Below are 227,063 nucleotides of genomic sequence, written 5' to 3' on the forward strand. Positions count from 1 at the left end.
CTTATCGCCGATGTTGAGGAAAACTTTGCCTTCTTTGAAGGTAGAAACACGGATCTTAGGTCCCTGCAGATCGCCCAGGATCGCCACGTGACGTCCCAATTTGGCTGCGATTTCACGCACTTTGTCGGCACGTAGCATATGGTCTTCCGGTGTGCCGTGGGAGAAGTTCATCCGGACTACGTTAGCGCCAGCGGCAATAATCTTTTCAAGGTTATTATCGCGGTCGGTTGCCGGGCCCAATGTGGTGACAATTTTGGTTCTGCGAAGCCTTCTGGACATGTAATACTCCGTTGAATAGACAACTTTGGTGTTGCGTGAACAGGAATTCGGTGTTCACCTTAAATTGCACGGTGAGGTAAGTGTACCGAATGTAAAATAAAATGCTTTGTTATCGGCTTTTATTGATTATCGCTGTGTACAAGGAAGTCCTTATCAAAACGCGATTCCCGAAGCGCTTCCTTGACTCGCTTCAAGTTATCTCTGAATTTTGCCCCTCGGCGTAAAGTAAAACCCGTCGCCAGCACATCGATCACCGTCAATTGCGCCAGACGCGAAACCATTGGCATATAAATGTCGGTATCCTCCGGTACGTCGAGGGTAATGGCGAGAGAGGCCTCCCGGGCAAGCGGGGTATTTGCCGAGGTAATCGCAATGACCATGGCATCGTTTTCACGCGCCAGCTGCGCCAGTTCTACGAGGCTTTTAGTGCGTCCGGTATGGGAAATGAGCACGACCACGTCATCGTCAGCGCAATTCATACAGCTCATACGTTGCAAAACGATGTCTTCAGAATAAATCACCGGTACGTTGAAGCGGAAAAATTTGTTCATTGCGTCGTGGGCCACGGCGGCTGACGAACCTAAGCCAAAGAAGGCTATCTTTTTCGCCTGCGTCAGCAGGTCAACCGCGCGATTGACGGCGCTCATATCAAGCGACTGGCGAACGTGATCGAGGCTTGCCATCGCTGATTCGAAAATCTTGCTGGTGTAAGCCTCAACGCTGTCGTCTTCATCGACGTTGCGATTCACATACGGCGTGCCGTTAGCGAGGCTCTGGGCAAGGTGCAGCTTAAAATCGGGGAACCCACGGGTGCCCAGACTTCGGCAAAAACGGTTCACGGTTGGTTCACTGACGGCGGCCGCCAGGGCCAGTGCCGCAATGCTCGAATGAATGGCATCAGTAGGGGCGGCGAGGATAACTTCCGCCACTTTGCGCTCAGATTTGCTAAGGTGTTCCAGTTGAGACTGGATTTTTTCCAGCATGTTCATTGGTGCAAGACGCTCATCATTGGAAACGATTTCAGTAATGGGTGAAATCAATGGGCTTATTAGCAAGAATATACCCCTGCACAAGGGAGAAAAGCGAAGAACAATGGCAAAATATGTTGTTTTTTTTCATTACATGATCAGAGTCGTGTTTTGGAAACCGCTTTCACGCTGAAAGAACGAACAAAATTAGCCACTTGCCCGAAATCATCTGGCTTTATTTTTCAAAGGATGCGCTTTAGCGGCGCGGACGATGGATTAGGGTTTCGGGAATGACGTAAACACAGTACAGTGCTGCGTAAGAAAATTACAATGAAGACCTGGCCTGAGCACCAGGAAATCAAACTGAGGAGAACGATATGGCGGTAACGCAAACAGCCCAGGCGTGTGACCTGGTTATTTTCGGCGCCAAGGGTGACCTGGCACGTCGTAAATTGCTGCCTTCCCTGTATCAGCTGGAAAAAGCGGGTCAGATCAACCCAGATACCCGTATCATCGGGGTTGGGCGCGCTGACTGGGATAAAGACGCTTATACCAAAGTGGTGCGGGAAGCCCTGGAAACCTTCATGAAAGAGAAAATCGATGAAGGTTTGTGGGAAACGCTGAGCGGCCGACTGGATTTCTGCAATCTTGACGTTAACGATACCAAATCCTTTTCTCGTCTTGGCAAAATGCTGGATCAGAAAGAGCGCGTCACCATCAACTACTTCGCCATGCCGCCAAGCACCTTCGGCGCTATCTGCAAAGGGCTGGGTGAGGCGAAACTGAATGCCAAGCCGGCGCGCGTGGTAATGGAAAAACCGCTGGGCACGTCGCTTGCAACCTCCCGCGAAATTAACGACCAGGTCGGGCAGTACTTTGAAGAGTGCCAGGTTTACCGTATCGACCACTATCTGGGTAAAGAAACGGTACTGAACCTGCTGGCGCTGCGCTTTGCTAACTCCCTGTTCGTCAATAACTGGGACAACCGCACTATCGATCACGTGGAAATCACCGTGGCGGAAGAGGTGGGTATCGAAGGTCGCTGGGGTTACTTCGATCAGGCCGGTCAGATGCGCGACATGATCCAGAACCACCTGCTGCAGATCCTGTGCATGATCGCGATGTCCCCGCCGTCAGACCTCACCGCCGACAGCATCCGCGATGCCAAAGTGAAGGTGCTGAAGTCTCTGCGCCGTATTGACAGGTCTAACGTGCGTGAGAAAACCGTGCGTGGCCAGTACACCGCCGGATTCGCGCAGGGCAAAAAAGTCCCGGGCTATCTGGAAGAAGAGGGCGCCAACAAGCAGAGCAACACCGAAACCTTCGTGGCTATCCGCGTAGATATCGATGACTGGCGCTGGGCGGGCGTACCTTTCTACCTGCGCACCGGCAAACGTCTGCCGACCAAATGTTCTGAAGTGGTGGTCTACTTCAAGAACCCGGAACTGAACCTGTTCAAAGAGTCCTGGCAGGAGCTGCCGCAGAACAAGCTCACGATTCGTTTGCAGCCGGACGAAGGTGTGGACATTCAGATCCTTAACAAGGTGCCGGGTCTCGATCACAAGCATAACCTGCAAACCACCAAGCTTGACCTGAGCTACTCTGAGACCTTCAATCAGACGCACCTCGCGGATGCTTACGAGCGTCTGCTGCTGGAAACCATGCGCGGTATTCAGGCGCTGTTTGTGCGTCGTGATGAAGTTGAAGAAGCGTGGAAATGGGTCGACTCCATTACCGAAGCCTGGGCCGCCGATCAGGATGCGCCAAAACCGTATCAGGCAGGGACCTGGGGACCGGTCGCCTCGGTGGCAATGATCACCCGCGATGGCCGCTCCTGGAACGAGTTCGAGTAAGCGAAAATCGCCCTCTGTTACCGGTTATTTTACCGGTAACATGATCTAACACACAATCCAGATCAATATTTGTTCTGTTAAGCTCCGTGCGGATTCACCCACGGAGCTTTTTTTATTACACTGGCTGAAGCGATTTTGCCCCCTGAGCGACGGCCATCAGGCATTTCAGCAGTGTGACGCATTGCGAAGCGCCTTACTATAACCGAAGCCCGGACATATCAATTTTAGGAGCTTCTATGAATCCGATAATGTTACGCGTAACAAAGCGAATTATTGAGCGCTCACGCGAGACCCGCGCGGCCTACCTTGCCCGAATCAACCAAGCGAAAACCGAAACTGTGCACCGCTCCCAGCTGGCCTGTGGCAACCTCGCCCACGGTTTTGCGGCCTGCCAGCCCGACGATAAAGCTTCGCTGAAGAGTATGCTGCGTAACAATATCGCCATCATTACCTCCTATAACGATATGCTCTCCGCCCATCAGCCGTATGAGCGCTACCCGGATATTATCCGTAAAGCGCTGCACGGCGTGAATGCGGTAGGCCAGGTCGCCGGCGGTGTACCGGCAATGTGTGATGGCGTCACCCAGGGCCAGGATGGGATGGAGCTGTCGCTCCTGAGTCGAGAAGTTATTGCGATGTCGGCGGCGGTTGGGCTGTCGCACAACATGTTTGATGGTGCGTTGTACCTTGGGGTGTGCGACAAAATTGTTCCGGGGCTGGCGATGGCGGCGCTGTCGTTCGGTCATCTGCCGTCTATTTTCGTTCCGTCTGGCCCGATGGCGAGCGGTCTTGCAAATAAAGAGAAGGTACGTATCCGCCAGCTGTATGCGGAAGGCAAGGTCGATCGCATGGCGTTGCTGGAGTCTGAAGCGGCGTCCTATCATGCACCGGGTACCTGTACCTTCTATGGCACCGCTAACACCAATCAGATGGTGATTGAATTTATGGGCATGCAGCTGCCAGGCTCTTCGTTCGTCCATCCGGATGCAGAGCTTCGTGACGCACTGACCGTCGCGGCGGCGCGCCAGGTGACGCGTATGACCGGAAACGGGAATGCGTGGATGCCGCTTGGCAAGATGTTCGATGAAAAAGTGGTGGTCAACGGTATTGTGGCGCTGCTGGCAACCGGCGGCTCGACCAACCACACCATGCACCTGGTGGCGATGGCCCGCGCTGCTGGGATCATTATCAACTGGGACGACTTCTCTGAGCTTTCCGACGTGGTGCCGCTGATGGCCCGTCTGTATCCAAACGGCCCGGCCGATATCAACCACTTCCAGGCGGCGGGCGGCGTGCCGGTGCTTATCCGCGAATTGCTGAAAGGCGGTTTGCTGCATGAAGATGTTGATACCGTCGCCGGACACGGACTGTCGCGCTATACCCTCGAGCCATGGCTCAACAACGGTGAGCTGGACTGGCGTGAAGGGGCAAGCGCCTCGCTCGACGCCGACGTAATTGCCACTTTCGAAAAGCCATTCTCCCGCCACGGTGGAACCAAAGTGCTGAGCGGTAACCTGGGACGTGCGGTAATGAAGACCTCCGCGGTGCCGGTGGAAAATCAGGTTATCGAAGCCCCGGCGATTGTTTTTGAGAGTCAGCATGACGTGTTACCGGCGTTTGACGCCGGTCTGCTCGATAAAGATTGCGTGGTGGTGGTGCGCCATCAGGGGCCAAAAGCCAACGGCATGCCAGAATTACATAAACTTATGCCGCCATTAGGTGTATTATTGGACCGCCGTTTCAAAATTGCGTTAGTGACCGATGGACGACTCTCCGGCGCGTCGGGTAAAGTCCCGTCAGCCATCCATGTAACGCCAGAGGCTTACGATGGCGGCCTGCTGGCAAAAGTCCGTGACGGGGACATTATCCGCGTTAACGGCCAGACCGGTGAGCTGACGCTGCTGGTGGATGAAGCTGAACTGGCTGCCCGCGAGCCGCATATTCCTGACCTGAGCTCGTCGCGCGTCGGTACCGGCCGCGAAATGTTTAGTGCGCTGCGCGAAAAACTGTCCGGCGCTGAGCAGGGTGCAACCTGCATCACTTTTTAAGACGACACGAATTAACTGTCTGGTGAGAGAAAAACTCTGATGAAAAACTGGAAAACAACTGCCGAAGCAATCCTGACCACTGGCCCAGTGGTCCCGGTTATCGTAGTGAAGAAGCTGGAGCACGCGGTACCGATGGCAAAAGCGCTGGTCGCCGGTGGCGTTCGCGTTCTCGAAGTGACCCTGCGTACCGAATGTGCAATGGATGCCATTCGTGCCATTGCCAAAGAAGTGCCGGATGCGATCGTCGGGGCGGGTACCGTCACTAACGTACAGCAGCTGAAGGACGTCACCGAAGCGGGCGCACAGTTTGCGATTAGCCCAGGGCTGACCGAGCCGCTGCTGAAAGCGGCAACAGAAGGGACCATTCCACTGATCCCGGGTATCAGCACGGTTTCTGAACTGATGCTGGGTATGGACTACGGTCTGAAAGAGTTCAAATTCTTCCCAGCGGAAGCGAACGGCGGTGTGAAAGCACTGCAGGCGATTGCAGGCCCGTTCGGCCATATCCGTTTCTGCCCGACCGGCGGTATCTCTCCGGCTAACTATCGTGACTATCTGGCGCTGAACAGCGTGCTGTGCATCGGTGGCTCCTGGCTGGTGCCGAACGACGCTCTGGAGAGCGGCGACTACGAGCGTATCACTAAGCTTGCCCGTGAAGCGGTAGAAGGCGCGAAGTAAGCGTGTCATTATTGCCCGGTACTCGTACCGGGCAATCCCATCAATATTAACCCTTCACGACCACCGCCGCTGCTGCTGCTTTCGCGCGCTCAACCGCTTCTTCAACAGAGTCTGCAACGGCCAGCGTCACGCCTAAACGACGAGAACCGTCGATCTCCGGTTTACCGAACAAGCGCAACTGCACGCCAGCGCCGGATGCGGCTTCAATATTACCGAATGTGACATTGTCACTTTTAAGGGCTGGCAGAATGACCGCTGAGGCTGAGGGGCCGTACTGGCGAATGCCGCCTACCGGCAAACCGAGGAAAGCGCGTACGTGCAGCGCGAACTCGGAGAGATCCTGGGAGATCAGCGTGACCATCCCGGTATCGTGCGGGCGCGGAGAAACTTCGCTGAAGACGACCTCATCACCGCAGACGAAAAGCTCTACGCCAAACAGGCCATAGCCGCCAAGCGCCAGAACAACTTCGCGGGCTATCTCCTGCGCGCGTGCCAGTGCCAGGGGGCTCATCTGCTGCGGCTGCCAGGATTCGCGGTAATCGCCATCTTCCTGACGATGCCCCACCGGCGCGCAGAAATGTACGCCATCCACGGCGCTGACGGTGAGCAGGGTGATTTCGAAATCAAATTTGACGACGCCTTCCACGATAACGCGTCCTGCGCCAGCGCGGCCACCCTGTTGGGCATACTGCCAGGCATCGGCGAGCTGAGACTCTGTGCGGATAAAGCTCTGGCCCTTGCCGGATGAGCTCATCACCGGCTTGACGATGCAGGGCAGGCCAATCGCGTTCACGGCATCGCGGAAAGCGGCTTCGCTGTCGGCAAACTGGTAGCGTGAGGTTGGCAGGGAGAGGGTTTCTGCTGCCAGTCGGCGGATCCCTTCGCGGTTCATGGTGAGCTGTGCGGCCCGGGCGCAGGGCACCACCTTCTGGCCTTCACTCTCAAGCGCAACCAGCATATCGGTGGCAATAGCTTCGATTTCCGGGACGATAAAATCGGGCTTCTCCTGTGCCACCAGCGCCTTCAGTGCCTGGCCGTCGAGCATGTTAATTACGTGTGCGCGATGAGCAACGTGCATGGCGGGTGCATCCGCGTAGCGATCGACCGCGATAACCTCGACACCCAGGCGTTGGCACTCGATAGCGACTTCTTTACCCAGCTCGCCAGAACCCAACAACATCACGCGCGTGGCCGCCGGGCGCAGCGCAGTTCCTAATAACGTCATAACCGCAAACCTCCGTAAAAATCTTCGGCGCAGTATAAACGAAAACGTTTGCGTCTGTCTCGTCGCTGTCGTGTGCCGCTGCATTTGCGCATCTTTAGCTGGCGCAGACATTTCCTGACAGGTGCTGGCTTACTCTGAGAGCGTCAACTCAATTCGGGAGGGGAAAATGTCTAACTGGCTCAATCAACTGCAGTCTCTGCTGGGGCAGAAAGCCGCGAGCGTCACCGGTGGTAAAACCGATGGCCTGAATAAACTACTGGTGCCGGGCGCTATCGGCGGGCTGGCCGGTCTGTTACTGGCGAACAAGTCTTCGCGTAAGCTTCTGGCGAAATATGGCACCGGTGCACTGCTGGTCGGCGGTGGGGCGGTTGCAGGCTCGGTGTTGTGGAATAAGTACAAAACCCAGATGCCGAACGGGCAGCAGGCAGAAACGGCGGCCGCACCGCCACCGGTGACATCGCTGGACACCCGCACCGAGCGTCTGATCCTGGCGCTGGTCTTTGCCGCAAAAAGTGATGGTCACATTGATGATAAAGAGCGTGCAGCTATCGAGCAACAGCTTCAGGAGGCTGGTGTAGAGCAGCAGGGGCAGGCGCTGGTGGCGCAGGCCATGGCACAACCGCTGGATCCTAAACGTCTGGCACAGGACGTTAAGAGCGAAGAAGAGGCGCTGGAGCTTTATTTCCTGAGCTGCGCGGCTATCGATATCGATCACTTTATGGAGCGCAGCTACCTTGATGCCCTGGGCGATGCATTAAACATTCCCCGTACGGTACGCGAAGAGATAGAACAGGATATACAGCGGCAAAAACAAGCACTTTAGTGCGTTTTGCTTCAGGTTTCGCTTGCATCGCCTGTCAGTTTTGCCACCCTTAGGGAATGTAAAACGTAAAAGCACAGCGATATGTTACCGAAAGCAAAAAAAATCCCCCACACCATGACCTTGCATGGTGATACACGCGTTGATAATTACTTCTGGCTGCGCGACGACACCCGTTCGCAGCCGGAGGTGCTCGATTATCTGAAGCAGGAAAACGACTACGGCAAAAAGGTGATGGCCTCCCAGCAGGCGCTGCAGGATCGGGTGCTGAAGGAGATTATCGACCGCATTCCGCCGCAGGAAACCTCTGCGCCCTATACGAAAAACGGCTACCGTTACCGCCATGAATACCAGCCTGGCAGCGAGTATGCGATTTACCAGCGCCAGTCCGTACAAAAGGCGGAGTGGGAAGCGTGGGATGTCCTGGTTGATGGTAATCAGCGGGCGGCGGGCAGCGAGTTCTACACCCTTGGCGGGCTGGTTATTTCACCGGACAACCAGGTCATGGCGCTGGCAGAAGATTATCTCTCTCGTCGTCAGTACGGGGTGCGGTTGCGCCATCTCGGGACCGGTAACTGGTATCCGGAAACGCTGGACAACGTTGAGCCGGGGCTGGTCTGGGGTAATGATTCGCAGACCCTCTACTACGTGCGCAAACATCCCACTACGCTGCTGCCGTATCAGGTCTGGCGGCATACGCTCGGTGCACCGATGTCAGCCGACACGCTGGTGTATGAAGAGCAGGATGACATGTTCTACGTCAGCGTGCACAAAACCACCGATCGCCACTTTGTGCTGATCTATCTGGCAAGCTCCACCACCAGCGAAGTGCGGCTGCTGGATGCCGAGCTGCCGGATGCGGAACCGACGGTGTTCCTGCCACGACGCAAAGATCACGAGTACAGCGTCGATCACTATCAGCATCATTTCTACATTCGCTCAAATCGTGAAGGGAAAAACTTCGGCCTGTACCGCTCTGCGGTGCGCGAAGAGAGTCAGTGGGAAACGCTGATCCCGGCGCGGGAAGAGGTGATGCTGGAAGGGTTTACGCTCTTTACCGAGTGGCTGGTCTTGGAAGAGCGTCAGCAGGGTCTGACCAGCCTGCGACAAATCAATCGTCATACCCGTGAGTCGACCGGGATAGCGTTTGACGATCCGGCCTACGTGACCTGGGTTGCTTATAACCCTGAGCCTGAAACTTCGCGTCTGCGCTACGGCTACTCTTCGATGACCACTCCGGATACGCTGTTCGAACTGGATATGGATACCGGTGAACGACGGGTGATTAAGCAGCAGGAGGTGAAGGGGTTTGATGCCAGCCTGTATCGCAGCGAGCACCTGTGGGTGAAGGCGCGGGACGGCGTGGAAGTGCCGGTGTCGCTGGTGTATCACCGGGAGCATTTCCGCAAAGGGCATAATCCGCTGCTGGTTTACGGCTACGGCTCCTACGGCGCCAGCATGGATGCCGATTTTAGCGGTAGCCGCCTGAGCCTGCTCGATCGTGGTTTTGTTTTTGCCATCGCCCACATCCGTGGCGGCGGCGAACTGGGACAGCAGTGGTATGAAGACGGTAAGTTTCTGCAGAAGATGAACACCTTCAACGATTATCTCGACGTGTGCGATGCCTTACTGGAACAGGGTTATGGCGACCGCGAGCTATGTTTCGGCATGGGTGGTAGCGCCGGAGGCATGCTGATGGGAACGGTGATAAACCTGCGTCCGGAGCTGTTCCGCGGCGTGGTGGCCCAGGTGCCGTTCGTCGACGTGGTGACGACGATGCTGGACGAATCTATCCCGCTAACCACCGGTGAATTTGAAGAGTGGGGCAACCCGCAGGATGCCGAATACTACTTCTACATGAAAAGCTACAGCCCGTACGATAACGTCGAAGCCAAAGCGTATCCGCATCTGCTGGTCACCACCGGATTGCACGACTCACAGGTGCAGTACTGGGAGCCTGCGAAATGGGTGGCGAAACTGAGGGAGCGCAAAACCGACGACAATCTGCTGATGCTATGTACCGACATGGACTCCGGGCACGGAGGAAAATCCGGGCGTTACAAAAGCTACGAAGGAGTGGCGCTGGAATACACGTTTCTGATAGCGCTGGCCCAGCAAACGCTGCCGGGCCAGGCGGAGCGGTAGCAACCAGGTTACTCCCCGAGATAGTGGCGCAGCGTGAGGCGCAGCTCCGGGCTCATACGATCCAGATTATTGAATAGCCAGCGCAGATAACCTGGGTCGTTTTGCGCCACTTCCGCCACCGGCTTGCCGCGATATTTGCCAAAGCTAAAGGTGGTCAGCAAGGCAGGGCGGCCGGTCACATCTGCCATGTCGTCCGGCGTCCAGCCTGAGACGTTCATAATATCAATCAGCAGCGCGGCGGTAATGTAGCAGTCATACAGGGCGCGGTGATGGTGCAGGCCCGGCGGCGTCGCGACGTTGAGCTTACGCGACTTGTACAACGCCATATTGCTGTACTTAATGCCTGGCCACAGGCGGCGGGCGAGCTTCATGGTGCAAATCCACTCCCCCTGCATCTCAGGCAACACGCGGCGGTCGAAGCTGGCGTTATGTGCCACGTACCATGGGCTACCCTGATAGCCCGGGATCACTTCTTCAATCCACGGTTTGTCGATAACCATCGCTTCGGTGATGCGGTGGATGGCCATTGCCTGCGGGCTGATTGGCCTGTCCGGGCGAACCAGATGGCTCATAGGATTGGTGATTTGACCGTCGACGACGTCCACCGAGGCAATCTCGACGATCCCTCCTTGCAGGTCGCAGGTTTCCGTATCAATGACGCGCAGCATGGCTCACTCCAGCCGGTAAAACGGTTAGCGTAATGGAATGATGTCGCCTTGCCAACCCCGATCGCTGCGCTGTCCGGTAAGCAATAGCTCACCGCCATCGGCACGAACCACCAGTTGGCCCTGTTCATCCCACAGAGCACTGCCCCCGAGCAACGAGCCGTTGGCGTAGTCGGATTTCAGTACCGCAATCGCGTACTTATGGGCAAAGCGCTGCAGTGATGCGCGGGAAAGCTGCTGATGTGATTCATCGGGACAGTCGCTGGTGGCGAGCAATGAGGCGCGCGGGTCGAGATCGTCGGCTGCCGCGTCGTGCGCCAGAACGCTGACCTGGCCTGGAAGTGGGGCCAGGCAGGTGCCTTTTCCCTGCGGGCAGGTTAGCGGCTGCGGGTTGTCCGGTACAAAGATGGCGAGCCCTTTAATAAGCTCATCATTTTGCTGCAGCGGTAAGCCGGTAATGATGGTCATCTGGTGGCGCGTCGCGGCGGCGGCGAGAGGCTGGAGCTCATCGGCATTCGGTGGGGGGCAAAGCGCCGGGCCAGTAAGCGACAGTTCAGGAAATACTAAAATTTCACATGCTGCGCGGGCGGCAGCGTCGATAAAACGTAAATGATGGGCGATATTTTCCGCAACGCTGCGGTTGCGGGGCTCGTACTGAGCAGCAGCAATAGTCCATGCAGTCATAGTGGCATCCTTAACACAAATTTCAGACTCTCATCCTGAGAGGATCCCCATAAGAATAACAGGGTTAATGTAATTATGTGTAACTGATGGTAATGCTTATTTACTTTTTGGCTCGTAGGGCAGGCGAGAAAGAGATACTGACGCCAGGCGGTGGGCGATTAAGCGCTCGCGAAACCAGCCGCGAAGATGTTCAGGCTGCTCACGCTCTACCACTTCGGCGACCACCGGCATATTGTAACGTTCTTTGAAGACCACTCCGGCGGCGGCAAGATCGACGTTAACTTTATCCATCTCTTCCTGGGGAAGGTTGGCCAGATTGGCGTACATGGCGTTCTCCTCTCAATAACGCAAAATGACTCAGGGTGTCGCAGAATGGCAAATCCATGGTGGGGAGCCTCGACGCACGGATTATACAAGGTTATTCTCTGCATCACATACATAACAAAAAGGAATGAAGAAAATGGGAACAACTGCATCGCGAATTTTATGCGCTTCGGCGCTGATGGCGGCACTGCTCACCAGCACCAGCGTCCTGGCGCACGCGCATCTGAAACATCAGGAGCCCGCTGCGGATGCCGTGGTGACCACCTCGCCAAAGGCCCTGACGCTGAATTTTTCTGAAGGCATCGAAGCCAAATTTAGCGGTCTGACGCTGATCGGTCCAAAAGAGATGAAGACAGCCACCGGCACGGCGACGGTGAATGCCAACGATAATACTCAGCTTGTCGTTGCGCTGACCCAACCGCTGGCGGCGGGCGACTATCGTGTTGACTGGCACGTGGTGTCCGTTGACGGGCATAAAACCAAAGGGCAGTACCATTTCAGCGTGAAATAATCATGCTGACCTCACTGTGGATTAGCCTGCGCTTTGTCCATTTCGTCTCCCTGATGGCGGCGTTTGGCGGAGCCTTGTACAGCGGGTGGTGGGCGCCAGTGAGTTTGCGCCGTCTGCTGAGCCATCGTTATCAGGGGATGATGCGCTTATCGCTTTTCGTAAGCGCGATTTCTGCACTGCTGATGATGATGGTGCAGGGCGGGATGATGGGCGATGGCTGGGGCGACGTTGTGCAGCCGGACATCTGGCTGGCGGTGGCGGGTACCCGCTTCGGTGCGATTTGGGTCTGGCAAATTGCGCTGGCGTGGCTGTCGATTGCGGTATTACTGCTTCGTCCGCACCGGGTGATGCCGGTGCTGCTTATTCTGCTGTGCATACAGCTTATCCTTCAGGCCAGTATCGGCCATGCGGCCATGCGTGAGGGATTACCCGGTACTCTGCAGCGCCTCAATCATGCATTACACCTGCTGTTTGCCGCCACCTGGTTTGGTGGGCTTCTCCCTTTCCTCTACTGTTTACGGCTGGCCCAGGGGCGCTGGCGGCAACAGGCTATCTACACCATGATGCGGTTTTCGCGCTACGGCCATCTGGCGGTGGGCGGCGTGATTGCCACGGGTATCATTAATGCGCTGCTCATTCAGGGATCGCTGATCGGTGATTCGGCATGGGGCACTATGCTGTTGGTAAAATGTGCGCTGGTGGCGCTGATGGTGGTAATTGCTTTAATGAACCGGTATGTTCTGGTGCCACGATTTGCCTCAAACCCGCAACACGCGCAGCAGATATTTATCCGTACTACCCAGGCAGAGATCCTGCTGGGGGTGCTGGTTCTGCTCGCCGTCAGTCTGTTTGCAACCTGGGAACCCTTCTGATACGAAGATGACGATGATGATGAAGAAAATAGTGCTTTCACTGCTGTTGTTGACGGCAACCTCTGCGGCGTTTGCTGCACCACAGGTGATTACCGTCAGTCGTTTTGAAATTGGTAAAGATAAATGGGCATTCAACCGTGAAGAGGTGATGCTGACCTGCCGTACCGGCAAGGCGTTGTTCGTTATCAACCCCAGTACTCTGGTGCAGTACCCGTTGAATGATGTGGCTGAGGATCAGGTAGCGAAGGGGCAGGTCAACGCGCAGCCCTTAGACGTGATCCGTATCGAAGATCCACAACATAAAGGGCAGAAAATGAGCCTCACCCCCTTTATTGAGCGCGCAGAGAAGCTCTGTTAGTTCATAAAAATATCTGACTGATTTCCAATAAAAAACCGCGGACTTTCTTTGCGAAAGCCCGCGGTTTTAACATTTCTTTGCCGTTTACCGGTGTTTTTTTTCTGACCACTTTTGTCGCGGACTGGAAAACCTGGCACGGTCATCTATTCTTATAGTGCAAGGCGACTTAGCCTGCATTAATGCCAACTTTTAGCGCACGGCTCTCTCCCAAGAGCCATTTCCCTGGACCGAATACAGGAATCGTATTCGGTCTCTTTTTATCTGCTTTACGCATCAAGGCGTTAGCAGGGGATAGCCTAAAACATCCGAAATTTTCCAAATGACGCTGCTTCGGGCTTTTCTTCTTATACCACAACCGATCTGGCCTTAACATTTCTTTTACACAAAAAATCGACAAAATACGCGCGAATACTACAATTCCGGTGAGGGGTGATATTTTCTGAAAATTACAATCGCGCTCTGTTATTTTTGCGCAAAAGCGCGCATGCTGTGCGCAGCGTAGCTACAGCCTCAGTTTCCGGGTTTTGCGTGGTTTACTTTATGTCACCGTGACGTCAAGTTCGCCGACTGTTTTACTGTCACTCGCTCCATATGTACCGCATAAAGAGTGATGAAGGGATTCGTTTTTCCTTACGCGTTACCTGAATCTATACACTCAGAGTAAACACTGATGTCTGTTGCTTTTGATAAATCGCTGCTCCATCCTCGTCACTGGCTGACCTGGTTCGGACTTGGGCTTCTCTGGCTCATCGTTCAGCTTCCTTACCCGCTGCTCTATCTTCTTGGTTCTTCCCTGGGCCATGCTTCTCGCCGTTTTCTCAAACGCCGGGAGCGAATTGCTGCCCGCAACATTGAGCTTTGCTTTCCTGACATGGATGCCTGTGCGCGCAACAAAATGGTCGAACAAAACTTCATCTCGTTGGGGATGGGGCTGATAGAGACAGGGATGGCATGGTTCTGGAGCGATGCGCGCGTTAAAAAGTGGTTTGATGTTGAAGGATATGAAAACCTGACCCGTGCACTGGAAGCTAAAAAAGGTGTGATGGTGGTGGGGATCCATTTTATGTCGCTTGAACTCGGTGGCCGGGTGATGGGGCTATGTCGTCCGATGATGGCGACCTATCGCCAGCACAACAGCCCGCTGATGGAATATGTGCAAACCAAAGGGCGTTTACGTTCCAATAAAGCGATGATCGACAGACGTAACCTGCGTGGTCTGGTTCAGGCACTGAAATCAGGAGAAGCTGTATGGTTCGCCCCCGATCAGGATTACGGCCCGAAAGGCAGCGTGTTCGCTCCGTTCTTTTCCGTGCCGGATGCCGCCACAACTAACGGGACCTACGTGCTGTCGAAGCTCTCTGGCTCGGCACTGTTGACCATCACCATGGTGCGCAAAGCGACGAAAGACGGTTATCGCCTGTATATCAGCGAGGCCATCAATGATTATCCGTCAGAGGATGAATTGAAAGCGGCGTGCTTTATGAATCGGATTATTGAGAAGGAAATCCTGCGGGCACCCGACCAATATCTGTGGGTGCATCGTCGCTTTAAAACGCGCCCGGCGGGCGGCACATCGTTGTACTAACGCTTCCCTGCGCCTGAGCGTTTACTCAGGCGCTTCAATTGCTGGATACAGCCAGGTTTCAATCCAGCTGGATACAATCCACACCTGGTCGCTGAAAATAAACCACAACCCAAACGCCAGAACGGCTACTAACAGTAGCAGCAGCGCAATTTCCGTTTTACTCATAACCGCAGCAACCTGAATCTTTAAGAATGTACGTCGTGTCGAGCCTGAACATGACAGGCGATTGCGGGGGTGCAAACGGCCATGCATAGTTTGTGTGCAATGGACAAGATTAGTTCATTGTGCCGGAGGATTATTTTTACGGCAAGCGGGCGTGCGGGGAGAGGGAAACCCTGCTTCCGGGGTATGAAGCAGGGTTGATAGGGTTAGCGCAGCAGGCTATCCACCTGTTCAGCCAGTGAATCCAGGAGCTGGAAGCGGCGACGGTATTCTGAACGTTTCTTGCTGGCAATCTCTTCAATCGATTTACGTTCAAGCTGCAGCGGCAAACGCCAGCGCCATTTCGTTTCTTTAACGCCTTCGACAGACGACCAGAACTCATCGTAACTGGCATGGAAATGACGGCCCTTACTCAGGCGATAGCGCAGCGCACGGAACACGTGACCGTTGTCGCTTACGCCATAGACCGCCGTCATGTTGGTGCGGGATGCCAACAGCCAGATGAACTCCATCAGCAGACGTTTCGGGAACAGGCCGTAGCAGGCGCGGGTGGCGTGCTTAATGACTTCATGTGGCACATCACGGCGCGGCCCCTGCAGACCACCAATCACCAGCTGCCAGCCCGCGGCATCACGGGCCACGCTGAACGTCACGCTGGCGAGCAGCGTCCGGCTGTTATCGTGCAGCCACAGCGTGGTTTCACCTTCGCGTTCGGCTTTGCGGGCGCAGGAGGCGGAGAGCGTAAATACCGCATCGTCCTTACCCTGCAGCTGAAGCAACGGCACTTCGTCAGGCGCGGTCATCGCATCGGCGAGACGGGTGTTGCCCAGCGAATCGACAAACTGATAGTGGCTAATGACGGCGTCCGCACGCTGTGCCGCACTCATGCCGAGCGTTAAATACTGGCGGTGCGGTTTGCTCGGCAGGGTGACCTGCGCATTAAGCAGTTGCATGAAATTCGGGCGCTGCGACAGGCTATCCAGCATCCGGTGCGTCGGGCGATAGAAAAGCAGCGTACGCAGCAAAAATTTCAGCCGATACTCGGTTTTTTTCCAGATGGGCGCGGGTGCGAGCTTCCCGGTCACCAGCGCAGAAACCAGGTTCTGGTGCTGGAGTGGCGCCTGAGCGCTGTGCAGGCTGTTATCTGTCACGGTAAATACCCCTTTATCATTCTGAGAATATTGTAAAGGGGAACGGCCTCTGAATTGTCCTGTGCGCTGATTATATTCCGCTTTTGTTTAACCGCTGTTGAGGTAAAAAGATCACGTCCGCTTTTTGCTTATCGTAATTAGATATTTATTTCTATACTCAAATTTAGGAGGGGAGTTGATTATGTATCAGCGAATATTGGGTCAACACTGGCGACATATCTGGCTGGTGGGCGATTTACACGGTTGTCATCATTTATTGATGACCAAACTTAAATTGCTGAAATTTCACCCCTATGAAGATCTGATTATTTCCGTCGGTGACCTGATTGACCGTGGGAGTGAGAGTTTCCGCTGCCTGTCGCTGCTGCCACACCCCTGGTTCAGAGCCATTCGCGGCAATCATGAGCAAATGGCTCTGGATGCGCTCGACAATAACGATATGTCGCTGTGGTTTTCTAATGGCGGCTACTGGTATCAGCAATTAACTTATGAGGAGCAACTCAAAGTAAAAGCGTTATTTCAGCTCTGTCGTGAACTCCCCTATATTATTGAACTACAATGCGAAAACGAAGTGCATATTATTGCGCATGCTGACTACCCTGCCACAGTATACGTCTGGCACCAGCCTGTCGATCGTGAGCAGGTATTGTGGAACCGTGAACGACTGGCCGCACATTTAGCCGGGCGTCATCAGCCTATTCGTGGCGCCGACCATTTCTGGTTCGGCCATACGCCGCTAAATGCTCGCTATGATATTGAGAATCAGCATTATATTGATACCGGCGCGGTATTCGGAGGAGAGCTTACGCTGGTGCAACTCCAGTAGTCAGAAATCGCTGTACTGCTGTGCCGGGTGCCAGAAACTGTCGATATAGTCCTCGACCGGATAGCAGCCTCCGTGACGAATTCGCTGATCGCTCATCGCAACCAGACACTGTGCCTCCGTGGCATACACGTCCGCCAGTAAATCCTCGCAGCCACCGTCGAGATAACAGATAAACAAGACCAGTGCGTACATCACATCCTCATTATGCGTAACCCGAGATAAGGGTAGCTGATGATGTGGGTGAGGGAAAATAGCAGGAACAAATAACCCGTCTTAGCGACGGGTTCTTTTTGAGTCAGGCAAGGCGCATGACCCAGGCATCGGACTTACGGTCGTAATGTTTACGGAACAGGACGGAATGTTCACCATCAAGAAACGCCGGCACGCTGGTTTCAGCATCCCAGGCATCAAGCTGCATGCATAAATCCGGGTCAGATTTGCAGGGAATGCTTAACGTTCGTTCACCTTGCTGCTCGCCATGCAGCTCGGCATCATCAATTTCAAAGGCACCGATACGTACGCTGGTTTTGGTCATAATGCTCTCCGTTGAACTGCGGGATTGTGGTACGACCAGTTAGGTCGCCCATTTTTCAGCGTAGTCAACGCAGAGCAGATTGCCAGTCAGAAAATGCGGAAAAGTTGTGCGCCGTCACGCATTGCTGGCAAAAAGCCTTCCGTCGCGCACCAGCTCGCGCGGGTAGCTGTTTTTGAGACGCGAACCGACTTTTTTGGCTATCCCCAGCGGGAAACCCTGGAAGGTCACGATAACCTCATCTTCTTTTGGCGGATTTTCCGGATAGACATCGCGCCCGCGATACCACTCTTCCGCTTCGCCGAGGGTGAGCGCGAAGCCGGAGGTGTGGCTTTCAGCCAGCGCTATTATGGCCTCATGCTGCCAGCGAAAGCCTTTGTTATGCGTTTCTGCAAGGCGCAGGCCGAGGCGTGAGAAACGTACTTTGCCGATGAGGGGTTCAATCTCTGCCGGGAAGAGCCAGATTTCTTTGTCACGCTGCCATAACGTCAGTGTGCGGTCCCAGCGAAGTCCGGAACGGGCGGCGGCTTCGGTAACGGCGGTACTTTCCCGAGTCTTCATCGGCGTGAACGGGAATTTACCTACCTTGTAACCTGGCGCGGGTAGCGGTGGGATACTGGCCGTCTTACGCAGGCGGGCAACGAAAAAGCCTTCGCAATCGAAAATCTGCGGGAACACGTGCAGATAACCTTCCGGCGTTAACGCCTGTCCGGCTTCGGCAAACAGCGTTTGTAGTGAGACAACCTCCACCGCCTGCGGATACTGGGCTAAAAGCCACGCCACGACCGCTTCATTTTCATCACGGTTCAGGGTACAGGTGGAATACACCAGCGTACCGCCCGGGCGTAGGGCGTGAAAGGCGCTGTCGATGAGCTCGCGCTGGGTAGCGGCAATGTCAAGATTGCTGGCGACCGACCAGTTTTTCAGCGCGTCGGGATCTTTGCGCACCACGCCTTCACCGGAGCAGGGGGCGTCGAGCAGAATGGCATCGAAGGCTTCCGGCAGCGCGGCGCCAAACACCCTGCCATCGAAATGGGTCAGGGCGACGTTGCGGATCCCGCAGCGGCTGATATTGGCATGCAATACCTTCACCCGGCTGGCGGAAAATTCGTTGGCGAGAATCGCGCCTTCGTTGTCCATCCGTGCGGCAATCTGCGTGGTTTTGGAGCCTGGCGCCGCGGCGACGTCCATCACCCGCTGCGGCTGATTGCCATCGGCAAACAGTGCCGCTACCGGCAGCATTGAGCTTGCCTCCTGAATATAGAACAGACCGCTCAGGTGCTCGGCGGTGCTGCCGAGCGGCAGTGCGTCTTCGTCTTCACGCTCAATCCAGAAACCTTCCGCACACCAGGGGACCGGCGTTAACTGCCAACCATAAGGGGCTACCAGCGCCAGAAAATCGGCGACGGTGATTTTCAGCGTATTGACGCGAATGCTGCGGCGCAACGGACGCTGACAGGCGGCCAGAAAATCGTCGAAGGAGAGTTCCGCGGGCATGGCTGCACGCATCTGGAGGAGAAAATCATCAGGAAGGAATACGGAATTTTGAGCCACGGGGCGCACCACGAAGAAAAACGGGTGCGCAGTTTAGCACAAACGCTCCGGCCAAAAATACCGGAGCGTTTGCGGAATTAACGCGGCAGGGCGGTGCCCCACTCGCGCCACTCTTTAGGTTCAGCCTCCAGCAGCAGGAAGTGTTTGCCTGCCTGCGCCTTCGGCGCCAGCGGGATCCCCGGCGGCGTCGCAAAGGCGATTCCCCCGCGGATAAACTGGTTGAAGGTACCGGTTTTCACCACGCCGCCGGTCAGGCCGAAGTCCAGGCTGTAGCCGGAGGCCAGCCAGAAGACCGAGTTATTACGCACCAGGTGCTGATAACGCTGGCTGATACGCATCTCAATCATCACGCGGTCTGAGAGTGAACCCAGACGCAGGCCGGTGACCGTACCGACTTCAATCCCGCGGAACAGCACCGGCGTACCCACGCCAAGAGCGCCGGCTTCCGAGGCTTCAACCACAATGCTCAGGCCATCAAGGTAGCGAGAGTCGGTAATGGTGGCTTCCTGAAGTTCGAATTCACGACGCAGGCTACCCTTACCAGGCTCAACGTTGACGTAGGGCTGGAGGATCGTGTCGAGATGCTCCACGCCGGCCGCTGAGATCTGCGGGGTGATAACCGAGAAACGCGTTCCGCTACGGGCGAAGGTATCGACGTATTCCGGATACAGCACCGCCTTCGCCTGCACTTCATTGCGTGCGGTAATCAGCTCCAGCGACTGGATTTGACCGATGTCGATGCCGAGGTAGCGAATTGGCATGCCTTCCGCCAGCTTACCGGCGTCAAAGGTGTGCAGCGTAATCTGCCCCCCGACCGCACGGGCGGCGGTTTCAGTCGGATAAAGCAGGCGGTTATTGCCTTTGTTTGCCCCGGCCCCGGTCAGGTTATCGAAGCTGATAGCCCCTTTCAGCGCACGGGAGAGCGGGGAAGCCTGAACGGTCAGGCCGCTGCCGTTGAGCTGTACTTTCGCGCCACCTTCGGCCCAGAACACGCTGTTGCTGGTCAGCAGTTTGCGATACTCCGGCTTGATATGCAGATCGATATCAAAAGCGTTAGCGCGCGGTCGCACGGTGATAACTTCCCCAACCTGGAACTTACGGTACAGCACCACGGATCCGGCCTGCACGTCCGGCAGCGTTTCGGCGGTCAGGGTCAGGGTGGTGGTAGGCAGATCGCCAAGGCTGTTTTCAATCGCCTTTTCCAGATTGGCAAACAGCGGATACTCCTGCTTCAGCGGGCCTTTATCGCCGGGAAGAATACGGATCCCGCCGTTAACCCACTCGCTGGCGCTGGCACCTAAAAATTCGACGCCATCAAGGCCGACCTTCACATCAACCCGGCTGTTAACCACAAATTTGCTGTCGCCGTGCACCAGGTCGCGGTACTGCGGTTCAATCGCTACCGCGAACGAAACGCCTTTGGCGGTCAGGGTGCGTTCCAGCACCTGGCCTACCTGAATACCGTGCAGAATGACCGGCTGTCCGGCCTCAATGCCGTAGCTTTCCGGCGCTGAGAGCGTCAGGGTAGCGACGCCGGGATCCTGCAGCAGCGTTTTGCTGGCAGGGAGTACGGCAAAGTGGTCGCGGCTGGCGCCTTCGCCCGGTACCAGCTCAAAGGTGTTGCCGGTCAACAGGGCGCTGACGTTAACGTCGGACAGCGAGAGTTTAGGGGCGCGTAGTTCAATTCGCGTATTTTCACGCAGCAGGTTAACCACGCTGGGATCGACGGTCATCTCACCGGTGACGTCGCCACCTGGGTTGAGCGTCAGTTTGGTTAACTGGCCCACTTCCAGTCCCTGGTACATCAGGGGGGTGGAGCCCGCTTTCAGGCCGTCACCGTCCGGAAGGGCGAGGGTGATGAGAACCCCGCGCTGGCTGTGCGCCAGGTCGGCATACAGACCAAATTCATCGTTTTGTTGTGCAGCGGTGGAGTCATCGGGCGAGTCAAAGGCGATGGCACCGTTGACCAGCGCCGCCAGGCTCTCCAGCTGAACTTTAGCACCGGTCAGGCCGACATCGGCCTTCACCCCGGAGACGTTCCAGAAGCGGCTCCCTTTTTTCACCAGACTGGTGAAGCGGCGATCGATCAGTACGTCAATGGTGACGCCCTGTTTATCGGTGTTGATCGCGTAGTCGTACACGCGGCCCACCGGAATTTTGCGGAAGTAGACCAGCGAGCCGCTGTTGAGTGAACCCAGATCCGGCGCATGCAGATGAATCATCAGCTCGCCATTATTGATTCGGTATTTTGGCTGAGTGTCGAGAGCGGTAAAGTGCGTTTCCGGGTCGCCTTTACCCGGCATCATGCCGATATAGTTACCGCCGACCAGCGCATCGAGACCGGAAACCCCCGCCAGAGAAGCTTTTGGGGTTACCAGCCAGAACTGCGTATCTTTGCGCAGAGCATCTTTCATATCGCCTTTGATGCTGGCGCTGACGGAAATTTTATTCAGATCTTTGCTCAGGCTGATGTCCTGAACGGTACCGACCTCAACCCCCTGGAAACGAACAGGAGTACGTCCAGGCACGATGCCATCTGCAGACATAAAGTCGATGGTTATCGTATTCCCGCGGTCTTCAAAACTGTTCCAGATTAACCACCCGGCAATCATCAGCGCGATGACCGGTAGCAGCCAGAAAGGTGAGATACGGCGCTTTGTTTTAATTCTCGCTTCAGTCGGCGAAGCGGGCGTTTCCTGACTCATGTGCATCCCAAAGTAATCGGCTGTCCAGCCATTCAACTGCAAGAATAGTCAATATTACCGCCGAGCCGAAATAAAACGCAGCGGGACCCATAGTAAAAGCGAGAAGCTGGTCGCGATTAATCAGCGATGTCATCAGCGAAATAACGAACAGATCGAGCATTGACCAACGGCCAATCCAGGTGATGATTCGCAGCAACAGGATACGCGTTCTTAGTCCTTGTTCACACTTAAAATGGATGCTCACCAGCAAGGTAAACAACACAATGATTTTGGTAAACGGCACCAGAATACTGGCGATAAACACAATCCCTGCCACCGCCACGTTACTGTGGGCGAGCGACAGGATACCGGACATGATGGTGTCCTCCTGACGTGCACCGTTGACGTAGATAATGGAGATGGGCAGCAGGTTGGCCGGGATCAGCAACACAATAGAGGCAATCAGCGCCGCCCAACTTTTTTGCAGGCTGTTCTTACGGCGAAAATGCAGCGGCGTGTGGCAGCGACGGCAGCGACCACGGCTGTCCGTGAAGCCGGTATAATGGCAATGCACACACACCTGCAGCGCGGAGCTAAAGCGCGTGGCCGGGCGCTCGGGGTAGAAGCGTTCCCAGAGCTGTTCGACGTTCAGATGAATAAGCGTCAGCAGACTCAGCAGCACCAGGCTGATAAACGCCACGAGGCCGATGCCCGGCTGCAGGAAGGCGTAATCCTGAACTTTGATTGAGGCAACGGCGATACCGACCAGATAGATATCCAGCATCACCCACTCTTTGAGCTTCTCCAGCATTAACAACACCGGCCGTAGATTCATGCCGAGAATGTTGCCGAGCCACAGGTAGGCGATAGACACCACCAGTACTACCGGTGCGCCAACGGTGCAGAAGAAGACCATGCTGGCGGTAATCGGGTCGCCTTGCTTCGTCATCTGCCAGATGCCCTGCAGCAGGTTAGCGTCAATACGGATTCCGAGCAGGTGCAGGCGAAGCAGCGGTTCCTCCCAGGCAAATGGCATCAGCAGCAGCATTGCCAGCGCCATCGCGCCAAGCCTTGTCAGGGACCAGTCGCGACCATCGCGGATTTTGGCATTACACTGTGGGCAGAACGCGCTCTGATGAGATTTCATCAAAGGTAACAAAAACAGCGTATCGCATTCCGGACAGCGTTGATAATGTGCCCTGGGAAGAGGATCGCTGACCGCCTGAACGGTGATTTTTTTAGCGGGCGTTATGTGTGGTGTTTTAAGGGCCATTTATTACATACGCAAATATGAGGTATAAGACTAAGTACTATCTTAACTCATGAATGGATTCATCTTGAGCCCGGCCGCATTTAATGCTTATTTTATAGGGCGATGCCCGGTAGGCTACCGGGTGTGAAGTAAGACAACCAAGTGATTATATAATGAACAAAACAGAATTTTACGCGGATCTGAACCGCGATTTTCAGGCGTTAATGGCAGGCGAAACCAGTTTTCTGGCGACTCTCTCTAATTTGAGCGCGCTGCTGTACGAGCGTCTTGATGAGGTTAACTGGGCCGGTTTTTACCTGCTGGAAGGCGAAACGTTAGTGCTGGGGCCGTTCCAGGGCAAAATTGCCTGCGTACGTATCCCGGTTGGCCGCGGAGTTTGTGGCACCGCGGTGGCAGAAAATCGCATTCAGCGTGTCGATGATGTTCATGCTTTCGCAGGACACATTGCTTGTGATGCGGCAAGTAATGCTGAAATCGTATTGCCGATCAGCGTGAACAATCAGATTATTGGTGTACTGGATATCGACAGCGTCACGTATTCCCGCTTCAACGCAGAGGATGAGCAGGGCTTGCGGGAGCTTGTCGGGCACCTTGAAAAGCTGCTTGCAGGCACCGATTATCAAAAATTCTTTGCGCAGGTCGCAGGATAATCAACGGATAACGTAGCATTTAGCGATGGCGTCATTATAATGTCGCCTGTTCATGCCTGCGGCTAGTTGGCTACGTCCGTTGTAATCAGGAAATTTCATGGAAAATCAACCTAAGTTGAACAGCAGTAAAGAAGTAATCGCATTCCTGGCCGAACGTTTTCCGCACTGTTTCAGTGCTGAAGGCGAAGCGCGCCCCCTGAAAGTTGGTATCTTTCAGGATCTCGTTGCACGCGTTGAGGGGGAAATGAACCTCAGCAAAACCCAACTCCGTTCGGCTTTACGCCTGTACACTTCAAGCTGGCGTTACCTGTACGGTATCAAGCCAGGCGCAACGCGTGTCGACCTCGACGGTAACCCATGTGGGGAACTGGACGAGCAGCACGTGCAGCATGCGCGCCAGCAGCTGGAAGAGGCCAAAGCGCGAGTTCAGGCTCAGCGTATGGAGCAGCAGGCGAAGAAACGTGAAGCCGCTGCCGCCGCAGGCGAGCAGGAAGAGACGCCGCGCCGTGAGCGTAAACCGCGCCCGCAGACTCGCCGTCCGGAAGGTGCTGAGCGTAAACCTCGTGCTGCTAAACCTGCTGCCAAACCTCAGCGCGCACCACGTGAAGAGCCGAAACTGACGCCGGTTTCCGATCTCTCCGTGCTGTCCGTTGGGCAATCTCTGAAAGTCAAAGCAGGTAACAATGCTATGGACGCCACTGTACTGGAGATCACCAAAGATGGCGTTCGTGTACAGCTGACTTCTGGTATGTCAATGATTGTACGCGCAGAACACCTGGTGTTCTGAAACGGAGGCCTGGCCAGGCATGAACACATTTTTTAAGCTCACCGCGCTTGCTGGCCTGTTTGCAATAACAGGCCACGCCTTCGCCGTGGACGATATTACGCGCGCTGATCAAATTCCTGTTCTTAAGGAAGAAGCTCAGCACGCGACGGTGAGTGAGCGTGTGACCTCGCGGTTTACGCGTTCCCATTACCGTCAGTTCGATCTCGACAAGGCTTTTTCGGCGAAGATTTTCGACCGTTACCTTAATCTGCTGGATTACAGTCATAACGTACTGCTGGCCAGCGATATCGAACAGTATGCGGCGAAAAAAGGCGAAATCGGTGACGAACTGCGCACCGGCAAGCTCGATGTTTTCTACGACCTGTTCAACCTGGCGCAGAAACGTCGCTTCGAACGCTATCAGTATGCGTTGAAGGTGCTGGAACGTCCGATGGACTTTACCGGCAACGATACCTTCAATCTTGACCGCAGTAAGGCACCGTGGCCAACAACGGAAGCCGAGCTGAATGCCCTGTGGGACGGCAAGGTGAAGTATGATGAGCTGAGTCTGAAACTGGCCGGGAAAAACGATCAGGAAATTCGTGATACGTTGACCCGTCGCTATAAGTCGGCGATCCGTCGTCTGGCGCAGACCAACAGCGAAGATGTGTTCTCGCTGGCGATGACCTCCTTCGCGCACGAAATCGATCCGCATACTAACTATCTTTCTCCGCGCAATACCGAGCAGTTTAATACCGAAATGAGCCTGTCTCTGGAAGGTATTGGCGCCGTGCTGCAGATGGATGACGACTACACCATGATTAACTCCATGGTCGCAGGCGGTCCGGCGGCGAAGAGTAAAGCTATCAGCGTTGGCGATCGCATTGTTGGCGTCGGTCAGACCGGCAAAGCCATGGTGGATGTAATTGGCTGGCGTCTGGATGACGTGGTCGCGCTTATCAAAGGGCCGAAGGGCAGCAAAGTGCGCCTGGAGATCCTGCCTGCTGGTAAGGGCACCAAAACCCGCATCGTGACCCTGACGCGTGAGCGCATTCGTCTGGAAGACCGTGCGGTGAAAATGTCGGTGAAAACCGTCGGCAAAGAGAAAATCGGCGTTCTCGATATTCCTGGTTTCTACGTTGGCCTGACCGATGACGTGAAGGTTCAGCTACAGAAGCTTGAGAAGCAGAACGTGAGCGGCATTATCATCGATCTGCGCAGCAACGGCGGCGGGGCGCTGACCGAAGCGGTATCGCTTTCCGGTCTGTTTATTCCGTCTGGCCCGGTGGTGCAGGTACGTGATAACAACGGCAAGGTGCGTGAAGACAGCGACACCGACGGCGTGGTGTATTACAAAGGCCCGCTGGTGGTACTGGTCGATCGTTTCAGCGCCTCGGCGTCTGAAATCTTCGCTGCGGCGATGCAGGATTATGGCCGCGCCCTGATTGTTGGTGAGCCAACCTTCGGTAAAGGTACCGTTCAGCAGTATCGTTCTCTGAACCGTATCTACGACCAAATGCTGCGCCCTGAATGGCCGGCGCTGGGCTCTGTCCAGTACACCATTCAGAAGTTCTACCGCATCAACGGCGGCAGTACTCAGCGTAAAGGCGTAGTACCGGACATCATGATGCCAACCGGCAGCGAAGAGACGGAAACCGGCGAGAAGTTCGAAGACAACGCGTTGCCGTGGGACAGTATCAATGCGGCGACCTACGTCAAGACCGGCGACATGCAGACCTTCGAACCGGAGCTGCTGAAGCTGCACGATGACCGTATCGCGAAAGATCCAGAATTCCAGTACATCATGAAAGACATTGCGCGCTTCAATGCCCAGAAGGCAAAACGCAATATCGCTTCTCTCAATTACGCTCAGCGTGAGAAAGAGAACGAGGAAGATGATGCGACTCGTCTGGCGCGGATTAACGATCGCTATAAGCGTGAAGGTAAACCACCGCTCAAGAAACTTGATGATTTGCCAAAAGATTATCAGGAGCCAGATCCGTATCTGGATGAAACGGTGAAAATCGCACTGGATCTGGCGAAAGCCGAGAAAGCGCGACCGGCAGAACAACCGGCACCAACAAAATAATCCCCCAACAGGCACAAGCAATTGTGCCTGTTTTTTTTCCTTTCTTATTACATGTAAGTTACACGCATTTTAAATGTAAAGTTGTGTCTTTCTCGTGACTTAGCCGCCGTCAACACTTGAAAATAAGCGTAATGCCCCTACGATGTGGGTAATCGCATAGTGCGTATTGTTAGAACGAGGTTAAAAGAAAATTATGATGCGGATCGCGCTTTTCCTGCTGACCAACCTGGCCGTTATGGTTGTGTTCGGGCTGGTACTGAGCCTGACAGGAATTCAGTCGAGCAGCATGACAGGGCTGTTAATCATGGCTCTGCTTTTTGGTTTCGGTGGTTCTATCGTTTCGCTGATGATGTCGAAATGGATGGCGCTGAAATCAGTGGGAGGTGAAGTCATTGAGCAACCACGCAATGAAACTGAAAACTGGCTGATGAATACCGTGGCACAGCAGGCTCGCCAGGCGGGTATCGCCATGCCACAGGTTGCAATTTACCACGCACCGGATATCAACGCGTTTGCTACCGGCGCGCGGCGTGATGCTTCCCTGGTAGCTGTCAGCACCGGGCTTTTGCAAAACATGAGCCGTGACGAAGCTGAAGCGGTTATCGCCCATGAAATCAGCCATATTGCTAACGGCGACATGGTTACCATGACCCTGATTCAGGGTATTGTTAACACCTTCGTTATCTTTATCTCGCGCGTGATTGCGCAGATTGCGGCAGGTTTCCTCGGCGGCAACCGTGATGAAGGTGAGTCCAGCAACGGCAACCCGCTTATCTACTTCGCGGTCGCCACCGTGCTGGAGCTGGTGTTTGGTATTCTGGCGAGCATCATTACCATGTGGTTCTCCCGTCATCGTGAATTCCATGCCGACGCCGGTTCGGCAAAACTGGTGGGTCGCGAGAAAATGATTGCTGCGCTGCAGCGTCTGAAAACCAGCTACGAGCCGCAGGAGGCCAGCAGCATGATGGCGTTTTGTATCAACGGCAAAGCGAAGTCAATGAGCGAGCTGTTCATGACGCACCCGCCGCTGGACAAACGTATTGAAGCACTGCGCAGCGGCGAATATCTGAAATAACCGCCGCCGGAGAAGAACTGAAAAGCGCGTCCATCGCTGGACGCGCTTTTTTTATGCTGCCGGTTTTTTCTCCCCGGCGGCTGGGGTCGGAGCAGGGGCTGCAGGGCGTGTCTGCGGCACGCTGTCACAGGGTTTCTCTTTAGGGCAAATGAGGTCGAGCATTTTCAACGTCACGCCGTTGGTCCAGCCGAAGCCGTCCTGCAGCGGGTACTCACCGCCGCCACCGCCTGTACCGGTGGTCGTGACATCATATTTCTCGACCAGCTTCTGCTCGCGGTCATAGGTGTGCTGGACGTTGGTCAGGAACCGCCAGCTCACCTCCATCGCGATTTTCTCCTTACCGTAGTTCTGCAGGCCCTCTGCTGCGACCCACTGCAGCGGCGCCCAGCCGTTAGGGGCATCCCATTGCTGGCCGCTGTTGACGGTGGTTGTCGCTATCCCGCCCGGCTTCAGCAGCCGCTGTTCGGTCGCTGAGGCGACCTTCGCGGCGCGCTCGCTTGAGGCGGCGTTAACGTACAGCGGGAACAGCGCCGCGGCGGTCAGCTGATTACGGACTTTGTGGCTTTTCAGATCGTAATCGGCGTACCAGCCCTCTTTGTCATTCCACAGGTATTTCTCCATCGCTTTCTGACGGGCCGTCGCCAGCGCTTCATATTTCGCGGCGTTAGCGCTGTCGCCTGCGGCCTTGCTGGCGGTGGCGATCGTCTTCTCCATTTTGAACATCAGCGCGTTCAAATCGACCGGAACGATGCTGGTGGTGCGAATGGTGGCGAGCTTTTGCGGGTCATCCATCCAGCGAGAGCTGAAGTCCCAGCCCGAGGCGGCAGCCGAGCGCAGATCGCGATAAATCTCCGTCGCGGGGCGGTTGGGGTTGCTCTTCGCGGTGTTGACGTCGTCAAGCCACGACTCCGGACGCGGGGTATCGTTGTCATCCCAGTAGCGGTTGAGCACCGCGCCGTCGGCCAGCTTGACGACCCGATGATGGCTTTGCCCCGGCTGCAGGGTATCAACACCCTCCATCCAGTAGTCGTGCTCTTTCATCATTTGCGGCAGATAGGTTTTCAGGGCACTGTCGCCTTCGTGGGTGGCCAGAAGTTCTACCATCAGAGCAAAGAAGGGCGGCTGCGAACGGCTCAGGTAGTAGCTGCGGTTGCCGTTTGGGATATGACCCCAGCTGTCGAGCTCAGCGGCAAAGTTAGCCACCATATCGCTGACTTTATCCCAGTGGTCGCTTTCTGCGAGACCCAGCATCGTGAAGTAACTGTCCCAGTAATATACCTCGCGAAAACGCCCGCCGGGCACCACGTAGGGTTTTGGCAGCGGCAGCAGCGAATCCCACTTAGCCACGCTTTCGGTGGAGCGGGTCAGTACCGGCCACAGGCCATCAATATGCTGGCGCAGCGTCTGATCTTTTGGTGGTACATACTTCTCTTTCTCTGCCGGCAGCGTGAAGTTCACATCAACAAAATGGCGCAGATCAAAACTACTCTGGCTCTTTTGCATCCGATAATCGGCCAGAATCATCAGCGGATCGCTGTTGGGTATCGCGTCGGCAAAGGTTTTCTGATCGGGAAATAGCCTGGCGCTTTGTACGTCGTTAAACAGCGGCCCGAGCAGAACATCCGGCGAAGCGGGAGGGCTGGCAGGGGCATCATCAGCCCGGGTGAGAGGTGCAGCGCTCAGCAGCGCACCACAGAGCGCTATTCGCAGCGCTAATGCCAGTGCATCAGGGCGGCGCAGTACAGGTTTTGTCATCGAGTCTTCTCCTTGTAAAACTGAACAGCGGTGCCGCTGTAAACAACCCTCTGAAAACCTTAGCCGATTTTTTCTTTCCCGGCGTGGCGAACCCCGCATTTTACGCAGAACCAGACAATTTACCCTTGCGTGAGAAAACGGAAGTGCAAGGAAATAAATATATTATAAAACTCCTGTATAAATACTCTGGCTAAATAAGCGGATTCAATAAATAAGAAATCCCTTAGTTGATGTGTGAGGTTGTTATGCAAATACATAAGCTGCACACAAGATATTTCACGTGCACGATCACACAAAATAAAAAACATAAAATAGTAATCAAAAAACATAATGGATCGTACGTGGTGCTCTGTATGAAATTACTCTCCAGAAAATTAAAGGAGGCGTTATGGAAAATGCACAACGGATCCCAATTCGGGAGAAAATAGGTTACAGCCTGGGGGATGCCGCCAGCCATATTGTATTTGATTCGTCAGTCGCTATTCTTGCTTATTTTTATACTGATATTTATGGCTTGCCCCCGGCGGTCATGGGCACCATGTTTTTACTGGTACGTTTATTAGATGCGGTGACCGATCCGGTGATGGGCGCGATTGCGGATGCCACCCATACCCGATGGGGGCGCTTTCGCCCCTGGCTGCTGGCTATCTGCGTCCCGTTCGCCGTCAGCTGTGTGCTGGTCTACACCATTCCTGACTTCAGCGAAAGCGGGAAGGTCACCTATGCCGTTGTCGCCTATATCTTTATGACGCTGATGTATACCGCCATCAATATTCCCTATTGTTCGTTGGGGGCGGCACTGACCGCCGATCCGGATGAGAATCTGTCGCTACAGTCGTGGCGTTTTGCCATTACTCCGGTAGGCGGGGCGCTGGGTACCGCCTTTATTCTTCCTCTGGCTGACTATCTGTATCCGGCGGATCGGGCGGCAGGGATCCAGCTGGCGATGGCGATTTTTGGCGCACTGGGATGCCTGATGTTTATCATCTGTTTTTTCACCACCACAGAGCGCGTGCAGCCGATAAAAGAGGAGAATCTCAATATTGCCCGCGATGTCAGGGTGCTGTTTCGCAACGAGCAGTGGCTGATCCTCTCCGTGTATAACTTCACGATGCTGGTGGCGGTTGTCATTCGCGGCGGGGCGGTGGTGTATTACGTGAATACGGTGCTGAACAGAGGCGCGGACATTATCTCCTTGTTTATGCTGGGCGGCATGTTTGCCTCGATGTTTGGCTCTGTCCTGGCGAAGCCGTTCGGCACTCGTTTTTGCAAGGTCAGGCTCTCTTTCTGGGTCAATATTTTCAATGCGTTACTCGGGCTCGCCTGTTTCTGGCTCCCGGTACAGTGGTGGGTGATACCGCTGGCGGCACACGTCATTATTCAGGTCGTGCAGGGAGGTAACGGTGCGCTGCAGTGGTCAATGATTACTGATGCCAATAATTACGGCGAGTGGAAAACGCAGCGGCGTATTACAGGAATGAATATTGCCGCCAATATCTTTGTTATTAAATTAGGGGTTGCCGTCGGTGGTGCCATTCTGGGATGGGTACTGGCTGGCTTTAATTACCAGGCGGGTAGTTCGGTACAAACGGCTACGGCAGTACAGGGTGTGGTGCTGTTATTTTCTGTCATTCCTTCGCTTTTTTATTTATTAACCGCCCTGGCGATAAAGTTCTACGGCTTGAAAGCATCGGTAATGAATAACGTGGTGAATGATTTGAGAAACGGGGAATTTTGCAAGGATTAATCATTTTCACTGATGGCTTCTTTTTTATTATCAGTAATGACAAGGACTAAAAGTATGAAAATAAAATATATAGCGATGGCTATCGCCGGGCTTTGCTGCGCGCAGGCGTTAGCCACCAATACCTCCAGCGGAATTGAGCAAAAACTTGCGGAGCTGGAAAGCCGCCTGGCGAGCGCAGAGCAACGCGCAGCCAACGCTGAAGCTCAGATACAGGCGCTACAGCAGCAGAGCGTAAAGACCCCACCTTCTGCGACGGTTAGCGTACAGTCGGAACAAACGGCGGCAGCGGCGCCGCAGGACGTGCTCCCCAAACTGACGCTTTCAGGTTATGGAGACCTGAAAATCTACGGTGACGTCGAATTCAATATGGACGCCGCCAGCCGGACCGGCAGCCTTACCTCTTTACACCCCACGGCTAACAGCGACTGGGCATCGGGTGGCAATGAGCGTTGGGATATCAACGGTCGTATTTTGCTGGGATTTGACGGCTACCGGCGGATGGATAACGGCTATTTTGCGGGATTCTCAGCGCAGCCGCTCGCCGATATGACCGGTTCGATGAACCTTGATGATGCGGTGTTCTTCTTCGGTCAGGAGAACGACTGGAAGGTGAAAGTCGGGCGCTTCGAGGCGTGGGATATGTTCCCGCTGAATCAGGATACGTTTGTTGAGTATTCCGGTAATACCGCCAACGATCTTTACAGCGACGGCTACGGCTATATCTACATGATGAAAGAGGGGCGCGGACGCAGCGACAGCGGGGGGAGTTTCCTCATGAGTAAAACCCTCGGGAACTGGTATTTTGAAGTGAACACCTTGCTGGAAGACGGCAGCGCACTGTTTGTTGATAAGCAGTATCACGGGGCTGAACTGGTGAACGATAAGAACGTTGCCTATGTGCGCCCGGTGATTGCCTGGCAGAATGGGCGCTTCTCCACGGCAATCGCCATGGAAAGCAACCTTGTCAACAATGCCTATGGCTACCGTGACAGCAACGGGCGTTGGGTCGATCAGTCCGATCGCACTGGATACGGCTGGACCATGACCTGGAACGGACAACAGACCGATCCGCAGGACGGTGTCGTCGTTAATCTCAGCACCGCGTATCTGGATGCCGTCGACGAAACCGACTTTACCACCGGGGTGAATGCGCTATGGCATAACGTTGAGCTGGGCTACATTTACGCACATAACAATATCGACCGCTTTGATTCCGCAACCTTTGACGCAGACTGTGGCGGTGACTGCTGGGTGACCGACCCGGGGAGCTACGATATTCATACCATTCATGCCTCTTACCTGTTCCCCAACGTGATGAATATGAAAAACTTCAATATTTATCTCGGGGCTTACGCCTCGTGGGTCGAATCCGACCCGAAAGAGGGGAACGGTAGCGAAGATTCACGCTATGGTGGCCGCGTGCGTTTCAAATATTACTTCTGACCGCTTCACGCATAGCGCCGGGGGGCTGCCCGACGATGCGCTTAAAGGCGCGACTGAAGGCAGCAACGGAGCTGTAGCCCAACTGGAGCGCGACCGTTTCAATCGGTTGCTGCTCCTGGCTGATGTACTGTACGGCAAGGCGCATTCTGAGCTCGCTCAGGTAGCGGGCCGGGGTGCTGCCGGTGGCAGCAAGAAAACGTTCGGCGAAGACCGAGCGTGACGTCCCGGCTTCGCGCGCCAGCGTCTCCACGCTCCAGTTGACGCCCGGCTGCTGGTGCATGGCGTAGATGGCGCGGCTCAGCTTCGGATCGCGCAACACCTGCACCCAGCCGGTAGCGCTGCCGCAGCCGGATTCGACCCAACCGCGTACGATAAGGGCTGCGACCACGTCAGCCAGTCGCGCGAGGATCCCGGCAAACCCGACCTGGCGAGTCAGTGATTCGCGCTCCATCGCCGCCAGCAGCGGGTGAATTTCCGGCCACGTCGACAGCAGTGAACTTACCAGCATCACCTCCGGCATCGCTCTGACCAGCGGCTGCATCCCGCCGAGTTCGAAATCCATACAGCCGCTAAAGATAACGGCATTGTCCGTGGCATCGGTCTCAATCCCGCACTGGCGGATGGCGCAGACCGAGCTGCAGATTGGCTCACTCGGACAGGCGGAAATGGGGGTGACGCTGGCCTCCGCGTCGGACAGCAGCATATGGCTGTCCCCGTTAGGGATAAACAGCGCATCGCCGGTATTAAGCATCCACGTTTTCCCGCCTGCGATGCGCAGTAATACCGGGCCACGACTGACAAAGTGAAACTGCGCCCGCCCGGGAGCCTGTTCAAAACCTACGCCAAAGGGTGGGCTGACCTCAATACGGCGGTACTTCACGCCGGATAAGCGCATGCCGCGTAAAAGCTCGCTGATTAAATCGGGATGGTGATGAGCGCTCATCGCAACTCCGGACGGATAGTCAATAAATGAAGATTATATGTCATAGATCGTCCACGGGTAACTTTCTATGCTTTGCGACAGTTGTCACATTTTTCTAACGGGAGAGCAACAGATGAATTCCTGCGTCGCACAAAGTGAAGTTATGACGCCCGCAAAACCGGCCTGGCGCGCCGTCTACTCGCTGGGTTTAGGCGTGTTCGGCCTGATAACCGCGGAGTTTCTACCCGCCAGCCTGTTGACCCCGATGGCGTCGAGCCTGGGCGTGAGCGAAGGCATGGCCGGCCAGGCGGTGACCGCTACCGCGCTGGTCGCCCTGGTGAGCGGATTATTGATTGCCGCCGCAACGAAAAATATCGACAGGCGCTGGGTGCTGATGTTCTTTTCAGTGCTACAAATCGTCTCAAGCCTGATGGTCGCGTTTGCGCCTGGATTGCAGGTTCTCCTGCTCGGTCGGCTGCTTCTGGGGGTAGCCATCGGGGGATTCTGGGCGATGTCAACCGCCACCGCCATGCGTCTGGTACCGGCAGATAAAGTGCCGAAGGCGCTGGCGGTGATTTTCTCCAGCGTCTCCGTCGCCACGGTGGTCGCGGCACCGCTCGGTAGCTATCTCGGCGCAATGATTGGCTGGCGCAATGTGTTTCTGCTCTGTACCGTGCCGAGCATCCTGGCGCTGTTGTGGCAGCTATGGGTATTACCATCAATGCGTCCGGAAAGCAGCGGTAGCCTCAGCACCCTGTTCCGGATGCTGCGTCGCCCGGGGATGATCGGCGGCATGCTGGCGACGATCCTGATTTTTAGCGGTCACTTTGCGTTCTTCACCTATCTGCGACCGTTCCTCGAAACCGTCGGTCAGGCGAGCGTTGAGAGCGTATCGCTGATCCTGCTTGGCTTTGGGGTGGCAAACTTTATTGGGACCTCCGTGGCGGGGTACCTGCTGTCGCGCAGCCTGCGGATGACGCTGGCGCTGGTGCCGTTCGTGATGGGCGTTCTGGCCTTGATGCTGGTGGCGTTTGGCCATCTGGCGGCGATCGACGGCCTGCTGGTAGCGCTATGGGGCTTTGCCTTCGGGCTGGTGCCGGTCGGCTGGTCGACATGGCTTGCCCGAACGGTACCGGATGAAGCTGAAAGCGCAGGGGGGCTGTTGGTGGCATCTATTCAGCTTGCCATCAGCGCGGGGGCCGCGGGTGGTGGAATGGTGTTCGACCTCAACGGTGCCAGCGGCGTGTTTACCGGCAGCGGGCTGCTGCTGGTGACCGCGATGGTTATCGTCTTCCTTGGTGTGCGGGTCACGCCGCGGGTTCAGGGAGAAGAGTAATAAAAACGGGGGCAGATGTGCCCCCGTGGTTTAGCGTATCCAGATAGTCAGCAAAATAATAACAACCGCGAAGAGGATGACCGTGAGAAACAGTCTGTCTGGGTTATTCTTTCGCATGCTGCCTCCTGTCTATTGCACGATTTGCCACATGCCGAAAAAAAAGACCAGCATACCGACAATCAAAAATATTACTGACATGAGTGGGTCGTTGGGATTCTGCATCGCGACCTCCTAGAACCATTGGCCAAAACGTTTGATGTAAAAGCGCTTCATTCCCTGAGCGACCAGGCAGTAGCAGAGCAGGGTACCCACCAGCCACGGGAAGTAGCTGAGCGGCAGCGGTACCAGACCCACCATCGTGCCGAGCGGCGAGAATGGAATGTAGATACCAATAGCCATGATGCAGAAGGTGGTCAGCAGCACCGGCAGCGTTGCGCGGCTCTGGATGAACGGGATCTTCTGCGTTCTCAGCATGTGCACCACCAGCGTCTGCGACAGCAGCCCTTCAATAAACCAGCCCGACTGGAACAGCGACTGCATTTCGGCGCTGTTCGCCGCAAAGACGTACCACATCAGCGCAAACGTGGTGATGTCGAAAATCGATGACGTCGGGCCAATCCACAGCATGAAGCGACCGATATTCTTCGCATCCCATTTACGCGGTTTGCGCAGGAACTCTTTGTCCATTTTGTCCCACGGCAGCGACAGCTGAGAGATGTCGTACATCAGGTTCTGGATCAGCAGATGAATCGCCAGCATCGGCAGGAACGGGATAAACGCGCTCGCAACCAGTACTGAGAAGACGTTGCCGAAGTTAGAACTGGCGGTCATGTTCAGGTACTTGATGATATTGCCGAAGGTTTCACGGCCTTTAATCACCCCTTCTTCCAGCACCATCAGGTCTTTTTCCAGCAGAATGATGTCGGAAGACTCCTTGGCGATATCCGCCGCACTGTCGACCGAGATCCCGACGTCGGCATCACGCAGCGCGGGCGCATCGTTAATACCATCGCCGAGGAAGCCCACCGTGTGGCCGTTTTTCTGCAGCATCTTCAGGATCCGCGATTTCTGCAGCGGGGTGAGTTTGGCAAACACCGAACGCACTTCCACTTCGCGGGCGAGCTCGGTATCGCTCAGGTTTTCAATCTGTGGGCCGGTGAGAATGCTGTGTGAATCAATCCCCACTTCATCACAGATCCGCGCGGTGACGACCGGGTTATCGCCGGTCAGCACCTTCACCGCAACGCCGTTATCACGCAGAGCGGTAATAGCTTTGCTGGCGCTCTCCTTCGGTGGATCGAGGAAGGTGAGCATCCCTTCGATAACCAGCCCTTTCTCGTCCTGCGCGTGCAGCGGCTGCAGCGGCGTTTCGCCGTCGAGCTTGCGGGTGGCGAGCAGCAGTACGCGGAAGCCCTGCTCATTGTACTGATGCGTGCGGGCAACCAGCGTGCAGCGGCGCATTTCATCCAGTTCGATGATGTTATTGCCATCGCGCATATGGGTGGCGACGGTCAGCATCTCCTCAACGGCCCCTTTGCAAATCAGCAGGCGCTCGCCCTGGCGGAAATCCTCCACCGCCACAGACACCCGACGACGGACAAAATCAAACGGCAGTTCGTCGAGCTTGCGGAAATGGCTCTGAACGACCGGGGAGATGCGGCCTTCACCGTAGCGCAGAATGGCTCTGTCCATCAGGTTGCGTGCACCGCTCTGGCTGTTGCTGTTGAGCCAGGCGAGGGTCAGTACCCGGTGATCCTCCACGCCGTTGCTGTTCAGATGATGCGCCAGAATAATGTTGTCCTGGGTCAGCGTACCGGTTTTGTCGGTGCACAGCACGTTCATCGCGCCAAAGTTCTGAATAGCGTTCAGGCGTTTAACGATGACTTTGCGACGCGACATCGCGATAGCACCCTTCGCGAGGTTAGAGCTCACGATCATCGGCAGCATTTCCGGGGTTAAACCCACGGCTACCGCCAGCGCAAACAAAGAGGCTTCCACCCAGTCGCCTTTGGTCAGGCCATTAATCAGCAGTACAATCGGCACCATCACCAGCATGAAGCGGATCAGGAGCCAGCTGACGCTGTTCACGCCGCGATCGAAGGCCGTTTGCGTGCGGGTACCGACGATAGATTTCGCGAGCGATCCAAACCAGGTACGACTACCGGTGGCGACCACCAGCGCACGGGCGGTGCCGCTGGTGACGTTGGTCCCCATCAGGCAGATATTACCCAGCTCCAGCAGATTCTTTGTGTTCGCATCGTCGCTAACCGACTGGCAGTCCTTGCCGCTGACGTTCGCCATCACGTCGTATTTTTCCACCGGTAGAGATTCGCCGCTGAGGATCGACTGGCTGACGAACAGATCTCGCGACTCCAGCAGACGGACGTCTGCGGGTACCAGATCGCCTGCGGAAAGCAGAATGACGTCGCCGGGGACCAGCTCTTCAATCGGGATCTCTTCGCGCACCGCCTGGCTTTCGGCCGGGCCGCGGCGCAGTACGGTGGCGGTCGTCCGGACCATCGATTTCAGCGCCTGCGCCGCTTTGTTAGTGCGAAACTCCTGCCAGAAGCGCAGCAGGCCGCTGAGGCTCACCATCACCACAATAATGGTGACTCCGGTGAGATCGGTTTCGTCACCGCTTTCGTGCGGCAGCCAGTAGTCGGTGAAGAAGCTGACCACGGCGAGCGCCATCAGCACATAGATAAAGGGATTATTAAAAGCCTGCAGCAGCTGAATAATAGCCGGTGGCGCCTTGTCGTGGGCAACCTGGTTCCGGCCATAGTCCTGCAGGCGTTCCATGGCCTCGAAGGTGGTTAAGCCTTCGTGGCTACTGTTCATGCGAGCCAGCGACTGTTCTGGCGTATGACGGGCCTCATTTTCGATCGGGAAACGGGTTTTGTGCTGCTTTTCGAGCTCAGCGCTGTGCAGCTTATTTTTGCGGTTTTCAATGTTGATGTCAGTCATAATAATATCCTCGCTCAGGACGTGACATACCCTGCATTAATTCATGCATAATATTTTTTATTATTTAATGGCGCTTATTACTTCAACCCTGAAATAAAGACAACGGGAGGCCGTAACCTGATTTATTCCGGTCTAAGAACCACAGGAATACACCAGATTTTTTTAAGCACGCCAGATTTTCTCGTCAGTGAAGACGATTAGCGTTTTTTCCGGGGTGGAGGGAATAATGTATTGGTAAACAGTAACATAACGACACCTCACGAAGTCAACTTCGCGTAACCTGTTTGTGGGGCAATCGTCAGTATGGAGAGATTGCTGCCCGCCGGATTTGGCAAGCAGCGGCAGGAATACGTCGCTTAGCTTGCCTTGTTAATAAATAAAGGGTGACTGTCCAACGTATGACTCCTGATATGAAAGTGAAAGTATTATAGCCAGGAAAATAAATAGATAAAGGAAAAAACACACTCTGGTGACAATTTGTTTAATATTGTTATGTCCTGTATTGCGGCATTCGTACGACAATAACGAGGTTAACCCATACTTTTGACGGACAAACTGCATCAATCTGCCGCGCCATCCTTGTGATCAATGTGTGGCAGATCATAAACAATTGATGATTTTCCACAAACCAGTCAACCCGTCTGTGTTCTTTCGCTATAGTATAAGCTCTTGAATGTATTGCGCGCGGTTACTGGATCGGTTCGCTAATGCTTGAAATAAAAAACATCGCCTGCCATCGGGATGAGAGAACTCTCTTCGAGCGCTTATCATTTTCTGTCCTGCCCGGGAACATGGTACAAATCGCCGGGGGTAATGGTGCCGGGAAAACATCGTTGCTGCATTTATTAACCGGGCTGTCGGCGCCGAACGAAGGGCAAATCTGCTGGCAGGGAAAATCGTTGCCCCGGATCCGCGAAGACTGGCAGCGTCAACTGTTGTGGATTGGCCATCAGCCAGGCATCAAAGGCGCGTTAACCGCGGACGAAAATTTACGTTTTTATCATCCTCAGGCCTCACTTGAAGCGCGCTGGCAGGCGCTGGAACAGGTGGGGCTGTTGGGATTCGAAGATCTCCCCACATCGCAACTTTCCGCCGGTCAGCAGCGGCGGGTTGCGCTGGCGCGTCTGTGGCTAAGCGAAGCCTGCTACTGGATCCTTGATGAGCCTTTCACCTCCCTGGATCCCGACGGTATCAGCACCCTGACTCTGCGCATGGAGCAGCACGTGGCGAAGGGGGGGGCGCTGATACTCACCACCCATCAGCCGCTGCGCCCGCTCTCGGTACCGCTTCGGACCGTGATGCTGCGTGAGTATGAGGCGGCGGAGGTATGATCGGGCAGATTTTCAGGCGCGACCTGCGCCTCGCGTTTCGCCATCTGGCGGAAGTGGTCAACCCGCTGTGGTTTTTTCTGATTATCGTCACTTTATTTCCCCTGGCTATTGGCCCGGAGCCGCAGCTCCTGCGGCAAATTGCGCCCGGTATCGTCTGGGTTGCGGCACTGCTGGCGTCGCTGCTGGCGATGGACAGGCTGTTTCGTGATGACTGGCAGGATGGCTCGCTCCAGCAAATGATGCTGATGCCGGTACCGTTATCAATGGTGGTGCTGGCGAAGGTGGCGGCGCACTGGATGGTCTCCGGGCTGCCGCTGCTGATTATCTCGCCGCTCATCGCCATGCTGTTTGGCCTTTCGGTTGATGAATGGCAGGTGCTGGCGCTGACCCTGCTGCTGGGAACGCCGACCCTGAGTTTTATCGGCGCTATTGGCGTGGGGCTAACCGTTGGCCTGCGGCGCGGTGGTGTCCTGCTGAGCCTGCTGGTGCTGCCGTTAACGATCCCGCTGCTTATCTTTGCTACCGGCGCGGTCAACGCGGCGCAGATGCAGCTGCCGATTGACGGTTATCTGGCGGTGCTCGGCGCGTTTCTGGCGGCAAGCGCCACTTTAAGCCCGTTCGCCACCGCGGCGGCATTACGTATCAGCGTGCAATAGAGGCGATAAACATGTGGAAAGCGTTACATCAACTGGCCATTCCTGAGCGCCTGTACGGTATCTGCGGCCGCTGCATAGCGCCTGCGGCATTGCTCAGCGCGCTGTTGCTGGTGGTGGGCTGTATATGGGGATTTGGCTATGCGCCCGCCGATTATCAGCAGGGCGAAAGCTATCGAATTATGTACCTGCACGTCCCGGCGGCTATCTGGTCGATGGGGATTTATGCCTCGATGGCGATAGCCGCGTTTATCGGCCTGGTCTGGCAGATGAAGATGGCGGAAAACGCGGTGATGGCGATGGCCTTACCCGGTGCGGTGTACACCTTTATCGCCCTGGTAACCGGCTCGGTGTGGGGAAAGCCGATGTGGGGGACCTGGTGGGTGTGGGATGCGCGCCTCACCTCGGAGCTGGTGCTGCTGTTTCTCTATGTCGGAGTGATTGCCCTGTATAACGCCTTCGATGACCGCCGCCTGGCCGGGCGCGCCGCCGGGCTGCTGGTGCTGGTGGGGGTGCTGAACCTGCCGATTATTCACTTCTCGGTGCAGTGGTGGAACACGCTGCATCAGGGTTCGACCAATATGCAGCAGACCATCGATCCCTCGATGCGTATGCCGCTGCGGCTGACGATTTTCGGCTTCCTGTTTCTGTTTATTACCCTGACCCTGATGCGGCTGCGCAACATTATTCTGCACCAGGAGCGCCGTCGCCCGTGGGTGGTGCTGCTGGCGAACGGAAAGAAAAAAGAGGTTAACTCATGACGAGTGCGTTTCACTCCTGGAGTGAATTCTGGCAAATGGGCGGTTATGCCTTTTATGTCTGGCTGGCGGTGGCGGTGACGGCGCTGTCGCTGGTGCTGCTGGTGTGGCATACCCGCTGGCAGCGGCGGACATTGCTGGCCGGGGTACGCCGCCAGCAGGCACGCGAACAGCGAGTTGCCGCCGCGCGGGTAAAAGGAGCATCACTGTGAATCCACGGCGTAAAACGCGTCTTTGGCTCGCCTGCGGCGTGCTGGCTGGACTGGGGTTGACCGTCGGGCTGGTGCTGTATGCGCTCAGTTCTAATATCGATCTGTTCTACACCCCCGGCGAGGTCATCTATGGTAAACGCGAGAACGGGCGTAAACCGGAGCCTGGTCAGCGGCTGCGGGTAGGGGGAATGGTCATGCCCGGCAGCGTGCAGCGTGACGCCAGAACGCTGGATGTGACCTTTAAACTGTACGATGCCCGTGGGGTGGTGGCGGTGAGCTACACCGGCATTCTGCCCGCGCTGTTCCGCGAAGGTCAGGGCGTTGTTGCCCAGGGGACGTTGCAGGACGGCACCCACATTCGCGCCAAAGAGGTGCTCGCCAAACACGATGAAAATTACACCCCGCCGGAGATAAAAGAGGCCATGCAGGATAATCACACCGAGGGCGCCCGCCAATGATCCCGGAGATCGGTCACTTTCTGTTATGCCTCGCGCTGGGCATCTCCTGCCTGCTGGGGCTGTACCCGGCATGGGGGGCCATGCGCGACGATCGGCGGATGATGGCGCTGGCAAAACCGCTGGCCTGCGCCATGTTTGCCGCCATCTTCGGTTCGTTTTTGATTCTGGTGTATGCCTTCGTGGTCAACGATTTCACCGTCCAGTACGTGGTCAGCAACTCGAACACGCTGCTGCCGGTCTGGTATCGGGTGGCGGCAACCTGGGGCGCGCATGAAGGTTCGTTGCTGCTGTGGGTGCTGCTGATGAGCGGCTGGACCTTCGCGGTGGCGGCGCTGAGCCGCAACATCCCGCTGGAAGCCTCCTCAAGGGTGCTGGCGGTGATGGGCATGATCTCCTTTTGCTTCCTGGCGTTTATCCTGCTCACCTCCAACCCGTTCGTACGCACGCTGCCGGATTTCCCGATTGAAGGTCGAGATCTCAACCCAATGCTGCAGGATATCGGGCTTATCTTCCATCCGCCGATGCTGTATATGGGCTACGTGGGCTTCTCTGTCGCCTTTGCGTTTGCGATCGCCTCGCTGATGACCGGGCGGCTGGACAGCGCCTGGGCGCGCTGGTCACGCCCGTGGACGCTGGCGGCGTGGAGTTTTCTCACCGTCGGCATCGTGCTCGGATCCGCGTGGGCTTACTACGAGCTGGGCTGGGGCGGCTGGTGGTTCTGGGATCCGGTGGAGAACGCCTCGCTGATGCCGTGGCTGGCGGGCACGGCGCTGATACACTCGCTGTCGGTGACTGAAAAGCGCGGCAGCTTCAAGTCGTGGACCGTACTGCTGGCGATCCTCGCGTTTTCGCTGTGCCTGCTCGGCACCTTCCTCGTGCGGTCCGGGGTGCTGATTTCGGTGCACTCCTTCGCTTCCGACCCGACGCGCGGCATGTTCATTCTCGCACTGCTGGTGATAACCATCGGCGGCTCGCTACTGCTGTTTGCCCTCAAGGGCGGTAAGGTGCGATCGCGGGTGCAGCACGAACTGTGGTCGCGGGAGTCGCTGCTGCTGGGTAACAACATTCTGCTGGTGGCGGCCATGCTGGTGGTGCTGCTCGGTACGCTGCTGCCGCTGGTGCATAAACTGCTCGGCCTGGGCAGCATCTCTATCGGCGAACCGTTCTTTAACTCCATGTTTATTGCGCTGATGATCCCGTTCGCGTTGCTGCTGGGTATCGGGCCGCTGGTGCGCTGGCGGCGCGATGAGTTCCATAAGCTGCGTAAACGGCTGCTGATTGCCGCCGGCGTATCGGTGGTGCTGGCGGTCGTCCTGCCATGGCTGCTCCAGGACAGTATTAAGGCGATGACCGTACTCGGGCTCCTGATGTCGTTATGGGCGCTGGTACTGACGGTGATGGAAGTGGTGGAGCGGGCGACCGATCGCCACACGTTCTGGCGCGGGCTCACGCGTCTTGGCCGCAGCCACTGGGGAATGGTGGCCGGGCACGTTGGGCTGGTGGTGACGGTCATTGGCATTGCCTTCAGCCAGAACTACAGCATCGAGCGCGATGTGCGCATGAAACCGGGTGATAGCGTCGATATTCACCAGTATCACTTCGTTTTCCGTGACGTTCATGACATTACCGGCCCCAACTATATGGGCGGGGCAGGGATTATTGAGGTGACGAAAGCAGGGAAGCACGTCAGCACCCTGCGTGCCGAGAAGCGTATTTACATGAGCAGCCGGATGGAGATGACCGAAGCGGCTATCGACGGCGGCCTGGCGCGGGATCTGTACGCGGCGCTGGGAGAAGAGCTGGATGACGGTAGCTGGGCGGTGCGTCTGTACTATAAACCTTTCGTCCGCTGGATCTGGTTTGGCGGGATGCTGATGGCGCTGGGGGGCGTGCTGTGCATCCTCGACCCACGCTACCGTTTACGTAAATCGCTGCCGGAGGGTGCTCAATGAACCGCAAAGTGTTATTCCTGCCGCTGGTGATTTTTCTGCTGCTGGCGGCGGCGCTGATGTGGCAGCTGCTGCGCAACAACGACGGCGATGATCCGAGCATGCTGGAGTCGGCCCTGATTGGCAAACCGCTGCCGCCGTTTCGCCTGGCATCGCTGGAGCAGCCCGACCAGATGCTTGATAACGCGACGCTTATCAATGGTAAACCGTTGCTGATTAACGTCTGGGCCACCTGGTGCCCAACCTGCCGCGCTGAACATCAGTATCTGCGAAGTCTTGCGGCTGACGGTATCCGCATCGTTGGTATCAATTACAAAGATGACCGCCAGAAGGCGGTGACCTGGCTAAAAACGCTTGGCAACCCTTACGTGCAGAACGTGTTTGATGGCGACGGGATGTTCGGGCTCGATCTCGGCGTCTATGGCGCGCCGGAAACCTTCCTCATCGACGGAAAAGGCATTATTCGCTACCGCCACGCGGGGGACGTCAACGCCCGGGTCTGGCAGCAGGAAATCCAGCCGCTATGGGATAAATACAGCAAGGAGGGCGGCGCATGAGGGTTGTGCTAATGATGCTGCTGGCGGGGATGCTGTCGTTTCAGGCGCTGGCGGCGATTGATACTTATGCGTTTAAAAATGAGGCGCAGGAGCAGCAGTTTCGCCAACTGACCGGACAGCTGCGCTGCCCGAAATGCCAGAACAACAGCATCGCCGATTCTAATTCGATGATTGCCGCCGACATGCGCAAAAAGGTGTGGCAGCTTATGCAGGAAGGCCAGAGTAATCAGCAGATTATCGATTACATGGTGGCGCGCTACGGGAACTTCGTCACCTACGAACCGCCGGTTACGCCGTCGACGATTATTCTCTGGCTGCTGCCGTCGTTATTCGTGCTGGGGGGCGTGGCGGTGGTGATACGCCTGAGCCGTCGTCCGCGCAAGACTGCGCTGACCCCGCAGGAGCAGGCGCGCCTGCAACGCCTGCTGGATGAAAATAAAAGGACGCCAAAATGATGGCCGCTTTCATCGTCATGTTCGTTCTGCTGCTGGCGACAGTAGGGCTGCTGTTCTATCCCTGGTCCGGCAGGCAGCGCGTCGACCGAAATACCATGAACCATATGATCTACCGTGTGCGGATGCAGGAGCTCGGCGAGGATCTGTCGGCAATTGATGAAACGCAGCAGCAGAAGCTGGTAGATGAACTACGTCTTAACCTGTTGGAAGATTTGCCCGAATCGGCAGAAACCGCTGGTAAACGCGGTGGGGTTTGGGTGTATATTCTCGGAGCGGCCACTCTTACCCTGCTAACGGTAGGGGTATTTGTGCGCACCGGGTCGGTAACCCGGGTGATGGAGTGGCAGCAGGTGGTTGAGCAGACCCCACAGCTGGTGCAGCGGGTGATGGACTCACAGGGCAAGCCGCTCTCACGTGAAGAGCTGTTCCGTCTGGCGCTGGGGCTGCGGACCCGCCTGCAGCAGTATCCGCAAAATACGGTGAGCTGGATAATGCTGGGGCGCCTGCAGATGGTGCTGAACAATCCTGGTGAGGCGCTGCAGGCGTTTGATAAAGCCAGGGGATTAGCGCCGCAAAACCCAGAAGCGCAGCTGGGATATGTGGAAGCGCTGCTTCATTCCAGCGATCCGAACGATAACCGTGAGGCGCAGCAGCTGCTCGATTCGCTGCTGAAAACCAATCACGACGATGTGCGGGTGCTGAGCCTGGTGGCGTTTAACGCCTTTGAGCATCAGCACTATGACAAAGCGATCGGCGCCTGGCAGTTAATGCTGCAATTGTTACCCGCAGACGACCCGCAGCGGATCATTCTGCTTCGTAGCATTGAGCAGGCGAAAAAAGAACAAGCCGCTACACTGAAATAAGTTCATTGGCCCTCAGGGCCAATGATTTCTTTTTGAGAATTTAACGTACCGTCATTATCGGCGGGTAACACCGTATTATCCGCCGATGACGCCGGGTATTCGCGAAATTTATTGATTCAGAAGGTGACTGTTATCGTTATAAATATATTTATATAGCGATGGCGGTCTGGCAGGGATTATTGCGTCTTATATACCGATAAGGGTTGAATAATAAAATGAGCAAGCTTTCACTGGAACGTTCTGGCAGGCGAAAAATTATATTCATTGCGCTGCTGGCGGGCATCATCCTTGGCGTGGTGCTACTGGCGGGGACTTTCACCATTATGCACAAAACCAGCGATACTGCATTTTGTGTTTCCTGCCACACCATGCAGCAACCGCTGGCGGAATATCAGGGCAGCGTCCACTTTCAGAATGATAAAGGTATTCGTGCCGAATGCGCGGACTGTCATGTTCCCCATCAGCCCGTCGATTATATGCTGACCAAAATCGGTGCACTAAAAGATGTGTGGGGGGAAATGACCGGCAAGATTAATACACCGGAAAAATATGAGGCGCATAAGCTGGCGATGGCCCAGAGCGTATGGGCAGATTTGAAAAAGAATGATTCGGCGACCTGCCGCTCCTGCCATAACTACAACGCGATGGATATTCTGGCGCAAACCCCGGAAGCCCGTAAGCAGCACCCGGTGGCTATCAAAGAGGGGCAAACCTGTATTGACTGCCACAAAGGCGTCGCCCACATCCTGCCAAACATGAGCGGCCTGGCGGCGGCCGGTGCCAGTGAACTGGCAAATGCTGCGGCGAAGACCCCGGCATCTGCCACCACTCTCTACACCATTCAGACCCAGCCGTTCTGGCTCTCCGACAAGGCCGGCGATCATAACGACGGCAACCTGATGGCCTCAACGGAAGTCAAAGTAGTTAAACGCGAAGGCGACATGGTGCAGGCCGACGTGCAGGGCTGGCAGCAGGATGGTGTGACCGAAGCCTTCTATGCCGCGCGCGGCAAACGCATTATGAGCGCCTTGCTTGGCGAAGAGGCACGTAAAAATCTGAAGGTTAACAGCACCGTCACCGACGACGAGACCAAACAGGTCTGGCACGAGGTGAGTCTCCAGGTCTGGCTACCGGCGAAAAACCTGATTGGCGATCAGCAAAAAATCTGGAGTTACGCTTCCGATCTGATGGCCAACAACTGTACCGGCTGCCACGGTCTGACCGAGCTCAACCGCTTTAACGCCAACCAGTGGATCGGGGTGGTGAAAGGGATGTCGGGCCGTACTTCACTGACCCAGGAACAGGTGCGCCTGCTGACGCAATACGTACAAAAACATGCCAGCGACATGCCTGCCGCTGCCGGACAGACCCAACAATAAGGAGAGCCATGATGAAGAAGAATAACGAAACCCGCATGGCTGCTGTCAATGAGCAATCCGCTCTGAATGTCACCCGCCGCCGTTTTCTGGCGGGGGCCGGGGCGTTACTGGCGGCACCTGTACTGGCTGGGCTGTGGCCGCGTTCGGCGCTGGCGGAAGCCATCAGTCAGGCATTGCCACAGTTTGTGGCTCTGCGCCAGGCGGAAAGCGGGATCCTCACCGGCGCCCACTGGGGGGCGTTCGAGGCCATCGTCCGCGAGGGCAAAATGGTGGATGTGCGGCCGATAAAAGACGATCCGTATCCGAACGAACTGATAACGATGGCGCCGCATCAGGTTCATGCGCCCAACCGTATCAAATACCCGATGGTGCGTAAAAGCTGGCTGGAGGGTGGGGCGAAGGACAGTAAACCGGAGCTACGCGGGCGCGATGAATGGGTGCGGGTGAGCTGGGACAAGGCCATGCACCTGGTGGCGGCGGAAATCAGCCGTCTGCAAAAAGAGCACGGCCCGTCGTCGATTTATGCCGGTTCTTACGGCTGGAAGAGCGTCGGGATGTTCCACAACCCGCGCACGTTGCTCCAGCGCATGATGAACCTTGCGGGCGGCTTTGTTGGCTACTCCGGCGACTACTCAACCGGGGCCGCGCAGGTGATTATGCCGCACGTGGTCGGTTCGGTTGAAGTGTATGAGCAGCAGACCGCGTGGCCGAACGTTATCGAAAACACCCAACTGGTGGTGATGATTGGCTGCAACCCGATGATCACGTTGAAAAACAGCTGGAACCTGCCCGATCACGTCAGCCAGACCGGCTTTGAGGCGCTGAAGAAAAAAGGCACGCGGATGGTCTGTATCGATCCTGTGCATAGCGACAGCGCCCGCGAGCTGGGCGCCGAGTGGATCAGTCCGCACAGCTATACCGACTGTGCGCTGATGGCGGGGATCGCCCATACGCTGTTGACCGAGAAGCTGCACAACACCGATTTCCTGAAAACCTACACCGTCGGCTTTGATAAGTTTGCGGAATATCTGACCGGCAAGGATGATGGCGTGGTGAAAGACGCGGCCTGGGCGGCGGATATCAGCGGCGTGGATGCAGCGGTTATCCAGCAGCTGGCGCGGGATATGGCGAAAAACCGCACCATGATCATGGGTGGCTGGGGTATTCAGCGCCAGCACCACGGCGAGCAGGCGCACTGGATGATGGTTACCCTGGCCTCGATGCTCGGGCAGATTGGTTTACCCGGTGGTGGCTTCGGCTTCAGCTATCACTACTCGTCCGGCGGCAGCCCAACGGCGCGCGGTGGTATCCTTGCCGGGATTTCGGCAGGCAGCCCGACGTCGCCCGCAGCCAAAACGATCGCTCCGTTCCCGGTGGCGCGTATCGCCGATGTGCTGGCAAATCCAGGAAAAACCATCGACTACAACGGTACTAAAGTCACCTACCCGGACATCAAAATGGTCTACGTGGCGGGGGGCAACACCTTCCACCAGCATCAGGACACCAACAACCTGGTGAAAGCCTGGCAAAGCCCGGAAACGGTGGTGGTCAACGAACCCTATTGGACGGCGACGGCGAAGCATGCCGATATTGTGCTGCCGGTGACCACCACCTATGAGCGCAACGACATGGACATGGGCGGCGACTATTCGCAGCTGTATGTTTTCCCGCTGCATCAGTGCGTGCCGCCGCAGCATGAAGCGAAAAACGACTTCGACGTTTTTGCCGGTATTTCGGAGATCCTCGGCGTTCACGATGCATTCACCGAGGGCAAGGATGAGATGCTGTGGCTGAAGGGCATGTACGACGAGATGAAAACTCAGGCGCGTAACGCCCGGGTGGCGCTGCCGCCGTTCGACATGTTCTGGGCATCGAATAACTATATTCGTTTCCCGATCCCGGAAGAGAATAAACAGTGGGTACGCTTCGCTGATTTTCGTGAAAACCCGCTGCTTAATCCGCTGGGGACGCCGTCGGGTAAAATAGAGATCTACTCGGACGCGATTGCCAAAATGCAATACGACGACTGTAAGGCGATCCCCACCTGGATGCCACCGCACGAGTGGTATCGCGGGCCGGAGGCGGAGAAGTATCCGCTGTCGCTCAACACCGGACACCCGATCAACCGTCTGCACTCGCAGCTTGATAACACGCCGCTGCGTAAGAAGTATGCCGTGGCGGACAGAGAGGCCATCTGGGTGCATCCGAAAGATGCCAGCGCGCGCGGTATTAATAACGGTGACCTGGTGCGGGCGTTTAACGAGCGCGGGCAGATCCTCGTGGGTGCGGTCGTCACCGACCACGTGCGTGAAGGGGTCGTGCGCATCAGCGAGGGGGCATGGTTCGACCCGGCCGAACCGTCACAGCCCGGCTCGCTGTGTAAGAACGGCAACGTTAACTGCCTGACCTTTGACGTTGGCTCCTCGAGCCTGGCGCAGGGAAACTGCGGGCAGATGAGCCAGCTGCAGATCGAAAAATACACCGGACCGGTGCTGCAAAATACCGCCCACGATGTGCCCGTCGGGGCATAATTCCGGGCGCTGAAAACGAAAAATCCACGCAACGGCGTGGATTTTTTATTGCCAGGCGCGGGAAAAGCGGGTGTTGATTTCTCGCCGTGGTTCCTTTAGGCTTACTCTACAAGGTGATGGTGTTCCACCTTTCCCAACCGCCGGCATTCAGCCGGATGATGACGCCTGATATACAACGTTTATTTTGCCTTCAGGGCATGTATGTCAGGTATCGTTATGAAAAATCAAACTACTTTTTCCGCTATTTCTTCAGCGCTTTCCGGTGAAAGCGACGACGTCATTCGTGTTTTTGGGCACCTCAACCCGGACAGCGACAGCATCTGTAGCGCCCTTGTGGTCGCAGACTGGCTTAATGCCACCGGAAGAGCGGCACGTCCTTATCGCCTGGGGGATTTAACGCCGGAAACCCGCTATATCCTCAACGCCGCAGGGGCGCCACAGCCCGCTCTGTTGACAGAACCGCTGACAGATAAAAAAGTCTGGCTGGTGGATTTCACCGACGTCGAGCAGGGGCCTTCCACGCTCGCCCAGAGCGACGTGGTGGGCATCATTGATCACCACCGTATCGGCACCTTAATCACCAAAAATCCACCAGACTGCTGGATCCGCGCGGTAGGATGCTGCGCCACGATTGTCCTGTCTCTGCTGATGGCAGACAGCCGGGTGGTGCTCAGCACCGCACAAGCCACGCTGCTGCTGGGGGCTATTCTTAGTGATACGGTAGTACTCACCAGCCCCACCACCACGCCTCAGGACAGACAGGCCGTTGCTACGCTGCGCGACAGTATTGGTCAGGATTACGACACTTTCGTCAGCGGCCTTCTGCGGGCGAAAACGTCGCTGCAGGGGCAATCAGCTGCGCAACTGCTACACCGCGATGCCAAGCAGTACCGGATCCACGGCGTCTCCCTCCTGTTGTCACAACTCGAACTGCGCGATATGGCTGATGTTGCCCCCTGTTTGCCAGCGTTGCTGCAGGAGGCCGAACAGACCCGGCAAGCCACTGGCCTTGATATGGTGGTGCTGATGTTGACTGATATTACCCACCGTAACTCCACGCTCTATTTCTCTGAAAACCATTTTATTGAAACCAGCAAGATCTCACTGCTGGGAATGACCAGTCGCAAGAAGGACATTCTGCCGTGGCTGACCGACTGCTTAGCCGTGCAACCGGGGTGAGGCAACACGCCGCATCTATTCCTGTCTCCACATTTTCCCGTTAACTAAAGAAGGGTACTTCCATGAGCTATGAAATTAACCGCGTATTCGCAAGAGAGATTCTCGATTCACGAGGAAACCCGACCGTTGAGGTGGAAGTCTCGGTTCAGGGGGGCATGACAGCCAGAGCATCGGTTCCTTCCGGGGCCAGCACCGGTTCGCGCGAGGCTGTTGAACTTCGCGATGGTGATACGCAGCGCTTCGGGGGCAAAGGCGTGCTGAAGGCGATTGAGAATATCAATACCGGGATCAACACGGCCCTGTGTGGTATCGATGTTCGCCAGCAGAAGGCTATCGATAATTGTCTGATTGCCCTTGATGGGACGGAAAACAAAGGGCGTCTTGGCGCTAATGCCATCCTTGGCGTCTCTCTTGCGGTGGCGCGGCTGGCGGCGCAGCTTTCTGACCTGCCGCTTTATCGTTACCTGGGCGGGGTGGGGGCAAATCTTCTGCCGGTGCCTTGCATGAATATTATCAACGGTGGCGTTCATGCCCGCTGGCAGGGTGCTGACTTCCAGGAGTATATGATTGCCCCGTGGGGAGCGTCCTCCGTTCGTGAGGCGATCCGCTGGGGAAGTGAGGTTTATCAGGCTTTACGTCAGGTGTTGCTGGCGAAAGACTTATCTACCGGCGTCGGTGATGAAGGTGGCTTTGCACCAAAGGTGAGCTCGAACCGTCAGCCACTGGAGCTGATTGTTGAGGCGATTCAACGTGCGGGATACACCCCGGGGGAGGATATTGTTATCTGCATTGATCCGGCCTCCAGTGAATTTTACTCCAACGGAAAATACCACCTGCACAGCGAAAGCGTTCAGCTTAGCGCCGAAGAGATGACCCGCTATTATGAGCAACTGGTTAATGAATTCCCGGTAGTGCTGATTGAAGACGGTCTCGCGGAGGATGACTGGGCGGGCTGGAAAATTCTCAGCGACGTTCTGGGCAAAAAGGTGGAGCTGGTTGGTGATGATCTGTTTGTGACCAACGTGAAGTACATTCAGCGAGGGATTGATGAGCATCTCGCCAACGCAGCGCTGATTAAACTTAACCAGATAGGGACGCTGAGCGAGACGATTGCAGCGGTACAGCTCTGCCACGACAATGGCTGGGGGGCGTTTATCTCGCATCGCAGCGGCGAAACGGTAGACAGCTTTATCGCTGATATGACGGTGGGTTTACGCGCCGGTCACCTCAAAACCGGAGCGCCGAGCCGGGGCGAGAGGATTGAAAAGTACAATCAGCTGATGCGTATCGAAGATGAACTTGGTGAAGCCGCCGTATTCGCGGGTAAATCAGCGTTTAACATGCGCTAGCCCCGGGAAGGCCTCCCCACAGCCGGTGGGGAGGTTTTGCCTACGACTTCCTGGCGCTCTGGCGTTCACGCCATTTGCCGGAGAGCCGCTGATACCAGGGTTCAGGTACCGGGTCAACAATGCTGCGCAGCGCCCGGGCGTAGTCCATCACCAGCCCTGGCGTCCAGGCCATAGACAGCGCCCGTTTACGCACCTGGGCGGCAATCCACAGTTCAGGCATGAACAGCGTTCGCAGGGTGGCACGCAGGTTCTTGCTCTGCTCCGAAAGCACACCATCCAGCGAGGCCTCTAACGCATACGCGACGCTGCTTGAGCAGTTGCGGTAGGTCAGATTGTAGGTGGTAGTCATCCGGTAGCCCTGCCAGTAACGCAGCAACGCCATCCCGTTGTACTGATGGAAGTGGATCTTGCGGTCAGACTCACACCAGTTTGCCGCTTCGGTGGCGTAGTCCGGCTGGAAAACCCCCGGCACGTTATTATCCTGGGTCGCTTTCAGGATATTGAGAAACTCGGAAGGCGAGCGGTCAATATCGGCTGCCGGATACAGACTGATGTAAACATCCGGAGGCAGCTCAAGCGCAGCATGTCCGGTAGAAATGACGCCATCGGTGTCGACCGCCGCGATGTAGCGGTTGATAACCGGGCGGGGGATCGGTGACGTATTGGCGGTGCCCTCCGGGGTCCAGATATGCACCGTCAATGGTCCACTGAAATCAGTACACCCTTCCTCAAACTGACTGTCGCGCGAAGCCGGGCGTTTTTTGAGATCAAACTGCAGATCGGAAGGGGCCAGCAGTTCGAATATCGACAATCCCTCCCTGACACGTCTCGCCCGGAGCGCCAGTCGCACCGTATTGATGCCGCTAATCAACATCAGCGTGCCCAGAAAAACCGGCACCGTGGCTTTGTAGTGCGTCGGGTACGGGCTGAACATAAAGAACGCAAACAGAATTTGCGCAATGCCGCTCAGGATCGCGTTTTTCCACAGCGGATACCTGACCACCCACGCGGAGGAGATCACGAACAGGCCGATAACGAAGAAGGCAAAACCAAACACAATGGCCAGCAGCAGGTTGCTGTAGGGCTTATCCGAGAGGATAAGGATCGCCACGAAGCAAAAGATCCCCCCCTTGAAGTAGAGTACGGCTTTTTGCGCACCGACGCCGCCGGAGGCGATGCTCAGCGTGACCAGACTTTCAAGCAGCAGCAGGGCACCGAAGGCACGCAAAGGGAACCAGGTCACGCCGTCTAATCCGTCGATAAAAATACTTACGCCGAGCACGCCCCACAACATCCCGATAACCATCAGGTATTTTGCTTTATCTCGTATAAATTCGACGCCGAATAACAAAAGAACAATCTGGATCACGGGCTTTCGCCTCCTGGAACGGGTAATCGAATTTCTACTTAGAGCGCAAGGTGGAACCGGCTGGCCTGCCAGTTACCAACAATAATATCTTCACCGTCGGCGACCATATGCATACTGCTCCGGTCGACCAGCGTCACCCATTGGCCATCGGACACCTGAATACGAAAAATCAATGCCGCGTGTTGGTCGTGCGAGGCAGAAAGCCAGTGTGTGCGCAGTTTATCGCGGTCGCGCGGGTGTACACGTTGCAGCACGTCATCAACGCGGTGTAATTCGCCTGGCTGCATATTGCCCGGCAGCGCCGACAGCGTGTTTTCCCACAGAATTTCGCCTGAGGCAGGAGCCAGACGATAGAACACGCCATTCCCGCTCGCGTCACGGTTGCGGGTTAAACGTCGCACCACGCGGATGAAGACGACCAGCAGCGCGGCGGCGGAAAGGTAGCTTAATGCCAGCAGTAAGGATTCGGTGTAGGCGAGGCTTTTCAGGAAGAACGGCCCTTTATGCTGATCGGTATAGTAAATCACGATAGCGCCAAGGGTCAGCAGCGCGGCGGAACCGCCGAGGCTGCCCCAGAAGAGAGAAAGCAACATCACCGCAGCAATAGGCAAACAGGCTAAGCCAAAATAGAGCGCGGTAGCGTGTTTTGCCACCCAGGGGAGCTCATGGCCAAAAATAATCCCTGCAATTGCACACAGCGCCAGCCAGAGGACAAAGCCAATGCATTTTGACATAACGCTGTTCGCGGCAAATCGTTCCTGCTGGTTGAGAAAGCCCATCACAATGGGGGCTGCAAAGAAAATACCCGTGACATCGGCAATAAAGCCGTGCCAGAAGAGGCCGAGCGGTGTCAGACCCTGCGCCACCGCGTAGCCGCTGCCCACAATCAGAGAATCAAGCGCGCTGATGGCAAGCGTGGCGACTATCCACACCAGGATGATATGCAGATCGTCGTGCATACGTGCAAAACGGCGTACCGTCCAGGCGATAGCCACCGTCGAAGGGATCGACAGAAACGCATATAACAAGGAGAGTGCAAAGGTGAGCGGCGTATCCCACTGCTCATCCAGCAGCGCGGTTGCCAGCGTGAAGATAATGATAAGCGCCGGGTAATCACGCCACCGTGCGCTCATAAAAGCGGCAACCGCTACGCCTGCCGGAAACCAGATAATCGCAATCGAAGACGTCGGATCATCAAACTTGAGCGAGGGTAATCCGGCTAAATAAAAAACCAGCCCCCAAAGCAGGAGGATGAATGACTGCTGAAGCCACGTGGGAAATAGCGCTTTCATTGCCGTGTCATAACTCCTGATTGGCACACGCGCGGCGCTGGCGCCGCATCTGAATTGAGTATGGGAATAGTATTAATGCTAACAATCATTGGCTGAAAAACAAAGCGGCGAGGGAAATGCGGGCATCTCCGGGCCGTTGTATTTAGGTTGAGACTCTGAAACTTGCGACTTGTATAATACCCGGCACCTGCCAGCTCAAAGAGACATTATTTTGAATACATACGTTATCCTGGCCATCTCCATTTGCGCCGAAACCCTCGCCACCACGATGATGAAAGCTTCCGAAGGCTTCAGCCGACTGCTGCCCAGTATTGTTGTGGTCGTCGGCTATGCCATTTCATTTTACGGCCTGTCACAGGTGGTGAAGACGATGAATATCGGTATCGCCTACGCCATCTGGGCGGGGATGGGGATATTCCTGGTCTCCATCATGTCGTTCCTGATTTATAAGCAGCGACTCGACTTCCCGGCGATTGCCGGCATGGTGTGTATTGCTATCGGGATTATGGTCATCCAGCTTTTCTCCAAATCGGTGACCCACTAGCTAATTGGGAATGACGCATATTGAAAGAAAATCCACGCTATGGCGTGGTTTTTTTTGCTTCAATTTCCGCAGAATTTACGTGGGATAGGGAAAGTTCTTTATGGTAATAAAAATCATTCTCATTTGATGTTGCGCCATGATATGTTGTCTTCGTGATGCTTGTTTAATGAGGTGAAAATGATGGACGCGACGCAGAAAGCAGGACACACATTTCTGGCAAGTCTTGGCAAAACCCGCCTGCGCCCGGGCGGCGTTGAAGCCACGGAGTGGTTGCTGCAGCAGCCTCCGCTCGATGAGACAACGCTGGTTCTTGAAGTTGCCTGCAACATGGCGACCACCGCGGTTGAACTGGCCAGCCGCTTTGGTTGTCGGGTCACGGCAATTGATATGGATAAAGTCGCCCTGGAGAAAGCGCGTCGCAACGTGGCGGCCGCAGGGCTGGACAAAAGAATAACCTTACTGGAGGCAAGCGCCACACGGTTGCCGTTTGCTGATGATACGTTTGATGTCGTCATCAACGAAGCGATGCTGACGATGTACGCCGATAAAGCCAAGGCAAAGCTCGTGAGTGAATACTTTCGCGTGCTGAAACCTGGCGGGTATCTGCTGACCCACGACATCATGTTTACCGCTGATGCGCTCGGTGAGGGGGATAAAAACCAACTGGAACAGGTCGTGAAATCGAACGTCAGTCCGATGAGCCAGACGGCATGGCAGCAGCTATTCCAACAGGCAGGGTTTCGTCAGGTCGACTGGCGACACGGCGGTATGTCTCTGATGTCTCCTCGTGGATTGATAAGAGATGAGGGGCCAGGGCGGGCGCTGCAGATCGTGTTCAATGGTCTACGTACGCGTGAAAATCGGGCGCGTTTTCTCGGTATGTTCCGTTTCTTCAGGGAGCACCGAAAGCAGCTTAACTATATCGCCTGCTGCTCACGTAAGTAGCCTGGCGTTGCGATAAAGGGGCAATCATGATAAAAGAATTGTTATGTTATAACATATTGATTCAGGGTGAATGCATTGCACGATATCCTCCGCGTTGACGGTGCGAGCCTCAGAGCCCGCACCGGGGAATTGATACTCGACGACATTCATTTCACGCTTTGCGCCGGCGAGAAGCTGGCGGTGATTGGCCCCAACGGGAGCGGCAAATCAAGCCTGCTGCGGACGATTATTGGTGAAACGCGCTTAAACGAAGGGACCATTTTCTGGAAAGGAAAGCCACTGCGGGGCGTTCCGGTTAGCGAACGCGCCAGAAGCATCGCCTTTCTTTCTCAAAACGACGTCCCTGACTTACGCCTGACGCTTGAGGATTATGTCGCGCTTGGACGGCTGCCGTATGTTGAAAACGGCGGTGCCGCTCAAGATCAACGAATCGTGGATGACGCTATCCGGGAGACGGGGATTGCCCCGTTGAGGCATTGTCCGTTGGGCAGGCTCTCCGGCGGCCAGCGCCAGCGCGCGGCGCTGGCTCGTGCGCTGGCGCAGTCACCAGAACTGCTGCTGCTTGATGAGCCAACCAACCATCTGGATCCCCCCGCGCGCAGCGCCTTGCTATCGCTGGTGAAAAGTAAGGGCATCGCGGTGATCGCCGTGCTGCATGACCTGACCGTTGCAGAAGCGTTTGCCGACCGGATTCTGGTGATTAACGAAAGCCATCAGGTGATTTGCGATGTTCCGGACGCCGCGCTGCAGACCCGGGTGATTTTCCCGGTGTTTGGCATGACCTGCCTGCACACCGTGCATCCCGTTAGCGGCAAAAAGCTGCGTATTTTTGAAGTTCCCCAATTTGCCTGACAATTAAGAGAAAAGATGAATAAACACCTGCTTACTTTGCTGCTGATTTCCATTAGCCTGCCGGTCATCGCCAACGATTTTCCGGTTACCGTCGATAGCTGCGGCCAACCGCTCACCTTCAATCATGCACCGCAGCGCGCGGTAATCAACGATCTCAATATGGCCGAAATGGCCTTCGCACTCGGCCTGCAGGACAAGATCGTCGGGCTGACGGGAGTCACCGGCTGGTACAAACTGACGCCGGCGTTTAAAGCCGCGATGGGATCTATCCCCGAACTGGCCCCTAAATATCCTTCTCTCGAAACGCTGCTGGCAGCCCAGCCGGACTTTTTCTTTGCGGGCTGGAACTATGGGATGAAAGTCGGAGGGGAGGTCACGCCGCAGACGCTGGCGCCATACGGCATCAAAACCCTGGTGCTGAGCGAGAGCTGTGTGCAGGCCGGTGGGCATCCGCAGAAAGCCAGTATGAATCTGCTTTACGACGATGAGCTAAAGCTTGGCAAAATTTTTGGCAAGCAAAAAGAGGCACAGGCGCTGGTGGAAGGCTGGAAGCATCGGCTGGCGGCGCTTCCTTCGCGTCCTGCAAATCAGGCTCCGCTGAAGGTATTTGTCTATGATTCCGGGGAAGATAAGCCCTTCACCAGCGGTAGATACGGCATGCCGACGGCGATCATTGAGGCTGCGGGCGGCCGTAACGTGATGGCGTCTTTGCCGGCGAACTGGACGACGACCTCCTGGGAGTCGGTGGCGGCGGCGGAACCCGATGTGATTATCCTGCTGGATTACCAGACCGGGGCTGGGGCTGATTCCCTGCGACGTTTCCTTGAATCTCATCCATTGATGAAGTTAACCCCCGCCGTTTCACAGCACCGCTATCTGAAGCTGCAGTACAGCGAGCTGACGCCAGGCCCGGCAAATATCGGAGCGATTGAGAAACTGGCTCGGGTGCTGTACATGGCCGAAGCCAAATGATGCGACCGGCCGCAAGATTTATGTGGTTCGCGCCGCTGTTTATGCTCGCGTTGGGAGTGTTGATGCTGTGGAGTCTGCAGTTGGGCAGCGTCGCGCTATCATGGCAGCAGGTGATGTCGGCGGTAGGATTATTTTCAGCCCCGCTTCCCGACATGTTGAAAACTATCGTGCTGGAGATTCGTTTGCCCCGTGTACTTCTCGGCGCGCTATGCGGTGCGGGGCTTGCGATGACGGGGGCGCTGTTACAAACCACCACGCGTAATGAGCTGGCCGATCCGTTTCTGTTCGGGCTTTCCTCCGGCGCGTCCGCAGGGGCGGTGCTGGTCATAACTCGCTTTGGTGACGCGCTGGGTATCCTGACGTTACCGTTCGCGGCGTTTGCCGGAGGGATCCTCTCCGCGCTGTCGGTGATGATTTTGTTTCGCGTCAGCCGGGTGCGTCGCGCCGAGCAGCTGATCGTCTGTGGCCTTGCGGTGTCGTTTTTATTCAGCGCGTTTACCAGTTATCTGGTATTTTCCGGCGACCAGCGCGCGGCGGGTTCGGTACTGTTCTGGTCGCTTGGCGGCCTGGGGCTCGCACGCTGGGATAACCTCTTCATTCCGCTGGCGAGCTTCGCAATGCTGGTGGGGTTTACCGCGCTGCGCTGGCGGGCGCTGGACGCGCTGTTGGCGGGTGAACAGACCGCCTGGTCGATGGGCGTCAACGTAGGGCGCCTTCGGTCCGAAACCTTTTTTTGCTGCGCACTGGCAACGGCATTTCTGGTTTCGCTGACCGGGGTGATTGGCTTTGTCGGGCTCATGATCCCTTATCTTTCCCGCCGCCTGGTGGGGGTGAGACATCGTCTGGCGGTACCGATGTGCGGATTGCTCGGTGCGTTGCTGTTGACCGGTGGCGATATGCTGAGCCGTAGCCTGATCCCTAATCAGGAGCTGCCTATCGGTATTATCACCGCAGGCCTTGGGGGGGCGTTTATTATTTCATTGCTGCTGCGGGCGGAAAGTTAAGCGGGAGAACCGTCAGACAAATTCTCTGGTAAAATACAAAATCATTACCGACAGATAAAAGGACGTAGCTCTGGCATGTTGAAGAGGAGGATGAGTCACGTTCTTCGTGCAGGAATATTGCTATCAGCTGCGATTCTGTTGACGGGATGCGCCAGGTCAGATGCGCTTTGGGGGGTTGTCGACAAACTTTGTCTGAACAATCACGCGCTTACCAAAAACACCGCGCCTTGCCACAGCATTTATGTGCCGGAAGGCAACGCCCGGGGATTTAGCGTCATTCAGAACCCTCGTTATCCTTACCATTTTATCCTGGTCCCTACCATCAAAGTCTCGGGCATCGAAGATCCTCAGCTGTTTGCGGAAAGTAGCGTTGATTATTTTGGCTACGCCTGGTTGATGCGCTACCTGGTGTCCTGGCAATATGGTGCTCAGGTCCCGGACGATATGCTGGGTATGGCTGTCAATTCTGCGAGTGGTCGTAGCCAGGATCAGCTGCATATTCATCTGACCTGTCTTCGTGAAGATGTGCGCCGCCAAATGCTGGCCGAGCGGCCCTATATTCAGGAACGCTGGACGCCAATGCAGGATAAGCTTCTGAATAACACCTATTATGCGCGCAAAGTTGTGCAACCTACCGCGATGGGTATTTATCCGGTCAAATCCGTTAGCGACTATTTTCATTTATCGCCGGAACAAATGGCAGAGTGGGGCGTTGCGCTGATCCCAACCCATTGGTCAGGGCAGAAAGGGTTCATCCTTTTAACCACCCGGCGAGGATGGGATAAAGGTAACCGCGCGTCAGTGGAGTCGTTGCTGGATAAAGAATGCAGTATTCTGCCCGCTAAATAATGTGCGTATATAAAAAAGAGGGTGATGCATCGTCACCCTCTTTTAGCTCCAGGCTGTAGTGTCTGCCTGTGATTATGCGTTCAGGCTACGTGAGCGGTTAGGCGAGCCTTTCACGGAGCGTTCTGCTGCTAAAGTTATTTTCGTGTTTGATTTCTTTGACTGCGTTGGTGAGTACGTCGCCGTTAGGCAGATAACCTGCCATGGAATTGATAAAGTCTCGCAGATGCTTATATTCCTTTTCTCTTGCAGCCATATATTTTTTATCCCCGTCGGGACCTGCAGCAATCATCCCTTTAAGCAGATTAAGCGCATTATTTGTATCGCTACCTAAACGCGTTGCCAGGCCACTTGTTCTGGTACTCTCTGGGAGTTGTTTAAGCGTTGTCGCGGCCAGTTCCAGTAGAGGGAAGGCTTGCGCCCAGTGCGGTGAGGGGGTGCCATTTGCCTCCGTTGCCTTTGCTAACAGCGGTCCCGGCTCTGAAAATGTTCTCTCCAGATGTTGAACGTCAAGGAGTTTAATTTCAGTGGCGGCCATATTACGTAGCAGGGTTTTTTTCGGTTCTCCGCCGGGTAAGTCCTGCGCCTGAGTTTTCAGGTTGCTGAAGGTTTTCGCCAGGTCTTCTGACCAGGTGTCGTGAAATCTGGCAACTGCGATAATCTTCTCCTGCACATCAGCAAATTCCTTATAAATGGTATCCAGCTCATTGTTCTTTGTCTGCAACGCATTGATATGCGCCATCAGTGCCTGTTTGCGCGGACAATCGCCGATCGCACTCATTTTCCCGGCAAGGTCGTTGACAACATCCTTAATGGCGTACTTATTACCCTCTATATAATGGCCTAATGTGGCTTCTACGGACTCCATGACCTGGTGCTGGGTAATCAGGCCAGCAATGAATCCTTTGAATTCACTCTTGCCCTGTCCAGAAATAGTGAGTTGTTGTACTTCGTCTTTTAATGCCGTTAGTGCCTGAACGGCATTCCCCGACGCCGGGCTTCTTCCTGCCTCCGGCATACTTCCAACGCGTTCTTGCCAGATATCGACCTTACGGCGTAAAAGTCCCTCATTAAGTGCATCAATTTGCAGTTGATAACTCGACTTTCTTTGACTTTCTGGCAACTGAGTGTTCAGGTTTTGTAATTCAGAAATGACCCTTTCCCGCGGAAAATCTAAAACATTGTGATCGGCAAGCGTCAGTCCTTCACTCAGGAGCCTGTCAATTCTGCTGATGGCGATATTTTGCTGATGGACGGTTTCAGCGCGACTGGTCAGTGTCATTTTGTCGGGCGTAAACGGGGGCAGACGGGTGGCCTGTGTCACTATTTTCTCGGTCGTTTTGCTATCCATATCTGACCGGATACCTGGATCACTCAGGAGTTTTGCCATAGCAGTCTCTGCCGCTCCCAGAGGCTGAAGCAACTTCCCGGAGGCTTGCTGTGCCTGAGCCTCGATCTCTTCTCTGGCAATGTTGTTTGGGGAGATTTGCCGAATGGCATTGAAAGCGGTATTCAATAGCGTTGTCAGTGGCCCCGTCTCAGCCTGCCTCATGGCGACCTGCAGATTCGAAAACGGCTCCTGGGGGAAGGGTTCGGAGGGCTGGATTTGTGCTTGCAAATCGGCAACCTGGTAGGCCAACCTCAGCTGGGACTGGATTTGTTGCAGACGATGGTCATCTGCCTCGTGGAACAGTGTATCCATGTGTGGTGTGAGCGTGGAAAGAAGGGACAGTTTTGTATTGATGGCGTCCTTGCAGAGAAGACCTCCCTGCAGCAGGTCATCGGCGCATTCCTCAACGAGAGTGTCAACAAACTCATGGTTGAGCCGTTGATGACTTTCCAGCTGCTGCTGCCTGTGGGTATTCAGCGCTGCCAGCTCATTGTCGATAAACTCGCTGTGTAACTCGGCGCGTACGTCCGGATCCTGAACGGATCTTAACTGCGTCAGATCCGCTATCAGTTTTTGATAGTGGTCTAACTGCGCTATCTGCTGGTCCAGGTTGCTGATTTCCTTGACGGGCGTTTGCACCAGTACGCGCGATGCTTCCAGTGCTCTGGCCACCTCGAAGCCATGGCTGGTGGCCATCACGGCAGAGGAGGATAACTCAACGCTGCTGCCCCGGGAAATCAACTTTTCCTGATCCAACTGGTACACCCCAGGTGCACCATCCTTACTGGTCATGTTGTGGGTGAGTACGCTTGAAAGCATCTCGTGATGCATATCAGAATTCGATAATGCTATCTCGGGTAGCGTATGGCCATCTACGCGAATGACCAGATTCAGGTGGCCAGGCGTATGAAGTTGACCCGTCATACCGGAAACGTTATGGCTTATCAGTTCAAATTCCATTGTGCGAACGTGGTCACCTTCCATCAGGTGAATAAGCCTTTCAACCGCCGGCCAGAGCGTTTCTATTGAATGGGTCTTATCGCTCGCGGCCGCCGTTTTTTCGCCGTAAATCATGTTGTAAATATCGCGCAGGTTCTTTTCTTTATCCTCTAAGTTCATCCCTGGCAGGTGATTGAGTAATTTTATAAAGAAATTTTTGAATGCCTCCCAGCCCTCAAGACGAGTAGCTTCTTTCAACTGTCCGGTCAGCATGGCCTGTAATTGTAATTCGTTAACACCAGGGGTGGTTCCGATAGTCATACTCATGAGCGTTTCCTTCTCTTTGTTGGTGAGAAGTTCATCGTATGAGCCCTCCCTGTTAATCACTATCGGGTGAAAGTGGGATACATCCTGTTACATGCACGACGGGGAATGGCGTTATTCTGTTAAACCTAGTCGCCGTGCGCAGATAAGTAATTCGGTGACTTTATGGACGTTGAGTTTTCGCATGACATTTAATCGATGCGTTTCTACGGTTTTAACGCTAATACACAGTCGCTCGCCGATAAGCCGATTGGTAAAACCATCGGCAATCAGTTTGAGAATTTGCCGTTCGCGCGGCGTGAGTATTTCCGTGCTGTCATTTTTGACGCGAAGCGCGGCGTTAATCGCTTCCCGATTTAGCGCCGGATCGATATAACATTTTTTCACCGCGACGCTTTGTAATGCTGCCAGCAGCACCTGGCGACTACTATTTTTCAATACATAACCCAGCGCACCCGCGCTTAGCGTGCGTATTGCCATCGTCTCTTCCATATGGGCGGTATAGGCCAGAATCGCCGTTTGCGGCAGCCGACGACGTAGCTGCGGGATAAGATCCAGCCCGTTAATGCCGGGTAAACCCAGATCGAGCACCACGATATCCGGCTCATGGATGCGGCAGGCGTTGTAAACCTCCAGCCCATCATCAATGTGTGCGACCACGTGAAAGCGTGGGTAGGGGGAGAGCAGGTTAATGATTCCATTAACAATCAGTTCGTGGTCGTCGACCAGCAGGATTCTATGATCGTGCATTGTATTACCTCTTGATAGACGGCCTTGTTGGCCGGCGCTGATTTAAGCGTCCAGTGCTACGTTCAGGGTGTGGCGAAGTTCGGTAATTTCTTCTGCAGCCAGCGCCAGGCCATGCTGCACGCGATTCTCCATATCGATGACGCTGCAAACCAGAGGGCTCAACCCCGCCTGGCCGAGGCACCCTTTTAGGGTATGCAGCAGGGTGCTGGTTTTTGGCAGGGAGCCAAGGTTATGTTCGAGTTCACAAAGCAACAAATGCAGCGAGTGGTGTATTTTGCGGCGCATGGCCGCATCGTCCAGGGGAAGCAGTGCGTGCTCGACGCTGTGATCCTGCTCCTGGAGAGCGATATCGCGTTCCAGCTGGTACTCCGCGGCAATGGAGATCCCATTGGCCAACTGATTGAGAGAGACGGGTTTAGTCAGATAATGCTGCATACCAGCCTCTTTGCAGCGGCTTATCTCCTCTGGCGCCGTATTCGCCGAGAGCGCCATAATCATGCACTGGGCGTCGTGATTTAGTGCGTCACGTCGCCAGAGCCGGGCGCACGTCATGCCGTCCATTTCCGGCATACGAATATCCATTAACACCAGATCAAACCGCTGCTGCCGACCCAGCGCCAGCGCTTCTTCACCGCTCGCCGCGAGGGTAAACTCCTGGCCAAGAGAAGCCAGCATCATGCCAAAAATATCCCGATTGATAGCCGCGTCATCAACCAGCAAAATATGTAGCCTCCAGGGTTGTACCGGAAGCTGGTCGGCGCACTCACTCGCCACGCCAGAAAGCGCGTGGAGTACGGTTTCACGCAGCTTTCCGGGCAGAAAGCACAGATCATCGGCGCTAAATACGCTCTCTTGTCTGGCGATTTCGCACGTTAGCCCCCAGGCGCAGAGCTGGCGATGCAGAACCAGCGGTGCGGCAATCTCGCCCGAGAGCGGTTCGGGAGGCTGATATTTGCCAAGCGGCAGCAACAGCGAGAGGCAAGTGCCAAATCCCGGCGTACTGCGTAACTCAAGCCATCCTCCCATCATTCTTGCGAGGGTCGAGGCAATCGTCAGGCCGAGACCCGTTCCCTGACTGTGCCCCTGGCTCTGAAAAAAAGGTTCGAATACGGCTTTTTGATCGGCAAGGGTAATGCCTCGCCCGCTGTCGCTCACGGCGAAAATAAGAAAATCATCGCTACGTTTAACGCTAAGGCAAATCGCGCCCTTATCGGTAAATTTGAGGGCGTTGCCCAGCAGGTTAACCAGGATCTGCCGCAGGCGAGTCCCATCCACCTCGAACATCAACGGTACCCGGTGACCAACAAAGGTTTTCAGTGTTAACCCTTTGCTTTGCCCGGGGCCCTGGATGGTATGCATCGCCTGATCCAGCAGCGGGAGTATTGCGGTGTCCTCGACGTGGAGCGAGAGCTGTCCGGATTCAATGCGTGAGAAGTCGAGCAAATTATTGATGATGCTGAGTAACGAAAGGGTGCACTGACTGGCCGTATTGGACAACTGCGATTGTTTTTCACTCATGGGCGTTAATTGCAGAAGTTCGAGAGCCCCCAGCACCCCGCTTAAAGGCGTTCGCAGTTCGTGGCTTATCGTCGTCAGATGGCTACTTTTACGCTTGTTGGCCTGCTCGGCCTGCTGCTTGGCGATCGTCAGTTCGCGGGTGCGTTCGGCGACGGTATTTTCGAGGTTGTCATACTGCTCGTGTAGGGTATCAAGCAGCAAATTATAGGCGCGGGCAATGCTTCCCAGCTCGTCGTGGCGGTTTTCCGGTAACCGGGCGGAGAGGGTGTCTGGCCCGGTTTTCTCAATGATGTTGACGAAGTCCCACAGCGGGCGAGCCAGATGGCGGTGAAGCAGCCAGAACAGCATCATCGCCAGCAGTAGCAGGGTAGTCAGAGCAAAAGGCAGCTGCTCCGCTACGATGTTAAGCGCACGTTTTAGCACCCCGCTGGTCGGGTACAGGATAACCTGCTGCCAGCCGGGGCCTTTAAGTTCGCTGCGAAGCACCAGATAGCCCGGGATCTGCTGCCATCCGTCGTGGAGAGGCAGGTTCTGCAACAATTTTTGTAGCGTGTCGCTGTTACTTTCCGCAAGGTCCGAGAAGGGCAGGATCTGATTGTGTTTATCAAGCCAGAGATTGATATCGCTGTCCGAGACGTTGTGGCCATAGGAAAGCAGGTCGTTAAGCTTAACCGCTAAGCCAATCAGGATGTCATGAGAGCCTGCTGCCGCGATAGAGACGCTCCAGCCGGTGCCGGGGATGTATTCTGGTTTACCCCAGAACAGGTTGTCGTGCGTCGCGCGGCGTGGAAATTGCCAAAGCTCGTTTTGCCGGCGAATAAAATAGTCGGGCGAATGATCGAGCGGGGGCAAAAGAGAAATACCATAGCGTCGGTCAAGGATAAAACTATCAAGATAGTATGTCTGACCTGCGGTGCCATAAACCTGAATGAAATTCAGATCCTGGGCCTGTTTGTCCTGCGGCGTACAGATGCTGGCATCGACGGGGAAATAGCGACTCTCGCTTTTTGCCACTGGATGCGTGCTCGTAGGCACATAGTGGTAGAGGCCATAGCTCTGGGCGAGCGCGAGCGCATCTCGCTCAGCACCTTCAAATCGATGGTTGCTTAGCCCCACCCGCAGGCGTGACATATGGGATAAATTTTCAATAATCCGTCGCCGATTTTGATTTAGTGAAATATAGGTTGTGGTGAATATAGTAATCAACCAAATGATTAGCAGGCCAACAGATATCAGTAATGTTAATTTCCCCACCAGGGAGTGCTGATTTTTCATTATTGTTGTCCTTAGGTGGTTTTACAACGCGGAACGTCATCAGGCTTAGTGATGTCAGAATACGAAATTATCGGCCTTATTCTCGATTCAGATAAAAAGTCTAATTAATATAAAGCGTAATAAATGCCGCGAAAAACCATTGTGTGAATTTGTAAGTGAATATGATGGCAAGATGCTGAGGAAAAGGTATCAGGTCTTTTACTGATGTACACCCAGGGGATCCTGAACGAATATGAAAGCTATTCAGGAGGCCCTGCCTATGTTCGATAAATTAAAAAAAATCCCTGCGGTCGAGCACTTACGTATTTCATCTGATAGTGCAATCATGCTGATGAAATTAGATGGCAGAATGGCGCGTGGATATTTGTGTACGCTGTCTTTAGTTTTGGCTATTTTTATTGACAGTATCGATCACTTTCCGCTTGAAACCGTGAGGCATATCACTCTGTTACTTGCTGCCTGCCCGGAAATTCACGATCACGCCTTGCAGTTAATACCTGATGGAGGATGGTTGTGTTGTTATTATGACAAAAATATGTCAGCTGAAAAAATGGCCGTTGAAATTGAAAAACATCTGGCGCTGACACGATATTTGGCAAACATCATTGTTAGTCAAAAAAACAGCAAGATGTGAGGCCAATATGAGAATAAAAAGAATGGTGGTATTTCCTGCGCTGTTTTTTTGTCTGTGTGCTCAGGCGCAAACGCTCGCCTGGAAGGGGGCAGATTTTTCGCTGCGTGCCCGGAAAATCTCGCTGGCAGCGGTCTTGCAAAATTTAGCAGAGAACTATGACACGCCGGTGGTCATCGACCCGGCCATTGTGGAAACATTCAGTGGTGCAATCCCGCCAGCTTCTCCTGTTGCAATTCTGAATAGATTAACCACGCAATATAACCTGGTGACCTGGCTTGATGGCAATACGCTGTTTGTCTACCCCGCATCACGCGTGGCGCATCGCGTTATTACCCTAAACACGCTGCCTGCCAGCACCTTTATTCGCTATCTGCGTAAACGAGACGTGCCAGAAAAAAGTAGCTGCGAAGCGCGCACCATCCCGGGTGTTAATGCCATCGATATTAGCGGCGTTCCCGCTTGCACCGCGCGCATTACCCAGCTGGCGTCCATGCTCGATGGAGAGATGACCCGCCGCCGGGATGATGCGGTCAGCCTTGTGGTGTACCCGCTCAAATATGCCACCGCGGTGGACGACCATTATCAGTACCGCGATCAAAATGTCGTTGTCCCGGGGATTGTCAGCGTATTGCGCGATATGAGCCGAGGTAGTGCGCCGACCACGAGCAGCAGTTCTGCTGCGACGCAGGGATTACCGATGTTTTCTGCCGATCCGCGACAAAATGCCGTCATTGTGCGGGATCGCTCGGTCAATATGGCGGGTTACCGCAAACTCATCGGTGAGCTGGATAGAAGGCCTCAGATGATAGAAATCTCGGTCACGATTATTGATGTTGATGCCGGGGACGTCAGCCAGCTCGGTATTGACTGGAGCGCCGCGCTTTCTCTGGGCGGCGGTTCTATTTCCTTTAACGGCCCGGACAGTAGCGCCGGAGGGGGATTCTCCACCGTCATTAGCAACACGCCCAGCTTTATGGCGCGGCTGGTGGCGCTCGAGAAAAATTCCCACGCCTATATTTTGTCGCAACCGTCGGTGGTGACGCTCAATAACATTCAGGCGGTGCTGGATAAAAACATCACGTTTTACACCAAACTGCAGGGCGATAAAGTCGCAAAACTTGAATCCATCACCACGGGGTCGCTCCTCAGGGTCACCCCACGGCTGCTGGAAGAGCAGGGCAAGCAGAATATCATGCTGAGTCTCAATATCCAGGACGGGCAGCAAAACCCGCCGTTGAGTCAGGATGAACCTTTACCGGAAGTACAAAACTCAGAGATAGCCTCTCAGGCCACCCTCCATCCCGGGCAGAGTCTGCTGCTGGGGGGCTTTAAGCAGGATAAACAGATGCAGGCGCAGAACAAGATCCCGCTGCTTGGCGATATTCCGATTATTGGGCATTTGTTCCGCAACGATCTTAACCAGACCCATAGCGTTATCCGTCTGTTTCTCATCAAAGCCACCGTAGCCAATAGCGACAGCAGCCATGGATAGCGAGTGGAAAATCCGTTTACTCGGCGGGGTACTGCACGGCCGTGAAGTCTGGCTGGCGGATGGGCATCTTTCGGTCGGAGAGCGCGGCTGCGATCTCTGTATTCCGTTGTGCGGCGGCGACAGACTGGAATTCACCGCAACACCGGAAGGACTATTGATCAATACCGGGGGTGCTCCGGTGCGGGTCAATGGTCGGCGGCATCAGCCCGACAAGCCATTACCCGAAGAGGGCGTGGTGCAGGCTCTGGGGCTGACGATGGCGTTTGGCCAGCACCACGCCAATTTATCTCGCTACCCGCTTCGTCGAACAAGTCCAGCCCTGCTCTGGGGGATGGCGCTTGCGTGCCTGATACTGATGGGGGCCATCGGATTGGTCCTGCTTTGTAGCGGGAACCCACCCCCGCCGCCGCCGATGACCTCCCGGGTGGCAGAACTGCTGCAGCAAAACGGGTTGACGCAGATCGCCGCAACCTGGGAAAAGGATGGCACGCTTCGGCTCTCTGGCTACTGTGAAAAGAGCGACAGGCTGCAAAGCGTGCGCCTGAAGCTGGGCGCATGGGGAGTGCTGTATCAGGATAATGTGGTGTGCACCGATCAGCTTATCAGGCAGGTGCGAGATGTCCTGACCCAGGCGGGGTATGACGAGGTAGAACTCACAAGCCACGCACCGGGCGAAATTAGCATTAACGCCGATATCATGATGGGCAAGCGCTGGGCGGGTATCCAGCAGCAGCTGACGACGATCCCCGGCCTGCAACATCTGCATATCAACAACCTTCATGAAACCCAAATCAATGCGTTGATCGCCAGCCTGTTGCAGCAGAGGCTGGCGGAAAAAGTCAGTGTGACCTCAGTCGGTCAGGCGTTCGTCATCAGCGGCGTACTGAATATGAATGAGCAGCAATCTTTAAACCATCTGCTGGCGCAATTACGCCAGCAATTCCCCGGGATTGCGTTGAGCTACCAGAATGTGGCGTCGTCCGGGGAGGGCAGTCAGCGCTTCCCCTCGCCGATTGCCGCTATTGTTCATGGTCAGCAGGGGCTCTACCTGCTGCTGGAAGATGGCGAGCGCCTGAGGACGGGGAGCCAGCTACCGCAGGGAGGCGAAGTCGTTGCCCTGACCGACGCGGCGGTGGCGCTCAGATTTCCTGACGCATTGATTAACTATTCTTTCAATTTTTGAGCCTATAACACGATGCCAACGCTGACTTATTTAGAAGATAGTGTGCGCGATTCGATTAACCAGGCGCAGGACAGATTAAAAATATTGCAGGCAGCAAAAATACGGTTGTTGCAGTCGATGAAAGGACCGGCCACCCAGGAGCAATATCAGCAGTTCACCCTATTGTTGGAAGCGGTGATTCAGGCCGAAGATATTATCAAGGTGATCGCATATCGCTATCACAATCAACCTGTAAAACCTGATGATGAAAACTAATATTGCGGCTGAACAAAAAAGAATGGAGCGAGAATATTCCCGACTGTGTCAGTGCTATGCAAACTTCACCAGGCTGAAGCTGACGATGGCTGAACTCGTGGCGCGTGCCGCAACTGACCCTGCCGCCGCGAAAAAACTTAACGACCTGCAGGCTCTGATGCCTCAGGGTATCGCGGGGCTGGAGCGTCAGGCCGGGAAGGATATGCAAGCGTTGAACGTTGCCCTAAAGCAACTGCAATCGCGACTTAAAAATATGGTTAATGACCAATAGTGCTACTGAGGTGAAAATATGAGTGGAAATCTATCAGTAGGTCATCGTTTTGACTTTAACACCCCGGGTTTAACAACGTCGAATATCAAGTTGGGCGCAGGTGATGATAATACCGTTGCGGATGATCAGGATATTAATAATCCATTCGCCTACGGTTTTTCGGTTCTTGATAATTTGCAATTGGTTTTGCAAAAAATTGCCAACGCGCTTTTTGGCAAAATAAATACCAGCACCGATCGTGCGCGCAATACACAGGATATGTCTAATCGAATGGATGAGGTTATTGCCGACGCCGCAAAAGGTGATGATAAAACCCGTAAACCGGTACCCGATGAGGTCGTCAAATATATGCGCGACAACGGCATTCTCGTCGATGGTATGTCGATTGACGATTACATCAGCAAGCATGGTGGTACAGATGGCCTGGATAAGGGCTCGCTGCAGGCGGTCAAAGCGGCTCTTGATAACAGCGCGAACCGCGATACCGACCTGATGACCCAGGGACAACTCAGCATTCAGAAAATGACCCAGGAGATCAATGCGGTTGTCACCCAGATGACCGGATTACTCAGCAAATGGGGTGACTTACTCAGCATGATTGCACAGAAGATGTACTGATGATGAAAACGGACGGTCGTGATTCAGACATCGTGCTGCGATTTTTTCAGCAGGGCGGCGCGTTGCGGATGCTTTTTGCTACGGATATCAGTGCTGATTTGGATGTTTTGCAGCGTTATGCGCGGCAATTGGCGAGCGCAGGGGAATATGGTGCAGCGGCCCGGATCTTTAAGGTACTGACTATCTACGATGCGTGGTCTTTTGAGTACTGGTTTGAACTGGGCGCCTGTTGCCAGGCTGACGCAGCCTGGAGTGATGCCATCTACGCCTATGGGCGTGCCGCGAAAATAAGAGTATCGGAGGCGCAGGTGCCCTGCGCCGCCGGGGAGTGTTATCTCGCCTGCGGTAATCTGCCGCTGGCGGCCAAAGCCTTTCGGGCAGCGTTGCTGGTATGCGGCGTGGAGCATCAGGGAGATAACCATGAGAACAAGGATGTGGCGGATATACGCCGACGTGCGCGCGCGGGCCTGAGCAAAACAGGAGAAGATCATGAGTCGGATGCAAATTAACGGTGCTCCAGCCGCCAGCGATGAGGCTTTCCATCGACCTCTCACCGCTCGGGTACAGACCCCCCACATCACCTGCGGGGCATTAGGCGAACACCTCCACGCGCTGGCGCTGTTTACTGACGAGGATAAGGGCGTGAAACGCCGGGGAAGCGTGAGCCTGCAGGAGGCAGATAACGCGCTACGCAGGCTTATGGGCGCTCAGTCTGACGGTGCGAAACGCCCCACGGTGCGCGACGTACTAGAAATGGACCCCATGATGTTATCCATGATGATGACGCAGCTAGTGTTGAAAGTTTCTGGTAACAACGCCAACGCTCTGTGCCAGCAGCTGGAACGTGCAACTGAGGTTCAGGCAGCGCTGCGTAATAAGCAGGTTGCGGAATATCAGGAGCAAATCAATAAAGCGATTGAGCAGGCCGACCAGGCGCGGAAAGCCGGGATCTTCAGCGCGGTCTTTGACTGGATAATCAGCGGCGTTGAGGCCGTGGTCGGCGTACTGAAGATGGTTGAAGGCGTTTTGACGGCCGATCCGCTGGCGATTGCCGATGGTGCGGCATATTTCTCGGCAGGGATGGCCGGGATGGTTAAAGCGGGCGCTGAGACCGCGCTGCTGCTGGGGGCCGATAAGTCGGTTTGCAACGACATCATCAATGCGGCAGGGACGGTGCAAACCGCCTGTGAAGGCGTGGCGCTGGCGTTGGATATTATGCAGATCGGCCGGGGTATTAGCGCCGCTCGCGCGATCACCAAAGCTACAGAAGAGGTACTGGACTCGGGGGTGGGTAAAGCGCTCATCGATGCCGTTGCCAAAGGTGCCGAAAGTGAATTGAAAACACTGGCGGAGAAAGCGGGGCAGGAAGTCAGCCGGGTGATGGGCAAAGACTTTGGCATGGCGCTTGAGCGCGAGATGGTTGAGGTTGGCGATATGGCGATAGAAGCCGCAGCTCATGAGCTGGAGGCCGAATCGAACATGGTACGCGGCATCAGTAAAAGTTTTACCCGCGAAGGCGTTGCGAAGCTTGTGGAAACGGCTATCGAAGGTGCTGGTAAGGATCTGCTGAAAAAAAGCGAAGAGGTGGTGGCGAAGAAACTTCGCGACGCCATTTTGCAAAAGCTCCGCCGCAGCATTGTGAAAACCGTTATTAGCGATTGTACCCACAAAGCCCTGCTTATCACACGGGCTACGGCCGGCGGGGCGAATCGTATTTCGGCATCCATCGTGGCCGCCACCAGCGCAAAACTGCAAAGAGAGATTGAACGGCTGATTGTGCAGCAGGGCTATATCGATTTTATGCAGAACTGGACGGAAGACCGCAAGAAAACGCAGCAAAAGCGGCTCAATGAAGCGTATCAGGATGGCGCCAACGCGCTGAGAATTGCCTCAGAAATTATCGATAACAGCGGCACGGTGTTGGCAAATATTGCCGGACAACGAGCCTGAGGAGGAGAGATGTCCAGAGCAGTTATTTCTGAAAATTCAATGGTATTTCTGGATGTTAGCCCGACCATTGAGGAGACCGGGATCCCCGCAAATCGGACGTTATCCGTTAACGACAGCGTTAACGTTCAGGGCGGTGGTAAAGGAGCGCTCGATGCGAACGATTTTTTCGCTATGTTCGATGAGATCTGGAGCAAGCTGCTGATGCTTGCGAAGCAGCTGCGCGACACGATGCAGTTCTATAACCAAAAGAAACAGGAGCTGAGCTGGGGGCTTGAGATCAACACCCTGCAGCAAAGTGTTAAAGCCATCGACGATAGCTATGGTGCCGCTAAGGCCGGGGCGATTGGCGGAATGTTTGCCGGGGTGCTGACGGTCGGCGGAGCCTTTTTTGGCGAGGCCGGGATGACGGTAGGCAACGCCATGGGGCAGGTGGCCAACGGCATTGGTAGCTGGGCTTCGGGAAGTGAAACCCGCAAAGCGGATGCGGAAAAAGCCATTGCCGAGCTGCAGAACAAAGGGGCGCAGTCGTATGCCAAAACGCTGGACGACACGTTGATGAAGGCCCGCGAAATCATGCAGCAAATGATGGAGATGGGCCGCAATCTCGTCGAGGTGTTTAGTCAGGTCCTGCGCGCGATTTCGCGCTAAACGCCGGAGGATATCGTATGGACGAAATAGCGCGACTGCTGCGTAAGGAGGGACTGGTTCCGCGTTCTGCCTGTTTGCCCGGCTGCGGGTTGCTGCTTGGGCAGCAGGTGGAGCGGTATCCCTACCGTCTCGTCTACCGTATCGATGAAGATAACCTGATCCTGTGCAGTTTTCATCGCGTACCGGACAGTCAGCCCCGGCCTTCATCGCTGGTGGCGCTATGGAGGATCCTCCGCCGCCTGTTTCAACAAGTCTCGTGGCTGCGTGCCGTCAGAATGCTGGTGATAACCGATGTGTGGGATCGCCTGCTGGCGATGCAGCGCCATCAACTGGTGCGGCTGTTGTACAAGCTGGGGGCGGTCATGGTGTTTCACAACGGCGAGAGTTGGCTGGAAATAACCGCCGATACGCTACGTAACCATAGAAAGCGACGTTCACCCCACTACTGAATGAGCTGGAGAAGAATATGGAACCGACATCTCTTGAGCAGACGCTGTGGCACGACCCGGTTATCAAAAAGGCGCTGGAGCTCTCCCCGGACGAGGTTTATGCCAGAGGTTATGCCGCCTGGCAGCAGCGGGATTACGATCGTGCGCTGGTGGATTTTTCCTGGATGGTGATGACTCAGCCCTGGAGCTGGCGCGCGCATATTGCACTTGCTGGCGTGCTGATGATGCAAAAGGAATACGTGCTGGCGATGAACTACTACGGCTACGCGCTGATGCTGGACGCCTGCCATCCCGAGCCGGTGTATCAGATAGCGGTTTGTCTGAAAGCGATGGGTGAACTTTCTGAAGCCAGAGTCGCGCTGCAGACCGCGTTGACGATGAGCTACGAAGATCCTTCTTATAGCACGGTGCGCGCCAATGCAGAGCAGATGCTGAGTCAGCTTCTGGCATAGCGTACCCGGGTGAATCGATGGGGAACAACATGCTAAGAGTAGATAACTATTCCCGCTTGCCTTCACTGACAAGTGCTTACAGTGACGATCCTGAAGGTCATGATGCCGACGTTACCCGCCCTGTATTGCTTCCGCCAGGTGCTACGCGACCGATTCTCGCGACGCCGCTGAGTGAGGAAAGCCAGCTTAAGCGACAGGCTTATACCGGGTATTTTATCCAGCACCTGGTGCGTTTTACCATGTCCAGCGTCTCATTCGGGCTGTCGTTAGCGGCGGCGGTACTCTCCGGCGGCGCCGGGATCCCTCTTGCCGTTGTGACCGGTACCGCCATGATTATTGCGGCAGGGGATGCGTGTTGCGCGTTGTATAACCTGATTCAGGTGCGTAACGACCGCGAACCGCTGAAAACGGGAAATGATTCTATCGTGCTGGCGACGAAGACGCTGATGACGACCTGCGGTATGAGCGACTCACATGCGGAAACCGTCGGTGACGTCGCTTCCTGTGCATTCCGCATTGGCATTGCGCTCTCCTCTATCTTTTTACCCTCCGCGCATCTGCCGGGAAGCACCGCCCATACGCTTTCCAGTATTTCGTCAGGTATCACGGCGGTGCTCACCATCGCAGGCGGTGGGATTGACATGTACACCGCACGGGTTGAGCGCATGCAGGGCAGTATTACCCCATCAGCCACTCCTGCGCCTGCCGTGGTCGAGGCTGACGAAAAGAGCGCTACTCTCAGTCAGGAAGAGCTCCAGAGAATGGTTGATTCAGTGGTTGCCTGCTATGAGCGCTATCGGGCACAGCGGCACGCACCCACGGTCAGCCCGGCATGGTAGATATTGGTCGCACTGGTCATGGAGTGGCGGTCAGTGCAGAAGTGCAGCAGATGGTGCGGGAGATGGTCGAGGGGTTGACGGTTCCGGTTTTACCCGCACCGCAGCAGGATGCCGCGAATAAGGAAGCTGAAGACGCCTGCAAGCAGGGGCAGAAGAGTATGCTCGCCAGACTGACTGAACGGGCGGCAAACATGATCCCCGCAGGCCTTTTCAGCTGGCAGAGCGTGGTGCTGGGAGGGCAGATTTTGTGCTGTGGTGCGGGGATCGTGCTGGCGGTATTCAGCGGTGGCTCGGCACCGCTGCTGCTGCTCGCCGGGTTTGGCCTGGCCATCGCCATTGCCGATATTGCCTGCCTGATTTATCACCGCAAGCATGGCTTGCCAATGGGGCACGACAGTATCGGCAACGCGGTGTACCTCATTGCGCACCGTTTTTATGACGCGAGCAAGAGCCAGAGTATCGCCGGAATGGTGTCTCTGGGATCACGTGCGTTACTTACGGCAGCGGTCGTCGGTCAGCCGTTTATGATGACCTCCGTCGGCCTGAGCCTCCCGATCTTCCGCCCGGTGAGCAATGCCGCCTGGGGAACGCTGGCATTTTTGCGCTTCGGGGCAGCAGGCTGTCCGGTAACCGGACAGCAGGTGAGCGTACCCTTTTTCCGCCTGCTGGCTCGTCTGTTTCCGCCAACGGACAACCCGGCAGAACCGGCCGTCACTTTCAGGCCATCACCTGATAGGTAACCGCGCCATGGCGGGCATAATCGAAAGCGTAACGGCTCGCGTAATCGGAGGTAGCAATGAACGTTGAGCAGCTTGTTGACAGCTTATCGCGCCTGGCGCATCAGGCCGGGCAGGCGATTGAGGACAAAATGAACGGCCAGGACATCTCAAATCCGGAGGCCATGCTCAAAGCCCAGTTTGCCGTACAGCAGTACTCCACTTTTATTAACTACGAGAGTGCGATGATCAAAACTATCAAAGATATGCTCAGTGGCATTATCACCAAAATATGATGCTGACGGAGAAGGAGAGGCGGCTGGTGGTCGAGGCGGCCTTTGCCGGAATAAACCACGGTCTGCAACGACAAGTCCGTGCCATTCTGCCAGCGCTACCTTTGCTGGTTGAGAACACCAGCCTGCAGGCGTTATGCCGCGCGGTGCTGCTGGCCGGTTTGAACGAATCCGCCCTGGCGCGCCAGGCGCTTGCAGACGTTGCCCTTCCAGAAGCTGAAACAGTGAAAACCTGGATTAAATAAGCTTAACAGGAGTGACTGATGAGTGCGATTAACAGCGTAACCGCGATGGATGTTGCCTCCATGGCCGCAGCGCCATCGACAACCGCCGTACCCGCGCCGGATGGCGAGCAAATTTCCGCCTTCAATAAATTACTCTTTGCCGGTACGCCGCAGGGGGATGTGGGCAGTCTGACCCCCTCTCAGATGCTTGTGCAGCAGGCCACGACGCTTGGGGCGACCGTAGGCGTGGACCTGGGCGCTAAGGTGGCCGGTGCAGTTTCCCAGTCGGTGAATAAACTGGCCAATATGACATGAAGTCTCTGCGTCTGGCTCTGATCCTCGGGCTGGCGTTACTGCTGACAGGCTGCCGCGTTGAGCTCTACAGCGCGCTGCCCGAGGACGATGCCAATCAGATGCTGGCGATCCTGATGCAGCACCATATCGATGCCGATAAGCAGCCCGAGGCCGGGGGCGTTACGCTGCGGGTGGAACAATCGCAGTTTATCAACGCCGTTGAACTGCTGCGCCTGAACGGTTTTCCACGGCGCAGTTACGTTTCGGCGGAAACCATGTTCCCCCCGAATCAACTGGTGGTATCGCCCGCTGAGGAGCAGCAAAAAATTGTTTTTCTCAACGAGCAGAGAATTGAGCGGATGCTGAGTCAGATGGACGGGGTGATCCACGCCGATGTGACCATTGCTTATGGCAGTGCCAACGACGACGGGTCAGTTGGACCGGCTTCCGTGGCGGTATTTATCAAGTATTCACCGCAGGTCAATCTTGAAGCTTTCCGGGTGCAGATAAGCAACCTGGTTGAAAAGTCTATCCCAGGCGTGCAGAAAGAGCATATCGGCATTCTGATGCAGCCAGCCGAGTTTCGTATGCAGAGCATGGCTAACGCGCCAACGGCCACCCCGTGGAGGACAATCGCGTGGATAAATCTACATCGCTGGGCATTGATACCCCCGTTGCTGCTGGCAATGCTGCTGCTGATTTCTCTGATGCTGATAGTCTGGCGCAAAAGAGGCTAGCCGTCCGGATCCCCGATGAAGCCCTGTTACGGATGCATCGTTATCTGTGGACACCCGCGCGCTACGCCCACCCTCGTTGGCTGACACGGCTTGGCTTTGCCCCTGCGGCGAAGTGGCGCTACGGGGCCAACCCACCGCTCGACCGGTGTCTGAATCAGGCACTGCAGGTACGCAGAGGAACGCCGCGTCTTCCTGTCACGCTTAGCCTCCGGCAGCAGCGCATGGTTCAGCTTGCTCCTCGTCTTCAGGCCTTTGCGCTGGGCACGGGGCTGCTGGTACTCGGCTGCAACGACTATTTTCTGCTGCCGGACTACCGGCGGGCGCTATTACACCTGCTTGATGACGGGCTTATCTGGCAACTGTTCGGACTTTGCCAGGGAAACCACCGTGCCCTGTTTTCGCCGACACAGACGGTTGAAATTGCATTGCAGTTGGGCACTGCCGTACTGACCCGCGCCGCACAAAACGATCCTGTGCTGCATGCGCTGCTGATTACGCTTGCGCCCTGTGAACGTGCGTTATGGTTGCCGATACCGGCGCTGGCGATGAATTTACTGGAGCGAACGCTATGTGCCGACTTCCGCTGATTGAACTTGCCGCGCCACTGCCGGGCGGGCGCATTATCCCGGCAGTACAGTTAACGGCGCTGCTGCAACAGGCCGCCTGCATACGTCGTGCGGACCTTGAGGCAAAAGGGATAGTCAATGCGGCCCGGCGCAAAGCCGAGGGCCTCATTCAGCAAGCGAAGAAAAACTGCCGCGAGATGGAGGCCTCCAGGCAGCGTGAGTCCCGCGCATGGCAACGCGATACGCTCAGGCGCCTGGAAGTCCGCTGGCTGCGAAAGCACGTCATTCGCCTGTTGGGTGATGAAGCCCAGGAGCGGGCGCTGGTCAGCGCGGTATCGGGTCGCATTCATCACTGTATTGAGCAGGTATTAAGCGCCTGGTTTGAACAGCAACCCCCGGACAAAACGCTGTGCGCCCGGCTCGCGTTGCAGGCAGAACAGATGGCGAATGAGGGGGTGTTGACCCTGCAGTGCCATCCTGACCTTCAGCAGAGCATGCGGGAGGCGTTCGGCTCGCGCTTTGTGCTGCTTGCGGCCCCTGAGCTACCCCGGGACAGCGTGGTTTTAGCGTCGTCACAGCTGTCGGTGGCGTTCTCGCTCGAAGGCCATTTTCAACAATTGTTGCAATGGCTGCGCCCGGGCTGCCCGGAGACAGGAGAGCAGGATGAGAGTCTCTGAGACGGCCGCGCTACAGAATCATGACGCCAGCCTGCGGGAACCGCAGGTGCCGGTAGAAGATGCACCATCACCGATGGCGCAGGCGCTTATTGAGCTTGAAGAAACCTCCGGCAGCGCGCTCATAGAAACGCTCGAAGACATGGGGATGGCGCTGAGCGGACGGCTCAAAGATTTACAGCAAGCCGATCTCAAAGAGCGGCTGGAGCAACGGCAGCAGGCCTTGTTGCGGATGGTGCAGAGGATGCAGGAGCAGGCGGGCGGGATCCCCGCTCAACTGACGCAACCACATTCCGGTTCACCCCTTGGCCAACAGCTGTTGGGCGTTGCGGCGCTACTACTCGCTGAAAAAGCAAATAGCAAAAGACGTAAAGCGCTGAGCGAGAAGCTTGCTGAACTGATGAGCGAGCAGGGTTGGGAGATATCGCTGTTTGGCATGCTGGAGCTGGGACAGGTGAGCAAAGGCGCGCTGGCGCAAATCAATCGTTTATTCCAGCAGGCAATGGACGAGGAGGTTGCCTCATTAGCCGAGTGGTTTCAGCGCATCATGGACTGGCCGGACCGTCGCCAGCGGCTGAGGGTGCTGCTGCGCATGATGGCCTTTGAGCTTTCCGCCTGCGTTGTCGGCTCCCAACAGCAGCGGCTGGCGGGGGTGCTGGTACGCCTGCGCCGCTTATTGCTGTTTTTGGGGCTTGAGCAGGAGTGCTTGCGAACCGAATCCGCGTGCGAGATGGCTTCAGGAACGCTGCTTCCGTTGCTTATCGAGATGACCAATGAAAGCTGGCTGTTTGATGAATGGCTCGCGCCACGGCTGGCGCAGCGGACCGCGTCTGTGCGTTTATACAACCGACTTTTACAGCATCTGGATGCGCTGTTCTCGCTGATGCCCGAAGCCTGTTTTAACGATGAAGATCAGCGTGAACAAATTCTCGCCGTACTGCGCAGTATGAAGGGAGATCGGGCTATCACCTGATTACCTGTGCGCGCCTTATCTGGAACTCTGTAGCCCTACGCAAGCGGGAGGTCGTATGGCGTTAGACCGAGTGACAGAGCTTAATATTCTGCTGTTTATACAGCTAGCCGAACTGCCCGCGCGCCCAGCCGCCGCCGGGATGTACTGGCAGGGCGAGCGGTTTCAAACCTGGCTTAGCTGGCAGGATGGCCGACTCCACATGAGCCAGTGTATGCCGCTGGCTCCCTATGATGACAACCTGCTGTTACTGGCGCTTCAGCGCTGGAAGCCCGCTGACTTTGCCGGTATTCCACAGCGTATTTTTCAGCTGCGTGGTTCCCTTGCGATGAGCTGTTGTCCGGCAGTCGATAGCGCGGCGGAACTGTGGCTGCGGGTGCATCGCCGGCAGCAAGCTTTTCTGGAGTCGCTATGCAAATCTCAATGATGAAAAGCATGAGTATGCAAGGTCTGCAGAAGGGGCTCGCCGCCTGCGCCGGGCGTCAGGATATTATTCTGGCGGTGGTGCTGCTGATTGCTATCGTGATGATGATCCTGCCGTTACCGACGTTCATGGTGGATATCCTGATCGCTGTTAACATCGCGTTTTCGGTCATTTTGCTGCTGATTGCCATCTACATCAATGACCCGCTGGATCTGTCGGTTTTCCCTTCTTTGCTGCTGATTACCACACTGTACCGGCTGTCATTGACCATCAGCACCTCGCGGTTGGTTTTGCTGCAGCACGATGCGGGCAACATCGTGGATGCCTTCGGCCATTTTGTGGTGGGGGGAAACCTGACGGTGGGGCTGGTTATTTTTACGATAATCACCATCATCCAGTTTATCGTCATCACGAAAGGGACCGAGCGCGTAGCCGAAGTCAGCGCCCGCTTTTCGCTCGACGGTATGCCTGGAAAACAGATGAGCATTGATGGCGATCTGCGGGCTGGGGTGATTGACGCGGTTCAGGCGCGGCACCTTCGCCAGCAGGTTCAGCAGGAGAGCCGCTTTCTTGGCGCCATGGATGGGGCCATGAAGTTTGTAAAAGGCGATGCGATCGCCGGAATTATTGTGGTTCTGGTCAATATTATCGGTGGCATCATCATCGCCGTGGTGCAGTACGACATGCCGCTGGGTGATGCGGTACAAACTTACAGCGTGTTATCGATTGGCGATGGGCTGTGCGGGCAGATCCCTTCGCTGCTTATCTCACTGAGCGCCGGAATTATCGTCACCCGCGTGCCAGGGGAGAAGAAACAGAATCTTGCCAGCGAATTAACCACCCAGCTTGGTCGACAGCCGCAGGCGCTGATGCTGACGGCCGCGGTCCTGATTTTATTCGCCCTGATCCCCGGTTTTCCCTTCCTGGACTTTTTTGTCCTGGCGGCGTTCACCGCGCTGCCGTTCTTTTTATTCTGGCGTCGCTCCAGGCACACACAACACGATATACCGCAAACGGGAGAGATGAGTGAAGACCGGATGCAGCCTGGAGCCAGGCCGTTAACGCTGCACGTGATGCCATCGCTCAATACCGGCACGCTGGCCCGGGATATTGATGCCTTACGTTGGATGCTTTTCGAAGAGTACGGTGTGCCGCTGCCGGAAATCACTATCAGGCCAGATAGCCGGGACTACGTGCAGGGGATGTCGGTGCTGATCTACCAGGAGCCGGTCTTTTCATTCGCCATCCCCGAGAGCGCATACCTGCTGCTGGAGCCTGATAAACAGCCGGGGTGCGAAGTACAACCGCTGCCGGACGGGATGGGAAGTATCGGCTGGTTGACAGCAGAGGCCGGAAAAAAAGCGCAGAGCATGGGGCTCGCGATTGCCGAGGGAAACCAACGCATCACGGCATTGCTCCGCCAGGTCCTGTTGCGTCACATGGCGGAGTTTATCGGCGTGCAGGAGGCACGATACCTGATGGATGCTATGGAGAAGCGCTATTCGGAGCTGGTTAAAGAGCTGCAGCGGCAGCTGCCGATAAGCAAGATTACGGAAACCCTTCAGAGGCTGGTGGCAGAAAGTATTTCGATCCGCGATTTACGCACGGTCTTTGGCACCCTGATTGAATGGGCGCCGCGTGAGAAAGATGTGCTGATGCTGACCGAATATGTGCGCATGGCGCTGCGTCGGCATATTTTGCACCGGCTGCAGCCGAACGGTGAGGCGCTGCGCGTCCTGCGCGTGGGGGAAGGAATCGAAAACCTGATCCGCGAGTCTATCCGTCAGACTTCGATGGGGACCTACGCGGCCCTGAGCCTTGGGCAAAGTTCGCGCATTCTGAGCTTAATTCAGGAGGCACTGGCAGAGCACGGTGAGTTGAACATTGTGACCTCGGTCGATGCTCGCCGCTTTCTGCGCAAAATAACGGAAACGGGGCTGTTTAATGTTCCCGTACTCTCCTGGCAGGAGCTGGGAGAAAACTGTGCGGTACAGGTTGTGCACAGTATCGATCTTACACCACAGGAGCTTGCCGGTGACGATGATTAAAGCCGAGGTGCTGGCCGCCATTGAAGAATCGCTGACGCCGCTGCGGGACGTACCACAAGGTTATCTGAAAACCGGGCGCTTATTGCACGTTGGTGCGACGCTGCTCAACGCGTATCTGCCAGGTGTTTTTATGGGTGAGGTGTGTTGCCTGTTGCCAGAAGGTGCGCTGGCGGAGGTCGTTGGTATCGACGGCGCGACGGCGCAGCTTTCACCTTTTGCCAGTACCGCAGGCCTGTATTGTGGACAGCAGGTGCGATCCCTGGGGCGGCGACATCGTGTTCCGGTGGGGGAAGATCTTTTAGGGCGAGTGCTGGACGGTATGGGATTACCTCTTGATGACGGCCCCGCCCCGCAGGGGCCCTGGCAAGATTACGATGCACCGCCACCTTCGCCGCTGCTGCGCCAGCTGATTGAGAAGCCGATGCTTACCGGGATCCGCGCCATCGACGGGCTTTTGACCTGTGGTGAAGGACAGCGGATGGGGATTTTTGCGGCAGCGGGGGTGGGGAAAAGCACCCTGATGTCGATGCTGTGCCGCAGCCCGGATAGCGACATCAACGTGCTGGTGCTTATCGGTGAGCGTGGTCGCGAAGTGCGTGAGTTCATTGAGCAAACGCTGGGTGAAGAGACCCGACGGCGCTGCGTAATGGTGGTTTCAACGTCCGACCGGCCCGCGCTTGAACGCATGAGGGCGCTATGGGTGGCGACCACCATCGCCGAAGCGTTTCGCGATCGTGGCAAGCGAGTTCTGCTGTTTGCCGATTCCTTAACCCGCTACGCCCGCGCCGCCCGCGAGATAGCGCTCGCCGGTGGCGAAGCTGCAGTTTCCGGCAGCTATCCTCCCAGCGTTTTTGCGGCATTACCACGGCTGCTCGAACGGGCGGGTAAGGGCACCCTCGGCAGCATTACCGCGTTTTACACCGTACTGGTGGAAAGCGACGACATGAATGAACCGTTGGCCGATGAAGTGAGGTCGTTACTCGACGGCCACATCGTACTTTCGCGCCGCCTGGCAGAAGCGGCCCACTTTCCAGCCATTGACGTGTTAGCTAGCCTGAGCCGCCTGATGCCGATGGTGGCCAGCGGTGAACACCGGGCGTTGGCGAACGCGAGCCGGCAGTTGCTGTCAGTGTATCGCGACGTGGAGCTTCTGGTGCGGATAGGTGAGTTCGTGCGCGGAGAAGATCCTCAGGCCGACCGGGCGGTAGACCGCTATTCCGATATTTGTCACTTCCTGCAACAACAGAGTAATGAACCATGCAATCTCGACGAACTGCTGGCGCAAATGCGTTATTTGACGGACATCTGATGCTGAATTGTTTACTCAGGATCAAGGACCGTCGCGAGGACCGCCTGCGACGGCAAATGACGGAGTTAACGCTGCAGCGTCAGCAAACGGAGCAGTTGGGTTTTCAGTGCCAGAGCCGTCGTAAAGACCTGGCGCAGGCGCTCAATCAGCTCCTTCTCTGGTCCGGTACGTTGTCCTCAGGCGAACTGATGGCGCAGAAACAGGCTATGAATAATTTATTTCATGAGGAATACGGCCTGGCGCAGCAGCAGCGCCTGCTTGCGGATGCACAAAAACGGCTACAGGGGCAGCTTAGTGAGCTGCAGCGGGAGCTGGTGAGCGTTCTGAATAAAAAAGAAAAACTAAGGAGTCTGCTGAGCGATGAACGTTAACCGAACGGAAGGTTGCCTCTGGCACGCCAGACAGCCTGAACAGGACAAACGGCAGCCAACGGAAACTACCCGGTTTATTCAACTCATGGCGCAGGTGGCGCCCGTGCCCGACCGTAGAACGGGAAAGTCTGCGCTGAGACAGCAAAAACAACGCTACCGGCTGGTGGGCGGCTCCGTGGCGGGGCTTATTTGCGAGATTGAAACGCGGGAAGGTAAAACCTTTCTGACGGTGCTGGTGCCTAAGCGCGATTTATGCCGCCAGCTGAAGCACTTTTCCACCTGGCTGAACGCCGGGCTGCTGGCCGCCGGGCACAACGTTGCGCTGGAGGTGGTGTATGACGCGGATCTCTTCTGAAGAGAGCATTCTTGCCGGGATGTTGCAAACGGAAGGGAGGGATCTTGGAGCTCTTCATGTTACGGCACAGCGCTGGACCGACAGCCCGCAGGGGAGACTGTTTTCAGTCACTGCCGAAGATACGCCGTGCGGCGTCTGGTTAGCCGAAAGCGACTGGCAGCGGTGGTGTGAAGGGACCCTGGGGACCGCTTCAGAGCAAGACGTCGACGCCCAACTGCTGGCGGGCGTTGCGCTATGGGGTCTATCGCCGCTGTTGCAGGCAAGCGGCGCGACATTACACAACGGGCCGGGAGAACCGCGCCGTTGTAGCATGCTCAACCAGTACGTTGCGCTGGTATTTGCCTGGCAGATTGACGGCTACACGTTCCGCTGTGTGCTGTTTGGCTGGCCCACCACCTGGTTTCGCGCCATTGCCCGGCAGGTCGGCCCCGGCATCCGGCCAGTGCGTTTATTGCCGCCGGTGGCGTTCGCCTGTTACGCCGGCTGGTGTCAGGCCTCGATGCACGAAATGGCAAGCATTGGCCCGGGAACAGGGTTGCGGATGAGTCCTTTCGGCCGTCCGCGCGAGGGTGAATTGGTTGTACTACTGGCGACGGGAAGTGCAGCGCGTATCCGAATCGAAGAGGGGGGAGATGTGAAAATTGAAGCGTTGGTCAATGATATGGAAAGCCTGTTGGCCGAGGACAGCGATCGTGCGGGTTCTGCCTCGCCCTTGTCGTATCACCTGGACGCCCTGCCGCAAAAGCTGCTGGTAGAGGTAGGACAAATTGATATCGCCCTTGGCACGTTGCGGACGCTACGCGAAGGGGACCTAATTGCGACCGAAGCCAGGCTCTCACCCGACGTGAAGCTAAGACTCAATGGCCGCGTGATAGGCGAGGGTGAACTGATCGCCTGCGGGGAGAGTTTTCTGGTGCGAGTCACCCAATGGTTTGTACATCCGTCTGACGCTCAGAGCATTGGGGAGGATACGGTTAATACCTGATAGAGGGCGCGGCATGGCGCGGCTATAACTGATTTATCGCCGTATAAACAGGACAGATCATGCCTTTACCTGACTCTCCCTGGCAGCTGATAGCGCTGCTGTTTTTACTCTCTCTGCTACCGCTTGCCATCGTGATGGGGACCTCGTTCCTGAAGCTGGCGGTGGTGTTTTCGATTTTACGCAATGCGCTGGGTATTCAGCAGGTGCCGCCCAATATGGCGCTCTATGGCCTGGCGCTGGTGCTCTCGCTCTTTATCATGGCGCCGACGGTGATGGCGGTAAAAGCCGAGTGGCATCCGACGAAAGAAGAGGCGACTTTACCCTGGTTACAGGGCTGGGACAGCCACGCGCTTGGCCCTTACCGTCAGTTTCTGCAAAAAAATTCCGATGAAAAAGAGGCGCATTATTTTCGTCATCTGATAGCCAGCACATGGCCGGAAGAGGCCCGGCGTCGCGTTAAGCCGGATTCACTGTTGATCCTGTTGCCCGCCTTTACCGTCAGCCAGCTGTCGCAGGCGTTTCGTATTGGTCTGCTTATTTATCTGCCGTTTCTGGCCATCGATCTGCTGGTATCCAACGTCCTGTTGGCGATGGGGATGATGATGGTGTCACCGATGACCATCTCTTTGCCGTTCAAATTATTGATTTTCCTGTTAGCTGGCGGCTGGGACCTGATCCTTTCTCAACTGGTGCAGAGCTTTAGATGACGGATGCCAACCTAACCCATTTCGTTACAGAGCTGCTGTGGCTGGTGCTCATGACCTCATTGCCGGTAGTGCTGGTCGCATCGGTCGTCGGGATTGCGGTGAGTCTCCTTCAGGCGCTGACTCAGATTCAGGATCAGACGCTGCAGTTTATGATCAAGCTGCTTGCCGTGGCCTTGGTTATTATGGCGACCTATCACTGGCTGGGGGGGCTACTTCTGGCCTATACCCGTCAGGTGTTTTTGCAGACGGGTATGCACGGGTGACGCTTTCACTCAGTGACGGGCTGGTCACCGTGGCGCTGGCGATGATGAGACCGCTTGGGCTAACGCTGCTTTTCCCGCTGTTGCAGACCGGTAATCTCGGCTCGACGCTGATCCGCAACGGAGTGCTGCTGGCGATAGTGCTGCCGGTACTACCGGTTTTTTATACTCAACCGGTGATTCACCAGGGATGGTCATGGCTGAGGGTGATCCCAGGCGAACTGGTCATTGGTTTGATGCTGGGATTTTGCGCCGCGATCCCCTTCTGGGCCGTCGACATGGCGGGATTCCTGATTGACACCCTACGCGGTGCCACAATGGGAACCGTGTTCAACCCGGCGATGTCGGTACAGACGTCGATTTTTGGCCTGTTGTTTAGCCAGTTTCTGTGTGCGCTTTTCTTTATTACCGGGGGATTCAGTCAACTCCTGACGGCGTTGTACGGTTCTTACCACTATTTACCTCCCGGCAAGGCGCTGGCTTTCAACGTACCCTTTTTACACTTTTTGCTGGCGCAGTGCCGCGTGTTGTACCAGCTGTGTCTGAGCTTTTCTCTGCCTGCGGTGCTCTGCATGATGCTCGCGGACCTGGCGCTCGGATTGCTTAACCGGTCCGCTCAGCAGCTCAACGTGTTCTTCTTATCCATGCCGGTGAAAAGTGCGCTGGCGCTCTTGCTATTGCTGCTCTCCTTGCCGTACGCCTTCCACCACTATCAGCTTGAGAGTGAAACGCTTTACCGGCATGTGAGCCAGTGGTTAGCCAGCCATGAGTGAAAAAACCGAGCAGCCTACCGAGAAAAAGAAGCGTGATAGCCGCCAGGAGGGGCAGGTAATCAAAAGCCTGGAGATAACCTCCGGTGTCCAGCTGCTAACAATACTGGCTTTTTTTCATTTTTTTGCCGATGAAGTTGTGCACCAGATTGCTGAGCTGATGTTGCTGGCTTCACGACTCATCAATCAACCCTTTGAATATGCCTTCAGCCTGTTAACGCAGGCATTGCTGCGTGCAGGAGGCGAATTTTTTGCCCTGTTCGGCGGTATGCTGGCGGCGGCAACCATCGTAAGTCTGGTTGCGCAAGTCGGTTTTATGCTTGCCACGAAGGCGGTTGGCGTCAAAGGTGACAAAATTAACCCAGTCAATAACCTTAAACAGATTTTTTCCGTGCACAGTCTGGTGGAGCTGTTTAAATCCTGTCTGAAAGTCATTTTATTGTGTCTGATTTTCATCTCTCTTTTCCGCTATTTTTCGACAACGTTTCAGGCACTGCCGTACTGTGACGCGAGCTGCGCGATCCCACTTTTCACGATTATGATCCGCTGGATATGGTATGCATTGCTGACGTTTTACGTGGTTCTGGGTGTTGTTGATTATGCCTTCCAGACGCACAACACGATGAAACAACAGCGAATGAGTAAGGAGGATGTCAAACAGGAAACTAAAGATATTGAAGGTGACCCGCAGGTTAAAAAACGGCGGCGTGAAGTACAACGCGAAATGCAAAGCGGCAGTTTAGCGCAAAACGTGAAGCAGTCTGCGGTGGTTATTCGCAACCCTACGCATATCGCCATTTGCCTGGGCTATGACCCTGTCGACACGCCGATCCCTACGGTGCTCGAAAAAGGCGTAGAGGCGAGGGCAGCACATATTGTCGCTCTCGCCATCAGGGAGTCTGTTCCTGTGGTGGAGAATATTGCGTTGGCGCGCCAGCTATTTTTTAGCGTCAAAGCGGGTGAGGTGATCCCTGAATCCCTGTTTGAACCCGTTGCTGCTTTGCTGCGTATGGTACTGGAGCTTGATTACGACGCTCATGTGTAACGGAATATCACTGTGGCCTTCAGTCATCTTTATCAGGTTATACCCTGATATCTGCGGCTCAATGACCGGTTTACTATCGGCACGTGTTAAATAGATGAATCGGTAATGATGATGCGCAGTTTTTATCAGGAGAAAGTTATGTTGCGATACGGATTTTTATTGGCATCACTCTGTTTTACGTCATACGCAATGGCCGATGCGGCTAAATACAAAACCGTCATCGACGGGTATAGCGCGCGAAAAGTGGATGAAGTTATCCAGGGCGAAGTGTTGCCGAACGCCAAGGCAAAGCAGGGTGATTTGATAGGCCTTGTTTCATCGACGTTCCTGCAGACTCCCTACCAGGGTGAAACGTTGATCGGTTCTCAAAATACGCCGGAACAGTTGGTTGTCAATCTCAGGGGCGTCGACTGTTTTACCCTGGTGGACTATGTTCAGGCCCTGACGAAAAGCGATACGCGTAAAGCGTTTCTTCGGCAACTGGTAAAAACGCGCTATGTTGATGGCAAAGTGAGCTACCTGACCCGCCGTCATTTTCTGTCTGACTGGTTCGCCACGTCGCCACATAATGCGCGGGATGTTACACCGGAGATAAGTCCCCATTATCTTACGGCTGAAAAGCACCTCAATCTTAAACCGGGGGGAGGGGAATACATCCCGGGACTGGGTATTATTACCAGAAAGATAAACTATATACCGGGATACGCTATCGACCGCTCGGTACTTGAACGCCTGCACAATGGCGACTATGTCGGTGTTTATTCGCCCATGCAGGGGCTGGATGTCTCTCATACGGGGATTGTGATTCGTGCGGGCGATGCCGTCTGGTTCCGCAATGCTTCCTCGCTGTCTGCAAACCGCAAGGTTGTTGATACCCCCTTCCTTAATTATATGCGTTCAAAACCCGGCATTGTTGTGCTGCGGGCGAATTAGATATAGCTCAGAGATACCTCACCCGTTAATGACTTTATTACAGGCTAATTTGCAATCATGTACTGGAGGGAACTATGTCGGTTGCTATTCCATTTGTTAACGATGTTTGCCATATTTCCAGAGAGCGGATGTCAGACCTTTTACAGGGTAAAGACGTTTATCAGTTCAGTCGTTTTGAAAAATTCATCGATTACTTCAGGCATATATTTACGGGAAAGAGCGCTATTTCGGAATATTATCAGATACACCATTTATTATATCAACATCGGAACCACCCCGAAATATCGCGACCCATGTCATTAGAGATAATGCCACAGGGTAGTGACGTTACCCAGTGGAGGCCGATCATTGGTTTTGTCAAATTAATCGATAACTCAAAACCTGAAGCTGTCAGTCGATATTCAATCGAGGTGCAACAACGAGATGATGGGGTAGCCGTCATTGACATGAAATTTGATGGAATTGTACTGGCGCAGGCTGATTGCTCTGCAGATAACCTGGAGTTCTTAAAGACCTGTCTCTTCAACGATAACAACGGCGAAATCCGTAGCCGCACCGTAGACACTGGGTTCGAGGGGAGCGGCGAAGCGCATTTTTATTCAGCCTTTCAGCACCGGTTAGAAAAACATCTGTCAACGTATGTGGAAGATCTGACGCATTTCAATACGCGGGTTAGTGAGCTGGTCGCTATGCGAGATGAAGCGGATAGCTCAGCCCCGGCAGATATCGATCGGTTTATTGAGAAAATGGCTGCCGAAGGCAATATCACGAAAGAGAGCCTGGTAAAACTTAAGCCTATTGGCAGCGGTAGCTACGGGAGCGTCTATTTGTTTGAAGGCAAATACGCCGTAAAAATCCCGGTCAACAGTACAGGAAACATGATAGATACTCATTCTGCCGAGCACAGAAATGCGCATCCAGAACGCGTGAGCCATTATTTAAATCATGCTAACCACGACCCTGACTTTTCCCGGTATATGCAGATTTCTTTTGATAATAAAAAAATGGAGGTCCTGGTTTCAAAGTACATCAATGGCAAAGTATTTGATATTGGAACTGATGCTAATTATGAGCGCGCCGACAACCTGTTGTATGAGCGAGGGGTGTATATGCATGATTTGAATGTGCATGGCAACATCCTGATTAAAAATGATGAGCTTTTTTTTGTCGATGGAGACCAAATCGTCCTGTCGCAGGAAAAACGCCGGGAACGCCGGGTTTCAGTGGCTACCGAGGCGCTTGAGCAACAAATTCGCGCTAGCTATGAAGTCAAGCTTCACGCTGCGCAGAGGAGTAACAACCTCGAAGATATTGAATATTACTCCAACCTTCTCGACGAACATAATGATTTAATGAATACCACCGTTGAATTACCACGCTATGATAACAGCGAAGTTGCGATGGAATTTGTTTCCAGAGATAGCTTCAGGATGCCCGCGCGTGAGGATAGTTTTTTGGTCAAGAAGACAATAGAGTGGAGTGAAGCGAAAAGGTAGTTGAACTGTTATCAGCGGTTTACGCTGCAAACAAAAATCCACGCCATGGCGTGGATTTTAGCTTCTGAGAAATAGAATGATTTAGCTGTTTTGTTTTATATGGGACTTAAGTTCGTCCATTTTCGCTATGAGCGGGCTCTTCCTGGCTTCTAGCGCAGATATATAGTCATGGCATGATTTAATTTTGCGTGATGTAATTTCATTATTGTTTTCTAATGAGCGAATTGATTTTTGTTTAAAATCAATTCGCTGCTCAATCTCCTGTTTGGCAGAAAGATTGTTTTCAAGTTTAACCTGACTGATATCACTTTTATATTCATTCTTAAGTTGTGATATTTCCCTTTGCAGAGCCTTAATGTTTTTTGGAGCATCACCGAAGTTCTGCATCAGTTTCTGCCACTGCTTGCCCTCATGGTTAGGCACTTTAATGAGATCAGAATATTCACGGCGGCCTTCTTTTAAATCGTAGCCGAAGTTCTTGATGGCATATTTATCGCTGCCCAAATGATCACTCCAGCTGGTGGTGCCAAAACCAGTGTCACGCTTATCATAAATATAGCCAGCCTCAGCTTTTTTAAGATCCTGCTCGGCATTGCTTACCCCGTGCCTCCTTGCAAAATCAAGTAGCACCGCGCGACTATTTTCATGCGCGGCAATTTTCTTATTTAATGTACTGATTTCAGCATTTTGTTCGGCCTCGAGCTTACTGATTTTTACTTCAGTATTTTTTAAACGTTCGGCATCTTTGGCCGCAAAGTCTTTCGGTGAGGTATCCTTTAGCGCATCGGCCAGAGGTTTAATCTCATTATGCAGTTTCTTAATTTGTGCATCAGTTTTATCGATACTTCCCTGAAGTTTGGCGATCTCGTTTTTTTCGTGAGAAATATTTTTAGAAATAAGCTGGAGACCATCGGAAAGGCCTTCGATTTCGGCGGCTATTTTTGCATTGTGAGCATTTATTTCATTTTTATGAATGTCCAGCACGACCGGGGCAAGCTTCTGTTGAATATTTTTAAGCTTCTCTTCTTTCTTATCATGCATTTTGGAGTTCTGCGCTTCAAGCTTGTCAAATAACTTACTAAAAGTATCTTTCAACCCGGCAGGATCTTTTGGGTATGATTCCATTTTTGTCATTAGCAGCTGGCCGACCTCAATTTTATCGCATTTATTGAGGATTCTGTTTAGCGTGTTGACATCACCTTTATGAATGCGTTTGTCACTGTCGTTAAGTAAGTTTTTATAGGCTGAAATGAAGCTGTTTTGGTCGCGTACGCTTAATGAGTTAGACATGATTTAGTTCCGGGTGTCGATTTAGTAGATAATTTAGCAATGTGCTAAATCGTATGACTCTCTCCAGAAAGTTTCTTCTAAAAAACGCTTTTTATATATTTCGCTCGTGGGCGAAATTGAGGCGATTTTTGATATAAGTGATTAGAGCACTAACGTAAATTAGAATATTCCCGTTGCGCAGTTGTGGTAACGAGACTTCTTGTGACGAACGCTAGTTAAGAAACTTATAAAGGAATGAGTAAATGCAATTAACCAAATTGGTTTGGGTCTTTGGTATGGGGGCTGCCGTACTGGCAGGCCAGGCACAGGCAAGCGATCAGGGCCACGGCACGGTTAAGTTTACCGGCAGTATTATTGATGCTCCATGTTCAATTACCCCTGAAACCATTGAGCAGACCGTCGATTTGGGCGAAATCTCCAATAAATCGCTGCTCAACGGCGGAAAGTCCAACCCACGTCCGTTTGATATCAAACTGGAAAGCTGCGATCTCTCGGGGCTTACGGATAAAACCGTCACCATTACCTTTACCGGACCGGAATCCAGCGCTCAGCCCGGCTATTTGGCTATTGTCGGCAGCAGCGCCAGCGGGGCTGCTATCGGTATTACCAACGATGAGGGCACCAACATTCCGCTTGGGACCGCCAGCTCCGCGACAAAAACACAGCAGGGTGATAACACGCTAACTTACTCCGCCTACCTCAAAGGAAATGGCGGGAGCACAACGGTCGTGCCGGGATCCTTCACCTCGGTTGCCAATTTTACTTTGGCCTATCAGTAAGCACGCAGCAGGCCTTCTGCGTTTTTCTATACGGTTTTCGTTTGTGAGATACCTATGAATAGCAGTGCTTCGTTTGTAGTGCCCTCTCTGCTGGTGTGGTTTGTGCTATCCCTGATCTCTTCAGGTGTGCTGGCGAAGAATGCGGCGGATCAGGGACATGGAAAGGTAAGCATGCAGGGTTCGATCATCGACACGCCCTGCGCGATCGCCGTGGCCAGTCGGGAACAGGTGATCGATCTGATGACTATCCCACTAGAACAAGTGATTCGTGACGGTGCTGGCCCTTCTAAGCCATTCAGTATTCATCTGGAAAATTGTGCCTTTGAGCAATTGATCCCTAACCAGCAGGACTGGTCGCATTTCATGGTGACCTTTGATGGCCCCGTTACTGACGGCGAGCTGTTTGCGCTCCACGGTGGCGCTCGAGGTATCGGGTTAGAGATTTCTGATGCAACAGGAAACCGTATGCATCCCGGCATTGCTTCGCAGGCGGGCCTGCTGCAGCCCGGCGCCATGCGCCTTGATTACTCACTACGTTTGGTGGGCAACCATCAAAAACTACGGGCCGGGGCTTACTCCACTACCGTGCGTTTTAAACTGGATTATTTTTGATGAGGCAGGTTTTATATCACGCCGGTGCAGGGCTGCGCCGTTGTCCTGTAGCGCTGATGGTAGCGCTGGCTTTTCAGGGGGCAAAGGGATACGCGGCAGAGGCAATAGAATTCAACACGGATGTCCTGGATATTAGTGACCGTTCACACATCGACCTTAGCCAGTTTTCTCAGGCAGGGTACATCATGCCGGGTAAGTATCAGATGGTTATCCGTCTGAACAAAGCCGAGCTGCCGGAGCAAACGTTAGCGTTTATTAAACCGGACAACGATCCTCAGGGCAGCCAGGTGTGCCTTACGCCACAGGTCATTGCCCAACTGGGATTAAAAGCTTCTGCTTTGCGCGATCTTATGTGGTGGCACAGCGGGCAGTGTCTGGATACCGTGAGCCTGCCGGGGGTAACCGCGAGGGCCGATCTAGGCGAAAGCGCGCTCTACTTGAACGTTCCCCAGGCGTATCTGGAATATACCGCCGACAACTGGGATCCGCCCGCTCGCTGGGATGACGGTATTGCCGGGGGAATTTTTGATTACAACCTTAACGGACAGTCGTCGCGTTTTACCGGCGCGAGCCGAAGAGATGTCCAGTCGCTTAGCGGCAACGGAACCACGGGGTTTAACCTGGGGGCCTGGCGTTTTCGCGCCGACTGGCAAGGGCAGTACAACCATACCCGTGGCTCCATGAACAACACGCAGCGTGACTGGCAGTGGAGCCGGTACTACGCCTGGCGGGCAATCCCCTCGTTAAAATCGAAGCTGATGCTCGGTGAGAACTACCTCAACTCCGGCATGTTCGACAGTTTCCGCTACACCGGAACCAGTATGGAGTCTGATGACAATATGCTGCCACCAAATCTGCGCGGCTACGCGCCGGAGGTCGTCGGCGTGGCAAAAACCAACGCTAAAGTGACCGTTAGCCAGCAGGGCAGGGTTATCTATGAAACCACGGTCGCCGCCGGGCCGTTTCGGATTCAGGATTTGAACACCGCCGTTTCGGGTACGCTGGACGTGAAGGTTCAGGAACAGGATGGCACTTCGCATAGTTTCCAGGTGGATACGGCAAGCATTCCCTATCTTACGCGCCCGGGCAGCGTGCGTTACAAGCTCGCCTTCGGTAAACCTTCGGATTACCGGCACGATAGCCAGGGGCCGGGGTTTGCCACCGGCGAATTCTCCTGGGGCGTGAATAACGGTTGGTCATTGTACGGCGGGAGTTTGCTGGCCGACGACTATCACGCGCTGGCGGCAGGAATTGGCCGAGATTTGCTGGCGTTAGGGGCGCTCTCATTTGACGTTACCCAGTCCCATGCGGAACTGCCAAGGGACAACACCAAAACGGGCGGCTCGTGGCGTCTTAGCTATTCCAAACGTTTTGACGAATATGATAGCCAGGTCACCTTTGCAGGCTACCGCTTTTCTCAGCGCGATTTTATGAGCATGAGCGAATATCTGAACGTGCGCTATCACGGCATCGTTGGTAACAACAATAAAGAGTTGTACACCATCGCTTTCAATAAGCAATTCCGCAGTCTGGGCCTAAGCGCTTATGCAAACTATAGCCACCAAACCTACTGGAATCGCCCGGATAACGATAGTTATAACCTCTCCCTATCGCGCTATTTCGATGCCTGGCGTTTTAAAAACGTCAGCCTCAACCTGTCGGCCTATCGAACGCTTTATAACAACACCAGCGATGACGGCATGTATCTCAGTCTGTCATTGCCGTGGGGGAACAGTAGCACGTTGAGTTTCGACAGCCAGGCGGGCAGCACGGGTAATAGCACCGCGGTGGGGTATTTCGACCGCCTCGATAGCAATAACAGCTATCGTGTTAAGGCCGGTGCGGGCAGCAGAGGTAATGCCGTTGGCAGCGGTTACTTCACCCATCAGGGGAATAGCGCGGAAATGAGCGTCAACGCCAGCTACGAAGGTAGCCGCTATCACTCCGTCGGCCTTTCAGCTCAGGGCGGCATAACCGGCACCACGGAAGGCGTTGCGTTACACCGTGTTAGCACAATGGGGGGGACGCGGATGATGCTCGATACCTCAGGCGTCAGCGGCGTTCCGGTGCGGGGATACGGCGGTGTTACTGAGACTAACCGATTTGGCAAAGCCGTCGTCTCGGACATCAGCAGCTATTACCGAAGCAGCGTTAGCGTGGACGTTAACAAGCTGGCGGATGATGTTGAGGCTACGCGCTCGGTGGTGCAGGGCACCCTAACTGAAGGCGCGATCGGTCTGCGTCGCTTCGGCGTTATTGCCGGGGAAAAAGCGATGGTCACCGTCCGTCTTGCGGACGGCACTACGCCGCCGTTTGGTGCGGTAGTGATGGGGCTCGGCGGTCATCAGGCTGGGATCGTTAACGATGGCGGCCAGGTTTGGCTAACCGGGATGAACGCCGGAGAAGCGATGCGCGTGGTATGGGACGGGAAAACCCAGTGCGAGCTGAGTCTGCCGAAACCGTTGCCCACGGCTACCGATAATCTAATGCTGCTGTGCCAAAGCGTACGGGCTTAAGCCACCTGCAATCAGGCAAAAGCCTGAATGACAATTCGTTTGCCGTGCATGACGGCACGGCGACATCTTGCAAAGCGAGTTTCAATAGATGAAAAACTATTCTTATTTGACGATGACCTCCACCGCCCTGATTGCCGTCCTGGTCAGCCAAAGCACGTCGGCGGCCATTGCTCTTGATCGCACCCGTGCCGTGTTTAACGGTGCAAATAAATCGATCAGTTTAAATATTACCAACCAGAATAAAATGTTGCCCTATCTGGCCCAGGCATGGGTAGAAGATGAGCAAGGTAACAAAATCACCCAGCCTCTGACCGCGCTTCCGCCGCTACAGCGAGTAGAGCCGTTGGCAAAAGGCCAGGTGAAACTGCAGCTGATGGGGGATCCCAGCACGCTGCCTCAGGATCGAGAGTCGCTGTTTTACTTTAATCTGCGTGAAATCCCGCCCAAAAGCACGAAAGCCAATACGTTGCAGATTGCCCTGCAGACGCGAATCAAGCTGTTCTATCGGCCTGAATCCATTGAAATCAATAGATCCGAAGGCGAAAGCGTGTGGCAGGAAAAAATCACGCTTAAGCGAGAAGGCGATAAATACCGCGTTATTAATCCTGGCCCCTATTACGTGACCCTGGCCGGGGCATACGAACGCTCGGATAGCCCCCCGATTGCCGGCTTCGATCCGGTGATGATTGCCCCTCGTTCAGATGCTTTGTTGAACATCAAGGCATCGACGCTGGGACAGAAACCGATGCTGGCATGGATTAACGACTACGGCGGGCGGCCGAAGCTTATCTTCAACTGCGCGGACAATGTTTGCCGGGTCATCGGTAGTAAAGCCGGGTGAGGCTGATGGAGAAGCAAAACAAGTGGAATTACCACGCTCTGGCAGGGTGCAACCGCGTTGCCAGCGCCCTGGCATTGGCGCTGGTGCTACCGACGACGGCTTGGGCTCTGCCCGACAACTGGAACGTTGAAGGCGTAAATGGGGCACTGCATATTACGGGTGATTTTGTTGAGGGGGCATGTCGCCTCGACATGACTTCTCAAGCTCAGGAAGTCAGTCTCGGCAACGCATCGACCCAGGCGCTTCGAAATCCGGGCGATCGCGGTGAGCCGGTAGCCTTTACGCTGAGGTTACGTGACTGCGTGCGCAGCGGGTCAGAGATGCTCAATACGCGGAGCGGGAACAGCAGCTGGGATCCGCTTCAGCCGGCTGTCAGCGTGACTTTTTTGGCCCCGGCAGATGCCGACAGCCCCGAGCTGGTGCAGGTGAACGGCCTCACCGGGCTGGGGTTGAGGATCGCCGACAGCGCCTGGCGTGACGTGCGATTAGGCGAGCGTACGCTGCCGCAGTTTGTCACCCCGACCAATGATGCGCTGGTCTACTACGTGCAGCCCGAACGCACTTCTGCTCCGTTAACGGCGGGGACATGGCAGGCTACGGTCGGCTTCAGACTGAATTATGACTAAGGATCCAAAGATGATATTTGCCCGATGGGGAGCCATAGCCCTGTTCGCAATGACGGGAATGCTGCTGGCGGGTGATACGGCAGCCGCGGGCTCCAGTAATTTAGATGTTCGTATTACCGGCACGGTGGTGGCGACTGCATCATGTACTTTTAGCGGAACTGACCCGATTAAGGTGGAATTCGGGGACGTCTATATCAATGAGATTATCGGTGAGGCCTATAAACAGCCCGTTCCCTATCAGGTGTCCTGCAAAGGCGATCCGGACGGCAAAACGCTGCAAATGCAGATTGCCGGTAGTGCTGCCAGCTTTGATGGAAAACAGCTAAAAACCGATGCCAGCGGGCTTGGCATCAAATTGCTTAAAGGAAGCGAAACGCTGTCGGTAAACCAATGGTTCAACTTCGATAACGCTAGCCAGCCTTTGCTGTACGCCGTACTGGAAAAACAGACCGGCGCACGTTTTCAGGACGGACAGGCATTCAACGCCAGCGCCACGTTAAAAGTGGCTTATAACTGAGGCAATCAGGGTGAAGAACAAAGTTTATGGCGGCTGTGGAAGGAGCCTGGCGCTAGCGCTGCTGTTGTCCGGGCCAGGCGTTCAGCTCACTTCGGCGCATGCCGCAGCAACCGGAGACAGTAACGATATTTCCTTTCACGGCACGCTGAGGATCCATCCGTGCCACATCAATAACGATCGTGATGTAAACATCCACTTTGACAATGTTGGCATCCATAAGGTTGACGGGGTGCGTTACCAGCAGGCTATCGCCTGGCAGCTGATTTGCGACGACGTTGACCCCACGTGGCGTCTGACCCTTGCGGTAAACGGCAGCGCAACGTCCTTTGACCGCAGCGCGCTGGCAACCAATATTCGTGGGCTGGGGATCCAGATTAAACAGAACGGTCAGTTGATGGAGATTAACAAACCCCTCGACATTCTTTATCAGCATCCGCCCACGCTTGAGGCTGTGCCGGTAAAAGATCCCAGCATCGATGAGCTGGGCGATGGGGCGTTTTCTGCTACGGCAACGCTGCTGGCCGAGTATTTATAAGGAGCAGGAATGGGGAGTAGAACGATAGCCGGAAGCAACGCGGGCATACTGTTGTTAATGATGGTTTTAGCCGGTCACGCAGCGGCAGGAAACGGTGGTGTGAAAGTCACCAGCGACAACCTGAAATTTGACGGGACGCTGGTGGCCGATCCCTGCGAGCTGGACCCGAATACGACAGATATTACTTTGGATTTCGACACAGTAATCGATACCTATTTATACCTTAACACCCGTACCCACGCGCAGCCCTTCACCCTCAGGCTTCTGGAGTGCGATCTGAGCCTGGGTAATCAGGTAGAGGTCACGTTTAAAGGGACGCAGAGCAAGGAATTACCGGGTTTTCTGGCGCTTAGCAACTCGACCGCCAGCGGCATTGCGCTTGGCCTGGAGCAAAAGGACGGCACACCCTTGCCGCTCAATAAGACCGTGCCCGCTTTTACGCTCGCCAGTGGAACTAATGATCTTGTGCTGTACGGTTACGTTATTGGAGAACCTTCCGCGCTGGCCGCACATACCTTGCGCCGTGGAGCATTTGAGGCGCTGGCGACATTCGAGCTTAATTATCCCTAGGAGATTCACATTCAGATATGAAATTACCCCTATTTATTATGCTGCTGGCGGTGCATCAGGGCGCATGGGCCTACTCGTGTAACTCCATTGGCTGGAATGGCGGAGATGCTAATGTTAACGTAACCGTCAGTCCGGACGTCAATACCGGTAGAAACAAGATTGTCGATCTCCGTTCGCAGATCAGCTGCAAGAACGACTCTGTAGACGGCGGTTGGGTCGATTCGATGTGGCTTGCCAGTAACGGAATGAGCCTCAATTCCGCCATTTTCAAGGATCTTAAGGGCGGCGTTATCATTTCTGGAAAGGTTTATCCTGAACCTGTACCTGAAGTTGAGATTTTTAGTCTCAATGCCCAGGAAACTAAAAGCTTACCCGTAGAGCTTTATTTCGAGCTAACCAGCATGGGTAAGTCGTTGCAGATCAGGCGGGGAGACCAGCTTGCACAAATTAAGTTTATCCAGAGAAATAACCACGGTGCGCAAAACTATTACATCTGGTATTTCATTGCGGCGAACGATGTCGATATAAACACGTCAACTTGCAAAATCCTCTCTGGAGAGATGTTGTTAGTTGAACTGGGAGAGCTTGAAAGAAGTGAGATTCAAAGCTCAGGAACTTCTGCACAGACGGTGGAAAAAAGCCTCAACATAACCTGTGATGTCACCCATGAAGTTGATTTTGAAGTAAAGATGAACACAACTCCTACCTCTTGGAATAATAATGCCATTACTACCAGTAACAATAATCTCGGGGTCGTCATGCGTTGGAACGGGAATATTGTTACAAACGGTAACACGCAGCAGCTTAGTGTGGTAAATGGCAGTATTTCGGTACCACTGAGTTTTACGCCAGTCAAACCTACCTCGGTCAGTTATGAAGATATAAAAACAGGTGCTTTTAACGCCTCGGCGACATTGATCATCACCCAGCAGTAGGATTGCTTGAGGCGTTTTTTGATAGAGCGTCTTACCAGCGCGTGTTATGTTTCTGCCTACAAAAAAGAGGGTGTATTAAGTATTTCCTTCTCATAATACGTATTCATATTGTTAGTTATCATTCAGGAAAAGTAAATATTCATGTAGCGTGAAGACATTACTTTCAGTGGCGACAGGGACGTCCTTTTTCAATACTTCTTATAAGGGTGAACAGACTAAAAATGTGTTCCTAAAAATAAACTGAGTGATTTGTTTTGGCTATTGACTAATATGGATTGATCGCTGAAAGCAATTTCACACATTATGATTTGAATGGTAAAATATTATTTCATAAAACAGTAAATTCGCATCGAGATCAATTCTGTTGTCTATATCGTGATAAAGAAGGCATTACTCCCCGCTAATTTGTTAAATTAAAGTTACCAGTGAGTTGGGTTTTTGTTGTCTGAAGATTTGGCAGGATATATTTAAGATCATGGATTGATATATTCACTCATGCGTTTTCCTGAAGGTACCTTCACTCATAAAGCTAAACGCCAGAGGGATTTAAAATGAAAAAATGCGTAGTAAATACAGGAAAAATTTACTTTCTTAATTTCACATTTAATCCAAAATCCAGAACGCTGCAACAAGACGATACCGTTTTACAATTAAGGAAAAAACAGTCAGATGTGCTTGCATTACTTTGCGCACAATACCCTGAACCGGTTTCCCAGGCTGAATTTCTTGCTGAAGTATGGGGAGGCGGTTATGTGACTTCGCAAAGCATCGCACAGATGATCCGTTCTTTAAGAGTAAGCCTGGGAGATGATACGAAGAGTATTATTGTCACTATCCCAAAGTTGGGGTATCAACTCACAGCCGAGCCCTGCTGGGAAGAGCCTGAAGCGGAACCCGATAAACCTGGCTATGAGTCATCTTTTCCTGGAAACATCGAAGTAGATAACGTTTCCTTTTCAACCCAGTCGATGATTAACGTCATTCCCGTGAGTGCTAATTCGATGTCGGTTATCCCTTATTCTGCTCCCAGAACGGTGCCAGACAGAAAGAGGTTTTCGCCGCAGACGTTTTTTTTAAGTACAGTAGCTGCAATTTTTTTTTGTCTCTTTTCATTTTTTTTGCCATGACGGCAAGAAGTAACACCTTGGATTTTATTAAAAATCATAATGATATTGGCCAGATGCCATTAGCTAACCTCGTCCCGCCGGTTGGCAATAATTTTTTGTACTGTTGCAACGCGGCTGAAGGAGTAATCTGCCACCCTAAAGCGAATTTGTTGAGCGCTCAATGCGTCACGCTGCAAGATATACCTTAAAAAAATTAATAACGTTAGATATTATTGCTTTAGAATTTATTAGCAGACAACAATTAAACAGCGCAATGAACTTTTTTTGCCAATGATTTTTTAGTCGCTCACCTGTTGAAGCTTATCGACTTTGCGGCCTCGTCATTCTGATGCCAAAACGCAAGCAAGATGCTTGCGTTATTTCTTACTCCTCGTTATCGACAGACGAAACGCTCGCGGATGCCTTCTTGTCTGGCCACTTCTATTTTATCGATGACTGCTGTTTGATGTGCAATCAGGGAAATTATTTTTTTGACATACCTGTCATGATGCACCGGCGTCTTTGAATGATAGTTACCGATTCCATCCCACGTATAGCCATAGCGTTCAATACTTTGCTTGAGCACCCAGGCACCTGAAAAAACATTAGCGCAGCTATTCTCTCGTAACAAAGTTTCATCAATGCCCAGGGATTTCAAAGCCTTAAAATGCACCGTGTTAATTTGCATTATGCCAACATCTACGGTGCTATTCGTATTGTGATTCATTGCCTGCTGACGGTTTCTGGACTCTTGCCAGATAATAGCCTTGATTAGCAGAGGGTTAATCTGGAAGCACTGCGCGGCTTCGACAATGCAATCAACCTTTTGTGCTGTAACCAAAGGGGGGAACAAAAGGGATAAGGTTAAAGCAACGGGCGTAAATGATTTTATTTTCATGATTTGTATACCCGGCACTATGCCGGGATTAATAGCAGAGAAGGTTATAACGACGGATCGCTGTCGGTCTCGGTGAAACTTTTATACATCATATTATTAAAAAACATATTCACGCCGAGCAGTTGGAAGGTGCGTTTGTCCAGCACGTTGTTCGCATAATCTTTGTACTCATCGGTATTGCGCAAATAGGTATCTGAGTAGAGCAGCGCTTCGTTAAGTTGGTGCATCGATACGTTCTTATCGGGGGAAAGTGCCCGCATTTCATCCATCATATCGCTCAGCTTGTGTTCGGGCTTATTCTGCTGAAAATAGTGGAGCACTTTATCGTTAAAGCTCTCATCCGACGATTCACCGTCTTTAAAGTACGGCGAGGAAGAGGCAATACTGTTGATGCTATTCATTGTTTTCATCCTTATCTGAGTTAACGGCTTCTGAAGGCATCCGGTGGCTCATAGCGATGAGTTTCCCTGCCAGATTGCGAAGCATGTCGGGCGTCAGGTTGTTGATGGTTTCATTAAAACAGGCGGTCTTTTCATCCGCCTGCTGTAGCCACGTGCAGCAAAGCGTTTCACTAGGAAAGCGCACCGCATCCATGTCATTTTGCACAGTGATGTGATTATCTTCGGTATACAGGTAGTTCGAAATGTCCGCGCCGTCCGGCAGCTTTACCGCTCGGGGAATAACGATGCGCAGCGCTTTCTGATGCCCGCACTGTTCCTGAAGGTGATGGATAATGCGCTCAACGATCATTGGATCGTGTAAGGACTGGTTGAGCGCTGTGGCGATCTGCTGGCGAAATACTTCCTGCCGCTTATGTTGCTGGCGCTGATACTCGTCAAGCAGCGTCACCAGCTGCGAGAAAAACAGCTCAAAGCCGGTCTGGAACGCTTGCCTCTCACAGTTTTCACGCAGCCTGACCGTCTGTAACTCATACTCGGCATGAATTTCACTGCAGCGATTTAGGGTACGTTCCAGCGCCACAGCCATCCGCTGATGGCGGGTTCGCTCAGAAGATTTAATCAACGTCAGGCGATGCAGATCTTCGGGTAACTCATCAATAGTAATGGTGCGCATAGGTGAAGGCCATTCGTAGCAAATTAATGTGGTTTAGCGTTTTGGGGGCCGTGAATTGCGCAAGCGCCATGCCGGAAGGAAAGTGCAGCATCAAACGCTGTCGCAGCGCGGCAGGTAACCCCGGGAACTGCCCCAGAAGGAACGTTGCGCCGCAAGAAGCGGTATCAAACGGGATATCGCCTTCAAGCGTTACCTCGTGAAGCAGCGGCAAAGAGATAAAGGCCTGCAGACGCGGGTCAGACATCAGCACAGCGCCCATTTCAGGCAGCCTGTTCCGCTGCAGATAGCCACCAATCAAATGTGCAGCAAGGGGAATCAGATGCCAGTGCGAAAGCAATAGCGAACACGTGGCTTCGTCGGGCTGCCAGCGAGCAGGTAGGTCAGAGAGTTTGCCGCACCTTAGCAGCCAGAAATTAAGTAGCCTGTCCTCTCGGAATTCACTCGCCCGGAATATCTCCGGCAGGTGGCTGCGATGCGTGTAGCTTGCCGGGGCGTATAAAATGGACATTATGCGCGAATCTCCGACTGTCATGGTTTCGCGGCCTCGTCCTCAATCAGTTCTGCTGCGTTATCCTGGGTTGAAGGCGGGCGGCGGCTAAGCTTATAGAGCATGAAGCCCGCCGTGCCGGCAGCGCACAAAGCCATAGCGGAAAAGAGGATAATCCACAAGGCAGGGATGCTGGCGGGTACTCTGATCGGCGCAACGTACTGGATAACCGGGGCGGGGAACAGAACCACCGAAATATTCTCGTAGCGCACGTCATCGAAACTATTTTTGATCAACGTTTTTATCTGCGAGATAAACAAATTATCGTCAATCTCGCCTTTATAGGAAATAAGCACGCCGACGTGGCCGGTGGCTTTTTTTCCGCTCGTATCGTTATTAAAGGGGGGATAGCTGACGTGAACGCGCGCGTTGACGACCTGAGCTATCATGCGTAGCGATTGCTCAAGCCGCTGCTCCTGTAATGAGAGGACGCGGGCCTGCTCGGCGTTAGGGGAAGCAACCAAAGAGCTTTCCGGAAAAGCCTGCCCGATCTGAACGTCAGCGGCCCACGGCAACTGGTACTGATTAATGATAGACAGTGCGGCGGTACTTTCAGACTCCCCGACCGAGACGGTATAGCCAGCCTTAAGATTGCCGTCCTTTTTCGCTGAAATATTATGCTGCTGCAGAATAGCGAGAACCTGGTTGGCCTGCTCCTGGGTAAGGTTGAAGAGTAGGTTCTCGTCATTACAGGCGCTAAGCATAAAAGTTAACAGCACGGCAGCGAGGACGCGTGAATATTTGTTCATCATTATTGCGATTTTTCCAGAGTTTCTATGGTGCTCACCGCCTTGCGTGCAAGAGTACTCACCAGAGAAACGTAGTTACTGTATTCACCGATATAGTTTTGCAGCATCTGTAGCTTCTCCGGATTGCTGGTGTAATGCGGAGACTGACTAAGGGTATTAATCACATTTTTAAACTGCGCATCGGTCTCGCTGACTTTAGTAAACGTGCTGGACACTAAATTATTAAAATTTCGATCGTGAACGCTTACGGATAGGTTATCTTCAGGGTTGATGGTTTTTGGCGAGAGCTTGGTTAATGCCGACAAGGCTTCATTAAATTGACTCATAATTACTCCAGAATAGAAAAGGGTACGAGAGCGACACGTACCCGTGTTAATTAACGGAAGTTTTGAATAATGGCTGCGCCAATATCCTTATAGGCTTTCACGGTACTGGTCTGCGCGTTACGAAACAGCGTGTATTGCTGTAGCTTCGACTGATAGTTGGCCAACACGGCTGGATCAGACGGGTCGGCTTTCAGCGCCTCCTCAGCTGTCTTTAATTCTTCCATCATTTTTTCAGCACCCGCTTCGAAGCCAGCGGATACTTCATCCAGATAATAGCCATTGTTATCTACAGTACGCGCGTTTGTATCAGCCATTTAAGTCTCCTTGTTTTAGGGGAAAGTACCAATGACGAGGGTTCAAAAACAGATAGCCATTAGAAGAGTCAACATATGACTTATCCTGTAACCAGTTTTCGTCGAGATTAATTGAAAAATTAATCACGCGGCTTCCCCATTGGTGATTGAACTGTTTAATGAAATGCTGCAAAGAACGTAGAGCGCTGTCGCTCAGGGCATCACGTACCACCAAAGCATAACCGCTAGTCGAATTAATTTGGCGGTAATAAATGTGCAAACGATCCAGGCCCTGCCGAGCATCCTGTAATAACTGATCTTTTGTTTTTACCAGGATTTTGATATCGAGAGCAAACGGGATTTTTTGCAAAACAATAGCTTTGAAATTTTGCTCTTCCTGCAGGGTTAATCCTCTGTAAAGTGCAATTGCCGGCTGCTGAGGTTTAGAATAGTCAATTTGTAAAACGGGGTAGCCCGCATTCGCCAGCTGCGAAATGACTTCATTTCTTTGCTGTGTTAACCAAACAGGAACCACGCTGTCCCTGTCCTGCAATTTGAAGAGCGCTTCCCGCGTCCATTCCATTGCCTGAAAGTTCTGAGTAAGAACGTAGATAAGATTATTATCGCGGCCACGAACAATATCTACAGGCATCGGTGCGCCTGCTAACACCTCATTTAAGGTTAAAACCTGCCGATCGCTTTCCCGGTTTTTATACCAGATAACGCCCGTGGTAATCACAAGAATTAAGAGAATGACTGAACCGAAAATCAGGGCATGATTTTTTTTTGCATTAAACTCTTGCAGCTTATCCTGTTCGCTAAATTCAGCATCGAGGGCCGGAGGAAGATTGAAGTTTTTAATCTCTGCTGGCCAGTCATCTTCGTTACGCTTGATGGCAAAGCGGATGTGCTCATGAACGAAAACTTCATTTTCTTTCAGCAGCGCCGGGTAGCTTCTATCTACCCCCTGTACTTCAAGACGATATCCTTCGTCTGACTCTTCATCCCGGAAAAGAGCCGACAAACGAAGGATAATGTTGGGTGACGGCATGTCACAGGGGAGATAAAGCGTATTCTGCGTATAGGCTGCGGCATGATCTCCAGGCGACATCGTTGCAGTAGCGTTATCCTGTAGTGCAAGCCCCGGGTTGATGATGAGAAAGTAATCGTCTGCTGGAAGGTGGAGTTCACAGCCAAACATGGGTCCAAACAGCACCTTCAGGGTGAATTTTTTCTGTGCCTCTGGTACAGGCATATCATCATGTAATTCGTTCATGTCGCTGTTCATAGAAAAGGCCATTAATAATGGAAAACAAGCAATCGTACGAGCATGGCTCTTGCGATTCTATTTTAATCTGCACTACAACTTCCTAATGCTAAGCCGTTCCATTTAATAGTAACGGTCTCAAAAGCAATGAAGTGCCTCGCGCATGAAAAACATTATTCCATTCGCGATGAATTTATTTGACGGTATGCGGGTAGTGCATCTTTAAGACGGCACACTGTAGCGCTACTGATTATTAAACTCAATGTTGTTTGTTGATTTTTTGTTGAATATTTTTTTATGATATTTATTCTTTTTTTATCTCTTTCAACTTGCATTGACGAGCAAGAATTTTCTGATAAATTCACCGGCACTTCGAGGTGTTGTATTAGATAGTTCTTAATCGAGTGCTTGAATATTACTTCTAAACACAAACTGAGGTAAGAGGAAATTATGCTGGTTAGTAATGCTCAATGCCATCAGAAAAACATAATTCGGCAACGCGCAAATGATAGCGCGCATGCGGGAATGCTGCTTTTCGTGAGTGATGAATGTATCGAATTAAATAACGGCATGTTGTTTGCTCGTCCGCTAAACAGTGAATCTGTTATGGCTGTGTCTGCCTCAGGTGAACTGCGGGAGAACTATGACGATCGCCTGAATAATATTCTTCACCCCATTGTGTTATCGACTCTGGATAACATGGAGATTGCTTTTGGGGGGGATTGGATGGTTGAAATACTGTCGATGTCACAGGCCACCACGCTGTTTTCATTCCTGGATTACCAGGCTAAATCTCGTAGCGTTATCGCCGAGCCGCGCGAGGGGGAGACAAATACTTCCTTACTGATGCATACCGAGCGGAATCTGGTAATTTTAGTAGACGATGAATGCAAATCGCTGATGGGGATGTTGATTTTTACATTATTAAAGCCCAAGGACCACCGTCTGGGAAATCTATTTTCGTTTGTCAGGAATGTCGAAAGCTATTGGATTGCCCATTTTCTTTTATCTCAGGTAATGAATGAAGATAAGGAGAGTGACAGTCATAAGATTGGTAATGCCAGTAAGATCTACGGCGTATCTGAATCCTATTTTAGGAAGCTTTGCCACCATGCTTTTACCAGGGGACCAAAAAAACAGTTACGCCTTTGGCGAGCGGCTCACAGTGCCCTGCAGTTGATTGAAAAAGATAATTCAATTTCGGCTATCGCAGGAAATAACGGCTATGCGTCGTCGTCTCATTTTTCTAGTGAAATCAAATCACTGTTCGGCATTACACCGAGGGAGTTTAAAAAATTGGAAGGCTTGCTTCATGAATAAGATGGTTGCGAAACTGCCGGTTCGCTACCTGCCGTATTTATTGCTGGGAGTATTGAGCTGTAATTCGGCGGTCGGCGCATTGTTGGATACTCAGGATTACTCGGGCGGCCCAGTCGATGTCCGTAACGGTTCGCGGGATGATGAAAATACTTATGTCGCCAGTAATAACAGCGTCCAACAGCTTTTCTTTGTGATCGGTGGCGCGCTGAATAAACCCTTTGTTGTCAGTACGGAGGCGGCCAAAAAACGGGTCTCAGGAAATTTCGATCTTAGTAAGCCGAAGGAGCTGTTAAATACCTTAGCTTCACGTACAGGGCTTATCTGGTATGACGATGGCAGCTCCGTGTATGTTTACGATGCCAGCGAAATCAAAAGCAGCATTGTGCGCTTGTCCTACGCGCCGTTTGACCGGCTGGTGGCCTTCATCAAGTCGTCAGGGCTGTACGACGCTCGTTTCCCGCTGCGTTCAGACGGGCGCTCTGGCTCTTTTTATGTCTCCGGGCCGCCGGTCTATGTCGAACTTATCGCGGCGGCTGCAAAGTATATTGATGCAACCTATGCCCGTCCCGGAACGGGTGAAAACACGATCCGCGTGATCAAGCTTAAAAACACTTTTGTGAACGATCGCACCTTTACCCAGCGTGACAGCCCTGTCACCGTGTCGGGCGTTGCGACGGTGCTGAACCAGTTGCTGAATAACTCTGTCGATAACCGTGGTGGACGTTCAGCACCGGCCGGGGCGAATATCACCGTAGATAATGATACGCGAGGCGCGCTTGAGGCCGCTTCGGCCACTCAGAAGGGAAATTTTCCGCCGTTGCCTTCATTTAATTCGGGATCATCGGCGAAGCGGGAGTATGTGTCAGATTCCCTCGGCCAATCGTCCATCAATATTGTCGGCTACTCGGATACCAACAGCTTGCTCATTCAGGGTTCCGAAAGGCAGGTGAGTTTTGTTGAGGATTTAGTCAGCGCTATTGATGTCCCTAAACAGCAGATTCAGCTGTCGCTGTGGATCATTGATATTTCGAAGGATGATATTAACGAACTGGGGATTCGCTGGCAGGGTGCGGCAAAAATAGGCAATACCGGCGTTACTTTTAATACCAGTTCACTAACTCCGGAAAACAGCATTCATTTTCTGGCGGACGTATCCGCGCTTGCGAAAAAAGGCAATGCGCAGGTGGTTTCACGTCCGGAGATCCTGACTCAGGAAAATGTTCCGGCACTATTTGATAATAACAGTAGCTTTTACGCCAAGCTGATTGGAGAGCGTAACTCCTCACTCGAAAAGATTACCTACGGCACCATGATTAGCGTATTGCCGCGTCTGGCGCAGCGCCAGCAGGAGATTGAGATGATCCTGAATATTCAGGATGGAGGTCTGCCCCTCAACTCTGATGGTAAAACCGAAAATGTCGACAGCCTACCAATGGTGAATAACACCCAGATAAGTACGGAAGCGCGCGTGCCTGTGGGCTATAGCCTGCTGGTCGGTGGCTACAGCCGTGACCAGGATGAACATCACAGCGTGGGTATCCCGCTCCTGCGCGACATTCCTGTATTGGGCAAGCTGTTCGATTACAGCTATACCAGCCACAAGAAAATGGTTCGCTTATTCCTTATTCAGCCAAGTTTACTTGCAAGCGGCGAAACCTGGCAGGGTCGGGGAACGGAGGAAAATAATCCCGTGCTGGGCCGAACTTGGGTGGGGAACGAGGTAACGTTGAAATCGACGGTCTCCATGTTACGTGAAACGATGAAAAACAATTAAGAACCAGGTGAGTTATGGACATTCGTTCTGTTGCTAGCGTTGACTTTAATCGCATTGAATCGCAAATCCCGGAAAATCGTAATACTGCAGGCCAGCCCGTATTTGATGCGGGCGAAGACGCGCTGCCGATTAATTTGCAGGAAGAGATGAGTAATGCCGCTGAGGAAATGGCCGATCTCCTCAGCGCATTTGGTCGCTTTAGCAAAGCCGGGCGTAAAAACGACAGCGCAGATAACGATTTTGTCTCCTCTATGCTTGAGGATCTGGCTGATGAGAAACTGGACACATTAATTAAGCATGTGGCCAAACTGCGTGACCTCAATAACCTATTGAACTTTGCCCGCCAGCTTTTCCCGGATGACAGCGATTTAATGCTCGCGCTGCGTGAAATGCTGTTGAGCCGCCAGCTCTCTGAACTTCAAAAGAAGAAAATTAAAGAAGCGATCGCCGATTTAGAAAAATTTGGCGACACCAAAAAAATGCAGTCAGGAATGAATGTAGGTCGCCTGGCAAAACGGTTTAGCGACGGTAGCAGTGACAGGCCGCTGTCGGCAAAGGATCTGCGCAATAGCTATCTTAATTTTCTTGAACTCGAGATGCCCGCAGGATTTATCTACAAAGACTGGATTGATGTTTATGGTTATCAGAACAGAACGCGTTTATTGGCCTTCACACTGTCGGCACTGATTGCTGATATGAAGGCCAATGAACCCGGTATTCACTCTTCTGAATTTGGCCCGCTCAGTGCAAAACTGTCAGATGCACGCTTGCTCCACACGCTGGACCAGCTGCTAAATGAAAGTTTTGCTAAATTCCCATTTCGGGGACAGATGAGAAATAATCAGCAGTTGCTGGGCGAGGCGGATGTTGTAGGGCTTTATATGGCGGGTTTAGTGGATGCTGACGAATTCAAATTAACGTTAAAAGAGTTCAGTAAAAATTTTATGTCATTGCTGTTGCTCAAGCAGCGGTCGATGGTCATTCAAGAACTGCGCAATGTTTATAATATGACGCCTGAGTTTCTCTTCGTCGATACGCTTTATCGGGAAGTCATTGTTAATCATCTGGCTGCGTTGCTGCGTAAAATGCTCGAAAAAGAGAAAAATACCGGAATCTGGAATGAATATTACAAATAGTCGCAGACAAACTAGTTTGTCTGCCATGGATTGATGTGCAACTACTCATGCTTAGACGATTTATTCTTGAAATTCGTAACAGGCCAGAGCTTATTATCTTAACGATAATGGTTATGGTCGTGGTGATGTTGATTATCCCGTTGCCAACATACCTGGTTGATTTCCTTATTGGACTCAACCTGACGATGGCACTGCTGATTTTTTTGGGTTCTTTTTATATTACAAGGATTTTGGATTTTTCGACTTTTCCATCAATTCTGCTCATTAGTACGATATTCCGTCTGGCAATCTCAATCAGTACCAGTCGTCTGGTTCTGGCAGATGCCGACGCCGGGGAAATTATTGCCAGCTTCGGGGAGTTTGTCATTGCGGATAACCTGGTGGTGGGTTTTGTAATCTTCTTTATCGTTACTATCGTGCAGTTTATCGTCATCACCAAAGGGTCGGAGCGCATCGCGGAAGTGGCCGCACGATTCTCGTTAGATGCCATGCCGGGTAAGCAGATGAGCATCGATGCTGACCTCAAGGCAGGGGTTATCGATGAAAAAGAAGTCAAGCGTCGCCGCAGCGATCTTGAAGCTGAAAGCCAGTTATACGGCGCGCTTGATGGTGCGATGAAGTTTATTAAGGGCGACGCCATCGCGGGGATCATTATTATCTTCGTGAACTTACTGGGTGGGATTGCTGTGGGCACATTACAGCACGGCATGGATTTATCCCATGCGATGTCTGTGTTTACTTTATTGACCATTGGCGACGCTCTGGTTGCACAAATCCCGGCGCTGTTAATCTCCATCAGCGGCGGCCTGATTGTCACCCGCGTAAATAACAGTGAGAATACGAACCTCGGTTCGAAAATCTTGCAGGATATGTTTCATAATAAATTCATCCTGCTTGTTACGGCCGTATTGGCTATTGCTCTGGGGCTATTGCCGGGCTTTCCTCTGCCGGTCTTCGCTCTGCTGGCCGCTTTACTATTAGGTATATTCATCAAGGATAAGCTTGATGCTAAAAAGGGTAAAAAGCCGACAGTTAATTCTGTAGAAGAAGATGAAGAACCGGTACTGAAAAGCAAACCGGTGATGATCGACGGTGAATATATCCCAGAAACGATTCCGCTCATCATTACCGCCTGGAAAGGCTACGAGAACTATTTCCAGGAGCATAATTTGTGCTCGCTGCTCAAGCGTAACTTCTTTGTTGAGTACGGCGTTCGTCTGCCGGAAGTAGTGATGAACTACGACCAGCAAATGGTGCGCGGCAAGCTGTCGGTTGCAATCAATGAAATTCAGGTTGCGACGTATGATATTTTACCGGGCATGTGCAAAGTGCTGATGCGTGGCGACGAGCTGCAGGTTATTGACTCGACCGTGCAGGCGGTAGAAACGGCTCAGGGTATCGCCTATTGGATCCCGGAAGAACGGAGTGAAACAGCCTTACAGCTTGGCTTTTATTCAAGAACGGCGATCGATGAATTCTATGCCTGCGTCTCCACTTTGCTGGTGCACAATATTTCCGAGTTCTTCGGCATTCAGGAGGCCAAAACGCTGCTTGATGATTTGGAGAAAAAATATCCCGAGCTACTCAAAGAGTGTTATCGAAATAATACCGTGCAGCGTATTACCGAGGTTTTCCAACGGCTATTACAGGAGCGTATTTCTATCCGCAATATGCGACTGATTCTTGAGGCCTTAGTCCAATGGGCGCCTAAGGAAAAGGACCCCATTATGCTGGTGGAGCACGTTCGCAGTGTGTTATCACGTTATATCTCAAACCGCTTTGCGGCCAACGGGCAGATACGTACTCTGGTTATGTCGCACGAGATGGAGAGCCTGGTTCGTGGTGGAATTCGCCAAACTTCTGGCGGGACATTTATCAATCTGCCGCCACCGGAAACTGAAAGTATTATCAGAAGCCTCGAGCAATGCATTAGCAGCAACGGTGCTAACGCTCGCGATATTATTTTGATGGTATCACTGGATATTCGTCGCTTTGTGAAAAAGATCATTGAAGGAAGCTACCCGGAAATGGAAGTGCTTTCTTATGGCGATGTTGCATCCGGTGTGGATGTTGATGTCATTGGTTCGTTAGAAAATTAATTGAGGTAATAAATGAAATACGACGTTGTTGCACTGCTCTCCACCATGCTTAACGATGCCGGAATGGCTGATATCCTGGATAGCGATCTGAGCAACCACTCAACCATCTCTCTGAATATGAAAGATGATATTCCAACTATTCACGTCAGAAGTGAAGATGATGAAGTATGGGTGTGGGCAAAAATTGTTGAGCAGGCTCCAGCCTCTTTAAGCTATTGCAGCACGAGTCTATTGCCGCTGATGCTGAATCATAACGAAGAATATTTTTACACCGGACAGCCGTGTCTATACCCCGTTGACGGCAATATTGAACTGCGTGCTCAGGTGAAAGAAAAATATCTGCAGGCGCCGGATGATTTTTTATCAATGCTGGATAACTACCTGTGTATTTTGCAGGAATACCGTACCGTACTGGTTTAATTACTGAGGTTCACACAATGGTAGCCCAATGCCTGGTTCATCTGGCACACCCGTTACGTATTCAGGGAAATGTGATTGAAGCACATTTGCCGGGGACGCGCATCGGTGAGATATGCGAGATTCAGAAATCATTACTTGAACCCGAAGTGCTGGGGACGGCCCAGGTGATTGGGTTCAATAAGGAACATACGTTACTGAGCTTGCTTAACGATAATCAGGGCTTTTCACGCAGCAATGTCCTGCTGCCGACCGGCAAGCCTTTTCGTATCGATGTTCATAAAAATATCGCCGGGGCAATCATTGACGCAACCGGTACTGTTCGCGGTCGCCTGGACAACGCCGTGCAGCAGAGTTTGACCGGTGCGCAAAGCCTGGAGGCCTGCGGGGCGCCTAAAGATTTTACCCAGCGCAAGCCTATCGCTAAATCTCTGGCGACCGGCGTCAGGGCAATTGATGGTCTGCTGACCTGCGGCAAGGGACAGCGTATGGGGATTTTTGCTGCGGCGGGCTGCGGTAAAACCTCTTTGATGAGCATGATCGTTGAACATTCCGAAGCGGATATCTACGTCATCGGGCTTATTGGCGAGCGTGGACGTGAAGTCACCGAGTTTGTTGAAGAGTTGAAGCGTTCGTCGCGCTGTTCACAGATCGTGCTGGTTTACGCAACGTCAGACCGTTCCTGCGTTGAGCGCTGCAACGCGGCGCAGATTGCCACGACGATAGCCGAGTTCTTTAGCGAGCAGGGTAAAAACGTACTTCTGTTTATAGACTCGATAACCCGCTATGCGCGAGCGCTGCGTGATGTGGCGCTAAGCATGGGAGAACTGCCCGCCCGAAGGGGCTACCCGGCATCCGTATTTGAGGCTTTGCCGAAATTACTGGAGCGGCCTGGACGCTTTTTAACCGGTTCCATCACTGCCTTTTATACGGTGCTGATTGAAAATGAGGAGGAGTCGGATGTCATTGGCGATGAGGTCCGCTCGATTCTTGACGGGCATATTTATCTTAGCAAAAAACTGGCCGCGAAGGGACACTATCCGGCGATTGATATTATGCAGAGCATTAGCCGCGTATTTTTACAGGTAACCGACCCGGAACACCGTCAGCTAGCAAAACGCTTTCGTGAATATCTGGTACGTCAAAAAGAGATGCAGCTCTATCTGGATCTCGGCGAATATCGGCGCGGCGAGAATCCGGAGAACGATGCCGCTTTTGATCGCAAAAACCAGATGGAAGCTTTTCTCCAACAAAGCATGGACGAAAAAACCGGCATGCAGGCCTGTCTGGAGAGCTTACATGGAAGCGTGGCGTAAAGGGTGTGAGTTTGTCTCCCTGCTGGAGCGCAAACAACAGATTCTGCAGGGCGATATCGTAAAAACGGAAAACCGATTAGCGAAAATAAGGCTGACAATTGCTGAGTATCAGCAGGAGTGCGCGGATATTAACCAGCAGATAAGAATGTTAACCCCTTCCGGTTTACACAGCCGTGCGGATATTTATAAGGGAATAAGGCAACAGGGAGCTTTATTGACTCACCAGCAGTTGGTTCTTCATAAAATAAATCAGCTGGAAAATGAAAAATATAATCTGGAGAACAAACTTGAGCAGCATCGCGCCGCAATGATTCTGTTGGATAAAAAGCACTACAAACTTTCTTATTATTTACAGCCGCTGCGCCGCGAATATATACGCCGCTGCGACAATGATGCAGAAAACGAAATTCAGGAGATTGCGGGTTATGGTAGAAAAAGTTTCTGAAGTCAGTATGAGCGTTGCGTTGAAGGGGGATTCAACGCCGGATGACAACGCGCTGCTAAAACATATAGCGAAAAAGAAAAAACAGAATGAGGGTGGCGAGAGTATTTCGCTGGCCGCCATGCTACCGCCTGGCGCTCTGGTTCGGTTAACGACTCCCTTAGCACAGGGGGGAGGCCTGCATAAAACCGAAAAGCAGGCGGCTAAAGAAGTCGCTAGCGCCTCTTTGAGCCTTGCCGCAGATCCACGCCAGACGAAGAAGGGCGATGGCCTGCGCCGGCAGGTGGCGTTGGCCTTTACTGGCCAGATGGCTACAGCGAATACAGGCAAAAACTCCGTCATCGTCCAAAAAGGCGGGGTCACCGACCCGTTAAGCAACAAGGCTGCGGCAAGTGCATCCAGGTCCGAGGGACCATCCACCACTCCTGTAGCCGTAAACGTTGCAACAAATACGTTCATAGACGCGGTTACAAAACTTCATCAATCCGCAACGGCTCAGCACTCTCAGGCTGCCGCCCTGGTAAACCCGGTCATCGTCACTGTATCTCCCCCGGCGGCTGAAGCGGGCCGCCAGGAAAAGCCGTTACGGATAAAGGAAGACTCTGGCGAAGTAAGACCGTTTTGGCAGGGGGAGAAGCAGCTGGATAGCGTGGTGCCAAAGCAGGGCGAAGCAGCGGCACAAAGCAGAAATAGCCCCGCAACGCTCCAGCAGTTGAAAACTCAGGCCGGTTTGGGAAGCGGGGTGAAAGGCGGAAACGAAGGCCAGATGCTCGAAGTGAACTACCAGTTTCAACGCTGGTCTGGCGACCATTCGGTCAGAATTTCGGTGCCAACCGAAGCTCGCCGGGAAGGGAATGTCACTTTGCTTCCTTCTGATGCTCGTGCAGCGGATGTGCTGCTCCGTAATATGGGCCATTTGACAGGTCTCAGCCCCGATCTTCTGCGCCCACAGCAGGAGCGAGATGAACAGCAGCAGCGCCGGCAGCAGCAACAGCAGGATGAGGATCAGGAATGAGTTTGAGAGGTCATTTACGCAAGCTTGACGGCCGCCAACTGGCGCTTGAACTGCTGCGTAACCATCACCCCGGCAGCGAGATCGTTGGGTTTAGCAGGCAAGAGTGCTATCTGCAGGTGCAGCTTGAGGATAAGCAGGGTAGCCGGGCGCAGGCCTGGCTTAGCGTTGACGCCTGGCTCGGCTACATGGATGTCCACCTGCCTGACATCCCATGGTCGGAGGTTCCCCTCAACTATCTGGCACGCTGGTTAAACCATCTCGAACTGAGCTTTTTGATCGAGGAGCAGGTGTGGGATGCGGCACAAATTACGTTACCCGCAGGCGCCCTGCCGGAAAAGGCGCTTGCGATCCCCGCAGAGCCTTGCCAGTTGCTGTGCCTTGACTGGCCACCGAGCGGGGAGCGTGCATTGCATGTGCCGGCCATCTCTGCCAATCAGGTGCCTTTCCAGCTGAACTACGTGCTGGGATACAGCCAGCTTTCTCTTGCCCAGTTAGCAGACGTGGCAGCAGGGGATTTGCTGCTGATAAAACAGAACTTGTCCCATCTGGCGGTAGGCAAACGACGACTTTTTAAACTGAGTTATTACCCTAATCAGGAGGTTATTGTGGAAGAGCAGTTAAAAGAGCATTACCAGGAATATTATGAAGATGAGGTTTTGCACGACTGGACCAGCCTGCCCGTCAATATTGAATTTGTGCTGGATGGCCGGACGGTGACCCTGGCGGAATTAGATGCAATAACGCCGGGCAAGTCATTGGAGCTGACTCCACAGGCGGAACAAAATATTAAAATTTACCTCAACAAAAAGCTATTTGCCCGCGGTGAGTTGGTGGCTCTGGAGAATGGATCACTGGCGGTTGAGGTTAATCACGTGAACCCCACTCTGCCAGGTAACAGGGTGCAGCCTGATGTTGAGTAATGATATTTCTTTAATTGCGCTATTGTCGTTTTTTACCTTATTGCCTTTTATTATTGCCGGGGGAACTTGCTTTATTAAGTTCTCCATCGTGCTGGTGATGGTGCGCAATGCTCTGGGGATCCAACAGGTACCGTCGACCTTAACCTTAAATGGTGTGGCGCTTATTCTAAGCGCTTTTGTCATGATGCCTGTGTGTCAGAAAATTTCCGGCTATATAGAAGAAAATCATATTGACTTCAATGACAGCAGTTCGGTAACTCAACTTATGGATCAGGGGTTGGGAAGTTACCGGGCTTATCTGGTGAATTATTCCGATCATGACTTAATCCGGTTTTTTAATAAAGTACAGCAGCAAAGAACCGGTGAGCCGGAGCCTGAAGTGGAGGACCATGAATTAACGGACCTGCCGCTCATGACACTGATGCCAGCCTATGCGCTAAGCGAAATTCAGAGCGCATTTAAAATTGCGTTTTATCTCTACGTCCCGTTTGTGGTCATCGATATGGTGGTTTCTAGCATCCTACTGGCGTTGGGGATGATGATGATGAGCCCGGTGACCATCTCGATTCCTATTAAGCTCATTCTGTTCGTCTCAATGAACGGTTGGAGTATGTTAACTAAAGGACTGATCGCCCAGTATGCCGATCTGATGACATCATGAGTAATGTATTATTTATTGGCAATTCCGCGCTGCTAGTTGTACTAAAGCTAACGGCGGTGCCTATCGCCTTTGCTACCATCGTTGGCATTATCGTTGGCCTGTTTCAGACAATCATGCAAATTCAGGAACAAACGCTGCCTTTTGGGCTGAAAATGCTGGCTGTATTTGCCAGCATTTTTATGCTAATGGAGTGGTTTTCGGCCGAAATGATGAATTTCGCCACTCAGGCTTTTTATATGGCTTTTCGTTAAAACGGAAAATATATGCTGTTTGTGGCGTTCTATCTTAATTTTCAGCACAGCGTGCTGACTTTTGTCATCGTTTACGCGCGGTTGGCGATCGTCTTTTATATGCTGCCGGTGCTGGGCGAACGGGTTCTATCAAATCTGATTATTAAAAACACGCTTATCTCTCTGGCGATCATCGGTCTTTGGCCCTGTTTTGAAACGATATTATATCCGGAGCAGGGCTGGCTTATCATTATAATTAAAGAATGTATTGTCGGGTTAATTTTAGCGTTTACGCTGTGTATGCCTTTCTGGGTAGTCATTGGCCTTGGTGAAATTCTTGATAACCAACGCGGCGCGACAATAAGTGACAGTATCGACCCAGTTAACGGGGTGCAAAGTTCGATATTATCGGGTTTTCTAAACTTTGCCTTCGGCGCTATTTTTTTTGCCAGTGGAGGCATGCGGCTGCTTCTGGAAGTGATGGTGCAAAGCTATCAAATGCTTCCACGAGGGAGTTCCTTAGACGGTGTTCACTGGGAACAGGCCGGACATCTGCTGGTGGTATTAATGCAAAACAGTATTCTCCTTGCTGCGCCGGTAATGTTAGTGATGATGATCGCCGAAATTTTGCTCGGCGTGTTTGCGCGTTATTGCCCACAGCTCAACCCTTTTTCATTGTCTCTAACCATTAAGAGCTTTATCGCCTTCGCAGTTTTCCTTTTCTACGGCTTTCACTCGCTGTCTGAGAAGCCGCTGCACATGTTCTCGCTTTCAGGTTTTCAGCAATTCCTTCCCTGAGGAAATATTTCTATGGCAGAAAAAACAGAACAGCCTACCAATAAAAAGCGCAGGGACTCGTCTAAAAAGGGCCAGACTTTTAAAAGTAAGGATCTTATTACCACGGTGATACTGCTGGCCGGGATTTTTTACCTGGCCTATGGCATGAGTTTCAGTGATTTTACCCATTTTTACTCCATGACCCTGCTGTACAGCACGCAGATTGGAATAAATGATTTCCTCATGGGCTTAATACGAATTTTCTTTCTGCTTAGCCTGCCATTTATTGCGCTCTGTGCGCTGGTTGGTATGGCCGCAACCTTACTGCAGACTGGTTTTTCTATTGCAACTGAAGCCATCAAGCTAAATTTCAAGGCGCTAAACCCGGTGGAAGGGGTAAAAAAGATCTTCAGTATGCGTACGGTAAAAGAGCTGGTGAAATCAGTTTGCTATCTCATTGTATTTGCGGCGACCTGTTACAGTCTGATTCACAACGACCTTCGCCAGGCATTGACGCTTTATCGGACCGATATTGCCGGGCTTATTGCTTGTTGGGTTTCGCTGACGCTGAAGGCCGTGCTGGTGTTTATCGGCTGGTCTGTTTTTGTGCTGATTGCAGATTTTATCGTTGAATATTTTCTCCATTTCAAAGATCTCAAAATGGATAAACATGAGGTCAAACAGGAGCGTAAAGAGAGCGACGGCAATCCACAGATTAAAAGTGCCAGGCGGCGAGCGCACCAGGAGATACTTTCCGGGGAGGAAATGGCGGCGGTCAGAAATTCCGAGGTGGTGATGGCAAACCCAACACATATCGCGATGGCTATCTATTTTAACCCGGAAGTGGCATCGCTACCCTTTATTGCCCTGCGTTGTACCAATATGAAGGCCAAAGCAGCGATTGCCTATGCGGAAAAAATTGGCGTGCCGGTAGTACGCAATATTCCGCTGACCCGCAGGCTGTATCGCACCTATAGCCAGTACAGTTTCATTTCGCTAAATGACGACGTGCTGATTGACGTTATGGACATTCTTATCTGGCTGCGTCAGGTTGAAACCGCGGGCATGACTCAGATGGCGACGGCTGACGAGGAGGCCGAATCTACATTGCTGGAAAATCAGCAACCGCCAACGGGCCAATCGTAGCGGACACCTGTGCGGTTTTTTTGTATTAACTATCGGGGCGCAACAGTATGATGATTATATCTTCTTCACTGTTCACCTTTGGCTTAATTGGCTGTTTTTAGATGTTAACAATTAATAAGGAAAGAGGTTGCAATGGCTAATAAAAATATGTTGGATTTACTCAACGATGAAGAAGAATTTAAAAGTGATGAGCAATTCGATGCTTATGCTGAAAGCCTGCTGGATGCTATTCAGAACGGAGCGACGCTTAAGGACGTTTATGCCGTTCCTAATGACACTATGCAGGACGTTTATAAGCTAGCGTATGATTTTTATCATCATGGAAAGTTGGACGATGCCGAGTCTCTGTTCCGCTTTCTGTGTATTTATGATTTTTATAATCCTGAATATGCAATGGGCCTTGCGGCGGTCTATCAGCTTAAAAAGAATTATGCTAAAGCCATCGAATTTTATGCGCTTGCTTATTCCTTATCGAAAGAGGACTACCGGCCGATGTTTTATGCGGGGCAATGTAACCTGATGCTGCGACAGGGTGTGCAGGCTCGAAAATGCTTCGATATTGTTATTAGCAGGTGTAAAGATGAGTTATTAAGTGAAAAGGCGAAAGCCTACATTTCCGCACTTAATAAAATAAATAATGACAAGACCGATACTCCTGAAGAGGAGAAACTTAATGAGGAATAATTATGGAGATAATCAGGCAGGTGGCGCAGCCAGTCATTCTGGAGCAAGCGACCAAAGAGCCGGTAGATCAACATCAAGCGGGGATGGAAGCGGGCGATGTTGAGTTAAAAAAACAAACCGTACAGGCAAAACGCCTTGGCAATGCGGAGCTAAAAGATCATCCACAGCTGAATTCAGTTAAGGGCGCGCTGCAAACCCTGCAGCCCAACCAACTGCTCAAGCTTTTGAAATCGACTATCAATACCGTCAACGGGAATACCCCAAGAACGAACTTAGATAACCAGGACATTCCTCAACTTAAGTCTCCGGCGAGCCGCGAGCACGCTGCGGTAAAAAGCGGCAGCGAAGCGAAGCTTTCTGCTTCGGCCTGGGCGACGGCATTGCTCGGGAAAGTCATGCAGCTCACGAATGAAACGTCGATAAGTAACCTGCTCTCCCAGCTGCAGGGCATCAACGCCATGATGGATGGCGCCGCGAATGCCTATTCCGAGATGGCAGCCCAGTTAGAGCAGCAAGGGAAGGAGTGGGCAAGCGATGCGGACGCCCTTAAGGCTGCGCAACAGCAGGCGGATGCGCTTTCAGAGGATGTCGGAAAGGCCCAATCTGCGCTTGATGACGCGCAAAGAAAATTAGCGGCACTTGAGGCTGAAGCCGCTAAACAAGACCCGGTTTCTGAAGAACTGCAGGGCAAGATTGATGCTGCTAAAACGGCGGTGAACGCTGCGCAGGCTAACCTCACCCAGGCCACAACCGCCTATAACCACTTTGCTAATAATACGTTGAATCCTGCAATAGCTGCGGAGAAAAGCTCCCGATCGGCATTAGAAGCGACGCAGGCTAAGTCGCAGAAGATGGTTGATTCGTTCAACCCACAGCAGCAAAGCACCATTGAACAGCGGCGTAAGGAGGCAGATGCAGAGTCTAAAACCTTGACGTTCCTCATGGCCCTGATGGCGCAGTTGATTAACAAAAGTTCCAGCGACGACCTTCAGGCGTCGGCGGAGCTGAAGCAAAAATTGGCAGAAGCAGCGGCCAAGGACGCGGAGAAAAAGGCCAAGGAATACGAAGAAGAAGTGCGTAAAGCTGAAGAAATGCAGAAGACGATGGGCTGCATCGGCAAGATTTTGGGCTGGATTGTTACGGCGGTCAGTTTTGCCGCTGCGGCATTCACTGGCGGCGCTTCTTTGGCACTGGCGGCCGTTGGGCTGGCGCTGGCGATTGGTGATGAGATAAGCCAGGCCGTGACCGGTCGTTCATTTATGGCCGACGCGATGCAGCCGCTGATGGATGCAGTCGTGAAACCGCTGATGGAGATGATGGGCAAAATATTTTCAGCCATTCTTCAATCTTTCGGCGTCGATAAAGACACGGCAGACATGGTAGGACAAATCCTCGGGGCGATCGCGGCGGCGGCGGTACTCGTCGCCGGCGTAATGGTGGCGGGTAGCGTGATGAGCAAAGTTTTTGGCACGGTGATGAAAAAGATTGGTGTCGACGTGGCAGAAGAAGCCGGTAAGACCATGGCCAAAAATGTTGCTGTTGAAGTGGAAAAAGAGGTCGTTAAGGACGTCACCAAAAACGTTGTGCGCACCGCGGTGAAGGAAGTTGCGGAAGAGGTAGCGCAAGAAGTGGCTGAAAAGGCGACAAAATCTACCATGCAAAAATTGATGGACAGTGCTATCGGCCAGGTCATTAAGCGGCTGAGTAAAGGTTTTGGCCGTTCATTGGGTGCAGACGAGCTGCAAATGGCCAAAGTTTCTAACTACAGCCAGAAGGCGGTGGTGGGCCTGAGCGTGGTCAATACCTCAAGCCAGGCGGCTGTCGGGATTGTTACGGCCAGTATGTTGCTGGAAGCGTCGAAGATCAGAGCTGAAATGATGAAGGACGCAGCACTTCAGGATTTGCTTAACGAAATGATGAATCGCGCCATCGATAGCTTTACCCATCGAATGGAATCGGTCAGTGAGATTGTGCGCAATATCTCAACGGTTGCGGAAAACCAGGCGCAGGCTGGTAAATATATTACTAAACAAATGAGTGCAGTTGCCGGATAAACGGCGGGACTACTTTTACCCGCAATAATATAAAGGAGTTTTATCAATTATGTCCGATCTAATTATTGACGCTGGTTCGTCAGAACGTTATTTACGAGTGCAGGACGTTCAGGTCGAAACAAAAAATGTTGTCATTCAGGAAGAGAAAAGAAATGTCCAGGACATGTCCGATCTCGCAAAAAAAGAGGGCATGCTGTCGTTGATGATGGAAAAGCAGAGTCTGCGTACCGATACAACCCATGCGTCATCTGCAGCACAGAAACGCAAAGGGGGAGATATTGAAACTGATACCCCGGCTAAAGCTGTGAAATTATCCGTCGCAGGGGAAGGGGATGCAAATAAAGCAGAGCGCCTGGCAGCCTCCGTGCCTGGAATATTAACGTCACAGATCAATATTACGCAGCCAAATAATAAATCTGCAGATATTGGTAAGAGTGACAGTCAGTCAACCGTGAGCAATGCTTCGTCTTCCGCTGTTCAAGCTCGTTCACAGCCCGCTGTTGAAGGCGGCACTGATATCACTGCTGCAGATGCAGCAGGCCCACGGTTCATCAACGTTGTGGGTTCTATGAAGCAGCTCGAGGTGAGCAATACCATCACCACCGTAATGCTAAATGCTGAACGAGATGCCAACAAAGCGGCGGCGGCGGCAACAAACCGTAGCGTAGATGCGGCGGCTCGTGCAGGTAATAAAACCATTGAGGCTGCTCGACAGAATCTCAACGGGGCAATCACCTCCGGCGCGCTGGGTATTGCAGGCCAGGGAGCAACGACCGCGACCCAGATGAAGGCGCTAAATAAAGAAGGCACTTCCATCACCAAGAATCTGAAGCCGGCCCGCAACCTTGAGCTTGGCGTTCGCGAGCATCAGACCGCGATTAAGAGTGGTAAAGACACCATGGTTCATCAGAACAAAAAGCTGTCCGGCGATGTTGAGGCTACCATGGCACATCCGCAGGCCGCTGATATGCATGCCAGCGCGCTTAAGCGTGATACCCACAATTCGGTGCAGCTTGCGACGCAGAAGAGCCGTATTACTGCCGAGTACGCCAACCAGGGCATTCGTTCCGGGCAGGGAGCTGTTGAAGGGGCATTTGGCGTATCAGCTGCTGAGAAGCAGAAAGAGGCAGAGCTGGCCCGTGCCGACCGTGATGTTAACAACGAACTGGCCAATACCCAAAGTCAAACGGCCAAGAAGGCCGCTGAGACCAATGCGGCCATCAGAAGCATGACCGACACCATACTCAACGCTAATAACAGCGCGGTATCTTCCATCGCGGAACGTACACGCTAAATCTGAAGAATAAGCAACGTATGCAGGGATACCCGGCATACGTTGCTCAAAAGGAATTACGCAATGCTGAACGTAAATAATGTTGTACCCAACACCGTTAGTTATTATCCCGCTGTTACCAACGCTACCCAGTCTGCGCCGATGGCTGAAACCCACACAGGTTCAACTTCGGAACTGAATACGAAACTAATAAAAGAGCTTATTGCCCAGTTGGATACCCCTAATAAGGCGGATAAGCTTGATGAAATTAGGGCACTACTTGGTCAGTATGGTTTGGATACCAGCGGCGAAGATTTTAATAACAGCAAACTGCTTGCCGCATTAGAGCACCTCAAAACGGCCAGTGACGGCGCGCAACCGTCGGATGACGTTGCTGAGATGGTCGCCAATCAGGAACAGCGTGTAAAGAGTAGCGCTCAGGCGTTATCGGATATCCAGCGTGAGATCGTAGCAAATCGTACTAAGGCCAACTATTCGTTAAGCCAGTTTTTGGCTGAGAAACAAAGAGCGGTGCAGGAACCTGCACCGGAGCCGAAGAGCAGTGATGACGAAATTTCCACCCATACTAGCTATGCCGAGCTGTGGGCAAGAATGGCCCTCGCCATTAAAGAAATCAAAGGCGATTACGTAGATTTCTATGCCGATTTGATGCAGAAGTATACGGAAATGTACGAAGCTTATAATACGCACGTACAGGGGGCGGCATCCAAAGCCGTTTCCACAGGTGATGACGGTAATAATGTTAAATTCGATACGTCCGTCATGAAAAAAGGGTATGAAGACTTCATGAATGAAGTTAACGGTATCGATCTGGGTAGCGTAAAAAACTGGGATAAAATGACGCCGGAAGAGCGTAAAAGTATGGAAACCACGCTTGCGCCTGCCTTTAAAGTAAACGATAGCGGTAAAATCGAATTCAACCTCGATCAGTACAGCGCCGCACCTGATTATCCATCAGGTATTAGCGGTGGCAAAGTTTCTACTGCCAGCTACCAGGCCTGGCTTGCCTCCTTTAATGCAGGCGGCAGTGCCCTGCAAAGTAATATGCAGGCTTTTGCCCAACGTTATAGCCAGGCAAATAGTACCTTCGATAATTTAAATAAAGTATTGAGTGGTGCGATCGCCTCCCTGGCGGAAAGTGCAAAAGACGTTCTTAAAGCCTTAGGTTAAAAATTTGCTGAGTGGGTTATATGGACAGCATCTACAGGTTCGCATCGCAAGAAAGTTTAAGACAAGATATTTATCTGACTCAGGGAGTAAATGAAACCTATGGTGCATTTGCCTGCCACGTTTCGGGCTTGCAGGTTAGATTTGCGGAGCCAGACACTTTTTTAAGACGTACGAATAGTGGTTCGTCTAACAGCTCACAGGGCAGTTTTAAAGACCATTTTGGCTATGCCTCATCATTAGAAGAACATCATTCATTGCCCGGTGAGGGGGTTTGTGCCGCACAACGTTATTATTTTCATATGCGAGCTGATGCCCTAAAACAAACTTCTTCGCACAATAATGACCGTGCCGAACAAGCTTTAATCGAGCAGCCTGAAATACAAGGTCGCTATCGGGAAACGAGTGATAAGCCAAAAAAAACGGTCTTTCAGCGGCTGTTAAATTTCCTTACCCGGTGCATTATGCCCTGCATCAAAGTAAAAACATAGGACAGTAGAGGAGTTATTATTATGCCTGGATCTATTAATGGTGCAGTCAGACAGGATATTCAATCCATCAATGCCAGAGGCATGGATAGCTCTGCATGCGCGACCGAGAGGCCCGCTTTTATCAATCTGGTTACAGAAGGTAGAAACGATCCAATAGCTCTCTTTAAACAACAGCCGCATCAGACCGCTAATGCAAAAGAGCTTGTTTTGCATGAGGCGCAAAAAAATCTTCCCGCTGACTTCCTTCAAAAGGATTTAAGCCCAGAAGGAAATAAGATCAGGACGCTTATCGGTGTTATCTATAAGGATGTACAGGACAGCGATGATGCAGAAGATCGAGCCAAGCTTGATAAAGTTTGTAAGAAACTTGCCGAAGCTAATGGCAATGAAAATAAAGAACGGAAGGTAGCAAAAGAACTCTCAGGCCTGGTTTCAAAATACGGTGCGGGCGCTTTTGAGAAGGTGATCAACAAGTGTATTGAACACTGCATGGAAGCCTGGGAAGATCATCACCAGGCGAAGTCAGTGGATACTCACGACAAGGCCATCTTCAAGCAATGTCTGGATGTTTGCAAATCTACGCTAAAGCACGACGTGGAAGGTTTGACACAACCCGATCAGCCATGGGAAACGATGGCCCAGAAGCTGAACTTTTTCGTCAATGACTGTGCCGCTATTTCGAAAACGCTGACGAATTACGATGCGGAGCCGGTGATGCCTGCGCCAAAAGGCCCGGAGACGCTGAATCCTAACTACGACGGTGGTGCAGATAACCAACGAGTATTTATTCCAACCGGGCCAGGGCAGGGAGGCATTACCCTCAATATCACCAGCCAGGGGGGAAGTGTTGGCGATATTAGCCACTCAGTTGGTGCGTCGAATACCACGCCTGCAGACTCCAACTCTACGATTGTTAAGCACATTCTCGATTCCGGGCTTACCAATGTTGAAAAGGTGGGGCTAATTAAAGACCTGTTTAATGCCGGCATTGGAGGCGGTAGCAACTTCCTTGGAAATCTGGCTGGCGTACAGGGCTACAAGGCAGAGCAGGCTGTGGACACTCCGCAGCACAACGTTGCCAGGCGGGAAATTGAAACCCAGACACTAAAGCCTGCATTAAAGAGCATCGCTACTCAAACTGAGGGTGCGCCTGACACGGAAACTGTTAACGATGCGAGCCTTGGCCCTGAGCCCAAAGTTCAGCAACAGTCAACCATTGTGGTTGAACAAAACAGGCTGAAGACGGCGGTCGACGGTGAGGCGTCCAAAAAGCAGGATGCGCATAATTTGGAAGCGGACAACATCGATAGCGTCGTACTGCGCGAGAAAAAGGAAACATCCGGCCGCACTTCTTTATCAAGCGGTGATTATATTTACACCACTTCACGCAACATCGATCCGCTGAATCGCAGATCTTCAACGCCGACGCATTTCATACCCCCTGGGGCAGAGACTCAACCTGAGCGGGCAAGCGGAAAAGTCGTGACGCTGGCGGATAAGTTTGAAGCTTTAAAGCAAAGGTCTCCTTCAGTCTTCGCTCACCTGGATAAAAATGGTGCCGTGGCTTCTGAAGGGAAAAAGGCAAAACCAACCGCGGAACATGATATTGAGAAGAGCTTACCGGATAGCCAGATAAGACCTGAACCTGAATTACCCCTAAATTCTCAGGTGCGAAATGACGCTTCGGCAGCGAACAGGGCGCCAGCAAGTATCAAAACCGCCAATCCAGGCATGGATTCAACGGATGGCGGAATGCCTCGCAAGGATGGTGAAGAGGTCAGCCGTAAATCTGCGTCTGATGGCTTTCAGCCAACGCGAATTAATGCTGCGGCCGTAAATATGCCAGGGAATAGGTCTGGCAACGACCATGTTTACACAACGGTACGCACTGTGAATTCATGGAACAGGGACCCGAAACCGGTGAGTTTCGTTCCTAAATCTGACTCAGTCGAACTGAACGCGGTGCTGTCGAGGTTAAAGCCACGAGATCAATCTAAATTTGATGCTCTGGAAAATAAGAGAATTGAGCAGGACAAAGAACCACTTCCTTTTCAGGAAAAGTTAGCTGAGTTCAGACGCCTACGCGAGCAATGGGATACTAACCATGAATGACTCAGTTATTGATGAAACGGTAGCTTCGCTGGTGGCTAACCTCATTTATCAGGTTAACGGCGTTCTACCAAGAAATATTAAACTGGAGGACAGTTTAATCACCGACCTGGCAATGGACTCCGTTGAACTTATAGACCTCCTTATGCGACTCGAAGAGATAGGCGTAACGATACCGGAGTCAGATATCAGTAGCAGTCTGACCGTTGCGGATATTATCCAGCACGTGCAGGAAAGTGCATAACGCAGTTTGTTCAATGTCGCCTGAACATGGGGAGGGCGACAGTTAATTAATAAGGAAACTATGTAATGATTACAATGCCGATTCCGCCTGCTGAACTGTACCAGGCGATGGCAAGCGCGAGCGCCAAAGCCGCCACGGCCGCAGGGAATGCCATGAATAGCGTCCAGCAGGGATTTCTTTCTTGCGTGACAAAAGTATACAACTCGCTGGTGACGATGAAAGACGCGGTCGTTGCAGGTTTCCATCGCCTTAGCGAGAGGATGAGTCCCTCGGCTGCTGAAGCTCCTGCGTCAACACCGCCTGTGTCAACGCTTAACCCTATTTCAGTAGCCGACACGAGGACATTCTGTCAGGAATTAATGTGCAAAATGGAAGCTGATCCTGGTTCTATAAATGGTATGTTTCGACAGAGTCCAGCGATCAAAATTAGCGAATTTAATCAACGTTTGACCGACCCGGTTGCATTTTTTGATGCGATCAAAAGTGATGAAATTAATAATGTTGAAGCAAGTTTCTTGATCAAGAAATGGATGGGGCAAACGCTGGCGGAAAATAAATTCTCACCAGAAGAGCGCAGGGCACTGGTGGCCAATAAGGATAACAAAGCTGAAGTAAATAAGATTTTTGGATGTAAATTTAATTCATCTGATGCTAACGGACGGGAGAATAAAGATAAATTTATTTCGTTACTTTCAGTCATGCGTACATATAAAGAAATATCTTTAGCAAACATCAATATGGAGAGCCGTCAACACGACCCTAGCGTTGTTGGGATTATGGGTATCGCACAAACATTTGATTTTGATTTAAATCTAATGCTTGCCACTACCCCAGCAGAGATAGCGATGCGTAATAAAGAAAAAGATGAGGCATTGACAGCATTTACGGCTCTGTTGGACCATTGTCCTCCGGGCGTGCCGCCGAAACCGGTCTTCATGCGCCCCAACTAACTCCCCGCTTTGTCGATATACACAAGGCCTGCTTAGCAGGCCTTTTAACAAACATTTCAGCTAGAGAACGGATGGTGTTGTGCAGATTTATTCCTGTGATAATTATTTTATTCTTGGTGTACGTTCATTAATCGAAACACTTAATATCAATGATGTCTCCGGGATGATAGTTTTTGATACGGGCAGCGAGTGCGTATATATTTTTCATGGTGATAAATTACGTCATGCAGATATTAATGATCCATTCAGTGCTCTGGTATATTGTAGAGGTTCCTTGTTAGGCAAAAATGCTACTCTCAAAGCATATACTTGTCGCCTTCAAGCGAGTATTGAAAAGAACTTAGATGACGAGAGAATGGCCGTTTTGACCCGCAGAGAAGAGATGATAATTAAGGCGTTATACAAAGTCTCTAATCGTAAGCGTCTTGCCAAGATGTTTAGCATCAGCGAAAAGACCGTTAGCGCGCATACAATAAGAGGGTTAAATAAGATAGGTGTGAAAAATACCAACACGCTGCACCGTATTCTTCAAGCCTGGCAGACTGTATTACCGGCTATTCTTCCTGACTCGCAATTGTAGAATTCGCCATATTTATAAAAAAAATCCACGCCGGGCTTTAGGTTGCCCGGGCAAGAGAGCGTAAAGGTGAGCGGCCAAAGGTGCTGAATAAGGGTAAACAGGCGTTGGCCGTTCGGTTGTATGATGAAAACATGATGGTTTTCATATGAATAATTTAAAGACCTGCTTTTGATAGTATTTTAACATTTATCTTTCTTGTAGGGCTATCTTTCCCAAGAATATCATCCAATTTTACAATGCATGAATGATACTCTTTCTTAATTTCATTTGGAATGTATCTGAATCCACCTTTAAGATAGTCGGAGATTATGTTTTTTTTCACTTCAGCATCAATGAATTCTAATGAATCACGCTTAAATACAAGTCCGAAATCTATGGGTTCCACGCTGCCTTCTGGAGTTTTCAAAAAGTTAGATGGTTTTGCATCACCCATAAAAAAACCATGTTTAAATAGATCGTTAACTCCTATTAGTGTGTCCTGGAAATTTGGGGTCTTGCCGTTGATGAATGGCATTTCAATACATTTTTCTACTATAGTGGCTGATTTTTTAGAACTCTGTATTTTTATATGATATTCGTTGCACATGTTTGCTTCATGAAAAATTTCATTTAGTGTTAAGTTTTTCGTTTTCTTTATAATAGATTCACCATCTTTATATACAGTTCCTCTTGATCCCTTACCCAATGCTTGTTTTCCCTCCTCAGGGTTGTAATTTGTTTTTAACAATTTTCCCGCATTAACTTTCCACGAATGAATTCGAGAATTAATAAATGAATCATCTTTGGCAGGTTTAATTGTTTTTATTTCCTTGATTAGTTTTGAAATTTGTACATAATTCACATTAGTACTGCAAGGGATATCTCTGATTATAGAATCAGCCTCTCCATTTTTAAATTCATACTGAGTATTTGCTATGCTCACTAATTTTTCCAGCGACTTACTAGATAGCGATGTATTGTTTATTTTTTTATTAATGGCACTTTGTAAATTGTCAGAGTGAATATTTATTTTTTCTTTAAAAATACTAATCATATTGAAATCACCTAATTATAGGTTTAGTGAATGGGAAGGATGTTAGCTTCCATCCATGATAATGTTTTTTTCGCAGATTTCTTTCAAAAAAGAGGAATATGAAGTGCGGGCACAGCTGTTATCCCAGTCACTACCTGATTTAAAAATGTACTTGCCGCGCATTTTCGTACAATTGGGCTTCAGGCCCTATTACAACCACCATACAAAGCGGTACCGGCAACAGACGATGACGCAGAAAGAGATGATTGGGCGATACATCGGCCATATCCAGGCGAAACATTTTAAGATAATGCGCTACTACGGATTTTGCCCAACTGTAAGCGCGCGAAACAGCTGCCGAGAGTGTATGAAGCCCTGCAGATGGAGGCGCGGAAAAAAGCGGAGCAGCCGGACTTCACCGTGCTGATGAAGGAATTTTTGCGTACTGACCCGTACAAATACATTCTGTGTGGCAACCGACTGCGCTTCAGAAGTGCACGGGCAGGCAGACACGCTTCGGAGTGGGGGCGACACCGGAACCCCAGATTTTTCTGTTATCTTAGTCTCAGCCCGGCGACCAGCGCATCCAGATCAATAATCTCATTGCTGCTCTGGAAGGTATAATGTCCGTTCAGCAAAATGTGCTGCCAGGCTACCGGTGATATCTGGGCCAGAACCTCAATGCCTTTAGCATTGCTTTCCACAGCCAGTTGATCCAGCAATCACCATCTGCGACTTGCTCGCATTTCTCGCGGGCTTCGGCAAGTTTGACCTTCGCAAACATGCTGGATTTACCGTTGAGTTTAAATCGACAGCGGTAGGCTTTTTTACCATTTGGTTCCACTTCGAGGTAGAGACCGTTGAAATGATTGAGTCGATAGAGTTTTTCTTTCATGTACTCATTTTTGACTGCGTTGTTACGAGATGTGTTGAGACTCTGTGAAATGAAAAATCCACGCCATGGCGTGGATTTTATATTTATTGTGTCGTTCATGAGGTTAATTAAGACCTCACGAGACAACAAATTATATTTAGACGTTGAACAGGAAGTTCATTACATCGCCATCTTTCACGATGTAGTCTTTACCTTCGGCACGCATTTTACCGGCTTCTTTAGCGCCTTGTTCACCTTTATAGGTGATGAAGTCGTCAAAGGCGATGGTCTGAGCACGGATAAAGCCTTTCTCGAAGTCGGTGTGGATTTTACCCGCGGCCTGTGGGGCAGTTGCGCCAACCGGGATGGTCCATGCGCGAACTTCTTTCACGCCAGCGGTGAAATAGGTCTGCAGGTTCAGCAGCTCATAGCCTGCGCGGATCACGCGGTTCAGGCCCGGCTCTTCGAGGCCCAGTTCAGCCATAAACTCGTCACGGTCTTCGTCGTCGAGCTCGGCGATATCAGATTCAACCGCAGCACATACGGCCACCACGACAGAACCTTCGCCAGCGGCGATTTCACGCACTTTGTCGAGGTACGGGTTGTTCTCGAAGCCGTCTTCGTTGACGTTCGCGATGTACATGGTCGGCTTCAGCGTCAGGAAGCTCAGATATTTGATAGCCGCTTTGTCTTCGTCGGTCAGGGTTTTCAGCGCACGCAGCATGCCTGCGTTTTCCAGCTGTGGCAGACATTTTTCCAGCGCTTCCAGCTCGGTTTTCGCGTCTTTATCGCCGCCTTTGGCACGTTTCTGCACGCGATGGATCGCACGCTCACAGGTATCGAGGTCAGACAGCGCCAGCTCGGTGTTGATAACGTCGATATCGTCAGCCGGATCGACTTTGTTATTTACGTGGATGATGTTGTCGTTTTCGAAGCAGCGCACAACGTGGCCGATAGCTTCGGTCTCACGGATATTGGTCAGGAACTGGTTACCCAGGCCTTCACCTTTAGAAGCACCTTTTACCAGGCCGGCGATATCCACGAACTCCATGGTGGTCGGCAGAATACGCTGCGGCTTGACGATTTCAGCCAGCTTGTCCAGACGCGGATCGGGCATCGGCACGACACCGGTGTTCGGCTCAATAGTACAGAACGGGAAGTTCGCCGCTTCAATACCCGCTTTTGTGAGCGCATTGAACAGGGTGGATTTGCCAACGTTAGGCAAACCGACGATACCGCATTTGAATCCCATGTTTAAATCACCTTAATCTTTTGGTAATCAACCTGTTATAGCAAACAGATTGCAGAAAATTGAATTACTTCGCCTATTATACACGGCAGCGGGGCAAATTGCCGCCCCCACGTGGTTTATTGCGCCTTAAAGGCGTGTAAGCGGTTGGTGGCTTTGGTGAGACCGTCCTTCAGCCAGACTTCAGTACAACGCGCCGCTTCGTCCACCGCCTCGTCAATCAGCTTCTGTTCAGAAACCGGTGGTTTGCCGAGCACAAAGCCAACAACTTTATTTTTATCGCCCGGGTGGCCGATTCCGATGCGTAAGCGATGAAAGTTCGGGTTATTGCCAAGCTTGCTAATGATGTCTTTCAGACCATTGTGGCCGCCATGGCCGCCGCCAAGTTTAAATTTTGCCACGCCCGGCGGCAGATCCAGTTCATCGTGAGCCACCAGAATTTCGTCCGGATTAATGCGGAAAAATGTAGCCATTGCCGCGACGGCTTTACCACTCAGGTTCATAAAGGTGGTAGGCACCAGCAAACGAACATCCTCACCGGCAAGGTTCACGCGTGAGGTGTAGCCAAAGAATTTCGCCTCTTCGCGAAGTGGGGCACGATGACGTTCTGCCAGTAAATCCACATACCAGGCGCCCGCGTTGTGGCGCGTAGCGGCATATTCGGCACCCGGGTTGGCGAGGCCGACAATCAGTTTAATCGTCACGTTTGTATTCCTGAATGGGTCGATATTCGGGGCGTAGTGTACTGTCTGCGAGGGCCGTTGACAAAGTTCTGGCAGCGTAGCGGTAGGACAGATGAATTATACCGATGCGTTACCATTAGAATTTCAAGTTGTTCAGCCACTTATTTGTAAAGTTTTGTTACTCATATGTTTGTAATTGTGATCACTCCCGCAGTCCCTTTTATTACCGTTGTCTATACTTTACACACAAGGAACAGGGATATTTTTCCCTTTCGACCCAAAGCTCCGGAGGTGACATATGAAACGCAAAAACGCTTCGTTACTCGGTAACGTGCTCATGGGTTTAGGATTAGTGGTCATGGTTGTTGGCGTCGGTTACTCAATTCTAAACCAATTGCCGCAGCTCGACCTGCCGCAGTTTTTCGCTCATGGAGCGGTACTCAGTATATTCATCGGCGCTATTCTTTGGCTCGCTGGCGCACGTGTCGGTGGCAAAGAGCGCGTAGCAGACCGTTACTGGTGGGTACGCCACTACGACAAGCGCTGCCGTCGTGACGAACACCATCACAGCTAACTGAATTGATAACGGCTCCCGAGGGAGCCGTTAGTTTATCTCAGGTCGGCCAGGGCGGCGTCGCGGTCAGGATAGAAACTGAGGCGTCCCGGAATAGGCTGAATACCGGCTCGCGCCATGGTGCGCAGAGGCTGGAACTCGAGGTTGGAGACGCGAAGCTCACAGCCTTCAGGCAGCTTGTTGACGAAACGCTGGAAGGCATCAAGGCCACCGGCATCCAGTACCGGCACCGCATCCCATTTCAGCACCACAATCCGCTTTCCGGTAATATGCGTGTCCAGTTCGTTGAACAACCCTTCCGCGGCAGCAAAGAACAGCGGGCCAATCACCCGCAGCACCAGCACATCATCCGGTACGGTGACGTTCACCGGCGCCAGGCGCGTCATCCGCGCAATACGGCGCATAAACAGCAGGGAAGCGAGTACGATACCCACGCTAATGGCAATCACCATATCGAACAGTACCGTCAGCGACATACAGATAAGCAGCACGATAATGTCGTCTTTCGGCGCACGACGCAGCAGGTTCACCACTTTGTGCGCTTCACTCATGTTCCAGGCTACCATCAGCAGCAGGGCCGCCATGGCAGAAAGCGGTAGCCAGGAAAGCAGCGGTGCCAGCACCAGCAGCGCGAGAATAACCAGCAGGGCGTGGATCACCGCCGCAATGGGTGAGGTTGCCCCGGCGCGGACGTTCGCCGCCGAACGGGCGATGGCCGCAGTCGCGGTGATACCGCCGAAGAACGGCGCCACCAGGTTACCCATTCCCTGACCGATGAGCTCGCTGTTTGCTTTGTGCTTGGTGCCGGTCATGCCGTCGAGCACGACGGCGCAGAGCAGGGATTCAATCGCGCCAAGCATCGCCATTGAGAATGCCGCCGGCAGCAGCGCATGCAGCGAATTCCAGCTCAACGTGAAGCTCGAGCCCGGCAGATCCCACGGCAGAACAAGCTGCGGCAGCAGCTGCGGAATGCCGTTCCCCTGGCTGCCGTCCGCCAGCATATAGTGGAACTGCGATCCGATGGTCGCGACGTGTCCACCGAGCAGATTCACGATGCCCATCACCGCACAGCCAAGCAGCAGCGCGGGCAGGTGGCCCGGAAGGCGGATCCCCAGGCGCGGCCAGAAGATAAGCGTGGCAAGCGTCACCACGCCAATCGCGGCATCGCCGTAGTTAATGGTCGGCAGGGCCATCACCAGCGCACCGACCTTTTGCAGATAGTGCTCCGGGACATGCGCCAGTTGCAGACCAAGGAAATCCTTAATCTGCATGGTGCCGATCGTTATCCCGATACCGGAGGTAAACCCGAGGGTAACGGAAAGCGGAATGTACTCAATCAGGCGGCCAAAACGAGCGAGGCCGAAGAGAATGAGAAACACCCCGGAAAGCAGCGTGGCAACCAGCAGCCCCGCCAGACCAAACTGCTGAGAAACCGGGTAGAGGATCACCACGAACGCGGCCGTCGGCCCGGAAACGCTAAAGCGTGAGCCACCGGCCAGCGCGATGACAATCCCTGCCACCGCCGACGTGTACAGGCCGTACTGCGGCGCAACCCCGCTGCCAATAGCCAGTGCCATCGCCAGCGGAATGGCAATGATCCCAACGGTTATCCCGGCAATCAGGTCACGCGTAAAGCGACCCGCAGTGTATTTTTCTTTCCAGCAGGCATCGATGAGAGCGCGGAAAGGCATAATTTGCGAGAATTTATTCACAATATGTTTTCATCCATGAGCGCATCATCTGTCACGAGGGCAGGTGAAGGAGGCAAAAAATAAAATAATTAATAAATCATACAAATGGGCAACATATATAAAAAAACCCGCCGTAGCGGGTTCTTGAGCGACGCCCGATTAGTGTTCGAACATAGCAGAGATAGATTCTTCGTTGCTGATACGACGAATCGCTTCGGCCAGCATGCCAGAGAGCGTCAGAGTACGCACGTTCGGCAGGGCTTTAATCTCATCCGTTAACGGGATAGTGTCGCAAACCACAACTTCGTCGATGACGGAGTTGCGCAGGTTGTTTGCCGCATTACCGGAGAAGATCGGGTGAGTCGCGTAAGCAAATACGCGTTTAGCACCACGTTCTTTCAGGGCTTCTGCCGCTTTGCACAGCGTGCCGCCGGTATCGATCATGTCATCAACCAGTACGCAGTCACGGCCAGCAACATCACCGATGATATGCATCACCTGAGATACGTTAGCACGCGGACGGCGTTTGTCGATGATAGCCATGTCGGTATCGTTGAGCAGTTTGGCAATCGCACGAGCACGAACCACGCCGCCGATGTCCGGAGAAACCACAATCGGGTTATCCAGGTTCAGCTGCAGCATATCTTCGAGCAGGATTGGGCTACCAAATACGTTGTCTACCGGTACGTCGAAGAAGCCCTGGATCTGTTCAGCATGCAGGTCAACGGTCAGTACGCGGTCAACGCCAACGCTTGACAGGAAGTCAGCAACAACTTTGGCTGTGATAGGAACACGAGCGGAACGCACACGGCGGTCCTGACGTGCATAGCCAAAGTAAGGGATAACGGCAGTAATACGGCCCGCGGAAGCACGACGCAGGGCATCGACCATAACAACCAGTTCCATCAGGTTGTCATTGGTGGGGGCACAAGTGGACTGGATGATGAAAATATCACCACCGCGTACGTTTTCATTAATTTGTACGCTGACTTCGCCATCGCTAAAGCGACCTACGGCGGCGTCGCCGAGTGAAGTGTACAGGCGGTTGGCAATACGTTGTGCTAGTTCCGGGGTGGCGTTACCAGCAAAAAGCTTCATTTCAGGCACGAGAAGAACCTCAGGCATGCGTCCAGTTATGGATGAAAGGGGCCGAAAACTGTGCGGGCCAGGCACCATTCCATCCAGGAGGTGTGTTTAAAGAGCGCGATGCAACGTCTGGAACAGGGTGACGTTGTCACCGAAACTCAGTCTGCCCTGGGATGGCGTGCAGTAACGGCGATACGTTCCTGGCACGGGCGATAAAGCCTTGCAGCCATTCCGGGGCTTGCTCTAGCACCTGACGTGCGGCGGATTCTGTGTCAAATTCAGCAAAAACACAGGCCCCTGTGCCAGTCAGGCGCGACGGTGCGTATTCTAACAGCCAGGAAAGCGCCGCATCAACCTCGCGAAAACGTTTTCTTGCGATAACCTCGCAATCGTTGCTGAATTCACATTTTAGTAACGTTTCAATTGACCTGCGCGGAGTATTACGCGGTAGCTCCGGATCGCCAAAAATAACCGGCGTTGGAATACTGACTCCGGGGTGGGCGACCAGGTACCATTTTTCTTCGACATCGACCGGGGTGAGGATTTCCCCTACACCTTCGGCAAAGGCCGCGTGACCGCGCACAAACACCGGCACATCGGCGCCGAGCGTCAGGCCGAGCGCCGCCAGCTCATCGACCGAAAGCCCGGTCTGCCACAGATGGTTCAGCGCCACCAGTACCGTTGCGGCGTTGGACGAACCGCCGCCAAGGCCACCGCCCATCGGCAGGCGCTTGTCGATACTGATGTCTGCGCCGCTACCGACGGGTAATCTTTCTCCCGCCGCCTGCATCAAAAGACGCGCGGCACGAATAATCAGATTTTGTTCGTCCGGCACGCCAGCTATCGGCGTCAGCAGGCGCAGCACGCCGTCCTGACGCGGCTCAATGGTGAGCGTATCGCCATAGTCGAGAAACTGAAACAGCGTCTGCAGGGTGTGATAACCGTCCGGACGCTGCCCGGTGATGTACAAAAACAGGTTCAGCTTCGCGGGAGAGGGCCACTGGTTCATTATTTGACTATCCAGTTATCCATTTTGAGCTTAATACGCTGTCCGTCCTGGGTCAGCTCCATGTTAGATGGCAGCGCCGGCGTGGTTTTGCTGTCGTAACCGCTGTATACCACTTTCCAGGTTTTGCCGTTCTGCGTGTAGTTAATCTCGCTCAGGCGGTACTGATCATCAAGGGTGTAGTCGGTTGCATCGCCCGGCAGGCCGACAATCCACTGACGCAGGCTGTTGAGCGGAATAGGCATACCCGTCAGCTTGCTAATCATCTCTTCACCGTCGGTGGCGGCGTAGCGCTGGCCTTTATTGTCGACCACCTGCACGCTACCCGGCTGGGCGGTGAGCTCAAGCTCGGTACTGCCAAGCGGGTTAGTCAGCAGCAGACGATAATGGTCTTTACCGGTCTGCTGCCAGAAGAAGCGGGCGTACACTTTCTGCTGGTCGGAAAGGTAGGCAAAGGCGCCGCGCGTCTGGAACTGATTCAGCTGACGAACGTCCTGTTGGTGCTGACGCCACTGCGGGGAGTCAGGGCTCTTGCCCGGGCCTTTCGGCGCATTAACAGAACAGGCGGTAAGGACAAGGGCTGCCAGCGGCAGCAGACGAATCAATCGGGGCAGGCTCATAGTGTGAGAAATCCTTGACGTGCGTTGCGTTGATAACCCTTTATGCTAGCGTTGCGGGCGGATAGCGTCTACGTTCAAATGGTCTTAAATCATAAAATTAGCGAACGGAGCCTATTACTCCAAAAGGGGAGCGTCTCTTTTATTGATCTCGCGCATCCTGTATGATGCGCTCAGACTAACCTTATCAACGCTGGTACTACTCCCGCTAATATGACCCTGTTAGCTCTCGGCATTAACCATAAAACAGCCCCGGTTGCGTTGCGAGAACGTGTTGCGTTTTCGCCGGACACGCTCGACCAGGCGCTGGAGAGTTTACTGGCGCAACCCATGGTGCAGGGCGGCGTCGTGCTGTCTACCTGTAACCGTACCGAGCTGTACCTGAGCGTTGAAGAACAGGAAAACCAGCAGGAAGCGCTGATCCGTTGGCTGTGTGATTATCACAATCTTAACGAGACCGATCTGCGCAACAGCCTCTACTGGCACCAGGATAACGACGCGGTCAGCCATCTGATGCGCGTTGCCAGCGGGCTGGATTCGCTGGTTCTGGGCGAACCGCAAATTCTCGGGCAGGTGAAGAAAGCCTTCGCCGACTCCAGCCGTGGCCATCTGCACGCCAGCGAGCTGGAACGCATGTTCCAGAAATCGTTCTCGGTCGCCAAGCGTGTGCGAACGGAAACAGATATCGGTGCCAGCGCCGTTTCCGTTGCTTTCGCTGCCTGTACGCTGGCGCGGCAAATCTTTGAATCTCTCTCGACGGTCACCGTACTGCTGGTGGGCGCCGGAGAGACTATTGAACTGGTTGCACGCCATCTGCGCGAGCACAGCGTCAAAAAAATGCTTATCGCCAACCGTACCCGCGAACGTGCGCAGGTGCTGGCAGATGAAGTCGGCGCTGAGGTGATTGCGTTAAGCGACGTTGATGAACGGCTGAAAGAGGCTGACATCATCATCAGTTCAACGGCAAGCCCGTTGCCGATTATCGGTAAAGGGATGGTCGAGCGGGCGCTGAAAGCCCGTCGTAACCAGCCGATGCTGCTGGTCGATATCGCCGTTCCGCGCGACGTTGAACCGGAAGTTGGCAAGCTTGCTAACGCCTATCTGTACAGCGTTGATGACCTGCAAAACATCATTTCGCACAATCTTGCTCAACGTAAAGCGGCGGCCGTCCAGGCCGAGAGCATCGTTTTGCAGGAAACCAGTGAATTTATGGCCTGGCTGCGCGCCCAGAGCGCCAGCGAGACCATTCGTGAGTACCGTAGTCAGGCTGATATTGTCCGCGAAGAGCTGACCGCAAAAGCGCTGAACGCGCTGGAGCAGGGCGGCGATCCGCAGGAGATTATGCAGGATCTGGCGCGTAAACTGACGAACCGTCTGATCCACGCCCCGACGAAATCACTTCAGCAGGCCGCCCGCGATGGCGATGACGAACGCCTGCATATTCTGCGCAACAGCCTCGGGCTGGAATAGCGCGCCTCACTCTTATTATTACAAGGTGCATTTACGCCTATGAAGCCTTCTATCGTTGCTAAACTGGAAGCTCTGCATGAGCGCCATGAAGAAGTTCAGGCGCTGCTCGGCGATGCGGGAACTATCGCTGACCAGGAGCGTTTCCGGGCGCTGTCGCGTGAATACGCGCAGCTCAGCGATGTTTCACGTTGCTTTACTGACTGGCGTCAGATTCAGGATGATATCGAAACCGCGCAGATGATGCTCGACGATCCAGAAATGCGCGAAATGGCGCAGGAAGAGCTGCGCGAAGCCAAAGAGAAAAGCGAAGCGCTTGAACAACAGCTGCAGGTTCTGCTGTTGCCAAAAGATCCCGACGACGAGCGTAACGCTTATCTTGAAGTGCGTGCCGGTACCGGCGGTGATGAAGCAGCGCTGTTTGCCGGCGATCTGTTTCGCATGTACTCCCGTTACGCTGAAGCGCGCCGCTGGCGCGTAGAGCTGATGAGCGCCAGCGAAGGCGAGCACGGCGGTTATAAAGAAGTGATCGCCAAAATCAGCGGCGACGGCGTTTATGGCCGACTCAAATTTGAATCCGGCGGTCACCGCGTGCAGCGCGTTCCGGCCACCGAATCGCAGGGGCGTATTCACACGTCGGCCTGTACCGTTGCGGTCATGCCAGAGCTGCCGGAAGCAGAACTGCCGGACATTAACCCGTCCGAGCTGCGCATCGATACCTTCCGCTCCTCCGGGGCGGGGGGACAGCACGTTAACACCACCGATTCCGCTATCCGTATTACCCACCTACCGACAGGTATCGTGGTGGAGTGTCAGGACGAACGTTCTCAGCATAAAAACAAGGCTAAAGCGTTGTCGGTGCTGGGTTCACGTATTCGCGCTGCTGAAATTGCTAAACGCCAGCAGGCCGAAGCCTCCGAACGTCGCAACCTGTTGGGCAGTGGCGATCGCAGCGATCGTAACCGCACCTATAACTTCCCGCAGGGCCGCGTGACCGACCACCGTATCAACCTGACCCTGTACCGTCTGGATGAAACCATGGAAGGCAAGCTCGATATGCTGATTGAACCTATCGTGCAGGAATACCAGGCCGACCAGCTGGCGGCGCTGTCTGAGCAGGAATGATGACGTTTCAACAGTGGCTGACGCAGGCGATAGCGCGTCTTGGTGAGAGTGAAAGCCCCCGGCGTGATGCTGAGATCCTGCTGGGACACGTGACCGGCAGGGCGCGTACCTATATTCTCGCTTTCGACGAAACCGAACTCAGCGCCGACGAACTCGCGGCGCTTGAGGTGCTGCTGGCGCGCCGGGAACGCGGTGAACCGGTGGCGCATCTGACCGGCGAACGTGAATTCTGGTCGCTGCCGCTCGCCGTTTCTGCCGCAACGCTCATCCCGCGCCCGGATACCGAATGCCTGGTCGAGCAGGCGCTGGCGCGACTGCCCGCGGAGCCCTGTCAGATCCTCGATCTGGGGACCGGCACCGGTGCTATTGCGCTGGCGCTGGCAAGCGAACGCCCGGATTGCCAGGTGACCGCCGTGGACGTCATTCCTGAAGCGGTAGAACTGGCCCGGCGTAACGCCACCCGCCTTGCCATTGGCAACGTGACGGTTGTGCAAAGCCACTGGTTCAGCGCGCTGGCCGACCAACGCTTTGCGGTGATTGTCAGTAACCCTCCCTATATTGATGAGCAGGATGAACATCTGGCGCAGGGTGACGTTCGCTTCGAGCCGCTGAGCGCGCTGGTGGCGGCGCAGCATGGGCTTGCCGACCTGGCGCAAATTATCCGTGAAGGACGCGATCACCTGCTGGCAGACGGCGTCATGTTGCTGGAACACGGCTGGAAGCAAGGGGCGCAGGTGCGTGAGCTGTTCCTCGCCTGTGGCTACACGCAGGTGGAGACCTGCCGTGATTACGGCGGCAACGAGCGGATTACGCTTGGAGTAAAAGCATGACGATGTTCACCAGCGTGCTGGCGCTGCATGTCATTGCGGCCGGGCTATCCGTGAGTTTGTTTGCGCTGCGCTACTGGTGGACATACCAGCGCAGCCCGATGCTTGCGGCGCGCTGGGTGAGGGTGGTGCCGCACGGTGTCGATACCGTGCTGTTTCTCAGCGGCGCCGCGCTTATTGCGATAACGCACTATCTGCCTTTCACCGGGCAGGACGCATGGCTGACTGAAAAGCTGTTTGGCGTTATCATTTACATCGTTCTGGGTTTTATTGCGCTGGGCCGTCGGTTCCGGCGCAGCCAGCAGGTCGGGTTTATTGCCTTCCTGCTGGGGCTGGTGGTGCTGTTCATCATCATTAAACTCGCCATCACTAAAATACCGTTACTGGGGTAGGTATGAGGTCATTAGCCGATTTCGAATTTAACAACGCGCCCTTATGCGATGGAATGATCCTCATTTCTGAACTGATCCGCGACGACTTTCCGTCGCAGCAGGTGCACCGCGAGCTGGAAAAACTGGTCAGTCTGGCTCATGAAGAGATAAGTCTTGCCTGGCCGCAGGGGCGGCAGATGGAAAGGCTGCTGGAGCTGTTTTACGGCGAATGGGGATTCAGTGATTCCCGCGGCGTGTATAAACTCTCCGATGCCTTGTGGCTGGATAAAGTATTGAAGAATCGTCAGGGCAGCGCGGTGTCGCTGGGGGCGATTTTCCTGTGGGTGGCGCAGCGTTTGTCGCTGCCGGTTTCGCCGGTGATTTTCCCGACGCAGCTCATCCTGCGCGCGGATACCGATCCGGAGGAGATGTGGCTCATCAACCCGTTTAACGGCGAAACGCTGAACGAGCACACCCTGGAAGTCTGGTTAAAAGGCAACGTCAGCCCGGTGGCTGAGTTGTACGATGAAGATTTAGACGAAGCGGATAACGCGGAAATCGTGCGCAAACTGCTCGATACGCTGAAATCCGCGCTGATGGAAGAGCGGCAGATGGAGCTGGCCCTGCGCGCCAGTGAAGCGCTGCTGCAGTTTAATCCGGAAGACCCGTATGAAATTCGCGATCGCGGGCTCATCTACGCCCAGCTCGAGTGCGAGCACGTGGCGCTGATGGATTTAAACTACTTCGTCGAGCAGTGCCCGGAAGATCCGATTAGCGAGATGATCCGCGCCCAGATTAATACGATTTCACATAAGCAAATTACTTTGCATTAAACCCTGATAAGGCGACCCTATGAAACAGAAAGTGGTAAGCATTGGCGATATCAACGTAGCAAATGACCTGCCGTTCGTGCTGTTTGGCGGCATGAACGTGCTCGAGTCACGCGACCTCGCGATGCGTATCTGCGAACACTACGTCACCGTGACCCAGAAACTGGGGATCCCGTACGTGTTCAAAGCCTCTTTTGATAAGGCCAACCGTTCCTCTATCCACTCTTACCGTGGCCCGGGCCTCGAAGAAGGGATGAAGATTTTCCAGGAGCTGAAGCAGACCTTTGGCGTGAAAATCATCACTGACGTTCACGAAGCCTCTCAGGCTCAGCCGGTTGCCGACGTGGTGGATGTGATTCAGCTGCCGGCGTTCCTGGCGCGTCAGACTGACCTCGTGGAAGCCATGGCGAAAACCAACGCCGTTATCAACGTGAAAAAACCGCAGTTCGTAAGCCCTGGTCAGATGGGGAACATCGTGGATAAATTCCGCGAGGGCGGCAACGAGAAGGTTATCCTTTGCGATCGCGGTGCAAACTTCGGCTACGACAACCTGGTGGTCGACATGCTGGGCTTTAGCGTTATGAAGAAAGTCTCTGGCAACTCGCCGGTTATTTTCGACGTGACCCACGCCCTGCAGTGCCGTGACCCGTTTGGTGCAGCTTCCAGCGGCCGTCGTGCGCAGGTCACCGAACTGGCGCGCGCGGGCATGGCGGTAGGTCTGGCTGGTCTGTTCATTGAAGCGCACCCGGATCCGGAACACGCTATGTGCGATGGCCCGTCCGCGCTGCCGCTCGACAAACTTGAGCCGTTCCTGAAGCAAATGAAAGCGGTTGACGATTTGGTCAAAAGCTTCGGCGATCTGGATACCAGCAAGTAAGAAAGCAAAACGGCAACCTGAGGTTGCCGTTTTTTTATGTCCACACCTGTTATCAGGCAAAAATGGTCATCAGGTAGGCCACAAACAGCGCCAGGTGCGCCGCACCGTTCAGCACATTGGTTCGTCCGGTTGAGAACGATATGTGGCACAGCACGAGCGAAGCTACCATCACAATCATCTCCGGTGCCCCAAGACCGAACTGCAGATCATTCCCCGTCGCCCAGGCAATCAGCGTTACCACCGGAACCGTCAGCGAGATAGTGGCCAGCACCGAGCCAAAGAACAGGTTCATGGCGCGCTGTACCTGATTGCTGAGCACCGCTTTCAGGGCACCGAGGCCTTCCGGAGAAAGGATAAGCAATGCGACCAGGAAACCGGTGAAGGCGATCGGCGCATTCATGGTGGTCAGCAGGGCTTCCAGCGGGTTGGCGTTCATCTTGGTGACGGCAATAACCGCAATCAGATGGACGACCAGCCAAATCGCGTGCCACAGGTTGCTGTGCGCGGACGGCTTACCGTGGTGCGGGTCATCGTCGTCGCTGTCATCTTCGTGTTCATAGACAAACAGGCTCTGGTGAGTACGGGTCTGAATCAGCAGAAATACGCCGTACATAGCGGCGGAAATAAGTGCAACCAGCAGCGCCTGACCGACGGTAAAATTGCCGCCTGGCAGCGCCATCGGGAATATCAGAACAATAATTGCCAGCGGGAAAAGTGCAATAAGATACTGTTTAATCCCAAACAGATTCATATATTGCGTGGCAAATTTACGCCCGCCGAGCAGTAATGAGAAACCGACCAGACCGCCGGTGACAATCATAATGATGGAATAGAGCGTATCGCGCATCAGGGTTGGCGCGGCATCGCCCGTGGCCATTAAGGCGGAAATCAGGCTGACTTCCAGAATCACCACTGAAAGACTTAAAATCAGCGAGCCGTAGGGTTCGCCAAGACGGTGTGCCAGTACGTCGGCATGACGTACCACGCTAAATGCGCTGGCTAATATCCCGACCAGCGCCAGCAGGTTTATTCCAACAATCGCCGGCAGTGACTGCGCACTTCCCCAGAAGAGCAGTACGGCCAGCGCCAGGACCGGGAAAATAAGCGACGTCTCCTTGTGGCGGGTTTTTACCGCCTCATGTGCATGGGTCATGAACCATCTCCGTGTAAGCAGGTGTTTTGCAATTAATCTAATTATAGATGACGTAAGTCGATAAAATAACAGACTTTCTTCTATTAATATTCTTGTTTTACTCAAATTTACCCATATCAACGTGGAACGTTGAGTATGCAGCATAAGTGCACATTAAGATAAAATTTGTTATATATAACATTGTGTTAGTAAATTCTTGGTCGCATTTATCCTCCTGTTTTTAAGCAAAAATACAGACACTTATTTTTGCTTTTCTTGCCTTGCCAGAGTGTCAGCAATTGCATATCTTCAATATAAGCTGGATAATATTTCAGCAATATAAAAACGCCGATATACCCAAATAATTCGCGTTGCAGGAAAGCTAACGCACATGCAGCTTGAAGTATGACGGGTATAAAAAAGCGTTTAGCAAGGGAAGGCGATAACAAGTGGTCGCAGGGAAGTAAGCAGTGGCGGAGGTATAAAGTGTTAACGCGTGATTTCTTAATGAAAGCCGACTGTAAGACGGCTTTCGGCGCTATTGAGGAATCGCTACTCTGGTCGCCTGAACAACGTGCTGCCTCGCTGGCTGCCACGCTTGCCTGTCGTCCAGATGATGGCCCTGTATGGATATTTGGTTACGGTTCACTGATGTGGAACCCGGCGCTCGATTATACACAATCCTGCACCGGCTCCCTGGTGGGCTGGCACCGTGCATTTTGCTTACGCCTGACGGCAGGACGGGGAACCGCCTGTCAGCCGGGACGTATGCTGGCGCTGAAAGAAGGGGGACGCACCACCGGTGTGGCTTATCGCCTGCGTGATGAAACGCTGGAAGAGGAGCTGACGCTGCTGTGGAAGCGAGAGATGATAACCGGCTGCTATTTACCGAGCTGGTGCAAACTGGCGCTGGATGATGGGCGAACCGTCAACGCGCTGGTGTTTATCATGGATCCGCGTCACCCGCTGTTCGAATCGGACACCAGTGTTCAGGTCATTGCGCCGCTGATAGCCAGCGCGAGCGGCCCGCTGGGGAGCAACGCGCAGTATCTGTTCTCACTCGAGAAGGAACTGCGTAAACTCGGGATGGTAGATGACTGCCTCGATGAGCTGGTGCTTCGGGTGCGCAATCTGCTCGGTGGTGAAACGCTATCGGGCGTTGCATGATGATAAAAAGGCGGGTGATCCCGCCTTTTTTTATGCCTTAAATCCGGAAGTGGCTGGCGGTGGCGGCCAGGTCTCCCGCTTGCCCCTGCAGGGCACTGGCGGCGGCCGCCGATTCGACCACCAGTTCGGCGTTCTGCTGAACCATCCGGTCGAGGTGAATGACCGCGTGGTTAATCTCCTGGATCCCTTTCATCTGTTCGCTGCTGGCGATGCTGATCTCACGCATGATGCCGGAAACCGAACCGATGCTGGCCACAATCTCCTGCATGTTGTCTCCCGCCAGGCGCACGTAGCGTGAACCGGTGGCTACGCTGTTGGTGGTGGAATCAATCAGCGCTTTAATCTCTTTCGCTGCCTGGGCGCTGCGGCTCGCCAGGTTACGCACTTCACCGGCTACTACGGCAAACCCACGACCCTGCTCACCGGCTCGCGCAGCCTCTACCGAGGCGTTCAGCGCCAGAATATTGGTCTGGAAGGCGATACCGTCGATGACGCTGGTGATATCGCTGATTTTTGCCGACGCGGTTTCGATATCCTGCATGGTAGTGATGGCCTGATTCACCACGTCACCGCCGCGGGAAGCCACCTGAGTGGCCCTGTCTGCCTGGTGGCTGGCTTCTGCGGCGGATTCAGTCGACTGCGAAACGGAAGCGGTTATCTCTTCCACCGCGCTTGCGGTTTCACGCAGGCTGGAGGCGGCCTGTTCGGTGCGCCCGGACAGGTCACGGTTACCGGCGGCAATCTCCTGAGAGGCGGTCTGTACGGATGACGTCGCGTCGCGCAGCTGCAGCATGACCTTCGCCAGCTTATCGCTGAAGGCGTTAAACGCCTGCGCTATCTGCATCACCTCATCGCGGCCGGTTTCCGGCAGACGCTGTGAGAGATCGTTGGTGCCGTTACCGATAGCCAGCATCGCATCGCGAATGGTCATCAGACGCTTCAGCATGGTGGAAACCACCACGTGAACCACCGCGCCGCTCAGCAGCACGAGGATAACCAGGCTAATCGCGGAGGCTTTCAGCAGGGCGTTCATTCCGGCGCCGGCTTCTGCGCTGTCGAGGGCGACAACCAGCAGCCAGTGGGTTCCTTTAACGGGTGCCGCAAGCAGATGTTTTTCCACGCGGTTAAGCTCACCGCTGACAATCTGATGCCGGGCGAGGGTATTGAACTCTACGCCTTTAAGCGCTTCTTTAAACGACTTTAGCGTCAGATTCGGGTCGTTTCCGGCAATGACTGTACCGTCGCTGTCGAGCAGCAGGCCGCTGCTGGCGGGCGTCGGATGGATACCGCGCACGTTAGCAATCACGCTGTCCATGGTGACGTCACCGGCGACCACGGCTTTCAGCTGACCGTTCTCTTTGACCGGGATGGCGAAGGTGACCACCAGTTTCCCGGTGCCGGAGTCCAGGTAAGGGGCGGTGACCACCGGGCCATCGGCGCTGACCGCCTGCTGATACCACGGACGGGCCGTTGGGTCGTAATCGGCAGGAACACCGGCGGCATCGGAGAACTTCGCGGTTTTATTGGCATAGCCAACGTAAACGTCGCTGAAGCCACCGGCGCGGGCCATCTGCAAAAATTCAGGGACGGGATCGCTCATCGTCAGGACGACGTTATCCAGAGAGGCAATCATGGTGGTTTTACTGCTGATCCAGTCGGCAATCGCCTGGCCGTGGCTGGAAAGGGTGCTGGTCAATACGTCCTGCTGCGACTGCAGATTATCCTGGCGTGTGACCTGATAGTTAACAACGGTATTCAGCAGCAGGGCGATGGCGAGACATGCCGATGCTGCGGTAATAATGCGCGTGCGTATGGAGCTGAACATGATGGTTTACCTGCTGGGTTGTCTGACTATGCGTATCGGCAACCCAGGGGGTAAACTTAAGACTGTAACCGCGTCCATTAGAAAAAATAGTTTAAGCAGTGCTTAATCTTTAACGGACTAATACTCTAGTACTAAAACGTTAGTACCTTATCGGCGACCAGCGTCCACTGCGCCAGTTCAACCAGCGTACCAATTTCAACGCCATCAATCAGCGGTAGCGGGGTAACGCCACGCCCGTCGGCGCAGGTTTTACACAGTTTCACCGGAACATTCTGCGCGGTGAGGATCTCCAGCATCTGTTGAATGTTGTAGCCTTCAGCAGGTTTTTGCCCGCGGATCCCGGCGGTGACGGCGTCAGACATCAAAAACACCTTCAGCTCAATCTCCTGCTGCTCGCGCATGGCGATGGCGAGACGCAGGCTGTTGAACAGCGATTCACTGCCATAGGCAGCACCGTTAGCGATAAGAACAATACTTTGCATGAGAACTCCTTGGTTGAACGCTTATGCTAGCGCGCGTGGAGGCGGGTTCCAACCGCTGATTGTGTGACTGGTGATGGATTACCCGAGATCTATGGGCGCTGCGCTTTGGATTAGTCCTGGAGTTTTACTTTGGGCTGAAATTTGATGTTCATCACGTTAAAATAGAGACTTAGCCTTTTTGACTTTGACTAACCGGCGTGCGACGCCAGCAGGTGTAATGCTGTTTTTATCCCGTCAGACTTCCGTTTTCGCGTTACTCTGGTTCTTTACCGGAGGTGCCTTCAGCGCCCAGTCCTCCTTTATTCAGCAGGCAGAAAATCCCTTCGATAATCATCAGGACGGTTTACCCGATCTTGGTATTACTCCGCCAGGCCATGATGGCGAGAAACACCTGGCGGAAATGGCAAAAGCCTTTGGCGAGGCCAGCATGAAGGATAATGGCCTCGATACCGGCGAGCAGGCCAAAGCGTTTGCGCTGGGGCAACTGCGTGACAAGGTGAACGGCGAGGTGAGCCAGCAGCTGGAAACGCTGCTGTCGCCGTGGGGTAATGCCACCATCGATCTCAAAGTGGATGATAGCGGTCAGTTTACCGGGAGCCGGGGGAGCTGGTTTTTACCGCTGGAGGATAATAATCGCTACCTCACCTGGAGTCAGTTGGGCGTCACTCAGCAGAAAGAGGGGCTGGTCAGCAGCGCGGGAGTCGGTCAACGATGGCTGGCAGGGCAGTGGCTGCTGGGGTACAACACCTTCTACGACAACCTGCTGGATGAAAACCTGGCGCGCGGTGGCTTTGGCGCCGAGGCGTGGGGCGAATATCTGCGGCTTTCCGCCAACTATTATCAGCCGTTCACCAGCTGGGAAGCGCACAATGATACCCAGCAGCAGCGCATGGCGCGGGGTTATGATCTCACCGCGCAGGCGCGTTTGCCTTTCTATCAATATCTCAATACCAGCGTTAGCCTGGAACAATACTTTGGCGACAGCGTCGATCTGTTCCACAGCGGTACCGGCTATCACAACCCGGTGGCGGTCTCGCTTGGTCTGAACTATACCCCGGTGCCGCTGGTAACCTTCAGCGCCCTGCACAAGCAGGGTGAGAGCGGGGTCAGCCAGAATAACCTAGGTATGAAGCTGAACTACCGCTTTGGCGTACCGCTGAAAAAACAGCTGCAAAGCAGCGAAGTGGCAACGGCGCGATCGTTACGCGGCAGCCGTTATGACAGCCCGGACAGACAAAACCTGCCGGTGCTGGAGTATCGTCAGCGGAAAACGCTGTCGGTATTTCTTGCTACGCCGCCGTGGGATTTGGCGCCGGGAGAAACGGTACAGTTGAAGCTTCAGGTGCGCAGCCTGCACGGTATTCGTGCGCTGCACTGGCAGGGTGATACCCAGGCGCTGAGCCTGACGCCGCCGGTAGACCCGCGAAGCGAGGACGGCTGGAGCATTATTCTACCCGCGTGGGATAGCCACGAAGGCGCGGTGAACCGCTGGCATCTGTCGGTGGTGGTAGAAGATAACAAAGGTCAGCGCGTCTCTTCCAATGAGACAACGCTGTCGCTGACCGAACCGCTGGTGACCTTTTCCACGCCGGAGCTGACGTCCGGGTGGTCATCGCAGCCGGGTGAGTAGTTAGAAAATGCGTTCCTGATGCACCCAGACCGCCGCTTCAACGCGCGATTTGAGCTTCATTTTCTTCAGCATATGTTTCACGTGCACCTTCACCGTGCTTTCGGTGATATCCAGGCGACGGGCGATCATTTTGTTCGGCAGGCCCTGAGCGATAAGCTTCAGGATATCGCGCTCGCGTGGGGTCAGTTGGCTGACGTCGCGATCGGACGTGGCGCGGTTGGCGCGCAGGCTGGCGGCCAGCACCGGCGTTAACGCTTCACTCAGCACCATCTCACCGGCTGCGGCCTGCTGCAGCGCTTTGAGCAGGTCTTCCGGCTCCATATCTTTCAGCAGATAACCATCGGCACCACGTTTAAGTGCGGTCACGACATCTTCTTCGTGATTGGACACGCTGAAGACCACCACGCGGCCAGAGAGCGGTTTTTCACGCAGTTTATCCAGCGTTTCCAGACCGTTCATGCCCGGCATGTTGAGATCGAGCAGGATCAGATCCGGATCGAGAGACTCGGCCAGCTCAATGCCTTGCTCGCCGTTGCTGGCTTCGCCGACCACCTGAATGTCGCTCGCCATGCTGATAAGTTGTTTGACCCCGGTGCGCAGCATCGGATGGTCGTCAATGAGCAGGATGGTTGCCCGTTCCTGGTGACTCATGGGCTTCTCCTTGTTGGATCGTGAGAGATTTTTCGGGAATAAAGGTGACGACAACTTCAGTACCGGCATTGTCGCCACGACGTACCTGACAATCACCCCGCAAACTTTGCGCGCGGTCGCGCATAATGATTAAACCATAATGGTTACTACGTTCGGCATGCTCTGGCACACCGCAACCGTTGTCAGAGACCACCAGTTTTACCTGATTATTGTGCTGAGTAACGGTGACTTTAACTTCGGTTGCCTGTGCGTGTTTCAGCGCATTACTTAGCGCTTCGCGGGTGATCTGCAGAACGTGGATCGCCTGGTGCGATGGCACGTAACGCGGCGGTAGCTGGTAATCCAGCTGTACGGTAAAGCCGAAATGGGCGCTGTATTCGCGACAGCTGGCTTCCAGCGCCGGGCGCAGGCCGGGTTCGGTCAGCTGCAGGCGGAAGGTGGTTAGCAGCTCGCGCAGCTGCGCCCACGAGGTGTTCAGCTCGTTGCGGATTTGCCCCAGTAGTTCACGGCTCTCATCCGGCAACTTCTCGCCCTGCATCTGCAGACAGCTAACCTGCATTTTCATACACGACAAAGACTGGGCGATAGAGTCATGCAGTTCGCGGGCGATGGTTGCACGCTCTTCCATCACGATAAGCTGCTGCTGGCGCTCCTGATGGCGATCGAGCGCCAGCGTAGAGGTCAGTTGTTCTACCAGTGTATCCACCAGTTGCTGCTGGTCATGACTCATGTGACGCCCGGCGGGCAGGGTTGCCAGCAGGATCCCGTACTGGTTGTGCGCGTCGGTGAGACGCCATTTCAGCGTAGATCCCCCGCCCGGTAGCGGCGGTAAATTTCGCGGACACAGGTAACAACCTTTATCATCGCAACTGATTTCAGAATGGCAGGTGAACTCCTGGTGGTTCTCTTCATCTTCGGTGTCGTAAACCCGAACCTCAATATCGCGCAGCAGGGTCAGCCCCTGCAGACCGTTGAGCACCGGTGAAATACGCTCACACAGCGGAATGTTGGAGTGCAGGCGACGGTTGGCCTGCCACAAAAACGCCAGAATTTCGTTTTTTTGCTCAAGCCCGGCGGTTTTCTCCTGTACCCGTCGCTCCAGCACCGCGTAGCTTTCCGCCAGCTCTTCCGACATGTTGTTAAGCGCCATGCCGAGCGTCGCCATTTCGTTACGGCCGCTAATACGCGCCCGTTGGGTGAAATCGCGGTGGGTGACGGCTCGCGCCATGTGCAGCAGTTGTCGCCACGGACGGAAGAGGCGGGCGCGCAGCCAGACGATGGTGAATATCAACAAGAGCGCCATTATCGCCGACATCATGCGGATAGCGGAGACGACGCTACTGATGCGCTCCTCGGTGGTATGGTCAAACGCCGAAACCAGCTTATCGATGCGGTCAACGAAGCTTGCCACCTCGTCCGCCACGGTCGACTGGTTCTGCGCGCGCTTCATGCCGGGTAGCAGTTCGCCCTGCCAGTACTTTTGCAGCGCCTTAAGCTGTGCTTCCTGCCCGTCGCGGCGGGCGGCCTGCTGCAGCTCAGGGCTGAAAACGGTGGTTTCCATTTCGTCGAGCAGGGGGTTATCGTGTTCGGTCAGCGGGATCGCCGCCAGCAGGCGATAGCTCTGCATGCGCAGTGAACCCGCTTTGTTGATCGCGTGGGCACTTCCCTGGACACCCAGTACCTGACGGGAAGAGATAGCCATGCCGGCCATACCGATAGCGGTAGACAGCAAAACGATGAGCGCCAGTTGATTCACCAGCGTTAGCGGGGTAAAAAGACGTTTGAACATGGGTTATCTGGCTCCTGACCGCGATTCAATCCCGGAGTAGTGCTATTGTCCGGTATCCCCTGGAGTATACCCATACCTACAAAGGATTACTCCTTAATTGCCAGTGGTGGGAGCGTGTGGGGGAGGGAGTACCTGAGCGCTATCATTCACGTGAAAAACCACACGTTTTTGCGCAGAATTATCTACTCACTAAGGGTGATGGTTGATTTCTGACCGCCAGAATGCCGCATTTTCCTTTGATTTATATCAACTTACCTTCAGCCATAAAAACTAATGTGACACCGTGAATCTTAATAATCAGAGGTGTCTATGAGTCACTCTTCCGTCGAGGAAAAAGCAAACGGCCCGGTCATTACCGACTGGCGGCCTGAGGATCCTGCGTTCTGGCAGCAGCGCGGTCATCGTGTCGCCAGCCGGAACCTGTGGATCTCCGTGCCGTGTTTGTTATTGGCTTTTTGTGTGTGGATGTTGTTTAGTGCGGTGGCAGTGAACCTGAATAAAGTGGGCTTCAACTTCACCACCGACCAGCTGTTTATGCTGACGGCGCTGCCTTCGCTTTCCGGTGCGCTGTTGCGTGTACCGTATGCGTTTATGGTACCGCTGTTCGGCGGACGCCGCTGGACGGCCTTTAGTACCGGGATCATGATTATCCCGTGTGTATGGCTCGGTTTTGCGGTGCAGGATACCTCTACACCGTTTAGCGTGTTCATCATCATCTCTCTGCTGTGCGGCTTTGCCGGGGCAAACTTTGCATCCAGCATGGCAAACATCAGCTTCTTCTTCCCGAAAGCGAAGCAGGGCGGCGCGCTCGGTATCAACGGCGGCCTGGGTAACATGGGCGTCAGCGTGATGCAGTTAGTGGCACCGTTGGTGATATCCCTGTCTATCTTCGCAGTCTTTGGTGGCACCGGTGCAGCGCAGCCTGATGGCTCAACGCTGTATCTGGAAAACGCCGCCTGGATCTGGGTACCGTTCCTGATCGTCTGCACCCTGGCGTCCTGGTTCTTCATGAACGACCTGTCAGCCTCTAAAGCCTCGCTGAGCGAGCAGCTGCCGGTGCTGAAGCGCGGGCATCTGTGGATCATGGCGGTGCTGTATCTGGCGACCTTCGGCTCGTTCATCGGCTTCTCCGCCGGTTTCGCGATGCTGTCAAAAACCCAGTTCCCGGACGTACAGATCCTGCACTTCGCCTTCTTCGGTCCGTTCATTGGTGCACTGGCGCGTTCCTGCGGCGGGGCAATCTCCGACCGTCTGGGCGGCACCCGCGTGACGCTGATTAACTTCATCGTGATGGCTATCTTCTGTGCGCTGTTGTTCCTGACCCTGCCAACCAATGGCCAGGGCGGTAACTTCACTGCGTTCTTCGGCGTGTTTATGGTGCTGTTCCTGACCGCTGGTCTGGGTAGCGCCTCTACCTTCCAGATGATCTCCGTTATCTTCCGTAAGATGACCATGGAGCGCGTACTGGCCAAAGGGGGTAGCGAAGAGACCGCAATGCGTGAAGCTGCGACCGATACGGCAGCGGCTCTGGGCTTTATTGCCGCGATTGGTGCCATCGGTGGGTTCTTCATTCCGAAAGCGTTCGGTATCTCGCTCGATCTGACCGGCTCTCCGGCGGGCGCGATGAAAGTGTTCCTCGTGTTCTACATTGCCTGCGTGTTCATCACCTGGGTGGTTTACGGACGTAAAAACAAAAAATAGGTAGTAACCTTTTGATTATCAGGCGCGGGAGACCGCGCCTTTTTTTACCTTGAATTTAGTTACAACATACTAATTTTTATTTTTTTATCCAGGGCTGTCAGTACGGCGCCAGTATGCCTCGCAGAAAGGCTATCTACCCCTTAATACCTCCTGAATTGTTAAAAAGCACGTCAGAGCACTAAACACACCATTTAATTGATAAAAAACAGATAGTTACAAAATCGAATTTCATAATACTTTGGTGGTATGTGGTGTTTTTGGGTGAAATGTTAACGCGGGGCGCCTTGATCGTTATCAATTCCCTCCATCTTTCAGGAGGTTACTTTCGCTGCAACTTAGGCAATGTCGATTTATCAGAGAGCCAACAGGCTCCCAACAGGAGAAACCCATGAGTAAATTCCTGGACCGGTTTCGCTACTTCAAGCAGAAGGGTGAAACCTTTGCCGATGGGCACGGCCAGCTTCTCAATACCAACAGGGACTGGGAAGACGGCTACCGTCAGCGTTGGCAGCATGACAAAGTGGTGCGTTCCACCCACGGCGTCAACTGTACGGGTTCATGCAGCTGGAAAATTTTCGTTAAAAATGGTCTGGTGACCTGGGAAATGCAGCAGACCGACTATCCGCGTACTCGCCCGGATATGCCGAACCACGAACCGCGCGGCTGCCCGCGTGGCGCAAGCTATTCCTGGTACCTCTACAGCGCTAACCGCCTTAAATACCCGCTGATGCGCAAACGCCTGATGAAAATGTGGCGTGAAGCGAAAGTACAGCACAGCGATCCGGTTGATGCCTGGGCATCCATCATCGAAGACGCCGACAAAGCCAAAAGCTTCAAGCAGGCTCGCGGTCGCGGCGGCTTTGTACGCTCTTCCTGGCAGGAAGTTAACGAACTGATTGCCGCTTCCAACGTTTACACCGTCAAAACCTACGGCCCGGACCGCGTGGCCGGCTTCTCGCCGATCCCGGCAATGTCGATGGTTTCTTACGCTTCTGGCGCCCGTTATCTGTCGCTGATTGGTGGTACCTGCCTGAGCTTCTACGACTGGTACTGCGACCTGCCGCCGGCGTCTCCGCAGACCTGGGGTGAGCAGACCGATGTTCCGGAATCTGCCGACTGGTACAACTCGAGCTATATCATCGCCTGGGGCTCCAACGTACCGCAGACCCGTACCCCGGATGCGCATTTCTTTACCGAAGTTCGCTATAAAGGGACGAAAACCGTTGCCATTACCCCGGACTACGCAGAAATCGCTAAGCTCTGCGACCTGTGGCTGGCACCGAAGCAGGGGACCGATGCCGCGATGGCGATGGCGATGGGCCACGTCATGCTGCGCGAATTCCACCTCGATAACCCGAGCCAGTACTTCACCGACTACGTGCGTCGTTATACCGACATGCCGATGCTGGTCATGCTCGAAGAACGTGATGGTTACTATGCCGCAGGCCGTATGCTGCGCGCCGCCGATCTGGTGGATGCTCTGGGCCAGGAGAAGAATCCGGAGTGGAAAACCGTTGCTATCAATGAAAACGGTGAGATGACGGCGCCGAACGGCTCCATCGGTTTCCGCTGGGGCGATAAAGGTAAATGGAACCTTGAACAGCGTGACGGCACAACCGGTGATGAAGTTCAGCTGAGCCTGAGCCTGGTGGGCAGCCACGACGAAATCGCTGAAGTCGGTTTCCCGTATTTCGGCGGCGACGGCACCGAACACTTCAACAAAGTGGAGCTGGAAAACATCCTGCTGCACAAACTGCCGGTGAAACGCCTGCAGCTCGCGGATGGCAGCACGGCGCTGGTCACCACCGTTTACGACCTGACCATGGCCAACTACGGTCTGGATCGTGGTCTGGGTGATGACAACTGCGCAACCAGCTACGACGACGTGAAAGCGTACACCCCGGCGTGGGCAGAGAAAATTACCGGCGTATCCCGCGCGCAGATTATCCGTACCGCCCGTGAGTTTGCTGACAACGCCGATAAGACCCATGGTCGTTCGATGATTATCGTCGGTGCGGGTCTGAACCACTGGTACCACCTCGATATGAACTATCGCGGTCTTATCAATATGCTGATCTTCTGTGGCTGTGTGGGTCAAAGCGGCGGCGGCTGGGCGCACTACGTGGGCCAGGAAAAACTGCGTCCGCAGACCGGCTGGCAGCCGCTGGCGTTTGCTCTCGACTGGCAGCGTCCGGCGCGTCATATGAACAGCACCTCCTACTTCTATAACCACTCCAGCCAGTGGCGTTATGAAACGGTTACCGCGCAGGAACTGCTGTCGCCGATGGCGGATAAATCCCGCTACACCGGCCACATGATTGACTTTAACGTGCGTGCAGAGCGCATGGGTTGGTTGCCGTCTGCACCGCAGCTGGGCACTAACCCGCTGCGTATTGCCGCAGATGCGGAAAAAGCCGGCATGTCGGCAGTGGATTACACCGTGAAGTCGCTGAAAGAAGGCTCCATGTGCTTCGCGGCGGAAAAACCGGAAAATGGCAAAAACCATCCGCGCAACCTGTTCATCTGGCGTTCTAACCTGCTGGGCTCCTCCGGTAAAGGCCATGAATACATGCTGAAGTACCTGCTGGGTACCGAGCACGGTATTCAGGGTAAAGATCTCGGTAAGCAGGGCGGTGTGAAGCCGGAAGAAGTCGAATGGCGTGATAACGGTCTCGACGGCAAGCTGGATCTGGTGGTGACACTGGACTTCCGTCTGTCGAGCACCTGCCTGTACTCCGACATCGTGCTGCCGACGGCAACCTGGTATGAAAAAGACGACATGAATACTTCGGATATGCATCCGTTTATTCATCCGCTATCAGCCGCCGTTGACCCGGCGTGGGAATCGAAAAGCGACTGGGAAATCTACAAAGGCATCGCGAAGAAATTCTCTGAAGTCTGCGTGGGTCACCTGGGCAAAGAAACCGACGTGGTGACGCTGCCAATCCAGCACGACTCCGCCGCCGAACTGGCGCAGCCGCTGGATGTTAAAGACTGGAAAAAAGGCGAATGCGACCTGATCCCAGGCAAAACCGCGCCGCACATTATGACCGTCGAGCGTGATTACCCGGCAACCTACGAACGCTTTACTTCTATCGGCCCGCTGATGGAGAAAATCGGTAACGGGGGTAAAGGGATTGCCTGGAATACCCAGAGCGAGATGGATCTGCTGCGTAAGCTCAATTACACCAAAGCAGACGGCCCGGCGAAAGGCCAGCCGATGCTCAATACGGCAATTGATGCAGCAGAAATGATCCTCACCCTGGCGCCGGAGACCAACGGCCAGGTAGCCGTAAAAGCCTGGGCGGCGCTGAGTGAATTTACCGGACGCGACCATACGCACCTGGCGCTGAATAAAGAAGACGAGAAGATCCGCTTCCGCGATATTCAGGCGCAGCCGCGCAAGATTATCTCCAGCCCGACCTGGTCCGGCCTTGAAGATGAACACGTCTCTTATAACGCCGGTTATACCAACGTTCACGAGCTGATCCCATGGCGTACCCTGTCAGGCCGTCAGCAGCTGTATCAGGATCACCAGTGGATGCGTGATTTTGGTGAAAGCCTGCTGGTCTACCGTCCGCCGGTCGATACCCGCTCGGTGAAAGCGGTGATGGGGCAGAGCTCCAACGGTAACCCGGAGAAGGCGTTGAACTTCCTGACGCCGCACCAGAAATGGGGTATCCACTCCACCTACAGCGATAACCTGCTGATGCTGACCCTTGGTCGCGGCGGCCCGATCGTCTGGATGAGTGAAGCGGATGCGAAAGATCTGGGTATCGCCGATAACGACTGGATCGAAGTGTTCAACAGTAACGGTGCTCTGACCGCACGTGCTGTGGTGAGCCAGCGTGTTCCGGCCGGTATGACCATGATGTACCACGCGCAGGAACGCATCGTGAACCTGCCAGGATCGGAAATTACCGGTCAGCGTGGGGGGATTCATAACTCGGTTACCCGTATCACACCGAAACCGACCCATATGATCGGCGGCTACGCGCAGCTGGCCTACGGCTTTAACTACTACGGCACCGTCGGCTCTAACCGCGATGAGTTCGTTGTGGTTCGTAAAATGAAGAACATTGACTGGTTAGACGGCGAAGGTAATGACCAGGTACAGGAGAGCGTAAAATGAAAATTCGTTCACAAGTCGGCATGGTGCTGAATCTCGATAAATGCATCGGCTGTCATACCTGTTCAGTCACCTGTAAAAACGTCTGGACCAGCCGCGAAGGCACCGAATACGCCTGGTTTAACAACGTGGAAACCAAGCCGGGTACCGGCTTCCCGACCGACTGGGAAAACCAGGAGAAATGGAAGGGCGGCTGGATCCGTAAAATCAACGGCAAGCTGCAGCCGCGCATGGGTAACCGCGCGATGCTGCTGGGTAAAATCTTTGCTAACCCGCATCTGCCGGGGATTGAAGACTACTACGAGCCGTTTGATTTCGATTACCAGAACCTGCACAACGCACCGGAAAGTAAACATCAGCCGATCGCTCGTCCGCGCTCGCTGATCACCGGTCAGCGCATGGATAAAATCACCGCTGGCCCTAACTGGGAGGACGATCTCGGCGGTGAGTTTGAGAAGCTGTCGAAAGACAAAAACTTCGAAAACATGCAGAAGGCGATGTACGGCCAGTTCGAAAACACCTTCATGATGTATCTGCCGCGCCTGTGCGAACACTGCCTGAACCCGGCATGTGTAGCAACCTGCCCGAGCGGTGCCATCTATAAGCGTGAAGAAGACGGCATTGTGCTGATCGACCAGGACAAGTGCCGCGGCTGGCGCATGTGCATCACCGGTTGCCCGTACAAGAAAATCTACTTCAACTGGAAGAGCGGTAAGTCGGAAAAATGCGTGTTCTGCTACCCGCGTATTGAAGCCGGGATGCCGACCGTTTGCTCCGAAACCTGCGTGGGCCGTATTCGCTACCTTGGCGTGCTGCTGTACGACGCGGATGCGATTGAAACGGCTGCCAGCACCGAGAACGAGAAAGATCTGTATCAGCGTCAGCTTGATGTGTTCCTCGATCCGAACGATCCGAAAGTGATTGAGCAGGCGCTGAAAGATGGCGTACCGCAGAGCGTGATTGATGCTGCCCAACAGTCGCCGGTTTACAAAATGGCGATGGACTGGAAGCTGGCGCTGCCGCTGCACCCGGAATACCGTACGCTGCCGATGGTCTGGTACGTGCCGCCGCTGTCGCCGATTCAGTCGGCCGCCGATGCGGGCGAGATTGGCAGCAACGGTATTCTGCCGGACGTCGACAGCCTGCGTATCCCGGTTCAGTACCTGGCAAACCTGCTGACCGCAGGGGACACCGCGCCGGTACTGCGTGCGCTGAAGCGTATGCTGGCGATGCGTCACTTCAAACGTGCCGAAACCGTCGACGGTGTTATTGATACCCGTGCACTGGAAGAGGTGGGTCTGAGCGAAGCGCAGGCGCAGGAGATGTACCGCTACCTGGCAATCGCCAACTATGAAGATCGTTTCGTGGTGCCGAGCAGCCATCGCGAGCTGGCCGCTGACGCCTTCCCGGAGAAAAACGGTTGTGGTTTCAGCTTTGGCGACGGTTGCCATGGCTCTGACACCAAGTTCAACCTGTTCAACAGCCGCCGCATCGATGCTGTCGATGTGACCCGCAAAACGGAGCCGCATCAATGATTGAACTCGTCATTGTATCGCGTCTGCTCGAGTACCCGGATGCTGCCCTGTGGCAGCATCAGCAGGAGCTCTTCGAAGCACTCGCGTCGTCTGAAAAACTGGATAAAGGAGATGCCCAGCAGTTGGGCGTTTTCCTGCGTGATCTTATCTCACAGGACCCGCTCGATGCGCAGGCTGCCTATAGCGAATTGTTCGATCGCGGACGGGCGACTTCTCTGCTGCTGTTTGAACACGTTCATGGTGAATCGCGCGACCGTGGCCAGGCGATGGTGGATCTGATGGCACAGTACGAGCAGCACGGTCTTGAACTCGACAGCCGTGAACTGCCGGACCATCTGCCGCTGTATCTGGAATATCTGGCCCAGCTGCCGGAAAGCGAAGCCATCGGCGGTCTTGTTGATATCGCGCCGATTCTGGCACTGCTCCACGCACGTTTACAGCAGCGTGAAAGCCGCTATGCGGTGCTGTTCGAACCTCTGCTGAAACTTGCCAACACGGCGGTCGACAGCGAGAAAGTTGCGGAAAAGATTGCTGATGAAGCCCGCGATGATACTCCTCAGGCGCTGGATGCGGTCTGGGAAGAGGAGCAGGTGAAGTTCTTTGCTGACCAGGGTTGCGGCGAGTCTGAAATTTCAGCTCACAAGCGTCGTTTTGCCGGAGCCGTTGCCCCGCAATATTTAGATATCTCTAACGGAGGACAGCAATAATGCACTTCCTGAATATGTTCTTCTTCGATATTTTCCCGTATATCGCCGGGACGGTGTTCCTGGTTGGCAGTTGGCTGCGCTATGACTATGGTCAGTATACCTGGCGCGCGGCTTCCAGCCAGATGCTGGATCGCAAAGGGATGAACCTGGCGTCCAACCTGTTCCATATCGGGATTTTAGGTATTTTTGCCGGTCACTTCCTTGGCATGCTGACGCCGCACTGGATGTACGAAGCGTGGCTGCCGATTGAAGTGAAGCAGAAGATGGCAATGATTGCCGGTGGCGCCTGCGGCGTGTTGACGCTGGTCGGTGGCCTGCTGCTGCTGAAACGTCGTCTGTTCAGCCCCCGCGTTCGCGCGACCACCACAACGGCGGATATCCTGATTCTGTCGCTGCTGATGGTGCAGTGCGCGCTGGGTCTGCTGACCATTCCGTTCTCGGCTCAGCATATGGATGGCAGTGAGATGATGAAGCTGGTGGGATGGGCACAGTCGGTGGTGACCTTCCGCGGCGGTGCCTCTGAGCATCTCGACGGCGTAGCGTTTATCTTCCGCCTGCACCTGGTGCTCGGGATGACGCTTTTCATTCTGTTCCCGTTCTCTCGCCTGGTGCATATCTGGAGCGTGCCGGTGGAATACCTGACGCGTAAATACCAGGTGGTTCGTGCACGTCGCTAGCCGCGAATTGTCGACCGAAACATAAACCCCGCGCTGCGGGGTTTTTTTTTGCCGGATGCGCTGATTTTGATTTTTTGTCTTTGTAGGCACGATAAGCGTAGCGCATCGGGCAAGAAGGTCGTTTTTATTGAGTGAGGTACTACCAGGAGAAGATGGTGGTGGGGGAAGGATTCGAACCTTCGAAGTCGATGACGGCAGATTTACAGTCTGCTCCCTTTGGCCGCTCGGGAACCCCACCAAGGGTATTCATATTGTAGAGATGATGCTTAGAGATGGTGGTGGGGGAAGGATTCGAACCTTCGAAGTCGATGACGGCAGATTTACAGTCTGCTCCCTTTGGCCGCTCGGGAACCCCACCACGGGGTAATGCTAGTTGGTACTGGCCTGCTTCCTTCTTGGGAAGCGGGGCGCATCATATCAAATGACGCGCCGCTGTAAAGCATTCCGTGAGTGAAAATGAGTTGATTGCGCGCTTTTTATGCGTAACGCGTTAAAGCTAATCAATTCATTTCGCAGAAGATTAAAGAATGATCGTTCGATTGCCGTAAACAAACACGCGCTGCGCCAGAACCTGGTAGAGCGCACGGCTGAGGACGTTCTTTTCAACGTCACGTCCGGCACGCATCATATCGTCGGCGGTGTAGGTATGATCGACGTGAATAACATCCTGCATGATGATTGGACCTTCATCCAGGTTATCGTTCACGTAGTGCGCGGTGGCACCGATAATCTTCACTCCACGTTCGTAGGCCTGGTGGTACGGGCGTGCACCAATGAAGGCCGGCAAGAATGAGTGATGGATGTTGATAATCTTGTTCGGGAAGCGGGCGACAAATTCCGGCGTCAGGACGCGCATGTATTTCGCCAGCACCACGTAATCCGGCTGGTGGGCAGCAATAGCATCGGCCATCAATTGATCGTGTGCATCGCGGGTCAGACCTTCGTGGCTCACCAGTTCAAACGGAATATCAAAGCGCTCAACCAGCGAACGCAGGGTATCGTGGTTGCCAATCACCGCCGCAATCTCAACGTCCAGACCGCCGTAGTTGGCCTTCATTAGCAGGTCGCCCAGGCAGTGTGCTTCTTTGGTGACCAGAATAACCACGCGACGACGACCGGCAGGCGTCAGCTCGCGCACTGAGCCTTCCGGCAGGGCGCCGTCGAGATCCGCAAGCAGGGTGGCATCATTAAAGATACCTTCGAGTTCGGTACGCATAAAGAAGCGCCCGGTGCGATGATCGACAAATTCGTTGTTCTGCACGATGTTCAGCTCGTGCTTGTAACAAATGTTGGTAATACGTGCGATAAGGCCTTTTTGATCCGGGCAAATAGTGCGTAGTACTTTACGTTGTAATGAATGCATTGCAGGGCAAATCCTGTTGGTGTTGTTTGCTGTTTCTGACGGCGGCAGCCTTGATTAGCCGCAGCACTTTTTAAATTTTTTACCCGAGCCACAAGGACAGGGGTCATTTCGGCCGATTAACGGGCGTGTACCATCAATATAATACCACTGGCCGTTTTCATTTAAGAATCTTGAACGCTCGATGATGGCTCCGGAATGGTTATCGTCGCGAAAACGTGCCACGAAGCTGACATAGCCTTCCCCGGGGTGGCGACCCGCTTCCTCGGCGAAAACGGTCAGCCCCAGCCATTCGGTGCCGGCAAAACCGCTGGCGATTTCGTTTCTTAATGTTTCGGTACGGCAGGAGGGATGCCAGGTTTTGACGAGATAATCTGCATCTTTCATCACAAAAGCGCAGTATCGTGAGCGCATAAGTTGTGACGGCTCCGGCGCAAGCTGAGCACCAGACAGATATCGCTGGCAACATAAGCTATACTCCTGAGCGCTGCCACAAGGGCATAGTTGTGACAAAGTTGCCTCCCCGGAACTCGATAAAAACGCGCGGTTGCGCAAAGTGGCACTATGTTAACTGAGCCGTGGCGATGTTGCTACGTCCCGAGACGAGAGGATGTCCATCTGTACGCATGAGAAAGGTTAAAATTGGTCTGGCGTTAGGATCCGGTGCGGCACGAGGGTGGTCGCATATCGGCGTGATTAAGGCTCTGCAGAAAATGGGGATTGAGCCCGACATCGTAGCGGGATGCTCCATCGGTTCGCTGGTTGGTGCTGCGTACGCGTGTAACCGGACTTCCGAACTGGAAGAGTGGGTGTGTTCCTTCAGCTATTGGGACGTACTGCGTCTCATGGATCTTTCCTGGCGGCGCGGTGGTTTGCTCCGCGGAGAGCGCGTCTTCTCGCAGTACCGCAAAGTGATGCCCGTTGACGATATCGATAGCTGTCAGCGCCGTTTTGCCGCCGTCGCGACGAATCTGAGCACCGGTCGCGAACTGTGGTTCACCGAAGGTGACCTTCACACCGCCGTTCGTGCCTCCTGCAGTATTCCTGGTTTAATGTCCCCCGTGATGCATAACGGCTACTGGCTGGTCGATGGCGGTGTAGTAAACCCGGTACCGGTATCACTGACTCGTGCTCTGGGTGCCGATATCGTGATTGCCGTTGACCTCCAGCATGACGCCCATCTGATGCAGCAGGATTTACTCTCAGTTAGCGCCCCCTCGGCGGCAGAAGAAGAAAATGAACCCCAGTCCTGGCGAGAGCGCTTCCGCGCACGTATGGGGCGGATGACCTCGCAGCGAACGGCTCCTACGCCGACGGCAATGGAGATCATGACCACCTCAATCCAGGTGCTGGAAAACCGGCTGAAGCGAAACCGAATGGCGGGTGACCCGCCGGATATTCTGCTACAGCCTTATTGTCCGCAAATATCCACGCTCGACTTCCATCGCGCCTCCTCCGCTATTGCGGCGGGCGAACTGGCCGTTGAGAAAAAGATGGATGAACTGTTACCACTGGTTCGTACGGACGTTTAAACCTTTTAGATTACTTCAGCAAATTCTGACAGGCGATACCGCGGATAGCATGCCACTATTTAACTATCGTCAGCCAGGGGAGATATCATGACGCAGCCATTGGCGGGAAAACTGATTCTGATAGTCGAAGACGAACCTGTTTTCCGGACTCTACTGGAATCATGGCTTTCATCTCTGGGTGCGACAACCGCCCAGGCAGAAGATGGCCTCGAGGCCGTTGCAAAACTAACAAGCCTCAAACCTGACCTGATGATCTGCGATATCGCGATGCCGCGTATGAACGGTCTGGAACTGGTAGAGCAGTTGCGTAACGAAGGCAACACGCTGCCGATTCTGGTGATTTCGGCGACCGAAAATATGGCTGATATTGCCCGCGCGCTGCGCCTGGGCGTTCAGGATGTTCTGCTAAAACCCGTCAGAGACTTCGACCGGCTACGTGAGACGGTGTTTGCCTGCCTCTATCCCAACATGTTTAATTCCCGCGTTGAGGAAGAAGAACGCTTATTCGAAGACTGGGATGCGCTGGTCAGTAATCCCAGTGCGGCGGCGAAACTGCTGCAGGAACTGCAGCCACCGGTGCAGCAGGAAATATCAAAATGTCGTATTAACTATCGCCAGCTGGTTTCCGCCGATAAGCCGGGGTTGGTTCTGGACATCGCACCGCTTTCAGAGCATGACCTGGCATTTTATTGCCTTGATGTCACCCGGGCAGGTGATAACGGTGTGCTGGCGGCGTTGTTATTACGTGCACTATTTAATGGCTTGCTGCAGGAGCAGCTTTCGCACCAGCGTCAGCGCTTGCCGGAAATGGGCAACTTATTGAAGCAGGTCAATCAATTACTACGTCAGGCCAATTTACCCGGCCAGTTCCCTCTGCTGGTGGGTTATTACCACAGCGGACTAAAAAACCTGATTCTGGTATCGGCGGGGCTCAATGGCACTCTCAATACCGGGGAGCACCAAATACAAATCAGTAATGGTGTCCCTCTGGGGACTTTAGGTAATACTTACCTTAATCAAATTAGCCAACGTTGTGTTTCCTGGCAGTGCCAAATTTGGGGGGCCGGGGGGCGTTTACGGTTAATGTTGTCTGCTGAGTGAGCAATCGGTGCGTAAGCACGTAATAGCCTTACCCCTAAATCTTACGCAGTGATACTATCCGTGCGGTTATGCGTATAAATCCTAATTCAAGGCTGGCGCGTCCTTTTCAGACCAGGCATATGTGATGGTACTGATATACTCAACGCGTTATTAATAACGAGCACGTTCAAAGTTTGAACAGTTCAGGAGATTTCAATGGCTGCCCAAAATTCTAAAGTCAGAAAGGCCGTTATCCCGGTAGCGGGATTAGGTACCCGGATGTTGCCAGCCACCAAGGCGATTCCGAAGGAAATGTTGCCGCTGGTGGATAAACCGTTAATTCAATATGTCGTTAATGAATGTATTGCAGCCGGCATTACTGAAATTGTACTGGTAACGCACTCTTCTAAAAACTCCATCGAAAACCATTTCGATACCAGCTTTGAACTTGAAGCGATGCTGGAGAAGCGTGTTAAACGTCAGCTGCTGGAAGAGGTGCAGTCTATCTGCCCGCCTCACGTGACTATTATGCAGGTGCGTCAGGGTCTGGCAAAAGGTCTGGGCCACGCAGTACTGTGTGCGCATCCTGTCGTGGGCGATGAGCCAGTTGCGGTCATTCTGCCGGACGTGATTCTGGATGAGTATGAATCCGATCTGTCACGCGATAACCTGGCCGATATGATTAAGCGCTTTGATGAAACCGGCGCCAGCCAGATCATGGTTGAACCAGTTGCCGACGTCACCGCCTATGGTGTGGTTGACTGCAAAGGCCAGCCGCTGGCACCGGGCGAAAGCGTTCCGATGGTTGGCGTCGTTGAGAAGCCGAAAGCTGACGCAGCGCCGTCTAACCTCGCCGTGGTGGGACGTTATGTGCTGGGCGCGGACATCTGGCCGCTGCTGGCGAAAACGCCTCCGGGAGCGGGTGATGAAATTCAGTTAACCGATGCTATTGATATGCTGATCGATAAAGAAACCGTCGAAGCCTATCACATGAAAGGTAAAAGCCACGACTGTGGTAATAAGCTCGGTTACATGCAGGCCTTTGTTGAATATGGTATTCGCCATAATTCCCTGGGCGAAGATTTCAAAGCATGGCTGAAAAAAGCGATTGCTTAATCCGCTACTGAGCTGACTTTAAACCGGGGTTATCCCCGGTTTTTTATTACCTGAAAAACTGGAAAATCCGATAGTACAGGCAAAAAAATCCCGCCGAAGCGGGATTTCTGAAGACGTAATGGATTAGTCTTTGATCAGGAAATCGTCGAGGGATTTGCCTTTCTCATCCATTGCTTTTTTGATGACAGCCGGCGTACGACCCTGACCAGTCCAGGTTTTGGTTTCGCCGTTTTCGTCAACGTAGCTATATTTAGCCGGGCGAGCAGCACGCTTTGCTTTAGTACCGGTTTTAGCGGCAGCCATGCTGTTCAGCAGTTCGTTCGGATCGATACCGTCAGCAATCAGCATTTCGCGATATTGCTGCAGCTTACGGGTACGTTCTTCAACTTCAGCTGCTGCAGCGCTTTCTTCTTCACGGCGCTCATTCACAACAACTTCTAATTTCTCCAGCATTTCTTCCAGCGTTTCAAGGGTACATTCTCTTGCCTGCGCACGAAGAGTACGGATGTTGTTCAGAATTTTAAGTGCTTCGCTCATTGTAGTAATCTCAAACTTATATTGTGGGGTGGTTTGTTGAAGTAATAATAGAGCGATATTTTCGGATGTGCAATAGGGAACAATGTAAGTAATACAAAATTACGTGTTATTTACCTTCATTTATAATTTGTAGAAGTTAAATTTCCGGGGTGGCTCACAACATAAGCCTTTATTACTGGCTGGATACCAGGGGGTGAAAACCCACGGGAAGTATGATTTTTCCGCACACAAAGCCTATGGAATTATGCGTTCTCTGGATAAATATCAGCCTTAAGTATTAGAGAAATGACTTATCCTTGAGGTTTCCTGAGATATTAGGATCTAAATCATCACTTAGGTAAATCACCGGACAAATGGCGCAGATTCTCGTGTTTACGTCATTTTTTGATAAAACAGACAAAGGATAACCCTGGGTCAGGAAGTGTTATTAGTGATTAGCGGTGCTGAATCATCTATGGGGCAGGGACCGGCTTTAGCAATGAAACCGCAGCGCATTACCACTGTTATCTTTACGGAATATGGTACACTTCGCGCCGTGATAAAACACTTTGATTGGGGTTACGCAGCCAATGGCACAACTTTATTTTTACTATTCAGCAATGAACGCCGGTAAGTCGACTGCGCTGTTACAGTCTTCCTACAATTACCAGGAACGCGGGATGCGGGTGATGGTATATACGGCTGAAATTGATAACCGCTATGGTTCGGGCAAGGTGAGCTCGAGAATAGGCCTGTCGTCCCCTGCTAAGCTCTTTAACCAGCACTCCTCGCTGTATACCGAGATTAAAGAAGAACACTGCCAGGAGACGATACACTGCGTTCTCGTCGATGAGAGTCAGTTCCTGACCCGTCAGCAGGTCTATGAATTATCAGAGGTTGTTGATGAGCTGGATATTCCGGTGCTGTGCTATGGCTTAAGAACCGATTTCCGTGGTGAGCTTTTTAGCGGCAGCCAATATTTGCTGGCATGGTCAGATAAGCTGGTTGAATTAAAGACTATTTGTTTCTGCGGTCGTAAGGCGAGCCAGGTATTACGTCTCGATCAGTCCGGGCGTCCTTTCAATGAGGGGGAGCAGGTCGTGATTGGTGGCAATGAACGTTATGTGTCTGTTTGCCGTAAGCATTATAAAGATGCGTTAGCGGAAGGCTCTTTGACCCGAATTCAGGAACAACACTGCCATAAACGGCAGGGTAAATAATAACGAAATCTCGTTGTTTTTATTTAAATATCAATGTTATATCCAGACATAAAAAAGCCCCATCTGCTGATGGGGCTTTTTGTTTCAACGAGATAACCTGCTAATTAAGCGGTTTTCTTCGCTTTTTTCTCAGTCTTAGCTGGTGCAGCGGCTTCTTTCTTTTCTGCCACTACCGCGCCTTCAACGAAAGGACGGCCATAGTAGGTATCCAGCAGGATCTGTTTCAGTTCAGAAATCAGCGGGTAGCGCGGGTTAGCGCCGGTGCACTGGTCGTCAAACGCGTCTTCAGACAGTTTGTCAACGTGTGCCAGGAAGTCAGCTTCCTGAACGCCAGCTTCGCGGATAGACTTAGGAATACCCAGCTCAGCTTTGATCTCTTCCAGCCAGCCCAGCAGTTTCTCAATCTTCGCAGCAGTACGGTCGCCCGGTGCGCTCAGGCCCAGATGGTCAGCGATTTCAGCGTAACGACGACGTGCCTGCGGACGGTCGTACTGGCTGAATGCAGTCTGCTTGGTCGGGTTGTCATTCGCGTTATAGCGGATAACGTTGGAGATCAGCAGGGCGTTCGCCAGACCGTGCGGAATGTGGAACTGGGAGCCCAGTTTGTGTGCCATGGAGTGACATACACCGAGGAAGGCGTTCGCAAACGCGATACCGGCGATAGTCGCAGCACTGTGAACACGTTCACGAGCAACCGGGTTCTTCGCACCTTCGTTATAAGACGCTGGCAGGTTTTCTTTCAGCAGTTTCAGAGCCTGCAGAGCCTGACCGTCAGAGAACTCAGAAGCCAGTACAGAAACGTAGGCTTCCAGTGCGTGAGTCACCGCATCCAGACCACCGAAAGCACACAGTGACTTCGGCATATCCATCACCAGGTTCGCATCGACAATCGCCATATCCGGAGTCAGCGCGTAGTCTGCCAGCGGGTATTTCTGGCCGGTTGCGTCGTCAGTCACTACCGCGAACGGGGTAACTTCAGAACCGGTACCGGAAGTGGTGGTGACAGCGATCATTTTCGCTTTCACGCCCATTTTCGGGAACTTGTAGATACGTTTACGGATATCCATAAAGCGCAGAGCGAGTTCTTCGAAGTGGGTTTCCGGATGTTCGTACATGACCCACATGATTTTCGCGGCGTCCATCGGGGAACCACCGCCCAGGGCAATGATTACGTCCGGCTTGAAGGAGTTCGCCAGCTCGGCACCTTTACGTACTACGCTCAGGGTTGGGTCTGCTTCTACTTCGAAGAAGACTTCAGTTTCTACGCCTGACGCTTTCAGTACAGAAGTGATCTGGTCTGCATAGCCGTTGTTGAACAGGAAACGGTCGGTCACGATCAGCGCACGTTTGTGACCATCGGTAATCACTTCGTCCAGCGCGATTGGCAGTGAGCCACGGCGGAAGTAGATAGATTTCGGAAGTTTGTGCCACAACATGTTTTCAGCTCGCTTAGCAACGGTTTTCTTGTTGATCAGGTGTTTCGGACCAACGTTTTCAGAGATGGAGTTACCACCCCATGAACCACAACCCAGAGTCAGGGAAGGTGCGAGTTTGAAGTTATACAGGTCACCGATACCACCCTGAGAAGCCGGGGTGTTAATCAGGATACGTGCGGTTTTCATCATCTGACCGAAGTAAGCCACGCGCTCCGGCTGGTTGTCCTGGTCGGTGTACAGGCAAGAGGTATGGCCGATACCGCCCATAGCAACCAGTTTCTCAGCTTTGTCTACCGCGTCTTCGAAGTCTTTCGCGCGATACATCGCAAGCGTCGGAGACAGTTTTTCGTGGGCAAACGGCTCGCTTTCATCAACCAGTTTCACTTCACCAATCAGAATCTTGGTGGTTTCCGGTACAGAGAAGCCTGCCAGTTCGGCGATTTTGTGTGCCGGCTGACCAACGATAGCGGCGTTCAGCGCGCCATTTTTCAGGATGATGTCCTGAACGGCTTTCAGCTCTTTACCCTGCAGCATGTAGCCGCCGTGGGTTGCAAAGCGTTCGCGTACGGCATTGTAGACGGAGTCGACAACCACAACGGACTGCTCAGAAGCACAGATAACGCCGTTATCGAAGGTTTTGGACATCAGTACAGAAGCGACTGCACGCTTGATGTCAGCGGTTTCATCAATAACAACCGGCGTGTTACCAGCACCTACACCGATAGCAGGTTTACCGGAGCTGTAAGCCGCTTTAACCATACCTGGACCACCGGTCGCGAGGATCAGGTTGATATCCGGGTGATGCATCAGCGCGTTGGACAGTTCAACGGAAGGTTGATCGATCCAGCCAATCAGGTCTTTCGGCGCACCAGCAGCGATAGCTGCCTGCAGAACGATATCTGCGGCTTTGTTGGTTGCGTCTTTCGCACGTGGGTGCGGAGAGAAGATGATGGCGTTACGTGTCTTCAGGCTGATAAGAGACTTGAAGATAGCGGTAGAAGTTGGGTTAGTGGTCGGTACGATACCGCAGATGATACCAATCGGTTCAGCGATGGTGATAGTCCCGAAAGTGTCGTCTTCAGACAGAACACCGCAGGTCTTTTCATCTTTATAAGCGTTATAGATGTATTCGGAGGCAAAGTGGTTTTTGATGACTTTATCTTCGACGATACCCATGCCGGATTCGGCTACGGCCATCTTAGCGAGTGGGATTCGAGCATCTGCAGCAGCCAGAGCGGCAGCGCGGAAAATCTTATCGACTTGTTCTTGAGTGAAACTGGCATATTCACGCTGGGCTTTTTTTACGCGCTCGACGAGTGCGTTAAGTTCAGCGACATTAGTAACAGCCATAATGCTCTCCTGATAATGTTAAACTTTTTTAGTAAATCAGCTGCACGCTAAGTCAGTATAGACATCGTGTCGCAGCTTGCGTAAGTGCCAATGAAACAACAGGTTACTTACGATCCCGATTCACTGATTTACTGAAAGAGCCTCACTTCAGGCACCTCCAGAAGAGGGGTGATACTCTCTGGGGGTGTCAGCAAGATTACTCACTTCTGAGTAGGAATTACGTGATCTAAATCAATATTCCACCAAGCTGACACCTTTCAGCAGCCCATTCTCAGGCATTTGCAGCAAATGTGAACAGATCGTATCCAAAAGCCGCGATCGGATTAACATAGTATAAATATTTTTATAACACCATGTAATGGTGATGCTTTTATGAAGATTTGAGGTGAAGTCTGTTGATAAAAAGCGTATCTTCAGCGCGGAATTCATCTTTACTTATAGTCAACCCCCTTAATTTGATGAGCCTACGGAGCTTAGTGTGATCCAAGCCCTGTTTGATTTCCCTACCTATACCAAGTTCTTTATCGGGCTATTTGCGCTGGTTAACCCGGTCGGTATCATTCCCGTCTTTATTAGCATGACCAGCTATCAGACGGCACCGGCCAGAAATAAGACAAACCTTACCGCCAACTTGTCCGTTGCCATTATTCTCTGGACGTCGCTGTTTCTGGGTGACGGCATCCTGCAACTTTTCGGTATTTCGATTGATTCATTCCGCATTGCCGGGGGCATCCTGGTGGTGACCATCGCGATGTCGATGATTAGCGGTAAGCTTGGCGAAGACAAGCAGAACAAGCAGGAGAAGTCTGAGACTTCCATTCGTGAGAACGTTGGCGTTGTGCCGCTGGCGCTGCCGCTGATGGCGGGGCCGGGGGCTATCAGTTCGACGATTGTCTGGGGGACTCGTTACCATAGCATTGCGCATCTGATTGGCTTTTCGGTGGCCATTGCACTGTTCGCTTTCTGCTGCTGGAGCGTTTTTCGCATGGCCCCGTGGCTGGTTCGCCTGCTTGGCCAGACCGGGATTAACGTCGTGACCCGTATTATGGGCCTGCTGCTGATGGCGTTGGGGATTGAGTTTATTGTAACCGGCGTGAAGTCTATCTTCCCAGGGCTTGTTTCCTGATAAGCCCTTTCGCGAAACGGGGGTAACCCCGTTTTTGCATCATTATTCGTAATTCATATCAATAAATTTGAAATATGCTCCAGACATATCAAATTTTAATATTTAGAGAGTTGCCTAAATATCAGTGAGTTAGATTATTTAGTTTCAGATGAAACGCCATGTTTCCCCTGCGGCTAATGTTATTTCTGTCACATGATACTCTTGGGCTTGCTGTCATTTAATTGAAATGATATTAGTAATTTCAGCCTGGTGGCAGTTAAACGTGCTAAATAATAACCAATTGTTAAATTTTTGTGTAAAAAACACGCAAGCAAAGGTTCGACAAGAGGTGATGTGACTGGAAGTGGGTTAATGCATTGATTGTCAGGCGATTATGTTTCTGAGCAACCGCGAGAAACTTCACCATGGCAACGCCGCAGCGTCTGTAAAAGAGAATTGGTTAACAAATTTGCAAATTGTATTGGCGACGAAGATTGCCATTTGCTACTTTCCGGCCTGATATTATCCGGATTCTCTTATGCAGATGAGAATTATTTTCAAATAAGAACTCATTGCACCAGGACATAAAAACATCCCGACAGGGGGATGGTTACCGAATCGACGACAGGATTGCCATTAGAGCAACCGTAATAAATAAGTCGGTGATAGCGAAGTAGTACAAAAACAGCCTGACAGTGTCTCAAGCTCCTGCGCTGTACAGGTACCCTTACGGGAGAGGCTGGTTAAAAAACCAGTAATTATAAAATTATAAAGAGTGGAGTAACAACACAATGACCATCATCACTAAAAAAAGCGTAATAGCCGCAGGCGTCCTCACTGCGCTAATCGCGGGAAATATGGCATTCGCTGCCGAGGTGCCGGCGGGTGTTCAACTGGCAGAAAAACAAACTCTGGTGCGTAATAACGCTTCGGAAGTGCAATCCCTTGATCCGCACAAGATTGAAGGGGTCCCTGAGTCCAACATTAACCGCGATCTGTTCGAGGGATTAGTCGAGACCGGCGCAGATGGTCAGCCTGTCGCGGGTGTTGCTGAATCATGGGATAACAAAGATTTCAAAGTCTGGACCTTCCATCTGCGTAAAGACGCAAAATGGTCCGATGGCTCCCCGGTAACGGCGCAGGATTTTGTCTATAGCTGGCAGCGTCTGGCCGATCCGAAAACCGCCTCTCCGTACGAAAGCTATTTACAGTATGGTCATATTGCCAATATCGATGAGATTATTGCCGGTAAAAAACCAGCCACCGATCTTGGCGTCAAAGCCATTGACGACCACACGCTGGAAGTGACCCTATCTGAACCTGTTCCTTACTTCTATAAGCTGCTTGTTCACTCCTCGATGTCACCGGTCCCGAAAGCCGCCATTGAAAAATATGGTGAGAAATGGACCCAGCCGGCAAACATTGTTTCTAACGGCGCTTATAAGCTCAAAGATTGGGTCGTCAACGAACGTATTGTTCTTGAGCGTAACCCGAATTACTGGGATAACGCCAAAACCGTAATCAATCAGGTAACCTACCTGCCAATTTCCTCTGAAATAACGGACGTTAACCGCTATCGCAGCGGTGAAATCGACATGACCTATAACAACATGCCGATCGAGTTATTCCAGAAACTGAAAAAAGAAATTCCGAACGAAGTTCACGTTGATCCGTATCTGTGCACCTACTACTACGAAATTAATAACCAGAAAGCTCCGTTCACCGACGAGCGTGTTCGTGCTGCACTGAAACTCGGTATGGATCGCGACATTATCGTTAATAAAGTGAAAAACCAGGGTGACCTGCCGGCCTATGGCTTTACGCCTCCGTACACCGATGGTGCGAAACTGACTGAACCAGAGTGGTTCAAGTGGTCACAGGATAAGCGTAACGCCGAAGCGAAAAAACTGCTGGCGGAAGCGGGTTACACTGCGGATAAACCGCTGACCTTCAGCCTGCTGTACAACACGTCTGACCTGCATAAGAAACTGGCTATCGCCGCGGCCTCCATCTGGAAGAAAAACCTCGGCGTGAACGTGAAGCTGGAAAACCAGGAGTGGAAAACCTTCCTCGATACCCGTCATCAGGGCAACTTTGACGTGGCGCGTGCCGCCTGGTGTGCGGATTACAACGAACCCACCTCTTTCCTGAACATGCTGCTGTCTGACAGCTCAAACAACACCGTACATTATAAGAGTGCGGCCTTCGATAAGATCCTGGCCGATGCGCTGCAGGTGACGAACGAAGCGCAGCGTACTGAGCTGTACAACAAAGCAGAAATGCAGCTGGATAAAGATTCTGCAATTGTCCCGGTCTTCTATTATGTGAACGCCCGCCTGGTAAAACCATGGGTAGGTGGATATACCGGTAAAGACCCGATGGATAATATCCACGTTAAAAACCTGTATATTATCAAGCATTAATGGCAATGCGTGGAGCGAGCGATTTTGCTTGCTCCACTGTGTCTTATTTGAGAGCAGTGCAAAGGCACATGCCAGAAGGTACGGGCAATGTTGAAATTTATATTACGTCGTTGTCTGGAAGCGATTCCGACACTGTTTGTTCTTATTACTATTTCCTTCTTTATGATGCGCCTTGCGCCGGGAAGTCCTTTCACGGGTGAGCGTACGTTACCGCCAGAGGTGATGGCCAACATTGAAGCGAAATACCATCTTAACGATCCTATCTCCACGCAGTATTTCAGTTATCTGAAACAGCTGGCACATGGGGATTTTGGACCTTCCTTTAAATATAAAGATTATTCGGTTAACGACCTGGTGGCGGCCAGTTTCCCGGTCTCGGCGAAGCTTGGTCTGGCGGCATTTTTGCTTGCGGTCATTGTGGGGGTCAGCGCCGGAGTTATCGCCGCGCTCAGGCAAAATACGGCCTGGGACTATGCGGTGATGGGAATGGCAATGACCGGGGTGGTAATACCCAGCTTTGTGGTGGCGCCGCTGCTGGTGATGATATTTGCCATTACCTTGCACTGGCTGCCCGGCGGTGGCTGGAACGGCGGGGCGCTCAAATTCATGATTTTGCCGATGGTGGCGCTGTCGCTCGCTTATATCGCCAGTATTGCGCGTATTACCCGTGGCTCGATGATTGAAGTGCTGCATTCCAACTTCATTCGTACCGCTCGCGCAAAAGGCCTGCCGATGCGACGGATTATTTTCCGTCATGCGCTGAAGCCCGCGCTGTTACCGGTGCTCTCTTATATGGGGCCAGCTTTCGTCGGTATTATCACCGGCTCAATGGTGATTGAAACTATCTATGGCCTGCCGGGTATCGGACAGCTGTTTGTTAACGGTGCGTTGAACCGCGACTACTCGCTGGTACTGAGCCTGACCATTCTGGTTGGGGCACTGACTATTCTGTTCAATGCGATTGTTGACGTGCTGTATGCCGTCATCGATCCGAAAATTCGTTACTAACGCTGGAGTTCGCCATGATGCTAAGTAAGAAAAACAGCGAGGCGCTGGAGCACTTCAGTGAAAAACTGGAAGTCGAAGGGCGAAGCCTTTGGCAGGATGCCCGCCGGCGCTTTGTTCACAACCGTGCCGCGGTTGCCAGCCTGGCAATGCTTATTCTGATTGCCTTGTTTGTGACCCTGGCGCCCATGTTGTCGCAGTTTACCTATTTCGATACCGACTGGGGCATGATGTCCAGCGCGCCTGAGATGGAGACCGGGCACTATTTCGGTACTGACTCCTCCGGTCGTGATCTGCTGGTGCGTGTGGCTATCGGTGGACGTATCTCTCTGATGGTGGGCGTTGCCGCGGCGCTGGTGGCGGTTATCGTCGGGACGCTGTACGGTTCGCTTTCCGGCTATCTCGGTGGCCGTATCGACTCGGTGATGATGCGCATCCTCGAAATCCTTAACTCCTTCCCGTTCATGTTCTTCGTGATCCTGCTGGTGACGTTCTTTGGTCAGAACATCCTCCTTATCTTTGTGGCTATCGGGATGGTTTCCTGGCTCGACATGGCGCGTATCGTTCGCGGCCAGACGCTGAGCCTGAAGCGTAAAGAGTTCATCGAAGCCGCGCAGGTTGGCGGGGTATCGACCTTCAATATCGTCGTACGTCATATCGTGCCAAACGTGTTGGGCGTGGTGGTGGTTTACGCTTCGCTGCTGGTGCCTAGCATGATCCTGTTTGAGTCCTTCCTGAGCTTCCTTGGTCTTGGTACCCAGGAGCCGCTCAGCAGTTGGGGCGCATTACTCAGTGATGGCGCCAACTCAATGGAAGTCTCTCCATGGCTGCTGCTGTTCCCGGCAGGTTTCCTGGTGGTAACGCTGTTTTGTTTCAACTTTATCGGCGATGGCCTGCGTGATGCCCTCGACCCGAAAGACCGCTAAGGAGAAGTGCCGTGAGTACGATTGACATGGTTAAAGCTCCGCAGCAGCAACAGTCTGCGCTGCTGCTGGACGTTAAAGATTTACGCGTCACCTTTAGCACCCCGGACGGCGATGTGACGGCGGTAAACGATCTTAACTTCACGCTGAAACGCGGGGAGACGCTGGGGATCGTTGGCGAATCTGGGTCCGGTAAATCGCAAACCGCGTTTGCGCTGATGGGGCTGCTGGCGGCAAACGGTAAGATTGGTGGTTCAGCGACGTTCAATGGTCAGCAGATCCTCAATCTGCCGGAAAAAACGCTTAATAAACTGCGCGCTGAACAGATTTCGATGATTTTCCAGGATCCGATGACCTCTCTGAACCCCTATATGCGGGTGGGAGAGCAGCTGATGGAAGTGCTGATGCTGCATAAAGGCATGGGGAAGGGCGAAGCATTCGAAGAGTCGGTGAAAATGCTCGACGCGGTAAAAATGCCGGAAGCGCGTAAGCGTATGCGCATGTTCCCGCATGAATTTTCAGGCGGTATGCGTCAGCGTGTGATGATTGCGATGGCATTGCTGTGTCGGCCAAAACTGCTGATTGCTGACGAACCGACCACCGCGCTGGACGTGACGGTACAGGCGCAAATCATGACGCTCCTGAACGAACTGAAGCATGAATTTAACACCGCCATCATTATGATCACTCACGATCTGGGCGTGGTGGCCGGTATCTGCGACAAAGTGCTGGTGATGTATGCCGGGCGTACCATGGAATACGGTCAGGCGCGCGATGTGTTCTATCATCCTGCCCATCCTTATTCGATAGGGCTTATCAACGCGGTACCGCGTCTGGATGCCGAAGGGGATTCACTGCTTACCATTCCAGGTAACCCGCCAAACCTGCTGCGTTTGCCTAAAGGCTGTCCGTTCCAGCCTCGCTGTGCCTGGGCAATGGATATTTGTCAAAGTGCTCCACCTCTGGAGGAGTTTGCACCAGGCCGTCTGCGTGCCTGCTTTAAACCGGTGGGGGATCTGCTATGAACGCCGTAACCGAACAGAGAAAAGTGCTGCTCGAAATCGCCGATCTCAAAGTGCATTTCGATATTAAAGATGGCAAACAGTGGTTCTGGCAGCCGTCGAAAACGCTGAAAGCGGTAGACGGCGTAACCCTGCGTTTATACGAAGGGGAAACACTCGGCGTGGTGGGCGAATCCGGCTGTGGCAAATCAACGTTCGCCCGCGCCATTATTGGCCTGGTAAAAGCCAGCGCCGGGAAGGTCTCCTGGCTTGGCCGTGACCTGCTGGGTATGAAGCAGGAAGAGTGGCGGGCAGTGCGCAGCGATATTCAGATGATTTTCCAGGATCCGCTGGCTTCCCTGAACCCAAGGATGACCATTGGGGAGATTATTGCTGAGCCGCTACGTACTTATCATCCTGAACTGTCGCGCCAGGACATTCGCGATCGCGTTAAAGCGATGATGATGAAAGTGGGCCTGTTGCCTAATCTTATCAACCGCTACCCGCACGAATTCTCCGGTGGTCAGTGCCAGCGAATTGGTATTGCACGAGCGCTTATCCTTGAGCCCAAGCTGATTATTTGCGATGAACCCGTTTCTGCGCTGGACGTTTCTATCCAGGCGCAGGTGGTAAACCTGCTGCAGCAGCTGCAGCGTGAAATGGGGTTATCGCTTATTTTCATCGCCCACGACCTGGCGGTAGTGAAGCATATTTCCGACCGCGTGCTGGTCATGTACCTGGGCCATGCGGTGGAGCTTGGTACCTACGATGAGGTGTATCACAACCCGCTGCACCCCTACACCAAAGCGCTGATGTCGGCGGTACCGGTGCCCGATCCCGATCAGGAGAAGAATAAGAAAATTCAGCTTCTGGAAGGGGAACTGCCGTCGCCAATTAACCCGCCGTCCGGGTGTGTGTTCCGCACCCGTTGCCCGATAGCCGGTCCGGAGTGCGCCAAAACGCGTCCTGTGCTTGAAGGGAGTTTCCGCCACGCGGTTTCCTGTCTTAAGGTTGACCCGTTATAATCGAAAAGGCCGACAGCATGTCGGCCTTTTTTATAAGGACAGTACGGCGGTGATTAATACGTTACGACAACGACTCTATCATTTTCTTTTTGACCAGCGCACGCGTTCGGGCAGACGGTTTGAGGCACTCTGCGGATTATTTGCGATATTAAGCGTTGTCGTTATCTTCATTGAGTCCGGCGTCGGAACGACGTATCACCTGACCTTCGACGAATGGCATATCTTCGTCTGGCTCGAGCTTATCTTCACCCTGGTGTTTACCCTCGAATATTTGCTCAGGGTCTGTACCTGGCCGCAGCCGGCGCGCTATGTCTTTAGCTTCTGGGGATTTATCGATCTGGCAACCACGCTGCCGCTCTACGTGATGTGGCTGTGGCCGGAAATTGGTATTAACTATCTTTTTGCCTGGCGAGCAATGCGAGCTATTCGGGCATTACGTATTCTGAAACTCCTGCGTTTTATGCCGTCGCTGAATTTCTTCTGGCATGCAATCAAGAGCGCCCGACATCAGCTGATTCTGTTTTACGCCTTTATCGCGATTGTGATGGTGATTTTTGGTTCGCTGATGTACTGCATTGAAGGACCAGAATATGGCTTTACTACCCTTAACGCTTCCGTTTACTGGGCTATCGTCACGGTGACTACGGTTGGCTATGGTGATATTACACCGCACACGCCGATAGGGCGCATTGTGGCATCGGTACTTATCTTGATTGGTTATTCTGTGATTGCTATTCCGACGGGGCTGATTACCACCCATATGAGTGCGGAATTTCAGAGCCGCAAAGGTCTGCGAAAATGTACCCAGTGTGGGCACGATAAACACGACAAGGGTGCGCAGTACTGTAATACCTGCGGTGAGAAACTACCGGAGTAATAAAAAAGGGCTGCATCGCGCAGCCCTTTTTTGTCTTATTCACGCCACAGAATGTGGCACAACTTATGATCTTTGTCGCGGCACAGCAGCACACGTGCAAAGATGTCGTTGAGTTCGCCACCATCGGTGTCGGCGAGACCAATCACCACTTCGGCGAAGAAATCCGGATTCAGATCGAAATCAACGTGTTCATTCCAGTCTTCTGACGGGTCGAACAACTCAGCACCGCCGCGCTCTTCAAACTGCAGATTGAACAGAATGATATCGGCCGGATCCAGATTATCCGCTGCCAGTTCCAGAAAAATGTCGTAAGCCTGCTCGAGCGTTTCGTCTTCGGTCAGGCGGTTGTTCAGATCCATTTCCATGATGACTACCTGTTTTAACTTCTGATGGGCACGTTTTACAGCAACGGGCTGAAGAAGTAAAACAGTCGCTCAGCAATCCGTTGCCACATCGGACGTTTTACCCACAAGCGGGCGTCAAGCAGGCGCGAGCGGGAAATATAGTCGTCCTGGACGGCGGCAAGGTCGCTACCGAATCCGGCATCGTCAATGACCAGCGTAATCTCGAAATTGAGCCACAGGCTGCGCATGTCGAGGTTAACGGTACCCACCAGGCTCAGCTCGCCGTCGACCAGCACGCTCTTGGTGTGCAAAAGCCCGCCCTCGAACTGGTAAATCTTCACTCCGGCGGCCAGCAGTTCAGTAAAGAAGGCACGGCTGGCCCAGCCGACCAGCATGGAGTCGTTTTTGCGTGGCAGAATAATGCTGACATCAACCCCGCGTTGAGCGGCGGTACAGATGGCGTGCAGAAGATCGTCACTCGGCACAAAATACGGCGTGGTCATCACCAGATATTCGCGTGCCGCATAGGTGGCGGTCAGCAGCGCCTGGTGAATCAGATCTTCCGGGAAACCTGGCCCTGAGGCAATGGTGTGAATGGTGTGCCCGCTGGCCTCTTCGAACGGCATGATGTTGAGATCGGGCGGCGGCGGCAGAATGCGTTTACCGGTTTCAATCTCCCAGTCGCAGGAGAAGACGATCCCCATGGAGGTGGCAATAGGGCCTTCCATTCGCGCCATCAGATCGACCCACTGACCCACGCCGGCATCCTGTTTGAAGAAGCGTGGATCAACCATGTTCATGCTACCGGTGTAGGCTACATAGTTATCGATCATCACCATTTTGCGGTGCTGACGCAGATCCATACGGCGCAGGAATACACGCATCGGGTTAACCTGCAACGCCTCGACCACTTCGATACCCGCGTTACGCATCATACCCGGCCATGGGCTACGGAAGAAGGGGCGGCTTCCGGCGGAATCGAGCAGCAGGCGGCAGTGAACACCACGGCGTGCCGCCGCCATCAGCGATTCCGCCACCTGATCGGCCATACCACCAGGCTGCCATATGTAGAACACCATCTCGATATTGTGTCGCGCCAGCTGAATGTCGCGGATAAGCGCGTGCATCACGTCGTCGGATTCGGTCAACAGCTGGAGCTGATTGCCTTTGACGCCGGCAATGCCCTGACGGCGTTCGCAGAGCTGGAAGAGTGACTCAGCGACCGGGCTGTTTTCTTCCGCAAAAATGTGTTTGCAGGCTTTCAGGTCGTGCAGCCATTTTGCGGTTGAGGGCCACATCGCGCGTGCGCGCTCGGCGCGTCTTTTTCCAAGGTGCAATTCACCGAAAGATAAGTAGGCGATTATCCCGACCAACGGCAGAATATAAATGATTAGCAACCATGCCATCGCAGAAGGTACAGCGCGGCGTTTCATCAGGATGCGCAATGTCACCCCGGCAATCAGCAGCCAGTACCCCAGAATGACCAGCCAACTCACCACGGTGTAGAAGGTTGTCATAGAGAATAAAATCCTTTTGTATGCACGTTGTTAAGAGTGTACGCATAAGGATTTATCTGGCAAATAAAAAGCGCGGTAAAAGCACTGGTCAGGCACCGACAAGCGGATATAATGAGCGTTCTTTCATGCTAAGAGTGGTTGAAATGAAGCGTAGCAGAACGGAAGTGGGGCGCTGGCGCATGCTGAGACAAGCAAGCCGCCGCAAAGCCCGCTGGCTGGAAGCTCAGTCGCGTCGCAATATGCGCATCCACGCCATCAGAAAATGTCTGGTCAAAAGGCAGCGTAACTCACTGCTTTTCGCCCTGTACGAAGTCTGAAAACAAATTGGGCACCGCAAGCGGTGCCCAAAGTCTGTTACGGAACGCTTAAAAGACTTTTTTGTACGGTTTTACCGTCACGTTACGGTACACGCCTGCCGCTACATAGGGGTCAGCTTCAGCCCACGCCTGGGCTGCTTCTCTTGCCTCAAACTCCGCAATAATCACCGAACCGCTAAAACCTGCGGCACCCGGATCGTTGCTGTCTACTGCCGGAAGCGGGCCTGCGGTCAGCAGACGGCCTTCATCCTGCAGTAACTGCAAACGGGCCAGATGGGCAGGGCGCACGGATAATCGTTTTTCTAATGAGTCGGCATGGTCTTCGGTGTAGATCACATAAAGCACGAGAAGAACTCCTTAACGGGTGATTGTCATTTCACGGTAAGGGAAAGTCGCGTGGACTGCAATGCCAGGATAAACTGCGCGCGAAAATGTGTATAAAAAGGTTAATGGGTAATGATGAAATTGAAGGTAATGGTGATGCTTCTGGCTGTGAGTAGTACGGCTCAGGCGGTGCAACTGGAAGAGGTTTCAGCCGTTACGCAGTGTACTGCACTGGCCGTTGAGGCAGGCTATGGTTCAAAAGCTCATCAATATGTAGAGAAAGGGATCGCCAGGTCACTTAGCCTTTACAAGCAGACGATGGCGGAAAGTAACATGAGCATTGATTCGCCAGAAGCGCTGGTTTCGGGGTTTACGCAGTACTATCAGGGGCTCGGGATCAGCCATGCCTACAGCTTTATCGAAGATGCGCTGCATGCGAAAGGGGTACCGCTGCATGGCACGGAGTGGGCAACGGAAGCCGGTTCACAGTTTAAGCAGAGAAATTGTGCAGTTATCATCGGTAAGTGATTTGCATCAAAACACAGGCGTATAGTGGGGGCGTTGTATGTACCACTGCTATGTTAAATCACGATCTAAGCTGGTACACTCAACGCTAATGATTATCAGTTAGATAAGAACTTAATAAACCTATGGCTAATGTGTTAATGCCGAATGACTTCCATCCAGTGACCATGAATCCCCCACGCCGCTTTCCGTGGCCGACGCTGCTCTCTGTAGTGATTCACGGTGCGGTGGTTGCCGGGTTACTTTACACCTCGGTACGCCAGCCGGCGCTTGAACTGCCTGCCGCATCGCAGCCTATTACCGTGACGATGGTCTCTCCGGCCGATCTTGAGCCCCCGCAGGCGGCACCTGCACCGCAGCCGGTAGCAGAGCCGGAGCCGGAGCCAGAAGTTATTCCGGAGCCGCCGAAAGAAGCGCCGGTCGTCATTCACAAGCCCGAGCCAAAACCCAAGCCAAAGCCGAAGCCAAAACCGGTGAAAAAGGTGGAAGAGCCGAAGCGGGACGTGAAACCGGTAGAGCCTCGTCCGTTCTCAACGTCGGAAAATACCACCACCTCTTCACGCCCGGTCAGCAATAACGCCCCGGCGGCGGCAAGTAAGCCAGTGGTGAGTGCTCCGGCTGGCCCACGTGCGTTGAGCCGCAATCAGCCGGGCTACCCGTCACGTGCTCAGGCGTTACGTATAGAAGGCAAAGTGCGGGTGAAGTTTGACGTCACGCCTGACGGCCGGGTAGAGAATGTGGAAATTCTCTCCGCCCAGCCTTCAAACATGTTTGAACGTGAAGTGAAAACCGCCATGCGTCGGTGGCGCTACGAGCCGGGTAAACCTGGCACCGGCCTTATCATGAACATTGAGTTCCGCCTGAAGGGCGTATCAATGAACTAACCTGTCGTATGCCTGAGCCGCTCCCGCGGTTCAGGCAGCCAGTACTCTTTCCAGCGCTTTTTGCGCAACCAGTAGATTATTCCCTCCAAACAAAATGGCCCGGTTAATCAGCGTATAGAGCTGATACACCGGCTGTCTGTCGAGAAAACCTGCGGGCAATGGCGATATGGACTGATAGCCGTCGTATATTTGCGGCGGTTGTTCCGGGTGTAGCGGTAGCATGGCCAGATCGCATTCGCGGTCGCCCCAGTAACAGGCCGGATCAAAAATAAATGGACCATCCGGGCCGAGCGCACAGTTTGATGACCAGAGATCGCCGTGAAGCAAAGAGGGCTGCGGCTGGTGGCTCGCCAGGCGCTGCTGAACATGCTCAACAATGGCATCAATGTTCCCGAACTCCATTCCTTTTTCGGCGGCCAGCTCCAGCTGCCAGCCGATACGCTGCTCGGCAAAAAAGGTTGCCCATCGGCGCTGCCAGGCGTTTGGCTGAGGGGTGGTAGAGAGATCGTTATCAAAGTCGAGCCCGAACTGTGGCTGTTCGCTCCACTGATGCAGGTGTGCCAGCTGTTGACCTAACAGAAACGCGTTGTGGGCGTCCAGCGGGCGTGCTGGCAGGTACTCCATCACCAGAAAGCTGTAATCGCGGTCGCTGCCGACGGCATACACCTCAGGTACGCGAACGGTTTTACTGCGTGACAAGAGTTCGAGCTGGTCCGCCTCTGCGGTAAAAATGGGCAACAGCTCACGCTCATCGCATTTGATGAAGAAATCTTTCCCGTGATAGCGCAGATGCCATGCTGCATGGATCTCACCACCGGGCAGTTCGTTGCGCAGTTCAATTTCGCCGCGTCCAAACTGTTCGCTCAACAGGTCTTCGATCGCTTGCCACATCACGTCTCTCCCCATGTTTTCTGCCTAATCATAACGTTAGCGCATAATCGCAGTACAAAAACACGAACCAACGCACAACTGAGCGCTTTTGAAGCAATAAACGCACATAAAGTGCGTCTTTAGCCACAATTCAAAAGCAACGTACCCGACAACCGGTGTGATTATTCAGCTCATTGAGTAACCCATTGAGTTGTTTAAGCATAGTCGAAAGCACTAATTTGGCGACTCCTGCCCGTTGCCGGGCAGGGAGGTCTCAGTGATGACTGAGATAATCGTAAATCGCCTGGGTATTTTCCAGTGAGCACAGGCGTGTTCCCTGGTTGATGGTGGCGGCGCTCCCGGCTGCGACCCCGAAGCGCACCATATCCTGCAGGCTGGCATGTTGCGCGAGTTTCAGGGTCATCGCTCCGACCATACTGTCACCGGCTCCGACGGTGCTCTGGCTCTTCATCGGTGGTGGAACGACCTGAACCACGCCATGTGCATCAACACCCAGAGCCCCTTGTGGGCCGAGAGAAACCACAACACGCTGAGCTTTGCCAGAGGCGATGATTTCCTGGGCGGCTTTACGCACGTCGTCAGGCTTCGTCAGTTCGCGTTGTAGCAGGGCACTGAGCTCTTTCTGGTTTGGTTTTACCAGCTCAATATTGCCGGTTTCCAGGGCCGCCGCCAGGGCTTCTCCGGAGCTGTCGACAATACAGCGAATACCGTTTTTTTGCGCGGCACGGATCAACTGCACCAGCCGCTGGCTTCCGATCCCCGGCGGCAGGCTGCCGCTGATAACGAGCAGGGAGCCTGCGGGTATCTGCAATACTTTTTCTTCCAGCTGGCGAAACTCATTTTCCGTCACCGCAGCACCGGGCATCACGAAGCGGTACTGTTCGCCGCTGGACTGCACGTGAACGTGCAGGTTTTGCCGTGTCCAGTCTTTGGCCTCGACGGTTATCACCGGAACGTGCTCGTCCGCTAACAGGGCAACAAGGTGTTCGCCGGTGGCGCCACCGGCAGGAAAAATAGCGCAGGCTCGCCCGCCGAGAAAGGTAATGGCGCGGGCAACGTTAATGCCCCCGCCGCCGGGCTCAAACACCGGCGAGCTGCAGCGAAGTTTCCCTTCTGGATAAATCTGCGGCGTCAGCGTGGCGCTGTCGAGAGAAGGGGCTAAGGTCAGTGTATAAATATCAACCATTACTGTTACCTCCATATAATACCCACAAGTACCATCCGAGTTAGTCTGGCACTTGACTCAGGAGAAAGGAAGAAACAACAAGCTGATTTACATATACTTAAACGCAAAGTGCGCTGTTTATCCTTATGAAATAAAACAAGTTATAAGAGACTTCTTATTCAAAAAATGAAATAAGAATTCATTGCTATGTTATTCGAGCCTTTTTATAATTTCTTACCTTTCTCTGGAACTCCCATCGTTGATCCTCGTGAAAGTTTCCGGGACCGTTACAGGTCTCTTTTCTTGTTGTACGGACTCTTATAAATGAAGCTTTTGAAGACAGTACCCGTGGCAGTGATGCTGGCGGGAGGCATGTTTGCGTCGATGCACGCGGCTGCAGATGATACCGTTTTTACTGTCATGGATGACCCTTCCACCGCGAAGAAGCCTTTTGAAGGCAACGTCAACGGTGGCTATCTTGCACAGTCTGGCAATACCAAAAGTTCATCCCTGACCGCTGACTCTACGCTGACCTGGTACGGTGAAACCACGGCGTGGTCATTGTGGGGGAATGCAAGTAACACCTCATCTAACGATGAGCGCTCTTCTGAGAAATACGCGATTGGCGGTCGTTCTCGCTACAACCTGACGGACAGCAACTACCTGTTCGGACAGGCGAGCTGGTTGACTGACCGTTATAACGGCTACTATCAGCGCGATGTCCTGACCGTCGGTTACGGTCGTCAGTTCCTGAATGGCCCGGTACACAGCTTGCGCTTTGAATTCGGTCCTGGTGTGCGTTACGACGAATACACCGACGGCGAAACGAAAACTCAACCGTTAGGTTATGCCTCCGGTACCTACGCCTGGCAGATGAGTGATAACGCGAAATTCACTCAGGGCGTTTCAGTATTTGGTGCCAGCGATACCACGCTGAACTCTGAAACCGCGTTGAATGTGGCTATCAATGAGCACTTTGGTATGAAAGTAGCGTACAACGTTACCTGGAACTCGGAACCGCCGTCATCGGCACCGAACCATACCGATCGTCGTACTACCGTGACGCTCGGCTACAAAATGTAATCCTGCGGGCCGGTTTTCCGGCCTGTTTTTAGCCCCAGATCATCGCGGCCCAGCGTAGCAACAGCATGGCGCCACAGATGACTATCAATACCACCACCATTTTCCAGTGCTTATTGGCAAAGCGTTTTGTCGGCATCTTTCCGTCCTGTTTCCGTCTTTATCTAACAAAATAGTACACAGCTTCAGGTAAACGTTTAATCATCGCAGACAGAATTTTACTTTCGCAGGTTCAATATGTTGAGCGAACAATCACAACGTAAAGAGTGATGCATGATGGGCAAGACGCTAAGAACTGCATGGTTTTTATTGTTTCTGTCATTGGGGTCAGCTACAGGTTACGCAGCGACCTCGTCGAACTTTCAACATGGACAGAGAAGCTACGTTCAGCACTCACCGAGTGAGGGCGATGTGGCTGAAAATCCGGATGAGCATATCAGGGAATCAATGGAACAATTATTCCGTAGATCTTAACGCTAATATCTTTCGGCTTAATAACATGGACGCAGATCAAGTGGAATGCCCGGACACTCATTAACATACTTTAATATGGCGTCAATGGTGTGTACTATTGTGGCTCGGTATCAGAAAGAGTTTGTGGGTACATGTGGGTTTTAGTACATCCTCATGTACATACTTTGCAGAGTGAAGCTTAGTGACGCATTCAACCTACTGATATTTATAAACTATTTAACTTTGTATGTGCTCTTTCGTGTGGGGCACCACTGCAAATAAGGACATAACATGCCTGTAATTACTCTTCCTGATGGCAGCCAACGCCATTACGACCACGCAGTAAGCCCAATGGATGTCGCGCTGGATATCGGTCCTGGACTGGCGAAAGCCTGTATCGCAGGTCGCGTTAACGGCGAGCTGGTTGATGCTTCCGATCTGATCGAAAACGACGCTCAGCTGGCGATTATCACCGCTAAAGATGAAGACGGACTGGAAATTATTCGCCACTCCTGCGCACACCTGCTTGGTCATGCTATCAAGCAACTGTGGCCGAACACTAAAATGGCGATTGGCCCGGTTGTTGACAACGGTTTCTATTACGATGTTGATATTGACCGCACCCTGACCCAGGAAGATGTCGACGCGCTCGAAAAACGTATGCACGAGCTCGCCGAGACTAACTACGACGTTATCAAGAAGAAAGTAAGCTGGCACGAAGCGCGTGAAACCTTCGTTAAACGCGGCGAGCCGTACAAAATTTCTATTCTTGACGAAAACATTTCCCATGATGATAAGCCTGGCTTGTATCATCATGAAGAATACGTCGACATGTGCCGTGGCCCGCACGTGCCAAACATGCGCTTCTGCCATCACTTCAAACTGATGAAAACCGCAGGAGCCTACTGGCGCGGCGATAGCGACAACAAAATGCTGCAGCGTATTTACGGCACCGCATGGGCTGATAAAAAAGCGCTCAATGCCTACCTGCAGCGTCTTGAAGAAGCGGCCAAGCGCGATCACCGTAAAATCGGCAAACAGCTCGACCTGTATCACATGCAGGAAGAAGCGCCGGGTATGGTATTCTGGCACAACGACGGCTGGACTATCTTCCGTGAACTGGAAACTTTCGTACGCTCCAAGCTGAAAGAGTACCAGTATCAGGAAGTGAAGGGCCCGTTCATGATGGACCGTGTGCTGTGGGAAAAAACCGGCCACTGGGACAACTACAAAGATGCGATGTTCACCACCTCTTCTGAGAACCGTGAATACTGCATCAAGCCAATGAACTGCCCAGGCCACGTACAGATCTTCAACCAGGGTCTGAAATCCTACCGCGACCTGCCGCTGCGTATGGCGGAGTTCGGTAGCTGCCACCGTAACGAACCGTCAGGTGCGTTGCATGGCCTGATGCGTGTCCGTGGTTTTACTCAGGATGATGCTCACATCTTCTGTACCGAAGAACAGGTGCGTGACGAAGTTAACGCCTGTATCCGTATGGTCTACGATATGTACAGCACCTTTGGCTTCGAGAAAATCGTCGTCAAGCTGTCTACCCGTCCGGAAAAACGTATCGGTAGCGATGAGACCTGGGATCGCGCGGAAGCGGATTTGGCGGTCGCGCTGGAAGAAAACGGCATTCCGTTTGAGTATCAGCTGGGTGAAGGGGCGTTCTACGGCCCGAAAATTGAATTTACCCTGTATGACTGCCTCGATCGTGCATGGCAGTGCGGTACTGTACAGCTGGACTTCTCTCTGCCGACTCGTCTGAGCGCCTCCTATGTGGGCGAAAACAACGAGCGTCAGACTCCGGTGATGATTCACCGTGCGATCCTTGGGTCAATTGAACGCTTTATCGGCATTCTGACCGAAGAGTTCGCCGGCTTCTTCCCAACCTGGCTTGCGCCAGTGCAGGTTGTTGTCATGAATATCACCGATTCTCAGTCCGAATACGTTAACGAATTGACCCGTAAACTACAAAATGCGGGCATTCGAGTAAAAGCGGACTTGAGAAATGAGAAGATAGGCTTTAAAATCCGCGAGCACACTTTACGTCGTGTCCCGTATATGCTGGTCTGTGGTGATAAAGAGGTGGAAGCAGGCAAAGTTGCCGTTCGCACCCGCCGCGGTAAAGACCTTGGCGTCATGGGCGTAGAGGAAGTGATTGAGAAGCTGCAACAAGAGATTCGCAGCCGCAGTCTTCAACAACTGGAGGAATAAGGTATTAAAGGCGGAAAACGAGTTCAAACGGCACGTCCGAATCGTATAAATGGCGAGATTCGCGCCCAGGAAGTTCGCTTAACAGGTCTGGAAGGCGAGCAGCTGGGGATTGTGAGTCTGAGAGAAGCGATCGAAAAGGCTGAAGAAGCTGGAGTAGATTTAGTTGAAATCAGCCCTAACGCCGAACCGCCAGTTTGTCGTATCATGGACTACGGCAAGTTCCTTTATGAGAAGAGTAAATCGACTAAGGAACAGAAAAAGAAACAAAAAGTTATCCAGGTTAAGGAAATTAAATTCCGTCCTGGTACCGACGATGGCGATTATCAGGTAAAACTCCGCAGCCTGATTCGCTTTCTGGAAGATGGCGATAAGGCCAAGATCACACTGCGTTTCCGCGGTCGTGAGATGGCCCACCAACAGATCGGTATGGAAGTGCTTACGCGCGTCCGTGACGATCTGAGTGAACTGGCAGTAGTCGAATCCTTCCCAACGAAGATCGAAGGCCGCCAGATGATCATGGTGCTCGCTCCTAAGAAGAAACAGTAGGCCTTCAAGTAGCAAGGTCAGTGGGGCTTTCGAGCCTCACTGGTTTTGTTCGCCTGGGTTTCGTTTATTAACAATGCGAAGTGGAAGTTATTAAAATGCCAAAAATTAAGACCGTACGCGGTGCTGCTAAGCGCTTCAAAAAAACCGGTAAAGGTGGTTTTAAGCACAAGCACGCTAACCTGCGTCACATTCTGACCAAAAAAGCGACCAAGCGTAAACGTCACCTGCGTCCGAAAGCCATGGTTTCCAAAGGCGATCTGGGCCTGGTAATCGCGTGCCTGCCGTACGCATAAGCCGTTAACGTTTATAACTTTTTTAACTAGAATAGATACAGGAGAGCACATATGGCTCGCGTAAAACGTGGTGTAATTGCACGTGCACGTCACAAGAAAATTTTGAAACAAGCTAAAGGCTACTACGGTGCGCGTTCACGCGTATACCGCGTTGCCTTCCAGGCTGTTATCAAAGCTGGTCAGTACGCTTATCGTGACCGTCGTCAGAAAAAGCGTCAGTTCCGTCAACTGTGGATTGCGCGTATCAACGCAGCAGCACGTCAGAACGGTATTTCTTACAGCAAATTCATCAACGGCCTGAAAAAAGCCTCTGTTGAAATCGACCGTAAGATCCTGGCTGACATCGCAGTATTCGACAAAGTGGCATTCACTGCCCTGGTCGAAAAAGCGAAATCAGCTCTGGCATAAGCCAGTTGAAAGAGGGAGCCTGTCTCCCTCTTTTCATTTCAGGGTGTTCGAACCATTGACAATTGATCGCTAAGACTTTTCAATAAGGTTTTACGATATGACAACTCAAGGTAACGCAAGCATGAATGCTGCTATTTTCCGCTTCTTTTTTTACTTTAGCACCTGAACCAGGAGGCTAGCGCGTGAAAGAAGAAACGGAAAACAGCGCCAGAAAGCCTCCCATGTGGAGGCTTTTTTTGTTTCTAAATTCAAAACACTAAGCTGCACCGACATAATGAGGATAACCATGTCACATCTCGCAGAGCTGGTTGCCAGTGCAACGGCCGCCATTAACCAGGCATCAGATGTCGCCGCGTTGGATAACGTACGCGTTGAGTATCTGGGCAAGAAAGGGCATCTGACCCTCCAGATGACCACGCTGCGCGAACTGCCGGCTGAAGAACGTCCGGCTGCAGGTGCGGTCATTAACGAAGCCAAAGAGCAGGTTCAGCAGGCGCTGAACGCGCGTAAAGCCGAGCTGGAAGGTGCCGCACTGAATGCGCGTCTGGCCGCAGAAACGATCGACGTTTCTCTTCCTGGCCGTCGTGTTGAAAACGGTGGTCTGCATCCGGTGACCCGCACTATCGATCGTATCGAAAGCTTCTTCGGTGAGCTGGGCTTCACCGTAGCGACCGGTCCGGAAATTGAAGATGACTACCACAACTTCGATGCGCTGAATATTCCGGGACACCACCCGGCACGTGCTGACCACGACACCTTCTGGTTCGATGCGACGCGCCTGCTGCGTACCCAGACTTCTGGCGTTCAGATCCGTACCATGGAAAACCAGCAGCCGCCAATCCGCATTATTGCGCCGGGCCGCGTCTATCGTAACGACTACGATCAGACCCACACCCCAATGTTCCACCAGATGGAAGGGCTGATCGTCGATAAAAACATCAGCTTTACCAACCTGAAAGGCACGCTGCACGATTTCCTGAATAACTTCTTTGAAGAAGATCTGCAGGTTCGTTTCCGCCCGTCCTACTTCCCGTTCACCGAACCTTCTGCGGAAGTCGACGTTATGGGTAAAAACGGCAAATGGCTGGAAGTGCTGGGCTGCGGCATGGTGCACCCGAACGTACTGCGCAACGTCGGCATCGACCCGGAAGTCTATTCCGGCTTTGCGTTTGGTATGGGGATGGAGCGCCTGACCATGCTGCGTTACGGCGTCACCGATCTGCGTGCATTCTTCGAAAACGATCTGCGTTTCCTCAAACAGTTTAAATAAGGGCAGGAATAAACAATGAAATTCAGTGAACTGTGGTTACGCGAATGGGTTAATCCGGCCGTTGACAGCGAGGCACTTTCCGATCAGATAACCATGGCTGGTCTGGAAGTTGACGGCGTTGAGCCGGTTGCCGGTGAGTTCCACGGCGTGGTGGTGGGTGAAGTGGTGGAATGCGGCCAACACCCGAACGCGGACAAGCTGCGTGTAACCAAAATTAACGTCGGTGGCGAGCGTCTTCTGGATATCGTCTGCGGCGCGCCAAACTGCCGTCAGGGTCTCAAAGTGGCCGTGGCCACTATCGGCGCCGTGCTGCCGGGTGATTTCAAAATCAAAGCGGCGAAACTGCGCGGCGAACCTTCAGAAGGGATGCTGTGTTCTTTCTCTGAGCTCGGTATTTCCGACGATCATAACGGTATTATCGAACTGCCGGCCGATGCGCCGCTGGGTACCGATATCCGTGAATATCTGAAGCTTAACGACAATACTATCGAAATCAGCGTTACGCCGAACCGTGCGGATTGCTTAGGCATCATCGGTGTTGCCCGTGACGTTGCGGTGCTGAACCGCTCGCCGCTGGTTGAGCCGGAAATTACACCGGTTGCCGCCACCATTAACGATACGCTGCCGATTCATGTTGAAGCGCCGGACGCTTGCCCGCGTTACCTGGGCCGCGTGGTCAAAGGCATCAACGTGAAGGCACCAACGCCGCTGTGGATGAAAGAGAAACTGCGTCGTTGCGGTATTCGCTCTATTGATGCCGTGGTTGACGTCACTAACTACGTACTGCTTGAGCTGGGCCAGCCGATGCACGCCTTCGATAAAGATCGTATCGAAGGCGGTATTGTTGTGCGGATGGCGAAAGAGGGCGAAACCCTGGTTCTGCTCGACGGTAGCGAAGCGAAACTGAATGCCGACACGCTGGTGATTGCCGATAACGGTAAAGCGCTGGCTATGGGCGGTATCTTCGGCGGTGAGCACTCTGGCGTGAATGATGAAACCCAGAACGTGTTGCTGGAATGCGCATTCTTCAGCCCACTGTCTATCACCGGTCGCGCCCGCCGTCATGGTCTGCACACCGACGCCTCTCACCGCTACGAGCGTGGCGTTGATCCTGCTCTGCAGTACAAAGCGATTGAACGCGCCACCCGTCTGCTGATTGATATCTGCGGTGGTGAAGCAGGTCCGGTTATCGATGTGACTCATGAAGCGTCACTGCCGAAGCCGGCGAGCATCACCCTGCGTCGCAGCAAGCTGGATCGCCTGATTGGCCATCATATTGCCGATGAGCAGGTGAGCGACATTCTGCGCCGTCTGGGCTGCGAAGTGACGGAAGGTCAGGACCAGTGGCAGGCCGTTGCGCCGAGCTGGCGTTTCGATATGGAAATTGAAGAAGACCTGGTGGAAGAAGTGGCGCGTATTTACGGCTACAACAATATTCCCGACGAGCCGGTACAGGCGGGTCTCATCATGGGTACCCATAAAGAAGCGAACCTGTCGCTCAAGCGCGTAAAAACGCTGCTGAACGACAAAGGCTTCCAGGAAGTGATCACCTATAGCTTCGTCGATCCGAAAGTGCAACAGCTGATCCATCCAGGTGAGGAAGCGCTGATCCTGCCAAGCCCAATCTCCAGCGAAATGTCGGCAATGCGCCTCTCGCTGTGGACTGGCCTTCTGAGCACCGTAGTGTACAACCAGAACCGTCAGCAGAGCCGCGTACGCATCTTTGAATCCGGTCTGCGCTTTGTGCCTGACACCCAGGCACACCTCGGCATCCGTCAGGACGTGATGCTGTCGGGCGTGATGTGCGGAAACCGCTATGAAGAGCACTGGAACCTGGCAAAAGAGACCGTTGATTTCTATGATTTAAAAGGAACCCTCGAAGCGGTACTGGATTTGACTGGTCAGCTTTCTGACATGCAGTTCAAAGCGGAAGCGAATCCGGCGCTGCATCCGGGCCAATCCGCGGCGATTTATCTTAAAGGTGAACGTATTGGTTTCATTGGGGTTGTTCATCCGGAACTGGAACGTAAACTGGATCTGAACGGACGCACCGTGGTCTTTGAAGTGGAGTGGAACAAGCTCGCAGACCGCGTGGTTCCTCAGGCGCAGGAGATTTCACGCTTCCCGGCAAACCGTCGCGACATTGCTGTTGTGGTAGCAGAAAATGTTCCGGCAGCGGATGTTCTGGCAGAGTGTAAGAAAGTTGGCGTAAATCAGGTAGTTGGCGTAAACTTATTTGACGTGTACCGTGGTAAGGGCGTAGAGGAAGGCTATAAGAGCCTTGCGATTAGTCTGATCCTTCAGGATACCAGCCGTACACTAGAAGAAGAGGAGATTGCCGCTACCGTCGCCAAATGTGTAGAGGCATTAAAAGAGCGATTCCAGGCATCATTGAGGGATTGAACCTATGGCGCTTACAAAAGCTGAAATGTCAGAATATCTGTTTGATAAGCTTGGGCTTAGCAAGCGGGATGCCAAAGAGCTGGTAGAGCTGTTTTTCGAAGAGATCCGTCGTGCTCTGGAAAACGGTGAGCAGGTAAAACTCTCCGGTTTTGGTAACTTTGACTTGCGTGATAAAAATCAACGCCCGGGGCGCAACCCGAAGACGGGCGAAGATATTCCCATTACAGCCCGGCGTGTGGTGACCTTCAGACCCGGCCAGAAGTTAAAAAGCCGTGTCGAGAACGCTTCGCCCAAGGCAGAATAATCTGAACTAATTAAAAAGGCCGCACTGCGGCCTTTTTTCTTTTCTCACGACGGCACGCGCCGTAAAATCAAGTACATCACTCTTTACTCGACGGACACTATGCGTTCCTGGGCCCAACTTCAACAACGACGAAATCGTCGCTGGACGCTTGCGCTGTCCTTACTGCTGATTATCGCCATCATGCTGAGCCTGTGTGCAGGCGATCAGTGGATTGGCCCTGGCGAATGGCTGAGTGCAAAAGGGCAGCTGTTCGTCTGGCAAATCAGGCTTCCCCGGACGCTGGCGGTACTGCTTGTGGGGGCCGCGCTGGCACTTTCTGGCGCTATCATGCAGGCGCTCTTTGAAAACCCGTTAGCTGAACCCGGACTGCTGGGTGTCTCCAACGGCGCGGGGGTGGGCCTGATTGCCGCTGTGCTGCTTGGCCACGGCGTGTTACCGGGCTGGGCGCTGGGGCTGTGCGCCATTGCCGGAGCGTTGCTCATCACCTTTATTTTGCTACGTTTTGCCCGACGTCACCTCTCAACCAGCAGGCTGCTGCTGGCGGGTGTTGCCCTTGGCATCATCTGTAGCGCTATCATGACCTGGGCGGTCTACTTCTCAACCTCGTTCGATTTACGTCAACTGATGTACTGGATGATGGGGGGATTTGGGGGCGTAGACTGGCAGCAGCTATGGCTGATGATTGCCTTATTGCCGGTTATGCTGTGGGTGAGTGTGCAATCTAAGCCGCTGAACCTGTTGGCGCTGGGTGAGATTTCCGCCCGCCAGCTGGGTCTACCGCTGTGGCTGTGGCGCAGAGTACTGGTTATTGCAACCGGATGGCTGGTGGGGGTTAGCGTCGCCCTGGCAGGGGCGATTGGTTTTATCGGCCTTGTCATCCCACATATTCTGCGGCTCTGTGGGTTAACGGACCATCGGATCCTGCTGCCAGCCTGTATGCTGGCGGGGGGGAGTGTCCTACTGCTGGCGGATATTATCGCCAGAATGGCGCTTTCAGCTGCCGAATTGCCGATTGGAGTGGTGACCGCCACTCTCGGCGCACCCGTATTTATCTGGCTATTATTAAAGGCCGGGCGTTAGATCCGCCGCCGTAATTAAGGGGAATGCTATGCAAAATGATATCTTAAGTACCGAAGTGACCACGCTTGAAGGCGAGCATAAAACGCTGGAAGGCCTGCGCGGCAACGTGGTCCTCATCGTCAACGTTGCCTCAAAATGCGGGCTCACCCCGCAGTATGAGCAACTGGAGAACCTGCAAAAAACGTGGCAAGGACAGGGGTTTACCGTACTGGGGTTCCCGTGCAACCAGTTCCTGGGGCAGGAGCCGGGCAGTGCGGAGGAGATTAAAACCTTCTGCTCGACGACCTACGGTGTCACTTTCCCGATGCTCAGCAAAGGCGATGTCAATGGCGACGATCGTCACCCGCTGTATCAGAAACTGGTTGAGGCGGCACCCACGGCTATCGCGCCGGAGGGAAGCGGCTTCTACGAACGTATGGCCAGTAAAGGACGTGCGCCGCTGTACCCGGACGATATCCTGTGGAACTTCGAAAAATTCCTCGTTGGGCGTAATGGGCAGGTACTGGCGCGTTTCTCACCGGATATGACCCCGGAAGATGCGGTGGTACAGGAAGCTATCAAGCGCGCACTGGCGACCTCATGACCTTATTGATGCAACTGCAGAACGTCGAGGAAACGGCCCGCCTGGGGCCGTTTTCTGCTGAGGTTCACCGCGGTGAAATGTTGCACCTGGTCGGACCGAACGGTGCCGGGAAAAGCACTTTGCTGATGCGTATGGCCGGATTAACCCAGGGGAAAGGGCTAATCAGGTTGAACAACCTTCTGCTGGAGGAGTGGTCTGAATCTGCGCTGGCGCGCCATCGCGCCTATCTTACGCAGCAGCAAACTCCACCCTTTGCGATGCCGGTCTGGCAGTATCTGACGCTGCATCAGGCCAATGCGCTGCAGAGCACCACGCTGGAATCGGTGGCAGAGGCGCTGGGTTTGACCGGGAAATTAGGCCGCGCCACTAATCAGCTTTCCGGCGGGGAATGGCAGCGAGTGCGGCTTGCCGCAGTGATACTGCAAATCGATCCGCGAACGAATGCCGACGGTCAGCTGTTGCTGCTGGATGAGCCAATGAACAGCCTCGACGTCGCACAGCAGGCCGCGCTGGATGGGCTCCTGAGCGAGCTGTGCCGCCTTGGCGTGACCATTGTGATGAGCAGCCATGACCTTAACCATTCGCTGCGCCACGCCCATCGCGTATGGCTGATGCGTGAAGGCCTGCTTATCGCCAGCGGTGCAGCAACGGATGTGCTGGCGCCAGGGCACCTTTTTGACGCCTGGAAAATGACCTTCCAGCGGCTGGAAGTCGCCGGGCATCAGATGCTGGTTGCAACCATCTGACACGAAAGGTATCTTGCCAGAAGAATGATAACCACGCTAAATTAACTAAAAATAAGAAACAGGGGAATCGCCGGATATGCGTTTCTGGTTTATTGTCGCGGTGGCACTTTTTCTGGCTGGGTGTAGCAGCCATCGTGCGCCGCCGCCAAATTCTCGGCTCTCAGACTCTATTACTGTGATTGCCAGCCTCAACGATCAGCTTCGTACCTGGCGTGGCACTCCCTACAGCTATGGTGGAATGAACCGCCGTGGCGTGGATTGCTCCGGGTTTGTACTGATGACTTTCCGCGACAAATTCGAACTGCAGCTGCCGCGTGAAACGAAACAACAGGCAAATATTGGCACACGCATCGATAAAGACGACTTGTTACCTGGCGATTTAGTTTTCTTTAAAACTGGCTCCGGGGCGAACGGCCTTCACGTCGGGATTTATGATACAGATAATATGTTCATTCATGCCTCCACCAGCCAGGGAGTAACGCGTTCATCGCTTGACAACGTTTACTGGCGGAAAAACTTCTGGCAGGCGCGACGAATTTAAGCGCGATGTCGAAAGAGGGCCCTGAGGGGCCTTTTTAGTCTCTGTCACTTTTTATGTTTAAAAATGAATATCTCCTTATTCAACCTTACGAACGGCGTTTCATTTCATCTAAACTGCTGATTGTCTTAAAGTGTGTCTATGGATTACAATCATTAAAGAGTCCTCAGTAGGGATACCGCTAATAACAGCAACGAATGAAATTAACTTTATTAAAATCAATTGACTTAAATTGCTTGCAGCAAGACCTGGGGTTATCGGAAATCATCGTTGATGAGGGGCAAACACAATGATTGTCTCGCTGGATAACACTTACCGCTCCGATTTCCTGCTTCTTCCGGCGCGCAACTTTGCCGGAGGCCTTGTGGGCCTGGAGATCATTACTCATTTTACGGCGACGAACGGCGATGTGCGTATACCGACCGATCTTGTCATTCAGCACATGACGGCGGAGCAAGAATTGATGCTGTTTAAAGAAAAACTGGCGGTGCTTGCTACCTGCCAGCTCTTTTTTATTCAACATCAGCTACTGGCATGGATAAATATAACCCCGGCCATTGCTCTGGCATTTTTAAACGACGAATTATTAGTTAAAGATGTTAAACGATTCCCATTTCTTGAGTTAACGGTTAATGAGAATTATCCTGGGCTGAATCAACTTTCAGCGAATGACCCGCTGTTCGTGCTGGCAAAACGTTTTAACCTTGTGCTGGCAAACTTTGGTGCCGGCGATGCCTCGACCAAAGCCATTTTCGCTGGTGTGTTTTCCCGCATTCAGTTGGACAGAAATTTCGTACAGCGCCGCGTCATGTCGCCGTCGTTCGAACCGTTCATGCGGGCCATTGTCACCCAGATGCAGCCGTACTGCGCCACCCTGATGATTGCCGGCGTTGATAGCGAAGAGACGCTCACTCGCATTCGACCCTTTGCCTTCAGCGCGATGCAGGGAATGCTCTGGCCACCGGTACCGCCGGAGCAGGTCACCACGCTGGTTCAGGGATAACCCTGCATTTCCCCCGTGTTTGTGTCAGCGTTCAGGCACTACACTAGCGGCAGGAGGAACCATGACCCTGTCTTTTACTACACACTGGCGCGATGAGCTGCCAGGTTTTTATACTGCACTGGCGCCAACGCCGCTCGAAAATGCGCGCCTGATCTGGCATAACGAATCGCTGGCCGCGGAGCTGGGCGTTGAACCGTCGCTGTTTGTGCCATCCACCGGCGCGGGCGTGTGGGGCGGTGAAACGCTGCTCCCGGGCATGTCGCCGCTGGCACAGGTTTACAGTGGCCATCAGTTCGGCGTCTGGGCCGGACAGCTTGGCGACGGTCGCGGCATTTTGCTCGGCGAACAGCAGCTCGCCAACGGCAAGCGCGTTGACTGGCATCTGAAAGGCGCCGGGCTGACGCCGTATTCCCGCATGGGTGACGGGCGCGCGGTGCTGCGCTCTACTATCCGCGAGGCGCTGGCTTCTGAAGCGATGCACGGGTTAGGTATTCCCACCACCCGGGCGCTGTCGATAGTCACCAGCGATACGCCGGTATACCGCGAGACGGTTGAGCAGGGCGCGATGCTGATGCGCATTGCCGAAAGCCATGTCCGCTTTGGCCACTTCGAGCATTTCTACTATCGCCGTGAGCCGGAGAAAGTCCAGCAGCTCGCCGATTTCGTGATCCGCCATCACTGGCCTGAACTGGCGTCACGTGAGGATAAATACGTCACCTGGTTCCGTGACGTTGTCACGCGAACGGCGCAGATGATCGCCCGCTGGCAAACCGTGGGCTTTGCGCACGGGGTCATGAATACCGATAATATGTCCATTCTCGGACTTACCATGGACTATGGTCCCTACGGTTTTCTTGACGATTTCCAGCCGGATTTCATCTGTAACCACTCTGACCATCAGGGTCGTTACAGCTTTGAGAATCAGCCTGCCGTTGGCCTGTGGAACCTGCAACGTCTGGCGCAGTCGCTGTCGCCGCTTATCGACGTGGATGCGCTTAACGATGCGCTCGATGGCTATCAGCGGGCACTGTTTACCGAATACGGACAACGGATGCGCGCGAAGCTTGGTTTTTATACTGAGCAAAGCGGCGACAATGACCTGTTGAACGATCTCTTTGCGCTGATGAGCAGTGAAGGCAGCGATTTCACTCGCACGTTCCGCCAGCTTGGTGAGACGGAGCAACTGAGCGCCGCCTCGCCGCTGCGCGATGAGTTCATCGATCGCGCCGCTTTTGACGCATGGTTTAGCCGTTATCGCGAACGACTGCAGCTGGATGGGGTGAGTGATGCCGAGCGCCAGCAGCGTATGCAGGCGGTCAACCCGGCTATGGTGCTACGTAACTGGCTGGCACAGCGCGCTATTGAACAGGCGGAAAAGGGCGATATGCAGGAGCTCTACCGCCTGCATGAGGCACTGCGCTCGCCGTTTGCCGATCGGGATGATGACTACGTTCGCCGCCCGCCGGACTGGGGCAAGCGGCTGGAAGTCAGCTGCTCGAGCTAGGGCGTCAGAAACACCTGCGGAGTGGCCGTGCCGGGATGCGTTCCCACGGTCACATCCGCCCCGTACCAGCGATGCAGCTCCGCCGGGTGCAGCACCTCGCCAGCGGTTCCCTGAGCCACCACTTCTCCCTGATGCAACAACACCAGCCTGTCGGCCCACAGCGCCGCAAGGTTAAGATCGTGCAGTACCACACAAACGTGCAGGGCGTGCTGCCGGGCAAGTGATTTCAACAACCGCAGCAGATGTTGCTGGTGGTACAGATCCAGCGCCGAGGTCGGTTCATCGAGAAACAGAAAGCCCTCTGGGGCGCCGTTTTGCCAGAGCTGCGCCAGCGCGCGGGCGAGCTGTACCCGCTGCTGCTCACCGCCAGAAAGGGCATTGTACTGCCGTTTGGCAAGCGGCAGGCAACCGGTCAGGGCCATAATTTCCTGCACAATAGACGGGTTATTGGCATCGTGCCAGGGCGCGCGCCCCATCGCGATGACCTCTTCAACCGGCCAGTCAAACCCCAGCCGGGACTGCTGGCGCATCATCGCCCGGCGTTCTGAGAGCGCCTGCGCAGGCCATGCTGCAAGAGGAATGTCGTTTAACCGGCACTCGCCGCCGTGCGGCGTCAGGTAGCCGGTGAGCAGGCGCAGCAGGGTGGATTTCCCGGCACCGTTAGGACCAATCAGCGCCACCACTTCGCCGGGTGAGAGAACCAGGCTGACATCGTCGATCAGTTGACGTTGACCGGCCCGATAGCACAAATGTGTCGCGATAAGTCGGCTATCCACGAACCCCTCCACGACGAAAAATCATCCACAAAAACCACGGCGCGCCGAGCAGGCTGGTTAACAGCCCTACCGGCATTTCGGCAGGGGCGACCAGGGTACGCGCCAGCGTGTCGGCCACCAGCAATAGTATCGCGCCGGCGAGCACAGAACCCGGGATTACCGCCCGATGATCGGCACCCAGCCACAGGCGCAGCAGGTGGGGGACTACCAGCCCGACGAAACCAATCACTCCGCTCACGGCTACCGCGGCCGCTACCAGCAGGGCGCTGAACAGCAGCAGCGTGCGCTGAACGGTTTTGACGTCTACACCAAGATAATGGGCATCTTCCTCGCCGAGCTGGAGCAAATTAAGCGCCTGCGCCAGCCGCCAGATAATCCACACCGACGGCAGCATCAGCGAGCTTACCGCCAGCAGCGTTGACCACTGCGCCTGGCCGAGGCTACCCATACCCCATAACGAGAGCTGGCGCAGCTGTGCATCGTTACTGAGCCAGGAGAGCACCCCAACCGCCGCGCCGCACAGCGCGTTGATAGCAATCCCGACCAGCAACAGGCGCGATAAACCGTTTTCTGGCCGCTGGCTGAGAACAAAGATAACGGCGGTGACCGCAAGACTCCCCATAAACGCCGCCAGCATCGGGGCATACAGCATCACTATCGCGGGAAGGGTGAATGGCAACACCACCCATAGCGCCACCGCCAGCGCCGCACCGCTGCTGATGCCAAGAAGTCCTGGGTCGGCGAGCGGATTACGGAACAACCCCTGCATCACACAGCCCGCCAGCGCCAGAGACCCGCCAACCACCAGCGCCAGCAGCACACGCGGCAGGCGGATAGTGAACCAGATCTGGCGCAGGGCGCTGTCATCCTGCCAGAGCAGGCTCAGAGGGAGCTTCAGGGCACCCACACTGGTAGCCGCCAGCGCCAGGATGAGCAGCAGGGCGAGCAGAGACCATAGCTGCCTGGAGAAGACCGCCGACATCAGGGCAGTTGCTCCGCTTTGCTACGCAGTTCACGAATCGCCTGCGGCGTACGGATACTGAAGCCGAGCAGGGCCATATCGTCAATTTCCAGCACCTGTTTGTGGCGTCCGGCAGGCGTCTGTGCGACGCCAGGCAGAGACCACAGCGCGGCGGCACCGCCCATGCTTTTCACACCTTCAGCAGAGATGACAATCAGGTCAGGCTGGCTGGCGATGACCCCTTCCTGCGAGAGCGGCTGGTAACGGCTGAAACCCTGCATTGCGTTCTGCAACCCCGCGGCGCGAATAGCGGCGTCGGCAGCGGTCTGCTGCCCGGCGGCCATCGCGTTCATACCGCCGTGGCTCAGAATAAACAGCACGCGTTTATTGAGTGGCTTCGTGGGAAGTGAAGCCATTTCAGCGCGCAGCCGCTGGCGAAGTTTTTCGCCCTCGTTTTCTTTATGCAGCGCCCCGGCAATAACCTGCACTTTCTCATCAATCACGCTGAGCGCGTCGCTACCGGGAACAGTAACGACCGCCACGCGGTTGTCCTTCACCTGCTGGAGGGCGAGGGAAGGCTGCGCCTGAACGCTGGCAAGCACAAGATCTGGACGCATCGCGAGGATCCCTTCAGCGTTAAGCTGGCGCAGATAGCCAACGTCCGGCAGCCTGCGCGCAGCCTCCGGCCACTGGCTGGTGCTGTCGCGGGCAACCAGCTGCGCCTGTGCACCCAGCGCATAGACGATTTCGGTCACGTCACCGCCAAGCGCTACCACCTTTTCCGGTGCCGCATGAGCCAGCAGCGGCAGGGCAGCCAGCATGGCTACCAGGCGTTTCATGCTGCCAGTCCTTTATCGATAAGGGACTCAATCTGGGTTCGCCACTGCACCTGTTCGGCGTTGCCTTCAGTACGCTGACCGTACAACTGGGCGATTTGTGAGCCGTCGGCGGCAAACAGCTCCAGACTGGTAACATGACCATCTGCCGTGGGTTTTCGGGTCACCCAGCTTTCCGCAATAGCATCGTCCAGCAGATGCAGCGTAAATGCCGGGTTGAAGATATTGAGCCAGCCTTTCATTGGCACCGGTTTCGTTACGCTCCCGGTAAAGATCTGCACGCAGCCGCGATTGCCGACAAAAATCATAATCTCATTGCCGTCCTGATGAGCGGTGCTGAGGAGCGTGGCCAGCGCGTCATTGCTGATCTGGCAGGCCAGATCGTCGCCGACGAGACGGAACGCCTGCTGACGACTAAGGTTATGCCGTTTGAGCAGAGTGAAGAACTGATGCACGTCGGTCATGGTGCGCCATTCTCGATCGACCGCTTCCGCATCCGGTTGCTCAGCCGTTGCCGGCGTTTCAACCGCGCTCAGCGCCAGCGGTGGGTTTTCCGCGTGGATCGCGTGTGCCAGCAGGTTACCCCATTCAGACATATCGGTCGCGTCAGTGGTGTAGACCTTCAGCAGCGCATCGCCCTGATAATCGAAGAACTGAATACTCTGGCGCTCACCACGGGCGCTGGTCTCGCTGATGTGAAATGCGCTTGCCCACTGATTGAGGAACAGACGTAAATCCAGTGCTCCCGGGTTCAGCACCAGGCCCGCATGACCGGTCAGATGTTGATGGGTGAACTCGCCCACCTGCTCGTGTACGGCGTACTCGTTGCGGCAGATGCATTTTACTTCACCAACTTTTTCAAGGGCCGCCAGGATATCGCGGACCGCACCCTGCAAACGCCATGCGTCATGTCCCACGCGTGCAAAGGTCAGCTCCGCTTCGCTGATGTGCATCAGGGCGGCGATATCACGGGCGTATTTCCCCGGGTGTTGTGCTTTCAGTTCGAGCCAGCGGCTGTATTGATTCATTTATTTCTTCCTGTTCAGTGGATTGCCCCGGATTCCCGGGGCCGTCGCGTTACCATTGATAGCTGACGAAAATCTTACCGTTGCGCCCGTCCTGTGGGATGCCCTGCGGAGACCAGTATGCCTTGTCGAAGGCGTTACCGAGCACCAGAGTGGTTGTGACCCCGCGCAGCTCCTGCTGCCCTTTGTAGCTGACGTAGAAATCGTTCACCCCGTAGCCCGGTTGCTGGCTGTAAGCGCTGCTGACGTGAGTAGATTTATCGGCGAAGGTCCCCATCCAGCCAACGGAGAAGCCGCTGTGTGCCACCGGAATATCAAGTTTGCTGACCACCGTGTCCGGATTGATGCTGGAGATCCACTCGTTGCTGTCGGTGTCCTTGCCGCGGGTTCGGTTGTAGGCCACATCGAGGCTGAACAAATCGGTGGTGTACTTGCTCATCACGTCCCAGCCCCAGATTTTGGCGTTGGGGACGTTCACCGAGGTACTGGTTTTGCCCATGAAATTTACGGTGGTGGTGATGTAGTCTTTGGCTTTGGTATCGAAGTAGCTGGCTTTGAACTCCAGCGCATCGTTCGCCAGCAGCAGCGAGTCAAAGCGTAGCCCGAAACCAAACTCCTGGCTTTCGTTGGTTTCCGGGCGCAGATTCGGGTTCGGCACGAAGTAGTTAGTAAACGGACCGGCGGCAAAGTGCATGGAGTCGTTGTACATTTCCCCCATCGTCGGTGCACGGAAGGCCTGCGCCCAGGAGCCAAACAGCATCAACCAGTCGGTAGGGCTGACGGTCATGCCCGCGCGTGATGACCATTTATCCGCTGTCACGTCGGCATAGCCGTCGCTGCTGCCTTTATAGCTGTCGTACCGGGTGCCGCCGAGCAGGGTGATCGGCAGATCGCGTAAGGTGATTTCGTCCTGCAGCCAGCCGGAGCTGAAATCGATTTTCGCCTGTGGGAAGCCGGTGGTGGAGCCGCCAGGATGCTGATCCTGGCGATAGTATTCACCGCCGTAGGTCAGCAGGTTAGCCGCCGGGCTGTCGCTGAACACCAGACTGCGGTTCTCTACTTTTCCACCGGTGGTGGTCTGTTTGCGAAATTCTGAGGTTTGTTGCTCTGTCTGGGCGTTAATTCTCGCTTCAGACCAGTAAACGCGGGCATCGGCGTTAAGCCAGTCATTGCCCTGTGGATTGAGTTTATAGCTCAGCTGCGCGTCACGCTGGATAGTGGATCTGTCGACCATCGGGTTGCTGGTGGATGCCCCTCCGGCGGTTTGTGGGTTTTTGGGCTCCTGAGCGGCGTTGTTGTAATAACGCAGTGAACCGCTCAACGACTGAGCGTCATCCAGCTTCCAGGTGCCTTTCGCCAGCATATTGCTGATGCTTTCATCGTTGCGGGTGGTGCTGCCATCGCTCTGACGAATGTCACCGCGATCGCGGCTGGACCAGGAAACGATGCCGTCAAGCGTATCGGTACGGCCAAAGGCGCTGGCACCCATACCCAGGCTGTGATCGCCGGTAGCACCGGTGCCGAAGACGCGATAACCGCTGCTCTGTCCTTCATATAACAGATCTGCGGCATCGGCCGTTTCGTAGGAAATAACGCCGCCTAATGCACCGCTGCCGTAGAGCATCGCGCCCGGGCCGCGTACCACTTCGATACGCTTAATCAGTGCAGGATCGAGGAAGGTGCTGTTGAGGTGTCCGGTGTCGGTGCCCTGGCGGACGCCGTCAACCAGGATCAGTACGCCGCGACGGTCGTAACCACGCATGTTGACGTCCTGGCCGTTGGTGCGTCCGGTGCCGCTCAGGGTAATTCCCGGTACGCCGCGCAGCATATCTGCGGCGGAGCTTGCCGTTTCAGCCTGCGGGGTGTCGCCCTCAATGACGCTGACCATCATTGGCGCTTCAAAAGCACTGCGTTCGTTGCCGGTGGCGGTAACGGTCATTTTTTCGCTGGCGGCAAAAGCCGGAGCGGATATTGCGCTCAGTACCGCGAGGGCCACAAACGACGGACGTGCCGAGGCAAAATGCAGGTAATGCATGCAACTCTCCATAAAGTGAAAAGCGCTGGCTGCCTCGGCATTACCTGGGTGGCTGGCGGGGGATGTTTATTTTGTCAGAATCAGTTTTCCGGCATTGGTCTGGCGTAGCAGATACTCCTGACCACCGTGTTCAATGATGACGCGACCTTCCTGACCCAGCAGCGTGGCGCTACTGACCCGTCTGTCCGTGGGAGACGGATAAGGTGTATTATCTTTTTGTTTATCCAGGATAGCCGTGTTGTCCATATGCGCCATAGCATTTAAAAATAACAATCAATGTAACAATGATAATCATTATCAATAAACGACATGATAGCAGCAAGTGTTATTTGTAAAAATAATGTGACTGGATCAAATTTTGTGCTGAAGAGGGGGAAATCCCCACCGCAAAGCGATGGGGTGGAAGTTTTACAGACGAGTGGCAACGGCGCTTGCCAGTTTTTCCAGCAGGATTTCGCTGTCTTCCCAGCTCAGGCACGGATCGGTGATGGATTGGCCATATGTCAGCGGCTGACCAGCCACCATTTTTTGTGTTCCTTCACGCAGGAAGCTTTCTGCCATAATCCCGGCAATGGCCGTTGAGCCGTTGCGGATCTGCTCGCAGATGTCATCGCACACGTCCAACTGACGGCGGTGCTGCTTCTGGCAGTTACCGTGGCTGAAGTCGACAACCAGCTGCTCCGGCAGAGCGAACTCACGCAGTGTGTCACAGGCGGCGGCGATATCTTCAGCATGATAGTTCGGTTTTTTACCACCGCGCATAATGATATGCCCGTAGGGATTGCCGCTGGTCTGGTAGATGGTCATCTGACCGTCTTTGTCCGGTGACAGGAACATGTGGCTGGTGCGGGAAGCGCGAATCGCATCCACCGCGATACGGGTGTTGCCGTCGGTGCCGTTCTTAAAGCCTACCGGGCAGGAGAGCGCGGAGGCCATTTCGCGGTGGATCTGGCTTTCAGTGGTCCGCGCGCCGATAGCGCCCCAGCTGATGAGATCGGCGATAAACTGCCCGGTCACCATATCGAGAAACTCGGTTGCCGTCGGCACGCCAAGCTCGTTAACCTGCAGCAGCAGCTTGCGCGCCATCTCGATACCGTGGTTAACGCGATAGCTGCCGTTGAGATCCGGATCGGAGATTAAGCCTTTCCAGCCCACCACGGTACGCGGCTTTTCAAAATAGGTGCGCATCACGATTTCGAGCTGTCCGGCATACTTTTCACGCATCGTCTGCAGACGGCGCGCGTAGTCCATCGCCGCATCCAGATCGTGGATCGAGCAGGGACCAATCACCACCAGCAGGCGGCGGTCGTCACCGTTGAGGATTTTTTCAATGCGACGGCGGGCATCCGTCACGTGCCCGGCAACGGTAGGGGTCACCGGGTATTGCTGCGCAAGACTCGCGGGGGTGACCAGACTGTCTATCCGCGCGGTACGCAATTCATCGGTTTTGTTCATTGGGTGTCTCAGAAATTTGTTGCTTCATCGGCAAAATACCGGAAGTGATGCGCATCACGATAAACCAATCCTGGCTGAATTCAACCCCTGGCCGTAATGTGCACTCGATCACGGTATGCATCATACACAATGAATTTGCAATGTACTAGTGTGTTAGTACATTCTGCGACTGAGTCCCATCAAATCCATAATCTTGGTGGCGATCTCTTCTACCGAATAGTTGGTACTGTTAAGGAACGGAATCTGATTTTTACGGTACAGCGCCTCGACCTCCGCCACTTCCATTCGACACTGACGCATTGAGGCGTAGCGGCTGTTTTCCCGGCGCTCTTCGCGAATAGCAGCCAGTCGCTCAGGATTAATCGTTAAGCCAAAAAGCTTATGCTGAAGCGGTTTGAGTGCGGCAGGCAGAACCAGATTGTCCATATCGTCGGCAATAAAGGGGTAGTTGGCGGCACGAATACCAAACTGCAGTGCCAGATAGAGGCTGGTCGGGGTTTTCCCGCAGCGGGAGACGCCGAGCAGAATGACCTGCGCCTGGTCGAGGTTACGCAACGAAATACCGTCATCATGCGCCAGGGTGTAGTCGATTGCGGCAATACGGGCGTCGTATTTGGTGAGGTTGCCTGGCGTCAGTCCGTGGGTACGGTGCGCGACCGGCGTCGGGTCGAGTTTCAGTTCCTGCTGTAACGGAGCCACCAGCGCCTGAACGATATCCTGGCAAAACCCTTCACTTTGCAGAATGATCTCGCGGATCTCCGGGATAACGATGGAGTAGAACACCAGTGGGCGAATGCCGGTTTGCTGGTAAATGGCGTCAATCTGGTCTTTGACCACTCTGGCGCGGCTCTCGCTCTCGACAAACGGCAGGGTGATGCTGTTGATAGCCACAGGAAACTGCGACATCACCGCGTGCCCGAGCACCTCAGCGGTGATGGCTGTACCATCAGAAATATAAAATACATGCCTGTCTACAGCATTTTCCATTTTGACCATCCGGTTTAATCGACTTAATTGTCTGAAAGCATAAATTAATTTTAATCGTCGCGCAGCGCTGTTTGTCTCATTTAAATAATGAAACACTATTTTTATTTTTACTGAAAAGAGTGTTTCATTTTTCAAAATGTTGTCTATATACCATCCGTTTTTGTGGGATTGCTGATGAATCAGTAGGTTAGCGTGAATGGGAAACAGTCTTAAAAATGAATTTTTTATTTTGCTTGAACGATTCACCGTTTTTGTCAGCGCCGCAAATATGCGAGGATAATTCGCGTCGCCAGTACAAACTGGCACCCGTTCTTAATTCATAAAAGGATTGTTTCGATGTCCAACAATGGCTCGTCACCGCTGGTGCTTTGGTACAACCAACTCGGCATGAATGATGTAGACAGAGTTGGGGGCAAAAATGCCTCCCTGGGTGAAATGATTACAAACTTGTCCGATCTGGGCGTTTCGGTGCCTAACGGATTCGCCACCACGGCTGATGCTTTTAATCAGTTCCTCGACCAAAGTGGGGTTAACCAGCGCATTTATGAACTGCTGGATAACACCGACATTGATGACGTCACTGAGCTTGCGAAAGCAGGCGCTCAAATCCGCCAATGGATAATCGACACTCCGTTCCAGCCTGAGCTGGAAGAGGCGATCCGCGGCGCGTACCAGCAGCTTTCTGCCGATAACGCGCAGGCCTCGTTTGCCGTTCGTTCTTCCGCTACGGCTGAAGATATGCCGGACGCATCCTTTGCCGGGCAACAAGAAACCTTCCTCAACGTGCAGGGCTATGATGCCGTGCTGGTGGCGGTGAAGCACGTCTTCGCCTCCCTGTTTAACGACCGCGCGATCTCCTACCGCGTGCATCAGGGTTACGATCACCGCGGCGTGGCGCTGTCCGCTGGCGTACAGCTGATGGTGCGCTCCGATCTCGCCTCCTCCGGCGTGATGTTCTCTATCGATACCGAATCTGGCTTCGATCAGGTGGTATTTATCACTTCTGCCTGGGGTCTGGGCGAGATGGTGGTGCAGGGCGCGGTGAACCCGGATGAGTTCTACGTGCATAAACCGACGCTGGCTGCGGGTCGCCCGTCGATTGTGCGCCGCACCATGGGTTCGAAAAAAATCCGTATGGTCTATGCGCCGACCCAGGAGCATGGCAAGCAGGTGCGTATTGAAGATGTACCGCAGTCACAGTGCGATGTGTTCTCGTTGACCAACGACGAGGTGCAGGAGCTGGCTAAACAAGCGGTGCAGATTGAGAAACACTACGGTCGTCCAATGGACATCGAGTGGGCGAAAGATGGTCATACCGGTAAACTGTTTATCGTCCAGGCGCGTCCGGAAACCGTGCGTTCCCGTGGCCAGGTGATGGAGCGTTATACGCTGCATGCGCAGGGCAAAATTGTTGCAGAGGGCCGCGCCATCGGTCATCGCATTGGTGCGGGTGAAGTGAAGGTGATTCACGACATCAGCGAAATGAACCGTATTCAGCCGGGTGACGTGCTGGTGACCGACATGACCGACCCGGACTGGGAACCGATCATGAAAAAAGCGGCCGCTATCGTGACCAACCGCGGCGGTCGTACCTGCCACGCCGCGATCATCGCTCGTGAGCTGGGGATCCCGGCGGTGGTGGGCTGTGGTGACGCTACCGAACGCATGAAAGATGGCCAGAAAGTTACCGTTTCCTGTGCCGAAGGTGACACGGGTTACGTGTATGCCGATCTGCTCGACTTCAGCGTCAAGAGCTCAAGCGTTGATACCATGCCTGACCTGCCGCTCAAGATAATGATGAACGTCGGTAACCCGGATCGCGCGTTCGACTTCGCCTGTCTGCCGAACGAAGGCGTAGGCCTGGCGCGTCTCGAATTCATCATCAACCGCATGATTGGCGTTCACCCGCGCGCGCTGCTGGAGTTCGATGACCAGGAGCCGAAGCTGCAGAACGAAATCCGCGAGATGATGAAAGGGTACGACTCACCGCGTGAATTTTACGTGGGTCGTCTGACCGAAGGGATCGCCACGCTCGGCGCCGCTTTCTATCCGAAGCGCGTGATTGTGCGTCTGTCTGACTTCAAATCTAACGAATATGCCAACCTGGTGGGCGGCGATCGTTACGAGCCGGACGAAGAAAACCCGATGCTGGGCTTCCGTGGTGCCGGACGCTATGTGTCCGACAGCTTCCGCGACTGTTTCGCCCTCGAATGTGATGCGGTAAAACGCGTGCGTAACGAAATGGGCCTCACCAACGTTGAGATTATGATCCCGTTCGTGCGTACCGTTGACCAGGCGAAAGCGGTAGTGGATGAGCTGGCGCGTCAGGGGCTTAAGCGCGGTGAGAATGGCCTGAAAGTCATCATGATGTGCGAGATCCCGTCCAACGCCCTGTTGGCCGAACAGTTCCTCGAGCATTTCGATGGTTTCTCTATCGGCTCTAACGACATGACTCAGCTGACTCTCGGCCTCGACCGTGACTCTGGCGTCGTGTCTGAACTGTTCGACGAACGTAACGAGGCGGTGAAAGCGCTGCTGTCTATGTCGATCAAAGCCGCGAAGAAACAGGGTAAATACGTCGGGATTTGTGGTCAGGGCCCATCCGACCACGAAGACTTCGCTGCCTGGCTGATGGAAGAAGGGATCGACAGTCTGTCCCTGAACCCGGATACCGTGGTGCAGACCTGGCTCAGCCTTGCTGAACTGAACAAATAGTTCTGATTTACCAATGAAAAATCCCCGGTCGAAAGGCTGGGGATTTTTTTATGCCTGCCGTCCGGGCAAAAAAAAAGCCCAACGTGGGAGTTGGGCAAAGACTACACACAGCAATTCGTTGTTTCACTCAGGGGATTTCCATGATTTATAAATCAAGGTGTTGATTTATAACCGTGACCTAATAGTAGGCACTGTGAATTTTTGCGTCGATCAGATTCGTCTCAATCGTTAACGAGAGGTAAAGAATTTGCGAAGTAAATGCGGGGTGGGAGGAACATATGGCGAGGATTGCCCTCGCCATTGATTAGTATCGCTTAAGTTCTGGCGCTTTCATCGTTGTTGCGTTGAAGGGCTTCAAGCTCAGCCAGTACCTGGTCCGGGTCGGCTGGCGGTGGGGGAACTTCATGCACCCAGGCATCGAAAAGACGCCAGGTGACAGCCAGCAGAACCGGGCCGATGAACAGGCCAATCATGCCGAAGGCGAAGAGGCCACCGATAACCCCGGAGAGGATCAGAATAAGCGGCAGGTCGGCACCCATGCGGATAAGCAACGGGCGAATTACGTTATCCATTGTGCCGACCACGCAGCTCCACACCAGCAGCACGGTACCCCAGGTGGTATCCCCGGTGTAGTAAAGCCAGATGATAGAAGGAACCAGGACCAGCAGTGGCCCAAGCTGAACCAGACAGGTGAAGATCATGACTACCGTAAGCAGAGTCGCGTAAGGCACGCCGGAGATAGCCAGCCCGATCCCGCCGGTGACGGCCTGCACCAGTGCGGTCACGACCACACCCAGCGCGACGGCGCGGACGGCCTGGCCGGCCAGCAGCACAGCAGCATCGCCGCGACGGCCTGCCAGACGCGTGGCGAAATGGCGGATCCCGTAGGCGACTTTTTCCCCCTGCCAGTACAGCAGTGCGCTGAAGAGCAGCATCAGGCCGCAGTGCAGCAGCAGACGGCCGATATGCGCCGCCTGGCCGACAAACCAGGTGGTGGTGGCACCCAGATAAGGTTTTATTTTTGCCATCAGCGCCGTACCGCCCATGTCGAGCAGACTGTGCCAGCCGGAATAGAGCTTAGCGCCAACCAGAGGTACGCTGTTGAGCCAGGCGAAATCTGGTAATGCGATGCTACCGCTGGTGATGCTATGAATCAGCGGGCCGCCGCTGTCTACCAGACTATTGACCAGCAGGCCAATGGGGATCACAAACAGCAGGAACAGCAGAATCGTCATTGCCAGTACGGCAAGCGCCCGGCGACCAAACAGCAAGCGCTGCAAACGCAGCAACACCGGCCAGGTAGCAATAACGATGGTACCCGCCCAGGCGAAGCCCAGCACAAACGGCTGAATTACCCACAGGCAGGCGGTAATGATGAGGGCTAAAAACAGCACCGACAGCAGTATTTGCGGTATATCCCTGGGCTGACGAAGATTAACCATAAACGTAATTTTCCTTTTTAATACACAACAGCAGATCTGATAATGATATCAGTCATTTCAGCGAAATGATTCTGCCTGCAAATCCGCTAAGCACATAAGAAAAAAATGTGATACAACGATCTGGTCGTACGCAAACGATAACAGACTAACAACACAACTATTATCAGGCAGGGTCAAGCGTCATGATCCCACAGATTTCTCAGGCGCCGGGTGTCGTTCAACTGGTGCTGACTTTTTTGCAGGAACTGGAGCAACAAGGATTCACCGGCGATACCGCCACCGGCTATGCCGACAGACTCACCATGGCGACCGACAACAGCATTTATCAGCTGTTACCGGATGCTGTCGTCTTCCCGCGTTCTACTGCGGATGTCGCTCTGCTGGCAAGGCTCGCCTCCGAGGAGCGCTTCGCGTCGCTGGTGTTCACACCACGCGGTGGCGGTACGGGTACCAACGGTCAGGCGCTGAACCAGGGCATTGTCGTCGATCTCTCACGCCACATGAACCGTATCATCGAAATCAACCCGGAAGAGGGATGGGTGCGGGTTGAGGCTGGGGTGATTAAAGACCAGCTTAACCAGTATCTTAAACCTTTCGGCTATTTCTTCGCTCCCGAGCTCTCTACCAGTAACCGCGCCACTCTGGGAGGAATGATCAATACCGACGCCTCCGGGCAGGGCTCGCTGGTGTATGGCAAAACCTCCGATCACGTGCTTGGCGTGCGGGCGGTGCTGCTCGGTGGTGACATTCTCGATACCCAGCCGATGCCGGTTCAGCTTGCTGAGATGCTCGGCAAAGAACAGTCTGCGATAGGTCGTATCTACCAGACGGTGTACCAGAGCTGCCGGGAAAACCGCCAGCTGATTATCGATAAGTTCCCCAAACTCAACCGCTTCCTGACCGGCTACGATCTTCGCCACGTCTTCAATGACGCGATGAACGAGTTCGATTTAACCCGCGTTCTGACAGGCTCCGAAGGGACCCTGGCCTTTATCACCGAAGCCCGGCTCGACATCACCCGCTTGCCAAAAGTACGTCGGCTGGTGAACGTCAAGTACGACTCCTTCGATTCAGCCTTGCGTAATGCACCATTTATGGTGGAAGCAAAAGCGCTGTCGGTAGAGACGGTGGATTCCACGGTGCTCAACCTGGCGCGAGAAGATATCGTCTGGCATTCGGTGAGTGAACTGATTACCGACGTCACCGACAAACAAATGCTCGGTTTAAATATCGTCGAATTTGCTGGTGACGATGCCGCGCTGATTGAGTCCCGGATGGAAGCGCTCTGCGCGCGTCTTGACACGCTGATGGCAAACGGCGAGGGCGGTGTTATCGGCTGGCAAATATGCGGCGATCTGGAAGGTATTGAGCGCATTTATGCGATGCGTAAAAAGGCGGTTGGTCTGCTCGGCAACGCGAAGGGGGCTGCCAAGCCGATTCCGTTTGCCGAAGATACCTGCGTGCCGCCGGAGCATCTCGCCGACTATATCGTCGAATTCCGCGCGCTGCTCGATAGCTACGGCCTGAACTACGGCATGTTTGGTCACGTCGATGCCGGGGTGCTGCACGTGCGTCCGGCCCTCGATATGTGCGATCCGCAGCAGGAGATCCTGATGAAAAAGATCTCCGATCAGGTGGTGGCACTGACGGCAAAATATGGTGGTCTGCTGTGGGGCGAGCATGGAAAAGGTTTTCGCGCAGAGTACAGCCCGGCGTTCTTTGGCGAGACGCTGTACGGCGAATTGCGCAAGGTGAAAGCGGCGTTCGACCCGCATAACCGCCTGAATCCAGGAAAAATTTGCCCACCAGCGGGCGTTGATGCGCCGATGATGAAGGTGGATGCGGTCAAGCGCGGAACGCTCGACAGGCAGATCCCGATTGCGGTGCGCGCCTCATGGCGAGGCGCGATGGAGTGTAATGGCAACGGGCTCTGTTTTAACTTTGATGCCCGTAGCCCGATGTGCCCGTCGATGAAAATTTCCAGCAACCGCATTCATTCCCCGAAGGGACGCGCGACGCTGGTGCGCGAGTGGCTACGCCTGCTTGCTGACAGGGGCGTGGATCCGCTGGTACTGGAAAAAGCACTGCCGACCAAAGGTGCGAGCCTGCGCGGATTGATTGAGCGTACGCGTAACAGCTGGCATGCGCGCAAGGGGGAGTATGACTTCTCGCACGAGGTGAAAGAGGCGATGTCGGGCTGTCTTGCCTGTAAAGCGTGTTCAACCCAGTGTCCGATTAAAATTGATGTTCCTGATTTCCGCTCGCGTTTCCTGCAGCTTTATCACACCCGCTATCTGCGCCCGCTGCGCGACCACGTTGTCGCAACGGTCGAAAGCTACGCACCGTTGATGGCGCGCGCGCCTAAAACGTTCAACTTCTTTATCAGCCAGCCGTGGGTAAAAAGCCTGTCGGCGAAGCACATTGGGATGATTGATTTGCCTCTGCTGTCAGCACCTTCCCTCCATGAGCAGCTGGCTGGGCATCGTTCCGCCAACATGACGCTGGAGCAACTGGAAGCGCTAAGCGGCGAGCAGAAAGCGAAAACGGTGCTGGTGGTGCAGGATCCGTTCACCAGCTACTACGATGCGCAGGTGGTGGCCGATTTCGTGCGTCTGGTGGAGAAGGTCGGTTATCAGCCGGTGGTGCTGCCATTCTCACCAAACGGAAAAGCCCAGCATATTAAAGGCTTCCTTAGACGCTTTGCGAAAACGGCGAAGAAAACGGCAGATTTCCTTAATCGCATTGCTGAACTGGGTATGCCAATGGTGGGCGTGGATCCGGCACTGGTGCTCTGTTATCGCGATGAGTACAAACAGACCCTCGGCGCAGCAAGGGGGGATTTTCAGGTGATGCTGGTGCACGAATGGCTACCCCGGGCGCTGGAAACGGTAACGCCGGCCGCTGCCGGTGGCGAAGCGTGGTATCTCTTCGGTCACTGTACGGAGGTGACGGCGCTACCGGCGGCACCTGCGCAGTGGGCCTCTATCTTTGCACGCTTTGGCGCGAAGCTTGAGAGCGTCAGCGTCGGCTGCTGCGGCATGGCGGGCACCTACGGGCACGAGGTGAAAAACCACGAAAACTCGCTTGGGATCTACGCTTTGTCATGGCAACAGGCAATCCAAAAATTACCACGAAACCGTTGTCTGGCTACCGGCTATTCCTGCCGTAGCCAGGTGAAACGTATTGAAGGGAATGGCGTTCGCCACCCGTTGCAGGCACTACTGGAGATAATAGGATGATCTGGAAACGCAGCGCTACGCTCGATCAGCTGAATGCGATGGGCGCCAATAATATGGTCGGTCTACTCGATATTCAGTTTGATGTATTCACAGATGAGTCACTGGAGGCCACCATGCCGGTCGATAGCCGCACCCATCAGCCGTTTGGTTTGCTGCACGGCGGTGCGTCGGTGGTGCTGGCGGAAACCCTGGGTTCGGTGGCGGGCTATCTGTGTACCGAGGGCTCGCAAAAGGTGGTAGGTGTTGAGGTGAACGCTAACCACATTCGTTCGGTGCGCAGCGGGCGTGTGCGTGGGGTGTGTACCGCGCTACATGCCGGTAGCCGCCATCAGGTGTGGCAGATTGAAATCTTCGATGAAGAAGGGCGGTTGACCTGCTCATCAAGGCTGACCACGGCGGTGGTGTAATGCCATGACGCCTCTGCACGACGGTGGAGAGGCGTTAGTTTCAAGCAACGCGAGGTGAACTGGCACGAAACAGCGCGACGGTGCCCACAACGTTTATTTCAACATCCGTGAAACAGGTCGATAAAGCTTCATGCAGCGTATTTTCACAATCCAGTTGGTTTGAAAAAATGCCTTTCTTGTTATAAACCGCCATTAGCTTACGCCCAAAGGCGTTATGCGATACCCCTTTTCCAAGAATGGTAGCCCCACTCAATTGACCATCTGGCTTTAAAGCCATAGCGGCGTGCTTGATGACCACCTGTTTGTCAGTCATGGTTCCTGGCAGGCAGTGCAGGAGATAAAACAGTGAGACTGAATCGAACTGCTGCTGCCACTCGGCCGGGAACGGCTGATAGATATCGTGGGCAAGGCTTTTGTTTACTCGCTCAGTTCCGACGCGGCGTGCCGCAACCTGCAAACTATTGTGGTTCAGATCGGCAAGCGCCAGCTGGCAATTCTCGGGCAGGTGGGTGAGGTAATAGCCGGTACCGACACCAATATCCAGATGACTGTAGCCAGTGTGCTTCACAAAGTGGGGCAGCAGGTTGGCCGAGGTCGGGCATCGCCAGGCATACTGATTAGATACGGACAGTACCCACCAGTCATAAAGTTTAAGCGTGAAAGGGGTATAGACGGCAGCGCCTGCACTCGTTGCTTTTTTCATAGTTCCATCTTGTCATTATTCCGGGATGAAATTAAAGCAAGTCATGCAGGCAAAGGCAACAATAAAAAACCGGTAAACGCTTTTGATATCCTTACTTTTGAATCAGATAGCGAATAGTCGGCCCATCCTGCTGGATATCCAGTACCGTGTAACCGTGGTTTTTGGCGTCCAGCGGGATGTTGTTAATCGACTGCGGACAGTCGCTGACGACTTCAAGGATCTCGCCTTTTTTCAACTGTGGCATGGCTTCAAGCGTGGCAACTGCGGGATAAGGACAAGGCTCACCCACCATGTCGAGGCGGTAATCCGGAGTATACGTTTTCATGCAGCGTCCTCAATAACGGCTGGAGAAACCCGGCGACGGAAAAAGCGTTTTTCCCAGCCGATGATTAACAGTAGGGCAATGAACAGTAATAAATAGGTCACCAGCAGACCGCCTAATGGACCAAAGGTATTCAGCAGATTTACTTTATCCCAGCTGGTGGCGAGTGCCGGGGAGAGGTCGTCCCAGAAATAAGCAAGAATGGTCGAACCAATAACGTTCCCAAGGCCGACCCACCAGTAGTGCACCTGGCCTTCCACCGCGCGATACATCCAGCCGGTTTCACAACCACCGGCAAGGACAATCCCGAAACCAAACAGCAGGCCACCAATGACGGCATTTGGACCAGCCCACATGATTTTGGCCTCGACACCCAGTTGCACATAGCTGAAGATCCCGATAGCGCTGGCTGCCATGCCGAAGATAATCGCTTTTGCCATATGGGTGCGTCCGGTGATCCACAGATCGCGAAACGCCGAGGTAAAACAGATCTGCGCACGTTCAATCAGCAGCCCGAACCCAACCCCAAACAGCATCGCCAGGCCCAGCTTTGGCTGGTTCATTGCGGTCAGAAGCGCCCAGCCAATCATACCGGCAAACACCAGCATTCCCAGACGAAAACGACGGCGCGCCTGGTCTGGCTTCTGGGTGAGCGGCGAGGCAGCAGAAACCTTCTGCATTTTTACCGGGATACGGAACAGTGGTAGCAGGGTAAAACGTGCACCAAACCAGGAGCCGATGGCCGTGGCTACGGCAAAAAACCACGCATGCAAGGAGAACTGCGGAATGCCGGTAAAGAAAGCGGCCAGGTTACAACCCATTGCCAGACGAGCACCAAAACCAGCAATAATCCCTCCGGCAATGGCCTGAGCGATGCGTATGCGGCTACGTGGCATGCGCAACTTAACGTTATTAGCCCACAGCGCTGCCGCAAAACAACCGCCGAACATGCCAATAATCATCATCCCGTCGATGCGGGTGAGCGGTGTTCCTTCAAGATGGATGAGTTTGTAGTAACCCCAGTTTTCCGCATGAATGCCCGCCAGCTGTAATAACTGCCCGCCCCAGCGGGTAAATTCGCCGGTGACAGCCCAGAAAGTGCCGGTAATGCCGAAATAATAGGTAGAGAGAATGCCTGCTGCGATCACCGCTGGAATGGGTGCCCAAAATTTAATAAGCCAGGCCTGTTTGAAGTCTTGCCAGGTCATGAGAAGTGCCTCTGAACTCAGAAGGTGGTTTGTGGAGTAAAGTATTGTAATCCTATTATTTTTTTCTTTCTCCAGAATTTCTTCAAAACTGCTGGCCAAATTACGCCGAGAGAGTTGGTGCGAAGGCATACGCGCTCATTCTCTTGACTGAGTCACAGTCAGACAAAAACAGTAAAAAAGCAGTATTGAGTTTATACTTACTATGAAGTAGCAGCGTAGGGCGATTCATCGCAGCACGTTTCAGAATGAGGTGACTTATGCCGAACCCATTCGATGCCGTTATGTTCATCCTGCTGATACTCGGTGCACTGAGAGACCTGGGATTGTTACATTTCTGATGTGCAGTGAGTCCGGCGGGTAGACCGGTGAGGAATACTGTTAGCCACTATTCCTCATAAGAGTGATTGCGCTTCATATTTACGTGTCCAGTCAGATTTTCATCTTCAAAAGTTCCGCCGGGTCTGAAGGTTTCAGAACGCTACACCTATGGTTTGAAATCAAAATGGGCATTTTTGAATACCTGATAGGTTTCTTCATCGGGGGCGGCGGGGAATTGCGTATGCGTTATTGTGGATATTAACATCCGACAAAACTTTTCGTCGCCTGCCTCTGCGGTGGCATTATTCACTAAGCCATCGCGCTGTAGCGATATACGGATGGTACAGACCTTTCCTACATATGCTTCTGCCGAAGGTATTTTTTTCACCATAACGCTGCGGATCTGAGCGGCGTATGCGGAAATTTTTGCCTGCTTTGTCGGCTTTGGTTCTGACTGAAGATCGCGTAAAAGATCGTCAACATTTGTTGATTTCACGCTGCCTGGTATAGCTTCGGGATCCGTCTTAGCTGGATAATGACTACAGGAAATCAGCAGTAATAGGAGAGTGAGGAAATTTATTTTAAGTGGTATGTTGAATGTCATGATGCTTCCCTGTCTGTTAAAATTCACCCCATCATAGATGCAGACCACCGTGCTCGTAAAGCGAGGGGCCAAAGCGAACAACAGCTCTTATTTAGATAGTAAGCAATGTCCCAGGCATGTTTTACAACAGTGGTGACTATTGTTCACCCGAGAATGAAAAAAACTTCTGCAATAACTGTCTGATTAGTGTTCCTGGTCGCCGGGACCACTCCCAAAAATCTTAGTATAATGGATAAACGATAACATTTTCACCTCAAGAAATAGGCAAACTGTCTGGGACTTATGGCGTTTTACTTCGCATATCCACCGACATTTTCCAGAAGTATTAAAATGATATAATTTCAAATGAAAGTAAATATAAATTAAACAAAGCGTGCTTATTATCCTGGCTTAAATGGGCAGGGCTTTTATTTATGTCAGCATAATAATCTTAAATATTGATGTGATTTTGGTGTTTTAAACTGCTTTTGGTTGTTTTTTTAGCGCTCAGGGTTGTCACCGATCTTTCTGTTCATTTATTTATATTGCTTTCAGTTGATTAGAGAAAATGGTGGCTTACCACTTTATGATTAGTGAAAGGCAATGTCGTTTCATTTATCTTGGTGAAAACAATGAATGAAGGATTACAAGCCTTCACTTGGAATCTGTATTCCACCCGCACCCGTGTGCGGGAATTTTTCGTACGTGAGCAGTAATTCTATTCTCTCCGAGAACGCGCAATGCATAATAAAAATATTATTTACTTATTGATAATGGTATTCATCGCTTCATGTGTCATTTTTCTTTATGCGTCAACAAATCATACGTGACAAGAGTACTGTTTGTGGTAATAGACACCATTAAATTAGAATATATATACAAGGGTAATTAAATGATAGTGAAAGCTGTTATTGTTGTATTGGCATTACTAACCGTCTACTTCTTTTTGATTGCAGCTATAGATTATGTCGATAAGGACCAATGCCTGGATAAAGGGGGGGCATATACTACAGACAAAAAATGCACCACCTTAGTACGGTTAAAGATATCTTCGATAAACGCGTGAACAAGCGCTAAACACCCAGATCTGGTAGGGTTTACGTTCACTCTTTATTCAACAAAGTAAGAAATGCACGGAAAAACTGGCGGCTTTCGCGCATTGACCTCATGTTGTCATTTTCATGTGCTACGCTTTGAAACGGTAAATGAACTACCGAATGAAAAGAGGGTACGACGAACATGGGTATTATTTCCTGGATTGTTTTTGGGCTTATTGCGGGGATTCTGGCGAAGTGGATTATGCCAGGAAAAGATGGCGGTGGTTTCTTCGTTACAGTGATCCTCGGGATCGTAGGTGCGGTTGTCGGTGGCTGGATTAGCACACTGTTTGGCTTCGGCAAAGTGGATGGTTTCAATATCGGTAGCTTTGTGGTTGCGATCATCGGTGCGCTGGTCGTGCTGTTCGCCTACAGAAAAATTAAAAGCTAAGTACTGCGCTAAGCTCATTTCTCAAAGCTGCCTGCGGGCAGCTTTTACACGCGTAATTGCGGTATCAACTCTTGTTACACTCCCTCCTTTTTCTCCACACACTCTTTAAGTTTGTTTTAAAGTCATGACGTTTGCTGTCTGATGTTCATTAATACTCTTTCGTATCTACTCTGCAACAACAACGATAAGGATCCCAGATATGAAACGACTGACTATTGCGTTACCCATTATTTTTAGCGCCTTGTTCTCCTCAGCGTTATTTGCCGCCCCGCTGCCAAAACTCATCGACAGCAGTTCAGCAAACAGTCAGGTGTCGATTGGCAGCGTTTCAGTGAGCGGAGTTCGCGGAAGCTCTGACGATGCGGTGCATAAACTGCAGCAAAAAGCCGAACAGCTTGGCGGCTCGCAGCTGCACATTGTGGCACTGAATACGCCTGGTGATTCCAGCCTGTGGATGGGGAATGCCGAAGTTTACCGCTAATAACATCTTGCAAGCCTGGTCCGTTGCTGTTTTCATCCGGTAACGGATCTGCTTGTTTCGTTTCGAATAAGCAAATTCTGCTCATTTCTGTTCAGAGAAGGCACAATTAAGAGGAATTTACTTTTTTATTCTGAGTCGGTTGTCCGCGGAAGGTAGTTAGTGTTATGCGGGATCCCGAACCAGTAAACAGGTAAATTCTTATGACTCAGCAAAGTGCCATTATTCCGCTTCTTCGTCAGGAAGAAGGCGTTCGCTATACTCCTTATCTCGATAGCCTCGGTTATCCAACTACCGGGGTTGGTTTCAAGCTTGGCCCGCAGGGGGCTTCAATTAAAAATTACACCTTCAGGTTAAGCGATACGACCATCGACGCCTGGCTTTCCGACACCGTCAGTGGCGTGCAGGCCGGGATGCGGAAAAACAGTGAAATCAGCATTGCGTTAGCTCATTGCAACCAGCCGCGGCAGGATATTCTGACCTCAATGGCCTATCAGATGGGCGTTGCGGGGCTGAGTGGTTTCCATCAGATGTTGGCTGCAATTAGCGCGGAGGAGTGGGACGAGGCCGTCGCCCAAATGCTGAACAGCAGCTGGGCAAAACAGACTCCCTCTCGCGCCCAGCGCCAGTCCGCCGTGCTGAAATCAGGTCTGTGGCAACCCACATACAGTTTCTGATTTTATATTCTACTGCTGGGTGGTGGAAATACGCCCTATTGGCAGTGTAAACAAGAGGTTTTGAAGGAGGGCGGTGAAAAATTTCTCGAGGGTGAGAGTTTTAACTCCAGCATAAAATGCTGTTAGAGGATGTATCTATTGCATGGTGCAAACAGGGATGAAGCGGTATTTTTGCTCATAGTGTCCTGGCAATAAAAGCCTGCTTACGCAGGCTTTACGTCGTTACCGATTAACGCTTGCTGTCGGGCGTTTTTTTCAACGGAACCCAGGTGCTCCCTGGTTTTGAGGTGGGCGGTGCTGTCTTGTTGTCTGCAATAGTGGCGAAGTTATCTTTCTTGCCGCCACGAGGGCCTTGCTCCTGGTAAATACCGCCATCTTTCCCGGAGTTGTCGCCTGGTTTCAGTGCCATATAATACCTCTCAATAAACACCACATTTTTTGTGGTGTTAACTTTATATTGTATTATTAGTCCGAAAACAAACTTATATTATTATGTATTGATTGTGTGGATTGATAACTGACAATATATTTGCATGGTTTATTTAATAGATGGTGAGATTACTCATGGTGCTATTGTTTCAGTGAGATGTTGTGATTGATAGCGGAAACGATGGTGATGCTAACAAGATGCGCCTTAATGAAGTTAAGGCGCTTATCAAGAGATTTATTGTATGATTAAATCAGACGGTACAATTTGTTCATGGTGCACCAGCGGTGTTTATAATCAGCGGTTGGGCGCCCAAAGCTAAATCTTAGTTTTTTACAAGTGTCGGTGGCAGTATTCTGTGCGCTCATGATATTCGTCCATAGTGAGATAGTTCCAATGGGGTGCCAATCCAGTTCCATAGCACGACCGGAGTTTACATAATCAAAATACACGGTAGTGTTGTCGCTTTGGCTGGCAATAAGTTGAGTAGCGCAAGGGGAACCATTGTATTCAAGCACGTTTCCAACAAATATGTTTGGTATGGAGTTGAAAATATCAAGTACAACACTTTTGTTAATGTGACTTCCTCGGCGCATAAAATACAATTCATCAAAAATATCGACATATTCTTCTCGGGAGTACTCCGAGATGCTTTTAATAGTCCCTCCTGCTTCAATAAATTTCCTTAGCTCTCGCTTTCTGGTTTGTCGCGTTTTTGATGATGGTTGTTTAACGATGCATACCCTTCGCTTTGCATTGAACAGGTGGCTTTTGTTGATGATTCTCTGCGTGTTTGCGCCTGAAAGGTGTTTGGTTTTAAATGGTAAGTAAACAACCTCTTCGCTAATGGGTAATATTATCTCATCGAAATTTAGAGGGTAAATTTTTAGGCCATACTTCATTACTGCCTTTGGTTCACCTGCTATGTATTTATTATTCCAGACGCAGATTGCACCATCAATATCACCAGCGTTATTTCTGTGGGCGTAGTAGGATTCATTCAGAGTGAACCGGTTATGAAGAAAAGCCAAAACATTTGGATTGCTGATAATATTTCCTCCAAATTTATTAAATGTAATATCGTAATCCTGACTATCTATCTCATGCCAACCAAAAAAGTTCTTTATAATATTCATAAGTTAAAGTGTTATGTGTTTAGAATATATTGGCGAGCTAAATGTTTTTACCGCTTGTTATCACACTTAGATAAAAACGTCCTGAGCATCTATAAACCAATGAATAACAACGAATGCCAGTCGACAAGTAACCCGATTGGGAGCCACATGTGTCAAATCCTTGTGTTGTATATTATTACGGTATGGGTAATTGACTTTTCTATCAAATAAATAAGAACGATCAATTTTTCTTAATCGATCGTTTATAACGATCAATCTTTGATTATTAGTGCGTTTTTCTGATTCTAATGAATGATTGTTAGCCATCAGATTCAATGGAAAAATAGAACATCTCTCACAGTGTGAATAATCAGAACACTTTGCAATCCAGAATCAACTCCGTTGGCTGGCTATTATCCTGATTCCGCCAAGCGACTTTTCCGCTTACCCTCCTTCGTTTTTATAGTAATGAAAGAGGGCTGGTCTGAGACGAGTTTGGGGGGCATATTGGGGGCATATTGGGGCTTGGGGGCGCATTTTGGGGCGAAAAAATGTCCAATATTGCCCGCTATTGTCCGGTGAGCGATTTACATAACCCCATGATCTCTCTATAACTTCCTGATTTTTGGCATTTTGAGGGATCTATCAGACAAATAGGTATTTTCAATACATTTTTATCACATCCTGGTTTTACGCCGATAACCTCCGCTAAAGTCATTATTTATCAATCTATTGAACAAAATTCGCCGGTCCTGTTAAGCCCTGTAACAGGGTCTATGCTTAATAAAAGCCACTGAAACAGCCCATTTGCCGGAAAGCCCCTGCTGGCAAGGGGTTGAAGTGATAATCATTATCACTACCATAGAGTCATGGCCCTGGTGGCTTCAACACATGAGGTGGACTATGGATGTACATTCAGGAACCTTCGATCCCAATGACTTTGCCTGGCAAGGACTCAGCCTGACGCCTGAGGCCGCGGCCCACGTCCGCGAGCTGGTGCAAAAAAATCCCGGCATGCTGGGCATGCGGCTCGGCGTGAAGCAGACCGGGTGCGCCGGTTTTGGCTACGTGCTGGATACGGTCAGTCAACCGAATGACGACGATCTGCTGTTCGAAACCGACGGCGCGAAGCTGTATGTATCGCTGAAAGCGATGCCGTTCATTGATGGTACCGTCGTGGATTATGTCCGCGAGGGGTTAAACCAGTTGTTTAAGTTCCATAACCCGAAAGCACAGCACGAATGTGGCTGTGGCGAAAGTTTTGGGGTGCAGGCGGAGTAATTATGTCTCGTAATACTGAAGCAACTGACGATGTCAAAAGCTGGACCGGCGGTCCACTGAATTATAAAGAAGGGTTCTTTACCCAGCTTAAAACCGACGAGCTGGCCAAAGGCATTAACGAAGAGGTGGTGCGTGCTATCTCTGCAAAACGTAATGAGCCGGAGTGGATGCTCGAATTTCGCCTGAATGCGTTTCGTGCATGGCAGGAGATGGAGGAGCCGCACTGGCTGAAGGCGCATTATGACAAACTGAACTATCAGGATTACAGCTATTACTCGGCGCCATCGTGCGGTAACTGCGATGAAACCTGTGCCTCTGAGCCGGGCGCGGTACAGCAGACCGGAGCAAATACCTTTCTGACCAGTGAAGTCGAGGACGCATTCAATCAGCTGGGGGTTCCGGTCCGTGAAGGGCGAGAAGTGGCAGTCGATGCCATTTTTGACTCGGTGTCCGTCGCGACCACCTACCGTGAGAAACTGGCGGAGCAGGGGATCATCTTCTGTTCCTTCGGCGAAGCGATCCACGATCACCCTGAGCTTGTGAAAAAATATCTTGGCACCGTGGTGCCGGGGAACGACAACTTCTTTGCCGCACTCAACGCGGCGGTTGCTTCAGACGGCACGTTTATTTATGTGCCGAAGGGCGTGCGCTGCCCGATGGAGCTCTCAACCTATTTTCGCATCAACGCTGAGAAAACCGGCCAGTTCGAACGCACGATTCTGGTGGCGGACGAAGGCAGCTATGTGAGCTATATCGAAGGCTGCTCCGCCCCGGTGCGCGACAGCTACCAGCTGCACGCGGCGGTGGTGGAAGTCATCATCCATCGCGATGCGGAGGTGAAATACTCCACGGTGCAGAACTGGTTCCCGGGCGACAACAATACCGGCGGGATCCTCAACTTCGTCACCAAGCGTGCGCTGTGCGAAGGCGAGAACAGCAAAATGTCGTGGACCCAGTCGGAGACCGGCTCTGCCATTACCTGGAAATACCCGAGCTGCATCCTGCGCGGGGATAACTCGATTGGTGAGTTTTTCTCGGTGGCGCTGACTAGCGGGCATCAGCAGGCTGATACCGGTACCAAAATGATCCACATCGGCAAGAACACCCGATCGACCATTATCTCGAAAGGGATCTCCGCCGGGCACAGCCAGAACAGCTATCGCGGCTTAGTGAAAATCATGCCAACCGCGACCAACGCGCGCAACTTTACCCAGTGCGACTCCATGCTGATTGGCCCAGACTGCGGGGCGCATACTTTCCCCTACGTCGAGTGTCGCAACAACAGCGCACAGCTTGAGCACGAAGCCACCACGTCGCGGATCGGTGAAGATCAGCTGTTTTACTGCCTGCAGCGTGGGATCTCAGAAGATGATGCCATCTCGATGATCGTCAACGGCTTCTGTAAGGATGTCTTCTCAGAGCTGCCGCTGGAATTTGCCGTGGAAGCGCAGAAATTGCTGGCGATAAGCCTTGAACACAGCGTCGGTTAAGGATTAAGGGAACACTATGTTAAGTATTAAAAATTTGCAGGTTGCCGTTGAAGATAAAGAGATCCTGCGCGGGCTGAGTCTTGAGGTCCGCCCGGGTGAAGTGCACGCCATCATGGGGCCGAACGGCTCCGGGAAGAGTACGCTTTCAGCAACGCTTGCCGGGCGCGAAGATTATGAAGTGACCGGCGGAACGGTAGAGTTTCACGGTAAAGATTTACTTGAATTGTCACCGGAAGACCGGGCCGGTGAAGGGATCTTCATGGCTTTTCAGTATCCTGTGGAAATCCCAGGCGTCAGCAACCAGTTCTTCCTGCAAACGGCGCTTAACGCGGTGCGTCAGTATCGGGGCCTGGAGGCGCTCGATCGCTTCGATTTTCAGGATCTGATGGAAGATAAAATCAAACTGCTGAAAATGCCGGAAGATCTGCTGACCCGTTCGGTGAACGTGGGCTTCTCGGGCGGGGAGAAAAAGCGTAATGATATCCTGCAGATGGCGGTCCTGGAGCCTGAATTGTGCATTCTTGATGAATCCGATTCCGGGCTGGATATCGACGCGCTGAAGATTGTCGCCGACGGCGTAAACTCTCTGCGTGACGGCAAGCGGTCATTCATTATTGTGACCCACTACCAGCGTATTCTCGACTACATCAAACCCGACGTGGTCCACGTTCTGTATCAGGGGCGCATCGTGAAAAGCGGTGACTTTACTCTGGTTAAACAGCTGGAGGAGCAGGGCTATGGCTGGCTTACCGAACAGCAATAACGTGCTGCAACAATGGCATCACCTGTTTGAAGCTGCAGGTATCCCGCGTTCTGAACAGGCGCAGCAGCATTTGCAACAGTTGCTGCACCTGGGGCTGCCTGGGCGTAAACATGAAGACTGGAAATACACGCCGCTCGATGGGCTGCACAGCGGCAACTTCGTGACGCTGACGCCTGCGGTTGTTGATGCAGCGCTTCGCGATGCGCTGGCGTTGCCGATTGTTGCCACGCGGCTCGTGTTCGTCGACGGCGAATTTATACCGGCGTTGAGTGATGATCTGGCCGACAGTGGGTTTGCGGTCACGGTAAACGATGAGCGACAGTCTCTGCCGGATGCGGTACAGCCGGAAGTGTTTTTACACCTGACGGAAAGCCTGGCGACGACGGTCACGCATATTCGCGTAGCGCGCAACCAGCGGCCGGTAAAACCGCTGCTGCTGATGCACATCACCCAGGGGCTGGAAGGCGACGACATGCCGACGGTGCACTATCGTCACCATCTTGAACTGGCGCAGGGCGCAGAGGCGACGGTGCTGGAGCATTATGTCAGCCTGAACACCAGCCGCCACTTCACCGGTTCACGACTGACGATGCAGGTGGCGGATAACGCGCAGCTGCACCACCTCAAGCTCGCGTTTGAAAATCCGCAAAGTTACCACTTTGCCCATAACGATATTCTGTTGGGGCAGGATGCCGCCGCCTTCAGCAGCAGTTTCCTGCTCGGTAGCGGCGTACTGCGCCACAATACCAGCACCCGTCTGAGCGGTGAGAACAGCACCCTGAGGGTGAATAGCCTGGCAATGCCGGTGAAGAGTGAAGTGTGCGATACGCGCACCTGGCTTGAACACGGTAAAGGCTACTGCAACAGCCGTCAGCTGCATAAAACCATCGTCAGTGATAAAGGGCGGGCGGTGTTTAACGGCATTATTAACGTCGCGCCGCACGCGATTAAAACCGACGGACAGATGACCAACAACAATTTGCTGCTCGGCAGGCTGGCGGAAGCTGACAGCAAGCCGCAGCTGGAAATCTATGCCGACGACGTCAAATGCAGCCATGGGGCGACGGTTGGGCGTATCGACGACGAGCAACTGTTCTACCTGCGCTCGCGTGGGATTGACCAGCAGGCGGCGCAGCAGATGATTATCTACGCCTTTGCGGCTGAGCTGACCGAAGTGATTGACGATGAAGCCCTGAAACAGCAAGTGTTGGGCAGGATTGGCGAACGCCTGCCAGGAGGAAAATGATGACATTCTCGGTGGATAAGGTGCGGGCAGATTTTCCGGTACTTGCCCGGGAAGTCAACGGCCAGCCGCTGGCCTATCTCGATAGTGCCGCCAGCGCGCAGAAACCCGAGCAGGTGATTAGCGCAGAGGCCGAGTTTTACCGCCACGGATATGCAGCCGTGCACCGGGGGATCCACACCCTTAGTGCCGAAGCCACGACGCGCATGGAAGAAGTCCGCCAGCAGGCGGCCACGTTCCTGCACGCCGGTTCGGCGGAAGAAATTGTCTTTGTCCGGGGGACTACCGAAGGGATAAACCTGGTGGCGAACAGCTGGGGGGCCAGCAATGTAGGTGCGGGTGACAACATCATCATCAGCCAGATGGAGCATCACGCCAATATCGTGCCGTGGCAAATGCTCTGCGCGCGCATCGGGGCCGAGCTGCGGGTCATCCCGCTTACGCCGGACGGTACGCTACAGCCTGATGCGTTACAGGGGCTTCTGGATGAACGCACGAAGCTGGTGGCAATAACCCAGGTATCCAACGTGCTGGGCACCCAGAACCCGCTGCTGGAAATGATTGCTCTTGCTCACCAGCATGGGGCTAAAGTGCTGGTGGATGGCGCACAGGCGGTGATGCACCACCCGGTAGACGTGCAGCAGCTGGATTGCGATTTTTACGTCTTCTCCGGCCACAAACTGTATGGCCCGACCGGGATCGGTGTGCTGTATGCCAAAGAGGCTATTCTGCAGGAGATGCCGCCGTGGGAAGGTGGTGGTTCGATGATTGCCACGGTCAGCCTCACCGAAGGTACCACCTGGGCGAAAGCGCCGTGGCGCTTTGAGGCTGGTACGCCGAACACGAGCGGGATTATCGGGCTTGGCGCCGCGCTGACCTACGTAAGCGCGCTGGGGCTGGAGACGATTGCCGAATATGAACAAACCCTGATGCACTATGCGCTCGGTGAGCTGACCAGCGTTCCCGATCTGACGTTGTACGGCCCGGACGACAGGCTGGGAGTGATTGCCTTTAATCTCGGCAAACATCATGCCTTTGATGTTGGGAGCTTCCTCGATAACTACGGGATTGCGATCCGTACCGGACACCACTGCG

At 53.4% G+C, this 227,063-nt stretch carries 222 protein-coding genes, 2 tRNA genes, 1 other RNA gene, 2 pseudogenes, 1 riboswitch and 1 other annotated feature (2 of these 229 running past the window's edge); of the genes and pseudogenes, 155 read left to right on the forward strand and 72 right to left on the reverse strand.

Annotation, left to right across the window (positions count from 1 at the left end):
* A protein-coding gene (gene pyk / locus C7387_RS04040; RefSeq protein WP_006820406.1) for a pyruvate kinase crosses the window boundary here: on the reverse strand, positions 1–279 show its 5' end (the start). It extends 1,164 nt beyond the left edge of the window; the window shows 279 of its 1,443 coding nt (coding positions 1–279); the start codon lies at positions 277–279; the stop codon falls past the left edge of the window.
* Between the two features lie 119 nt (positions 280–398).
* Positions 399–1,268: a MurR/RpiR family transcriptional regulator gene (locus C7387_RS04045; RefSeq protein ID WP_006820405.1), complete on the reverse strand. Its 870-nt coding sequence runs from the start codon at positions 1,266–1,268 to the stop codon at positions 399–401.
* 356 nt (positions 1,269–1,624) lie between these two features.
* On the opposite strand from C7387_RS04045, the gene zwf reads away from it, so the two are divergent.
* From zwf to C7387_RS04060, 3 genes are all read left to right on the forward strand, one after another.
* Positions 1,625–3,100 carry a glucose-6-phosphate dehydrogenase gene (gene zwf / locus C7387_RS04050; protein WP_006820403.1) on the forward strand — a complete coding sequence of 492 codons (1,476 nt, stop codon included), beginning with the start codon at positions 1,625–1,627 and terminating at the stop codon, positions 3,098–3,100.
* A 236-nt stretch (positions 3,101–3,336) separates the two neighbouring features.
* Positions 3,337–5,148 carry a phosphogluconate dehydratase gene (edd, locus tag C7387_RS04055; protein ID WP_120816127.1) on the forward strand — a complete coding sequence of 604 codons (1,812 nt, stop codon included), beginning with the start codon at positions 3,337–3,339 and terminating at the stop codon, positions 5,146–5,148.
* A gap of 39 nt (positions 5,149–5,187) precedes the next feature.
* The gene (locus C7387_RS04060; RefSeq protein WP_006820400.1) at positions 5,188–5,826 is read left to right on the forward strand and encodes a bifunctional 4-hydroxy-2-oxoglutarate aldolase/2-dehydro-3-deoxy-phosphogluconate aldolase; all 639 of its coding nucleotides are present in this window, start codon (positions 5,188–5,190) and stop codon (positions 5,824–5,826) included.
* Positions 5,827–5,872: 46 nt separating this feature from the next.
* On the opposite strand, the gene purT is transcribed toward C7387_RS04060, so the two are convergent.
* Positions 5,873–7,051 carry a formate-dependent phosphoribosylglycinamide formyltransferase gene (purT, locus tag C7387_RS04065; RefSeq protein ID WP_040903640.1) on the reverse strand — a complete coding sequence of 393 codons (1,179 nt, stop codon included), beginning with the start codon at positions 7,049–7,051 and terminating at the stop codon, positions 5,873–5,875.
* 166 nt (positions 7,052–7,217) lie between these two features.
* Between purT and C7387_RS04070 the strand changes: the two genes are divergently transcribed.
* The gene (locus tag C7387_RS04070) at positions 7,218–7,874 is read left to right on the forward strand and encodes a tellurite resistance TerB family protein (RefSeq protein WP_120816128.1); all 657 of its coding nucleotides are present in this window, start codon (positions 7,218–7,220) and stop codon (positions 7,872–7,874) included.
* An 81-nt stretch (positions 7,875–7,955) separates the two neighbouring features.
* Positions 7,956–10,016, forward strand: coding sequence for an oligopeptidase B (ptrB, locus tag C7387_RS04075; RefSeq protein ID WP_120816129.1), 2,061 nt, complete (start codon positions 7,956–7,958; stop codon positions 10,014–10,016).
* An 8-nt stretch (positions 10,017–10,024) separates the two neighbouring features.
* Here the strand turns inward: ptrB and exoX are convergent, their stop codons facing one another.
* From exoX to C7387_RS04090, 3 genes are all read right to left on the reverse strand, one after another.
* On the reverse strand, positions 10,025–10,684 hold the full coding sequence (gene exoX, locus C7387_RS04080) for an exodeoxyribonuclease X (RefSeq protein WP_006820396.1): 660 nt from the start codon (positions 10,682–10,684) through the stop codon (positions 10,025–10,027).
* 24 nt (positions 10,685–10,708) lie between these two features.
* On the reverse strand, positions 10,709–11,365 hold the full coding sequence (locus tag C7387_RS04085; RefSeq protein ID WP_006820395.1) for a carbon-nitrogen hydrolase family protein: 657 nt from the start codon (positions 11,363–11,365) through the stop codon (positions 10,709–10,711).
* A gap of 96 nt (positions 11,366–11,461) precedes the next feature.
* Entirely contained in the window at positions 11,462–11,692 is a 231-nt protein-coding gene (locus C7387_RS04090; protein ID WP_006820394.1) for a DNA polymerase III subunit theta, read from the reverse strand.
* A gap of 133 nt (positions 11,693–11,825) precedes the next feature.
* On the opposite strand from C7387_RS04090, the gene yobA reads away from it, so the two are divergent.
* The 4 genes from yobA (at position 11,826) to lpxP (ending at position 15,015) form a co-directional block, all read left to right on the forward strand.
* On the forward strand, positions 11,826–12,200 hold the full coding sequence (gene yobA, locus C7387_RS04095; RefSeq protein ID WP_134436937.1) for a CopC domain-containing protein YobA: 375 nt from the start codon (positions 11,826–11,828) through the stop codon (positions 12,198–12,200).
* Between the two features lie 2 nt (positions 12,201–12,202).
* Positions 12,203–13,072: a copper homeostasis membrane protein CopD gene (copD, locus tag C7387_RS04100; protein WP_120816131.1), complete on the forward strand. Its 870-nt coding sequence runs from the start codon at positions 12,203–12,205 to the stop codon at positions 13,070–13,072.
* A gap of 16 nt (positions 13,073–13,088) precedes the next feature.
* Positions 13,089–13,430 (forward strand): YebY family protein, encoded by a 342-nt coding sequence (locus tag C7387_RS04105; RefSeq protein WP_087943312.1) that lies wholly within the window; start codon positions 13,089–13,091, stop codon positions 13,428–13,430.
* 670 nt (positions 13,431–14,100) lie between these two features.
* Positions 14,101–15,015, forward strand: coding sequence for a kdo(2)-lipid IV(A) palmitoleoyltransferase (gene lpxP, locus C7387_RS04115; RefSeq protein WP_040903635.1), 915 nt, complete (start codon positions 14,101–14,103; stop codon positions 15,013–15,015).
* Positions 15,016–15,036: 21 nt separating this feature from the next.
* Here lpxP and C7387_RS22850 read toward each other — a convergent pair whose 3' ends face one another.
* Entirely contained in the window at positions 15,037–15,180 is a 144-nt protein-coding gene (locus tag C7387_RS22850; protein WP_006820387.1) for an Ecr family regulatory small membrane protein, read from the reverse strand.
* A gap of 203 nt (positions 15,181–15,383) precedes the next feature.
* Positions 15,384–16,328: a VirK/YbjX family protein gene (locus C7387_RS04120; protein ID WP_120816132.1), complete on the reverse strand. Its 945-nt coding sequence runs from the start codon at positions 16,326–16,328 to the stop codon at positions 15,384–15,386.
* Positions 16,329–16,509: 181 nt separating this feature from the next.
* Between C7387_RS04120 and pphA the strand changes: the two genes are divergently transcribed.
* Positions 16,510–17,154: a protein-serine/threonine phosphatase gene (gene pphA, locus C7387_RS04125; protein ID WP_120816133.1), complete on the forward strand. Its 645-nt coding sequence runs from the start codon at positions 16,510–16,512 to the stop codon at positions 17,152–17,154.
* On the opposite strand, the gene C7387_RS04130 is transcribed toward pphA, so the two are convergent.
* The 5 genes from C7387_RS04130 to yebS all read right to left on the reverse strand — a co-directional run bounded on the left by C7387_RS04130 (position 17,155) and on the right by yebS (position 23,197).
* Positions 17,155–17,346 (reverse strand): YdfD/YebW family protein, encoded by a 192-nt coding sequence (locus C7387_RS04130; protein ID WP_006820384.1) that lies wholly within the window; start codon positions 17,344–17,346, stop codon positions 17,155–17,157.
* 103 nt (positions 17,347–17,449) lie between these two features.
* Positions 17,450–17,689, reverse strand: a complete 240-nt coding sequence (locus tag C7387_RS04135) for a YebV family protein (protein ID WP_006820383.1) — start codon at positions 17,687–17,689, stop codon at positions 17,450–17,452.
* A gap of 114 nt (positions 17,690–17,803) precedes the next feature.
* Entirely contained in the window at positions 17,804–19,240 is a 1,437-nt protein-coding gene (gene rsmF, locus C7387_RS04140) for a 16S rRNA (cytosine(1407)-C(5))-methyltransferase RsmF (protein WP_120816718.1), read from the reverse strand.
* Between the two features lie 77 nt (positions 19,241–19,317).
* A complete protein-coding gene (locus C7387_RS04145) occupies positions 19,318–21,945 on the reverse strand; it encodes a PqiB family protein (protein ID WP_158592515.1) in 2,628 nt (875 codons plus the stop codon).
* Positions 21,914–23,197, reverse strand: a complete 1,284-nt coding sequence (gene yebS, locus C7387_RS04150) for a membrane integrity lipid transport subunit YebS (protein WP_006820380.1) — start codon at positions 23,195–23,197, stop codon at positions 21,914–21,916. Before yebS ends, C7387_RS04145 begins: the two co-directional genes overlap by 32 nt.
* Before the next feature lie 152 nt (positions 23,198–23,349).
* Here yebS and C7387_RS04155 point away from each other — a divergent pair, with 152 nt between their 5' ends.
* The 4 genes from C7387_RS04155 (at position 23,350) to htpX (ending at position 27,777) form a co-directional block, all read left to right on the forward strand.
* Positions 23,350–23,847, forward strand: a complete 498-nt coding sequence (locus C7387_RS04155) for a GAF domain-containing protein (protein WP_006820379.1) — start codon at positions 23,350–23,352, stop codon at positions 23,845–23,847.
* A gap of 97 nt (positions 23,848–23,944) precedes the next feature.
* On the forward strand, positions 23,945–24,634 hold the full coding sequence (gene proQ, locus C7387_RS04160) for an RNA chaperone ProQ (RefSeq protein WP_006820378.1): 690 nt from the start codon (positions 23,945–23,947) through the stop codon (positions 24,632–24,634).
* Between the two features lie 19 nt (positions 24,635–24,653).
* Positions 24,654–26,702 (forward strand): carboxy terminal-processing peptidase, encoded by a 2,049-nt coding sequence (gene prc / locus C7387_RS04165; protein ID WP_006820377.1) that lies wholly within the window; start codon positions 24,654–24,656, stop codon positions 26,700–26,702.
* Between the two features lie 193 nt (positions 26,703–26,895).
* Positions 26,896–27,777 carry a protease HtpX gene (gene htpX, locus C7387_RS04170; protein ID WP_006820376.1) on the forward strand — a complete coding sequence of 294 codons (882 nt, stop codon included), beginning with the start codon at positions 26,896–26,898 and terminating at the stop codon, positions 27,775–27,777.
* A 51-nt stretch (positions 27,778–27,828) separates the two neighbouring features.
* On the opposite strand, the gene C7387_RS04175 is transcribed toward htpX, so the two are convergent.
* Entirely contained in the window at positions 27,829–29,532 is a 1,704-nt protein-coding gene (locus tag C7387_RS04175) for an alpha,alpha-trehalase (RefSeq protein WP_120816135.1), read from the reverse strand.
* Between the two features lie 388 nt (positions 29,533–29,920).
* Between C7387_RS04175 and C7387_RS04180 the strand changes: the two genes are divergently transcribed.
* Together C7387_RS04180 and C7387_RS04185 are read left to right on the forward strand one after the other, a co-directional pair.
* Entirely contained in the window at positions 29,921–31,279 is a 1,359-nt protein-coding gene (locus tag C7387_RS04180) for a glycoside-pentoside-hexuronide (GPH):cation symporter (RefSeq protein WP_120816136.1), read from the forward strand.
* Between the two features lie 54 nt (positions 31,280–31,333).
* A complete protein-coding gene (locus C7387_RS04185) occupies positions 31,334–32,722 on the forward strand; it encodes a carbohydrate porin (protein ID WP_120816137.1) in 1,389 nt (462 codons plus the stop codon).
* On the opposite strand, the gene C7387_RS04190 is transcribed toward C7387_RS04185, so the two are convergent.
* Complete coding sequence (locus C7387_RS04190; RefSeq protein ID WP_120816138.1) at positions 32,706–33,665, reverse strand: AraC family transcriptional regulator; 960 nt, start codon at positions 33,663–33,665, stop codon at positions 32,706–32,708. The two genes, C7387_RS04185 and C7387_RS04190, sit on opposite strands and share 17 nt — an antisense overlap.
* Before the next feature lie 112 nt (positions 33,666–33,777).
* Here C7387_RS04190 and C7387_RS04195 point away from each other — a divergent pair, with 112 nt between their 5' ends.
* A complete protein-coding gene (locus tag C7387_RS04195; RefSeq protein ID WP_120816139.1) occupies positions 33,778–34,980 on the forward strand; it encodes an MFS transporter in 1,203 nt (400 codons plus the stop codon).
* A gap of 30 nt (positions 34,981–35,010) precedes the next feature.
* On the opposite strand, the gene mgtU is transcribed toward C7387_RS04195, so the two are convergent.
* Both mgtU and mgtA read right to left on the reverse strand, forming a co-directional pair.
* Positions 35,011–35,097: a magnesium transporter protection protein MgtU gene (mgtU, locus tag C7387_RS23335; protein WP_350338166.1), complete on the reverse strand. Its 87-nt coding sequence runs from the start codon at positions 35,095–35,097 to the stop codon at positions 35,011–35,013.
* A gap of 114 nt (positions 35,098–35,211) precedes the next feature.
* The gene (mgtA, locus tag C7387_RS04200; RefSeq protein ID WP_038256911.1) at positions 35,212–37,944 is read right to left on the reverse strand and encodes a magnesium-translocating P-type ATPase; all 2,733 of its coding nucleotides are present in this window, start codon (positions 37,942–37,944) and stop codon (positions 35,212–35,214) included.
* 707 nt (positions 37,945–38,651) lie between these two features.
* On the opposite strand from mgtA, the gene ccmA reads away from it, so the two are divergent.
* From ccmA to eno, 13 genes are all read left to right on the forward strand, one after another.
* Positions 38,652–39,275, forward strand: a complete 624-nt coding sequence (ccmA, locus tag C7387_RS04205; protein WP_120816140.1) for a cytochrome c biogenesis heme-transporting ATPase CcmA — start codon at positions 38,652–38,654, stop codon at positions 39,273–39,275.
* Positions 39,272–39,931, forward strand: a complete 660-nt coding sequence (gene ccmB, locus C7387_RS04210; protein WP_120816141.1) for a heme exporter protein CcmB — start codon at positions 39,272–39,274, stop codon at positions 39,929–39,931. Before ccmA ends, ccmB begins: the two co-directional genes overlap by 4 nt.
* Before the next feature lie 11 nt (positions 39,932–39,942).
* Positions 39,943–40,689, forward strand: a complete 747-nt coding sequence (locus C7387_RS04215; RefSeq protein WP_006820365.1) for a heme ABC transporter permease — start codon at positions 39,943–39,945, stop codon at positions 40,687–40,689.
* Complete coding sequence (gene ccmD, locus C7387_RS04220) at positions 40,686–40,898, forward strand: heme exporter protein CcmD (RefSeq protein WP_120816142.1); 213 nt, start codon at positions 40,686–40,688, stop codon at positions 40,896–40,898. The genes C7387_RS04215 and ccmD overlap by 4 nt, the downstream gene beginning before the upstream one ends.
* Positions 40,895–41,356: a cytochrome c maturation protein CcmE gene (ccmE, locus tag C7387_RS04225; protein ID WP_038256919.1), complete on the forward strand. Its 462-nt coding sequence runs from the start codon at positions 40,895–40,897 to the stop codon at positions 41,354–41,356. The genes ccmD and ccmE overlap by 4 nt, the downstream gene beginning before the upstream one ends.
* Positions 41,353–43,308, forward strand: a complete 1,956-nt coding sequence (locus tag C7387_RS04230) for a heme lyase CcmF/NrfE family subunit (protein ID WP_038256921.1) — start codon at positions 41,353–41,355, stop codon at positions 43,306–43,308. Before ccmE ends, C7387_RS04230 begins: the two co-directional genes overlap by 4 nt.
* A complete protein-coding gene (locus C7387_RS04235; protein WP_120816143.1) occupies positions 43,305–43,862 on the forward strand; it encodes a DsbE family thiol:disulfide interchange protein in 558 nt (185 codons plus the stop codon). The genes C7387_RS04230 and C7387_RS04235 overlap by 4 nt, the downstream gene beginning before the upstream one ends.
* Entirely contained in the window at positions 43,859–44,317 is a 459-nt protein-coding gene (locus C7387_RS04240; protein WP_006820360.1) for a cytochrome c-type biogenesis protein, read from the forward strand. The genes C7387_RS04235 and C7387_RS04240 overlap by 4 nt, the downstream gene beginning before the upstream one ends.
* Positions 44,314–45,180 (forward strand): c-type cytochrome biogenesis protein CcmI, encoded by an 867-nt coding sequence (gene ccmI / locus C7387_RS04245; RefSeq protein WP_120816144.1) that lies wholly within the window; start codon positions 44,314–44,316, stop codon positions 45,178–45,180. Before C7387_RS04240 ends, ccmI begins: the two co-directional genes overlap by 4 nt.
* Positions 45,181–45,395: 215 nt before the next feature.
* Positions 45,396–46,559 carry a NapC/NirT family cytochrome c gene (locus C7387_RS04250; RefSeq protein WP_006820358.1) on the forward strand — a complete coding sequence of 388 codons (1,164 nt, stop codon included), beginning with the start codon at positions 45,396–45,398 and terminating at the stop codon, positions 46,557–46,559.
* Positions 46,560–46,567: 8 nt separating this feature from the next.
* Positions 46,568–49,090 (forward strand): trimethylamine-N-oxide reductase TorA, encoded by a 2,523-nt coding sequence (torA, locus tag C7387_RS04255; RefSeq protein ID WP_006820357.1) that lies wholly within the window; start codon positions 46,568–46,570, stop codon positions 49,088–49,090.
* Positions 49,091–49,193: 103 nt separating this feature from the next.
* A riboswitch (Fluoride riboswitch) is annotated at positions 49,194–49,265 on the forward strand.
* 41 nt (positions 49,266–49,306) lie between these two features.
* Positions 49,307–50,269: a DHHA2 domain-containing protein gene (locus C7387_RS04260; RefSeq protein ID WP_120816145.1), complete on the forward strand. Its 963-nt coding sequence runs from the start codon at positions 49,307–49,309 to the stop codon at positions 50,267–50,269.
* Between the two features lie 62 nt (positions 50,270–50,331).
* Positions 50,332–51,618 (forward strand): phosphopyruvate hydratase, encoded by a 1,287-nt coding sequence (eno, locus tag C7387_RS04265; protein ID WP_120816146.1) that lies wholly within the window; start codon positions 50,332–50,334, stop codon positions 51,616–51,618.
* Between the two features lie 40 nt (positions 51,619–51,658).
* On the opposite strand, the gene C7387_RS04270 is transcribed toward eno, so the two are convergent.
* Entirely contained in the window at positions 51,659–52,987 is a 1,329-nt protein-coding gene (locus C7387_RS04270) for an MFS transporter (RefSeq protein ID WP_120816147.1), read from the reverse strand.
* Positions 52,988–53,025: 38 nt separating this feature from the next.
* Positions 53,026–54,279: an MASE1 domain-containing protein gene (locus C7387_RS04275; RefSeq protein WP_120816148.1), complete on the reverse strand. Its 1,254-nt coding sequence runs from the start codon at positions 54,277–54,279 to the stop codon at positions 53,026–53,028.
* Between the two features lie 211 nt (positions 54,280–54,490).
* Between C7387_RS04275 and C7387_RS04280 the strand changes: the two genes are divergently transcribed.
* The 6 genes from C7387_RS04280 (at position 54,491) to C7387_RS04305 (ending at position 59,445) form a co-directional block, all read left to right on the forward strand.
* Positions 54,491–54,823, forward strand: a complete 333-nt coding sequence (locus tag C7387_RS04280) for a DMT family transporter (RefSeq protein ID WP_071777541.1) — start codon at positions 54,491–54,493, stop codon at positions 54,821–54,823.
* A gap of 180 nt (positions 54,824–55,003) precedes the next feature.
* Entirely contained in the window at positions 55,004–55,768 is a 765-nt protein-coding gene (locus tag C7387_RS04285) for a class I SAM-dependent methyltransferase (protein ID WP_038257114.1), read from the forward strand.
* A 75-nt stretch (positions 55,769–55,843) separates the two neighbouring features.
* The gene (locus C7387_RS04290) at positions 55,844–56,620 is read left to right on the forward strand and encodes an ABC transporter ATP-binding protein (RefSeq protein ID WP_392394796.1); all 777 of its coding nucleotides are present in this window, start codon (positions 55,844–55,846) and stop codon (positions 56,618–56,620) included.
* 15 nt (positions 56,621–56,635) lie between these two features.
* Positions 56,636–57,592: an ABC transporter substrate-binding protein gene (locus C7387_RS04295; RefSeq protein WP_038256933.1), complete on the forward strand. Its 957-nt coding sequence runs from the start codon at positions 56,636–56,638 to the stop codon at positions 57,590–57,592.
* Positions 57,589–58,596: a FecCD family ABC transporter permease gene (locus tag C7387_RS04300; RefSeq protein WP_038256935.1), complete on the forward strand. Its 1,008-nt coding sequence runs from the start codon at positions 57,589–57,591 to the stop codon at positions 58,594–58,596. Before C7387_RS04295 ends, C7387_RS04300 begins: the two co-directional genes overlap by 4 nt.
* A 90-nt stretch (positions 58,597–58,686) precedes the next feature.
* On the forward strand, positions 58,687–59,445 hold the full coding sequence (locus C7387_RS04305; RefSeq protein ID WP_120816149.1) for a CDP-diacylglycerol diphosphatase: 759 nt from the start codon (positions 58,687–58,689) through the stop codon (positions 59,443–59,445).
* Positions 59,446–59,542: 97 nt separating this feature from the next.
* On the opposite strand, the gene C7387_RS04310 is transcribed toward C7387_RS04305, so the two are convergent.
* The 3 genes from C7387_RS04310 to C7387_RS04320 form a co-directional block, all read right to left on the reverse strand.
* Positions 59,543–62,098, reverse strand: a complete 2,556-nt coding sequence (locus tag C7387_RS04310; RefSeq protein WP_244922338.1) for a hypothetical protein — start codon at positions 62,096–62,098, stop codon at positions 59,543–59,545.
* 111 nt (positions 62,099–62,209) lie between these two features.
* The gene (locus C7387_RS04315) at positions 62,210–62,845 is read right to left on the reverse strand and encodes a two component system response regulator (RefSeq protein ID WP_006820342.1); all 636 of its coding nucleotides are present in this window, start codon (positions 62,843–62,845) and stop codon (positions 62,210–62,212) included.
* 42 nt (positions 62,846–62,887) lie between these two features.
* Positions 62,888–65,638, reverse strand: coding sequence for a two component system sensor kinase (locus C7387_RS04320; RefSeq protein ID WP_120816151.1), 2,751 nt, complete (start codon positions 65,636–65,638; stop codon positions 62,888–62,890).
* 259 nt (positions 65,639–65,897) lie between these two features.
* Between C7387_RS04320 and C7387_RS04325 the strand changes: the two genes are divergently transcribed.
* The 32 genes from C7387_RS04325 to C7387_RS04480 all read left to right on the forward strand — a co-directional run bounded on the left by C7387_RS04325 (position 65,898) and on the right by C7387_RS04480 (position 89,606).
* Positions 65,898–66,272 (forward strand): pathogenicity island protein, encoded by a 375-nt coding sequence (locus C7387_RS04325; protein WP_038257119.1) that lies wholly within the window; start codon positions 65,898–65,900, stop codon positions 66,270–66,272.
* Between the two features lie 7 nt (positions 66,273–66,279).
* Positions 66,280–67,764 carry an EscC/YscC/HrcC family type III secretion system outer membrane ring protein gene (locus tag C7387_RS04330; protein ID WP_120816152.1) on the forward strand — a complete coding sequence of 495 codons (1,485 nt, stop codon included), beginning with the start codon at positions 66,280–66,282 and terminating at the stop codon, positions 67,762–67,764.
* Positions 67,757–68,947 (forward strand): type III secretion system inner membrane ring subunit SctD, encoded by a 1,191-nt coding sequence (sctD, locus tag C7387_RS04335; protein WP_120816153.1) that lies wholly within the window; start codon positions 67,757–67,759, stop codon positions 68,945–68,947. Before C7387_RS04330 ends, sctD begins: the two co-directional genes overlap by 8 nt.
* A gap of 12 nt (positions 68,948–68,959) precedes the next feature.
* Positions 68,960–69,202, forward strand: coding sequence for an EscE/YscE/SsaE family type III secretion system needle protein co-chaperone (locus C7387_RS04340; protein WP_120816154.1), 243 nt, complete (start codon positions 68,960–68,962; stop codon positions 69,200–69,202).
* Positions 69,203–69,287: 85 nt separating this feature from the next.
* A complete protein-coding gene (locus tag C7387_RS04345; RefSeq protein ID WP_237723288.1) occupies positions 69,288–69,473 on the forward strand; it encodes a hypothetical protein in 186 nt (61 codons plus the stop codon).
* Positions 69,474–69,491: 18 nt separating this feature from the next.
* Positions 69,492–70,091 (forward strand): type III secretion system translocon protein SseB, encoded by a 600-nt coding sequence (gene sseB, locus C7387_RS04350; RefSeq protein ID WP_006820335.1) that lies wholly within the window; start codon positions 69,492–69,494, stop codon positions 70,089–70,091.
* Positions 70,091–70,600: a CesD/SycD/LcrH family type III secretion system chaperone SscA gene (gene sscA / locus C7387_RS04355; protein WP_006820334.1), complete on the forward strand. Its 510-nt coding sequence runs from the start codon at positions 70,091–70,093 to the stop codon at positions 70,598–70,600. The genes sseB and sscA overlap by 1 nt, the downstream gene beginning before the upstream one ends.
* The gene (sctE, locus tag C7387_RS04360; protein WP_244922339.1) at positions 70,581–72,041 is read left to right on the forward strand and encodes a type III secretion system translocon subunit SseC family protein; all 1,461 of its coding nucleotides are present in this window, start codon (positions 70,581–70,583) and stop codon (positions 72,039–72,041) included. The genes sscA and sctE (C7387_RS04360) overlap by 20 nt, the downstream gene beginning before the upstream one ends.
* Positions 72,042–72,050: 9 nt before the next feature.
* Entirely contained in the window at positions 72,051–72,689 is a 639-nt protein-coding gene (sseD, locus tag C7387_RS04365; RefSeq protein ID WP_237723286.1) for a type III secretion system translocon protein SseD, read from the forward strand.
* A gap of 17 nt (positions 72,690–72,706) precedes the next feature.
* A complete protein-coding gene (gene sseE / locus C7387_RS04370; RefSeq protein ID WP_120816157.1) occupies positions 72,707–73,138 on the forward strand; it encodes a type III secretion system effector protein SseE in 432 nt (143 codons plus the stop codon).
* A 17-nt stretch (positions 73,139–73,155) separates the two neighbouring features.
* The gene (locus tag C7387_RS04375) at positions 73,156–73,590 is read left to right on the forward strand and encodes a SycD/LcrH family type III secretion system chaperone (protein ID WP_006820330.1); all 435 of its coding nucleotides are present in this window, start codon (positions 73,156–73,158) and stop codon (positions 73,588–73,590) included.
* 29 nt (positions 73,591–73,619) lie between these two features.
* A complete protein-coding gene (locus C7387_RS04380; protein ID WP_244922340.1) occupies positions 73,620–74,429 on the forward strand; it encodes a hypothetical protein in 810 nt (269 codons plus the stop codon).
* Entirely contained in the window at positions 74,423–75,169 is a 747-nt protein-coding gene (locus C7387_RS04385; RefSeq protein WP_120816158.1) for a pathogenicity island 2 effector protein SseG, read from the forward strand. The genes C7387_RS04380 and C7387_RS04385 overlap by 7 nt, the downstream gene beginning before the upstream one ends.
* A gap of 56 nt (positions 75,170–75,225) precedes the next feature.
* Positions 75,226–75,441 (forward strand): type III secretion system needle filament subunit SctF, encoded by a 216-nt coding sequence (gene sctF / locus C7387_RS04390; RefSeq protein WP_006820327.1) that lies wholly within the window; start codon positions 75,226–75,228, stop codon positions 75,439–75,441.
* Positions 75,442–75,467: 26 nt separating this feature from the next.
* Positions 75,468–75,683, forward strand: a complete 216-nt coding sequence (locus C7387_RS04395) for an EscG/YscG/SsaH family type III secretion system needle protein co-chaperone (protein WP_244922341.1) — start codon at positions 75,468–75,470, stop codon at positions 75,681–75,683.
* A gap of 18 nt (positions 75,684–75,701) precedes the next feature.
* Positions 75,702–75,977: a type III secretion system inner rod subunit SctI gene (sctI, locus tag C7387_RS04400; RefSeq protein ID WP_120816160.1), complete on the forward strand. Its 276-nt coding sequence runs from the start codon at positions 75,702–75,704 to the stop codon at positions 75,975–75,977.
* Positions 75,974–76,693, forward strand: a complete 720-nt coding sequence (gene ssaJ / locus C7387_RS04405) for an EscJ/YscJ/HrcJ family type III secretion inner membrane ring protein SsaJ (protein WP_120816161.1) — start codon at positions 75,974–75,976, stop codon at positions 76,691–76,693. Before sctI (C7387_RS04400) ends, ssaJ begins: the two co-directional genes overlap by 4 nt.
* Before the next feature lie 32 nt (positions 76,694–76,725).
* Positions 76,726–77,280, forward strand: coding sequence for a type III secretion system domain-containing protein (locus C7387_RS04410; RefSeq protein WP_120816162.1), 555 nt, complete (start codon positions 76,726–76,728; stop codon positions 77,278–77,280).
* On the forward strand, positions 77,262–77,936 hold the full coding sequence (gene sctL, locus C7387_RS04415; protein ID WP_006820322.1) for a type III secretion system stator protein SctL: 675 nt from the start codon (positions 77,262–77,264) through the stop codon (positions 77,934–77,936). The genes C7387_RS04410 and sctL overlap by 19 nt, the downstream gene beginning before the upstream one ends.
* Positions 77,923–78,906: a TyeA family type III secretion system gatekeeper subunit gene (locus tag C7387_RS04420; RefSeq protein WP_120816163.1), complete on the forward strand. Its 984-nt coding sequence runs from the start codon at positions 77,923–77,925 to the stop codon at positions 78,904–78,906. Before sctL ends, C7387_RS04420 begins: the two co-directional genes overlap by 14 nt.
* A gap of 55 nt (positions 78,907–78,961) precedes the next feature.
* Complete coding sequence (locus tag C7387_RS04425; RefSeq protein ID WP_006820320.1) at positions 78,962–79,330, forward strand: hypothetical protein; 369 nt, start codon at positions 78,962–78,964, stop codon at positions 79,328–79,330.
* Positions 79,330–81,375: an EscV/YscV/HrcV family type III secretion system export apparatus protein gene (locus C7387_RS04430; RefSeq protein WP_120816719.1), complete on the forward strand. Its 2,046-nt coding sequence runs from the start codon at positions 79,330–79,332 to the stop codon at positions 81,373–81,375. Before C7387_RS04425 ends, C7387_RS04430 begins: the two co-directional genes overlap by 1 nt.
* Positions 81,371–82,684, forward strand: coding sequence for an EscN/YscN/HrcN family type III secretion system ATPase (locus tag C7387_RS04435; protein ID WP_420855514.1), 1,314 nt, complete (start codon positions 81,371–81,373; stop codon positions 82,682–82,684). The genes C7387_RS04430 and C7387_RS04435 overlap by 5 nt, the downstream gene beginning before the upstream one ends.
* On the forward strand, positions 82,684–83,055 hold the full coding sequence (locus C7387_RS04440) for a hypothetical protein (RefSeq protein WP_120816165.1): 372 nt from the start codon (positions 82,684–82,686) through the stop codon (positions 83,053–83,055). The genes C7387_RS04435 and C7387_RS04440 overlap by 1 nt, the downstream gene beginning before the upstream one ends.
* Positions 83,045–83,410, forward strand: a complete 366-nt coding sequence (locus C7387_RS04445; protein WP_006820316.1) for a hypothetical protein — start codon at positions 83,045–83,047, stop codon at positions 83,408–83,410. The genes C7387_RS04440 and C7387_RS04445 overlap by 11 nt, the downstream gene beginning before the upstream one ends.
* Positions 83,391–84,395 (forward strand): YscQ/HrcQ family type III secretion apparatus protein, encoded by a 1,005-nt coding sequence (locus C7387_RS04450; protein ID WP_120816166.1) that lies wholly within the window; start codon positions 83,391–83,393, stop codon positions 84,393–84,395. Before C7387_RS04445 ends, C7387_RS04450 begins: the two co-directional genes overlap by 20 nt.
* Positions 84,396–84,454: 59 nt before the next feature.
* A complete protein-coding gene (sctR, locus tag C7387_RS04455; RefSeq protein ID WP_120816167.1) occupies positions 84,455–85,102 on the forward strand; it encodes a type III secretion system export apparatus subunit SctR in 648 nt (215 codons plus the stop codon).
* Entirely contained in the window at positions 85,099–85,365 is a 267-nt protein-coding gene (locus C7387_RS04460) for an EscS/YscS/HrcS family type III secretion system export apparatus protein (RefSeq protein WP_006820313.1), read from the forward strand. The genes sctR and C7387_RS04460 overlap by 4 nt, the downstream gene beginning before the upstream one ends.
* Positions 85,362–86,135: an EscT/YscT/HrcT family type III secretion system export apparatus protein gene (locus C7387_RS04465; protein ID WP_120816168.1), complete on the forward strand. Its 774-nt coding sequence runs from the start codon at positions 85,362–85,364 to the stop codon at positions 86,133–86,135. Before C7387_RS04460 ends, C7387_RS04465 begins: the two co-directional genes overlap by 4 nt.
* Positions 86,128–87,177 carry an EscU/YscU/HrcU family type III secretion system export apparatus switch protein gene (locus tag C7387_RS04470; RefSeq protein ID WP_120816169.1) on the forward strand — a complete coding sequence of 350 codons (1,050 nt, stop codon included), beginning with the start codon at positions 86,128–86,130 and terminating at the stop codon, positions 87,175–87,177. Before C7387_RS04465 ends, C7387_RS04470 begins: the two co-directional genes overlap by 8 nt.
* Before the next feature lie 105 nt (positions 87,178–87,282).
* Positions 87,283–88,110 carry a DUF1460 domain-containing protein gene (locus tag C7387_RS04475; protein WP_120816170.1) on the forward strand — a complete coding sequence of 276 codons (828 nt, stop codon included), beginning with the start codon at positions 87,283–87,285 and terminating at the stop codon, positions 88,108–88,110.
* 74 nt (positions 88,111–88,184) lie between these two features.
* A complete protein-coding gene (locus tag C7387_RS04480; protein ID WP_120816171.1) occupies positions 88,185–89,606 on the forward strand; it encodes a protein kinase family protein in 1,422 nt (473 codons plus the stop codon).
* Positions 89,607–89,687: 81 nt separating this feature from the next.
* Here the strand turns inward: C7387_RS04480 and C7387_RS04485 are convergent, their stop codons facing one another.
* Entirely contained in the window at positions 89,688–90,896 is a 1,209-nt protein-coding gene (locus C7387_RS04485) for a coiled-coil domain-containing protein (RefSeq protein WP_120816172.1), read from the reverse strand.
* 242 nt (positions 90,897–91,138) lie between these two features.
* Between C7387_RS04485 and C7387_RS04490 the strand changes: the two genes are divergently transcribed.
* From C7387_RS04490 to C7387_RS04535, 10 genes are all read left to right on the forward strand, one after another.
* Complete coding sequence (locus C7387_RS04490; protein ID WP_006820307.1) at positions 91,139–91,675, forward strand: fimbrial protein; 537 nt, start codon at positions 91,139–91,141, stop codon at positions 91,673–91,675.
* 54 nt (positions 91,676–91,729) lie between these two features.
* Complete coding sequence (locus tag C7387_RS04495) at positions 91,730–92,287, forward strand: fimbrial protein (RefSeq protein WP_006820306.1); 558 nt, start codon at positions 91,730–91,732, stop codon at positions 92,285–92,287.
* The gene (locus tag C7387_RS04500; RefSeq protein ID WP_120816173.1) at positions 92,287–94,803 is read left to right on the forward strand and encodes an outer membrane usher protein; all 2,517 of its coding nucleotides are present in this window, start codon (positions 92,287–92,289) and stop codon (positions 94,801–94,803) included. Before C7387_RS04495 ends, C7387_RS04500 begins: the two co-directional genes overlap by 1 nt.
* Positions 94,804–94,891: 88 nt before the next feature.
* Positions 94,892–95,644 carry a fimbria/pilus periplasmic chaperone gene (locus C7387_RS04505; protein ID WP_006820304.1) on the forward strand — a complete coding sequence of 251 codons (753 nt, stop codon included), beginning with the start codon at positions 94,892–94,894 and terminating at the stop codon, positions 95,642–95,644.
* Between the two features lie 5 nt (positions 95,645–95,649).
* Positions 95,650–96,270, forward strand: coding sequence for a fimbrial protein (locus C7387_RS04510; protein ID WP_006820303.1), 621 nt, complete (start codon positions 95,650–95,652; stop codon positions 96,268–96,270).
* A gap of 10 nt (positions 96,271–96,280) precedes the next feature.
* The gene (locus tag C7387_RS04515) at positions 96,281–96,787 is read left to right on the forward strand and encodes a fimbrial protein (protein WP_050812363.1); all 507 of its coding nucleotides are present in this window, start codon (positions 96,281–96,283) and stop codon (positions 96,785–96,787) included.
* Positions 96,788–96,797: 10 nt separating this feature from the next.
* Positions 96,798–97,322, forward strand: a complete 525-nt coding sequence (locus C7387_RS04520; protein ID WP_006820301.1) for a fimbrial protein — start codon at positions 96,798–96,800, stop codon at positions 97,320–97,322.
* Positions 97,323–97,421: 99 nt separating this feature from the next.
* Positions 97,422–97,892 (forward strand): fimbrial protein, encoded by a 471-nt coding sequence (locus C7387_RS04525; protein ID WP_244922342.1) that lies wholly within the window; start codon positions 97,422–97,424, stop codon positions 97,890–97,892.
* Between the two features lie 17 nt (positions 97,893–97,909).
* Positions 97,910–98,827, forward strand: a complete 918-nt coding sequence (locus C7387_RS04530) for a fimbrial protein (RefSeq protein ID WP_120816175.1) — start codon at positions 97,910–97,912, stop codon at positions 98,825–98,827.
* 551 nt (positions 98,828–99,378) lie between these two features.
* Entirely contained in the window at positions 99,379–99,954 is a 576-nt protein-coding gene (locus C7387_RS04535) for a transcriptional regulator (protein ID WP_006820298.1), read from the forward strand.
* 373 nt (positions 99,955–100,327) lie between these two features.
* On the opposite strand, the gene C7387_RS04540 is transcribed toward C7387_RS04535, so the two are convergent.
* Genes C7387_RS04540 through C7387_RS04575 form a run of 8 tightly spaced genes read right to left on the reverse strand, consistent with a single transcriptional unit; the run spans position 100,328 to position 105,096 of the window.
* Positions 100,328–100,831 carry a lytic transglycosylase domain-containing protein gene (locus tag C7387_RS04540; RefSeq protein WP_006820297.1) on the reverse strand — a complete coding sequence of 168 codons (504 nt, stop codon included), beginning with the start codon at positions 100,829–100,831 and terminating at the stop codon, positions 100,328–100,330.
* Positions 100,832–100,875: 44 nt separating this feature from the next.
* On the reverse strand, positions 100,876–101,232 hold the full coding sequence (locus C7387_RS04545; RefSeq protein ID WP_120816176.1) for a type III secretion system protein: 357 nt from the start codon (positions 101,230–101,232) through the stop codon (positions 100,876–100,878).
* Positions 101,225–101,905, reverse strand: a complete 681-nt coding sequence (locus C7387_RS04550; RefSeq protein WP_006820295.1) for a hypothetical protein — start codon at positions 101,903–101,905, stop codon at positions 101,225–101,227. The genes C7387_RS04545 and C7387_RS04550 overlap by 8 nt, the downstream gene beginning before the upstream one ends.
* The gene (locus C7387_RS04555) at positions 101,886–102,413 is read right to left on the reverse strand and encodes a type III secretion protein (RefSeq protein WP_244922343.1); all 528 of its coding nucleotides are present in this window, start codon (positions 102,411–102,413) and stop codon (positions 101,886–101,888) included. Before C7387_RS04555 ends, C7387_RS04550 begins: the two co-directional genes overlap by 20 nt.
* Positions 102,414–102,433: 20 nt before the next feature.
* On the reverse strand, positions 102,434–103,204 hold the full coding sequence (gene sctJ, locus C7387_RS04560; protein ID WP_120816178.1) for a type III secretion system inner membrane ring lipoprotein SctJ: 771 nt from the start codon (positions 103,202–103,204) through the stop codon (positions 102,434–102,436).
* Complete coding sequence (gene sctI, locus C7387_RS04565) at positions 103,204–103,527, reverse strand: type III secretion system inner rod subunit SctI (RefSeq protein WP_006820292.1); 324 nt, start codon at positions 103,525–103,527, stop codon at positions 103,204–103,206. The genes sctJ and sctI (C7387_RS04565) overlap by 1 nt, the downstream gene beginning before the upstream one ends.
* Before the next feature lie 50 nt (positions 103,528–103,577).
* Positions 103,578–103,841 carry a type III secretion system needle complex protein gene (locus C7387_RS04570; protein ID WP_006820291.1) on the reverse strand — a complete coding sequence of 88 codons (264 nt, stop codon included), beginning with the start codon at positions 103,839–103,841 and terminating at the stop codon, positions 103,578–103,580.
* Positions 103,834–105,096: a PrgH/EprH family type III secretion apparatus protein gene (locus tag C7387_RS04575; RefSeq protein ID WP_211326890.1), complete on the reverse strand. Its 1,263-nt coding sequence runs from the start codon at positions 105,094–105,096 to the stop codon at positions 103,834–103,836. The genes C7387_RS04570 and C7387_RS04575 overlap by 8 nt, the downstream gene beginning before the upstream one ends.
* 441 nt (positions 105,097–105,537) lie before the next feature.
* On the opposite strand from C7387_RS04575, the gene C7387_RS04580 reads away from it, so the two are divergent.
* The 22 genes from C7387_RS04580 to C7387_RS04680 all read left to right on the forward strand — a co-directional run bounded on the left by C7387_RS04580 (position 105,538) and on the right by C7387_RS04680 (position 127,913).
* The gene (locus C7387_RS04580; RefSeq protein WP_006820288.1) at positions 105,538–106,407 is read left to right on the forward strand and encodes a helix-turn-helix domain-containing protein; all 870 of its coding nucleotides are present in this window, start codon (positions 105,538–105,540) and stop codon (positions 106,405–106,407) included.
* Positions 106,400–108,181, forward strand: a complete 1,782-nt coding sequence (gene sctC / locus C7387_RS04585; RefSeq protein WP_006820287.1) for a type III secretion system outer membrane ring subunit SctC — start codon at positions 106,400–106,402, stop codon at positions 108,179–108,181. The genes C7387_RS04580 and sctC overlap by 8 nt, the downstream gene beginning before the upstream one ends.
* A 14-nt stretch (positions 108,182–108,195) precedes the next feature.
* A complete protein-coding gene (gene sctW, locus C7387_RS04590) occupies positions 108,196–109,317 on the forward strand; it encodes a type III secretion system gatekeeper subunit SctW (RefSeq protein WP_006820286.1) in 1,122 nt (373 codons plus the stop codon).
* 47 nt (positions 109,318–109,364) lie between these two features.
* Positions 109,365–111,416, forward strand: a complete 2,052-nt coding sequence (locus C7387_RS04595; protein ID WP_006820285.1) for an EscV/YscV/HrcV family type III secretion system export apparatus protein — start codon at positions 109,365–109,367, stop codon at positions 111,414–111,416.
* A gap of 12 nt (positions 111,417–111,428) precedes the next feature.
* The gene (locus C7387_RS04600; protein WP_120816180.1) at positions 111,429–111,836 is read left to right on the forward strand and encodes an InvB/SpaK family type III secretion system chaperone; all 408 of its coding nucleotides are present in this window, start codon (positions 111,429–111,431) and stop codon (positions 111,834–111,836) included.
* A gap of 17 nt (positions 111,837–111,853) precedes the next feature.
* On the forward strand, positions 111,854–113,149 hold the full coding sequence (gene sctN / locus C7387_RS04605) for a type III secretion system ATPase SctN (RefSeq protein ID WP_006820283.1): 1,296 nt from the start codon (positions 111,854–111,856) through the stop codon (positions 113,147–113,149).
* Positions 113,133–113,594 carry a hypothetical protein gene (locus tag C7387_RS04610; protein WP_006820282.1) on the forward strand — a complete coding sequence of 154 codons (462 nt, stop codon included), beginning with the start codon at positions 113,133–113,135 and terminating at the stop codon, positions 113,592–113,594. The genes sctN and C7387_RS04610 overlap by 17 nt, the downstream gene beginning before the upstream one ends.
* The gene (locus C7387_RS04615; RefSeq protein ID WP_158592516.1) at positions 113,575–114,606 is read left to right on the forward strand and encodes a SpaN/EivJ family type III secretion system needle length determinant; all 1,032 of its coding nucleotides are present in this window, start codon (positions 113,575–113,577) and stop codon (positions 114,604–114,606) included. Before C7387_RS04610 ends, C7387_RS04615 begins: the two co-directional genes overlap by 20 nt.
* The gene (locus C7387_RS04620; protein WP_120816182.1) at positions 114,603–115,526 is read left to right on the forward strand and encodes a FliM/FliN family flagellar motor switch protein; all 924 of its coding nucleotides are present in this window, start codon (positions 114,603–114,605) and stop codon (positions 115,524–115,526) included. Before C7387_RS04615 ends, C7387_RS04620 begins: the two co-directional genes overlap by 4 nt.
* The gene (locus tag C7387_RS04625) at positions 115,516–116,187 is read left to right on the forward strand and encodes an EscR/YscR/HrcR family type III secretion system export apparatus protein (RefSeq protein WP_120816183.1); all 672 of its coding nucleotides are present in this window, start codon (positions 115,516–115,518) and stop codon (positions 116,185–116,187) included. The genes C7387_RS04620 and C7387_RS04625 overlap by 11 nt, the downstream gene beginning before the upstream one ends.
* Complete coding sequence (gene sctS, locus C7387_RS04630; RefSeq protein WP_006820278.1) at positions 116,184–116,438, forward strand: type III secretion system export apparatus subunit SctS; 255 nt, start codon at positions 116,184–116,186, stop codon at positions 116,436–116,438. The genes C7387_RS04625 and sctS overlap by 4 nt, the downstream gene beginning before the upstream one ends.
* Positions 116,439–116,450: 12 nt before the next feature.
* The gene (gene sctT / locus C7387_RS04635; protein ID WP_120816184.1) at positions 116,451–117,215 is read left to right on the forward strand and encodes a type III secretion system export apparatus subunit SctT; all 765 of its coding nucleotides are present in this window, start codon (positions 116,451–116,453) and stop codon (positions 117,213–117,215) included.
* Between the two features lie 12 nt (positions 117,216–117,227).
* Positions 117,228–118,340 (forward strand): EscU/YscU/HrcU family type III secretion system export apparatus switch protein, encoded by a 1,113-nt coding sequence (locus C7387_RS04640; RefSeq protein WP_120816185.1) that lies wholly within the window; start codon positions 117,228–117,230, stop codon positions 118,338–118,340.
* A gap of 132 nt (positions 118,341–118,472) precedes the next feature.
* The gene (gene sicA, locus C7387_RS04645; RefSeq protein ID WP_120816186.1) at positions 118,473–119,024 is read left to right on the forward strand and encodes a type III secretion system translocator chaperone SicA; all 552 of its coding nucleotides are present in this window, start codon (positions 118,473–118,475) and stop codon (positions 119,022–119,024) included.
* Positions 119,025–119,026: 2 nt separating this feature from the next.
* On the forward strand, positions 119,027–121,078 hold the full coding sequence (gene sctE / locus C7387_RS04650; protein ID WP_006820273.1) for a type III secretion system translocon subunit SseC family protein: 2,052 nt from the start codon (positions 119,027–119,029) through the stop codon (positions 121,076–121,078).
* Positions 121,079–121,127: 49 nt separating this feature from the next.
* Positions 121,128–122,372 carry a type III secretion system protein gene (locus C7387_RS04655; protein WP_120816187.1) on the forward strand — a complete coding sequence of 415 codons (1,245 nt, stop codon included), beginning with the start codon at positions 121,128–121,130 and terminating at the stop codon, positions 122,370–122,372.
* A gap of 63 nt (positions 122,373–122,435) precedes the next feature.
* Positions 122,436–123,542, forward strand: coding sequence for an IpaD/SipD/SspD family type III secretion system needle tip protein (locus tag C7387_RS04660; protein WP_051860988.1), 1,107 nt, complete (start codon positions 122,436–122,438; stop codon positions 123,540–123,542).
* A 20-nt stretch (positions 123,543–123,562) separates the two neighbouring features.
* On the forward strand, positions 123,563–124,030 hold the full coding sequence (locus C7387_RS22855; protein ID WP_147424892.1) for a hypothetical protein: 468 nt from the start codon (positions 123,563–123,565) through the stop codon (positions 124,028–124,030).
* A 21-nt stretch (positions 124,031–124,051) separates the two neighbouring features.
* Entirely contained in the window at positions 124,052–126,142 is a 2,091-nt protein-coding gene (locus tag C7387_RS04665) for a hypothetical protein (protein WP_120816188.1), read from the forward strand.
* Positions 126,135–126,383 (forward strand): acyl carrier protein, encoded by a 249-nt coding sequence (locus tag C7387_RS04670; RefSeq protein WP_120816189.1) that lies wholly within the window; start codon positions 126,135–126,137, stop codon positions 126,381–126,383. The genes C7387_RS04665 and C7387_RS04670 overlap by 8 nt, the downstream gene beginning before the upstream one ends.
* Before the next feature lie 65 nt (positions 126,384–126,448).
* A complete protein-coding gene (locus tag C7387_RS04675; protein WP_006820268.1) occupies positions 126,449–127,333 on the forward strand; it encodes a hypothetical protein in 885 nt (294 codons plus the stop codon).
* A 79-nt stretch (positions 127,334–127,412) separates the two neighbouring features.
* Positions 127,413–127,913 (forward strand): LuxR C-terminal-related transcriptional regulator, encoded by a 501-nt coding sequence (locus C7387_RS04680; protein ID WP_134436805.1) that lies wholly within the window; start codon positions 127,413–127,415, stop codon positions 127,911–127,913.
* Between the two features lie 154 nt (positions 127,914–128,067).
* Here C7387_RS04680 and C7387_RS04690 read toward each other — a convergent pair whose 3' ends face one another.
* Positions 128,068–128,835, reverse strand: coding sequence for a hypothetical protein (locus C7387_RS04690; protein WP_120816191.1), 768 nt, complete (start codon positions 128,833–128,835; stop codon positions 128,068–128,070).
* A 298-nt stretch (positions 128,836–129,133) separates the two neighbouring features.
* On the opposite strand from C7387_RS04690, the pseudogene C7387_RS23340 reads away from it, so the two are divergent.
* Positions 129,134–129,447 (forward strand): annotated as a pseudogene (locus tag C7387_RS23340) (transposase); the annotation flags it as partial.
* A 202-nt stretch (positions 129,448–129,649) separates the two neighbouring features.
* Here the strand turns inward: C7387_RS23340 and C7387_RS23310 are convergent.
* The 3 genes and pseudogenes from C7387_RS23310 to pth form a co-directional block, all read right to left on the reverse strand.
* Positions 129,650–129,919, reverse strand: a pseudogene (locus C7387_RS23310) (Arm DNA-binding domain-containing protein); the annotation flags it as partial.
* Between the two features lie 37 nt (positions 129,920–129,956).
* Entirely contained in the window at positions 129,957–131,051 is a 1,095-nt protein-coding gene (gene ychF, locus C7387_RS04705; RefSeq protein ID WP_120816192.1) for a redox-regulated ATPase YchF, read from the reverse strand.
* 116 nt (positions 131,052–131,167) lie between these two features.
* A complete protein-coding gene (gene pth, locus C7387_RS04710; protein ID WP_006820261.1) occupies positions 131,168–131,752 on the reverse strand; it encodes an aminoacyl-tRNA hydrolase in 585 nt (194 codons plus the stop codon).
* A gap of 277 nt (positions 131,753–132,029) precedes the next feature.
* On the opposite strand from pth, the gene ychH reads away from it, so the two are divergent.
* A complete protein-coding gene (gene ychH, locus C7387_RS04715; RefSeq protein ID WP_006820260.1) occupies positions 132,030–132,305 on the forward strand; it encodes a stress-induced protein YchH in 276 nt (91 codons plus the stop codon).
* A gap of 35 nt (positions 132,306–132,340) precedes the next feature.
* Here the strand turns inward: ychH and dauA are convergent, their stop codons facing one another.
* The 4 genes from dauA to lolB form a co-directional block, all read right to left on the reverse strand.
* Positions 132,341–134,017 (reverse strand): C4-dicarboxylic acid transporter DauA, encoded by a 1,677-nt coding sequence (gene dauA, locus C7387_RS04720; RefSeq protein ID WP_120816193.1) that lies wholly within the window; start codon positions 134,015–134,017, stop codon positions 132,341–132,343.
* 138 nt (positions 134,018–134,155) lie between these two features.
* On the reverse strand, positions 134,156–135,103 hold the full coding sequence (gene prs / locus C7387_RS04725; RefSeq protein ID WP_038257154.1) for a ribose-phosphate diphosphokinase: 948 nt from the start codon (positions 135,101–135,103) through the stop codon (positions 134,156–134,158).
* Between the two features lie 127 nt (positions 135,104–135,230).
* The gene (ispE, locus tag C7387_RS04730; protein ID WP_166791130.1) at positions 135,231–136,091 is read right to left on the reverse strand and encodes a 4-(cytidine 5'-diphospho)-2-C-methyl-D-erythritol kinase; all 861 of its coding nucleotides are present in this window, start codon (positions 136,089–136,091) and stop codon (positions 135,231–135,233) included.
* Positions 136,091–136,708 carry a lipoprotein insertase outer membrane protein LolB gene (gene lolB / locus C7387_RS04735; protein WP_120816195.1) on the reverse strand — a complete coding sequence of 206 codons (618 nt, stop codon included), beginning with the start codon at positions 136,706–136,708 and terminating at the stop codon, positions 136,091–136,093. The genes ispE and lolB overlap by 1 nt, the downstream gene beginning before the upstream one ends.
* 210 nt (positions 136,709–136,918) lie before the next feature.
* On the opposite strand from lolB, the gene hemA reads away from it, so the two are divergent.
* The 6 genes from hemA to kdsA are packed head-to-tail and all read left to right on the forward strand — an operon-like array spanning position 136,919 to position 142,202.
* Positions 136,919–138,175 (forward strand): glutamyl-tRNA reductase, encoded by a 1,257-nt coding sequence (gene hemA / locus C7387_RS04740; protein ID WP_120816196.1) that lies wholly within the window; start codon positions 136,919–136,921, stop codon positions 138,173–138,175.
* Positions 138,176–138,214: 39 nt separating this feature from the next.
* Complete coding sequence (gene prfA / locus C7387_RS04745; RefSeq protein ID WP_006820254.1) at positions 138,215–139,297, forward strand: peptide chain release factor 1; 1,083 nt, start codon at positions 138,215–138,217, stop codon at positions 139,295–139,297.
* The gene (gene prmC, locus C7387_RS04750; RefSeq protein ID WP_120816197.1) at positions 139,297–140,127 is read left to right on the forward strand and encodes a peptide chain release factor N(5)-glutamine methyltransferase; all 831 of its coding nucleotides are present in this window, start codon (positions 139,297–139,299) and stop codon (positions 140,125–140,127) included. Before prfA ends, prmC begins: the two co-directional genes overlap by 1 nt.
* Entirely contained in the window at positions 140,124–140,516 is a 393-nt protein-coding gene (gene sirB2 / locus C7387_RS04755; protein WP_120816198.1) for an invasion regulator SirB2, read from the forward strand. The genes prmC and sirB2 overlap by 4 nt, the downstream gene beginning before the upstream one ends.
* 2 nt (positions 140,517–140,518) lie before the next feature.
* The gene (gene sirB1, locus C7387_RS04760) at positions 140,519–141,328 is read left to right on the forward strand and encodes an invasion regulator SirB1 (RefSeq protein ID WP_006820251.1); all 810 of its coding nucleotides are present in this window, start codon (positions 140,519–140,521) and stop codon (positions 141,326–141,328) included.
* A 19-nt stretch (positions 141,329–141,347) separates the two neighbouring features.
* Entirely contained in the window at positions 141,348–142,202 is an 855-nt protein-coding gene (kdsA, locus tag C7387_RS04765) for a 3-deoxy-8-phosphooctulonate synthase (RefSeq protein WP_006820250.1), read from the forward strand.
* A gap of 52 nt (positions 142,203–142,254) precedes the next feature.
* Here the strand turns inward: kdsA and chaA are convergent, their stop codons facing one another.
* A complete protein-coding gene (gene chaA / locus C7387_RS04770; protein ID WP_006820249.1) occupies positions 142,255–143,355 on the reverse strand; it encodes a sodium-potassium/proton antiporter ChaA in 1,101 nt (366 codons plus the stop codon).
* Between the two features lie 465 nt (positions 143,356–143,820).
* On the opposite strand from chaA, the gene C7387_RS04775 reads away from it, so the two are divergent.
* On the forward strand, positions 143,821–144,501 hold the full coding sequence (locus C7387_RS04775) for a gamma-glutamylcyclotransferase (protein WP_040903615.1): 681 nt from the start codon (positions 143,821–143,823) through the stop codon (positions 144,499–144,501).
* A 37-nt stretch (positions 144,502–144,538) separates the two neighbouring features.
* On the opposite strand, the gene C7387_RS04780 is transcribed toward C7387_RS04775, so the two are convergent.
* Entirely contained in the window at positions 144,539–146,326 is a 1,788-nt protein-coding gene (locus C7387_RS04780) for a methyl-accepting chemotaxis protein (protein ID WP_120816200.1), read from the reverse strand.
* Between the two features lie 131 nt (positions 146,327–146,457).
* Positions 146,458–146,808, reverse strand: a complete 351-nt coding sequence (locus C7387_RS04785) for a DsrE/DsrF/TusD sulfur relay family protein (RefSeq protein ID WP_006820245.1) — start codon at positions 146,806–146,808, stop codon at positions 146,458–146,460.
* A 217-nt stretch (positions 146,809–147,025) separates the two neighbouring features.
* On the opposite strand from C7387_RS04785, the gene C7387_RS04790 reads away from it, so the two are divergent.
* Positions 147,026–148,438, forward strand: a complete 1,413-nt coding sequence (locus C7387_RS04790) for a YchO/YchP family invasin (RefSeq protein ID WP_120816201.1) — start codon at positions 147,026–147,028, stop codon at positions 148,436–148,438.
* On the opposite strand, the gene narL is transcribed toward C7387_RS04790, so the two are convergent.
* Complete coding sequence (narL, locus tag C7387_RS04795) at positions 148,439–149,089, reverse strand: two-component system response regulator NarL (RefSeq protein WP_006820243.1); 651 nt, start codon at positions 149,087–149,089, stop codon at positions 148,439–148,441.
* Positions 149,052–150,878 (reverse strand): nitrate/nitrite two-component system sensor histidine kinase NarX, encoded by a 1,827-nt coding sequence (gene narX / locus C7387_RS04800; protein ID WP_120816202.1) that lies wholly within the window; start codon positions 150,876–150,878, stop codon positions 149,052–149,054. Before narX ends, narL begins: the two co-directional genes overlap by 38 nt.
* 309 nt (positions 150,879–151,187) lie before the next feature.
* Between narX and C7387_RS04805 the strand changes: the two genes are divergently transcribed.
* The 5 genes from C7387_RS04805 (at position 151,188) to narI (ending at position 159,627) form a co-directional block, all read left to right on the forward strand.
* Positions 151,188–152,579, forward strand: coding sequence for a NarK family nitrate/nitrite MFS transporter (locus C7387_RS04805; protein WP_006820241.1), 1,392 nt, complete (start codon positions 151,188–151,190; stop codon positions 152,577–152,579).
* Between the two features lie 388 nt (positions 152,580–152,967).
* A complete protein-coding gene (locus C7387_RS04810; protein WP_006820240.1) occupies positions 152,968–156,711 on the forward strand; it encodes a nitrate reductase subunit alpha in 3,744 nt (1,247 codons plus the stop codon).
* Positions 156,708–158,243, forward strand: coding sequence for a nitrate reductase subunit beta (gene narH, locus C7387_RS04815; protein ID WP_006820239.1), 1,536 nt, complete (start codon positions 156,708–156,710; stop codon positions 158,241–158,243). Before C7387_RS04810 ends, narH begins: the two co-directional genes overlap by 4 nt.
* A complete protein-coding gene (gene narJ, locus C7387_RS04820) occupies positions 158,240–158,950 on the forward strand; it encodes a nitrate reductase molybdenum cofactor assembly chaperone (protein ID WP_120816203.1) in 711 nt (236 codons plus the stop codon). The genes narH and narJ overlap by 4 nt, the downstream gene beginning before the upstream one ends.
* Complete coding sequence (gene narI / locus C7387_RS04825) at positions 158,950–159,627, forward strand: respiratory nitrate reductase subunit gamma (RefSeq protein ID WP_006820237.1); 678 nt, start codon at positions 158,950–158,952, stop codon at positions 159,625–159,627. The genes narJ and narI overlap by 1 nt, the downstream gene beginning before the upstream one ends.
* Before the next feature lie 153 nt (positions 159,628–159,780).
* On the opposite strand, the gene C7387_RS04830 is transcribed toward narI, so the two are convergent.
* From C7387_RS04830 to C7387_RS04845, 4 genes are all read right to left on the reverse strand, one after another.
* Positions 159,781–159,865: transfer RNA gene (locus tag C7387_RS04830), tRNA-Tyr, on the reverse strand.
* A 35-nt stretch (positions 159,866–159,900) separates the two neighbouring features.
* A tRNA-Tyr gene (locus tag C7387_RS04835) sits at positions 159,901–159,985 on the reverse strand.
* Positions 159,986–160,147: 162 nt separating this feature from the next.
* Positions 160,148–160,990, reverse strand: coding sequence for a formyltetrahydrofolate deformylase (gene purU, locus C7387_RS04840; RefSeq protein WP_006820235.1), 843 nt, complete (start codon positions 160,988–160,990; stop codon positions 160,148–160,150).
* Between the two features lie 54 nt (positions 160,991–161,044).
* Complete coding sequence (locus tag C7387_RS04845) at positions 161,045–161,500, reverse strand: YchJ family protein (RefSeq protein WP_038257044.1); 456 nt, start codon at positions 161,498–161,500, stop codon at positions 161,045–161,047.
* A gap of 113 nt (positions 161,501–161,613) precedes the next feature.
* Between C7387_RS04845 and rssA the strand changes: the two genes are divergently transcribed.
* The 3 genes from rssA (at position 161,614) to galU (ending at position 164,715) form a co-directional block, all read left to right on the forward strand.
* Positions 161,614–162,519 (forward strand): patatin-like phospholipase RssA, encoded by a 906-nt coding sequence (gene rssA, locus C7387_RS04850; RefSeq protein WP_006820233.1) that lies wholly within the window; start codon positions 161,614–161,616, stop codon positions 162,517–162,519.
* Between the two features lie 87 nt (positions 162,520–162,606).
* The gene (gene rssB, locus C7387_RS04855) at positions 162,607–163,620 is read left to right on the forward strand and encodes a two-component system response regulator RssB (protein WP_006820232.1); all 1,014 of its coding nucleotides are present in this window, start codon (positions 162,607–162,609) and stop codon (positions 163,618–163,620) included.
* Between the two features lie 195 nt (positions 163,621–163,815).
* Positions 163,816–164,715 carry a UTP--glucose-1-phosphate uridylyltransferase GalU gene (gene galU, locus C7387_RS04860; RefSeq protein WP_006820231.1) on the forward strand — a complete coding sequence of 300 codons (900 nt, stop codon included), beginning with the start codon at positions 163,816–163,818 and terminating at the stop codon, positions 164,713–164,715.
* Positions 164,716–164,838: 123 nt separating this feature from the next.
* Here the strand turns inward: galU and hns are convergent, their stop codons facing one another.
* On the reverse strand, positions 164,839–165,252 hold the full coding sequence (gene hns / locus C7387_RS04865; protein ID WP_006820230.1) for a histone-like nucleoid-structuring protein H-NS: 414 nt from the start codon (positions 165,250–165,252) through the stop codon (positions 164,839–164,841).
* Between the two features lie 569 nt (positions 165,253–165,821).
* On the opposite strand from hns, the gene tdk reads away from it, so the two are divergent.
* Positions 165,822–166,451 carry a thymidine kinase gene (tdk, locus tag C7387_RS04870; protein ID WP_006820228.1) on the forward strand — a complete coding sequence of 210 codons (630 nt, stop codon included), beginning with the start codon at positions 165,822–165,824 and terminating at the stop codon, positions 166,449–166,451.
* A 104-nt stretch (positions 166,452–166,555) separates the two neighbouring features.
* On the opposite strand, the gene adhE is transcribed toward tdk, so the two are convergent.
* Positions 166,556–169,237 (reverse strand): bifunctional acetaldehyde-CoA/alcohol dehydrogenase, encoded by a 2,682-nt coding sequence (adhE, locus tag C7387_RS04875; RefSeq protein WP_006820227.1) that lies wholly within the window; start codon positions 169,235–169,237, stop codon positions 166,556–166,558.
* Positions 169,238–169,715: 478 nt separating this feature from the next.
* On the opposite strand from adhE, the gene C7387_RS04880 reads away from it, so the two are divergent.
* From C7387_RS04880 to C7387_RS04910, 7 genes are all read left to right on the forward strand, one after another.
* Positions 169,716–170,363: a YchE family NAAT transporter gene (locus C7387_RS04880; protein ID WP_006820225.1), complete on the forward strand. Its 648-nt coding sequence runs from the start codon at positions 169,716–169,718 to the stop codon at positions 170,361–170,363.
* A 770-nt stretch (positions 170,364–171,133) separates the two neighbouring features.
* On the forward strand, positions 171,134–172,765 hold the full coding sequence (gene oppA / locus C7387_RS04885; protein ID WP_120816204.1) for an oligopeptide ABC transporter substrate-binding protein OppA: 1,632 nt from the start codon (positions 171,134–171,136) through the stop codon (positions 172,763–172,765).
* Positions 172,766–172,852: 87 nt separating this feature from the next.
* Positions 172,853–173,773, forward strand: a complete 921-nt coding sequence (gene oppB / locus C7387_RS04890; RefSeq protein ID WP_038257054.1) for an oligopeptide ABC transporter permease OppB — start codon at positions 172,853–172,855, stop codon at positions 173,771–173,773.
* 14 nt (positions 173,774–173,787) lie between these two features.
* Positions 173,788–174,696 carry an oligopeptide ABC transporter permease OppC gene (oppC, locus tag C7387_RS04895; protein WP_006820221.1) on the forward strand — a complete coding sequence of 303 codons (909 nt, stop codon included), beginning with the start codon at positions 173,788–173,790 and terminating at the stop codon, positions 174,694–174,696.
* A gap of 26 nt (positions 174,697–174,722) precedes the next feature.
* Complete coding sequence (gene oppD / locus C7387_RS04900; RefSeq protein WP_006820220.1) at positions 174,723–175,718, forward strand: ABC transporter ATP-binding protein; 996 nt, start codon at positions 174,723–174,725, stop codon at positions 175,716–175,718.
* Positions 175,715–176,719 (forward strand): murein tripeptide/oligopeptide ABC transporter ATP binding protein OppF, encoded by a 1,005-nt coding sequence (gene oppF / locus C7387_RS04905; RefSeq protein WP_006820219.1) that lies wholly within the window; start codon positions 175,715–175,717, stop codon positions 176,717–176,719. Before oppD ends, oppF begins: the two co-directional genes overlap by 4 nt.
* A 49-nt stretch (positions 176,720–176,768) precedes the next feature.
* Positions 176,769–177,596, forward strand: a complete 828-nt coding sequence (locus C7387_RS04910) for an ion transporter (protein ID WP_038257157.1) — start codon at positions 176,769–176,771, stop codon at positions 177,594–177,596.
* A 35-nt stretch (positions 177,597–177,631) separates the two neighbouring features.
* Here C7387_RS04910 and C7387_RS04915 read toward each other — a convergent pair whose 3' ends face one another.
* On the reverse strand, positions 177,632–177,961 hold the full coding sequence (locus C7387_RS04915) for an HI1450 family dsDNA-mimic protein (RefSeq protein ID WP_006820217.1): 330 nt from the start codon (positions 177,959–177,961) through the stop codon (positions 177,632–177,634).
* Between the two features lie 35 nt (positions 177,962–177,996).
* Complete coding sequence (gene cls / locus C7387_RS04920; protein ID WP_006820216.1) at positions 177,997–179,457, reverse strand: cardiolipin synthase; 1,461 nt, start codon at positions 179,455–179,457, stop codon at positions 177,997–177,999.
* A gap of 143 nt (positions 179,458–179,600) precedes the next feature.
* On the opposite strand from cls, the gene C7387_RS22860 reads away from it, so the two are divergent.
* Positions 179,601–179,774, forward strand: coding sequence for a YciY family protein (locus C7387_RS22860; protein ID WP_087943275.1), 174 nt, complete (start codon positions 179,601–179,603; stop codon positions 179,772–179,774).
* Positions 179,775–179,822: 48 nt separating this feature from the next.
* On the opposite strand, the gene C7387_RS04925 is transcribed toward C7387_RS22860, so the two are convergent.
* A complete protein-coding gene (locus C7387_RS04925; RefSeq protein ID WP_006820214.1) occupies positions 179,823–180,119 on the reverse strand; it encodes a YciI family protein in 297 nt (98 codons plus the stop codon).
* Between the two features lie 111 nt (positions 180,120–180,230).
* Here C7387_RS04925 and C7387_RS04930 point away from each other — a divergent pair, with 111 nt between their 5' ends.
* Complete coding sequence (locus C7387_RS04930; protein ID WP_006820213.1) at positions 180,231–180,626, forward strand: hypothetical protein; 396 nt, start codon at positions 180,231–180,233, stop codon at positions 180,624–180,626.
* 158 nt (positions 180,627–180,784) lie between these two features.
* On the forward strand, positions 180,785–181,507 hold the full coding sequence (tonB, locus tag C7387_RS04935) for a TonB system transport protein TonB (RefSeq protein WP_038257160.1): 723 nt from the start codon (positions 180,785–180,787) through the stop codon (positions 181,505–181,507).
* A 30-nt stretch (positions 181,508–181,537) separates the two neighbouring features.
* On the opposite strand, the gene C7387_RS04940 is transcribed toward tonB, so the two are convergent.
* Both C7387_RS04940 and pfkB read right to left on the reverse strand, forming a co-directional pair.
* On the reverse strand, positions 181,538–182,398 hold the full coding sequence (locus C7387_RS04940) for a fructosamine kinase family protein (protein WP_038257060.1): 861 nt from the start codon (positions 182,396–182,398) through the stop codon (positions 181,538–181,540).
* Positions 182,399–182,651: 253 nt separating this feature from the next.
* Positions 182,652–183,584, reverse strand: coding sequence for a 6-phosphofructokinase II (pfkB, locus tag C7387_RS04945; RefSeq protein ID WP_038257061.1), 933 nt, complete (start codon positions 183,582–183,584; stop codon positions 182,652–182,654).
* Positions 183,585–183,887: 303 nt separating this feature from the next.
* On the opposite strand from pfkB, the gene C7387_RS04950 reads away from it, so the two are divergent.
* Positions 183,888–184,646: a DUF481 domain-containing protein gene (locus tag C7387_RS04950; protein ID WP_006820209.1), complete on the forward strand. Its 759-nt coding sequence runs from the start codon at positions 183,888–183,890 to the stop codon at positions 184,644–184,646.
* 28 nt (positions 184,647–184,674) lie between these two features.
* Here the strand turns inward: C7387_RS04950 and yniD are convergent, their stop codons facing one another.
* Complete coding sequence (gene yniD, locus C7387_RS04955) at positions 184,675–184,782, reverse strand: small membrane protein YniD (protein WP_087943274.1); 108 nt, start codon at positions 184,780–184,782, stop codon at positions 184,675–184,677.
* A gap of 605 nt (positions 184,783–185,387) precedes the next feature.
* Here yniD and thrS point away from each other — a divergent pair.
* The 14 genes from thrS to selO all read left to right on the forward strand — a co-directional run bounded on the left by thrS (position 185,388) and on the right by selO (position 197,994).
* Positions 185,388–187,316, forward strand: coding sequence for a threonine--tRNA ligase (gene thrS / locus C7387_RS04960; RefSeq protein ID WP_038257065.1), 1,929 nt, complete (start codon positions 185,388–185,390; stop codon positions 187,314–187,316).
* 3 nt (positions 187,317–187,319) lie between these two features.
* Positions 187,320–187,862: a translation initiation factor IF-3 gene (gene infC, locus C7387_RS04965; protein ID WP_071777538.1), complete on the forward strand. Its 543-nt coding sequence runs from the start codon at positions 187,320–187,322 to the stop codon at positions 187,860–187,862.
* Between the two features lie 95 nt (positions 187,863–187,957).
* Positions 187,958–188,155 (forward strand): 50S ribosomal protein L35, encoded by a 198-nt coding sequence (gene rpmI, locus C7387_RS04970; protein ID WP_001124225.1) that lies wholly within the window; start codon positions 187,958–187,960, stop codon positions 188,153–188,155.
* 51 nt (positions 188,156–188,206) lie between these two features.
* A complete protein-coding gene (gene rplT / locus C7387_RS04975; RefSeq protein WP_006820206.1) occupies positions 188,207–188,563 on the forward strand; it encodes a 50S ribosomal protein L20 in 357 nt (118 codons plus the stop codon).
* Positions 188,564–188,679: 116 nt separating this feature from the next.
* Positions 188,680–188,803: a sequence feature (Phe leader region), on the forward strand.
* Positions 188,685–188,729, forward strand: a complete 45-nt coding sequence (pheM, locus tag C7387_RS04980; protein WP_001386830.1) for a pheST operon leader peptide PheM — start codon at positions 188,685–188,687, stop codon at positions 188,727–188,729. It overlaps the preceding feature by 45 nt.
* Before the next feature lie 46 nt (positions 188,804–188,849).
* Positions 188,850–189,833: a phenylalanine--tRNA ligase subunit alpha gene (gene pheS / locus C7387_RS04985; RefSeq protein ID WP_038257072.1), complete on the forward strand. Its 984-nt coding sequence runs from the start codon at positions 188,850–188,852 to the stop codon at positions 189,831–189,833.
* Between the two features lie 15 nt (positions 189,834–189,848).
* Entirely contained in the window at positions 189,849–192,236 is a 2,388-nt protein-coding gene (gene pheT / locus C7387_RS04990) for a phenylalanine--tRNA ligase subunit beta (protein ID WP_120816205.1), read from the forward strand.
* A 4-nt stretch (positions 192,237–192,240) separates the two neighbouring features.
* Positions 192,241–192,540 carry an integration host factor subunit alpha gene (gene ihfA / locus C7387_RS04995; protein WP_006820203.1) on the forward strand — a complete coding sequence of 100 codons (300 nt, stop codon included), beginning with the start codon at positions 192,241–192,243 and terminating at the stop codon, positions 192,538–192,540.
* Positions 192,541–192,639: 99 nt separating this feature from the next.
* Entirely contained in the window at positions 192,640–193,620 is a 981-nt protein-coding gene (gene btuC, locus C7387_RS05000) for a vitamin B12 ABC transporter permease BtuC (protein ID WP_038257075.1), read from the forward strand.
* Between the two features lie 28 nt (positions 193,621–193,648).
* Positions 193,649–194,203 carry a glutathione peroxidase gene (locus tag C7387_RS05005; RefSeq protein ID WP_006820201.1) on the forward strand — a complete coding sequence of 185 codons (555 nt, stop codon included), beginning with the start codon at positions 193,649–193,651 and terminating at the stop codon, positions 194,201–194,203.
* Positions 194,200–194,949, forward strand: a complete 750-nt coding sequence (btuD, locus tag C7387_RS05010) for a vitamin B12 ABC transporter ATP-binding protein BtuD (RefSeq protein WP_120816206.1) — start codon at positions 194,200–194,202, stop codon at positions 194,947–194,949. Before C7387_RS05005 ends, btuD begins: the two co-directional genes overlap by 4 nt.
* Positions 194,950–195,025: 76 nt before the next feature.
* Complete coding sequence (locus tag C7387_RS05015; protein WP_038257081.1) at positions 195,026–195,490, forward strand: C40 family peptidase; 465 nt, start codon at positions 195,026–195,028, stop codon at positions 195,488–195,490.
* A gap of 286 nt (positions 195,491–195,776) precedes the next feature.
* Positions 195,777–196,490 (forward strand): EAL domain-containing protein, encoded by a 714-nt coding sequence (locus C7387_RS05020; RefSeq protein ID WP_006820198.1) that lies wholly within the window; start codon positions 195,777–195,779, stop codon positions 196,488–196,490.
* Between the two features lie 61 nt (positions 196,491–196,551).
* Positions 196,552–197,994 carry a protein adenylyltransferase SelO gene (gene selO, locus C7387_RS05025; protein ID WP_120816207.1) on the forward strand — a complete coding sequence of 481 codons (1,443 nt, stop codon included), beginning with the start codon at positions 196,552–196,554 and terminating at the stop codon, positions 197,992–197,994.
* Here the strand turns inward: selO and C7387_RS05030 are convergent.
* The 8 genes from C7387_RS05030 to ppsR form a co-directional block, all read right to left on the reverse strand.
* On the reverse strand, positions 197,991–198,770 hold the full coding sequence (locus C7387_RS05030) for a heme ABC transporter ATP-binding protein (RefSeq protein ID WP_166791140.1): 780 nt from the start codon (positions 198,768–198,770) through the stop codon (positions 197,991–197,993). The two genes, selO and C7387_RS05030, sit on opposite strands and share 4 nt — an antisense overlap.
* Positions 198,763–199,752 carry a FecCD family ABC transporter permease gene (locus tag C7387_RS05035; RefSeq protein WP_006820195.1) on the reverse strand — a complete coding sequence of 330 codons (990 nt, stop codon included), beginning with the start codon at positions 199,750–199,752 and terminating at the stop codon, positions 198,763–198,765. Before C7387_RS05035 ends, C7387_RS05030 begins: the two co-directional genes overlap by 8 nt.
* Positions 199,752–200,570 carry a heme/hemin ABC transporter substrate-binding protein gene (locus C7387_RS05040; protein WP_120816209.1) on the reverse strand — a complete coding sequence of 273 codons (819 nt, stop codon included), beginning with the start codon at positions 200,568–200,570 and terminating at the stop codon, positions 199,752–199,754. Before C7387_RS05040 ends, C7387_RS05035 begins: the two co-directional genes overlap by 1 nt.
* Positions 200,567–201,595 (reverse strand): hemin-degrading factor, encoded by a 1,029-nt coding sequence (locus C7387_RS05045; RefSeq protein ID WP_120816210.1) that lies wholly within the window; start codon positions 201,593–201,595, stop codon positions 200,567–200,569. The genes C7387_RS05040 and C7387_RS05045 overlap by 4 nt, the downstream gene beginning before the upstream one ends.
* 49 nt (positions 201,596–201,644) lie before the next feature.
* Complete coding sequence (locus tag C7387_RS05050) at positions 201,645–203,627, reverse strand: TonB-dependent hemoglobin/transferrin/lactoferrin family receptor (protein WP_040903597.1); 1,983 nt, start codon at positions 203,625–203,627, stop codon at positions 201,645–201,647.
* A gap of 66 nt (positions 203,628–203,693) precedes the next feature.
* Complete coding sequence (gene hemP, locus C7387_RS05055; protein WP_081874674.1) at positions 203,694–203,873, reverse strand: hemin uptake protein HemP; 180 nt, start codon at positions 203,871–203,873, stop codon at positions 203,694–203,696.
* A 162-nt stretch (positions 203,874–204,035) separates the two neighbouring features.
* Entirely contained in the window at positions 204,036–205,082 is a 1,047-nt protein-coding gene (aroH, locus tag C7387_RS05060) for a 3-deoxy-7-phosphoheptulonate synthase AroH (RefSeq protein WP_006820189.1), read from the reverse strand.
* 153 nt (positions 205,083–205,235) lie between these two features.
* The gene (gene ppsR, locus C7387_RS05065; protein WP_038257179.1) at positions 205,236–206,069 is read right to left on the reverse strand and encodes a posphoenolpyruvate synthetase regulatory kinase/phosphorylase PpsR; all 834 of its coding nucleotides are present in this window, start codon (positions 206,067–206,069) and stop codon (positions 205,236–205,238) included.
* 336 nt (positions 206,070–206,405) lie between these two features.
* Between ppsR and ppsA the strand changes: the two genes are divergently transcribed.
* Complete coding sequence (ppsA, locus tag C7387_RS05070; RefSeq protein ID WP_006820186.1) at positions 206,406–208,784, forward strand: phosphoenolpyruvate synthase; 2,379 nt, start codon at positions 206,406–206,408, stop codon at positions 208,782–208,784.
* Between the two features lie 66 nt (positions 208,785–208,850).
* On the opposite strand, the gene rprA is transcribed toward ppsA, so the two are convergent.
* Positions 208,851–208,959: antisense sRNA RprA (gene rprA / locus C7387_RS05075), an RNA gene on the reverse strand.
* A gap of 139 nt (positions 208,960–209,098) precedes the next feature.
* The gene (gene ydiK / locus C7387_RS05080; protein ID WP_006820185.1) at positions 209,099–210,226 is read right to left on the reverse strand and encodes an AI-2E family transporter YdiK; all 1,128 of its coding nucleotides are present in this window, start codon (positions 210,224–210,226) and stop codon (positions 209,099–209,101) included.
* A 182-nt stretch (positions 210,227–210,408) separates the two neighbouring features.
* Here ydiK and ydiJ point away from each other — a divergent pair, with 182 nt between their 5' ends.
* Both ydiJ and menI read left to right on the forward strand, forming a co-directional pair.
* A complete protein-coding gene (gene ydiJ / locus C7387_RS05085; RefSeq protein WP_120816211.1) occupies positions 210,409–213,465 on the forward strand; it encodes a D-2-hydroxyglutarate dehydrogenase YdiJ in 3,057 nt (1,018 codons plus the stop codon).
* A complete protein-coding gene (menI, locus tag C7387_RS05090; protein ID WP_006820183.1) occupies positions 213,462–213,872 on the forward strand; it encodes a 1,4-dihydroxy-2-naphthoyl-CoA hydrolase in 411 nt (136 codons plus the stop codon). Before ydiJ ends, menI begins: the two co-directional genes overlap by 4 nt.
* 40 nt (positions 213,873–213,912) lie before the next feature.
* On the opposite strand, the gene C7387_RS05095 is transcribed toward menI, so the two are convergent.
* The 4 genes from C7387_RS05095 to tolA all read right to left on the reverse strand — a co-directional run bounded on the left by C7387_RS05095 (position 213,913) and on the right by tolA (position 217,027).
* The gene (locus C7387_RS05095) at positions 213,913–214,575 is read right to left on the reverse strand and encodes a class I SAM-dependent methyltransferase (protein WP_120816212.1); all 663 of its coding nucleotides are present in this window, start codon (positions 214,573–214,575) and stop codon (positions 213,913–213,915) included.
* A 91-nt stretch (positions 214,576–214,666) separates the two neighbouring features.
* Positions 214,667–214,900: a sulfurtransferase-like selenium metabolism protein YedF gene (gene yedF / locus C7387_RS05100; protein ID WP_006820181.1), complete on the reverse strand. Its 234-nt coding sequence runs from the start codon at positions 214,898–214,900 to the stop codon at positions 214,667–214,669.
* Complete coding sequence (yedE, locus tag C7387_RS05105; protein ID WP_040903594.1) at positions 214,897–216,105, reverse strand: selenium metabolism membrane protein YedE/FdhT; 1,209 nt, start codon at positions 216,103–216,105, stop codon at positions 214,897–214,899. The genes yedF and yedE overlap by 4 nt, the downstream gene beginning before the upstream one ends.
* Positions 216,106–216,589: 484 nt before the next feature.
* Positions 216,590–217,027 (reverse strand): cell envelope integrity protein TolA, encoded by a 438-nt coding sequence (tolA, locus tag C7387_RS05110; protein ID WP_120816213.1) that lies wholly within the window; start codon positions 217,025–217,027, stop codon positions 216,590–216,592.
* Positions 217,028–218,245: 1,218 nt separating this feature from the next.
* Here tolA and C7387_RS05115 point away from each other — a divergent pair.
* The 3 genes from C7387_RS05115 (at position 218,246) to C7387_RS05125 (ending at position 219,649) form a co-directional block, all read left to right on the forward strand.
* Positions 218,246–218,494, forward strand: coding sequence for a GlsB/YeaQ/YmgE family stress response membrane protein (locus C7387_RS05115; protein WP_006820176.1), 249 nt, complete (start codon positions 218,246–218,248; stop codon positions 218,492–218,494).
* 199 nt (positions 218,495–218,693) lie between these two features.
* Positions 218,694–218,975 (forward strand): YdgH/BhsA/McbA family protein, encoded by a 282-nt coding sequence (locus C7387_RS05120; RefSeq protein ID WP_120816214.1) that lies wholly within the window; start codon positions 218,694–218,696, stop codon positions 218,973–218,975.
* 200 nt (positions 218,976–219,175) lie between these two features.
* The gene (locus tag C7387_RS05125) at positions 219,176–219,649 is read left to right on the forward strand and encodes a glycoside hydrolase family protein (protein ID WP_120816215.1); all 474 of its coding nucleotides are present in this window, start codon (positions 219,176–219,178) and stop codon (positions 219,647–219,649) included.
* A 229-nt stretch (positions 219,650–219,878) separates the two neighbouring features.
* Here C7387_RS05125 and C7387_RS05130 read toward each other — a convergent pair whose 3' ends face one another.
* Positions 219,879–220,058, reverse strand: a complete 180-nt coding sequence (locus C7387_RS05130; protein ID WP_120816216.1) for a hypothetical protein — start codon at positions 220,056–220,058, stop codon at positions 219,879–219,881.
* A 266-nt stretch (positions 220,059–220,324) separates the two neighbouring features.
* On the reverse strand, positions 220,325–221,212 hold the full coding sequence (locus C7387_RS05135) for a GNAT family protein (protein ID WP_120816217.1): 888 nt from the start codon (positions 221,210–221,212) through the stop codon (positions 220,325–220,327).
* An 882-nt stretch (positions 221,213–222,094) separates the two neighbouring features.
* Between C7387_RS05135 and sufA the strand changes: the two genes are divergently transcribed.
* The 5 genes in view from sufA to sufS are tightly spaced (at most 16 nt apart) and all read left to right on the forward strand, a layout consistent with a single transcriptional unit that may run on beyond the window.
* Positions 222,095–222,472, forward strand: a complete 378-nt coding sequence (gene sufA / locus C7387_RS05140) for a Fe-S cluster assembly scaffold SufA (protein ID WP_038257214.1) — start codon at positions 222,095–222,097, stop codon at positions 222,470–222,472.
* 2 nt (positions 222,473–222,474) lie between these two features.
* Complete coding sequence (gene sufB, locus C7387_RS05145) at positions 222,475–223,962, forward strand: Fe-S cluster assembly protein SufB (RefSeq protein ID WP_038257218.1); 1,488 nt, start codon at positions 222,475–222,477, stop codon at positions 223,960–223,962.
* Positions 223,963–223,978: 16 nt separating this feature from the next.
* Complete coding sequence (gene sufC / locus C7387_RS05150; RefSeq protein ID WP_038257221.1) at positions 223,979–224,725, forward strand: Fe-S cluster assembly ATPase SufC; 747 nt, start codon at positions 223,979–223,981, stop codon at positions 224,723–224,725.
* Positions 224,700–225,971 (forward strand): Fe-S cluster assembly protein SufD, encoded by a 1,272-nt coding sequence (sufD, locus tag C7387_RS05155; protein WP_120816218.1) that lies wholly within the window; start codon positions 224,700–224,702, stop codon positions 225,969–225,971. Before sufC ends, sufD begins: the two co-directional genes overlap by 26 nt.
* Positions 225,971–227,063 carry the 5' portion of a cysteine desulfurase SufS gene (sufS, locus tag C7387_RS05160; protein WP_120816219.1) on the forward strand. 128 nt of this gene lie beyond the right edge of the window, so the window shows 1,093 of its 1,221 coding nt (coding positions 1–1,093); the start codon lies at positions 225,971–225,973; the stop codon falls past the right edge of the window. Before sufD ends, sufS begins: the two co-directional genes overlap by 1 nt.

The sequence above is a fragment of the Yokenella regensburgei genome (assembly GCF_003634235.1).
GTDB classification, from domain to species: Bacteria; Pseudomonadota; Gammaproteobacteria; order Enterobacterales; family Enterobacteriaceae; genus Yokenella; species Yokenella regensburgei.

What these genes read in the sequence shown, in the direction of transcription:
- C7387_RS04045 (WP_006820405.1), bottom strand. Translation starts at nt 1,268, where the DNA reads ATGAACATGCTGGAAAAAATCCAGTCTCAACTGGAACACCTTAGCAAA.
- zwf (WP_006820403.1), top strand. Translation starts at nt 1,625, where the DNA reads ATGGCGGTAACGCAAACAGCCCAGGCGTGTGACCTGGTTATTTTCGGC.
- edd (WP_120816127.1), top strand. Translation starts at nt 3,337, where the DNA reads ATGAATCCGATAATGTTACGCGTAACAAAGCGAATTATTGAGCGCTCA.
- C7387_RS04060 (WP_006820400.1), top strand. Translation starts at nt 5,188, where the DNA reads ATGAAAAACTGGAAAACAACTGCCGAAGCAATCCTGACCACTGGCCCA.
- purT (WP_040903640.1), bottom strand. Translation starts at nt 7,051, where the DNA reads ATGACGTTATTAGGAACTGCGCTGCGCCCGGCGGCCACGCGCGTGATG.
- C7387_RS04070 (WP_120816128.1), top strand. Translation starts at nt 7,218, where the DNA reads ATGTCTAACTGGCTCAATCAACTGCAGTCTCTGCTGGGGCAGAAAGCC.
- ptrB (WP_120816129.1), top strand. Translation starts at nt 7,956, where the DNA reads ATGTTACCGAAAGCAAAAAAAATCCCCCACACCATGACCTTGCATGGT.
- exoX (WP_006820396.1), bottom strand. Translation starts at nt 10,684, where the DNA reads ATGCTGCGCGTCATTGATACGGAAACCTGCGACCTGCAAGGAGGGATC.
- C7387_RS04085 (WP_006820395.1), bottom strand. Translation starts at nt 11,365, where the DNA reads ATGACTGCATGGACTATTGCTGCTGCTCAGTACGAGCCCCGCAACCGC.
- C7387_RS04090 (WP_006820394.1), bottom strand. Translation starts at nt 11,692, where the DNA reads ATGTACGCCAATCTGGCCAACCTTCCCCAGGAAGAGATGGATAAAGTT.
- yobA (WP_134436937.1), top strand. Translation starts at nt 11,826, where the DNA reads ATGGGAACAACTGCATCGCGAATTTTATGCGCTTCGGCGCTGATGGCG.
- copD (WP_120816131.1), top strand. Translation starts at nt 12,203, where the DNA reads ATGCTGACCTCACTGTGGATTAGCCTGCGCTTTGTCCATTTCGTCTCC.
- C7387_RS04105 (WP_087943312.1), top strand. Translation starts at nt 13,089, where the DNA reads ATGATGAAGAAAATAGTGCTTTCACTGCTGTTGTTGACGGCAACCTCT.
- lpxP (WP_040903635.1), top strand. Translation starts at nt 14,101, where the DNA reads ATGTCTGTTGCTTTTGATAAATCGCTGCTCCATCCTCGTCACTGGCTG.
- C7387_RS22850 (WP_006820387.1), bottom strand. Translation starts at nt 15,180, where the DNA reads ATGAGTAAAACGGAAATTGCGCTGCTGCTACTGTTAGTAGCCGTTCTG.
- pphA (WP_120816133.1), top strand. Translation starts at nt 16,510, where the DNA reads ATGTATCAGCGAATATTGGGTCAACACTGGCGACATATCTGGCTGGTG.
- C7387_RS04130 (WP_006820384.1), bottom strand. Translation starts at nt 17,346, where the DNA reads ATGTACGCACTGGTCTTGTTTATCTGTTATCTCGACGGTGGCTGCGAG.
- C7387_RS04135 (WP_006820383.1), bottom strand. Translation starts at nt 17,689, where the DNA reads ATGACCAAAACCAGCGTACGTATCGGTGCCTTTGAAATTGATGATGCC.
- C7387_RS04145 (WP_158592515.1), bottom strand. Translation starts at nt 21,945, where the DNA reads ATGAGTCAGGAAACGCCCGCTTCGCCGACTGAAGCGAGAATTAAAACA.
- yebS (WP_006820380.1), bottom strand. Translation starts at nt 23,197, where the DNA reads ATGGCCCTTAAAACACCACACATAACGCCCGCTAAAAAAATCACCGTT.
- C7387_RS04155 (WP_006820379.1), top strand. Translation starts at nt 23,350, where the DNA reads ATGAACAAAACAGAATTTTACGCGGATCTGAACCGCGATTTTCAGGCG.
- proQ (WP_006820378.1), top strand. Translation starts at nt 23,945, where the DNA reads ATGGAAAATCAACCTAAGTTGAACAGCAGTAAAGAAGTAATCGCATTC.
- prc (WP_006820377.1), top strand. Translation starts at nt 24,654, where the DNA reads ATGAACACATTTTTTAAGCTCACCGCGCTTGCTGGCCTGTTTGCAATA.
- htpX (WP_006820376.1), top strand. Translation starts at nt 26,896, where the DNA reads ATGATGCGGATCGCGCTTTTCCTGCTGACCAACCTGGCCGTTATGGTT.
- C7387_RS04175 (WP_120816135.1), bottom strand. Translation starts at nt 29,532, where the DNA reads ATGACAAAACCTGTACTGCGCCGCCCTGATGCACTGGCATTAGCGCTG.
- C7387_RS04180 (WP_120816136.1), top strand. Translation starts at nt 29,921, where the DNA reads ATGGAAAATGCACAACGGATCCCAATTCGGGAGAAAATAGGTTACAGC.
- C7387_RS04185 (WP_120816137.1), top strand. Translation starts at nt 31,334, where the DNA reads ATGAAAATAAAATATATAGCGATGGCTATCGCCGGGCTTTGCTGCGCG.
- C7387_RS04190 (WP_120816138.1), bottom strand. Translation starts at nt 33,665, where the DNA reads ATGAGCGCTCATCACCATCCCGATTTAATCAGCGAGCTTTTACGCGGC.
- C7387_RS04195 (WP_120816139.1), top strand. Translation starts at nt 33,778, where the DNA reads ATGAATTCCTGCGTCGCACAAAGTGAAGTTATGACGCCCGCAAAACCG.
- mgtU (WP_350338166.1), bottom strand. Translation starts at nt 35,097, where the DNA reads ATGCGAAAGAATAACCCAGACAGACTGTTTCTCACGGTCATCCTCTTC.
- mgtA (WP_038256911.1), bottom strand. Translation starts at nt 37,944, where the DNA reads ATGACTGACATCAACATTGAAAACCGCAAAAATAAGCTGCACAGCGCT.
- ccmA (WP_120816140.1), top strand. Translation starts at nt 38,652, where the DNA reads ATGCTTGAAATAAAAAACATCGCCTGCCATCGGGATGAGAGAACTCTC.
- ccmB (WP_120816141.1), top strand. Translation starts at nt 39,272, where the DNA reads ATGATCGGGCAGATTTTCAGGCGCGACCTGCGCCTCGCGTTTCGCCAT.
- C7387_RS04215 (WP_006820365.1), top strand. Translation starts at nt 39,943, where the DNA reads ATGTGGAAAGCGTTACATCAACTGGCCATTCCTGAGCGCCTGTACGGT.
- ccmD (WP_120816142.1), top strand. Translation starts at nt 40,686, where the DNA reads ATGACGAGTGCGTTTCACTCCTGGAGTGAATTCTGGCAAATGGGCGGT.
- C7387_RS04230 (WP_038256921.1), top strand. Translation starts at nt 41,353, where the DNA reads ATGATCCCGGAGATCGGTCACTTTCTGTTATGCCTCGCGCTGGGCATC.
- C7387_RS04235 (WP_120816143.1), top strand. Translation starts at nt 43,305, where the DNA reads ATGAACCGCAAAGTGTTATTCCTGCCGCTGGTGATTTTTCTGCTGCTG.
- C7387_RS04240 (WP_006820360.1), top strand. Translation starts at nt 43,859, where the DNA reads ATGAGGGTTGTGCTAATGATGCTGCTGGCGGGGATGCTGTCGTTTCAG.
- ccmI (WP_120816144.1), top strand. Translation starts at nt 44,314, where the DNA reads ATGATGGCCGCTTTCATCGTCATGTTCGTTCTGCTGCTGGCGACAGTA.
- C7387_RS04250 (WP_006820358.1), top strand. Translation starts at nt 45,396, where the DNA reads ATGAGCAAGCTTTCACTGGAACGTTCTGGCAGGCGAAAAATTATATTC.
- torA (WP_006820357.1), top strand. Translation starts at nt 46,568, where the DNA reads ATGATGAAGAAGAATAACGAAACCCGCATGGCTGCTGTCAATGAGCAA.
- C7387_RS04260 (WP_120816145.1), top strand. Translation starts at nt 49,307, where the DNA reads ATGAAAAATCAAACTACTTTTTCCGCTATTTCTTCAGCGCTTTCCGGT.
- eno (WP_120816146.1), top strand. Translation starts at nt 50,332, where the DNA reads ATGAGCTATGAAATTAACCGCGTATTCGCAAGAGAGATTCTCGATTCA.
- C7387_RS04275 (WP_120816148.1), bottom strand. Translation starts at nt 54,279, where the DNA reads ATGAAAGCGCTATTTCCCACGTGGCTTCAGCAGTCATTCATCCTCCTG.
- C7387_RS04285 (WP_038257114.1), top strand. Translation starts at nt 55,004, where the DNA reads ATGGACGCGACGCAGAAAGCAGGACACACATTTCTGGCAAGTCTTGGC.
- C7387_RS04295 (WP_038256933.1), top strand. Translation starts at nt 56,636, where the DNA reads ATGAATAAACACCTGCTTACTTTGCTGCTGATTTCCATTAGCCTGCCG.
- C7387_RS04300 (WP_038256935.1), top strand. Translation starts at nt 57,589, where the DNA reads ATGATGCGACCGGCCGCAAGATTTATGTGGTTCGCGCCGCTGTTTATG.
- C7387_RS04305 (WP_120816149.1), top strand. Translation starts at nt 58,687, where the DNA reads ATGAGTCACGTTCTTCGTGCAGGAATATTGCTATCAGCTGCGATTCTG.
- C7387_RS04310 (WP_244922338.1), bottom strand. Translation starts at nt 62,098, where the DNA reads ATGAGTATGACTATCGGAACCACCCCTGGTGTTAACGAATTACAATTA.
- C7387_RS04315 (WP_006820342.1), bottom strand. Translation starts at nt 62,845, where the DNA reads ATGCACGATCATAGAATCCTGCTGGTCGACGACCACGAACTGATTGTT.
- C7387_RS04320 (WP_120816151.1), bottom strand. Translation starts at nt 65,638, where the DNA reads ATGAAAAATCAGCACTCCCTGGTGGGGAAATTAACATTACTGATATCT.
- C7387_RS04325 (WP_038257119.1), top strand. Translation starts at nt 65,898, where the DNA reads ATGTTCGATAAATTAAAAAAAATCCCTGCGGTCGAGCACTTACGTATT.
- C7387_RS04330 (WP_120816152.1), top strand. Translation starts at nt 66,280, where the DNA reads ATGAGAATAAAAAGAATGGTGGTATTTCCTGCGCTGTTTTTTTGTCTG.
- sctD (WP_120816153.1), top strand. Translation starts at nt 67,757, where the DNA reads ATGGATAGCGAGTGGAAAATCCGTTTACTCGGCGGGGTACTGCACGGC.
- C7387_RS04340 (WP_120816154.1), top strand. Translation starts at nt 68,960, where the DNA reads ATGCCAACGCTGACTTATTTAGAAGATAGTGTGCGCGATTCGATTAAC.
- C7387_RS04345 (WP_237723288.1), top strand. Translation starts at nt 69,288, where the DNA reads ATGGCTGAACTCGTGGCGCGTGCCGCAACTGACCCTGCCGCCGCGAAA.
- sseB (WP_006820335.1), top strand. Translation starts at nt 69,492, where the DNA reads ATGAGTGGAAATCTATCAGTAGGTCATCGTTTTGACTTTAACACCCCG.
- sscA (WP_006820334.1), top strand. Translation starts at nt 70,091, where the DNA reads ATGATGAAAACGGACGGTCGTGATTCAGACATCGTGCTGCGATTTTTT.
- sctE (WP_244922339.1), top strand. Translation starts at nt 70,581, where the DNA reads ATGAGTCGGATGCAAATTAACGGTGCTCCAGCCGCCAGCGATGAGGCT.
- sseD (WP_237723286.1), top strand. Translation starts at nt 72,051, where the DNA reads ATGTCCAGAGCAGTTATTTCTGAAAATTCAATGGTATTTCTGGATGTT.
- sseE (WP_120816157.1), top strand. Translation starts at nt 72,707, where the DNA reads ATGGACGAAATAGCGCGACTGCTGCGTAAGGAGGGACTGGTTCCGCGT.
- C7387_RS04375 (WP_006820330.1), top strand. Translation starts at nt 73,156, where the DNA reads ATGGAACCGACATCTCTTGAGCAGACGCTGTGGCACGACCCGGTTATC.
- C7387_RS04380 (WP_244922340.1), top strand. Translation starts at nt 73,620, where the DNA reads ATGCTAAGAGTAGATAACTATTCCCGCTTGCCTTCACTGACAAGTGCT.
- C7387_RS04385 (WP_120816158.1), top strand. Translation starts at nt 74,423, where the DNA reads ATGGTAGATATTGGTCGCACTGGTCATGGAGTGGCGGTCAGTGCAGAA.
- sctF (WP_006820327.1), top strand. Translation starts at nt 75,226, where the DNA reads ATGAACGTTGAGCAGCTTGTTGACAGCTTATCGCGCCTGGCGCATCAG.
- sctI (WP_120816160.1), top strand. Translation starts at nt 75,702, where the DNA reads ATGAGTGCGATTAACAGCGTAACCGCGATGGATGTTGCCTCCATGGCC.
- ssaJ (WP_120816161.1), top strand. Translation starts at nt 75,974, where the DNA reads ATGAAGTCTCTGCGTCTGGCTCTGATCCTCGGGCTGGCGTTACTGCTG.
- C7387_RS04410 (WP_120816162.1), top strand. Translation starts at nt 76,726, where the DNA reads ATGCATCGTTATCTGTGGACACCCGCGCGCTACGCCCACCCTCGTTGG.
- sctL (WP_006820322.1), top strand. Translation starts at nt 77,262, where the DNA reads ATGTGCCGACTTCCGCTGATTGAACTTGCCGCGCCACTGCCGGGCGGG.
- C7387_RS04420 (WP_120816163.1), top strand. Translation starts at nt 77,923, where the DNA reads ATGAGAGTCTCTGAGACGGCCGCGCTACAGAATCATGACGCCAGCCTG.
- C7387_RS04425 (WP_006820320.1), top strand. Translation starts at nt 78,962, where the DNA reads ATGGCGTTAGACCGAGTGACAGAGCTTAATATTCTGCTGTTTATACAG.
- C7387_RS04430 (WP_120816719.1), top strand. Translation starts at nt 79,330, where the DNA reads ATGAAAAGCATGAGTATGCAAGGTCTGCAGAAGGGGCTCGCCGCCTGC.
- C7387_RS04440 (WP_120816165.1), top strand. Translation starts at nt 82,684, where the DNA reads ATGCTGAATTGTTTACTCAGGATCAAGGACCGTCGCGAGGACCGCCTG.
- C7387_RS04445 (WP_006820316.1), top strand. Translation starts at nt 83,045, where the DNA reads ATGAACGTTAACCGAACGGAAGGTTGCCTCTGGCACGCCAGACAGCCT.
- C7387_RS04450 (WP_120816166.1), top strand. Translation starts at nt 83,391, where the DNA reads ATGACGCGGATCTCTTCTGAAGAGAGCATTCTTGCCGGGATGTTGCAA.
- sctR (WP_120816167.1), top strand. Translation starts at nt 84,455, where the DNA reads ATGCCTTTACCTGACTCTCCCTGGCAGCTGATAGCGCTGCTGTTTTTA.
- C7387_RS04460 (WP_006820313.1), top strand. Translation starts at nt 85,099, where the DNA reads ATGACGGATGCCAACCTAACCCATTTCGTTACAGAGCTGCTGTGGCTG.
- C7387_RS04470 (WP_120816169.1), top strand. Translation starts at nt 86,128, where the DNA reads ATGAGTGAAAAAACCGAGCAGCCTACCGAGAAAAAGAAGCGTGATAGC.
- C7387_RS04475 (WP_120816170.1), top strand. Translation starts at nt 87,283, where the DNA reads ATGATGATGCGCAGTTTTTATCAGGAGAAAGTTATGTTGCGATACGGA.
- C7387_RS04480 (WP_120816171.1), top strand. Translation starts at nt 88,185, where the DNA reads ATGTCGGTTGCTATTCCATTTGTTAACGATGTTTGCCATATTTCCAGA.
- C7387_RS04485 (WP_120816172.1), bottom strand. Translation starts at nt 90,896, where the DNA reads ATGTCTAACTCATTAAGCGTACGCGACCAAAACAGCTTCATTTCAGCC.
- C7387_RS04490 (WP_006820307.1), top strand. Translation starts at nt 91,139, where the DNA reads ATGCAATTAACCAAATTGGTTTGGGTCTTTGGTATGGGGGCTGCCGTA.
- C7387_RS04495 (WP_006820306.1), top strand. Translation starts at nt 91,730, where the DNA reads ATGAATAGCAGTGCTTCGTTTGTAGTGCCCTCTCTGCTGGTGTGGTTT.
- C7387_RS04500 (WP_120816173.1), top strand. Translation starts at nt 92,287, where the DNA reads ATGAGGCAGGTTTTATATCACGCCGGTGCAGGGCTGCGCCGTTGTCCT.
- C7387_RS04505 (WP_006820304.1), top strand. Translation starts at nt 94,892, where the DNA reads ATGAAAAACTATTCTTATTTGACGATGACCTCCACCGCCCTGATTGCC.
- C7387_RS04510 (WP_006820303.1), top strand. Translation starts at nt 95,650, where the DNA reads ATGGAGAAGCAAAACAAGTGGAATTACCACGCTCTGGCAGGGTGCAAC.
- C7387_RS04515 (WP_050812363.1), top strand. Translation starts at nt 96,281, where the DNA reads ATGATATTTGCCCGATGGGGAGCCATAGCCCTGTTCGCAATGACGGGA.
- C7387_RS04530 (WP_120816175.1), top strand. Translation starts at nt 97,910, where the DNA reads ATGAAATTACCCCTATTTATTATGCTGCTGGCGGTGCATCAGGGCGCA.
- C7387_RS04535 (WP_006820298.1), top strand. Translation starts at nt 99,379, where the DNA reads ATGAAAAAATGCGTAGTAAATACAGGAAAAATTTACTTTCTTAATTTC.
- C7387_RS04540 (WP_006820297.1), bottom strand. Translation starts at nt 100,831, where the DNA reads ATGAAAATAAAATCATTTACGCCCGTTGCTTTAACCTTATCCCTTTTG.
- C7387_RS04545 (WP_120816176.1), bottom strand. Translation starts at nt 101,232, where the DNA reads ATGAATAGCATCAACAGTATTGCCTCTTCCTCGCCGTACTTTAAAGAC.
- C7387_RS04550 (WP_006820295.1), bottom strand. Translation starts at nt 101,905, where the DNA reads ATGCGCACCATTACTATTGATGAGTTACCCGAAGATCTGCATCGCCTG.
- C7387_RS04555 (WP_244922343.1), bottom strand. Translation starts at nt 102,413, where the DNA reads ATGTCCATTTTATACGCCCCGGCAAGCTACACGCATCGCAGCCACCTG.
- sctJ (WP_120816178.1), bottom strand. Translation starts at nt 103,204, where the DNA reads ATGATGAACAAATATTCACGCGTCCTCGCTGCCGTGCTGTTAACTTTT.
- sctI (WP_006820292.1), bottom strand. Translation starts at nt 103,527, where the DNA reads ATGAGTCAATTTAATGAAGCCTTGTCGGCATTAACCAAGCTCTCGCCA.
- C7387_RS04570 (WP_006820291.1), bottom strand. Translation starts at nt 103,841, where the DNA reads ATGGCTGATACAAACGCGCGTACTGTAGATAACAATGGCTATTATCTG.
- C7387_RS04575 (WP_211326890.1), bottom strand. Translation starts at nt 105,096, where the DNA reads ATGAACGAATTACATGATGATATGCCTGTACCAGAGGCACAGAAAAAA.
- C7387_RS04580 (WP_006820288.1), top strand. Translation starts at nt 105,538, where the DNA reads ATGCTGGTTAGTAATGCTCAATGCCATCAGAAAAACATAATTCGGCAA.
- sctC (WP_006820287.1), top strand. Translation starts at nt 106,400, where the DNA reads ATGAATAAGATGGTTGCGAAACTGCCGGTTCGCTACCTGCCGTATTTA.
- sctW (WP_006820286.1), top strand. Translation starts at nt 108,196, where the DNA reads ATGGACATTCGTTCTGTTGCTAGCGTTGACTTTAATCGCATTGAATCG.
- C7387_RS04595 (WP_006820285.1), top strand. Translation starts at nt 109,365, where the DNA reads ATGCTTAGACGATTTATTCTTGAAATTCGTAACAGGCCAGAGCTTATT.
- C7387_RS04600 (WP_120816180.1), top strand. Translation starts at nt 111,429, where the DNA reads ATGAAATACGACGTTGTTGCACTGCTCTCCACCATGCTTAACGATGCC.
- sctN (WP_006820283.1), top strand. Translation starts at nt 111,854, where the DNA reads ATGGTAGCCCAATGCCTGGTTCATCTGGCACACCCGTTACGTATTCAG.
- C7387_RS04610 (WP_006820282.1), top strand. Translation starts at nt 113,133, where the DNA reads ATGGAAGCGTGGCGTAAAGGGTGTGAGTTTGTCTCCCTGCTGGAGCGC.
- C7387_RS04615 (WP_158592516.1), top strand. Translation starts at nt 113,575, where the DNA reads ATGGTAGAAAAAGTTTCTGAAGTCAGTATGAGCGTTGCGTTGAAGGGG.
- C7387_RS04620 (WP_120816182.1), top strand. Translation starts at nt 114,603, where the DNA reads ATGAGTTTGAGAGGTCATTTACGCAAGCTTGACGGCCGCCAACTGGCG.
- C7387_RS04625 (WP_120816183.1), top strand. Translation starts at nt 115,516, where the DNA reads ATGTTGAGTAATGATATTTCTTTAATTGCGCTATTGTCGTTTTTTACC.
- sctS (WP_006820278.1), top strand. Translation starts at nt 116,184, where the DNA reads ATGAGTAATGTATTATTTATTGGCAATTCCGCGCTGCTAGTTGTACTA.
- sctT (WP_120816184.1), top strand. Translation starts at nt 116,451, where the DNA reads ATGCTGTTTGTGGCGTTCTATCTTAATTTTCAGCACAGCGTGCTGACT.
- C7387_RS04640 (WP_120816185.1), top strand. Translation starts at nt 117,228, where the DNA reads ATGGCAGAAAAAACAGAACAGCCTACCAATAAAAAGCGCAGGGACTCG.
- sicA (WP_120816186.1), top strand. Translation starts at nt 118,473, where the DNA reads ATGGCTAATAAAAATATGTTGGATTTACTCAACGATGAAGAAGAATTT.
- sctE (WP_006820273.1), top strand. Translation starts at nt 119,027, where the DNA reads ATGGAGATAATCAGGCAGGTGGCGCAGCCAGTCATTCTGGAGCAAGCG.
- C7387_RS04655 (WP_120816187.1), top strand. Translation starts at nt 121,128, where the DNA reads ATGTCCGATCTAATTATTGACGCTGGTTCGTCAGAACGTTATTTACGA.
- C7387_RS04660 (WP_051860988.1), top strand. Translation starts at nt 122,436, where the DNA reads ATGCTGAACGTAAATAATGTTGTACCCAACACCGTTAGTTATTATCCC.
- C7387_RS22855 (WP_147424892.1), top strand. Translation starts at nt 123,563, where the DNA reads ATGGACAGCATCTACAGGTTCGCATCGCAAGAAAGTTTAAGACAAGAT.
- C7387_RS04665 (WP_120816188.1), top strand. Translation starts at nt 124,052, where the DNA reads ATGCCTGGATCTATTAATGGTGCAGTCAGACAGGATATTCAATCCATC.
- C7387_RS04670 (WP_120816189.1), top strand. Translation starts at nt 126,135, where the DNA reads ATGAATGACTCAGTTATTGATGAAACGGTAGCTTCGCTGGTGGCTAAC.
- C7387_RS04675 (WP_006820268.1), top strand. Translation starts at nt 126,449, where the DNA reads ATGATTACAATGCCGATTCCGCCTGCTGAACTGTACCAGGCGATGGCA.
- ychF (WP_120816192.1), bottom strand. Translation starts at nt 131,051, where the DNA reads ATGGGATTCAAATGCGGTATCGTCGGTTTGCCTAACGTTGGCAAATCC.
- ychH (WP_006820260.1), top strand. Translation starts at nt 132,030, where the DNA reads ATGAAACGCAAAAACGCTTCGTTACTCGGTAACGTGCTCATGGGTTTA.
- ispE (WP_166791130.1), bottom strand. Translation starts at nt 136,091, where the DNA reads ATGAACCAGTGGCCCTCTCCCGCGAAGCTGAACCTGTTTTTGTACATC.
- lolB (WP_120816195.1), bottom strand. Translation starts at nt 136,708, where the DNA reads ATGAGCCTGCCCCGATTGATTCGTCTGCTGCCGCTGGCAGCCCTTGTC.
- hemA (WP_120816196.1), top strand. Translation starts at nt 136,919, where the DNA reads ATGACCCTGTTAGCTCTCGGCATTAACCATAAAACAGCCCCGGTTGCG.
- prfA (WP_006820254.1), top strand. Translation starts at nt 138,215, where the DNA reads ATGAAGCCTTCTATCGTTGCTAAACTGGAAGCTCTGCATGAGCGCCAT.
- prmC (WP_120816197.1), top strand. Translation starts at nt 139,297, where the DNA reads ATGACGTTTCAACAGTGGCTGACGCAGGCGATAGCGCGTCTTGGTGAG.
- sirB2 (WP_120816198.1), top strand. Translation starts at nt 140,124, where the DNA reads ATGACGATGTTCACCAGCGTGCTGGCGCTGCATGTCATTGCGGCCGGG.
- sirB1 (WP_006820251.1), top strand. Translation starts at nt 140,519, where the DNA reads ATGAGGTCATTAGCCGATTTCGAATTTAACAACGCGCCCTTATGCGAT.
- kdsA (WP_006820250.1), top strand. Translation starts at nt 141,348, where the DNA reads ATGAAACAGAAAGTGGTAAGCATTGGCGATATCAACGTAGCAAATGAC.
- chaA (WP_006820249.1), bottom strand. Translation starts at nt 143,355, where the DNA reads ATGACCCATGCACATGAGGCGGTAAAAACCCGCCACAAGGAGACGTCG.
- C7387_RS04780 (WP_120816200.1), bottom strand. Translation starts at nt 146,326, where the DNA reads ATGTTCAGCTCCATACGCACGCGCATTATTACCGCAGCATCGGCATGT.
- C7387_RS04785 (WP_006820245.1), bottom strand. Translation starts at nt 146,808, where the DNA reads ATGCAAAGTATTGTTCTTATCGCTAACGGTGCTGCCTATGGCAGTGAA.
- C7387_RS04790 (WP_120816201.1), top strand. Translation starts at nt 147,026, where the DNA reads ATGCTGTTTTTATCCCGTCAGACTTCCGTTTTCGCGTTACTCTGGTTC.
- narL (WP_006820243.1), bottom strand. Translation starts at nt 149,089, where the DNA reads ATGAGTCACCAGGAACGGGCAACCATCCTGCTCATTGACGACCATCCG.
- narX (WP_120816202.1), bottom strand. Translation starts at nt 150,878, where the DNA reads ATGTTCAAACGTCTTTTTACCCCGCTAACGCTGGTGAATCAACTGGCG.
- C7387_RS04805 (WP_006820241.1), top strand. Translation starts at nt 151,188, where the DNA reads ATGAGTCACTCTTCCGTCGAGGAAAAAGCAAACGGCCCGGTCATTACC.
- C7387_RS04810 (WP_006820240.1), top strand. Translation starts at nt 152,968, where the DNA reads ATGAGTAAATTCCTGGACCGGTTTCGCTACTTCAAGCAGAAGGGTGAA.
- narH (WP_006820239.1), top strand. Translation starts at nt 156,708, where the DNA reads ATGAAAATTCGTTCACAAGTCGGCATGGTGCTGAATCTCGATAAATGC.
- narJ (WP_120816203.1), top strand. Translation starts at nt 158,240, where the DNA reads ATGATTGAACTCGTCATTGTATCGCGTCTGCTCGAGTACCCGGATGCT.
- narI (WP_006820237.1), top strand. Translation starts at nt 158,950, where the DNA reads ATGCACTTCCTGAATATGTTCTTCTTCGATATTTTCCCGTATATCGCC.
- purU (WP_006820235.1), bottom strand. Translation starts at nt 160,990, where the DNA reads ATGCATTCATTACAACGTAAAGTACTACGCACTATTTGCCCGGATCAA.
- rssA (WP_006820233.1), top strand. Translation starts at nt 161,614, where the DNA reads ATGAGAAAGGTTAAAATTGGTCTGGCGTTAGGATCCGGTGCGGCACGA.
- rssB (WP_006820232.1), top strand. Translation starts at nt 162,607, where the DNA reads ATGACGCAGCCATTGGCGGGAAAACTGATTCTGATAGTCGAAGACGAA.
- galU (WP_006820231.1), top strand. Translation starts at nt 163,816, where the DNA reads ATGGCTGCCCAAAATTCTAAAGTCAGAAAGGCCGTTATCCCGGTAGCG.
- hns (WP_006820230.1), bottom strand. Translation starts at nt 165,252, where the DNA reads ATGAGCGAAGCACTTAAAATTCTGAACAACATCCGTACTCTTCGTGCG.
- tdk (WP_006820228.1), top strand. Translation starts at nt 165,822, where the DNA reads ATGGCACAACTTTATTTTTACTATTCAGCAATGAACGCCGGTAAGTCG.
- adhE (WP_006820227.1), bottom strand. Translation starts at nt 169,237, where the DNA reads ATGGCTGTTACTAATGTCGCTGAACTTAACGCACTCGTCGAGCGCGTA.
- oppA (WP_120816204.1), top strand. Translation starts at nt 171,134, where the DNA reads ATGACCATCATCACTAAAAAAAGCGTAATAGCCGCAGGCGTCCTCACT.
- oppB (WP_038257054.1), top strand. Translation starts at nt 172,853, where the DNA reads ATGTTGAAATTTATATTACGTCGTTGTCTGGAAGCGATTCCGACACTG.
- oppC (WP_006820221.1), top strand. Translation starts at nt 173,788, where the DNA reads ATGATGCTAAGTAAGAAAAACAGCGAGGCGCTGGAGCACTTCAGTGAA.
- oppD (WP_006820220.1), top strand. Translation starts at nt 174,723, where the DNA reads ATGGTTAAAGCTCCGCAGCAGCAACAGTCTGCGCTGCTGCTGGACGTT.
- oppF (WP_006820219.1), top strand. Translation starts at nt 175,715, where the DNA reads ATGAACGCCGTAACCGAACAGAGAAAAGTGCTGCTCGAAATCGCCGAT.
- C7387_RS04915 (WP_006820217.1), bottom strand. Translation starts at nt 177,961, where the DNA reads ATGGAAATGGATCTGAACAACCGCCTGACCGAAGACGAAACGCTCGAG.
- cls (WP_006820216.1), bottom strand. Translation starts at nt 179,457, where the DNA reads ATGACAACCTTCTACACCGTGGTGAGTTGGCTGGTCATTCTGGGGTAC.
- C7387_RS22860 (WP_087943275.1), top strand. Translation starts at nt 179,601, where the DNA reads ATGAAGCGTAGCAGAACGGAAGTGGGGCGCTGGCGCATGCTGAGACAA.
- C7387_RS04930 (WP_006820213.1), top strand. Translation starts at nt 180,231, where the DNA reads ATGATGAAATTGAAGGTAATGGTGATGCTTCTGGCTGTGAGTAGTACG.
- C7387_RS04940 (WP_038257060.1), bottom strand. Translation starts at nt 182,398, where the DNA reads ATGTGGCAAGCGATCGAAGACCTGTTGAGCGAACAGTTTGGACGCGGC.
- pfkB (WP_038257061.1), bottom strand. Translation starts at nt 183,584, where the DNA reads ATGGTTGATATTTATACACTGACCTTAGCCCCTTCTCTCGACAGCGCC.
- C7387_RS04950 (WP_006820209.1), top strand. Translation starts at nt 183,888, where the DNA reads ATGAAGCTTTTGAAGACAGTACCCGTGGCAGTGATGCTGGCGGGAGGC.
- yniD (WP_087943274.1), bottom strand. Translation starts at nt 184,782, where the DNA reads ATGCCGACAAAACGCTTTGCCAATAAGCACTGGAAAATGGTGGTGGTA.
- thrS (WP_038257065.1), top strand. Translation starts at nt 185,388, where the DNA reads ATGCCTGTAATTACTCTTCCTGATGGCAGCCAACGCCATTACGACCAC.
- rpmI (WP_001124225.1), top strand. Translation starts at nt 187,958, where the DNA reads ATGCCAAAAATTAAGACCGTACGCGGTGCTGCTAAGCGCTTCAAAAAA.
- rplT (WP_006820206.1), top strand. Translation starts at nt 188,207, where the DNA reads ATGGCTCGCGTAAAACGTGGTGTAATTGCACGTGCACGTCACAAGAAA.
- pheS (WP_038257072.1), top strand. Translation starts at nt 188,850, where the DNA reads ATGTCACATCTCGCAGAGCTGGTTGCCAGTGCAACGGCCGCCATTAAC.
- pheT (WP_120816205.1), top strand. Translation starts at nt 189,849, where the DNA reads ATGAAATTCAGTGAACTGTGGTTACGCGAATGGGTTAATCCGGCCGTT.
- ihfA (WP_006820203.1), top strand. Translation starts at nt 192,241, where the DNA reads ATGGCGCTTACAAAAGCTGAAATGTCAGAATATCTGTTTGATAAGCTT.
- btuC (WP_038257075.1), top strand. Translation starts at nt 192,640, where the DNA reads ATGCGTTCCTGGGCCCAACTTCAACAACGACGAAATCGTCGCTGGACG.
- C7387_RS05005 (WP_006820201.1), top strand. Translation starts at nt 193,649, where the DNA reads ATGCAAAATGATATCTTAAGTACCGAAGTGACCACGCTTGAAGGCGAG.
- btuD (WP_120816206.1), top strand. Translation starts at nt 194,200, where the DNA reads ATGACCTTATTGATGCAACTGCAGAACGTCGAGGAAACGGCCCGCCTG.
- C7387_RS05015 (WP_038257081.1), top strand. Translation starts at nt 195,026, where the DNA reads ATGCGTTTCTGGTTTATTGTCGCGGTGGCACTTTTTCTGGCTGGGTGT.
- C7387_RS05020 (WP_006820198.1), top strand. Translation starts at nt 195,777, where the DNA reads ATGATTGTCTCGCTGGATAACACTTACCGCTCCGATTTCCTGCTTCTT.
- selO (WP_120816207.1), top strand. Translation starts at nt 196,552, where the DNA reads ATGACCCTGTCTTTTACTACACACTGGCGCGATGAGCTGCCAGGTTTT.
- C7387_RS05035 (WP_006820195.1), bottom strand. Translation starts at nt 199,752, where the DNA reads ATGTCGGCGGTCTTCTCCAGGCAGCTATGGTCTCTGCTCGCCCTGCTG.
- C7387_RS05040 (WP_120816209.1), bottom strand. Translation starts at nt 200,570, where the DNA reads ATGAAACGCCTGGTAGCCATGCTGGCTGCCCTGCCGCTGCTGGCTCAT.
- C7387_RS05045 (WP_120816210.1), bottom strand. Translation starts at nt 201,595, where the DNA reads ATGAATCAATACAGCCGCTGGCTCGAACTGAAAGCACAACACCCGGGG.
- C7387_RS05050 (WP_040903597.1), bottom strand. Translation starts at nt 203,627, where the DNA reads ATGCATTACCTGCATTTTGCCTCGGCACGTCCGTCGTTTGTGGCCCTC.
- hemP (WP_081874674.1), bottom strand. Translation starts at nt 203,873, where the DNA reads ATGGACAACACGGCTATCCTGGATAAACAAAAAGATAATACACCTTAT.
- aroH (WP_006820189.1), bottom strand. Translation starts at nt 205,082, where the DNA reads ATGAACAAAACCGATGAATTGCGTACCGCGCGGATAGACAGTCTGGTC.
- ppsR (WP_038257179.1), bottom strand. Translation starts at nt 206,069, where the DNA reads ATGGAAAATGCTGTAGACAGGCATGTATTTTATATTTCTGATGGTACA.
- ppsA (WP_006820186.1), top strand. Translation starts at nt 206,406, where the DNA reads ATGTCCAACAATGGCTCGTCACCGCTGGTGCTTTGGTACAACCAACTC.
- ydiK (WP_006820185.1), bottom strand. Translation starts at nt 210,226, where the DNA reads ATGGTTAATCTTCGTCAGCCCAGGGATATACCGCAAATACTGCTGTCG.
- ydiJ (WP_120816211.1), top strand. Translation starts at nt 210,409, where the DNA reads ATGATCCCACAGATTTCTCAGGCGCCGGGTGTCGTTCAACTGGTGCTG.
- menI (WP_006820183.1), top strand. Translation starts at nt 213,462, where the DNA reads ATGATCTGGAAACGCAGCGCTACGCTCGATCAGCTGAATGCGATGGGC.
- C7387_RS05095 (WP_120816212.1), bottom strand. Translation starts at nt 214,575, where the DNA reads ATGAAAAAAGCAACGAGTGCAGGCGCTGCCGTCTATACCCCTTTCACG.
- yedF (WP_006820181.1), bottom strand. Translation starts at nt 214,900, where the DNA reads ATGAAAACGTATACTCCGGATTACCGCCTCGACATGGTGGGTGAGCCT.
- yedE (WP_040903594.1), bottom strand. Translation starts at nt 216,105, where the DNA reads ATGACCTGGCAAGACTTCAAACAGGCCTGGCTTATTAAATTTTGGGCA.
- tolA (WP_120816213.1), bottom strand. Translation starts at nt 217,027, where the DNA reads ATGACATTCAACATACCACTTAAAATAAATTTCCTCACTCTCCTATTA.
- C7387_RS05115 (WP_006820176.1), top strand. Translation starts at nt 218,246, where the DNA reads ATGGGTATTATTTCCTGGATTGTTTTTGGGCTTATTGCGGGGATTCTG.
- C7387_RS05120 (WP_120816214.1), top strand. Translation starts at nt 218,694, where the DNA reads ATGAAACGACTGACTATTGCGTTACCCATTATTTTTAGCGCCTTGTTC.
- C7387_RS05125 (WP_120816215.1), top strand. Translation starts at nt 219,176, where the DNA reads ATGACTCAGCAAAGTGCCATTATTCCGCTTCTTCGTCAGGAAGAAGGC.
- C7387_RS05130 (WP_120816216.1), bottom strand. Translation starts at nt 220,058, where the DNA reads ATGGCACTGAAACCAGGCGACAACTCCGGGAAAGATGGCGGTATTTAC.
- C7387_RS05135 (WP_120816217.1), bottom strand. Translation starts at nt 221,212, where the DNA reads ATGAATATTATAAAGAACTTTTTTGGTTGGCATGAGATAGATAGTCAG.
- sufA (WP_038257214.1), top strand. Translation starts at nt 222,095, where the DNA reads ATGGATGTACATTCAGGAACCTTCGATCCCAATGACTTTGCCTGGCAA.
- sufB (WP_038257218.1), top strand. Translation starts at nt 222,475, where the DNA reads ATGTCTCGTAATACTGAAGCAACTGACGATGTCAAAAGCTGGACCGGC.
- sufC (WP_038257221.1), top strand. Translation starts at nt 223,979, where the DNA reads ATGTTAAGTATTAAAAATTTGCAGGTTGCCGTTGAAGATAAAGAGATC.
- sufD (WP_120816218.1), top strand. Translation starts at nt 224,700, where the DNA reads ATGGCTGGCTTACCGAACAGCAATAACGTGCTGCAACAATGGCATCAC.